This window comes from Arcobacter sp. L, from assembly GCF_000284235.1.
GTDB classification, from domain to species: Bacteria; Campylobacterota; Campylobacteria; order Campylobacterales; family Arcobacteraceae; genus Aliarcobacter; species Aliarcobacter defluvii.
The window spans coordinates 403,701-634,386 of the sequence record NC_017192.1 but is presented as its reverse complement, the minus strand read 5'-3'; the positions used below and the strand labels follow the sequence as shown (position 1 = coordinate 634,386).

211 protein-coding genes (1 of these 211 running past the window's edge) are annotated in these 230,686 nt (G+C 26.6%); 91 read left to right on the top strand and 120 right to left on the bottom strand.

Translation table 11 applies throughout. The features are described 5' to 3' along the window. The first annotated feature begins 5 nt into the window (after positions 1 to 5). Complete coding sequence (gene pta, locus ABLL_RS03200; protein ID WP_014473346.1) at positions 6 to 1,001, top strand: phosphate acetyltransferase; 996 nt, start codon at positions 6 to 8, stop codon at positions 999 to 1,001. Positions 1,002 to 1,030: 29 nt separating this feature from the next. After that, on the top strand, positions 1,031 to 2,239 hold the full coding sequence (locus tag ABLL_RS03195) for an acetate/propionate family kinase (RefSeq protein WP_014473345.1): 1,209 nt from the start codon (positions 1,031 to 1,033) through the stop codon (positions 2,237 to 2,239). 55 nt (positions 2,240 to 2,294) lie between these two features. On the opposite strand, the gene sppA is transcribed toward ABLL_RS03195, so the two are convergent. Genes sppA through aroQ form a run of 3 tightly spaced genes read right to left on the bottom strand, consistent with a single transcriptional unit; the run spans position 2,295 to position 4,864 of the window. Further along, on the bottom strand, positions 2,295 to 3,179 hold the full coding sequence (sppA, locus tag ABLL_RS03190; RefSeq protein ID WP_014473344.1) for a signal peptide peptidase SppA: 885 nt from the start codon (positions 3,177 to 3,179) through the stop codon (positions 2,295 to 2,297). Beyond that, positions 3,172 to 4,395 (bottom strand): metal-dependent hydrolase, encoded by a 1,224-nt coding sequence (locus ABLL_RS03185; RefSeq protein WP_014473343.1) that lies wholly within the window; start codon positions 4,393 to 4,395, stop codon positions 3,172 to 3,174. Before ABLL_RS03185 ends, sppA begins: the two co-directional genes overlap by 8 nt. A gap of 4 nt (positions 4,396 to 4,399) precedes the next feature. Next, positions 4,400 to 4,864, bottom strand: a complete 465-nt coding sequence (aroQ, locus tag ABLL_RS03180; protein ID WP_014473342.1) for a type II 3-dehydroquinate dehydratase — start codon at positions 4,862 to 4,864, stop codon at positions 4,400 to 4,402. 76 nt (positions 4,865 to 4,940) lie between these two features. Between aroQ and ABLL_RS03175 the strand changes: the two genes are divergently transcribed. The 3 genes from ABLL_RS03175 to mnmA all read left to right on the top strand — a co-directional run bounded on the left by ABLL_RS03175 (position 4,941) and on the right by mnmA (position 7,560). After that, positions 4,941 to 5,966 (top strand): M24 family metallopeptidase, encoded by a 1,026-nt coding sequence (locus tag ABLL_RS03175; RefSeq protein ID WP_014473341.1) that lies wholly within the window; start codon positions 4,941 to 4,943, stop codon positions 5,964 to 5,966. A 72-nt stretch (positions 5,967 to 6,038) separates the two neighbouring features. Continuing rightward, positions 6,039 to 6,566, top strand: coding sequence for a 2-amino-4-hydroxy-6-hydroxymethyldihydropteridine diphosphokinase (gene folK / locus ABLL_RS03170; protein WP_014473340.1), 528 nt, complete (start codon positions 6,039 to 6,041; stop codon positions 6,564 to 6,566). After that, the gene (mnmA, locus tag ABLL_RS03165) at positions 6,517 to 7,560 is read left to right on the top strand and encodes a tRNA 2-thiouridine(34) synthase MnmA (protein ID WP_041654645.1); all 1,044 of its coding nucleotides are present in this window, start codon (positions 6,517 to 6,519) and stop codon (positions 7,558 to 7,560) included. The genes folK and mnmA overlap by 50 nt, the downstream gene beginning before the upstream one ends. A gap of 49 nt (positions 7,561 to 7,609) precedes the next feature. Here mnmA and ABLL_RS03160 read toward each other — a convergent pair whose 3' ends face one another. After that, on the bottom strand, positions 7,610 to 8,734 hold the full coding sequence (locus ABLL_RS03160) for an Opr family porin (protein ID WP_014473338.1): 1,125 nt from the start codon (positions 8,732 to 8,734) through the stop codon (positions 7,610 to 7,612). Between the two features lie 269 nt (positions 8,735 to 9,003). Here ABLL_RS03160 and ABLL_RS03155 point away from each other — a divergent pair, with 269 nt between their 5' ends. The 4 genes from ABLL_RS03155 to lepA all read left to right on the top strand — a co-directional run bounded on the left by ABLL_RS03155 (position 9,004) and on the right by lepA (position 14,130). Next, positions 9,004 to 9,936, top strand: a complete 933-nt coding sequence (locus tag ABLL_RS03155) for a ribose-phosphate pyrophosphokinase (RefSeq protein ID WP_014473337.1) — start codon at positions 9,004 to 9,006, stop codon at positions 9,934 to 9,936. A 58-nt stretch (positions 9,937 to 9,994) separates the two neighbouring features. Next, the gene (locus tag ABLL_RS03150) at positions 9,995 to 11,017 is read left to right on the top strand and encodes an OmpA family protein (RefSeq protein ID WP_014473336.1); all 1,023 of its coding nucleotides are present in this window, start codon (positions 9,995 to 9,997) and stop codon (positions 11,015 to 11,017) included. A 145-nt stretch (positions 11,018 to 11,162) separates the two neighbouring features. Continuing rightward, the gene (locus ABLL_RS03145; RefSeq protein ID WP_014473335.1) at positions 11,163 to 12,221 is read left to right on the top strand and encodes an OmpA family protein; all 1,059 of its coding nucleotides are present in this window, start codon (positions 11,163 to 11,165) and stop codon (positions 12,219 to 12,221) included. A gap of 121 nt (positions 12,222 to 12,342) precedes the next feature. After that, positions 12,343 to 14,130 (top strand): translation elongation factor 4, encoded by a 1,788-nt coding sequence (gene lepA, locus ABLL_RS03140; RefSeq protein ID WP_014473334.1) that lies wholly within the window; start codon positions 12,343 to 12,345, stop codon positions 14,128 to 14,130. Positions 14,131 to 14,428: 298 nt separating this feature from the next. Here the strand turns inward: lepA and ABLL_RS15165 are convergent, their stop codons facing one another. Then, the gene (locus ABLL_RS15165; RefSeq protein WP_014473333.1) at positions 14,429 to 14,554 is read right to left on the bottom strand and encodes a hypothetical protein; all 126 of its coding nucleotides are present in this window, start codon (positions 14,552 to 14,554) and stop codon (positions 14,429 to 14,431) included. Between the two features lie 312 nt (positions 14,555 to 14,866). Between ABLL_RS15165 and ABLL_RS03135 the strand changes: the two genes are divergently transcribed. The 5 genes from ABLL_RS03135 (at position 14,867) to ABLL_RS03115 (ending at position 19,602) form a co-directional block, all read left to right on the top strand. Further along, positions 14,867 to 15,439: a ComF family protein gene (locus ABLL_RS03135; RefSeq protein WP_014473332.1), complete on the top strand. Its 573-nt coding sequence runs from the start codon at positions 14,867 to 14,869 to the stop codon at positions 15,437 to 15,439. Positions 15,440 to 15,468: 29 nt separating this feature from the next. Further along, positions 15,469 to 16,077 (top strand): imidazole glycerol phosphate synthase subunit HisH, encoded by a 609-nt coding sequence (hisH, locus tag ABLL_RS03130; protein WP_014473331.1) that lies wholly within the window; start codon positions 15,469 to 15,471, stop codon positions 16,075 to 16,077. A 13-nt stretch (positions 16,078 to 16,090) separates the two neighbouring features. Further along, positions 16,091 to 16,942 carry a TIGR01777 family oxidoreductase gene (locus ABLL_RS03125; protein ID WP_014473330.1) on the top strand — a complete coding sequence of 284 codons (852 nt, stop codon included), beginning with the start codon at positions 16,091 to 16,093 and terminating at the stop codon, positions 16,940 to 16,942. Positions 16,943 to 16,953: 11 nt separating this feature from the next. Beyond that, positions 16,954 to 17,661 (top strand): 1-(5-phosphoribosyl)-5-[(5-phosphoribosylamino)methylideneamino]imidazole-4-carboxamide isomerase, encoded by a 708-nt coding sequence (gene hisA, locus ABLL_RS03120; RefSeq protein WP_014473329.1) that lies wholly within the window; start codon positions 16,954 to 16,956, stop codon positions 17,659 to 17,661. An 84-nt stretch (positions 17,662 to 17,745) separates the two neighbouring features. Beyond that, entirely contained in the window at positions 17,746 to 19,602 is a 1,857-nt protein-coding gene (locus ABLL_RS03115) for a GGDEF domain-containing protein (RefSeq protein WP_014473328.1), read from the top strand. A 12-nt stretch (positions 19,603 to 19,614) separates the two neighbouring features. Here ABLL_RS03115 and ABLL_RS03110 read toward each other — a convergent pair whose 3' ends face one another. From ABLL_RS03110 to peaA, 7 genes are read right to left on the bottom strand one after another with little or no spacing between them, the layout of a single operon-like run. Further along, entirely contained in the window at positions 19,615 to 20,943 is a 1,329-nt protein-coding gene (locus tag ABLL_RS03110) for a tryptophan 7-halogenase (protein WP_014473327.1), read from the bottom strand. Further along, positions 20,930 to 21,568 carry a S8 family serine peptidase gene (locus ABLL_RS03105; protein ID WP_014473326.1) on the bottom strand — a complete coding sequence of 213 codons (639 nt, stop codon included), beginning with the start codon at positions 21,566 to 21,568 and terminating at the stop codon, positions 20,930 to 20,932. The genes ABLL_RS03110 and ABLL_RS03105 overlap by 14 nt, the downstream gene beginning before the upstream one ends. Then, a complete protein-coding gene (locus ABLL_RS03100; protein ID WP_014473325.1) occupies positions 21,561 to 23,198 on the bottom strand; it encodes an ABC transporter ATP-binding protein in 1,638 nt (545 codons plus the stop codon). Before ABLL_RS03100 ends, ABLL_RS03105 begins: the two co-directional genes overlap by 8 nt. A gap of 6 nt (positions 23,199 to 23,204) precedes the next feature. Continuing rightward, positions 23,205 to 24,338 carry a quinohemoprotein amine dehydrogenase subunit beta gene (gene peaD / locus ABLL_RS03095; RefSeq protein WP_014473324.1) on the bottom strand — a complete coding sequence of 378 codons (1,134 nt, stop codon included), beginning with the start codon at positions 24,336 to 24,338 and terminating at the stop codon, positions 23,205 to 23,207. A 16-nt stretch (positions 24,339 to 24,354) separates the two neighbouring features. After that, positions 24,355 to 24,675 (bottom strand): quinohemoprotein amine dehydrogenase subunit gamma, encoded by a 321-nt coding sequence (gene qhpC, locus ABLL_RS03090; RefSeq protein WP_014473323.1) that lies wholly within the window; start codon positions 24,673 to 24,675, stop codon positions 24,355 to 24,357. 13 nt (positions 24,676 to 24,688) lie between these two features. Then, positions 24,689 to 26,062, bottom strand: a complete 1,374-nt coding sequence (peaB, locus tag ABLL_RS03085; RefSeq protein WP_014473322.1) for a quinohemoprotein amine dehydrogenase maturation protein — start codon at positions 26,060 to 26,062, stop codon at positions 24,689 to 24,691. 9 nt (positions 26,063 to 26,071) lie between these two features. After that, positions 26,072 to 27,670 (bottom strand): quinohemoprotein amine dehydrogenase subunit alpha, encoded by a 1,599-nt coding sequence (peaA, locus tag ABLL_RS03080; protein ID WP_014473321.1) that lies wholly within the window; start codon positions 27,668 to 27,670, stop codon positions 26,072 to 26,074. 198 nt (positions 27,671 to 27,868) lie between these two features. Between peaA and ABLL_RS03075 the strand changes: the two genes are divergently transcribed. Continuing rightward, positions 27,869 to 28,681: a DUF6597 domain-containing transcriptional factor gene (locus ABLL_RS03075; protein WP_014473320.1), complete on the top strand. Its 813-nt coding sequence runs from the start codon at positions 27,869 to 27,871 to the stop codon at positions 28,679 to 28,681. Here the strand turns inward: ABLL_RS03075 and ABLL_RS03070 are convergent. From ABLL_RS03070 to ABLL_RS02980, 19 genes are all read right to left on the bottom strand, one after another. Continuing rightward, on the bottom strand, positions 28,678 to 31,632 hold the full coding sequence (locus ABLL_RS03070; RefSeq protein WP_014473319.1) for a DNA mismatch repair protein: 2,955 nt from the start codon (positions 31,630 to 31,632) through the stop codon (positions 28,678 to 28,680). The genes ABLL_RS03075 and ABLL_RS03070 overlap by 4 nt on opposite strands. After that, positions 31,629 to 32,051, bottom strand: coding sequence for a heme-binding domain-containing protein (locus ABLL_RS03065; RefSeq protein ID WP_014473318.1), 423 nt, complete (start codon positions 32,049 to 32,051; stop codon positions 31,629 to 31,631). The genes ABLL_RS03070 and ABLL_RS03065 overlap by 4 nt, the downstream gene beginning before the upstream one ends. A gap of 1 nt (position 32,052) precedes the next feature. Beyond that, complete coding sequence (locus ABLL_RS03060) at positions 32,053 to 32,382, bottom strand: co-chaperone YbbN (protein ID WP_014473317.1); 330 nt, start codon at positions 32,380 to 32,382, stop codon at positions 32,053 to 32,055. Continuing rightward, positions 32,375 to 34,351: a DUF1538 family protein gene (locus ABLL_RS03055; protein WP_014473316.1), complete on the bottom strand. Its 1,977-nt coding sequence runs from the start codon at positions 34,349 to 34,351 to the stop codon at positions 32,375 to 32,377. The genes ABLL_RS03060 and ABLL_RS03055 overlap by 8 nt, the downstream gene beginning before the upstream one ends. Before the next feature lie 56 nt (positions 34,352 to 34,407). Beyond that, complete coding sequence (locus ABLL_RS03050) at positions 34,408 to 35,961, bottom strand: 2-isopropylmalate synthase (RefSeq protein WP_014473315.1); 1,554 nt, start codon at positions 35,959 to 35,961, stop codon at positions 34,408 to 34,410. 302 nt (positions 35,962 to 36,263) lie between these two features. Further along, a complete protein-coding gene (locus ABLL_RS03045) occupies positions 36,264 to 38,831 on the bottom strand; it encodes a HAMP domain-containing sensor histidine kinase (RefSeq protein ID WP_014473314.1) in 2,568 nt (855 codons plus the stop codon). Then, on the bottom strand, positions 38,812 to 40,641 hold the full coding sequence (locus ABLL_RS03040; protein ID WP_014473313.1) for an HD domain-containing phosphohydrolase: 1,830 nt from the start codon (positions 40,639 to 40,641) through the stop codon (positions 38,812 to 38,814). The genes ABLL_RS03045 and ABLL_RS03040 overlap by 20 nt, the downstream gene beginning before the upstream one ends. Before the next feature lie 127 nt (positions 40,642 to 40,768). Then, the gene (ftsH, locus tag ABLL_RS03035; RefSeq protein ID WP_014473312.1) at positions 40,769 to 42,778 is read right to left on the bottom strand and encodes an ATP-dependent zinc metalloprotease FtsH; all 2,010 of its coding nucleotides are present in this window, start codon (positions 42,776 to 42,778) and stop codon (positions 40,769 to 40,771) included. A 3-nt stretch (positions 42,779 to 42,781) separates the two neighbouring features. Then, on the bottom strand, positions 42,782 to 43,600 hold the full coding sequence (locus tag ABLL_RS03030; RefSeq protein WP_014473311.1) for a 50S ribosomal protein L11 methyltransferase: 819 nt from the start codon (positions 43,598 to 43,600) through the stop codon (positions 42,782 to 42,784). A gap of 93 nt (positions 43,601 to 43,693) precedes the next feature. Next, the gene (locus ABLL_RS03025; protein ID WP_041654643.1) at positions 43,694 to 44,626 is read right to left on the bottom strand and encodes a tRNA-dihydrouridine synthase; all 933 of its coding nucleotides are present in this window, start codon (positions 44,624 to 44,626) and stop codon (positions 43,694 to 43,696) included. After that, positions 44,626 to 45,639, bottom strand: a complete 1,014-nt coding sequence (locus ABLL_RS03020) for a hypothetical protein (RefSeq protein WP_014473309.1) — start codon at positions 45,637 to 45,639, stop codon at positions 44,626 to 44,628. The genes ABLL_RS03025 and ABLL_RS03020 overlap by 1 nt, the downstream gene beginning before the upstream one ends. 59 nt (positions 45,640 to 45,698) lie before the next feature. Further along, positions 45,699 to 46,157, bottom strand: a complete 459-nt coding sequence (locus ABLL_RS03015; protein ID WP_014473308.1) for a 23S rRNA (pseudouridine(1915)-N(3))-methyltransferase RlmH — start codon at positions 46,155 to 46,157, stop codon at positions 45,699 to 45,701. After that, positions 46,150 to 46,758, bottom strand: a complete 609-nt coding sequence (locus ABLL_RS03010) for a thiamine phosphate synthase (protein WP_014473307.1) — start codon at positions 46,756 to 46,758, stop codon at positions 46,150 to 46,152. The genes ABLL_RS03015 and ABLL_RS03010 overlap by 8 nt, the downstream gene beginning before the upstream one ends. Before the next feature lie 3 nt (positions 46,759 to 46,761). Further along, a complete protein-coding gene (accD, locus tag ABLL_RS03005; RefSeq protein ID WP_014473306.1) occupies positions 46,762 to 47,628 on the bottom strand; it encodes an acetyl-CoA carboxylase, carboxyltransferase subunit beta in 867 nt (288 codons plus the stop codon). Positions 47,629 to 47,640: 12 nt separating this feature from the next. Next, positions 47,641 to 48,855: a methionine adenosyltransferase gene (gene metK / locus ABLL_RS03000; protein ID WP_014473305.1), complete on the bottom strand. Its 1,215-nt coding sequence runs from the start codon at positions 48,853 to 48,855 to the stop codon at positions 47,641 to 47,643. Positions 48,856 to 49,030: 175 nt separating this feature from the next. After that, positions 49,031 to 49,261, bottom strand: a complete 231-nt coding sequence (locus ABLL_RS02995; protein WP_041654642.1) for a hypothetical protein — start codon at positions 49,259 to 49,261, stop codon at positions 49,031 to 49,033. Next, entirely contained in the window at positions 49,239 to 51,011 is a 1,773-nt protein-coding gene (locus tag ABLL_RS02990) for a Na/Pi cotransporter family protein (protein ID WP_014473303.1), read from the bottom strand. The genes ABLL_RS02995 and ABLL_RS02990 overlap by 23 nt, the downstream gene beginning before the upstream one ends. Then, on the bottom strand, positions 51,011 to 52,813 hold the full coding sequence (gene glmS, locus ABLL_RS02985; protein ID WP_014473302.1) for a glutamine--fructose-6-phosphate transaminase (isomerizing): 1,803 nt from the start codon (positions 52,811 to 52,813) through the stop codon (positions 51,011 to 51,013). Before glmS ends, ABLL_RS02990 begins: the two co-directional genes overlap by 1 nt. Before the next feature lie 82 nt (positions 52,814 to 52,895). Beyond that, the gene (locus tag ABLL_RS02980; protein WP_014473301.1) at positions 52,896 to 53,672 is read right to left on the bottom strand and encodes an inositol monophosphatase family protein; all 777 of its coding nucleotides are present in this window, start codon (positions 53,670 to 53,672) and stop codon (positions 52,896 to 52,898) included. A 115-nt stretch (positions 53,673 to 53,787) separates the two neighbouring features. Here ABLL_RS02980 and ABLL_RS02975 point away from each other — a divergent pair, with 115 nt between their 5' ends. The 9 genes from ABLL_RS02975 to ABLL_RS02935 are packed head-to-tail and all read left to right on the top strand — an operon-like array spanning position 53,788 to position 61,757. Next, on the top strand, positions 53,788 to 54,870 hold the full coding sequence (locus tag ABLL_RS02975) for an ABC transporter permease (protein WP_014473300.1): 1,083 nt from the start codon (positions 53,788 to 53,790) through the stop codon (positions 54,868 to 54,870). Beyond that, complete coding sequence (locus tag ABLL_RS02970) at positions 54,867 to 55,490, top strand: ABC transporter ATP-binding protein (RefSeq protein WP_014473299.1); 624 nt, start codon at positions 54,867 to 54,869, stop codon at positions 55,488 to 55,490. The genes ABLL_RS02975 and ABLL_RS02970 overlap by 4 nt, the downstream gene beginning before the upstream one ends. Then, a complete protein-coding gene (locus ABLL_RS02965) occupies positions 55,474 to 57,057 on the top strand; it encodes a hypothetical protein (protein WP_014473298.1) in 1,584 nt (527 codons plus the stop codon). The genes ABLL_RS02970 and ABLL_RS02965 overlap by 17 nt, the downstream gene beginning before the upstream one ends. Next, positions 57,045 to 58,016: a hypothetical protein gene (locus tag ABLL_RS02960; RefSeq protein ID WP_014473297.1), complete on the top strand. Its 972-nt coding sequence runs from the start codon at positions 57,045 to 57,047 to the stop codon at positions 58,014 to 58,016. The genes ABLL_RS02965 and ABLL_RS02960 overlap by 13 nt, the downstream gene beginning before the upstream one ends. Beyond that, a complete protein-coding gene (locus ABLL_RS02955; RefSeq protein WP_014473296.1) occupies positions 58,009 to 58,530 on the top strand; it encodes a YceI family protein in 522 nt (173 codons plus the stop codon). Before ABLL_RS02960 ends, ABLL_RS02955 begins: the two co-directional genes overlap by 8 nt. 3 nt (positions 58,531 to 58,533) lie before the next feature. Beyond that, positions 58,534 to 58,989 carry a hypothetical protein gene (locus ABLL_RS02950; RefSeq protein ID WP_041654639.1) on the top strand — a complete coding sequence of 152 codons (456 nt, stop codon included), beginning with the start codon at positions 58,534 to 58,536 and terminating at the stop codon, positions 58,987 to 58,989. Next, complete coding sequence (locus ABLL_RS02945; protein WP_014473294.1) at positions 58,986 to 59,717, top strand: metallophosphoesterase; 732 nt, start codon at positions 58,986 to 58,988, stop codon at positions 59,715 to 59,717. The genes ABLL_RS02950 and ABLL_RS02945 overlap by 4 nt, the downstream gene beginning before the upstream one ends. A gap of 5 nt (positions 59,718 to 59,722) precedes the next feature. Continuing rightward, entirely contained in the window at positions 59,723 to 60,391 is a 669-nt protein-coding gene (locus tag ABLL_RS02940; protein WP_014473293.1) for a response regulator transcription factor, read from the top strand. Then, on the top strand, positions 60,381 to 61,757 hold the full coding sequence (locus tag ABLL_RS02935) for an ATP-binding protein (protein WP_014473292.1): 1,377 nt from the start codon (positions 60,381 to 60,383) through the stop codon (positions 61,755 to 61,757). The genes ABLL_RS02940 and ABLL_RS02935 overlap by 11 nt, the downstream gene beginning before the upstream one ends. A gap of 213 nt (positions 61,758 to 61,970) precedes the next feature. Here ABLL_RS02935 and ABLL_RS02930 read toward each other — a convergent pair whose 3' ends face one another. The 7 genes from ABLL_RS02930 to ABLL_RS02900 all read right to left on the bottom strand — a co-directional run bounded on the left by ABLL_RS02930 (position 61,971) and on the right by ABLL_RS02900 (position 67,333). Further along, positions 61,971 to 63,140 carry an HD-GYP domain-containing protein gene (locus ABLL_RS02930; protein ID WP_158310001.1) on the bottom strand — a complete coding sequence of 390 codons (1,170 nt, stop codon included), beginning with the start codon at positions 63,138 to 63,140 and terminating at the stop codon, positions 61,971 to 61,973. Between the two features lie 220 nt (positions 63,141 to 63,360). Next, positions 63,361 to 65,001 (bottom strand): chaperonin GroEL, encoded by a 1,641-nt coding sequence (groL, locus tag ABLL_RS02925; RefSeq protein WP_014473290.1) that lies wholly within the window; start codon positions 64,999 to 65,001, stop codon positions 63,361 to 63,363. After that, positions 65,001 to 65,258 (bottom strand): co-chaperone GroES, encoded by a 258-nt coding sequence (gene groES, locus ABLL_RS02920; RefSeq protein WP_014473289.1) that lies wholly within the window; start codon positions 65,256 to 65,258, stop codon positions 65,001 to 65,003. The genes groL and groES overlap by 1 nt, the downstream gene beginning before the upstream one ends. A 136-nt stretch (positions 65,259 to 65,394) precedes the next feature. Beyond that, positions 65,395 to 66,255, bottom strand: a complete 861-nt coding sequence (locus ABLL_RS02915; RefSeq protein WP_014473288.1) for a polyprenyl synthetase family protein — start codon at positions 66,253 to 66,255, stop codon at positions 65,395 to 65,397. 4 nt (positions 66,256 to 66,259) lie between these two features. Next, entirely contained in the window at positions 66,260 to 66,580 is a 321-nt protein-coding gene (locus ABLL_RS02910) for a YbaB/EbfC family nucleoid-associated protein (RefSeq protein WP_014473287.1), read from the bottom strand. Beyond that, positions 66,573 to 66,956, bottom strand: a complete 384-nt coding sequence (gene panD, locus ABLL_RS02905) for an aspartate 1-decarboxylase (RefSeq protein ID WP_014473286.1) — start codon at positions 66,954 to 66,956, stop codon at positions 66,573 to 66,575. Before panD ends, ABLL_RS02910 begins: the two co-directional genes overlap by 8 nt. Before the next feature lie 14 nt (positions 66,957 to 66,970). Continuing rightward, entirely contained in the window at positions 66,971 to 67,333 is a 363-nt protein-coding gene (locus ABLL_RS02900) for a ferredoxin (protein ID WP_014473285.1), read from the bottom strand. A 149-nt stretch (positions 67,334 to 67,482) separates the two neighbouring features. Between ABLL_RS02900 and ABLL_RS02895 the strand changes: the two genes are divergently transcribed. Further along, positions 67,483 to 68,013 (top strand): peptidylprolyl isomerase, encoded by a 531-nt coding sequence (locus tag ABLL_RS02895; protein WP_014473284.1) that lies wholly within the window; start codon positions 67,483 to 67,485, stop codon positions 68,011 to 68,013. Positions 68,014 to 68,034: 21 nt separating this feature from the next. Here ABLL_RS02895 and ABLL_RS02890 read toward each other — a convergent pair whose 3' ends face one another. The 16 genes from ABLL_RS02890 to ABLL_RS02815 form a co-directional block, all read right to left on the bottom strand. After that, complete coding sequence (locus ABLL_RS02890) at positions 68,035 to 69,387, bottom strand: response regulator (RefSeq protein ID WP_014473283.1); 1,353 nt, start codon at positions 69,385 to 69,387, stop codon at positions 68,035 to 68,037. A gap of 6 nt (positions 69,388 to 69,393) precedes the next feature. Beyond that, the gene (locus tag ABLL_RS02885) at positions 69,394 to 69,873 is read right to left on the bottom strand and encodes a chemotaxis protein CheW (RefSeq protein ID WP_014473282.1); all 480 of its coding nucleotides are present in this window, start codon (positions 69,871 to 69,873) and stop codon (positions 69,394 to 69,396) included. Between the two features lie 73 nt (positions 69,874 to 69,946). Beyond that, complete coding sequence (xseA, locus tag ABLL_RS02880; protein ID WP_014473281.1) at positions 69,947 to 71,200, bottom strand: exodeoxyribonuclease VII large subunit; 1,254 nt, start codon at positions 71,198 to 71,200, stop codon at positions 69,947 to 69,949. Between the two features lie 23 nt (positions 71,201 to 71,223). Continuing rightward, positions 71,224 to 71,934 carry a bifunctional demethylmenaquinone methyltransferase/2-methoxy-6-polyprenyl-1,4-benzoquinol methylase UbiE gene (gene ubiE, locus ABLL_RS02875; RefSeq protein WP_014473280.1) on the bottom strand — a complete coding sequence of 237 codons (711 nt, stop codon included), beginning with the start codon at positions 71,932 to 71,934 and terminating at the stop codon, positions 71,224 to 71,226. Positions 71,935 to 71,961: 27 nt separating this feature from the next. Next, positions 71,962 to 72,210, bottom strand: a complete 249-nt coding sequence (locus ABLL_RS02870; RefSeq protein WP_014473279.1) for a hypothetical protein — start codon at positions 72,208 to 72,210, stop codon at positions 71,962 to 71,964. Next, positions 72,207 to 72,998: an AAA family ATPase gene (locus ABLL_RS02865; RefSeq protein WP_014473278.1), complete on the bottom strand. Its 792-nt coding sequence runs from the start codon at positions 72,996 to 72,998 to the stop codon at positions 72,207 to 72,209. Before ABLL_RS02865 ends, ABLL_RS02870 begins: the two co-directional genes overlap by 4 nt. A gap of 78 nt (positions 72,999 to 73,076) precedes the next feature. After that, entirely contained in the window at positions 73,077 to 73,901 is an 825-nt protein-coding gene (locus ABLL_RS02860; RefSeq protein ID WP_014473277.1) for a TIGR00282 family metallophosphoesterase, read from the bottom strand. A gap of 46 nt (positions 73,902 to 73,947) precedes the next feature. Continuing rightward, the gene (locus ABLL_RS02855; RefSeq protein ID WP_014473276.1) at positions 73,948 to 76,365 is read right to left on the bottom strand and encodes a PAS domain-containing sensor histidine kinase; all 2,418 of its coding nucleotides are present in this window, start codon (positions 76,363 to 76,365) and stop codon (positions 73,948 to 73,950) included. 1 nt (position 76,366) lies between these two features. After that, complete coding sequence (locus tag ABLL_RS02850) at positions 76,367 to 78,316, bottom strand: PAS domain-containing sensor histidine kinase (RefSeq protein WP_258239364.1); 1,950 nt, start codon at positions 78,314 to 78,316, stop codon at positions 76,367 to 76,369. A 111-nt stretch (positions 78,317 to 78,427) separates the two neighbouring features. Further along, the gene (locus ABLL_RS02845; protein ID WP_014473274.1) at positions 78,428 to 78,802 is read right to left on the bottom strand and encodes a response regulator; all 375 of its coding nucleotides are present in this window, start codon (positions 78,800 to 78,802) and stop codon (positions 78,428 to 78,430) included. Between the two features lies 1 nt (position 78,803). After that, a complete protein-coding gene (locus tag ABLL_RS02840) occupies positions 78,804 to 80,213 on the bottom strand; it encodes a methyl-accepting chemotaxis protein (RefSeq protein WP_014473273.1) in 1,410 nt (469 codons plus the stop codon). A 72-nt stretch (positions 80,214 to 80,285) separates the two neighbouring features. Continuing rightward, positions 80,286 to 81,392, bottom strand: a complete 1,107-nt coding sequence (locus ABLL_RS02835) for an aminoacetone oxidase family FAD-binding enzyme (protein WP_014473272.1) — start codon at positions 81,390 to 81,392, stop codon at positions 80,286 to 80,288. Between the two features lie 29 nt (positions 81,393 to 81,421). Further along, positions 81,422 to 82,669, bottom strand: coding sequence for an ArsS family sensor histidine kinase (locus ABLL_RS02830; protein ID WP_014473271.1), 1,248 nt, complete (start codon positions 82,667 to 82,669; stop codon positions 81,422 to 81,424). Further along, positions 82,666 to 83,367 (bottom strand): response regulator transcription factor, encoded by a 702-nt coding sequence (locus ABLL_RS02825; RefSeq protein WP_014473270.1) that lies wholly within the window; start codon positions 83,365 to 83,367, stop codon positions 82,666 to 82,668. Before ABLL_RS02825 ends, ABLL_RS02830 begins: the two co-directional genes overlap by 4 nt. Before the next feature lie 12 nt (positions 83,368 to 83,379). Next, positions 83,380 to 84,351, bottom strand: a complete 972-nt coding sequence (locus tag ABLL_RS02820) for an IS30 family transposase (RefSeq protein ID WP_014473003.1) — start codon at positions 84,349 to 84,351, stop codon at positions 83,380 to 83,382. Positions 84,352 to 84,462: 111 nt separating this feature from the next. Then, positions 84,463 to 84,942 (bottom strand): Spy/CpxP family protein refolding chaperone, encoded by a 480-nt coding sequence (locus tag ABLL_RS02815; RefSeq protein ID WP_014473269.1) that lies wholly within the window; start codon positions 84,940 to 84,942, stop codon positions 84,463 to 84,465. 164 nt (positions 84,943 to 85,106) lie between these two features. Here ABLL_RS02815 and ABLL_RS14880 point away from each other — a divergent pair, with 164 nt between their 5' ends. Next, a complete protein-coding gene (locus ABLL_RS14880; RefSeq protein ID WP_014473268.1) occupies positions 85,107 to 86,828 on the top strand; it encodes a diguanylate cyclase in 1,722 nt (573 codons plus the stop codon). Beyond that, positions 86,825 to 87,829, top strand: a complete 1,005-nt coding sequence (locus ABLL_RS02805; RefSeq protein WP_014473267.1) for an endonuclease/exonuclease/phosphatase family protein — start codon at positions 86,825 to 86,827, stop codon at positions 87,827 to 87,829. The genes ABLL_RS14880 and ABLL_RS02805 overlap by 4 nt, the downstream gene beginning before the upstream one ends. 154 nt (positions 87,830 to 87,983) lie before the next feature. Here the strand turns inward: ABLL_RS02805 and ABLL_RS02800 are convergent, their stop codons facing one another. Continuing rightward, the gene (locus ABLL_RS02800) at positions 87,984 to 88,976 is read right to left on the bottom strand and encodes an AraC family transcriptional regulator (RefSeq protein ID WP_014473266.1); all 993 of its coding nucleotides are present in this window, start codon (positions 88,974 to 88,976) and stop codon (positions 87,984 to 87,986) included. A 107-nt stretch (positions 88,977 to 89,083) separates the two neighbouring features. Here ABLL_RS02800 and cowN point away from each other — a divergent pair, with 107 nt between their 5' ends. Next, positions 89,084 to 89,398 carry a N(2)-fixation sustaining protein CowN gene (gene cowN, locus ABLL_RS02795; protein ID WP_014473265.1) on the top strand — a complete coding sequence of 105 codons (315 nt, stop codon included), beginning with the start codon at positions 89,084 to 89,086 and terminating at the stop codon, positions 89,396 to 89,398. 61 nt (positions 89,399 to 89,459) lie between these two features. On the opposite strand, the gene ABLL_RS02790 is transcribed toward cowN, so the two are convergent. The 3 genes from ABLL_RS02790 to ABLL_RS02780 are packed head-to-tail and all read right to left on the bottom strand — an operon-like array spanning position 89,460 to position 93,288. Then, positions 89,460 to 89,984: a GNAT family N-acetyltransferase gene (locus ABLL_RS02790; protein WP_014473264.1), complete on the bottom strand. Its 525-nt coding sequence runs from the start codon at positions 89,982 to 89,984 to the stop codon at positions 89,460 to 89,462. An 11-nt stretch (positions 89,985 to 89,995) separates the two neighbouring features. Then, positions 89,996 to 92,983: a transcription-repair coupling factor gene (gene mfd, locus ABLL_RS02785; protein ID WP_014473263.1), complete on the bottom strand. Its 2,988-nt coding sequence runs from the start codon at positions 92,981 to 92,983 to the stop codon at positions 89,996 to 89,998. Beyond that, positions 92,983 to 93,288 (bottom strand): hypothetical protein, encoded by a 306-nt coding sequence (locus ABLL_RS02780; protein ID WP_014473262.1) that lies wholly within the window; start codon positions 93,286 to 93,288, stop codon positions 92,983 to 92,985. Before ABLL_RS02780 ends, mfd begins: the two co-directional genes overlap by 1 nt. 161 nt (positions 93,289 to 93,449) lie before the next feature. On the opposite strand from ABLL_RS02780, the gene ABLL_RS02775 reads away from it, so the two are divergent. Beyond that, on the top strand, positions 93,450 to 93,686 hold the full coding sequence (locus tag ABLL_RS02775; RefSeq protein WP_014473261.1) for a hypothetical protein: 237 nt from the start codon (positions 93,450 to 93,452) through the stop codon (positions 93,684 to 93,686). 23 nt (positions 93,687 to 93,709) lie between these two features. Here ABLL_RS02775 and ABLL_RS02770 read toward each other — a convergent pair whose 3' ends face one another. From ABLL_RS02770 to ABLL_RS02735, 7 genes are all read right to left on the bottom strand, one after another. After that, positions 93,710 to 94,417 (bottom strand): DUF445 family protein, encoded by a 708-nt coding sequence (locus ABLL_RS02770; RefSeq protein ID WP_014473260.1) that lies wholly within the window; start codon positions 94,415 to 94,417, stop codon positions 93,710 to 93,712. A gap of 80 nt (positions 94,418 to 94,497) precedes the next feature. Next, positions 94,498 to 98,049 carry an esterase-like activity of phytase family protein gene (locus ABLL_RS15160; RefSeq protein WP_014473259.1) on the bottom strand — a complete coding sequence of 1,184 codons (3,552 nt, stop codon included), beginning with the start codon at positions 98,047 to 98,049 and terminating at the stop codon, positions 94,498 to 94,500. A 175-nt stretch (positions 98,050 to 98,224) separates the two neighbouring features. Next, positions 98,225 to 98,536 carry a hypothetical protein gene (locus ABLL_RS02755; protein WP_014473258.1) on the bottom strand — a complete coding sequence of 104 codons (312 nt, stop codon included), beginning with the start codon at positions 98,534 to 98,536 and terminating at the stop codon, positions 98,225 to 98,227. Further along, positions 98,533 to 99,015, bottom strand: a complete 483-nt coding sequence (locus ABLL_RS02750) for a DUF1007 family protein (protein WP_014473257.1) — start codon at positions 99,013 to 99,015, stop codon at positions 98,533 to 98,535. The genes ABLL_RS02755 and ABLL_RS02750 overlap by 4 nt, the downstream gene beginning before the upstream one ends. After that, positions 99,012 to 99,743, bottom strand: a complete 732-nt coding sequence (locus ABLL_RS02745) for a nickel/cobalt transporter (RefSeq protein ID WP_014473256.1) — start codon at positions 99,741 to 99,743, stop codon at positions 99,012 to 99,014. Before ABLL_RS02745 ends, ABLL_RS02750 begins: the two co-directional genes overlap by 4 nt. Further along, positions 99,740 to 101,494, bottom strand: coding sequence for a hypothetical protein (locus ABLL_RS02740; RefSeq protein ID WP_014473255.1), 1,755 nt, complete (start codon positions 101,492 to 101,494; stop codon positions 99,740 to 99,742). Before ABLL_RS02740 ends, ABLL_RS02745 begins: the two co-directional genes overlap by 4 nt. 96 nt (positions 101,495 to 101,590) lie before the next feature. After that, entirely contained in the window at positions 101,591 to 103,897 is a 2,307-nt protein-coding gene (locus tag ABLL_RS02735) for a hypothetical protein (protein WP_014473254.1), read from the bottom strand. Between the two features lie 156 nt (positions 103,898 to 104,053). On the opposite strand from ABLL_RS02735, the gene ABLL_RS02730 reads away from it, so the two are divergent. Continuing rightward, positions 104,054 to 105,766: a lysophospholipid acyltransferase family protein gene (locus ABLL_RS02730; protein WP_014473253.1), complete on the top strand. Its 1,713-nt coding sequence runs from the start codon at positions 104,054 to 104,056 to the stop codon at positions 105,764 to 105,766. A gap of 28 nt (positions 105,767 to 105,794) precedes the next feature. On the opposite strand, the gene ABLL_RS02725 is transcribed toward ABLL_RS02730, so the two are convergent. The 11 genes from ABLL_RS02725 to yajC form a co-directional block, all read right to left on the bottom strand. Next, positions 105,795 to 106,310 (bottom strand): rhodanese-like domain-containing protein, encoded by a 516-nt coding sequence (locus ABLL_RS02725; RefSeq protein ID WP_014473252.1) that lies wholly within the window; start codon positions 106,308 to 106,310, stop codon positions 105,795 to 105,797. A 125-nt stretch (positions 106,311 to 106,435) separates the two neighbouring features. Continuing rightward, positions 106,436 to 108,067, bottom strand: coding sequence for a cation:proton antiporter (locus ABLL_RS02720; RefSeq protein ID WP_014473251.1), 1,632 nt, complete (start codon positions 108,065 to 108,067; stop codon positions 106,436 to 106,438). A 17-nt stretch (positions 108,068 to 108,084) separates the two neighbouring features. Further along, positions 108,085 to 110,208, bottom strand: a complete 2,124-nt coding sequence (locus ABLL_RS02715) for a DEAD/DEAH box helicase (protein ID WP_014473250.1) — start codon at positions 110,206 to 110,208, stop codon at positions 108,085 to 108,087. Further along, positions 110,195 to 111,364: a Mur ligase family protein gene (locus ABLL_RS02710; RefSeq protein ID WP_014473249.1), complete on the bottom strand. Its 1,170-nt coding sequence runs from the start codon at positions 111,362 to 111,364 to the stop codon at positions 110,195 to 110,197. The genes ABLL_RS02715 and ABLL_RS02710 overlap by 14 nt, the downstream gene beginning before the upstream one ends. A gap of 4 nt (positions 111,365 to 111,368) precedes the next feature. Beyond that, positions 111,369 to 111,893 carry an LPS assembly lipoprotein LptE gene (gene lptE / locus ABLL_RS02705; RefSeq protein ID WP_014473248.1) on the bottom strand — a complete coding sequence of 175 codons (525 nt, stop codon included), beginning with the start codon at positions 111,891 to 111,893 and terminating at the stop codon, positions 111,369 to 111,371. Between the two features lie 8 nt (positions 111,894 to 111,901). Continuing rightward, a complete protein-coding gene (leuS, locus tag ABLL_RS02700) occupies positions 111,902 to 114,367 on the bottom strand; it encodes a leucine--tRNA ligase (RefSeq protein ID WP_014473247.1) in 2,466 nt (821 codons plus the stop codon). Next, positions 114,367 to 114,711, bottom strand: a complete 345-nt coding sequence (locus ABLL_RS02695; RefSeq protein WP_014473246.1) for a DUF6394 family protein — start codon at positions 114,709 to 114,711, stop codon at positions 114,367 to 114,369. The genes leuS and ABLL_RS02695 overlap by 1 nt, the downstream gene beginning before the upstream one ends. A gap of 77 nt (positions 114,712 to 114,788) precedes the next feature. Further along, positions 114,789 to 115,283 carry a hypothetical protein gene (locus ABLL_RS02690; RefSeq protein WP_014473245.1) on the bottom strand — a complete coding sequence of 165 codons (495 nt, stop codon included), beginning with the start codon at positions 115,281 to 115,283 and terminating at the stop codon, positions 114,789 to 114,791. A 184-nt stretch (positions 115,284 to 115,467) separates the two neighbouring features. After that, a complete protein-coding gene (gene secF, locus ABLL_RS02685) occupies positions 115,468 to 116,436 on the bottom strand; it encodes a protein translocase subunit SecF (protein WP_014473244.1) in 969 nt (322 codons plus the stop codon). Then, positions 116,436 to 118,001 (bottom strand): protein translocase subunit SecD, encoded by a 1,566-nt coding sequence (gene secD / locus ABLL_RS02680; protein WP_014473243.1) that lies wholly within the window; start codon positions 117,999 to 118,001, stop codon positions 116,436 to 116,438. Before secD ends, secF begins: the two co-directional genes overlap by 1 nt. A gap of 79 nt (positions 118,002 to 118,080) precedes the next feature. Next, the gene (gene yajC / locus ABLL_RS02675) at positions 118,081 to 118,356 is read right to left on the bottom strand and encodes a preprotein translocase subunit YajC (RefSeq protein WP_014473242.1); all 276 of its coding nucleotides are present in this window, start codon (positions 118,354 to 118,356) and stop codon (positions 118,081 to 118,083) included. A 28-nt stretch (positions 118,357 to 118,384) separates the two neighbouring features. On the opposite strand from yajC, the gene ABLL_RS02670 reads away from it, so the two are divergent. After that, complete coding sequence (locus ABLL_RS02670; protein WP_014473241.1) at positions 118,385 to 119,617, top strand: apolipoprotein N-acyltransferase; 1,233 nt, start codon at positions 118,385 to 118,387, stop codon at positions 119,615 to 119,617. On the opposite strand, the gene ABLL_RS02665 is transcribed toward ABLL_RS02670, so the two are convergent. The 10 genes from ABLL_RS02665 to ABLL_RS02620 form a co-directional block, all read right to left on the bottom strand. Further along, complete coding sequence (locus ABLL_RS02665; protein ID WP_014473240.1) at positions 119,614 to 121,404, bottom strand: DUF4105 domain-containing protein; 1,791 nt, start codon at positions 121,402 to 121,404, stop codon at positions 119,614 to 119,616. The two genes, ABLL_RS02670 and ABLL_RS02665, sit on opposite strands and share 4 nt — an antisense overlap. Then, positions 121,388 to 121,825 (bottom strand): DUF3015 family protein, encoded by a 438-nt coding sequence (locus ABLL_RS02660; protein WP_014473239.1) that lies wholly within the window; start codon positions 121,823 to 121,825, stop codon positions 121,388 to 121,390. The genes ABLL_RS02665 and ABLL_RS02660 overlap by 17 nt, the downstream gene beginning before the upstream one ends. A 70-nt stretch (positions 121,826 to 121,895) precedes the next feature. Then, entirely contained in the window at positions 121,896 to 123,293 is a 1,398-nt protein-coding gene (locus ABLL_RS02655; protein ID WP_014473238.1) for a CCA tRNA nucleotidyltransferase, read from the bottom strand. After that, positions 123,268 to 124,128, bottom strand: coding sequence for a mechanosensitive ion channel family protein (locus ABLL_RS02650; protein WP_014473237.1), 861 nt, complete (start codon positions 124,126 to 124,128; stop codon positions 123,268 to 123,270). Before ABLL_RS02650 ends, ABLL_RS02655 begins: the two co-directional genes overlap by 26 nt. Positions 124,129 to 124,148: 20 nt before the next feature. Next, entirely contained in the window at positions 124,149 to 125,870 is a 1,722-nt protein-coding gene (locus tag ABLL_RS02645; RefSeq protein ID WP_014473236.1) for a proline--tRNA ligase, read from the bottom strand. Between the two features lie 28 nt (positions 125,871 to 125,898). Further along, on the bottom strand, positions 125,899 to 127,197 hold the full coding sequence (hemA, locus tag ABLL_RS02640; protein WP_014473235.1) for a glutamyl-tRNA reductase: 1,299 nt from the start codon (positions 127,195 to 127,197) through the stop codon (positions 125,899 to 125,901). Beyond that, complete coding sequence (locus ABLL_RS02635) at positions 127,197 to 128,096, bottom strand: polyprenyl synthetase family protein (protein ID WP_014473234.1); 900 nt, start codon at positions 128,094 to 128,096, stop codon at positions 127,197 to 127,199. The genes hemA and ABLL_RS02635 overlap by 1 nt, the downstream gene beginning before the upstream one ends. A 10-nt stretch (positions 128,097 to 128,106) precedes the next feature. Next, the gene (locus ABLL_RS02630; protein WP_014473233.1) at positions 128,107 to 128,409 is read right to left on the bottom strand and encodes a DUF2018 family protein; all 303 of its coding nucleotides are present in this window, start codon (positions 128,407 to 128,409) and stop codon (positions 128,107 to 128,109) included. Between the two features lie 137 nt (positions 128,410 to 128,546). Beyond that, positions 128,547 to 129,839, bottom strand: a complete 1,293-nt coding sequence (gene hisD / locus ABLL_RS02625; protein WP_014473232.1) for a histidinol dehydrogenase — start codon at positions 129,837 to 129,839, stop codon at positions 128,547 to 128,549. Beyond that, positions 129,840 to 130,349, bottom strand: a complete 510-nt coding sequence (locus ABLL_RS02620) for a shikimate kinase (protein ID WP_228712354.1) — start codon at positions 130,347 to 130,349, stop codon at positions 129,840 to 129,842. A gap of 118 nt (positions 130,350 to 130,467) precedes the next feature. Between ABLL_RS02620 and ABLL_RS02615 the strand changes: the two genes are divergently transcribed. Next, entirely contained in the window at positions 130,468 to 133,605 is a 3,138-nt protein-coding gene (locus ABLL_RS02615; RefSeq protein ID WP_014473230.1) for an EAL domain-containing protein, read from the top strand. Here the strand turns inward: ABLL_RS02615 and ABLL_RS02610 are convergent. Both ABLL_RS02610 and ABLL_RS02605 read right to left on the bottom strand, forming a co-directional pair. After that, a complete protein-coding gene (locus ABLL_RS02610; protein ID WP_014473229.1) occupies positions 133,598 to 135,532 on the bottom strand; it encodes a cache domain-containing protein in 1,935 nt (644 codons plus the stop codon). The two genes, ABLL_RS02615 and ABLL_RS02610, sit on opposite strands and share 8 nt — an antisense overlap. Before the next feature lie 44 nt (positions 135,533 to 135,576). Then, positions 135,577 to 136,437, bottom strand: a complete 861-nt coding sequence (locus ABLL_RS02605) for a 1-aminocyclopropane-1-carboxylate deaminase (protein ID WP_014473228.1) — start codon at positions 136,435 to 136,437, stop codon at positions 135,577 to 135,579. A 37-nt stretch (positions 136,438 to 136,474) separates the two neighbouring features. Here ABLL_RS02605 and ABLL_RS02600 point away from each other — a divergent pair, with 37 nt between their 5' ends. Together ABLL_RS02600 and ABLL_RS02595 are read left to right on the top strand one after the other, a co-directional pair. Continuing rightward, positions 136,475 to 136,972, top strand: a complete 498-nt coding sequence (locus ABLL_RS02600) for a MotA/TolQ/ExbB proton channel family protein (protein ID WP_228712353.1) — start codon at positions 136,475 to 136,477, stop codon at positions 136,970 to 136,972. After that, positions 136,972 to 137,364, top strand: a complete 393-nt coding sequence (locus ABLL_RS02595; protein ID WP_014473226.1) for a biopolymer transporter ExbD — start codon at positions 136,972 to 136,974, stop codon at positions 137,362 to 137,364. Before ABLL_RS02600 ends, ABLL_RS02595 begins: the two co-directional genes overlap by 1 nt. Here ABLL_RS02595 and ABLL_RS02590 read toward each other — a convergent pair whose 3' ends face one another. Both ABLL_RS02590 and ABLL_RS02585 read right to left on the bottom strand, forming a co-directional pair. Next, entirely contained in the window at positions 137,365 to 137,736 is a 372-nt protein-coding gene (locus tag ABLL_RS02590) for a DUF779 domain-containing protein (protein WP_014473225.1), read from the bottom strand. It lies immediately after the preceding gene. Positions 137,737 to 137,814: 78 nt separating this feature from the next. Next, positions 137,815 to 139,311, bottom strand: a complete 1,497-nt coding sequence (locus ABLL_RS02585) for an aldehyde dehydrogenase family protein (RefSeq protein WP_014473224.1) — start codon at positions 139,309 to 139,311, stop codon at positions 137,815 to 137,817. Between the two features lie 200 nt (positions 139,312 to 139,511). Between ABLL_RS02585 and ABLL_RS02580 the strand changes: the two genes are divergently transcribed. After that, complete coding sequence (locus ABLL_RS02580; protein WP_041654631.1) at positions 139,512 to 141,416, top strand: FIST N-terminal domain-containing protein; 1,905 nt, start codon at positions 139,512 to 139,514, stop codon at positions 141,414 to 141,416. Continuing rightward, the gene (locus ABLL_RS02575; protein WP_014473222.1) at positions 141,413 to 142,072 is read left to right on the top strand and encodes a response regulator transcription factor; all 660 of its coding nucleotides are present in this window, start codon (positions 141,413 to 141,415) and stop codon (positions 142,070 to 142,072) included. Before ABLL_RS02580 ends, ABLL_RS02575 begins: the two co-directional genes overlap by 4 nt. Before the next feature lie 30 nt (positions 142,073 to 142,102). Here the strand turns inward: ABLL_RS02575 and fbaA are convergent, their stop codons facing one another. Together fbaA and ABLL_RS02565 are read right to left on the bottom strand one after the other, a co-directional pair. After that, on the bottom strand, positions 142,103 to 143,170 hold the full coding sequence (fbaA, locus tag ABLL_RS02570; protein WP_014473221.1) for a class II fructose-bisphosphate aldolase: 1,068 nt from the start codon (positions 143,168 to 143,170) through the stop codon (positions 142,103 to 142,105). A gap of 10 nt (positions 143,171 to 143,180) precedes the next feature. Then, positions 143,181 to 143,987 carry a peptidyl-prolyl cis-trans isomerase gene (locus ABLL_RS02565; protein WP_014473220.1) on the bottom strand — a complete coding sequence of 269 codons (807 nt, stop codon included), beginning with the start codon at positions 143,985 to 143,987 and terminating at the stop codon, positions 143,181 to 143,183. A gap of 216 nt (positions 143,988 to 144,203) precedes the next feature. Between ABLL_RS02565 and hsrA the strand changes: the two genes are divergently transcribed. Together hsrA and ABLL_RS02555 are read left to right on the top strand one after the other, a co-directional pair. Next, positions 144,204 to 144,893, top strand: a complete 690-nt coding sequence (gene hsrA, locus ABLL_RS02560) for a homeostatic response regulator transcription factor HsrA (protein WP_014473219.1) — start codon at positions 144,204 to 144,206, stop codon at positions 144,891 to 144,893. Between the two features lie 15 nt (positions 144,894 to 144,908). Beyond that, a complete protein-coding gene (locus ABLL_RS02555) occupies positions 144,909 to 146,192 on the top strand; it encodes a HAMP domain-containing sensor histidine kinase (RefSeq protein WP_014473218.1) in 1,284 nt (427 codons plus the stop codon). Here ABLL_RS02555 and ABLL_RS02550 read toward each other — a convergent pair. The 6 genes from ABLL_RS02550 to ABLL_RS02525 form a co-directional block, all read right to left on the bottom strand. Then, positions 146,189 to 146,617: a CoA-binding protein gene (locus tag ABLL_RS02550; RefSeq protein ID WP_014473217.1), complete on the bottom strand. Its 429-nt coding sequence runs from the start codon at positions 146,615 to 146,617 to the stop codon at positions 146,189 to 146,191. The two genes, ABLL_RS02555 and ABLL_RS02550, sit on opposite strands and share 4 nt — an antisense overlap. A gap of 69 nt (positions 146,618 to 146,686) precedes the next feature. Continuing rightward, entirely contained in the window at positions 146,687 to 147,733 is a 1,047-nt protein-coding gene (locus ABLL_RS02545) for a DHH family phosphoesterase (protein ID WP_014473216.1), read from the bottom strand. After that, a complete protein-coding gene (locus ABLL_RS02540; RefSeq protein ID WP_014473215.1) occupies positions 147,733 to 148,131 on the bottom strand; it encodes an Rrf2 family transcriptional regulator in 399 nt (132 codons plus the stop codon). The genes ABLL_RS02545 and ABLL_RS02540 overlap by 1 nt, the downstream gene beginning before the upstream one ends. A 150-nt stretch (positions 148,132 to 148,281) precedes the next feature. Continuing rightward, positions 148,282 to 148,554, bottom strand: a complete 273-nt coding sequence (gene rpsO / locus ABLL_RS02535; protein WP_014473214.1) for a 30S ribosomal protein S15 — start codon at positions 148,552 to 148,554, stop codon at positions 148,282 to 148,284. Between the two features lie 108 nt (positions 148,555 to 148,662). Then, positions 148,663 to 149,634, bottom strand: a complete 972-nt coding sequence (moaA, locus tag ABLL_RS02530) for a GTP 3',8-cyclase MoaA (protein WP_014473213.1) — start codon at positions 149,632 to 149,634, stop codon at positions 148,663 to 148,665. Between the two features lie 19 nt (positions 149,635 to 149,653). Next, the gene (locus tag ABLL_RS02525; RefSeq protein ID WP_014473212.1) at positions 149,654 to 150,571 is read right to left on the bottom strand and encodes a glycosyl transferase; all 918 of its coding nucleotides are present in this window, start codon (positions 150,569 to 150,571) and stop codon (positions 149,654 to 149,656) included. An 87-nt stretch (positions 150,572 to 150,658) separates the two neighbouring features. Between ABLL_RS02525 and ABLL_RS02520 the strand changes: the two genes are divergently transcribed. From ABLL_RS02520 to ABLL_RS02465, 12 genes are all read left to right on the top strand, one after another. Continuing rightward, on the top strand, positions 150,659 to 151,324 hold the full coding sequence (locus ABLL_RS02520; RefSeq protein WP_014473211.1) for a Crp/Fnr family transcriptional regulator: 666 nt from the start codon (positions 150,659 to 150,661) through the stop codon (positions 151,322 to 151,324). Then, a complete protein-coding gene (locus ABLL_RS02515; RefSeq protein WP_014473210.1) occupies positions 151,321 to 152,328 on the top strand; it encodes a type IV pili methyl-accepting chemotaxis transducer N-terminal domain-containing protein in 1,008 nt (335 codons plus the stop codon). The genes ABLL_RS02520 and ABLL_RS02515 overlap by 4 nt, the downstream gene beginning before the upstream one ends. 62 nt (positions 152,329 to 152,390) lie before the next feature. After that, the gene (gene cobA, locus ABLL_RS02510; protein ID WP_014473209.1) at positions 152,391 to 153,122 is read left to right on the top strand and encodes a uroporphyrinogen-III C-methyltransferase; all 732 of its coding nucleotides are present in this window, start codon (positions 152,391 to 152,393) and stop codon (positions 153,120 to 153,122) included. Between the two features lie 129 nt (positions 153,123 to 153,251). Next, complete coding sequence (locus ABLL_RS02505; protein WP_014473208.1) at positions 153,252 to 154,874, top strand: EAL domain-containing protein; 1,623 nt, start codon at positions 153,252 to 153,254, stop codon at positions 154,872 to 154,874. 114 nt (positions 154,875 to 154,988) lie between these two features. After that, complete coding sequence (napA, locus tag ABLL_RS02500; RefSeq protein ID WP_014473207.1) at positions 154,989 to 157,799, top strand: nitrate reductase catalytic subunit NapA; 2,811 nt, start codon at positions 154,989 to 154,991, stop codon at positions 157,797 to 157,799. A 17-nt stretch (positions 157,800 to 157,816) separates the two neighbouring features. Continuing rightward, positions 157,817 to 158,623, top strand: a complete 807-nt coding sequence (gene napG / locus ABLL_RS02495) for a ferredoxin-type protein NapG (protein WP_014473206.1) — start codon at positions 157,817 to 157,819, stop codon at positions 158,621 to 158,623. Further along, complete coding sequence (gene napH / locus ABLL_RS02490) at positions 158,620 to 159,441, top strand: quinol dehydrogenase ferredoxin subunit NapH (RefSeq protein WP_014473205.1); 822 nt, start codon at positions 158,620 to 158,622, stop codon at positions 159,439 to 159,441. The genes napG and napH overlap by 4 nt, the downstream gene beginning before the upstream one ends. Next, positions 159,428 to 160,033: a nitrate reductase cytochrome c-type subunit gene (locus tag ABLL_RS02485; protein ID WP_014473204.1), complete on the top strand. Its 606-nt coding sequence runs from the start codon at positions 159,428 to 159,430 to the stop codon at positions 160,031 to 160,033. The genes napH and ABLL_RS02485 overlap by 14 nt, the downstream gene beginning before the upstream one ends. 2 nt (positions 160,034 to 160,035) lie before the next feature. After that, positions 160,036 to 160,533 carry a ferredoxin-type protein NapF gene (locus ABLL_RS02480; protein ID WP_014473203.1) on the top strand — a complete coding sequence of 166 codons (498 nt, stop codon included), beginning with the start codon at positions 160,036 to 160,038 and terminating at the stop codon, positions 160,531 to 160,533. Then, positions 160,533 to 161,489: a hypothetical protein gene (locus ABLL_RS02475; protein WP_014473202.1), complete on the top strand. Its 957-nt coding sequence runs from the start codon at positions 160,533 to 160,535 to the stop codon at positions 161,487 to 161,489. The genes ABLL_RS02480 and ABLL_RS02475 overlap by 1 nt, the downstream gene beginning before the upstream one ends. 11 nt (positions 161,490 to 161,500) lie before the next feature. Beyond that, on the top strand, positions 161,501 to 161,887 hold the full coding sequence (locus tag ABLL_RS02470; protein WP_014473201.1) for a chaperone NapD: 387 nt from the start codon (positions 161,501 to 161,503) through the stop codon (positions 161,885 to 161,887). Position 161,888: 1 nt separating this feature from the next. Further along, on the top strand, positions 161,889 to 162,332 hold the full coding sequence (locus ABLL_RS02465; RefSeq protein ID WP_014473200.1) for a PAS sensor domain-containing protein: 444 nt from the start codon (positions 161,889 to 161,891) through the stop codon (positions 162,330 to 162,332). A gap of 10 nt (positions 162,333 to 162,342) precedes the next feature. Here ABLL_RS02465 and ABLL_RS02460 read toward each other — a convergent pair whose 3' ends face one another. Then, positions 162,343 to 162,666, bottom strand: a complete 324-nt coding sequence (locus tag ABLL_RS02460; RefSeq protein WP_014473199.1) for a hypothetical protein — start codon at positions 162,664 to 162,666, stop codon at positions 162,343 to 162,345. A gap of 120 nt (positions 162,667 to 162,786) precedes the next feature. Here ABLL_RS02460 and ABLL_RS02455 point away from each other — a divergent pair, with 120 nt between their 5' ends. Beyond that, positions 162,787 to 163,170 (top strand): hypothetical protein, encoded by a 384-nt coding sequence (locus tag ABLL_RS02455; protein WP_014473198.1) that lies wholly within the window; start codon positions 162,787 to 162,789, stop codon positions 163,168 to 163,170. Positions 163,171 to 163,485: 315 nt separating this feature from the next. On the opposite strand, the gene ABLL_RS02450 is transcribed toward ABLL_RS02455, so the two are convergent. The 5 genes from ABLL_RS02450 to ABLL_RS02430 form a co-directional block, all read right to left on the bottom strand. Beyond that, positions 163,486 to 165,261, bottom strand: coding sequence for an alkaline phosphatase (locus tag ABLL_RS02450; protein ID WP_014473197.1), 1,776 nt, complete (start codon positions 165,259 to 165,261; stop codon positions 163,486 to 163,488). 109 nt (positions 165,262 to 165,370) lie between these two features. Next, the gene (serS, locus tag ABLL_RS02445) at positions 165,371 to 166,612 is read right to left on the bottom strand and encodes a serine--tRNA ligase (protein WP_014473196.1); all 1,242 of its coding nucleotides are present in this window, start codon (positions 166,610 to 166,612) and stop codon (positions 165,371 to 165,373) included. Positions 166,613 to 166,686: 74 nt separating this feature from the next. Beyond that, entirely contained in the window at positions 166,687 to 166,893 is a 207-nt protein-coding gene (locus tag ABLL_RS02440; RefSeq protein WP_014473195.1) for a hypothetical protein, read from the bottom strand. 71 nt (positions 166,894 to 166,964) lie between these two features. Then, positions 166,965 to 167,927 carry a cation diffusion facilitator family transporter gene (locus ABLL_RS02435; protein WP_014473194.1) on the bottom strand — a complete coding sequence of 321 codons (963 nt, stop codon included), beginning with the start codon at positions 167,925 to 167,927 and terminating at the stop codon, positions 166,965 to 166,967. Between the two features lies 1 nt (position 167,928). Then, complete coding sequence (locus ABLL_RS02430; protein ID WP_014473193.1) at positions 167,929 to 168,228, bottom strand: metal/formaldehyde-sensitive transcriptional repressor; 300 nt, start codon at positions 168,226 to 168,228, stop codon at positions 167,929 to 167,931. Positions 168,229 to 168,387: 159 nt separating this feature from the next. Here ABLL_RS02430 and ABLL_RS02425 point away from each other — a divergent pair, with 159 nt between their 5' ends. After that, the gene (locus tag ABLL_RS02425) at positions 168,388 to 170,421 is read left to right on the top strand and encodes a TonB-dependent receptor domain-containing protein (protein WP_014473192.1); all 2,034 of its coding nucleotides are present in this window, start codon (positions 168,388 to 168,390) and stop codon (positions 170,419 to 170,421) included. A gap of 142 nt (positions 170,422 to 170,563) precedes the next feature. Here ABLL_RS02425 and ABLL_RS02420 read toward each other — a convergent pair whose 3' ends face one another. Further along, entirely contained in the window at positions 170,564 to 171,505 is a 942-nt protein-coding gene (locus ABLL_RS02420) for an AraC family transcriptional regulator (protein ID WP_041654629.1), read from the bottom strand. A 110-nt stretch (positions 171,506 to 171,615) separates the two neighbouring features. Between ABLL_RS02420 and ABLL_RS02415 the strand changes: the two genes are divergently transcribed. The 9 genes from ABLL_RS02415 to ABLL_RS14610 all read left to right on the top strand — a co-directional run bounded on the left by ABLL_RS02415 (position 171,616) and on the right by ABLL_RS14610 (position 184,144). Beyond that, on the top strand, positions 171,616 to 173,607 hold the full coding sequence (locus tag ABLL_RS02415; protein WP_014473190.1) for a TonB-dependent receptor: 1,992 nt from the start codon (positions 171,616 to 171,618) through the stop codon (positions 173,605 to 173,607). 9 nt (positions 173,608 to 173,616) lie between these two features. Further along, on the top strand, positions 173,617 to 174,606 hold the full coding sequence (locus ABLL_RS02410; RefSeq protein ID WP_014473189.1) for a class I SAM-dependent methyltransferase: 990 nt from the start codon (positions 173,617 to 173,619) through the stop codon (positions 174,604 to 174,606). A gap of 3 nt (positions 174,607 to 174,609) precedes the next feature. Beyond that, positions 174,610 to 175,785 carry an MFS transporter gene (locus tag ABLL_RS02405; protein ID WP_014473188.1) on the top strand — a complete coding sequence of 392 codons (1,176 nt, stop codon included), beginning with the start codon at positions 174,610 to 174,612 and terminating at the stop codon, positions 175,783 to 175,785. 66 nt (positions 175,786 to 175,851) lie between these two features. Beyond that, positions 175,852 to 176,817 (top strand): tryptophan--tRNA ligase, encoded by a 966-nt coding sequence (trpS, locus tag ABLL_RS02400; protein WP_014473187.1) that lies wholly within the window; start codon positions 175,852 to 175,854, stop codon positions 176,815 to 176,817. A gap of 11 nt (positions 176,818 to 176,828) precedes the next feature. Beyond that, positions 176,829 to 178,166, top strand: coding sequence for a diguanylate cyclase (locus tag ABLL_RS14620; protein ID WP_014473186.1), 1,338 nt, complete (start codon positions 176,829 to 176,831; stop codon positions 178,164 to 178,166). 116 nt (positions 178,167 to 178,282) lie between these two features. After that, positions 178,283 to 180,442: a PAS domain S-box protein gene (locus ABLL_RS14615; protein WP_014473185.1), complete on the top strand. Its 2,160-nt coding sequence runs from the start codon at positions 178,283 to 178,285 to the stop codon at positions 180,440 to 180,442. Further along, entirely contained in the window at positions 180,439 to 182,550 is a 2,112-nt protein-coding gene (locus ABLL_RS02385) for an ATP-binding protein (RefSeq protein ID WP_014473184.1), read from the top strand. The genes ABLL_RS14615 and ABLL_RS02385 overlap by 4 nt, the downstream gene beginning before the upstream one ends. Continuing rightward, entirely contained in the window at positions 182,543 to 183,589 is a 1,047-nt protein-coding gene (locus ABLL_RS02380; protein WP_014473183.1) for an HD domain-containing phosphohydrolase, read from the top strand. Before ABLL_RS02385 ends, ABLL_RS02380 begins: the two co-directional genes overlap by 8 nt. A gap of 6 nt (positions 183,590 to 183,595) precedes the next feature. Beyond that, positions 183,596 to 184,144 carry an SCO family protein gene (locus tag ABLL_RS14610; RefSeq protein ID WP_050989842.1) on the top strand — a complete coding sequence of 183 codons (549 nt, stop codon included), beginning with the start codon at positions 183,596 to 183,598 and terminating at the stop codon, positions 184,142 to 184,144. Positions 184,145 to 184,149: 5 nt separating this feature from the next. Here the strand turns inward: ABLL_RS14610 and ABLL_RS02370 are convergent, their stop codons facing one another. Genes ABLL_RS02370 through ABLL_RS02355 form a run of 4 tightly spaced genes read right to left on the bottom strand, consistent with a single transcriptional unit; the run spans position 184,150 to position 186,373 of the window. After that, positions 184,150 to 184,842: a class I SAM-dependent methyltransferase gene (locus ABLL_RS02370; protein WP_014473181.1), complete on the bottom strand. Its 693-nt coding sequence runs from the start codon at positions 184,840 to 184,842 to the stop codon at positions 184,150 to 184,152. Next, entirely contained in the window at positions 184,842 to 185,450 is a 609-nt protein-coding gene (gene hisG, locus ABLL_RS02365) for an ATP phosphoribosyltransferase (protein WP_014473180.1), read from the bottom strand. The genes ABLL_RS02370 and hisG overlap by 1 nt, the downstream gene beginning before the upstream one ends. Continuing rightward, positions 185,428 to 186,072 (bottom strand): type III pantothenate kinase, encoded by a 645-nt coding sequence (locus ABLL_RS02360; protein ID WP_050989841.1) that lies wholly within the window; start codon positions 186,070 to 186,072, stop codon positions 185,428 to 185,430. Before ABLL_RS02360 ends, hisG begins: the two co-directional genes overlap by 23 nt. After that, on the bottom strand, positions 186,041 to 186,373 hold the full coding sequence (locus tag ABLL_RS02355; RefSeq protein WP_014473178.1) for a hypothetical protein: 333 nt from the start codon (positions 186,371 to 186,373) through the stop codon (positions 186,041 to 186,043). The genes ABLL_RS02360 and ABLL_RS02355 overlap by 32 nt, the downstream gene beginning before the upstream one ends. A gap of 110 nt (positions 186,374 to 186,483) precedes the next feature. Between ABLL_RS02355 and ABLL_RS02350 the strand changes: the two genes are divergently transcribed. After that, positions 186,484 to 187,257 (top strand): threonine/serine exporter family protein, encoded by a 774-nt coding sequence (locus tag ABLL_RS02350; RefSeq protein ID WP_014473177.1) that lies wholly within the window; start codon positions 186,484 to 186,486, stop codon positions 187,255 to 187,257. 1 nt (position 187,258) lies between these two features. Further along, a complete protein-coding gene (locus ABLL_RS02345) occupies positions 187,259 to 187,729 on the top strand; it encodes a threonine/serine exporter family protein (protein WP_014473176.1) in 471 nt (156 codons plus the stop codon). A 26-nt stretch (positions 187,730 to 187,755) separates the two neighbouring features. Here ABLL_RS02345 and ABLL_RS02340 read toward each other — a convergent pair whose 3' ends face one another. Continuing rightward, a complete protein-coding gene (locus ABLL_RS02340) occupies positions 187,756 to 189,567 on the bottom strand; it encodes a menaquinone biosynthesis decarboxylase (RefSeq protein WP_014473175.1) in 1,812 nt (603 codons plus the stop codon). 90 nt (positions 189,568 to 189,657) lie between these two features. On the opposite strand from ABLL_RS02340, the gene ABLL_RS02335 reads away from it, so the two are divergent. From ABLL_RS02335 to ABLL_RS02225, 23 genes are all read left to right on the top strand, one after another. Then, entirely contained in the window at positions 189,658 to 190,830 is a 1,173-nt protein-coding gene (locus ABLL_RS02335; protein WP_014473174.1) for a MalY/PatB family protein, read from the top strand. 132 nt (positions 190,831 to 190,962) lie between these two features. Beyond that, positions 190,963 to 191,325: an NADH-quinone oxidoreductase subunit A gene (locus tag ABLL_RS02330; protein ID WP_014473173.1), complete on the top strand. Its 363-nt coding sequence runs from the start codon at positions 190,963 to 190,965 to the stop codon at positions 191,323 to 191,325. Continuing rightward, positions 191,316 to 191,831, top strand: coding sequence for an NADH-quinone oxidoreductase subunit B (locus ABLL_RS02325; RefSeq protein WP_014473172.1), 516 nt, complete (start codon positions 191,316 to 191,318; stop codon positions 191,829 to 191,831). The genes ABLL_RS02330 and ABLL_RS02325 overlap by 10 nt, the downstream gene beginning before the upstream one ends. Continuing rightward, complete coding sequence (locus tag ABLL_RS02320) at positions 191,824 to 193,458, top strand: NADH-quinone oxidoreductase subunit D (RefSeq protein WP_014473171.1); 1,635 nt, start codon at positions 191,824 to 191,826, stop codon at positions 193,456 to 193,458. The genes ABLL_RS02325 and ABLL_RS02320 overlap by 8 nt, the downstream gene beginning before the upstream one ends. After that, a complete protein-coding gene (nuoE, locus tag ABLL_RS02315; protein ID WP_014473170.1) occupies positions 193,458 to 193,943 on the top strand; it encodes an NADH-quinone oxidoreductase subunit NuoE in 486 nt (161 codons plus the stop codon). The genes ABLL_RS02320 and nuoE overlap by 1 nt, the downstream gene beginning before the upstream one ends. Next, a complete protein-coding gene (gene nuoF, locus ABLL_RS02310; protein ID WP_014473169.1) occupies positions 193,933 to 195,183 on the top strand; it encodes an NADH-quinone oxidoreductase subunit NuoF in 1,251 nt (416 codons plus the stop codon). Before nuoE ends, nuoF begins: the two co-directional genes overlap by 11 nt. A gap of 31 nt (positions 195,184 to 195,214) precedes the next feature. Continuing rightward, positions 195,215 to 196,501: a citrate synthase gene (locus ABLL_RS02305; protein ID WP_014473168.1), complete on the top strand. Its 1,287-nt coding sequence runs from the start codon at positions 195,215 to 195,217 to the stop codon at positions 196,499 to 196,501. A 32-nt stretch (positions 196,502 to 196,533) separates the two neighbouring features. Further along, positions 196,534 to 197,970: a 2Fe-2S iron-sulfur cluster-binding protein gene (locus ABLL_RS02300; RefSeq protein ID WP_014473167.1), complete on the top strand. Its 1,437-nt coding sequence runs from the start codon at positions 196,534 to 196,536 to the stop codon at positions 197,968 to 197,970. Continuing rightward, positions 197,967 to 199,241 carry a complex I subunit 1 family protein gene (locus ABLL_RS02295; RefSeq protein ID WP_014473166.1) on the top strand — a complete coding sequence of 425 codons (1,275 nt, stop codon included), beginning with the start codon at positions 197,967 to 197,969 and terminating at the stop codon, positions 199,239 to 199,241. The genes ABLL_RS02300 and ABLL_RS02295 overlap by 4 nt, the downstream gene beginning before the upstream one ends. Position 199,242: 1 nt before the next feature. Then, positions 199,243 to 199,743, top strand: coding sequence for an NADH-quinone oxidoreductase subunit I (locus ABLL_RS02290; protein ID WP_014473165.1), 501 nt, complete (start codon positions 199,243 to 199,245; stop codon positions 199,741 to 199,743). After that, positions 199,743 to 200,264 (top strand): NADH-quinone oxidoreductase subunit J, encoded by a 522-nt coding sequence (locus ABLL_RS02285; RefSeq protein WP_014473164.1) that lies wholly within the window; start codon positions 199,743 to 199,745, stop codon positions 200,262 to 200,264. The genes ABLL_RS02290 and ABLL_RS02285 overlap by 1 nt, the downstream gene beginning before the upstream one ends. Positions 200,265 to 200,266: 2 nt before the next feature. Beyond that, entirely contained in the window at positions 200,267 to 200,581 is a 315-nt protein-coding gene (gene nuoK / locus ABLL_RS02280; RefSeq protein ID WP_014473163.1) for an NADH-quinone oxidoreductase subunit NuoK, read from the top strand. Beyond that, positions 200,578 to 202,464, top strand: a complete 1,887-nt coding sequence (gene nuoL, locus ABLL_RS02275) for an NADH-quinone oxidoreductase subunit L (protein WP_014473162.1) — start codon at positions 200,578 to 200,580, stop codon at positions 202,462 to 202,464. The genes nuoK and nuoL overlap by 4 nt, the downstream gene beginning before the upstream one ends. Position 202,465: 1 nt before the next feature. Further along, positions 202,466 to 203,953: a NuoM family protein gene (locus tag ABLL_RS02270; protein ID WP_014473161.1), complete on the top strand. Its 1,488-nt coding sequence runs from the start codon at positions 202,466 to 202,468 to the stop codon at positions 203,951 to 203,953. Further along, the gene (locus ABLL_RS02265; protein WP_014473160.1) at positions 203,950 to 205,470 is read left to right on the top strand and encodes an NADH-quinone oxidoreductase subunit N; all 1,521 of its coding nucleotides are present in this window, start codon (positions 203,950 to 203,952) and stop codon (positions 205,468 to 205,470) included. The genes ABLL_RS02270 and ABLL_RS02265 overlap by 4 nt, the downstream gene beginning before the upstream one ends. A 212-nt stretch (positions 205,471 to 205,682) precedes the next feature. Continuing rightward, positions 205,683 to 206,483 carry a fumarate reductase cytochrome b subunit gene (locus tag ABLL_RS02260; protein WP_014473159.1) on the top strand — a complete coding sequence of 267 codons (801 nt, stop codon included), beginning with the start codon at positions 205,683 to 205,685 and terminating at the stop codon, positions 206,481 to 206,483. Next, positions 206,483 to 208,468, top strand: a complete 1,986-nt coding sequence (locus ABLL_RS02255; protein WP_014473158.1) for a fumarate reductase flavoprotein subunit — start codon at positions 206,483 to 206,485, stop codon at positions 208,466 to 208,468. The genes ABLL_RS02260 and ABLL_RS02255 overlap by 1 nt, the downstream gene beginning before the upstream one ends. Then, positions 208,468 to 209,199 (top strand): fumarate reductase iron-sulfur subunit, encoded by a 732-nt coding sequence (locus tag ABLL_RS02250; RefSeq protein WP_014473157.1) that lies wholly within the window; start codon positions 208,468 to 208,470, stop codon positions 209,197 to 209,199. The genes ABLL_RS02255 and ABLL_RS02250 overlap by 1 nt, the downstream gene beginning before the upstream one ends. Before the next feature lie 96 nt (positions 209,200 to 209,295). Further along, positions 209,296 to 211,647 (top strand): dynamin family protein, encoded by a 2,352-nt coding sequence (locus ABLL_RS02245; RefSeq protein WP_014473156.1) that lies wholly within the window; start codon positions 209,296 to 209,298, stop codon positions 211,645 to 211,647. Further along, on the top strand, positions 211,647 to 213,671 hold the full coding sequence (locus ABLL_RS02240) for a dynamin family protein (RefSeq protein WP_014473155.1): 2,025 nt from the start codon (positions 211,647 to 211,649) through the stop codon (positions 213,669 to 213,671). The genes ABLL_RS02245 and ABLL_RS02240 overlap by 1 nt, the downstream gene beginning before the upstream one ends. A gap of 35 nt (positions 213,672 to 213,706) precedes the next feature. Then, positions 213,707 to 214,198, top strand: a complete 492-nt coding sequence (locus ABLL_RS02235) for a YgjP-like metallopeptidase domain-containing protein (RefSeq protein WP_014473154.1) — start codon at positions 213,707 to 213,709, stop codon at positions 214,196 to 214,198. Positions 214,199 to 214,257: 59 nt separating this feature from the next. After that, the gene (locus ABLL_RS02230) at positions 214,258 to 215,370 is read left to right on the top strand and encodes a glycosyltransferase (RefSeq protein ID WP_014473153.1); all 1,113 of its coding nucleotides are present in this window, start codon (positions 214,258 to 214,260) and stop codon (positions 215,368 to 215,370) included. Between the two features lie 97 nt (positions 215,371 to 215,467). Beyond that, entirely contained in the window at positions 215,468 to 216,031 is a 564-nt protein-coding gene (locus ABLL_RS02225; RefSeq protein WP_014473152.1) for an HPP family protein, read from the top strand. Between the two features lie 9 nt (positions 216,032 to 216,040). On the opposite strand, the gene ABLL_RS02220 is transcribed toward ABLL_RS02225, so the two are convergent. From ABLL_RS02220 to ABLL_RS02190, 8 genes are all read right to left on the bottom strand, one after another. Beyond that, complete coding sequence (locus tag ABLL_RS02220; RefSeq protein ID WP_014473151.1) at positions 216,041 to 218,221, bottom strand: cation-translocating P-type ATPase; 2,181 nt, start codon at positions 218,219 to 218,221, stop codon at positions 216,041 to 216,043. A gap of 2 nt (positions 218,222 to 218,223) precedes the next feature. After that, entirely contained in the window at positions 218,224 to 218,580 is a 357-nt protein-coding gene (locus ABLL_RS02215; protein ID WP_014473150.1) for a helix-turn-helix transcriptional regulator, read from the bottom strand. Between the two features lies 1 nt (position 218,581). Beyond that, positions 218,582 to 218,788 (bottom strand): hypothetical protein, encoded by a 207-nt coding sequence (locus ABLL_RS02210; RefSeq protein ID WP_014473149.1) that lies wholly within the window; start codon positions 218,786 to 218,788, stop codon positions 218,582 to 218,584. A gap of 74 nt (positions 218,789 to 218,862) precedes the next feature. Further along, the gene (recQ, locus tag ABLL_RS02205; RefSeq protein WP_041655018.1) at positions 218,863 to 220,968 is read right to left on the bottom strand and encodes a DNA helicase RecQ; all 2,106 of its coding nucleotides are present in this window, start codon (positions 220,966 to 220,968) and stop codon (positions 218,863 to 218,865) included. Between the two features lie 29 nt (positions 220,969 to 220,997). Continuing rightward, positions 220,998 to 221,129 (bottom strand): hypothetical protein, encoded by a 132-nt coding sequence (locus ABLL_RS15155; protein WP_014473147.1) that lies wholly within the window; start codon positions 221,127 to 221,129, stop codon positions 220,998 to 221,000. A 165-nt stretch (positions 221,130 to 221,294) separates the two neighbouring features. After that, on the bottom strand, positions 221,295 to 222,233 hold the full coding sequence (locus tag ABLL_RS02200; protein ID WP_014473146.1) for a hypothetical protein: 939 nt from the start codon (positions 222,231 to 222,233) through the stop codon (positions 221,295 to 221,297). A 760-nt stretch (positions 222,234 to 222,993) separates the two neighbouring features. Continuing rightward, positions 222,994 to 223,596 carry an EF-hand domain-containing protein gene (locus ABLL_RS02195; RefSeq protein WP_014473145.1) on the bottom strand — a complete coding sequence of 201 codons (603 nt, stop codon included), beginning with the start codon at positions 223,594 to 223,596 and terminating at the stop codon, positions 222,994 to 222,996. 69 nt (positions 223,597 to 223,665) lie between these two features. Next, complete coding sequence (locus tag ABLL_RS02190; protein WP_014473144.1) at positions 223,666 to 224,982, bottom strand: L,D-transpeptidase; 1,317 nt, start codon at positions 224,980 to 224,982, stop codon at positions 223,666 to 223,668. 123 nt (positions 224,983 to 225,105) lie between these two features. Here ABLL_RS02190 and ABLL_RS02185 point away from each other — a divergent pair, with 123 nt between their 5' ends. The 3 genes from ABLL_RS02185 to ABLL_RS15150 are packed head-to-tail and all read left to right on the top strand — an operon-like array spanning position 225,106 to position 227,495. Continuing rightward, the gene (locus ABLL_RS02185; protein WP_014473143.1) at positions 225,106 to 226,326 is read left to right on the top strand and encodes a MotA/TolQ/ExbB proton channel family protein; all 1,221 of its coding nucleotides are present in this window, start codon (positions 225,106 to 225,108) and stop codon (positions 226,324 to 226,326) included. Between the two features lie 6 nt (positions 226,327 to 226,332). Next, complete coding sequence (locus ABLL_RS02180) at positions 226,333 to 227,364, top strand: OmpA family protein (protein ID WP_014473142.1); 1,032 nt, start codon at positions 226,333 to 226,335, stop codon at positions 227,362 to 227,364. Beyond that, on the top strand, positions 227,364 to 227,495 hold the full coding sequence (locus tag ABLL_RS15150) for a hypothetical protein (RefSeq protein WP_014473141.1): 132 nt from the start codon (positions 227,364 to 227,366) through the stop codon (positions 227,493 to 227,495). Before ABLL_RS02180 ends, ABLL_RS15150 begins: the two co-directional genes overlap by 1 nt. Here ABLL_RS15150 and ABLL_RS02175 read toward each other — a convergent pair. Next, positions 227,485 to 228,411 (bottom strand): D-2-hydroxyacid dehydrogenase, encoded by a 927-nt coding sequence (locus ABLL_RS02175; protein ID WP_014473140.1) that lies wholly within the window; start codon positions 228,409 to 228,411, stop codon positions 227,485 to 227,487. The two genes, ABLL_RS15150 and ABLL_RS02175, sit on opposite strands and share 11 nt — an antisense overlap. 9 nt (positions 228,412 to 228,420) lie before the next feature. Beyond that, positions 228,421 to 229,398 (bottom strand): hypothetical protein, encoded by a 978-nt coding sequence (locus tag ABLL_RS02170; protein WP_014473139.1) that lies wholly within the window; start codon positions 229,396 to 229,398, stop codon positions 228,421 to 228,423. 174 nt (positions 229,399 to 229,572) lie between these two features. Between ABLL_RS02170 and prpB the strand changes: the two genes are divergently transcribed. Together prpB and ABLL_RS02160 are read left to right on the top strand one after the other, a co-directional pair. Next, positions 229,573 to 230,457 carry a methylisocitrate lyase gene (prpB, locus tag ABLL_RS02165; protein ID WP_014473138.1) on the top strand — a complete coding sequence of 295 codons (885 nt, stop codon included), beginning with the start codon at positions 229,573 to 229,575 and terminating at the stop codon, positions 230,455 to 230,457. 49 nt (positions 230,458 to 230,506) lie between these two features. Beyond that, a protein-coding gene (locus ABLL_RS02160; RefSeq protein WP_014473137.1) for a citrate/2-methylcitrate synthase crosses the window boundary here: on the top strand, positions 230,507 to 230,686 show its start. Its footprint extends 930 nt past the window's final position; only the first 180 of its 1,110 coding nucleotides appear in the window; the start codon lies at positions 230,507 to 230,509; its stop codon lies beyond the right edge, outside the window.

Genomic DNA, 230,686 nt, shown 5'->3' with positions numbered 1-230,686 from the left:
TACAAATGGGTTTAATTGAAAGTATCAAAGAAAAAGCGAAACTACAATTAAGAACTATTGTTCTACCAGAGCCAGAGGATGAAAGAGTTCTTAAAGCTGCTCAACAAGTTTTAGAAGAAAATACTGCAAAAGTTGTTTTAATTGGAAATGTTGAAACTATCAAGGCTGACGCTGCAAAGTGTGGAGCAAATATTGATGGAGCAGCAATAGTTGATCCTAAAAATTTTGATAATATTGAAAAATATATTGATGAATTAGTTCAATTAAGAAAAAGTAAAAATCTTTCAAAAGAAGAAGCAACTGAAATTATGTTAAATGAACCAAGATTTTTTGGTTGTATGATGGTAAGACTAGGAGATGCAGATGGATTAGTTGCAGGTTCAAATTCACCAACAGCTGATGTTTTAAAAGCTGCTATTCAAGTTATAAAAACTGCACCAGGAATCAATACTGTTTCTTCTGCTTTTATTATGGAAACTGCTGATGGAAAATTTGGAGATAATGGTTTAATTTTATTTGCAGATTGTGCAGTTATTCCTGAACCAAATTCTGAACAATTAGCTGATATTGCTTGTGCAACAGCTGCTACTGCAAGTTCTGTTGTAGGATTAGAACCTAGAGTTGCTATGTTATCATTTTCTACAAAAGGAAGTGCATCACACCCATTAGTTGATAAAGTTCAATATGCTTGTGATATTTTAACTGAAAGAAATGTAAATTTTGCATTCGATGGAGAATTACAAGCTGATGCAGCTATTATTGAATCAATTGGTGCTAAAAAAGCTCCAGGTTCAAAAGTTGCAGGTAAAGCTAATATTTTAGTTTTCCCTGATTTACAATCTGGAAATATTGGTTATAAACTTGTTCAAAGATTTGCAGGAGCAGAAGCTCACGGTCCAATCGTTCAAGGATTAAATCAACCAGTAAATGACCTTTCAAGAGGTTGTTCAGTTGAAGATATTGCAAACTTAGTTGCTATTACAGCAACACAAATCAAATAAAAATTTATAACTAAACTAAGGAGAGATATATGTTAGTATTCATTTTAAATGCAGGTAGTTCATCTTTAAAATATCAATTAATGAATCCAGTTTCAAAAGAAGTTTTAGCTGTTGGTCTTTGTGAAAGAATTGGAATTGATGGTGTTTTAAAACATGAGTTTGGTGAAGGACAAAAATTAACATTAGAAGTTCCTATGCCTACGCATAAAGAAGCAATTGAGTTAGTATTAAAAACTTTAGTTGAAAGTGAAGGAAAAGTTATTAATTCAATTGATGATATTGATGCAATTGGTCATAGAGCAGTTCATGGTGGAGAAGAATTTGCATCATCAGTTATGGTAACACCTAGAGTTGTTGAAACTATGAAAAAATTAATTCCTTTAGCTCCTTTACATAATCCTGCAAATATCATGGGAATGGAAATTTGTCAAGAATTAATGCCAGGAAAACCAAATGTTGCTGTATTTGACACTGCATTCCATCAAACAATGCCTGATTATGCTTATATGTATGCATTACCTTATGAACAATATACAAAACATGGTATTAGAAAATATGGATTCCATGGAACTAGTCACTATTATGTTTCAAATGAAGCAAGAGGGATGTTAGATAAAAAAAGAAATACAAGAATTATTGTTTGTCACTTAGGAAATGGTTCATCTGTAAGTGCGGTATTAAATGGTAAATGTATAGATACATCTATGGGTCTTACACCTGTTCAAGGTTTAATGATGGGAACAAGAGCTGGTGATGTTGGAGCTGGTGCTATTTCATATATGATGAAACAAGAAGGTTTAGATATTGATCAAATTATCGACATCATGAATAAAAAATCAGGTATCTTAGGAATTTCAGGAAAATCTTCTGATTTAAGAGAAGTTTTACAAGGTATGCAAGATGGTGATGATAGATGTAGATTAGCTGTAGAAATGGTTGCTTATAACATCAAAAAATATGTAGGTTCTTATGTTGCTGCACTTGATGGAATTGATGCTTTATGTTTCACAGGTGGAATTGGTGAAAATTCATCATTAATTAGAGAAATTGTTTGTGCTGGATTAGATGGAATGGGATTAATTCTTGACCCAACTAAAAATAATAAAAGAAGTTCAAAAGCTAGAGATATTGCAACAAATAGTTCAGCTGCAAGAATTTTTGTTATTCCAACAAATGAAGAATTTGTTATTGCTAATGATACTTATAGAATTGTTTCAGGTCTTGAAATTGAAAAATAATAAATAAAAAAAGTGAAGTTTATACTTCACTTTTTTATTCTTTAGATATAAAAATTTAATAAGCTTTTAATCCAGTTACAAAATTCATACTTATTTTAGAAGCGGCTTCACTTACAAATTTATCCATAAACTTCTCAAATTTATCTTCTTTTTTCCAAATTGGATTTTTTACTTTTGATAATTCAATAAGTGTATTTTGAGCAAAAGAAATAGTTGCAACTTCATCAACAAGTCCAACTTCTTTTGCTTGTTTTGAAGTAAAAATTTTTGCATCAGCAAAAACATTATGATTTTTTACATCAAGATTTCTTGCATTTGCAACATCTGTTATAAACATATTATATGTATCATCTATTACGCTTTGAAGTTGTTTTTCTTCATAATCAAACCACTTTCTACTAGGTGTTCCTGTTTCTTTATATTTTCCAGCTTTTACAGTTTGAGTTGAAACTCCAATTTTTTCCATAAGTTCACTAGCATTCACGCCTTGCATAATAACACCAATTGAACCTACCATGCTTCCAGGATTAGCAATAATTTTATTTGCCCAAATAGAAGAATAGTAACTTCCACTTGCAATCACACCACTTGCATAAACAACAACTGGTTTTAACTCTTTTAACTCTTTTATTGCATAAGCTAATTCAACAGAAGGAGCAACTGCACCACCAGGAGAATCGACAACAAATAATACACCCTTAATATTATTATCTTTTTTTGCTTTTTCTATATTTTCTAATACTTTACTAACATCTAAAATAGCTCCTGATAATTCTATTTTTTGTAAGTTTGCCAATTTATCATTATCAACTAAATTTTCATTAGAGTCAAATACTACAAAGTAAATTATTGTCAAAAAAACTATAGTTTTAAAATATTTAGTTATGAAATCCAATATTGCTATAACTGGCGAAAATAGCGTTTTAAAAAAATTAAACATATTCACCTCCTATTATCACATTATCAACAAATTTTGTATGTAAAATTATTTGCATAAACAAGTCCTCTTTTTCTTCAATTTTATCAGGTAAAGTAAAAGTTATCATATCTGCATCAAAATCTTTTTCAAGTTTACCTTTATTTAATCCTAAAGCCCTACTTCCATTTACTGTTGCAGCTTTTATTAATTTTTTAGAAAACTCAACTACATTTTTATCATAATGAACCATTAATGCATTTCTTAATTCATCAAACATTGATAATGAATTATTTGAGCTTAAACCATCAGTTCCTATTGTAAAAGGAATTTCACCTAATCTATCTAAATCTAGTTTTGTATTATTTAAAAGTCTATTTGAAGTAACACAATGATTTATACTTGCACCTAAATCTCTAATCTTTTCTAAATCATTATTACTTGCTTCAACACAATGTGTAAATGAAAGATTTTTTATATTTGAAAAAAGATTTAAAAATTCCATTGGTTTTGAAACTGCTTTTTCTTGATTTAAAAAATTTTTAAAAAATTCTAAAAAAGAACCTTCGTCTTTATGTAACCAATCAAACTCTTCACGTGACTCTAAAAAATGAGAACTAACAGCTAAATTTTCTTCTTTTGCAAGTTTTAAAGTTTCTCTTACTAAAAAAGGATGTACTGAATATGGAGAATGTATAGCAATTGCTGGAATAAAATTTTTTGAAGCAAATTTTTTTGCATTATTTAGCCTACTTTTAAAATCAGCAAAAAGTGTATCTATCATATCAGCTTTTGAACCAATAACTTCACAAAAGAATACCGTATTTATAGGTGCATTTATACAAGCTTCTATATCAAAAGAATATGATGAAATTGCTCCAATAGTAGTAGTTCCTGTTTTTTTCATCTTTTCTAATTTTGCTGTTATTAATTTTGTATTTGCTTTATTTATTAAATCTTCTCTATATCTAATAACAGAATTTAACCATGCATAAAAATTTCCATATTTTAAAGTAGTTGAATTCCCACTAAATTCTAAATGAACATGAGAATTTATAAGTCCTGGCATTAAAATAGAATTCTTTTCTAGTTTTTTTATTTCAATATTAGGATATTTTTTTTCTATTTCTAAAAGGGTATTAAGTTCTATGATTTTTTCATCAAAAACAACAGCACCATCTTTAATGATTCTGTCATTTTCATCACAAGAAACAACCCATGAAGCACTTATAATTTTCATTTAATTAAGCATTTTTTGCTTGTGATACTGCTTTTAATTCAGCAATAATTTGCATTAAAGCAATTAATCCCATATGATAACCAAATGGTCCAAATCCAGAGATAACACCTGTTGAAGCACCTGCAGTTACAGATTTTTGTCTAAATTCTTCTCTTTTATAAATATTTGAAATATGAACTTCAACTACTGGCATATTAACTGCGCTTAGAGCATCTTTGATTGCAATAGAAGTGTGAGAATAAGCAGCTGGATTTATCATTATTCCATCAACAGTTCCTAAACACTCTTGAATTCTATCTACAATTTCACCCTCTAAATTTGATTGAAAAAATTCTAATTCAATTCCATTTTGTTCAGCTGCACTTTTTAATTGTTCATGAATTTGTTCTAGACTCATTGGACCGTAAATATGTTGTTCTCTAATTCCTAACATATTTAAATTTGGTCCTTGAATTACGGCAATTTTCATATTATATTCCTTTTATAAATTTTGGGTAAGATTATAATTAAATTTTTGTTAAACCATACCCAAACAAAGGCTTTTTATGAAAAACTTTATATTACAAAATGAAAATGCAATATATTTTGAATGTAAATTCTCTTGCGATAATGTTATTTTTTTGAATTTAGAAAAAGATAGATTTTTTATAACTGATGCTAGATATACTACAGAAGCAAAAGAGTATGCAAAAAAGTGTGAAGTAATAGAATCTTCAAATCTAATAGAAACAGCAAAAGAGATTTTAAAAAAAAATAAAATCAAAAAAATTACATTTGACCCAAATGATTTTAGTTTTGCTTCTTATACAAAATTAACTGAAAATCTAAAAACTGAATTTATTGCTAAAGAAAACTTTTCAAAATTAAAAAGAATTATTAAAAGTGATAAAGAGATAACTTTACTTAAAAAAGCAGCTGTTGCTGGACGTGAAGGTTTCAAAGAATTAGCAAAATTTATAAGAAAAAATGGTTTCAATCAGAGTGAACAATTTTTATATTTTAAAGCTTTCGAAAAAATGAGCCAAACAGGGAAACTTGATATAAGTTTTGAACCAATTGTTGCGATAAATGAAAATGCAGCAAAACCTCATGCTCTTCCAACTTCAAAAAAATTAAAACTACATGATTTATTATTAGTTGATGCGGGAATAAAATATAAAAGATATTGTTCTGATAGAACTTGCACAAGTCATGTTGATTTTGAAAGTTTCAGTTTTAAAAGAGAACAAAAATTCAAAAATGAAAAACATCAAAAAGTCTATGATATTGTTTTAAAAGCCCAATTAAATGCTATTGAAAATGCAAAAACTGGGATGAAAGCTAGTGAAATTGACAAATTAACTAGAGATGTAATAGAAAAAGCAGGATTTGGAAAATATTTTATTCATAGTACAGGTCATGGTGTTGGTCTTGATATTCATGAATTTCCTGTAATAAATTCCAAATCAGATGTAATAATTGAAGATAATATGGTATTTACAGTTGAACCTGGAATTTATCTTCCTGATGAATTTGGTGTTAGAATTGAAGATACAATTGTAATGCAAAATGGTAAAGCTGTAATACTTTAAATCAAAAAAATAGAAAAAATAAATCTTGATAAATTTAATCATGATTTATTTTTTAACAAAAAAGAGAGAAATTTGAAAAAAAAAATATCACATAAATTAACACTTTTTTATTCTTCTAATTTTCCTCAAAAATTCAATTCTTACTCACAAAAAAAATACAAGGTGACTATAGGAATTGGGGGAAATATTGGAAATACTAAAAAGATATTTGATAAATTAATCTTATGTTTAAGAAAAGACGCAAGATTTACTTTACTTATGACTTCACCCCTTTTAAAAAATCCACCCTTTGGATTTTTGGAACAAAGCGACTTTTTAAATGGTATAATTCGCCTCCAAACAAATCTTTGTCCTAACGCTTTTTTAAAAGCAATGCAAAGATATGAAAAAAAATTCGGAAGAAAGCGATCCTTTCAAGATGCGCCTAGAACCTTGGATATTGATATAATATTTTTTGATAATAAAAAAATAAATACAGAAAATTTAATTATCCCTCACAAAAATTGGGCAAATAGAGAGTCAGTGATTATTCCTTTAAAAAGGATGAAAAATGAACGAAAAACAAAAAAAAGTTATGGTTGGAATGAGTGGTGGAATTGATTCTTCAGTTACTGCTTATATGCTACAAAAAGAAGGTTACGAAGTTGAAGGAATTTATCTAAAACTTCATAATAGAACTGATGGCTATCATGAAAGAAATTTAGGTTATATAGATGATGTAGCTAAATTTTTAAATATAAAATATCACATATTAGATTTAGCAGATGAGTTTTCAAAAGAGGTTTATGATTATTTTGTTGATTCTTATTTAGAAGGCACAACTCCAAATCCTTGTGTAAAATGCAATCGTCAAATAAAATTTGGTGCAATGCTTAATTTTGCAAAAAAACATGGAGCTAATTTTTTAGCAACTGGACATTATGCAAAAACTGATGGAAAGTTTTTTTATGAAGCTGATGATAAAACAAAAGACCAAAGTTATTTCCTATCTCAAGTTGATAAAGATGCATTACCATATATGATGTTTCCTTTAAGTACTTACAAAAAAGAAGATATTGTAAAGTTTGGTGCAGATTTAGATGTGGCTTATAAAAAAATTACAGAAAAAAGTGAATCTCAAGAAATTTGTTTTGTTGAAACTGTTTACACTGATGTTGTTAAAAGACATGCAAATATTGATATTCCTGGAAAAGTTTTAGATGAACAAGGAAATGTTGTAGGTGAACACAAAGGTTATGCTCACTATACAATCGGGAAAAGAAGAGGATTTACTGTTCATGGAGCACATGATCCACATTTTGTTACAAAATTAAATCCTAAAGATAATACTATTGTCGTAGGTAAAAAAGAGTCTTTAGAAGTAAATGAAGTAGTTGGAAATAATCTAAATATGTTTATTGATGAGACAAAATTTTCTTGTAGTGTAAAACTAAGATATAGATCAACATCAACACCTTGTGAAGTAGAAATAAAAGATGAAAAAGTTTATATAACTTTAAAAGAAGCTGTTTATGGAGTTGCAACAGGTCAACTTGCAGTTTTTTATGATGATCAAAAAGTAATTGGAAGTGCTTGGATAAAAAGTACTAAATAGTTTTTTTAAAAACTATAATTTAGGAGAAAACTCCTAAATTATATTTATATTAGAATGTATATTCTACGCTTGCAAATACATATTTGTCATCAACATATTCTGCGTCATTAGAATCTTCATCAACATCACCATATAAAATTGAAGCTGTTAAAGTTTCTGTTATAGGATATGAAGCTGTTAAGTTTAATTCTTTTTCTTTAGCATCATCTGAACCATAAGTTGTAACACCATATAATGCACCTAATTCAACATCTACAATTGTATATCCTAAAGAACCATATACTGTTCTAGCATCTGGATCATATGTTCTATTTCCCATATCAAATGGAGAAATATTATCACCATAAGCATATATAGACCCTGCACCAACATCTTTATCAGTTTTAATATATCCAACAGCAGCTGAAATTCCTGCAACTTCTGTATTTAATTCAACATGTCCAATATAAGCATCTTCAGCAGCACCATATTTATCTGAATCTTCATCAGAGAAAGCATAATGTGCAACTCCACCAAAATAATCAGTTGTAAATGTTGCTTTTAGACCATAAAAACTTGCAACATCTGGAGCAAAATATGCATAAGGATTTAATTCTACAGCTTGGAAACCTGTATATTTAATGTCTGCAACATATGCACCATCTTTTGTTATTTCTTCAAAATCTTCACTGAAATCTATTCCTGATTCTGCTTGTTTATCTGTATAACCTAATACAATTGTTGTGTCTGGAATTGCTGTAATTGCTGCTACTACAGCCTCATTATAATCACCTAACCATTCAAGATCAATAGCTTGTCTACCAGCAGTTAAAGAGAATCCATCAGTTGCATATTTAATATATGCTTCAGTCATTAAAGAATGATTTTCATATGCGTCATCATAATTACCACTATGAACTTCACCTAATTGTAAGTTTCCTTTAAATTCAGCTTTAGCACTAAATCCATAAAATGAACCTGTTTCAAAGGCAATTGTAGCATTTCCATTTCCAAAACCAGAATCAGCTACTCCATCTTTATAGTCATGTTTTTCACCGTATAATGCTAAACTTCCAGAAGCTTTACCTTCTTTAAAAGCAGCATCAATTGAATCTGCACCAAATGACATAGTAGAACTTAAAATTAATCCGCATGTAACTAAACTTATTGTTTGACCTCTAAAAAGGTTTTTCATATTTTTTCCTTGTAAAATAAAATATTTGAATAAAAAACTTTCGCGCAAGTAATCTATTCGTATTAGAAGAACATCAAAATTATAACATTAAATAAACTGTTGTTTTAATTTTGATTGTATATTAAATATACACAATTATTATCCATTGTTTTTATACTAACGATAATGATTATTATTTTATACAATATTTACTTAATTATGAATTAACTTAATATTCATTAAGTACACTTTAGCTAGAATACGGATTCAATCAAATGTAAGGAAATTTTATGTCAACATTTAAACTTTTTAGTGGTTCAGCTAATCCTGAATTTGCAAGAAAAGTAGGTGAATATTTAAGTATGCCAGTATCAGACGCAACATTAAATAAATTTAGTGATGGTGAAATATCTGTTCAAATTACAGAGAGTGTTAGAGGACAAGATGTATTTATAATTCAACCAACTTGTGCACCAACTAATGATAATTTAATGGAATTATTAATAATGGTAGATGCACTTAAACGTTCAAGTGCAAAATCAATTTCAGCTGTTATTCCATATTTTGGATATGCAAGACAAGATAGAAAAGCAGCTCCAAGAGTTCCAATTACTGCAAAACTTGTTGCTGATTTACTTGAAGCAGCAGGAATTACAAGAGTAGTAACTATTGATTTACATGCTGCTCAAATTCAAGGCTTTTTCAATATTCCAGCTGATAACTTATTTGGTTCTATATTATTTGTTAATTATATAAAAAGTAAAAATTTAAAAAATCCTATTATTGCAAGCCCAGATATTGGTGGAGTTGCAAGGGCTAGATCTTATGCTGATAAATTAGGATATGACTTAGTTATAGTTGATAAAAAAAGAGAAAAAGCAAATGTTGCTGAAGTTATGAATATCATTGGAGATGTTAAAGATAAAGATGTAATTTTAGTTGATGACATGGTTGATACTGCAGGAACTTTAGTAAAAGCAGCAGAAGTTTTAAAGAAAAAAGGTGCAACTTCAGTTATGGCATGCTGTACTCACGGTGTATTGAGTGGTCCGGCATATGAAAGAATTAACAAAGGTGAACTTGATGAACTTGTTATTTCAGACACAATTCCTACACAAAAAGATGCTAAAAAGTTAACCGTTTTAACAGCTTCAGCTATGATTGGGGAAGCTATTAGAAGAATTCATAATAATGAATCTGTTAATTCAATTTTTAATAGTTAATATTAAAATAAAAAAAATATGATATAATTCGCGAAATTATTATCCAAAAGGAAAAAACATGAAAAAAGTATTATTATCAACAATTGCTTGTGCTACTTTAGCATTAGCTGCAAATAGTGACTATAAATATGAAATTACACCATTAATTGGTGGAGTTGTAACTGAAGGTAATTTAGATTTAGATAGAAATTATGCAAACGCAGGTTTAAGTTTAGGATTTAATCAATTTGATTCTTTTATTGATCAAGTTGAATTAGGTTTTTTAAGATCTATTGAAGATGTAGATTATAAAGATGGTTCAAGATCTGATACTGGAATTACTAGAATATTTACAAACTTAGTTAAAGAATATCCTTTAACAGCTGATGCTTCATTATATACATTAGTTGGAGCAGGTGTAGAAATTTTTGATAATGAAAATGCAGGAAATGAAAATGGTTTATTTGGTAACTATGGTGCAGGGATTAAATATAAAATAGCTGATGAATTATCTTTAAAATTTGATGTTAGACATTTAATTGAAGTTGATCATGGAGATAATAACTTATTATATACATTAGGATTCTCTGTTCCATTTGGTGAAGTTGCAAAAGCAGCTCCAGTTGTTGAAACTCCAGCTCCAGTTGTTGAAACTCCAGCTCCAGTTGCTGCACCAAAAGATACTGATGGTGATGGTGTTATTGATAATTTAGATGAATGTCCTGATACAATGAAAGGTGCTAAAGTTGATGCAGTTGGATGTATGACTTTAATCAACTTAAATATTAACTTTGATACTGATAAATCAGTAATTAAAGATTCTTATAACTCAAGAGTTGCAGAATTTGCAAAAATGATGAAAGCTAATCCAAAATTAAAAGCATCTATTGAAGCTCATACAGACTCTGTTGGTTCAAATGCATATAACCAAAAATTATCTGAAAGAAGAGCTGCTTCTACAGTTAAAGCATTAACTGATTTAGGTGTTGATAGCACAAAAATCAAAGCTGTTGGTTATGGTGAAACAAGACCTGTTGCAACAAATGCAACTGTTGAAGGTAGAGCTGAAAACAGAAGAGTTGAAGCTGTAATGGTTAAATAATTTTTAAATTATTAACTTAAATAAATTAAAAGGGGTTAAGTTTTACTTAACCCCTTTTTTTATTTAATAATTTTTAATATTTTTAATAAAAATAATATTTTTTTTAGGTTATAATGAACAAAATTATTTCAATCAAGGGAAAATGATGAAAAAAATATTAATAACATCTATAGTATGTGCAACGGCTCTTTTTGCTGCAAGTGATCCAAGTAGAACATATAGTTATGAAATCACGCCTTTTGTTTCAGGAATTTTAACTGATAGTAAAGCAGGATTAGAAGATAATAATTATATAAATGGTGGTATTTCTATTGGTAAAAATTTTGAAGAAACTTTTATTGATCAAGTTGAAATAGCATACATGAGAAGTGCTAGTGTTGGGTATGAGAATTCAAATGGAAATACAAATATTGATAGAATATTTTTAAATGCAGTTAAAAAATTTGAGTTAACAGATAGATTAGCAGCTTATGGATTAGCCGGTATTGGTTATCAAAATGTTTCACAAGAATTAGACAAACATAAAGATTCTGCCGTATTCAACTATGGAATTGGTCTAAGATATGATATTCCTTATTATGGAATTGCAATAAAAGGAGATGTTAGACATCTAATTGCAACAAAAGAAAATCAAAATGATATGATGTATACTTTAGGTTTAGGAATGCCTTTAGGAAAAAAATATACAAATGATATCATTGCTGCAAAAGCTCCAATTATAGAAGAAGAAGTTAAAGCTCCAATAATTGAAGAGCCTACTGAAGTTTTACCAGCAATTCAAGATGATGATAAAGATGGAGTATCAAATAAATTTGATAAATGTCCAAATACTTCACCAGGTGTTAAAGTAAACAAAGATGGTTGTGTTGAAACTGTAAATTTAAATATTAATTTTGATAACAACTCAGCAGAAATAAAAAATATCTATGATGAAAAATTACATCAATTTGCAAATATGCTAAAAGCTAATCAAACAATGACTGCAGTAATTGAAGCACATACTGATTCTAAGGGTAGTGATGCATATAATCAAAATTTATCTGATAGAAGAGCTATTTCAGTTGTAAATGCATTAAAAGCTTATGGAGTAAAATCTTCAAAATTAAAAGCTATAGGATATGGAGAGACTCAACCTATTGCAACAAATGAAACAGAAGAAGGTAAAGCTCTAAATAGAAGAGTTACTGCACTAGTAAATCAATAATTTTCAAAAGATTTAGATTAACTCTAAATCTTTTAAGCTATCATAAAAAATCATTTAACTATAAACTTACTAAACTTTAGATATAATCGCGATAAATAATAAACAAATTATAGGAATAGCCTTGCAAAAAAATATTAGAAACTTTAGTATTATTGCACATATTGATCATGGAAAATCAACACTTGCAGATAGAATTATTCAAGAATGTGGAGCTATTACTGATAGAGAAATGACTTCTCAAGTTATGGATACAATGGATATCGAAAAAGAAAGAGGTATCACTATCAAAGCTCAAAGTGTTAGGCTTGATTATGTAAAAGATGGACAAAAATATGTTTTAAACCTAATTGACACTCCAGGTCACGTTGACTTTTCATATGAAGTAAGCCGTTCACTAGCTTCATCTGAAGGTGCTTTACTAATAGTTGATTCAACTCAAGGAGTTGAAGCACAAACTATAGCAAATGTTTATATAGCTATGGATAATGATTTAGAATTATTACCTGTTGTAAATAAAATTGACTTACCAAGTGCTGATCCAATTAGAGTTTTAGAAGAAGTTGAGGAAGCTATTGGACTTGATTGTACTTTACATAATCTAATTTCAGCAAAAACTGGTCTTGGAGTTAAAGATTTAATTGATTCAATAGTTGATAGAGTACCAGCTCCAAACGGAGATGAAAATGCACCAACAAAAGCTCTTATTTATGACTCATGGTTTGATAACTATCTTGGAGCTTTAGCACTTGTTAGAGTTTATGATGGGAGTATCAAAAAAGGTCAAAAAATAAGACTTATGAATACAAAAGTTGAACACCAAGTAATTGGTCTTATGTATCCACATCCTTTAAAAAGACAAGATACTTTAGAGATAAAAACTGGTGAGATTGGTATTGTTGTTCTTGGTCTTAAAACTTTAGATGGTATTGCTGTTGGTGATACGATAACTGATGCAAAAAATCCAACTCTTGAGCCAATTGATGGATTTGAACCAGCTAAACCATTTGTATTCGCAGGAATTTATCCAATCGAAACTGATAAATTTGAAGATTTAAGAGATGCGTTAAATAAACTAAAATTAAATGACTCTTCAATTTCTTTTGAACCTGAAAGTTCAGCAGCTTTAGGAAGTGGATTTAGAACTGGTTTCTTAGGAATGCTTCATATGGAAGTTATTAAAGAGAGACTTGAGAGAGAATTTGACTTAGATTTAATTGCAACTGCACCAACAGTTGTTTATAGAGTTGAAAAAAGTAATGGAGAAGTTATAGAGATACAAAATCCAAGTGAACTTCCTGAACCAAATTATATAAAAACAATTTTTGAACCATATGTAAAAGCAACTATTTTAGTACCTGATGAATTTTTAGGAAATGTTATAAAACTTCTTAATGACAAAAGAGGAATCCAAATAAAAATGGATTATTTAGGGAAAAGAGTTTTACTTGAATATGATTTACCAATGAATGAAATCGTAATGGATTTTTATGATAAATTAAAATCAACTACAAAAGGTTATGCATCTTTTGATTATGAACCAGTTGGATTTAGACCTGGAAATCTTAAAAAACTTGATATTCGAGTTGCTGGTGATGTTGTTGATGCACTTTCAATCATCGTTCCTGATGATAAAGCAGTTTCAAAAGGAAGAGAGTTTGTAAAAGCTCTAAAAGAATTAATTCCAAGACAACTTTTTGAAGTTGCAGTGCAAGCAAGTATTGGAAGTACAGTAATTGCTAGAGAAACTGTAAAATCAATGGGGAAAAACGTAACTGCAAAATGTTACGGTGGAGATATCACGAGAAAAAGAAAACTTCTTGAAAAACAAAAAGAAGGTAAAAAAAGAATGAAAGCGATTGGAAAGGTAAACGTACCTCAAGAAGCATTCATGGCAGTTCTTAAAATCTAATCTTTCACGCATCTTCTGCGTTGGAATGAAAAATTTATTGACTCACTTAGTACACTAAGCTCCTCAATAAATTTTACCTTCCGCCTTGAATCTACATAAAATCTTAGATTTTAAATATCTTTAATTTTCTGAACAATTTTCTTTTTAAAGTTTTCTGACAAATTATAAAAATTATGATATAAATTTGTATATTTATCATTTTCTTCTAATTTATCAAGTTTATGCATCTGGGATATTATTTAATTATAGTCTTTTATTAATGTTTCTGAATAAATGCTTATTATCATTTCAATTTTTATTAAATCATAATCAAATTTTCTTTAATCTTCTTTTTTGTTTTCTCAACAAAATAATCTTTTGCAATAGATGCGATAAAACCTATTACACCACCTACTAAAAGTAATACTAATTTTTCCATTTCCATATTACAACCTTAAATAATTTCAATCATTATAACAAAATCTGAACTACGCTCTTAAAATGTGAGCATTTTCAAAATAGCGTTAAGAAAAATATATCTAAATTCGTAAAGAAATTTGAACTGTCTGAAGACTGAGGTACGAAGTCAAGTTTTCAAATTTTAGAATTTAGATATATTTTTTAGCTGTTTTGAATCCCTGCGAACGCTTTTGCCTGCAAGCAGGATTACATCTTTTGCATACTTTTCTTTACTAAAAAGAAAAGAAAAAAGTATCACCCTAAAGAAATAAATATAATTTATGATATTATTATTTTCATGTTATGCTTAACCTGTAAAAACCTATCATTTGAAATTATCTGCAAAGATTGTCAAAAAAATCTTTTAATACCCTCTTTCCATAAAAGAGAAATAGATGATGGATTTTTTAACTATTCATTTTATTCTTTATCGGAACTTGAAGATTTAATCTCTTCAAAATACTATTTTCATGGAGATAGAGTTTTTAATATTCTTGCCAAACTATCTTTTGCTAAATTTGCTCAAAATTTTACTTTTTCAAACCAAGTATTTGCAATTCCTATTGATGACCATACACGTCATGATTTTTCACATACAGCTATCTTAGCAAAACATCTAAAATCAAAATTTATCACTCCAAAATACAACTCTTTAAAAGCTACAAATATAGTTAAATATGCTGGAAAAGATTTAGAATTTAGACAAAAAAATCCAAGAAAATTTCAAGTTACAAATATTACTAATCAAATGACAATTTTATGTGATGATTTAATTACAACAGGTGCTACAATTAAGCAAGCAAAAAAAGCTTTAGAAAAAAGAAATAATCAGGTTTTATTTTCTTTAACCCTAGCTGATGCAAAACTTTAGTATAATTTATTTTTTACAAAGGGAACAAAGTGATAGGAATTATTGATTATAACATGGGAAATTTAGCGAGTGTTTATAACGCTTGTCATTTATTAGATGCAAAAGCAACAATTGTTAAAAATCCTGAAGATTTAAAAAATTTTAATAGAGTTATATTACCTGGTGTTGGTGCATATAAAGATGCAATGGAACATTTAATTAAAACAGGTATGAATGAAGCTGTTTATGAATTTGCAAAAAGTGGTAAACCAATGATTGGAATTTGTCTTGGAATGCAACTTTTATTTGAAAGTTCTCAAGAGTTTGGTCATACAGATGGTTTAGGATTAATTGATGGTGTTGTTGTAAAATTTGATAAAACAAAAATGCATGAAGATTTTAAAATTCCTCATATGGGTTGGAATACAATTGTAAATAAAGAACATCCATTATTTGAAGGTTTGCATAATCCATATTTATATTTTGTTCACTCTTATCATGCTGTTACAAGAGAAGAAAATATAATAGGTAAAACAACTTATGGATATGAATTTGCAAGTGCCGTAAATAAAGATAACATTTATGGATTTCAACCACATCCTGAAAAATCACATGATAATGGATTGAAAATTTTAAAAAACTTTATGAATTTAAAATAAAAAAGGAATTCTTATGAAAACTATTGCAATAACAGGTGCTAGTGGGTTTGTTGGTAGTAGTTTAACAAAATTTTTTTCTAATTTAGGTTATAAAATAACTCCTTTATCAAGAGAAATTTTAAATAATAAAAGTAATCTAGAAGAAGTATTAAATTCTTCAGATATTGTTATAAATTTGGCTGGGGCAAATATAATTAATAGATGGAGTGAATCTTATAAAAGACTTCTTTATTCAAGTAGAATTGATACTACATCTAAAATTGTAAATGCTATAAACCATATTCAAAATAAACCTAAACTTCTAATTTCTACTTCTGCTGTTGGTATTTATGATAATAAAACTATTTATGATGAAAATGGAAATTTTGCAAATGATTTTTTATCAAATCTTTGTCAAGATTGGGAGAAAAAAGCTTTAGAAGCAAAAAATGAAATAACAAAAGTTTCTATTTTTAGATTTGGTATTGTTCTTGGACGTGATGGTGGAGCTTTACAAAAAATGTTAACTCCTTTTAAACTAGGACTTGGAGGAACAATAGGAAATGGAAATCAAGCATTTTCATTTATTCATATAAGCGATTTGTTAAATGCTTACAAATTTGTGATTGAAAATTCTCATGAAAATATTTTTAATCTAACTGCACCAAAACCAACAACAAACAAAGGCCTTACCCTTGCTTTAGGGAAAACACTAAAAAGACCTACTATACTTCCAGTACCAGAATTTGTTTTAAAACTTATTTTTAGTGAAGGTGCACGTGTTTTAACTGATGGACAAAGTGTAATACCAAAGAAATTATTAGATTTAGGATTTGAGTTCAAATTTAGAACAATAGAAGAAACAATAGAAAATTTATGTAATTAAGGATTTATTTAATGGATATTTTACCTGCGATTGATTTAAAAGATGGAAAAGCTGTAAGACTAAGTAAAGGACTTATGGATAGTGCTAAAATCTATTCAGATGAGCCATGGCAAGTAGCAAAAAGATTTGAAGAATTAGGTAGTAAATGGGTTCATATCGTTGATTTAAATGGAGCATTTGCTGGAAAACCAGCAAACTTAGAACAAATCAAAAAAATTAGAGAAAATTGCAACTTAAAAATTGAACTTGGTGGTGGAATAAGAGATGAAGAAACTATCAAAATGTATCTAGAACTTGGTGTTGACAGATTAATCTTAGGTTCAATTGCAGTAAAAGATCCAATATTTGTGAAAAAAATGGCTTCAAAATATCCAATTGCTGTTGGAATTGATGCAATGAATGGAATGGTTGCAGTTGAAGGTTGGGCTGAAGTTTCAACTATGAAAGCAACTGATTTAGCTAAAGAATTTGCAAATGCAGGTGTTCAAGCTATTATTTGTACTGATATTTCAAAAGATGGAATGCTTTGTGGAGTTAATGTTGAATTTACTGAATCTATTGCTTTATCATCAGGAGTTGATACAATTGCAAGTGGTGGAGTAAAAGATATTCAAGATATTATAAATTGCAAAAACAATGGAAATATTTCAGGTGTAATAGTTGGAAAAGCATTTTACGAAGGAACACTTGATTTAGAAGAGGCATTCAAAATTTTATAAAATTATTAAATTATTTAGAAAAAGTATTTTATTAGAAATAATATTATGATATTATAATATAAAAAGATTTGTGAAGGCGTGTAAATGAACTCTAACAAAAAAATAACTATTATTATTTTCTCTATGGTTTCATTACTTACTATAGTAATTGTTGCTTTAGTGGCGCTTGGTTCCAGACAAAGTGGATATGTTAGTGCAAAAAAAAGAGCTTATTTAACGGCAGATATTGTAAAAAAATCATTAACTTCACATATGGTTAATGGAAACATGGATCAAAGAGATACTTTTTTAAATGGAATTAGTGAATTAAAAGAAGTTAAAGATTTATGGATTATTAGAGCAAAAAGTGTTAGTAATCAATTTGGTAAATCTAAACTAACAAATGAAATTCCAAGAGATGATATTGATAAAAAAGTATTAGAAAATGGGAAAGAAGAAGTTTTAATAGATGAATCTTTAACAAATGCAACTTTAAGAATTACTATTCCGTATACTGCTTCTTCACTTGATAAACCAAATTGTTTATCATGTCATAATGCAAAAGAAGGGGAAGTTTTAGGAGCTATTTCTTTAACTTTTGATATTCAAGAAGATAGAATTTCAAGTATTGCTGTTTTATTAAATATTATTGCAATAATATCTGTATTTTTAATATTCATTCTAATTTATATAAGTAGAAAAATTAAACCTTACACAAGTTCTTTTGACTCTATTACAGAAGTATTAAAACAAGTTCACGAAGGTGATTATAGTGTAAGAGCAAAAGCTGGTGTTTTAAAAGAAGATAAAGAAGCTTCTGTTTGGTTAAATGAACTTATCGAAAAACTTGAGACTGTTTTAACAGGAATTGAAAAAAATCTTACTACTTTTGTGCATAATCGATCTACAAATGTAAATAATGATAAATTATTAACTGCACAAGATATAATTGAAGATATATCAGAGATTTATAATTATAAAAAAACAATTGAAACTGATTTAACAAAAGATGATATTTACTATAGATTAATTCAAGTTTTAAAAGATAAATTAAAAATTCAAGATTTCTTTATTTTTGAAACTGACTTAATAAAAGATGAAAGAAAAATTATCTTCTCAACAAAAGAGACTATTCCTTGTTGCAATATCTCAAAAAATATAAAAGAGAGATGTAGAGCAGAAAGAACAAATACGATTGTATCTTCTGAAAATTTCCCTGAAATTTGTAGACTTGCAACTTGTCCAGCGAATACAAATCATATTTGTATTCCATTTTTAATTAATGAACAAAAAAATGTTGTTATACATATAATTTGTGAAAATGAAGAATGCCTAAAACATGTAAAATATCAAATTGGTATAATCAAAAAATATTTAGAAGAAACAAAACCTATTTTAGAAAGTAAACTTTTAATGGATGTATTAAGAGAAAGAAATCTAATCGATGGATTAACTGGACTTTATAATAGAAAATATTTAGATGAATTTATAGATAGAAAACTTCCTTATGAACTAAGAGAAGGTTCTACATTTGCTATTATGTTCTTGGATATTGATTATTTTAAAATGATAAATGACACTTATGGACATGATGCAGGAGATGCAATTTTACAAAAATTATCTCAAACAATGAAAGATTCGATTAGTGAAAATGAATTTATTATAAGATTTGGTGGGGAAGAGTTTTTAATCATAATGAAAAATCCAACAGAAGAAACAGCTTTAGAATTAGCAAATAAAATAAATCAAGATTTTGGGAAACTTGTATTTACATTTAATAATGAATCGTTTAGTAAAACTGTTAGTATTGGTTATGCTTTCTTTCCAAAAGATACTGATCAAATTTGGAAATGTATTAAATTTGCTGATTTATCTTTATATGAAGCAAAAGCAACAGGAAGAAATAGAGTTATTAGATTTAAAAAAGAACTTCTAAAAAATGGAGATAAAGATAGTTATTAAAACTAAGAGATATTAAAGTAATATCTCTTGGGAGATAAACCATCTTTTCAAAGAGTTATATAATTTCATAGAAATCGTTTTTTCTTTACAAAAAATATCAAAATAATCTAAAGATTCTTCAAAACTATTTTCTAGGCAATATTTAGCTAATTGAATTATCTCAACATTCCCAAAATAACAAGCTCCAAGTGGATTATCCTTTGTAATTACTACTTCGCTAGAATTTATAAATCCATCTTTTACAACTGCTCTTTTTTCTATTTTTGGTAAATTTATAGAAGCATCATTATTTTTTTCTTCTGGCCAAGATTGTCTTTTTTGCCAAAAATCACTATCAAATCTTTTTTCTAATAAATAAAACTCTTTTCCAACTTTTGTAAACTTATCAAATATAAACTCTACCCTACTTTTATAAAAATCAATTGCAACTTTTTGTTCAATTTCATCTTTATTTAAAATTGTATTTATAACAAATGGAGCAATACTTGACATACTCATAGCTTGAAAAGCACCATTTCCAGACAGTGGGTCAACACTTGAAGCACTATCACCTATTAATATCATTTTACTATTTATTATCTCTTTATGGATTTTACAAAATGAATCTCTTTTAACTAATTTTCCAACTGCTTTGAATTTATTTAAACTCCATAATTTTATATCTTGTGTTTCTAAAACTTTTAATAAATCACTAAAATCATTTATTTTATTTGCCAGTTCTTCATCACAAGAGAATTGAATATAACCTTTTTTATCTCCCACATAAGCTTGCCAAATCCAACCATCTTTAACTGAATCAATAGAAGTTTTATTTTCTTTCATATTTTCTAATTCTAACTCTTGTAATATTGAAAAACTTTTTGGTCCACAAATATATTCATCTTTATAAGGGGTAAATCTTCCTCTTGCATCAACTATAAAATCAGCACTTATTTCAAATCTTTCTTCATCTATTTTATAAACAATTTTTGGTTTTTCACTTAAACTATCAATTGAACCTACTACTTTAGCTTCAATTATTTTTATATTTTTTTGTTTTAAATCAGTTAGTAATTTTTCATCTAAATTTACTCTATTTACAACATATTCATAGTTTACTTTATCAGCTTTACTTGCCCAATTTGAATTTCGTAAAGATTGTTTTTCTAAAAGTTCTGAAGCATTTATACAACCTTGTGAAACAAGTCCCTCTTTTGTTTTTTCACTAAATCCTTCATAAGCTGTAAATGGTCTTTTTTTATAAATTACTATTACATCAAAACCTAGTTTTTTAAGTCCAATTGCAGTAGAACAACCTGCAATTCCAGCACCTAAAATCAATATTTTTTTATTTTGGTTCATTGATAATCCTTTTTGAAAACTCTTCTAAAATTTCCTCTTTTTTAAAACCTTTTTTTAAATAAAAACAAAACTCTTTTGTAAACTTTGCAACAGCAACACTTGAACCTGCAACATTTTTTACATTTGAAAAAGGGTTTGCTCCAAAAAATAGTTTTTCTTTATCTAAAGCTACAACTTTATCATCCAAACACATTCCCTCAGATGTTACTTTTATAACACCACTATAAGATGCTGGATAAACTAAATCTTCTCCTCGTCTTGGAAATGATGAAACTATAACTACACCTTTTTTTATAAATTCATTGATTGACTCTTCAATTTCTTTATAGTTTGTTTTTAAACCTAAACTCATACTAATCACATCAACTTTTTTATCTTTTAAATAATTTAATGCTCCAAAAATATGATTTGGTGTAGTTGATAAATTTTTATCAAAAACCTGAATATCATAGATATTTATATTTTCATCTTTTATGATATTTCCTATAACATTTCCATGCTCAAAGTTTATATCTTTTTGTTTTTCTATTTTTATCTTATTATTTTCTATTTCAATAGCAATTTTTTCATAAGTTTCAAAACTACAACCACTATCAATAAGTGCTACATAAATCTCTTTAGACATTTTTATACTCTTTTAAATTTTTATCTTCAAGCAGATAAACCTCATCAAAATTATTTAACATATTTAGATGATGAGTTATTGCAATAATTGTTGAATCAGGAAAAATTTTTGAAATATTTTCATAAAACCAAAGTGTGTCTTTTTCATCAATAGAAGAGGTAAATTCATCTAAAATAATAATTTTTGGATTTAATAAAATTATTCTTGAAAGAGCAATTCTTTGTTTTTGTCCACCTGAAAGATTTGCTCCTGATTCAAAAATATTTGTATCTAAACCATTTTCAAGAGAAGTGTACCAATCAAACATACCAGTTTTTTTCAAAGAATTTATTAGTTCTTCGTCACTTGCTTTATCATTTGCTAAAAGAAGATTTCCTCTTAAACTATCATCAAATATAATTGGAGTTTGTTCAAGTTTTACTAAATATTTTGAAAAGTTTATAAAATCCTTTTTTCCTATCTCTTCATTTCCAATAAATATATTTCCATCTTGAGCTTTTAAAAATCCACAAAGTAAATCTCCAAATGTACTTTTTCCTGCACCATTTTTTCCAATAATTGCAATTTTACTTTTCTCTTTTATATTAAGATTCAAATTTTCAAATATTTTATTATTTGCATAAGAAAAGTCTAAATCTTTTACTACTATCTCAAAATTTGAACTTTTAAAAGTCTCTATATTTTCATCTTTTGGTAAAATCTCTAAAACTCTATTTAGGCTGACTTTCATTTTTGGAAGATTATTTACAACTCCTAAGATTGTATGAACTGGTGCTAGAATCATCGTAAAATATGTCAAAAACGCAACTAATTCACCAACTTTCAACTCACCTTTTATTGTCAAATATCCACCATAAGATATAATAATTGTTTTTCCAAGAAGTGAAATAAATGCAGGGATTTGTGAAAAGATTAGATTTATTTTTTTATTTTTAATTACAACTTTTTTATAATCATCTTGAATAAAATCAAGCTTTTCTAAAGTTTGTTCTTTTGCTCCAAGATTTTTTAGAACTAATAAATATCTAAAACTCTCAATAAAAAACTTTCCTATATTTGAAGTTGATTCTCTCATAGTTTTTGTACTATTGTGCATATGAGGATAAAGTGGTTTTAAACAAAAAAACTCTATTGGTAAAAATATAAGTATAAGTATCATTAGTTTTATATTATATGTATAAATAATAGTTGAAATAAATACAAGACTAATGATAGTTGAAAATAGAGAAAAAACTGTATCTGTATAGAATCTTTGAAGTTCACTTATATCACCTTGAAGTCTTGACATCAAATCAGCAGAGTGATATTTATTTAGAAAAGTTTTATCATGTAAAAACAATTTATTAAAAACAATTTTTCTAAATTCAAATAATATATTCATAGAGTTTTTTGTGTAATAAATTTCATTTATTGCACTAATTATCATAGTAAAAATAGTTAAGAAAAAAGTAATTGCAACTAAAATATATAGTTGATTTAGGTTTGAAGCTAAGATTGCATCATCAATAATATGTTGCATAATAAATGGTTGAATTGCACCACTTATTGATATAAAAATTGAAAAAAAGAAAATGACAAAAAATCCTCTCTTATTTTTACGTAAGAGAGGATAAATGATATTTTTAAACATATTTACCTATTTTGTTTTAAATACTTGAAGAGCAGCAGAACCCATATCTCCAGATAATTGGATTTTTCCAATTTTTTCTAAAGTATTTGCATCATAAACTGCAATATCATCTAAACAACTTCCAAGATATAGTTTATCACCATCCATTGATGGAACAACACTATAATATGTATGGTCTGTAACAACTCTTTTTAACACTTTTTGTTCTTTTAAATCAAATTTTGTTAAGTCATTTAAAACCCCATATAAGATATTTGAATCTTTTGGACTTCTAATAGCTGTAAACATTAAAGTTTCATACTCTGAAATATTTTGTTGGATTATTTCCCCTGTATTTAAATCAACACTTGTAATTCCCCAATACCAAGTTCCAGCATCTTCAGATGGATTTTTTGGGTCATCATATTTTATAGTTGCATATAAAGCTGTTAAATCTCCAGTTTGTTGTCCAATTATATAGTTTGCAGCAGAGTCTAAATCACTATAACCTTCTTTCCCCCATTTAACTATTTTTTTAGCAACTTTTATATCTCCAGTAGTTGGATTTACTTCATATAAATCTGTTCCAACTACATAAACTTTACCATCTTTGCCAGTTGAAACAACTGTTGTTTGTCTTGGCATTTCAAAGCTTTTAACAGGTTTTGCATCTAATCCATCAGCTACATTGTAAACAGAAAAATGTGGAGGTAAAACTTTATATCTGTCATTTAACATCTCTGTTCTATTGTAGATTGCATAAACTTTTGTTCCATCCTCATTTACAGCTAGTCCAAATAAAGATTTTGCTCTAATATTTCCTTGTGTTAAAGAAGTATGAAATACTTTTTTACAAGTCTCAATTTCATAACCTGCAATTTCTTCACCATAACCACCTAAGATATAAGCAACTTTATAATCAGGAGATAAAACAATTCCCCCAGGAGAAAATGTTTCATCAGTTTTACACTCATTGATAACTTTATTTGTCTCTAAATCAGCCAAAACTATATTATTTGGTCTTGTTTCTGTAACTAGATAATTATGATTTGATTCTAATTTAACGTTTGCAGCATTTAAATTTGTACTAAATCCTGAAGATAAAACTACTGATAAACTCAATAATCCTAAACCTTTTTTTATAATTTCTTTATTTAACATATTTCTAACCTTCTACTTATAATTTTGGATAAACGTGGTCTAATTCTCGCCAGTCATCTTTACTTTGAGGTGCTTTATCTGCCCAATGTTTATAACTTGATGATGTATCTGGAACTTGTGTTGGCCACCAACAAGGATCAGAACATCCATATAAATCTGCTTCTAGTGGTTGACATAAACTTGCAATTCCACCATCACTATCAACTTCCCATCCTGGATCAAACGTTGTTACACATCCAACAACACTAGACATTGCAACAACTTCATTTGCATTTCCCTCTTTTATAGCTTCATCTAAAAGTTCCGCTTTTGGAGTAATTGGTTTTAAATGTTTCATTTCTTTTATTCCCCTATTTAAAATATTTTGTAAAAAATTCTGGATTTTCAGCTTTGATTCTTATATATGCTTCTACAGCAAAATCAATCCAGCTTCTCATATCATCACAATAATGTAATACTGATTTTTCAGGTGTTCCATATTTGATATAACTTTCGTGGTAACAACCACCTGCACATAAATTTCTAATTCTACAAGTTTGACAATTTGTATCTTTTTCATTGGCTCTTTTTTCTAAAAAAGTTCCTAATGCTTTTTTATCAAGACCATTTGTGATATTTCCAAATGATGGATAATCTGAACCTGTAAATCTATGACATAAATCTATATCACCTTTATATGAAACTGAAAGTAATCCAACTCCAGCTCCACAAGGAAGTTTTTTCTTTCTTCCTTCATGTATATCAATCACTGTTCTATGAAGATTTGAAAAACCATTAAAATTACCTTTAATTGCTTCATTTATATAATCTTCACCAAGTTCTCTAAATCCAGAAAATACTTTTTTCAAATCAAAATCACTTAGATTAAAAAAGTCATTATCCCCTGAAGTAACAGGAGCAAACCCTACTTCTTTGAATTTCAAATCATATCTTAGGTGATTCCAAATTGTTTTTATATCAGTTATTCCTCTTGTTAGCGTAACTCTAGCACCAACTGTTCTATTTTTATAAATAGCCAATAGTTTTGCTACATTTTTAGCTACTTTTTCATAACTTCCTTTACCATTTTCATAAACTCTTGTTTTATTATGAAGTGATTCAGGTCCATCAATACTGATTGTCAAATCCACTTTACTATCGTGAAGATAGTGAATAATCTCTTCAGTTAAAAGTGTTGCATTTGAAGTCATCGAATAACCAATTTTCAAATCTTTACTTCCAAAAAAATCATTTGCATAAGCAATAATCTCTTTGATTAATGGAAGATTTGAAAGAGGTTCTCCACCAAAAAAAGTAATTGAATACTCTTTTAAATGTGGTGATTCTTTATAAAACATATCAATAGCATTTTTTGCAATTTCAAAAGTCATTTGACCACTGTTTTTTAAAGATGTTAAATCCTCTTTATAACAGTATGTACAACTAAGATTACATCCAGAAGTTACATTTAAAACAAGTGCCTTTGCAGGAAAATGTTCTATTTTTGTAGCTTCTTCTTTTACAAAAAATCTACTTCCGACAATATTTAACTCTTTAAACTCTTCAACTATTTCTTCTTCATCTTTATTTATTTCTTCTTTGTTTTCCATCTTTCTTAAAAGATTTGCACTTTCAGCTGATAGTTCAAAAACAGAAGAAGTTGGAATATGAAACAAAAACTCTTTTGAATCTACTTTTAAAATATGATAATTCGTTTTTATTAAATTATAATTATTGATACTCATGATAAATTCTTAATTAATTGGTGGATTTACAAATTTTGGAACAGTAACAATCAAATGTGATTTCTCACTTAACTCAACATCACCATCTTTATATGTTCCAATTACACTTAGATTTCCAACATTGTTTGCCATTAATTTTCTTTTTGGATTTGGTCCAGAAACACTAGGAGTAAATTTCCCTGTTTTTGCATCAATTTGTCCAGCATAATCTAAATCTTTATCTTCAATTGCTTGCTCATCAAATGCTTCTATACTCCAAGTTGCAGGAACAACACCTAAATTAATATCATCTGCTGTACCTTTTTCTCCATCTTTTCCATTTGCATAAGCAATAGCTTCAAAAGTTGCGTACTCTTTTAAAATTTTTGCATCTTTTTCTGCTCCAATTCTTGAAATTGCATAATCAGGAGTGATTTTAATATAATCAACTTTATCGTAAGTTGCTATACTATTTTTAAATACCTTACTTCCAATTTGAATATTATTTGAAGATGTTTTTACATTTTTTGATGCTTCAACTTCTAAAACTATCTCATTTTTTGTATGTTTAACTGTTTTTAAAACTTTTAAACCACTTGGCAATTTAACTTGACCAGCTAAGTTTGTACCAACAATTGTTAAAGTCTCTTTTGTTCCTGCTTTTATAGCTTTTGGATAAATACCAACTATTGAACTCTCTTTAGAATTTAAAGCTTTTCCAGTTAAGATACTTCCTTGTTCAGTATGTAAAGATTCAAACATTCTTCCCTCAAAACTATTAGTTTTTGGATCTAGATGTAAAATTTGTCTATAAACAACTCCATTTAACTCAAATGAAGCTCTAATTTCTGTTTTGTTATAAGCAACAGCGATTCCTCTTGCTTTATACTCTTGTCCATTTGCATATTTATAATCCATAAGCATTGCATATGACTCATCACTACTTTCAATTAAAGTTAAAATTGCTGTAAAATCACCAATACTTGGAGTGTATCCATGTGTAATCCATTTTGTTGGTAATTTATAGTTTTTAATAGACTTTTTATATTCGTCAAATTTAGCTTTGTCTTTTCCAAAATTTTCTGCTAAATATGGTACTACTTCATTTTGAGCAACTCCAAACCAATCTTTATCCCGTGCAAGTGCTTGTACTTCAAAAGAAGGAAACTGTGCAACATGGTAATTTACTAAACTATTCCATTCATCAGAAGTTCTTCTTTGAAGTCCAATTCTAGCTTCTGAGTGACATCTAACACACATTTCAGTTAATAACTCATTTTTCCCTTCTTCTTGAACATTTGGAGTTTTATCAAGAACATAAGAATAAGGTTTTATTTCATCTGGTGTTAAACCTTGATTATCTGAAAGATATTTAATTACATTTGTTTCTTCATCTCTTGTAATTTTTAAACCATGTTCTCTTTGCATTCTTTTAACTGTCATATACCAACCTTCAGGTGTTTTTCTTTGGTCAGATATTCTACTTAGTCCATCTTCAGTATTTCCAGTATGACATGCAATACATTTACTGTTAATAACCTCTTTACCCTTTTGCGCATCTACTGCGAATAAAGGTAAAGAAGCTATTAAAGCACCTAGTCCTAATTTAGATAATTTTTTATAATTCAATTTTTACTCCTTAAAGAGAATTTTTAAACCCTAAACCAAATTGTTTAGCGTTAGTCGAATTATAGAAAGCATCAATCTTTTTGTATAGTAAGAAAACGACATTTTTGTATATAAAATATACAGTATTACAGTGTTTTTATTATCTTAGTTAAAAAAACTAAATGTTAAAATCTCTTTTTATAAATAAGGATAAAAAAATTGTTCGAATTTAAAACTTTTAAACCAAATATAAAACTACAACAATGGGTAAAATCCTATTGGTTTGTAAATTATGATAAAACAAATATGATAACTAATGAGGAAAAAATCGTTCTTCCTTATGATAATATTTGTTTGCTATTTATTGTTGACTCGGAAGATGATATAACTTATTCCAATAAATCTTTAAAAAGTGGAATTTATATCTGTCCTCCAAGTTTAGATAGACATACATTAAATTTAGATTCAAATTTGTACTATATAGATGTATCTTTATATCCTGGAGTATTTTTTAAACTCTTTGGTATTCCTGTATCAGAACTTGAAGATAAATTGTATGAAATAAATGAACTCTCTTTAAATTTTGATTCATCTATAATTAGTCAATTGCACGAATTAAAAGCTAATACATTAGCTTCATTAAATCTTTTAGATAACTATTTATTTAAGATTTTTAGAGATATGCAAGAAGATACTTTATTATCAAATTTATTTGAACTTACAAAGAATCATAATCTTGATAATTTTTATGACCAAAATAGGTTATCAATTAGACAAACACAAAGAAAAGTAAAAGAATTTACAGGTATGACACCAAAATCAATAGAGAGAATAAATAGATTTTATAGCACCTTAAAACTAATAAAATCTAATAAAAGTGTTGTTGATTTTAAAGAAATTGCAGTTGAAAATAACTTCTATGACCAATCCTCTTTTATTAAAGAATTCAAATTTTTCACAGGAGTTACTCCAACTCTATTTCTTTTACATGCAGAGGATTTTTTGCAATATAGATGTACAATTTTTTGTTAATCTTCAACCATCGTGTAGTGTAATTCTAAACCTTTAGAAGTTGCAATAAAACCATTTATATTAATCGTTCCATCGTGAACCATTTTGTGGTGTTCTTTACAAAGTGGAATAAGATTATATTTATGGTTTGCATTTATATGACCTATAAAACCATCTTTATTTGCTCTTGCTTGTTCTTTTATATGATGAACATCATCACAAGCTCGTCCACATATAACGCAAGATGAAGCAAATACATTGTTATTGTATTTAGAAGTTTTTCTTTGACTCAATCGCTCTAAAGGATTATAATCATCAGTTAATTTTTTTCTTATTTCATTTGCAACACTTAAAAACTCTCTATCCATATGGAGTGATTTTGCATACTCCAAACCATACATAGATGAACCACTTCCATAGGCTAGTTTTCTATCGAAAATAAGTTTATCTTCTTCATCTTTATACATAACAGATAGATGAAGTGAAATGATATTTTTTAGTTTTGCTATCTCTTCAATTTCTGGAAGTTGATGTAAGTGCGTTGCAAAAACAAATAAAGCTTCAAGTTTAGATAACTTTAGAATTGAACTTGCAACTATACTTAATCCACTCATTGTTTCAGTGCTATGTGAGATTTCATCTCCTAAAATTAAAGAATTTTTAGTTGCTCGATTAAAAATATTTTTAAGTTCTAACATCTCAACGGCAAAAGAAGATAAGCCTTTTGCAATATTATCAGCTCCACTAATTCTAGTATAAACCGCATCAAAAATAGAAAATCTCATAGATTTGCAAGGTACGTAAAATCCAGCTTGAGCAAGAATCACTGAAATTCCAATAGCTTTCATAAGTGAAGATTTTCCTGAAGAGTTTATTCCATAAAGTAAAACTCCATGCATTTTGTTGTTATAAATGTTCACGGGATTTGAGTTTTTGATAATTACATTATCTTTGTACTCTTTTGATGCAAGAGATAATTCTCCTAAAATTATGTCATTTGGTACATAAATTCCTTGTTCTTCATTTGCTTCAATAATCGGATGTCTTAAATCAATAAGCTCTAAAAAATTTTCATTTTCTTTTGTTTTTACAATTTTTGGACAAGTATAGTTATATTTTTTTGCTGTTTTTATATTTGAAACTGTTAAATCAACTTCTGCTATAAACTGGACTAACTCTTGAAGTAAAGTTGCAAATTTTTTCTCAAATTCTTGGATTTTTTCTTTAAATACAAGTTTATTCAACTCAACAATTTTTCGTAGATTATGTACATATTTATCTGAAATATCTTCTGTTAATTTACAAAAAATCTTTACAGAATTTGTTTGAATTCTTATAGTAAAATCCTTAAACAAATACAATTCATCATCTACAATTAAATGAGAATTTAATAACTCTTCTTTTATAGAGTTAAATCTATTTTTTGTTAAAGTGATAAAAAATCCCTCTTTATCAAGTCTGTTAATTCCAACAAAATTAGAATCATCTGATTTTATGTAAGATAAAATATGTTTTTGCAAAAGTTCAAGTTTTGAATATAAAATTTCATTTTGTATATTTAACTCATCAATTTGAGTATTAATTCCAGAGCTAATCATATTTGTATCAACATCTTTTAGCATATATTTTCCACTAACACTTAAATCAAAAGTTGAATCAATTGACTGAATAAAAAGTGTTAAATCAGCACTACTACAAGGCGGAGTTATAAACTTATAATTTTCCATAAAAGTTACAACTTCTTTTATACTCAAAAGTGAATCATACAAATAATTTAACTCAAAAGGATGAAGCCTATTTAGTTTTATTCTTCTTGTTAATCTTTCAATATCATAAATATTTGCCAACTCATTTTCAATTGGTGCATGATAATCAAACAGTTCTTTAGAAAGTGCAAGTCTTCGTAAAATCTCTTTACTATCTTTAACTGGATGTGTAAGTCTTTCTTTTAAAAGTCTTTTTCCCATAGCTGTTGAAGTATTGTTTATTAGTTTTATCAAACTTGGATTATGAGAAGTTTCAATTATATTTAATTGTTCTAAAGCATTATTTCCAAGATAAATATATTTACTAATATCAAGTTTTTGTGGGAAAGATAATTTTTGAATAATATTTGAATCATGTCCTATTACAAAATCAATTAACACAGCAAGAGATTCTGTACTAAGTGGAACTCTTTCCATATCAAGATGTTCAATAGAAGTTAGTAAAGATTCTATGTTAAACACATTTTTAAATAACTCATTTTGATAAGAGATTTTTGGTCTAAAATGTCCTATATGAAAAGTTTTTAGTGATAATTCTAAATAATCAATAACCTCTTTTTGATTTATATTTTTATCTGCAAAACTTACAATAATCTCATTTGTTTTATGCATATTCATATAATTAAATACTTCATCAAGTGCAAAAAACTTATCTTCACTTGTTCCGTGAACCTCATTGTAATAACACTTTCCAGTTGTAACATCTATTGCACTATAACCAACTAAATAAATTCCTCTTATTTGGTCGATTAAAAGTGAAGTTATATTGTTTTCATCTTGAGAGATTACAAAATCAAAGTTTGTTCCAGGACTTACAACTGTATCTAAGTATCTACTTACACTTGGAGGAAGTCCCTTTTGTCTTATTATTGCAACTGTATATTTCTGCTCTGCTATTATTCTTGCAAGATGTTTTTCAAAAGAGATAGCAGGAACTCCTGCCATAATAGGATTTTCTTTTGAATTTTCTAAAATAGATTTATTTTTTCTTGTTAATTGAATATTTAAAAGTTCAGCTATTTCTTTTGCTTTTCCTATATGTTCTTCATCATTATTAACTTCATAAACTTCAAAAAAAGTCCCTATTTCCATAAGTACAACCGTATTTGGTCCATACTTTTTTTCAAACATTTTTTGTAATTTAAAATATGTAATTGTTAATAACTCTTTTTTACTTGATAAAAGTTCGGCTACTTCTTCTCTCACTTAGATCTAACTCCCGTCCAATCTCTTATAGTTTTTCTATCTTGTGAGCTAATATCAGCCTCTTTATGTACCCAAAGATATGTTTCTAGTGGCATTGAAGCATAAACTGTTCTATAAATATCTTTTAAATGCTCTTTCTTTTCTTCATCTGTATATGTTTCCCAAATTGAAAAATTTAAAGCTTTTCTTCCTTCATTTATATGATTAGAAATAGCCCAAGAAAAAGGAGCAATATTTGAATACCAAGGATATTTTGTTTCATTTGAATGACAATCATAACAAGCTGTTCTAAAGATTTCCATAATCCCTTCTTCAGCTTTTATCTCCATATTTTTATCAACAACTGGATTTGTTTTATCTGTTTGGATAAACTGCATAACTATAAAAATAATTAAAAAAATTAATAATGTTCTTTTCATTTCACTCACCCATCAAATCATAAGGTCTTTTTATTTCCTCTAAAAAAAGAGGAATACTCATAGTTCTTCCATATCTTTTGAACTCTTTACCTTCAAAAAATATGATAGTAGTTGGTATAGAAAATACAGTAAATTGACTTGTAAGTTCTTTATATATGTCTGTTTTTATCTCATAGAGTTTAATTTTAGGAAAGTTTTTAGTTACTTCCTCTTCAATTTTTGGTTTTAAAACTTTACAAACTGAACAATTTTCTCCACTAAAATAGAATAAGCTTACTTGATTTTGATTTATTGCATCTTTTATTTGTTCACTATTTGTTATCTCAAACACTATGTTTTTCTCCTAATTCTTCATCTTCATTTATATTTATTTGATATGCTTTTTCTTTAAAAATATCTTCTTTTGTCAAAGAGATACCTTTCATATGAGATAAAGGAAAAGCAAAAGCTACACCTTTACCTGTTGTTGTAATATGTAAAGAATGTATTATAGATTTAATAACTTCATTTACTAAATGTTGTGGTAACAAAAATAGTAATAAAACATCTTTAGCTTCAAAAGATGTTCTATAAAAATTTGCCATTCCTTCTAGTCCAATTCCATGTGCATCTAAAACAGTAACTCCACTTGCTCCTGCTTTTTGAGCTGCAACAATAGCATCATCTCTTCTATCTTCTGGAACTATTATAACAACCGCACTAAATTGTAATAATAAAGAATGTCTTATTTTTGAACCATCAATATTTACAGTTGCTAAATCCATATTATCAGCATCAACTAAAGCATCTTTTAATAGTTCTTCTTTTTCTATTTGAGTATCAGATTTTACTCCTATTTTTTCAATAATTACACCATAAAGCATAACTGTAATCATGGGGAAAAGTGAAGCAAAAGCAATAAGCCCAAATCCATCAATCAATGGACTTCTTCCTTCAATATTTGAAGCAAGCCCAATTCCTAGAGCCGCAACTAAAGGAACTGTAACTGTTGATGTTGTAACTCCACCACTATCATATGCAATAGGAATTATATATTTAGGAGCAATAAATGTAAGAATAATTACAACTATATAACCAAAAATTATATAGTAGTGAATGTGTCCACCATCAACTATTCTAAAAGCACCTAAAGCAATACCAATCGCAACTCCTAAAGCTACAAAAAGTCTTAGAACAAAATCATTTATTTTTCCATCACTTATCTCTTTTGCTTTTTTTGCAATTGCCATAAGCGCAGGTTCTGCCATAGTTGTAGAAAAACCAATTGCAAAAGCAAAAGCGTAGATTATAAATACAGAATTACCTTTTGTTAATTGATAAGCCATTGTTTCACCAAGTGAAAATAACCCCATCTCTAAACCTAAAATAAAGGTATACAATCCAATTATTACTAAACCAAAACCTAAAAATACCGTTTTTGGTTTTTCTATACTTTTCTTTAAAACAATATATTGAAAAAATAAAATTATTAATAATATAGGAATAACATCTCGAATAACTGCTAAAATTCCAGATAGTACTGAATTTACACTAATCGTTGCATTTGAACTAACTGTTGCTTGAACTACAACTTGAGCTACCTCTTTTACTTCACCAAAGTTATATACATAAATTCCATAGATTTGTACAAAAATCATAGGTGTTAAAGAAGCAAAAGCAATAAGTCCAAAACCATCAATAACAGGGTTTCTCTCTTTTATTGAAGAAGCTAAACCTATCCCCAAAGCTGCAACTAAAGGTACAGTAACAGTAGAAGTTGTAACTCCACCTAAATCATAAGCTAATCCTATAATCTCTTTTGGTGCAAAAAAAGTAATTCCAACAACTAATATATATCCTATTATTATGTAATAATGAATAGGATGACCTTTTATAATCCTATAAACTCCCAACAAAATGGCAAATCCAACAGATAAAGCTACAACCAATCTTAATATATTAGAATCTATTCGTCCACTGGAAATTGAGGCTGCTTTATCAGCAATAACAGCAAGTGCAGGCTCGGCTATTGTAGTACCAAATCCTATAAGAAATCCAAAAATTAAAATCCAAATTACATGACCTGATTTTGCAAAATCTTTGGCTAAGGATTCACCAATAGGGAAAACTCCTATTTCTAATCCTTGTAAAAATATTGCTAAACCTATTGCAACTATACCTAATCCTAAAGCTGTATTTACCCAACCTTCAGGAACAGCTTGAATTATTGCTAACTGGAAAAATAAAATTACAAGAATTATTGGTATTAAATCCCGAAATGAATCTTTTAAAAGTCTAAGAAAAAAATAGAATTGGAGCACGAAATATTCCTTATGGATTTGAATAAAAAAAAGATAGCTTTAAAAGCTATCTTTTTTTATACTTGATGTTCAGATTTTTTAGAAAGTCTCTCTTTTTGTGAAAGATATGAGTTTAATGCTCCTAAATACGCTTTTGCAGTAGCCAACATTGTATCAATACTCAAACCATGACCAACAAAAGCTGGACTTGTTGAATCAAAAGATACTCTTGTTGTAACTTTTGCTAAAGCATCTTTCCCCTCAGTTACAGAGATAACTTTATAATCTTTTAACTCTCCTGCATAACCTGTTATTCTATCAATTGTTTTAAATATTGCATCCATTGTTCCATCACCTATAGCTGCATCTTTTATAATTTCATCTTTATATTTTATTGCAACTGCAGCTGTTGGAACACCTGTTGTACAGTCACTAATTTGTAATCCAATTAAATCATAAGTTTTATCATGATTTAATGATTCATCAGTAATTAACATTCTTACATCATCATCTGTAATCTCTTTTTTCTTATCAGCTAATGCTTTGAATCTTTCAAATACAGAATTTAACTCTTCATCACTTACTTTATCAAATCCTAATTGTGCAATTTTATCTTTAAATGCAGCTCGACCTGAATGTTTACCTAAAATTAAAGTACTATCTTTTATAACACCTACATCTTCTGGTCTCATAATTTCATAAGTTTCTTGATGTTTTAATACACCATCTTGATGGATTCCACTTTCATGAGAAAATGCATTTTTACCAACTATAGCTTTGTTTTGTTGTGGTTCTACGCCAGTTATTGTTGCAACTAATCTTGAAGTTGCATAAATTTCAGGAGTATTAATAGTTGTATATAAATCTCCAAAAGCATCACGTCTAGTTTTAATAGCCATAACTGCTTCTTCTAAAGCTGAATTTCCAGCTCTTTCTCCTAATCCATTAATTGTTACTTCAATTTGTCTTGCACCATTCATAACTGCTGCTAAAGTATTTGCAGTTGCTAATCCTAAATCATTATGATTATGAACTGAAATTATTGCTCTATCGCCTGCAAAATCACTTAATTCTTTAACCATTGCACCTAATTCTGTAGGTAATCTATATCCAACTGTATCAGGTAAATTTATAGTTCTTGCACCTGCACTAATGACAGCATCCATTACTTCTTTCATAAAAGAAATTTCACTTCTTCCTGCATCTTCTAAAGAAAATTCAACATCATCCACAAATGTTTTCGCATATTGTACTGCATGAATTGCTCTTTTAATAACTTCTTCTTCGCTCATTTTTAATTTATATTTCATATGAATTGGTGATGTTGCAATAAATGTATGGATTCTATGTTTTGGAGCTTCTTTTACTGCTAATCCAGCTTGTTTTATATCATTTTCAACTGCTCTTGCTAAAGAACAAATACTTGAATTTTTAATTATTTGTGCTATTCTACTAACTGCATCAAAATCTCCAGGACTTGCTGCTGCAAATCCAGCTTCTATTACATCAACACCTAATTTCTCTAATTGCAAAGCCACTTTTATTTTTTCTTCTGTGTTCATAGAACAACCAGGACTTTGTTCCCCATCTCTTAATGTTGTATCAAATACAATAATTTTATTTTTATCCATCATATTAACCTTTTAAAATGTTATTAATTATATCTTTTTTTAAATAAAAAAAGAAAAACTGAGTTTTGATTATTTTGTTATAAATTATAATTATAAAAGTTTATAATTTTAGAGAGAAAAAGAGAGAAGCAGAAGAGAGTTAACACTTTTAATGAAATGGTTTTTATAAAAATCAAATATTTTCATATATCTCTCCTTTTTGTTTTTTGATTTTTTAGTATATTTAATAAATCTTTTTTTGTCAATAGTTTTTTTCTTTTTAGGATAAAAATTAAAAAATTTTAATCCTAAAAATCTTATATTTATACTGGCAATTTTATAGTAAAATTAGCACCATTTTCTTCATTTGAAACTTCTATTTTACCATTCATATTATTTTCTATAATAATTTTTGACATATATAATCCTATTCCTGTTCCTTTTCCCTCTTCTTTTGTTGTAAAATATGGTTCAAAAATTTTATTAATAATATCTACATCTATTCCTTTTGCATTATCTCTTATTGAAATAAAAATATTATTATTTTCCATTTTTGTTTGAACAATAACTTCGGGATTTTCAATATTTCTTTCAAGTAAAGCATCTTTTGCATTTGTTAAAATATTTAATATAACTTGAGAAAATTCATTAGGGAAACCATTAAATTCTAATTCATTTGAAGAAAATTCTTTTTTTAATTTTATATTATGATGTTCAAAAGTTGATTCAACCAATTCAATAGCTTTATTTACATTTTCATTTATTCCAAATTTCTCTTTTGCTTTATTTGGTTTAAAAAATTTCCTAAAATCATCAATTGTTTTTGACATATTTTGCGTAAGAACATTTGCTTTATTTATTGATTTATTCATCATTTTTTCATCTAATTCACCTATATCATAAGAAAATTTCAAATTTTGTAAAACTAATCCTAATGCATTTAAAGGTTGTCTCCATTGATGAGCAATATTTCCTATCATTTCTCCCATTGCAGCAAGTCTTGTTTGCTGAATTAAAAGTTGCTCTTGTTCTTTTTGTTTTGATGTTTCAACTATTATTTTTTCTTCTAAAGTATTATTTAATATTTTTTCTTCTTTTATTAATTGCTCAATTTTTTCTGCCATTTCATTAAACGAATTTTCTAATTGACCAATTTCATCTTTTGAAGTTACTTTTATTCTATAATCCAATTCATTATTTGCAAATTTTTCTGTTCCAATTAGTATATGTTCTATTTTTCTACTTAAATAACTTGACATTAATAAAGCTATTACAATAATTAAAATTATCATTGCAAAAGTAATAATTGTCAATTCATTTATCAAAGCATCTATAAATGTTTTAATTTCACTCTGATTCTCACTCATTATTTCAGACATTGAATTTGTTTGATTATTTAATATTTTTAGGACATCTTCTCTTGTTTTATTAGCAGCTGAATGAAAATCATCAACACTTGCTCCAATTGCAACAAAACCAAATCCTCTTTTTGTATTACCATATTTTCCAGTGTAATAAGGAATCGTTGCAGCCGTTGTAAGTTTCCAAACATTACTCCAATTTATAATAAAAGAACCATAACCTCCATTTTGGGTTAATTGCATCCAACCTTCACATTGAGGAGCAAAATTTAAATATCTACAATCCAATCCAACATTTCCATCTTCTTTTAACTGTTTTAGATTTGGTTTTTTATTCAAGCTTTGTTCTTCAAATTTTGGATAATCTTTTAAAAATTCATTAATATCTTTATTTGAACTATAAAATTTTTGTGCAACATCTGCACTTAACCATGGCATTACTTTTTCACCACTATTTTTATCATATCCAAAAATCGAATAATCCCTTGGATGAGCAATACTTTTTCCTTCATAATCCCAAATAAAAGCATAATTACCTAAACTTGCATCTGCAATATTTTGTTTTAGATTTATACTTGTAGGATTTACTGTATCTGTAAATTCTTGAATATGTCTATGATCTAACGCTACAGAAATATAACCTATTTTTTCATTATTTTTAAATACTGGTGTAATAAATCGAATAATTCCTTCAAATCTTTTTCCTAAAGGATTTTCAATTCCTGCATATCCATATTTTTGTGGTTCAAACTCAATTCCAGCTTTTTTTGCTTTTTCTTTTGTAAAAGTTCCTATTATTTTACTTCCTACATATTCACCAATAACATCTGAAACATAAATTTCATTTTTATTTAATTTTGAAATTTCATCAAAATATTTTTCTGCTTTTACATAAGTATTTTTACTATCTGAAACATTTAATTTTTCTGGATTTATTGAAGAAATTTTATATTTTTCGTTTCCATTTAAATCAAAAAAACTTATCTCTTTGTAAATTGGTATATTTTTTGTTTTAAACTCTATTGGATTAATATAATTAAACTCTTTTTCATTCTCTTTTAAATTTGCAGTTTTTTGTTCTCTTTCAATTTTTTTTAACTCTTCTTTTGTTTTATAAGTATTCGTTTCATCATCATAAAAGTATTCATCATGAACAATTATATTTTTTGTTTTTGCTTCATAAAAATTTTCTAAAACTTTCTGATTTAAATCTACTCTTGATAAAAATAATAAATCTTTATCTCTTTCATATAAAAATTCTGCAATATTATTTGCAATTTCATAAGAGATTTTTTCTAAAGAATCTTGAGATTTTTTATCTAAATTTTTTATACTATCTTCAATTGATGCATTTGCAGTATTTATAATAATTTCTTTACTTTGATTAAATAAAAAAGTTGTACTTTTATTTAAATAAGTATCTAGTTTGATAACACCCATATAAGCTATGTAAGCTATAAATATTAAAGGAAGAATTTTTATTACAATAAAAATTATGATTAATTTAATTCTAATACTCAGATTTTTCATCTACTTCCTTATATTTATCTTTTATTTCTAAAAACTCATTTAAATTTTCTATGAAAACATCAACTAAATTAGGATCAAAATGTTTTCCTTTTTCTTCTTTTAAAAGTTCTAAAATTTTTTCAATATCCCAAGCTTTTTTATAAACTCTTTCACTACTTAAAGCATCAAAAACATCTACTATTGCTGTAATTCTTCCAAAGATATGTATTTCTTCTCCTTTTAATCCTAAAGGATAACCACTACCATCCCATTTTTCATGATGTGTATAAGAAACTATTCCTGCTGCTTTTAGTATTTCTCTTTTCGAATTTCTCAATATATCATAACCAATTTGAGCATGATTTTTCATGATTTCCCATTCTTCTGGAGTTAATTTACCTGGTTTATTTAAAATGGAATCAGGGATACCAATTTTTCCTATATCGTGCATTGGAGAAGCTATAAAAAGTCTATTTGTATCTTCATAATTTAAATTTATTTTTTGAGCTAAAAGTTTTGAATATTCTGCAACTCTTTTAACATGATTACCTGTTTCACTACTTCTTGTTTCACCAATTTCACCAAGCTTATAAATAATTTCTCTTTGTGTATCTTCTAATTCATCATGTAAATTTTCTATTTCAGTTATATCATGTATTATTTCCATATATTCATTAACTTTGCCATCACTGTTTTTTAATGGAAATAAAGTTACATCAAAATGAAATATTTTTTCATTTTTCCCATAAATTGATATTTTCCCTTTCCAAATTTCTCCACAAAACATATTATTGATTTTTTCTTCTTGTTCTTTTTCATCTAAACCAAAATGTCTTAATGAGGAATAAGATTTTCCCAATAATTCATCTTTTTTATAATCCGTACAATCATAAAATGCTTTATTTGCATAAACAATATTCTTATTTAAATCTATTCTTAGAATAATATTACTTTCATCTATTGCTTCTTTATAAGCATTAACTACTCTTATTGACTCATTTAAATCAAGAGTGTTTTTTTGAGTTAAAAGTTCAAAATAATTTTTTGATATTTCTAAATCTGTTATATCATTTGCCAATGAAATAAATTCTAATATATTGCCATCTAAATCTAAAATTGGTTTAATAATTAAATCTAAGAAATATTCTTTTCCTTCTTTTGAGATGTTTTTTATATGTCCATGCCACGATTTTTTTTCAATTTTAATTCTTTTAAATATATCTTTTAATATTTTGTTATTAATTAATGGATTAATTATATAATGCGATTCACCTAAAAGTTCTTCTTTTTTATAACCAGATATTATTTCAAATGGTTCATTTACATATGTTATTGTTCCATCTATTGTCATTTTTGAGATAATTGCTCTTTCATCAACTATATCTTTATATTGTTTTAAAGTATTATATATTTCTTTATTCTCTTTATCTAGAAAAATATTTTTTGATATTGTAAATAAAGTTTCACTAAGTGCATATAAATTAAGAGGTTTTGTTAAGTATCCAGTAACATTTAATTTTATTGCTTCAAATAAATAATCTGTATCATTAAAAGCAGTAATAATAACAATAGGTAAATTTGGATTGATTTCTTTTAGTGATTTAATCATTTTTATACCATTCATTACAGGCATTTGGATATCAGTTACGATTAAATCTGGTTTATGCTTATTATATAATTCTAAACCTTCTTGTCCATTTTTTGCAACAATTAGTTTATATACTTTTTTTTCTAAAAAGTATTCCAATTCTTCTCTTGTACTATCATCATCTTCAACATATAAAACTGTTGTCTTTTTTAAATAAAAAAAATAATCTTGATTTTTATTCATACTTAACCTTTATGAATCATTATATAAATCAATTATACAACAATTATAACTAAACACAAGAAAAAATAATTTTGATAAAAGAGGGAAAAGAAGTCAGATAAAAATTTATCTGACTTCCTATAAGAATTTATAACTCAGTAGTTTCTGTTTTTGTAGTTTCATCTTCAAGAGTAATTGCCTCACTATGCAAATCTTCATCTTCGAAAACTTTTCCACCATTTTCTTTGATAATTTCTCTTACTCTTTCACCTGTAATTACTTCGATATCAAGTAATTCTGCTGTCATTTGTTCAATTGCTGCACTATTTTCTTTTAGAGCATTTAAAACAATTTCATATCTTTCATTTAACAATGTTTTTACGTGATTATCAAGTTCTTTTGCCATAGCATCTGAATAATCTTTTTGAGTTTGTCCACCTAAAAATTGATTTGTTCTTTTTTCTAAAACCATTAATCCAGCAATATCACTCATACCATAAATAGTAGCCATTGATTTAATAATTCCTGTTGCTCTTTCTAAATCATTTCCTGCACCAGTACTAATTTCTCCAATAAATACTTGTTCTGCTGCACGTCCACCTAAAAGAACATCAACTTCAGCTAACAATTCATGTTTTTGCATCAAGTATTTATTTTCTTCTGGAGTATTTAAAGTATATCCAAGTGCAGCAAGTCCTCTTGGAACAATTGATACTTTATTTACTTTATTTGCACCTTTTGTAATTTCAGCAATTAGTGCGTGTCCAGATTCATGATAAGCAACTATTTTTCTCTCTTTTGGAGAAATTCTTCTTGATTTTTTCTCAAGTCCAGCAATTTGTCTCTCTACCGCTTCTTTAAAATCACTTGGTTCAACTTCATCTTTATTAGCTCGCCCTGCAAGTAATGCTGCTTCATTAATGATATTTGCTAAATCAGCTCCAGCAAGTCCTGCTGTCATTTTTGCAATTTCTTTTAAATCTACATTTTTCCCTAATTTTACATCTTTAATATGTACTTTTAAGATTTCAATTCTTCCTTCATAATCAGGTTTATCAACTAAAACTTGTCTGTCAAATCTTCCTGGTCTTAAAAGTGCAGGATCTAAAACTTCAGGTCTATTTGTTGCTGCTAATACAATAACAGGAGCATGTTCTGTTGAGAATCCATCCATTTCAGCTAAAAGCTGATTTAATGTTTGTTCTCTTTCATCATTTCCTCCCATTGGTCCACCACTTGCTCTACTTTTACCAATTGCATCAATTTCATCAATAAAAATAATTGCAGGTGCTACTTTTTTTGCTTGTTCAAATAAATCTCTAACTCTTGAAGCTCCAACCCCAACAAACATCTCTATAAAAGCTGAACCAGAAACTGATAAAAATTCAACATCAGCTTCACCAGCAACTGCTTTTGCTAAAAGTGTTTTCCCTGTACCAGGAGGTCCTACTAGTAAAACACCTTTTGGGATTTGAGCACCAAGTCTTACATATCTATCTGGAGATTTTAAAAAGTCAACAACTTCTTGAACCTCTTCTTTAGCCTCTTTATTTCCAGCCATATCGTCAAATTTAACATTTGGTTTTTCAGAATTAATCATTTTTTTAGATGAACCAATTCCAAGAATTCCTCCTGAACCACCACCCATTGATTTTTGCATTCGTTTAGCAATAAACATCCAAATGGCAAAGAAAATAAATATTGGTAGTACCCATCCAAATAAAATATCAGCTAAAATATTCTCTTCATTAATACCACCATACCCAATACCATTTTGCTCTAAAGTTGTAATCAATGTTTCATCAGGTATTACTCTTCTTGCAGTATATGTTACTACTTGTCCACCATCATTTTTTGAAACTGCTCTAATTTGAGTATTTCCAATTCCTACATACTCTATTTTTCCTGAACTAATTAATTTCTTTAAATCAGAATATGCGATAGTTTTATTTGTTGTTTGTCCAAATGCTTGAATATTTGAATTTGTCCCACTAGATATTTGATCTTCTGGAAAAATTGTTTTAAATGCAAATATTGTAACAATTGAAAAAATTACAAATATCAATAATGGATTATTATTAAAAAAATTGTTATTATTCCCATTATTAGCGTTGTTATTGTTATTATTATTGCTATTATTTTGTTGTTTTTTAGCCATAATTTAAGACTCCTTACTATTTTTAAATACAACGGTAACCCATTCATTTTTATGAATAAGTTTTAGTTCTTCTAAATCTTTAAATTTACTTAATACTCTATTTATATGTTTATCTAATATACCTGAAATTATTAATAATCCATCATTATTCAAACATTTTTTCAAATCACTTGCTATCATTACTAAAACATCTGCAACTATATTTGCAATAACTACATCGTATTTTTTTGTTGTTTTATTTGTTGAGCCAATCCAAGCATCATTAAAGCTAACGTTATTTAAATCAAAATTTGATTTCGTGTCATTAATACAAACTTCATCTGTATCACAAATATCAACTATACAATTCTTTTTAGCTGCTGCAATTGCAAGAATACCACTTCCTGTTCCTACATCTAAAACAGTTTGTTTTTCTTTTACAAATTCATCAATTGCTTCAATACAAGAAGAAGTTGTTTCATGGTGTCCTGAACCAAAAGATAGAGCTGGATCTATAATAATATCAATTTTATTCTCTTTTTTTTCTTCCCATGATGGTCTTATAAAAAAGTTTCCAATTTCTACAGATTTAACTGATTTTTGATATTCTCTTATCCAATCTATATTCTCTTTTTTTTCATATGAAATATTACAGTTAATATTTAAAGCTTTTGAGAATTTTTCTATCCCAAACTTCAAGTCTTCAAGTTCATCTTCACTTCGTACAATTAAGCTACCTTCACTTTCTTCAATTGCATCTGCTGTTAATGATTCTAATAAATCTAAAAAAAGTTCATAATGATTATCTGGTTTGAAAGCTAATTCAAAATAGTATTTAGACAAATATTTCCTTTATTAAAAAATTGTTTATAATTTCTTTACTTATAAAAAGTGCAATATTCTATCTAAATAACTTTTGAATCTAATTAAAAAAGTTTAAAAAAAGTTTTCGATTAAATCTCTCATAACATCTACATCTGAGATTTTATTCACAATATCTCTAAATTCATTGGCTCCTGTATAACCTTTTGAATATGAGTGTAATAATTTTCGAAACATAATAGCACCGTGAGGTCCATGAAATTTTAGCATTGCATCATAATGTTCTAAAATTATCTCTTTTTTCTTTTCATTTGAAATATCTTCTATTCCATGTTTTAATTGATAAAATACCCATGGTTTTCCAATTGCACCTCGACCTATCATTACACCATTTGCATTAGTATATGCTAAAACTTCTTTTGCTTTATCATAATCTTTAATATCACCATTTGCAATAACAGGTATTGAAATAGCTTCTTTCATTTGTTTAATTGCATCATAATCAACTGGTGCTTTATATTTTCCAGCTCTGGTTCTTCCATGAACTGATACAAAATCAACTCCACAAGCTTCAACTGCTTTTCCTATATCAACTGGAATTTTTTCATTTACACCAAGTCTTACTTTTGCACTTGTATATTGTTTTTTAGAATATTTTTTTACTGTAGATAAAATCTCTTCAAGTTTTTTTAAATCACCTAAAAGATTTGAACCTGAACCATGATTAAAAACTTTTGGAGCAGGACATCCACAATTTAAATCAATTCCATCAATTCCTTCAACATCATTCAATATTTGAACTGCATCACGAACTAATTCAACACTATTACCAGCAATTTGAACAAAATAAGGATCTTCTGTAGGAGATTTTTCTATCATTTTAAGTGTTCTTGCACTTTTATAAACTAAAGCATTTGATGAAATCATTTCTGATATTGTTAAATCTGCACCAAATTTTTTTACAACTGACCTAAAAGGTAAATCTGTATAACCTGCTAATGGTGCCAATACCATTAGCGGTCTGCTAAAATCAATTTTATTATTCATTATTTGTAAGATATCGTTTCTAAATTATAGTATTTTCCAGATTCTTTTAAATCTAAAAGAGCTTTAAATGCTGTATATTCTGTGTCAGGAGTTAAAGATACTATCTCTTTTACTCTATCAATCATCTCGTATTCACATAATACATGTAAATATGCCGTTGTTGCCTCTTCAACTTCAGTTGAAAGTTTTTCAAAAATTGAAATTATTTGATCAGGTTTTAATATTTTTTCATAATTTTTTGCTAAAGCAAGATAATCATCTTTATTAAAATCTAAATCTTTAACTATTGCTAAAATCTCTTCAGCAGTAAATCCAAATTCATTATTTGCTGCATCTTTTTCAAAAAGTTTAAATGCTAACTCTTTATCAAGTTTAATATTTTTATAAAGTTTTTTAATTGTTGTCATAGTTTTTTCTTCTAGTACATTTTCAAAAGCTTGTCTAATGATATTTGAAGAATAATTTTCTGGTTTTTTTAGTACATCCACTGCAAAATCAATTTGCTCATTAACTTTATTTAACATATTTAAATTTGCTAATTTTGATGTTTCATTTATTTTAAAAGATTTTTCACTCACAAATTTCCCATCATTTATATCTTGAATATTTCCAACTATTTTGTTTAACTCTTCATTTGAAGAAGTGAATCTTTCATCTGTTACTACAATTTTCAATTGTGATAAAATTGAAGATAAATTTTTAAAATCTTTTGTTCTAAACTTTAAAACATTAGTTTTTTCAAGTAATCCTGATTTAATAAACTCTATCATAGTTTCATGATCTTTAATTACTGCTTTTTGTTTAAAATAGTTAATTAACCCATAAAAAATAATATGTAAGTAAGTAACTAATGCTAAAACAACTACTGGAAATACTATCCACACTGATGCAGGTAAATTCAAAGAATATCCAAGTAGTGAAATTTCATATTCACCTAATTCTAAGCTATATGCATATCCAAATACCGCAATAATAAAAATTATTGAAGAGATGATATATTTTTTAAGACCCATCTTCTTTCCTTTTTAAAAACTTTCTTTTACTATTTTCATTATACAAAAATGTTTATAAATTACTTATGATATGGATGATTATTTTGAATACTTAAGCTTCTAAATATCTGCTCTGTTAGTACAACATTAGCAACTTTATGAGCCATTGTTAAATCACTTAGTGAAATTACTTTATCACATTTTTGTAAAAATTCCCTTTGAAATCCATATGCTCCACCAATAAAAAAATTAACTTCATTTTTATTTTCAATAAGATTAGAAAAAGCATATGTATCAACTTTTTTACCTAAAACGTCAAGTGCTATATTAAACCCTTTTAATAAAGGTTCATAAGTTTCAGAATATGAAAGTTGTGCCTCTTTTTCACCTATTGTTTGGGCTTTTGCTATGTTTTTATTAAATATATAATGAACTTCAACTTTTGCGTATTTTGAAGACATTTTTACAAATTCTTGTATTATAGAATCAAAATCATCTTTTGATGGTTTTAATATTGAATATATATTTATTTTACTCATAATAAAAGCCACTTCCTATTACATTAAATCTAATATTTGGGATTTTATCATTTATTTGAACTCCACCAATAGCACAAACTGGATGTTTAGATATTTTTGCTAAATAAGAAATCTTATCTCCTAAAATTGTACTAACATCTTTTGTTGTTGTATTTTTATATGCTCCAAGACCAATCATATCTAAAGGAAGTTCATTTGCCTCTAAAATTTCTATTTCATTATGGGTTGAAAGTCCTAGTAATTTATCTTTTATTTTTGCTCTAACTAATTTTATTGCAATTTTTTTATCTCTATGAATTGCTAGAAAATCTTCTTGTCCTAGATGTAAACCATCTGCATATTTTATTAATTCAATTTTATCATTTATAATTATTGGAATATTTAATTTTGATTTTAAATATAAAAGATTTGTTTTTTGTTCTTCTAAAGATGAGATTTTATCTCTATATTGAACTAACTTAACATCTTTTTTTTTACATAAATCAATAAATTTATCTAAAGTGATATTTTTTTTAAGTAATGTTTCATAATCACATAAAACATATAAGTAATTAAAGGCTTTAAGTTCAAAACCTAAAGCCTTTTCTAAATTTGAAATCATTTATTAACTAATTTTTTCTTTTTGAAACATACCTAATAAATCTGCTAAAGTTTGTTTCATTTTTGATCTATTTACAACCATATCAATAGAGCCTTTTTCAAGTAAAAATTCAGCTCTTTGGAAACCTGCAGGTAAATCAGCTCCAATTGTTTGTTTAATAACTCTTTGTCCTGCAAATCCAATTAAAGCACCTGGTTCTGCCATAATAATATCTCCTAAAAAGGCAAAAGAAGCAGATACTCCACCCATTGTTGGATCTGTTAAAACTGATATATATGGAAGTTTTGCATGATCTAATTTTTTAAGTGCAGCAGAAGTTTTTGCCATTTGCATTAATGCAAAAGTTGACTCTTGCATTCTAGCACCTCCTGAAGCAGAGATGATAATTAAACCTTGTTTCTTTTCTATTGCTCTATTAACAGCACGTACAATTTTTTCACCTTCAACTGAACCTAAACTTCCACCCATAAAAGCAAAATCAAAAACTACAAGTTGTACAGGAATAGAATTAATTGTACACTCACCACTAACAACAGATGATGTTCTTCCAGTATTTTTAAAAGCCTCTTCTACTCTTTTTTTATAAGATGTTTTATCAACAAATTTTAAAGGATCATTTGGCTTTAGATTTGCATCATATTCAACAAAACTATCTTTATCTGTTAAAATTTCAATTCTTCTTTTTGCTCCAATTCTCATATGAAAATTACACTTTGGGCAAATATTATCTTGATTTTCTACCTCTTTAAAAAACATTAATGCATTACATTCTGGACATTTAACCCAATGACTTGGTGCATCTTTTTTTGTTGGTTGTTCTTTTGATTTACTGTCAAAAGATATTTTGCTAAATAAGTTTCTTAAATCCATAATAATCCTTTATTATTTTTGAATATTCTCAAATCTATCTAATTCATCCAATTTTTCCCATGGATAATCACTTTGACCTACTTGTCCCCTTGCAGCAACATCTGCATAAAGAAAAGTTTTTTCACTTGGTTTATCTAATGCAAATTTTTCTGTAATCCATCTTGGTGTCAATGGGAAAGTATCCATTACAAATTGTGATAACGTATCATCATCAAATTTTGTGTAAGTTCCCATTGTATCAACTGCAACTGAAGTAGGACGTGCAACTCCAATAGCATAAGATATTTGAACTATTGCTTTTTTTGCAAGTCCAGAAGCAACAATATGTTTAGCTATCCAACGTGCAGCGTAAAGTCCACTTCTATCAACCTTTGTATAATCTTTTGAACTTTGAGCTCCACCACCAATTGGTGCATATCCACCAAATGAATCAACAATTAATTTTCTTCCTGTTAATCCACTATCATGTAAAGAAGAGTGATTTACATATCTTCCTGTTGGATTAATATGAATAATTGTTGAATTTTTATCATACATATTTGTTGGAAGTCCAGCATCATCTATCAGACCTTGAATTAAACTTCTAACTTCTTCAATTGGCATTCCTTCAACAGAAGGTGCACTTACAACTATTGTATGAATTTTTTGAGGTTTACAATTTTCAAAATTAGCTTTTGTACCATAATCAACTGTAACTTGTGTTTTAATATCAACTCCAAGTTTTTGATTATGATGTAAAGCATAATTATAAACTTTATCACATAAAATTCTTGCATAAGTAATAGCTGCAGGCATATAATCAGCTGTTTCACTTGAAGCAAAGCCAAACATAATTCCTTGATCACCTGCTCCAATTTCTCCAGTTGTTTGATCAACTCCTTGAGAGATATCTGGACTTTGTTGATTTAATAAAACTTGTACTTTTACATCATCTGGATGTAAGCATTGTTCTTTTGAAAATGCAGATTTTCCATCGTATCCAATTTTTGCTAAGGCATCTTTTACAATTTTTTCATAATCTTTATCTGATAATGTTGCTTTTGATTTTACTTCACCACCAATTACAACATGTTTTCCTGCCACAAAAACTTCAGATGCTACTCGACTATCTTTATCTTCTATAATTAATCTATCAACTATTGAGTCTGCAATAATATCTGCACATTTATCTGGGTGTCCAGGACTTACTACTTCACTTGTAAATAAGTATTGAGTTTGTTTTTTCATTTTTGTTTTCCATCCTTTGTTTTCCACAAGAATAATCTTGAGTTGTTTTCCATCTTTTGTTTTCCATTTTTTAGTTTTCTATAATATGTTTAAGAAATTTTAAAATAAAAATTTAAAGAATTCAATTTGCCATAAAGACAAAAAGTTTGTTATCTTAACTAAAAATTGCTGTTATTTACTTTTTTTCTTTCAATTGTTTTTTAAATTTTTTAAGAATTGAAATCTCTTCTTTTAATTTATTCTCTTCTTCAATATTTTTAGAAAATTTAGTTTTTTCTTTTAGTTTAGATATTTTATTCTCTATTTTTTCTTGAAGTTTTTTTACTTTTTTTTCTTCTAAATCTTTATCTTCTTCAATTAGCAACAAATATTCTTTGATTTTTTCATAAATTTTTTCCAGCTTCATAATCTTCTCCTAATTGTTTAATAGTAAGATCTTCTATCCATAATATTTTAGCCACATTTATCAATTTATTTATAATATTATATGCATGAGAACTATCATTTAGTAAAGTTGTTGCCATTTTTTTATCAATTCTTTTTTCTCTAATTAACACATCTATTCTTCCAGTTGCAATAACATCTAAGCTTTTTAAATATTCTTTTAATAACTCTGATTTTGCTAAAACATCTAGTTCATCTTTACTACTTTTTATCTCATTTATTGTATTTATTGTTTTTGCTATTGCTTCTCTTAATGAGTTATATTCATCTTTTATATAATCATTATTACTTAATAAATATTTGGAGATATTTTCTTGTAGTTCTTCTGTATTTTTTACAGCTTCTGCTATATCTCGACAAGCACTTCTTAATTCATATAAATAGGCTCTTTCTGAACCTTCTAAATCGTTTATAAAATATGTTGAATAATCAATTATGTCACTATATAAAGATTTTATTCTTGTTTGATAAAACTCTTCGATATTAACTTCAATAATATCTGTTGATTCTTTTACAATAGAAGAGATATCTGTTTTTCCTAAATATCTATGTCGATGAAGCATAATAGCATGACTTAAAACTTCACTTGCATTTTCATATAAATGAACAGTCTCTTTTCGTGTAGCTTTTAATGCTGCAAATGGTACGGCAACAACTTGCATATCTAAAAATTTTGTATTTTGAATATAAACTTCTTTGTCTTCTACAAAAAGTTTTTTCAAAAAATTTACAAGTTTTGGAATAAAAAAAGAAAATATAAATAATCCAGAAATATTAAATACTGTATGAAATAGAGATAATTTCATCGCATAATCTTTTTCATCAATTCCAATATTTTTTGATAAATAATCAATAAAATCTACAAAATAAAATAAAATCGATGTCACAATAACAGCAGTTACTGTATTAAATATAAGTAAAGCTAAAGCCATTCTTTTACTATTTGAATTTGAAACCATTGCACCCATAACTGCTGTAATTGTTGTTCCAATATTTGCACCAATTGCAATTGCAATTGCATTTATATATATTATTTGTCCTGTCGCAAGTGCAGTGATAGTTAAAGCTAAAGTAGCACTACTTGATTGAATAATTATTGTTGCAACTATTCCAACTAAGATATAAATAAATATTCCTTTATAACCTTCAATAGCAAATTGAGATAAATCTATTCCTTGTTTTAAATCTTCAAATCCATCTTTCATATATCCAATACCAAGAAAAACAAAACCTAAACCTAAAAGAATATTTCCAATTCCTTGAACTGTTTTATTTTTATAAAATCTAAAAATTACACCAAAAATAATCATAGGAAGCGCAAGTGCTTCAATATTTATTTTCATTCCAAAATATGAAACAATCCATGCTGTTGCAGTTGTTCCAACATTTGAGCCAAAAACAACTCCTATAGCACCTGATAAAGTAATAAGTTTTGCAGATAAAAAAGAGATTACGATTATTGCAATTAAAGAAGAACTTTGAAGAACTGCTGTTGAAATTACACCTAAACCTATAGCTTTATAAGTAGTATCTGTACTTTTAGAAATAAGCTTTTCTAGCATTCCTCCACTAAAAAGCTTAAACCCATCTTCCATAAAATGCATACCTATTATAAATATTCCAACACCTGCAACTATAAATTTAGAATCTGCATTTTCATACAGTAAATAGCAAAGAAGTGCTAGAAGAATATATGATAGGTATTTTTTCATTATTCTACTGTTACAGATTTAGCCAAGTTTCTTGGCATATCAACATCATTTCCTAGTCGTATTGAAATTTCCATTGAAAAAAGTTGAAGTACAACTAACATTTCAAAAAATTCTAACATATAATGTTCAAGCTTATTAATTTTTATAAAATCATCAGCTAAATCAAAATCTAGTGGTGAAATTGCACAAATTGTACTATCACGTGCACTTAACTCTTCAACATTTGATTTAATTTTGTCATATAATAAATTTTGAGGCATTAATGCTATTGTAAATAATTCAGGGTCAGCTAATGCTATTGGTCCATGTTTCATTTCACCAGAAGGATAACCTTCTGCATGTAAATAAGAAATCTCTTTTAATTTTAAAGCACCTTCAAGTGCTAATGGATAAAATACATCTCTTCCTATAAAGAAAAAACCATGTCCATGTAAATATCTTTTTGATAATCTTTTTGTTTTTTCATGTATTCTATCACTAATACAAAGTGCTTTTGGAACTTCTCTTAATGTATGTAACTCTTTTTGCATTGTTTCAATAGATATTGTATTTTTGATTTTTCCAAAATATAAAGACAACATCCAAAGAACTACTGTTTGAGTAGAAAATGCTTTAGTTGAAGCAACTCCTTTTTCTATTCCAGCACGAGTTAAAATTGTAAAATCTGCAACTCTTGTCATTGATGAATTATCAACATTACAAATAACCAAAGTTTTTAAACCTGCATTTTTTGCCATTTTTAAAGCTTCAAGTGTATCAGCAGTTTCTCCACTTTGAGAAATAACAATAAATAATGTATCTTTTGTTAAAAGTGGTTCTTTATATCTAAATTCACTTGCAACTTCTATATTACATTTTATTTTTGATAATCTTTCAAATAAATAAGAAGATGTAAGTCCTGCATGATAAGAAGTTCCACAAGCACATATTTTTATTTCATTAATACCCTCAAGTATAGAAGAATTTATCTCATCAAATAAAATTTCATTATCTTTGATTCTTCCTAACATACAATCACTTACAACACTACTTTGCTCATAAATCTCTTTTTCCATAAAAAATCTATATCCATCTTTTTGAGCAAATTGTTTTGAAGTTGGAAGCGTTGACCAGCTATAATTATCTGAAAAAAATTCTATATATGAAGCACTAGCAATTCCACCAACTCCATCTTCTAAATACACAACATCTGAAGCTAAACCTATCAAAGGAGCATCAGATGATGCAAATAAAACTTCTTCTTCTTCATTTCCTCGTGCTACAATTAACGGACTTCCATTTTTGAAGAAAAATATTTTTGAAGGCTCTGCTTTTGTAATTAAAAGAATCGAAAAGGCACCTTCAAGTCTTGTGATTGTATTTTTGAAAGCTAAAGTTGAATCATTTAATTTATTATTATAATTTTCAAAAAGATGAACTATAACCTCTGTATCAGTTTGAGATACAAATTTATGACCTTTTTGTATTAATTCATCTTTTAACTCTTTATAGTTTTCAATAATTCCATTATGAACAACATAAGAGTATTCACCTAAATGTGGATGTGCATTTAATTCTGTTGGTTTTCCATGTGTTGCCCATCTTGTATGTCCAATTCCTAGATGATAATCATGAGCTGCAGAAATATTTACTTTTTCTTCAAGATTAATTAGTTTTCCTAAAGCTTTAAAAACATCAATTTTATTATCTTTAAGTACCGCAATTCCAGCACTATCATAACCTCTATACTCTAACTCTTTTAAACCATCTAATAATATTTTAGTTGTATCTTTTTTACCAATATATCCAACAATTCCACACATTTAAAAAACCTTTTTCCAATATTTATTATATTTATTATATTTAATTATCACTAAATAAGCCCTTTTTAGAACACTTTTATATCTATAGTAAATTCAAATTTTTTATTAATTCATCATGAATTTTTCCATTTGTTGCAACTATATATTTATCTTCAAATAGATTATATTCCTCACCATTTATATTTGTAATCTTTCCACCAGCTTCACTTAAAATTAAAACTCCTGCACTTACATCCCAAGGTTTTAAATTCATTTCATAATAACCTTCAAAAGTTCCACGTGCTACTAAACATAAATCAATTGAAGCACTTCCTAGTCTTCTTAAATCTTGGCAAAGAGGTAAAATATCTTTTATTTTTTTTACAACATCATTTAAATCATCTTCATTTGAACCACTTGTATATGGAAATCCTGTAGCAAGAAGTGCTTTTTGTAACTCTGTTTCATCACTTACTTTTAATTGTTTACCATTTAAATATGCACCTTTACCAGTTTTAGCTTCATATAATTCATCTAAAATTGGATTATAAACGATTGCTAAATATGGTTTTTTATCTTTATATACTCCAACTGAAATTGCAGTATGAGGAACTCCATTTACAAAGTTTGTTGTCCCATCAATTGGATCAATTATAATTGAATTATTAAATTCTATATTTGTATTATCTGATTCTTCTGCAATTATATTAAACTCTTTAAATTTTTTTGTAAATTTTTCTTTTAAATAATTTTCAACCGCAACATCATATTTTGTTACTAAATCTTTTTTTGCTTTAAAAGTTACATCTTTATTTGAATAATAACCTTTTTTTAAAATCTTTCCTGCTTTTTTTATTATTTTTATCAACTCTTTTTTCATTATTTTTTCCTAATTTTTTTTGTATTTTATCTAAATTATGAATAAAAATTCATATTTAATTCATTATAAGTTCATATTCGAAGATTAAACTTTCAAAAAATAAGAAAGGATAATCTTGATTTCATATGCATTTAAAGCATTATTTGCAAATAAACTAAAAACTTTTTTAATAATTTTAAGTTTAATATTTTCAATAGTATCAATCTTTTTAATTAGTTCTATTTCAAATGGAGTAATTTCTATGTACTCTTCAATGCTAAAAAGTGATGGAGATATCATAGTTACTCAAGCAAAAATATCTGATACATTTTTTTCAAATGTAAATATCAATTTAGTTGAAAAAATAAATAATTTAAAAGATATAAAAGATACTTCTGCAATGACTGTGGGAGCTAGTCCTGTTGAAAAACTTCCAATTGTTGCAGTTTATGGAGTAACACAAAATAGATTTAAAAACTACACTTTAATTGCAGGCTCAAATCCATCAAAAAATGAAGTAATTATTGGGAAATCAATATTTGAACAATTATCAAACAAAAATGAAATTCAAATAGCAAATAAAACTTTTAAAATTTCTGGAGTTTTTAAAAGTGAAATTGGTTTTGAAAATGGTGGAGTTGTTTTAAATATAGATGAAGCAGGAGAGATTTTTAATAAATCTGCTTCAATGATTTTGATAAATACAACTTTAAATGCAAATATTGAAAATATTATAAAAGAAATTAAAAATTTATCGGATGAAATTGATGTTAAATCAACACAAAATTTTGTAGATAACTATAATCAATTTAAAATCATAAAAACCTCATCAAATGTTATTTCATTTATCGCATTTTCTATGGGGCTTCTTGGAATTGTAAGTCTTATGAGTATTACAATAAACCAAAGAAAAGCTGAGTTTGGTATTAAAAGAGCTTTAGGAATAAAAACATCAAAAATTGTTTATTCAATAATGGTTGAAAGCTTTTTACTTGGCGTTTTTAGTTTCATTAGTGCTTTAATTATCTCAAATGTAACTCTATATTTTGTAAAAAATGCAAAAAGTTTACAAGGTTATGTAAATGGTGAAATATCTGTTGAACTAGCCTTTTATATCTTTGTTACTTCTATTTTAATGGCGATTATTGGTTCAATTATTCCTGCATTAAATGCTGCAAAAACTGACCCTGTTGAGCTTATTCAAGGAAATAAAATATGATAAAAGCTTTAAATTTAACACATTATTACAACAAAGATTTAGCTTTAGAAAATATAAATTTAGAGATAAATAAAGGTGAATTTGTTTCAATTATAGGGGAAAGTGGAAGTGGAAAATCTACACTTTTATCACTTTTATCAACACTTCTAAAACCAACAAGTGGTGAAATATTTTTTGAAAATACAAATTACAAAAATATAAAAGATATTGATAATTTTAGAAAAACAAATATAGGTTTTATTTTTCAGTTTCATTATTTAATCAACTATTTAACAGTTAAAGAAAATATAAAACTTGCTAATGAAAAAGCATCAAATGATGAGATTTACAATCTATTAAAACTTTTAAAAATTGAAAATTTATTAGATAAATATCCAAATGAAATTTCAGGTGGTCAAAAACAAAGAGTTGCAATTGCAAGGGCTTTGATAAACAAACCAAAAGTAATTATTGCAGATGAGCCAACAGGAAATTTAGATTCTAAAAACTCTTTAAATGTTTTTGAACTATTTAAAAATCTTTGCCTTGATGGAACAACTATAATCGTGGCAACTCACGACAAAGAACTAGCAAAATTTGCAAATAAAATTTATGAGGTAAAAGATGGAAAAATCAATTAATAACTCAACTAATTTCGAACTTTTTATAAATAAACATTTCAAAATTTCTATTGTATTTTTTGCTTTAGGACTATTTTTTGGAATTATTTATTCATTAAATTTATTGGGACTTGTGATTGATTCACAAACCTTAAATCCAGTAAATATGAGAGCAATTCATATAAGTCTTATGCTTTATGGTTTTGTTCCATTAATGCTTTCATATCTTCCTTTTTTACTAATAAATAAAGAAGTTGAAAATTCACGTGAAGGGCTTAGATACTTAAATCTTTATACTATTATTTGGTATATCTTTTTAGTATTTATGGTTGTATCTTTACTTTTAGGGAAAAATAGAGGTTTAGCTTTTTATGATTTTGCTTATGAATTAAATTTCTTATTAGCATTTGCTGGATTATTTTATATTTTAGCTTTATACAAATTTATCAAACTTTATACTGTTCTTCCTTTATGGATAAAAGTATGTTTAAGAGTTGTGACAATTGCTCCATTTACGCTATTGATTTTAATGAATCCAACTATTGGTCAAGTTGAAAGTACAGTATCTGGACCACATGGAGATAATACACTTGGAATGAGTTTAGCTTTAATTCCTATTTATTATTTAATCATCAAACTATTAAATGAGGGTGAATTTAAAGCTAGATGGAATATCTTATGGATTATTCCAACAGTTTTTTATTTTGGTTCAGTTTTATATAGAATTTTTGTTGGTCATCTATCATACAACCAAGAGTGGTTTTTACAATATTTAACTCTTTTATATGTTCCTCTTTTATATAGATGGTATAAAGATAGTAATATCAGTGATGTTGCTAAAAAAGCTCTATTAGTTTCTATTTTAGCTTTTTTATTTGTTGATATTGAAGGTAATATAATTTTTATTCCTGAAATTAGATGGATATTTCATAGAAATGATTTAATAGTTGCTCATGCTCATATTGCTATGGGAATTGGAGTATTTTTTATGGTTATTTCAATGTTTATAAATCATATCAAAGAACTACACAAAGATATATTTTTAAAAATCTATTTAGTTGGAATTATTGGAATTTTTACAGCTTTAAGTATCTCAGGATTTACACAAGCTGGATTTAGTTCAATTCCAACTCATACACTTTGGATATTTAGAACTCTGTTTGGTTTAGTTGCATTTGGTTTTATATTTGCTTTTATAAAACTTCAAACTTCATACTCAAAACTAGGATTTTATAATCTAATTGGAGTTTTAAGTGATGGGTTAGGTGGAGTTTTTTTAATTTTACTTGCAAGTTTTTTATACCCTATTTTAGGATTTAGTTTTAGTGGAGTTTATGAATATGTTGTTTTTACGTTTGTTAGTATGACAGGAATTATTCACTATCTAGCTTTAAAAAATGAAGCTTATCAAATGATTTTAACTAAATTATCAGTGATTATTAGAGTATTTGCAAGTTCAATGTTTTTTGCCTTATATTCAAGTGGTAAACTTGGAATTGAAGCACTTATGATTTGCCTTTTTGATTTAACTTTTGTTTTCATTTATTTAATCTTTTTTTATGAAAAGGAGACTACATGCAAAGATTAATTTTAATATTTTTTATAGCAAGTGAATTGTGTTACTATTTACTAATAGCACAAACAGGTGTTGTTGAATACTTTTCATCAAATTTATTTTTAATAGCTCCTCTTCCAATTGGAGGGATTATTGGTTCAATATTAGTTTCATATATAAAAATAGATAATAAAAACAAAATATCTCTATTTTTAATTATTCAGTTAATTATGAGTTTTATATATCCAAATTTTAATTTTATAACACTATTTATTTTAGGATTTGCGGTTGGAAGTTTAGCTCCATTGATTATAAATGAAGTGAAAAAAACTACATTTTTGGAACTTGGATTGGCATTGTCTTTATCATATGTAACAGGAACTATGCTTTTTAACTATGATGTATCACAAAGAGGATTTATTGCAATTGCTTTAACAACTATTACACTTATAGCTTCAAGATTTTTACCATCAAAAGATGAAGAAAAAGAATTTGACACAATAAATCATTCATTACTAATAATGGTTTTATGGGTATTTTTAGATTCAGCACTTTTTGAATCTTTATCAAGAGATTTAACTATTTCTATCTGGAGAGATGGATTTAGTTTTGAAATTGCTTTATTTCACGTAATTGGAGTTGTATGTGCTTTATCGTTTAAAATTGAAAAAAATCAAAAAGAACTTATGATTTTGACATTATTTGCACTTTCATATTTATTTTATTTTTTAAGGGAGGGATTTATTTTATCAATTATTTATCCATTCGTAATATCTTATTACAATGTGGTAATACTTCAAACTATTAGAAAAAAAGATTTTAAAACAATCTCATTTTATATGGTTCTAATAGGATGGATGGCTTCAGGTGGTGGGCTTTTTGTAGCCTTGGCAAATTTAATTCTTTTTGTTCCAATTACTCTTTTATTTGCGATTTTTAGAGTAATGACAAAAGAATATTTACCAAATAGTAAGGAAATAAAATATGTATAAATTAGCTCTAATTCTAATTTTAAGTTTAGGTGCCTTTGCTAATAGTTTAACTATAACTCAAGGTGAAATAACTGCACATACAGAAGTTTTTGGAGATAGCGAAATCAATCCAGCAACTAAAGATGTAAAAGCAGATTTATCAATAGATGATAAAATTGAATCAATCAAAGGAAAAATCTATTTTGATACATTAAGCCTAATTAGTCAAAAAAAAGATAGAGATGCTCATATGTATGAATTATTAAATGAGCCAAAATTCAAAACTATATCTTTTGATATAAAAAATATTGTAAAAAATGATACAAATTACGATATCAATGGTGTTGTAACATTAAATGGTGTTTCAAAAGAGGTTACAGTAAAAAGTAATATTACAGAACAAAATAATCAAGTTTTATTTGATGGTGGATTTTCATTTAATCTAACAGATTTTAATTTAGAACCACCAACAATGTTCTTTTTAACAGTAAGAAATCAAATAGATATTTCTTATAAAATTGATTTAAAAAGATAAATTATGTTAAGAAAACTTATATTATCAGTAATATTTATAAATTGTTTAAGCGCGGGAACTCTAAAAATAGACGATAAAATAAGTAATTTTTCATTAACTGATCAGTTTGATAAAATTCATACAATTACATGTGACATTTCAACTATAATTGTAACTTTTCAAAAAAAGACTCTTATGATGGTAAATGATTATTTATCATCAAAGAGTGAAAACTTTTTAGAAAATCATCATGCTATTTTCATAAATAATATTTCATCTAGTCCAACTATAATCACAAAAATGTTTACATTACCAAAACTAAGAGATTATAAATATACTATATTACTTATTTATGATGAAAGTAATACAAAATTTGAAAAACAAAGTGACAAAATTACAACTTATTCTTTAGAAAATGGCTTTATCAAAAATATAAATTTTATATCTTCAATAGATGAATTAGATAGAGTTTTAAAATGAATTCTATTCCAAATACTAAAATTGTAGAAATAATTGTAGAAAATGAAAAATTAAATGATTTAAAAATTCTTCATTTAAGTGATTTACACATAAATAAAAAAACTTCTAAAAAAGAGATTTTAGATTTAGTAAATCATTGTAATAATCTTGAATTTGACTTTTGTGTAATTACAGGAGATATAATTGATACAAAAGTTAAATTCATAACTGAGCAACTTAAGATTCTAAATACTTTAAATAGTGAAGTTTTTTATATAAGTGGAAATCATGACTTATTTTATGGTTTAGAAGATTTAAAAAAAGAGCTAACTAATTTCATTTTTATGGATAATGAAACTTTTAAAATTAACTATAAAAATGAGATTATACATTTAGCAGGATTACCTGATAGATTTTCAAAATTCTTTAAAATAAAAAGAGATGAAAAAAAAATAGAAAATTACTTAAAAAACTCTCCTTCTATTTTTATTTCTCACCAACCAAAAGATTATAAAATTGCTACAAATTCTGACTCAAATCTATTTTTATGTGGACATACCCACGGTGGTCAAATTTTCCCATTTCATTATTTAGTAAGATTAGTTCAACCTTTTTTAGCTGGATTATTTTATAGAAAAAATACTGCAATTTATGTAAATAAAGGTTTGGGATATTGGGGTGTAAATTTTAGATATAAAGCTGATGCAGAAATTACTATATTGAAATTAATAACAAAAAGTGTAAAATAATTTTTATGAAAATATTAATAATTGAAGACGATATAAAAATCATAAACTTTTTGAAAAAAGGTTTAGAAGAAGAGTGTTACATAGTTGATTTCTCAACAAATGGTGATGAGGGATTATATTTAGCTAATGTTAACTCTTATGACTTAATTTTACTTGATATTATGCTTCCAATAAAAGATGGAATTGAAGTATGCAAAAGTTTAAGAAGTTCAAATATTCAAACCCCAATAATAATGCTTACAGCAAAAGATTCTATTGAAGATAAAATCAAAGGATTAGATATTGGAGCAAATGATTATTTAGCAAAACCTTTTTCCTTTGCCGAATTACTTGCACGAATTAGAGTTCAATTAAGAATGACAACAACTACTCAAACTAAACTACAAATTGCAGATTTAGAACTTGATTTATTAAACAAAACAGCCACAAGAGCAAAAGAAAATATAAATTTGACAGCTAAAGAGTTTACACTTCTTGAATATCTAATAAAAAACAAAAATAGAGTTTTAAGTGAAACAACAATCAATGAAGCACTTTCTTCTTTTGAAGATTCTAATATTAGTAATATTGTAAATGTTTATATTTATAGATTAAGAAATAAAATTGATAAGAATTTTGAAAAAAAACTTATAAAAACAGTTAGAGGAATAGGATTTAAAATAAGTGAAGATTAATTTATCAATCAAAAGAAAACTTTTAATTTACCATTTTTTTATACAAACAATTGTTTTAGTGATTTTTTCATTTTCTTTATATAAAGCATTAGAAATTTCAACTTTAGATAAACTTGAAGCAACTTTAAAAGTAATTATTCTTGATGTAACTGATGATTTATTAGAAAATGAAAAGATTACTCAAACTCTACTTGATGAAGAAAAAGAGTATAAATACGAACCTTTATATATTAGAATATTGGATAATAAAACTCATCAAAAAATAATTCAAACAGAAAATTTCCCAAGTAATATCGAACATAATGATGATTATTTAAACAATTTAAAAGAAAATATTGTTACATTTGAAAAACAAAACAGTTATTTAGTAAGTAGAATAAAAATAGACTTTCATGGTGAACAACTCGTAATTATAGAAGCAGTTACAACCAAAGATATGATTACATCAACATTAGAAAATTTACTTTATATTTTTGGTTTTATTCTACCTATAATTCTTATATTTGCTGTAATTGGTGGTAATTTTGTAATTTATAAATCATTTTTACCAATCGAAAATATTTTAGATGAATTAAAACAAATAAATGCAAATGATTTGTCAGCAAGATTAAAAACAAGAAAAACAAAAGATGAAATATGCCAATTAATAAATGAAGTTAATAATCTTTTGTCTCGTCTTGAAAACTCTTTTGAAAGAATCTCACAATTTAGTTCTGATGCTTCTCATGAATTAAAAACTCCTCTTACAATAATAAAAGGTGAAATGGAAGTTACATTAAGAAAAGATAGATCAATTGATGAATATAAAGAGGCATTAAAAACCTCTTTAGATGAAATTTGTCTAATTGAACAAACGATAAATGATCTACTTTTCTTAGCAAAAAATGAAAAAGATTTAATTATAGATAAACAAGAAAATTTTTATCTTGATGAAATAGCAGATGAAGCAATAAATGAACTTAAGAATTTTGCCAAACTTCATAAAATAGAGGTTTCTTTTGTAGTTGAAGATAGCTTAGAATTGAAAGGTTTTCCAAACTTATTAAAAATTGCTATAAAAAATGCTATAAAAAATGCTATTCAATTTAGTTTTGAAAATACAAAAGTTATTGTAAAAATATTTAAAAAAGATGATTCTTTAAATATTTCTATTCAAGATTTTGGAATAGGAATTGCTAAAAATGAACAAACAAAAATATTTGAAAAATTTTATAGAACTGATAAAAGTAGAAATAAAAACTCAGGTGGAACAGGTCTTGGAATGTCAATATTAAAGAAAATTGTTGATATTCATAAAGGTGATATTACAATAAAAAGTATCGAAAATAGTGGGACTACTATAACTTTTACTTTTTATTTAAAATAATTTTTTCATGATTCAGTTTATTTTAATTTAAAAAGATGTTATAATTACATTATCTCAAACAATATAGGAGGTTAAATGTCGAGGATTTCACTTTTTATGGTTGTTAAACTTTAAATTAAAATAAATTTACTTATGAGTAAATTTGGTAAATAAAAAGTTTTATTTACTTAATAAATAATTTTTTAAAAGGTTCTATTTTAATAGAACCTTTTTTTATTTTTCATCAAAAACAATATCTATTGCATTTACGATATTTTTATCTATTTCATAATCACTTAGATTCTTTTTTAATATCAAAACAGCCTCTTTATGAGTCATAGATTTTCTATATGGTCTATCTTCTACTAATGCTTGATAAAAATCCAAACAAGAAACTATTCTCTCTTCTAGTCCTAATTCATTTGAAGTTAAACCAAAAGGATAACCTGAACCATCAAGTTTTTCATGATGTGATGATGCCCATTTTGTAATTTCACTAAAATTATCTATTTTACTTAAAATTGTATGGGTTAAATACGCATGTTTTTTTATTTCAAAAAGTTCTTGATTTGTAAGACTTCCTTCTTTATCTAAAATAGCATTTGGAGTACCAAGTTTTCCAATATCATGAAGATTTGAAGCAATTTGTATTTTTAATTTAGTTTCATCATCTAGATTAAAATATTCTACAAGTTTTAAAGATTTTTCTTCTAAATCAACTGAATGTTTAGCTGTAAATTTAGATTTTCCATCTATGATTTTTGAGAATATCTTTGTAATAGATAAAAAACTTTCAAGAGGCACTTCAATAGTAAAATTTGGTAAAATTTTTTCTAAAGGATTTACTTCATCAAAATACTCTAAATCTCCCCAAAATAAAAAAGATTCACTTAATATAGTATAAGCATCAACTATTTTTTTAGAAAAAAGTTTTTTTTCATTTTCTTTTACAAAGTTTAAAATTAACTCTTTTTTATCATAACAAATATTTGATAGATCAAAATTTGTATCTAAAGTATCTGCAAATGAAATTAATTGGGCAAAAATAGGTATTTCACTTTCTTTCTTACCAAATAATCCTGAACCATCAAAATTTTCATGATGATAAAGAATAATATTCTTTTGAGATGTCAAAAAAGGAAAATCTTTAATATTATTTTCTCCAATTGTACAATGTTCTGCAAAATTAACCATATCAAAATATTCTTCTACATTATTTACTTTATATTCACTTGTAAAATTACAAAAACTCTCTATCAAACCATTATCATGCAATAATGAATAAGAACATAAATCAAATTTTTCTTCATCACTTAAACCCATAATATCAGCCATTTGTAAACAAATATAAGCAACTCTTTTACTATGTTTTAATGAAGTACACTTTATTTCACTTTCTGCCAAATCCAAAGCAAAGGATATGGAAAATAGAAATTTATTAAGGCTTAAAGTCATAAGAAATCCCTCTTCTTGAAAATTGCTCTCATTATAACAAAAAAAAGAAATTTTTGAAAATTATTTTATAATATTTAGACTAATCTTATCTTATTTATTATTTTGTATTTTAAGTAAAAAAAAACCGCACTCATAAGAGTACGGTTTTAAAAAAGTTTTAAATGATTTTTTACATCATTCCAGGCATTCCACCCATTCCACCCATATCTGGCATTGCAGGCATTGATGGTTTATCTTCTTTAATATCAGTTACTGTAGCTTCTGTAGTTAAAAGTAAAGATGCAACTGAAACTGCATTTTGCATAGCAACTCTTTCAACTTTAGCTGGGTCAACAATTCCAGCTTCAAACATATCTACATACTCACCAGTTGCAGCATTAAATCCTAAATTGTCATTAGAAGATTTTTCAACTTCATTTGCAACAACACCAGCATCAAATCCAGCATTAATTGCAATTTGTTTTAAAGGTGCTTTAATAGCTCTTAAAACAATTGCAGCTCCAATTGCTTCATCACCTTCTAAATCATGTAATTTTACTTTTGCAGCAGCTCTAATTAAGGCTGCACCTCCACCAATTACAATTCCTTCTTCAACAGCAGCTCTTGTTGCGCTTAAAGCATCATCAACTCTGTCTTTTTTCTCTTTCATTTCAGTCTCTGTTGCTGCTCCAACTTTAATAACAGCAACTCCACCTGAAAGTTTTGCAAGTCTTTCTTGTAATTTTTCTTTATCATACTCAGAAGTTGTATTTGAAATTTCTGCTTTGATTTGATTTACTCTTGCTTTTACAGACTCAGCATCACCACTTCCATCAACAATAGTTGTATTATCTTTATCTATTACAACTTTTGAAGCTGTTCCTAAAACTTCAATACCACAAGTATCAAGTTTCATTCCCATCTCTTCAGATACTACTGTTCCTTTTGTAAGAACTGCAATATCTTGTAACATTGCTTTTCTTCTATCACCAAATCCTGGTGCTTTAACAGCAGCAATATGTAAAGAACCTCTTAATCTATTTACAACTAGAGTTGCTAATGCTTCTCCATCAACATCTTCAGCAATAATTACTAAAGGACGTCCAGCTTGATTAACAGCTTCTAAAATTGGTAACATCTCTTTTAAAGAAGATATTTTTTTCTCATATAATAAAATAAATGGATTGTTAAACTCAACTGTCATTTTTTCAGCATTTGTTACAAAATATGGAGATAAATAACCTCTATCAAATTGCATTCCCTCAACTACTTCTAACTCATCAGAAATACCTTTTGCTTCTTCAACAGTAATTACACCATCTTTTCCAACTTTATCCATAGCTTCTGCAATCATTGAACCAATTGCATGATCTGAATTTGCTGAAATTGTTGCTACTTGCTCTATTTCAGTTTTATTTGCAACAACTCTAGAAGCTTTTTTTAATTCAGCTAAAATAGCTTCACAAGCTTTATCCATACCTCTTTTTAAAATGATTGGATTAGCTCCTGCTGTTACATTTCTTAATCCCTCTTTAAAGATTGAATGAGCTAAAACTGTAGCTGTAGTTGTTCCATCTCCTGCTTCATCAGCAGTTTTTGAAGCTACTTCTTTTACAAGTTGTGCTCCCATATTTTCTAAAGTATCTTTTAATTCAATTTCTCTTGCAACTGATACACCATCTTTTGTAATTGTTGGTGCTCCAAAAGATTTTTGTAAAAGTACATTTCTTCCTCTTGGTCCCATTGTTACTTTAACTGCATCAGCTAATTTTTCAACACCTGCATATAATCTATTTCTTGCACTATCACTAAATAAAACTTCTTTTGCCATTACATTACTCCTATAACATTTTCAATATTTAAAATTAGATATTCTTGACCATCAAGTTTGAATTCAGTTCCTCTATATTGTTCAAATACAATTGTATCACCTACTTTAACATCTTCTACTTTATTTCCAACTGCAACAACTTCTGCTGTTTGTGGTTTTTCTTTTGCATTATCTGGAATATAGATTCCACTTGCAGTTTTATTCTCAACTTCTGTTCTTTTAACAAGAACTCTTTCACCTAGTGGTTTAAAATTCATACTATTTCCTTTTATTATATTTTTATTTTCTTTTAAAACTTAGTATTTAGCACTCTAAATTTCTAAGTGCTAAATTTTAATAGATTTTAGATAATTTGTCAAGATATTTGAGTTAAATTGACTAAGAGTCTTAAATTTACTTGTGTCTATTTATGAATTTTAAAAGTAACTCTTCTAAAGAATCTTTTAAATTTGAATCAAAAGTATTAAGTATATTAATACATTTTAATGCTAATTCATCAGCACTTTTTATAGCTCCTTCTAATCCTAAAAGATTTACAAAAGAGTTTTTAGCACCATCATTTTGAGTTGTTTTTCCTGCATCTCCTGAACTACAAGTTTCATCAATAATATCATCTTGGATTTGAAATAACAGTCCTAAATCAATTCCAAAATTATAAAGTTTATCTTGAATTTCAAAATTATATTCACTTATAATTGCTCCCATCTTAAGACTTGCAGCAATTAATTTTGCAGTTTTATGAATATGTAAATATTCTAATTGATTAAGTTCTAATTTTTGATTTTCAAAAAAACAATCTATTGCTTGACCAATTATCATTCCATTAATTCCACCATTTGTTGCCAAACATTTGATTAGTTCAACTTTTATATCATTATGTAATGAAGCATTTGCAATTAAATTAAAAGCTTCTGTATTTAAAGCATCTCCAACTAAAATAGCAGTAACTTCATCATATTTTTTATGTAAAGTTTGAAAACCTCTTCTTAAATCTGCATTATCCATAGCTGGTAAATCATCATGAATTAAAGAATAAGTATGTAAATATTCTAATCCAAGAGCAACACTCATTGCATTAGGAAGAAGTAAAGATTTATTTGATTTTACAACTGAAAGTAAAAGCATTGGACGGAATCTTTTTCCACCAGCTTTTAACATATCACATAAAGCATCTTCAAAATATGGATGAAAAGTTTTTGAAGAAGGAAGATTATTTAATAAATAATCTTCAAAAGAGTCTAATAAATTTTTCATATAATTATTTTTGTCCAAAAGAACCTAAACCACCCATTAGGTTCATTGCCATCATTTTTTTATTTTCATCACTTTGTTTTATTACATCATTCATACATGAAATTAATAAAATTTGTAAAGAATCTTTATCTTCAAGTAGAGAATCATCTATTTTTAAATCAATAACTTCTGAATTTCCATTAATAGAAATTTCTACCATTCCTCCACCAGCTTTTGATGTAAAAATTTTTGAAGAATTTTCATCTTTTGCATTTTTTGCCATATCTTGAAATTGATTTAACATATCACCTAAGTTTAAATTTTTTAAATCAATTCCATCAAACATGGTCACTTCCTACTAATTCATTGGTTATTAATTCAATATTATTTTTTTCATCAACTAATACTACAGTTGGTTTATAATTTTTTAGTTCAGATTCTGAATATGAAGCATAAGAGATAACAATGATTTTATCACCTATTTCTACTTTTCTTGCTGCTGCTCCATTTAGACACATATCTTTAGAACCAGCTTTTCCTTTTATTACATATGTTTGGAATCTTTCACCATTATTAATATTTACTATATCAACTTTTTGACCAACTCTTAAATTTGAAGCATTCATTAATTCTTCATCAATTGTAATTGATCCAACATAATTCAAATTAGCATCTGTTACAGTCGCTCTATGAATTTTACTATATAGCATATCAAATGTCATATAACAATCCCTCTTTATTTTACTAAATTAATTGGTTCACCCCAAAATGAAGAAGGTATTAAATACTCTTCTACTGGTTTACCACCTAATATATGTTCTTCAATTATTTTATCTATTTTTTCCTTAGATAGGGAAGAGTACATAAAATGCCCTGGCTCAACTAACATCAAAGGTCCCATCTGACATCTTCCTAAGCAAGAAGTTCTAACTATTTGAACAGGTCCCATTAAACCACTTTTCATTAAACTTTGTGCAGCATGATTAAATAAATCTCTTGTATTTTCATTAACACATGATGGTTTTGGCATTCCAGGAGGTGAACTTTGCTCGCATTTAAATATATAAAATGTTGGTTGAGGGATAGATGGCATTTCCATAGTTTTTCCTTTCTTAATTAAAAACATATTATAACAATTTCGAGAATTTTAACACTTTTTTTTTAAATTCTACTAAAACAGCTTTTTTATTTTTTTTTAAATCTAATATAATATACTAATTTCCCAAAATCTATAAATAAAGGGTTTATATGAAAAAAATTTTATTCATTCTATGTTCTTTAGTGTTACTTTTAGAGGCAGCAAATCCAACGGCTATTTTTGAAACATCAAAAGGTAACATAGAAATTGAGTTAAGACCTGATTTAGCTCCTAAAGCAGTTGAAAATTTTGTTACTCATGCAAAAAATGGTTATTACAATAATCAAATTTTTCACAGAATTATAAAAAACTTTATGATTCAAGGTGGTGATCCAACAGGAACAGGAATGGGCGGTGAGTCAATTTGGGATAAGCCATTTGAAGATGAATTTGCACCAAATGCAGTTTTCGATAAAGCTGGTATTTTAGCTATGGCAAATAAAGGACCAAATACAAATGGTAGTCAATTTTTTATAACAACTGTTCCAACTTATTGGTTGAATGGAAGACATACAATTTTTGGATATGTGAAAAATGGTTTTGACGTAATACAAAAAATTGAAGCTACACCAACAAATAAATATGAAGGTGATAAACCTTTTGAAGATATAAAAATCATATCTATTTCAATAAAAGAATAAATCAAGAAAATCTTGATTTATTTAACCAAATATTTTACTTAATAAACTTTTATCAGCGTGAGCGATTATCTGTTTTTCAAGATTTTCAACTCTTTGTGTTTCCATCTTAGCTTTTTCTTTCCAATATTCAAGTTTTTGTAATAAAACTTCATCTGATTGAACCGAATCTAGTTGTTCAGTTAATTCACTTATTTTATCTTCAAGTTCTGTGATTTTTTCATCATAATTAACTTTTAATTGGGAAATACTTTTTTCATCATTTTGTTCAACTTGTGATAATTTATCTTTTAATTTTTTAATTTCTAGTCTTAAATCACTATTTTCTTTTGACATTTTAAAAGCAATATTTGAAGTTGAATTCTTTTTATATAATCCAATCTCTGTTTTAAGATTTTTATTTTCTAGTCTATATTTTTCATTACTATAAATATATTTATCAATATTTTTTATTGCATGCTCAAGTTCAAGTTGTGTAGTTTCAAGTTTGTATTTTAATTCATTTATAATACTATTTTGCTCTAAACTACCCTCTTTACTTTTTATATAGATATCACTTTTATCTTTCATTAAAGCAAGTTGTATTTCTCTTTTTTTATTTAACTCTTCTGTTATATCTTTTTGAATTGAAATTGCGCCATTCATCTCTCCTGTCTCATCAAGAGTTGGTATAACATAAGCGTCTGTATTGTAAAAAGTTCCATCTTTTTTTAAATTTTTTAATTTTCCCTGCCACGGTTTATGGTTTAAAACTTTTGCATATAAGTTTGTATAAACTTCACTAGCTACATCAGGAAATTTTAAAGATTTAAGCTCTTTTCCTATTAATTCATGAGAATCAAATCCTGAGATTTGACAGAATAAATCATTTACATATGTTATATTTAAATGTATATCAGTTTTTATTACAATGTTGTTTGAATCTAAAATTTCTTTATATCTTGATAATTCTTCTTGTTGTTGTTTTAATAAAAACTCTTGATATAAATTTGAAGCAATATCATTCATTAAACTCAATAGATTTCTTACATCTATAGGTTTAACAATATATTCTTGAACTCTTAATTTTATAGCTTCTGCTAAAAATTCAGTATCGGAGTGAGCTGTTGCAAAAATTACTGAAACTTTACTATTTATACCTCTGATTTTTTTTACCATTTCTATTCCATTTAGATATGGCATATTAATATCAGTTAAAACAATATCAATTTCATCTTCATTTTCTAAAAAAGTTCTAAGTCCTTCTTTCCCATCTTTTGCTACTAATACTTTCGCAAAAAAATTACTTAACAGTTGAGATAACTCTAATCTTATTACATCATCATCTTCAACATATAATAAAATGAATCTTTTTAGTAAACTTTTGTCAACACTCATTTTATCTTAATCTTTTAATTCGTCTTTAGCTACAACTCTTTCAATATCCATAACTACAAGCATTTGGTTATTATCAAGTCTAACATAACCTTTTAAATATTTAGATGGAATTGCTGAACCCATTTCTGAAACAGGAGCTAACATACTTGTATCTAATTTTTGAACATCATCAACTAAATCAACGATTATTCCTATCATTCTTTTATCTTCAGTAATAACGGCAATAACAGAAGTATTTTCATCATAAGTACCAGGACCTGTATTAAATTTTATTCTAATATCTAAAATAGGAACCACTTCTCCTCTTAAATTAATAAGACCTTTGACCCATTTTGAAGTGTTTGGTAAAGGAGTAATATTATCAGGATATGTTAAGATTTCTCTAATTTTTGGTAATTCTATCGCATACTTCATTGCACCCAATTCAAATGTCATAAATTCACTTGTATTTGCGTAATTTACAACTTTTTTGTCATTACTTTCCATAAATATTCCTTTTAATATAAGACAAGTATTTAAAACTTGTTTCTTATTATTTTACCTACACTAAACTTAAATTCTATTGTTTTTCAATTTTATTCAATATACAGCTTGCAATATATTTTGGCGTTTGTAACTCTATTTCATCACCTATTTTTACATTATCTAAAGAAATTATTTTATTGTTTTTAGAAATTTGAACAAAGCCATTTTTATCTTTTTTATCTGGATGATTTAATTCAAAATTTGATTTTAATAAATCTATTTGATTTTGAGATTTCACTAAAATTGAAGAAAAAGAATTTTTCAAACTACTAACTAACAAATTCAACTCATTTTGTGAACTCAAGATTTTTTGAGATAAATCAGTTTTAAAAGAAGATTTTAAAAGATTGATTTCTGTTTGAATAAATGTAAATTTTGTTTCTATTGAATTTTGTTCTAATAATCGTTTCATATTTAGAAGTTCTTGTTGTTTATTAAATATAATATTTTTAAATCTATTATTATATTCAGTTGCCAAAGAATCTAAATAAATTCTATGTTCATTTATATCTGGAAGTGCAATTTCTATTGCATTTGATGGAGTTGCAGCTCTTATATCTGCAACAAAATCACTTATCATATAATCAATTTCATGACCTACAGCTGAAATAATTGGAGTACGAGCAGTGTAAATAGCATTTGCAACTATTTCTTCGTTAAATGCCCATAAATCTTCTACACTTCCACCACCACGACCAACAATCATAATATCACAATTTAAACTATCTGCAAATTTTATTGAATTTACTATATCAAAAGCTGAACCTTCACCTTGAACTAAAGTTGGGACTAAAATAAACTTTGTTAAAGGCCATCTATGTGATGCTACTTTTTTCATATCTTCAATAGCAGCTCCCGTTGGACTTGTAACAAGGGCAATTTTTTTTGGATACTTAGGTAAAATCTTTTTATGAGTTGATTCAAAATAACCTTTTGCTTCAAGTTTATTTTTTAATTGCTCAAAAGCAAAAGCTAAAGCACCTTTCCCTGATGGTTCAATTTTATTACATAAAATTTGATAATTTCCCCTTGGCGCATAAATAGTTAAACTTCCAGTTATTACAATTTTTAGACCATTTTCAAGCTGAAATTTTAAATATTTTGTATTTCCTTTGAACATTACACAAGAAATTGTTGAGCTTTCATCTTTAATTGAAAAGTAAATATGTCCTGAATTATGATAAGTAAGATTAGAAATCTCTCCTTCAACATAAATTTGAATAAATGTTGTTTCAAGTAAAGATTTTATTTGAACATTTAAAGTTGATACAGAAATTGGTGGATTCAAAAGTTTACCTTATTGCAAAAAAATCAAAGTTTTTTTGCAATAATTAAAGTAGAAATATTCATAGAGAAAGCTTTAACATGAATTGGTTCAAGTCCTGCAACTTTTAACTCTTTACATAAATTTTCTGTTGTTAAAAATTCATCAATTGAGTTCGGTAAATATGTATAAGCTTCTTTATTTTTTGAAATTAATCCACCTAAAGTTGGAAGGATTTTATTCATATAAAAATCTGTTACATGATCTAATAATTTCTCTTTTTTATTTTTTGTAAATTCATTTATTACAACTAAACCATCTTTTTTAAGAACTCTTGCAAACTCATGAAAAGCTTCTTGTCTTTCTACAACATTTCTAATTCCATAAGAAATAGAAACTATATCTGCACTTTCACTTTCAAGAGGCATTTGTGTTGCAAAAGCTTCTATAAATTCAACATCTGGAAGTTTTTTCTTTCCTACTTCCATCATTCCAACACTTGGGTCAATTCCAATAATATTTTTTAAATCAATTTTATTTTCACTTGCAACTTGTTTCCAAAATAAAATCATATCTCCTGTTCCACAAGCAACATCTACAATTTTATCAATATTGTTTTTTCCATAAAGTTCAAAAGTTTTATTACAAGCTTTATTTCTCCATGATTTATCTATTCCCATTGACAAAATTCTATTTGCTACATCATAAGTTCCTGCAATGTCATTAAACATTGATACAATTTTTTCTTGTTTTCCCATTTTAGTTATTTTCCTAATTCTTATTTTTTATAAAAGATATTTTCCAATTAATAAACCAACTATCAATCCAATATTAGCTGCAACTGCAATATACATATATGAAAGTTTTTTATCAGCATATGGAAGTTTATTTATAATATCTTCTTGATGTTTTAAAGTTGTTTCAAAATTTTGAGATGATTTTTCAAGATTAACAACAGCTTTTTTTAAAGCAATTTCTGAAAATTCCATTTTTTCAACAAGCTCTTTAGCTTGTTTAAAACTCATATCACTCATTTTTTGATTTCAATCCATCTATCTAAATCACAAAATATTTTATTTAGAGTATTTAAAACATAATCTTTTGCTTCGGTTTGTATTCTTCTAAAGAAAAGATATTTTCTTGCACTTTCAATATCTCCAACTTCTTTTGCTTTCATAGCTTTTGCTGCAAAATCAGTGTTATTATAAGCCATTTCCCAAACTGTACTTCCTAAGTATCTACTCATAGTAATTACTTTATCATTTTTTACGGGAAAATATTTTGGATCTTTTACAAAATCACAAATTACAGAGTTTGAATCAAGATATTTATGTCCAAAAAAGTTTATAAATTGTTCACTATAATAATCTTCATCCATTGAAATTGCTCTATTTAAAGCAAAGATTATATTTTCTTCTGGATTTTTTTCAATCTTCCTAATTTTTTTCATAGTTGCAATTGCATTTTTCCCATCAAGTTCACCATCACCTAATGGAATAATCCATTTTACATTTCCAAAAGAACCTACTTTTTTAATTTCATCAAGAACTAAAGATGATGTTTTATTTCCGCCAACATCAACTATAACTTCATGATTATCATCCATCAAAATCAATTCATCAAGTTCATTTAATTTGTTCGTTCCTAACATTTTTTTGTTTACGATTTCTGTTCTTGTAAATGATTTTGAATCATTATTTTCATCATCAATTTCGATATAAGTAACTTTTTTGCCATGTTTTTTATATAAATAAGGAGCTATAACTTGCATAGCAACAGTAGATTTTCCTACGCCACCTTTTGTTTGTGGAATTATAATCATCAATTAAACCTTTGGATTTCGTTTCATAGTCATAAAGTGATTTTATTTTATCGAAATTTTCATTAATTCCACATACCATTATTCAGTAAAAGCTTCTGTTATTATTAGCTTTTGATTATTACAATATTTTTTTATTTTAAAACTATTCGTAGCTTTTCCATCTTCAATATCTGTAACCATAATTTGTAAAATTGATTTACAAGAATTTGGAACTTCAAAATGTCCACCAATTCCTGTTGTCACTTTTTGAATAGGTACTTTTGAATCCATTCCAATTACATTATCTCTACAACCTGTTAATCCAATATCAGTTAAATATGCAGTATTTTCAAAAATTTGTAAATCATCTGTTCCCACATGAGTATGTGTTCCACAAATTGCACTTACTTGGTTTTTAAACATCATTAGCATAATTCTTTTTTCACTTGTAACTTCTGCATGAAAGTCAATAAATATATTTTTAATTTCATCTTCATGAAGTTTGGTAATTAATCTTGTAGCCCAATTAAAAGGATTTTCTACTATTGGCATTCCAAATTGTCCCATTAGATTTATAACAGCTAATTTTTCTATACCATTTGAGGTATTTACTTCACAAATTTTAACTCCACTTCCAACTAAACCTTCGGGATAATTATCGGGTCTTAAAACATTTGTTGTTTCAAGTAAAGCCATCATATCTTTTTTCTTATCAAAACTATGGTTTCCACCTGTAATTAAATCAATTCCTGCTTTAAAAAGCTCTTTTGCACTTTCAACAGTTAAGCCAAAACCATGACTTGCATTTTCTGCATTTGCAATAACAAAATCAATATTATATTCTTCTTTGATTTTTGATAAATTCTCTTTTATAATTTTTCTTCCAGGACGACCTACAATATCTCCTATAAATCCTATTCTCATCTATCTTCTTTATAAAAAATTTTTCTTATTGTATAAAAATAAACTTTTATTCTTCTTCACATTTTTTTAATCTTATTTCAAATACAGCACCATTTTCTTCATTATAAGCTTTTATAATTCCTTCTTGTTCATCAATTATTTTTTTTGCTATATTTAATCCAACACCCATTCCACTATGTTCTTTTGAAGAAACAAATGGTTCAAAAATATCATTTATAATTTCTTCTTTTATTCCACCTGCACTATCTTTGAACTTTATAATTATTTGTTCGTTTTCCTCAAATAGTAAGATATTTAAGACTCTTTTTTCATAATCTTCGACTTTTATTAATTCATCTAATGCATTATTAATAACTATTATCCAAACTTGTTCAATTCTTTGTTTTTGAACTTTACTACAAAATACAAATTCATTTTTATTTATAGAATCTATATCAAAAAGTTTTTCATTTAAATATATTTTACAAACTTGTCTTGAACGATTATATGCCATTGTTAATGAAGTAATCAATGTACCATAAATATTAGTACGTTCTTTTATCTCTTTGCTACTTTGTGACATTTCTCTCATTGATTCAACTATATTTGCAATTCGATTTATTCCTTCTTTCATTTTCTCACTATCATATTTCATTCTATTTCTAATTTCATCTTCAGGTAAATCTAAAATATCATAATACATAAGTTCAAGATTTCCTTTTATATATGTTAAAGGAGTATTTATTTCGTGAGCTATTCCAGCTGCTAATGAACCAATTGAAGTTAATTTTGCATTTTTTATTTGTTCTTGTTGATGAAGTTTATCTTTTTGGATATTTTTTTCAACTTCTTGATTTATTCTTTGTTCTAGATTTTGATTCAATTCTTGTAACTTTCTTTTATCTTCCAAAGAATTTACCACAAAAACTAGATGTTCTTTATCAGAAGACAAAATACTCAAAGACAACTCAAGATGAATAAATGTACCATTTTTTCTTACAAAAATTTTTTCTAAATTGGAAATATTTCCTATTTCTCTTACTTCTTGTAAAATCTTCTGTAAAATTTTTCTTGAATCTTCAGTTATAATATCTGTACAGTTCATACTCAAAAGTTCTTTACTGTTATATCCTAAAAATTTACTAAAATTACCATTTAACTTCACAAAATTTCCAGTTGAATCAATTAAAGAGATTCCACTATTTACATTCTCAAAAATTGCATTATATTGTTCAACTTGCTTATTTAAATCTACATACAATTCTTCAATTTTCTTTTTATTTGTAATATCCGTACAAATTACTGTATATCCTACAAGTTTTTTATTTTCAAATATTCCTTCAACAAATAAATCAATCCAAAATGCTTCAGAATCTTTTTTACTTCCTTTTATTTCTCCGACATAAGATTGACCACTTTTTATCTGTTTCCAAATTCTTTTTTGTTCCTTTTTTTTCATATCTTTATGAATTAAGATATTGTAGTTATAACCTATTAATTCACCTTTTGAATAACCTAAAAAATAACAAAATGCATAACTTGCATCAATTATAATATTATCTTTTGTAAGTCGTACAAACATAATATGTTTATCTATTACTTTTTGATTTTCATTTAATTCTAAAAAATTCTTTTTGATACTTAAATCTAATTTTTTATTTTTTTCTTCAACTTCTGTATTTAACTTTGCAATTGGACCTGAAAATAATAAAGATAAAAATAAAGCTATACAAAATCCAACTATAATTATTGATTTATAATAATCTTTAATATAATCGTTAGTAAAATCTTCATTTTTAATTATAAACTCAAAATATTGATTATCATTGAGATAAATTTTTTTTGAAATGATATTATTTCTTAAATTTAGATTTTTATTTATTGAAGAATCACTAGGATTTATTATTGATGTTTTTTTCAAAAAATCATTTTCGATTTTATTAAAAACTTGGGCAAAATTTATTTTAAAAACATAAAAATTATTCTCATTTCTTAGAATAAAATCTATTTGTGAAATATTTTCTAAATTTGAGTTGTAATGAAGAATCTCTTTTGGTTTTAAAACTCTCATATCTTTAAAATATTTTTTTGTAAAAATACTTTTTAATTTCTCTTCATTTATAACTTTGATGCCATCAGAAATCTTTTCAATTCGGAATTTTTCTTTTGAATCTAATCCTATTATTTTAAAAGTGTAAATATTTTCATCGTTAAAAACACTATTTTCAACAAACTCTATTATTTCTTCTTTATTTTTTGCTTTAGCAATATTACTTTGCATCAAAGCTATTTTTTCGTCATAACTTTCTAAATAATAATTGAAAAATTTCTCTTCTTGATTTAATATATTAATTGTTTCTTTTTTATCTTTTTTTTCATTATGATATTTATAAAAGTTATTAAATGCAAAACTCGAAAATCCCAGTAATAAAACTGCAAAAACAATGAAGGCTAAAAAAAGTTTTATATAAAAAGAGATTTTCATTTTAATTTTCTTCTTTATCTAATTTTATGTAATAAATTGTGTAATATTCATTGTTATTACACCAAAATAAACCTTTGTTTTTTTCTATAAAAAGTTTTGATAAATATAAAGGTGTATCAAAATATTTTTCTTCAGAATTTAAAATTTCATTTATAATATTTTTTTTATTTATCCCTTTTATATTATCTTCAATTTTTATTATAACATCGTTTTGTTTATCTGTATTTTCAAAAATTGCTGTTATATATATTGTTACATTATCTTCACTGTTTAACTTTGAATATTCAATTGTATTTTTTATTATATTCATTATAATATTTTTTAATTCATTAAAAGAAATATTCATATTTATTTCTGGTTTAATATCAAATTTAACTTTAATATTTTGATTTTTCAATTCTTCTTTCAAACTAAAAATTGATTCACTTACAACTGATAAAAGATTTGTTTTTTCTCTATTTCTTGTACTAAAAAGATATTTGATTTCATTTAACATATCTGATAAATTTTTTAATTCAGTTTCAACATTTTTTTCAATATCAAATAATGAATTTTTATCTAAATTAATATTTTTTATTTTATTTAATTTTTGAATCTCAAAAGATATTTTAGAAATTGGGATTTTCCATTGATGAGCAAGAGAATCTAAAATTTTTGACATTAATTGAACTTTTGTTGTATCAACTAAAGATTTATCTTTAATTTTTATATCATTTAATTTATTTGATAAATCTTCTTTTAACAATCTATTTATTTTTTCAAGTTGTTTTGTATCTGTAATATTAACTCTAATTGAACTATAACCTTCAATTTCATTATTGTTATCATATCTTGGAAAAATCACCGCTTTTACCCAATAAGAATTTCCAAACTTATCTTGGTTTTTTATTTCACCTTCCCAAATTTTACTTATTTTTAAATCTTTCCATAAATTTTCAAAAAATATTTTTGAGACATCTGAGTGTTTTAAAATATTTATATTTTTTCCTATAACTTCTTCTTTTGAATAACCTGATAATTTGTAGAAAGGTTTTGTTGCAAAAATTATATTTCCATCTAAATCAGTTTCAACTTTGATAATATAATTATCTATTTGATTAAATAACTCTTGATATTTTTTGTTTGAAATATTTCTTTGCATTTTTAAATAATTTGCTCTAAAAAGAAGAAAAAATATGAATAAAAGTACCAAAATTAGGATTAACAATAAATTATTAACATATTCATCTATTTGTGCTAATTCATTATTTTTATCTTTATCATATGCTAATAAATAGATATTATTTTTATAAAAATCTGAACTGCATAATGGTATAAAAATAATTGGTATTTTAGTTTGATTCTCTTTTAAAAAAAATAGAATTTCTTTTTTATTATTTAAATCTAAAAACAATTTTTCTTTTTTATTTTTTGAAATATTAAAGAAAAAATCTTCGTTTAAATGAAAATTATCAGAGATTACTTCTCTATAGTTTAGATTTGTCTCTTTTTCCAATTCTTTAATCAATAAATCAAAATTAAACTCTAAATTTATTACTCCAATAAATTCTAATTTTTCATCAAAAATTGGTTTAGAAAATTGTAAAAAAATTTTGTTATTTTGTAATTTATAATTTGATAATTCTTTTTTATTTTTTATTACATTTTCCACAGTTTTTGAAGTAAAATTATCTTTTGAATTTTCTTTCATACTTAAAATTAAATCATTAGTAGTAGAGTAAAAACTAGCTTCTTCTAAACCTAAGGTTTTATAAAATATGAAACTATTTTCAAAATTCTTATAAATTTCATTTGATAAAAGGGTTAAATCTAAATTATTTTTATTCTTTAAAATTTCAATAAGTTTTTTCTCTTTGATAAATTCATTGAAATAAATTAATTCAGAATTATTTTTATAATTATTAAAATATATTGAATATTCTTTACTTACAAACTTTTTATAATTTTCCAAAGAGTCTTCAAACTTCTTTTCCTCAAAATTATTTAAAGTTAATATAAGTAAAAAGAAAGAGAGTATAAAATAAAAAAAATACCTAATTTTTAGGTTTTTATTATTCATTTATTATGACTCTAAAACTTCTATTATCTTTTTTTCTAAAAGTTGTAAAGAATCAAAAGGTTTCATTACATAGTTTGTAGCACCTTCTTTATGAGATTTTAGAACTTTATCTAATGTTGAATATGCAGTCATCATGATAACTTTTTGAGAATCATCTTTTGCTTTGATTTTTTCTAATACTTCCAATCCATTCATTTGAGGCATCATAATATCCAAAAGGATTACATCAAAATTATTTGTTTCAATAGAACCCAAAGCTGAAACAGGATTTGAATATGTTGATACAGAAAAATTTGGATTTCTTGCCAGAAATCTACTTAGCACATTTAAAATTTCTGTTTCATCATCAATAATTGCTATTGAATATCTTTTACTCATCTTATTTTCCTTCAAATAATTTTTTTGCGGCTTCTTTCATAACCAAGTCATTTTTTTCTTCTAAAATCTTATCTAAATAGATAAATACTTGTTCACTTCCTTGTTCTACCAATTCTATTTTATCTTCAATTAATTGTTTTGAACAAGAAACACTATGTCCTGAACACTCTTTTGCTAAAAGATTTGCTTCATGATGAACAATATGATGATGTTTTTCTAATCCTTTATATGATGGAACATAACTAAATTGTTCTTTTCCTAAACCTGTATCATACCATTTTCCTAATCTACAACTATGATGGTCAACTGGTTTAAAGTTATGTTCTCCACCAAAAATCAATTGGTATAAATTATTTTTATAAATAACGTGGTCTAATTTTGCAAGGTTTATAAATATTTTATTTGAAATACTTTCTACTTCATAAACTGATCTATTTGAATTTTTTTGGAAAGTATTCATTAGTTTACTTAAAATATCAATTCTTGATTTAGTAACATTTACAACATCAGATACAGTTTCAGAACTACTTTTTATCTTTTCAGTTTCATTTTGAATTGAAGTAACTACATCTTTTATTTGTTTTGCAGCATCTGCACTTCTTGTTGCAAGATTTCGTACTTCAGCAGCAACTACAGCAAATCCTTTTCCTGCTTCTCCTGCTGTTGCTGCTTCAACTGCTGCATTTAAAGATAAAATATTTGTTTGAAATGCAATTTCTTGAATTATATTAATAACTTGCGCAATATCTTTACTTTTTGTAACTAATGAAGTAACAACATCATTTTCAACTTCTATTTCTTTATGTAAATTATTTGTATCAACAACTATTTCGTTAATTAAATTTAAACCTTCAGTTGAACCATTTGCTGTTTCTTTAGATTCTTTTGACATTTCTTGTAATTCATCCAATAAACTTAAATAAGTTTGTTGAGTTGTATCTAATGATTTTGTCATATTTTTATTGTGTCTTGATAATAAACCACCATCTTTATTATCATGAATAGAAGTTTTTCGTAATGAAACTATTTTATAATTCTCATAATTTTTTACTTCAATATTTGCTTCACAATCTTCCATAATCAAACGATTACTTCCATTTAGAACTGTTTCTAAAACAATTGAATAATCTTTGATATTTGAACTTGCTAATTTGTTTGCAAAAAATAGCTCATTTTTTTCACCAAAAACAACTAAACCTTCTTCTTGTGAAAAAGAAGCTATTTCTTTGAATAATTGAATAGATTTTTCATTATTGTTTGTTAAATCTTTTATTCTTTCAGAACTACTTTGTTCAATATCTGAAATTTTTGCAATTTCTGAATCTTTTTTTTCTAGTTGATTTTTTAATTCTTCAACCTCTTTTTCTAAACGAATAATTTTATCTTCCAAATTCTTATTACCAAAAAACATACCAAACCTCAATACACAGTGATTTAATAAATATAATAACTAAAATTCTATAAATATATACTAAAAATAACGTTAAATACTATTTAGTTGTTTTACACAAACAATCGCTTCACTAAAAGCTATTTGAAAATTAAAGCCACCTAATTCACCAGTTATATTTAAACATTCACCAATAAAATAAAGATTTTTTTGTTTTAAGCTTTCAAAAGTGTTATGATTTATTTCATCTGTATTTATTCCACCTTTTGTTACCTCAGCCTTTGAATAACCAAAATTACCAGCAGGTGAAAATTCATAATTTTTTAATAACTTTAATTTTTCTAATTCTAAACTTGTTAATTTTGAAGTTGCTTTATCTTCAAGTTCAATAGAGTTTAAAAATTCTTGGATAAATCTTTTTGGAAGAGGTAAAGCAGAAGAGATATTTTTATTTCCAACTAAAAAACTTTCTAATCTTTTTTTAGGTAAAAAATCGATTAATATTTTTCCTTTTTTCCAATACAAAGATGTACTCAAAATAACAGGACCTGAACAACCTTTATGTGCAAATAAAAGTGAACCTTCAAAATATTTTCCTTCAACAGAAGTTATAACATTTGTAGAAATACCTGCAAGATTTTTAAACCAAAACTGCTCTTTTTGTACAGTAAATCCAACAAGTGCAGGTTCAAGTTTTATTATAGAGTGTCCAAATTTTTTTGCAATATCAAAACCAATAGAACTAGCTCCTAAAACTGGATAAGACAAACCTCCACTTGCAACTACAAGTTTTTTTGCTTCTATTATTTTTGAATCTGTTTTTATTTTATAAACTTCATCAAAATCTACATCTAAAACTGTTGTTCCTAAATATTTTTTTACATGAGTAGTGAGTTTTGTAAACATATCAATAACATCTTGACTAGAATTACAAAAATATGTTCCTTTTACAATTTTTGGATTAATTTTTGGAAAGACTTGATTTTTATTTAAAAAAGCTAACAAATCATCTTTTGAGAATTTTTTTAATAACTCTTTTACAAACTCTTCATCACCTAAATAGTTTTTATATGTTACTAACTCATTTGTGATATTACATTTTGCTCCACCACTTACTTTTACTTTAGGAGCAAGTTTTAGACTTGTATCAATTAAACAGATATTTTTATATTTTTTTTTATTTAAATTTGAAGCAAGCATCAAAGCACTTGCTCCTGCTCCAATAATTGCTATATCGTAGATGATTTATCCTTTTTACAAACAAATCTATTTATTCCATCAACATATTCATATTCTAAAATATATCCATTTGCTTTTAAAATATTATGAACTATATATAATCCTAAACCAAAAGAGTCTTTTGATTTATCTTCATTTGAGAAAAATGGTTCAAAGTATCTTTCAAATGGTTCGTCTAAAGCTTTTCCTTCATTTTCAAAGATTATATTTTCATCTTCATTTTTTATAATAACTTCTTTATTTGGTGAATATTTAACGGCATTATCTATTAAATTCTTAATTGCAATTGAGAATAATTTAAAATTAACCTCTAATTTTTTATTTTCATATTTTGAAATAATATGCTCATCTTCAATCATTAAAATATCTTTTGCATTATCTACAATATCATCTAAAAAATAAAATTTTTTCTCTATGTTTTTTGAACTTGAAATCAATTCTTCTATGGAAGCAAATTCATTGATCAATGATTCTAATCGATTAAATACAGATTTTAATTTTTCATTATTTTGTTCATTTTGTTCTAATGAAGTTAAAAATTTACCTTTTGTTATTGGAGTTTTTAATTCATGCATAATATTTCTAATAAAGATATTTCTAGCTTCTTTTAGACTTTTTAATTTTTCTGCTGACTTTTTAAATTCATTGGCCAAAAGAGAAACTTCATCTTTACCTTTAAGATTACAGCACTCAAAATCAAAGTTCTCATCACCTAAAGTTTTTACTTTGTCTTTTAATACTTTCAAGGGCATCAGTTTTCGTAAAGTGATTAAATAAATTAAAATAATAGTTATCAATAAAATCGTAAATACTAAAATAATATAAATATGACTGTTGCTGTTTATAGTATTTTCATCTTTTATTAAAACTGTATCACCTTTTCTTTTCATATAAACATAATTCGTATCATTTAGATTTAAGATTCTAAAAACATCATTACTTTTTGGATGGATTCTTTCAAATAAAACTTTTGTTTTATGATTATATGTAATACTATTTATATCTGACATTTCTGTCAAAAGGCTATAATTCATTTCAGTTAAATTTTTTATAAAAATATCATCAAATTTAAAATCTTGTCTATTTACCATTTTTGAAACAGGCATATATTTATCTAAAAGACGTCCCTCTTTCATCCTAAAATCATGAGTTAAAAGTATTAAAAAACTGATACCTACTAAAAGTATCGATATTATAAAACTTACTGCTATTGTAAAAAATATTGATTGTCTATTCATTGTATAAATTTATATCCCATTCCTCTAATTGTATGTAAATATTGTGGTTCTTTTGGATTCTCTTCTATTTTATGTCTAATTCTATTTATTATAACTGCCAAAGAACCAGAACTTTCATAATCTTGATTTAATATATCTGAATTTTCAAAAATATCTTCTCTACTTATTACAAAACCTTCTCTTTTTAATAAAAGTGATAATACTTCAAACTCACCAGCTGTTAGTTTTATATATTTACCATTTTTTGTAATCTCTTTTTTTTCTTCATTAAGTACAAATATTTTATTTTTCGATTCATCTTCTTGAATATTTGAGTGATTAAATCTTCGTAAAATAGTTTTTATTCTAACTTCCAATTCTCTTGGATCATAAGGTTTTGGTAAATAATCATCTGCTCCCATTTTAAGTGCTGTTACTTTATCAGTGATATCACTTCTTGCACTTGAAATGATAATTGGGATATCAAAATCTTTTACTATTGCTTTACAAACATCTAATCCATCCATTCCAGGAAGTGTTAAATCTAAAATAATCAAATCATATTTGTTTATTTTTAAAGCCGAAAGAGCCAAATATGGCTCTTCGAAATTAGTAACTTCCATATTAAATTGCTTTAAATACTGGCATAGAACTTCTGCTAATTCTAAATCATCCTCTATCATTGCAATTTTTATCGCCAATTCAAGAGATAAATGCATAAATTCACCAAACTAAGCTGTTAAAACTTTTGCAACTTTAGCATAAAAAACCTCAGATGGAGTTTTGTAACCAAGAGATTTTCTAGGTCTGTTATTTAACCTGTTTTGTATTTCTCTAATTTCTCTTCTTTTGACTTTAGTGAAATCTGTTTGTTTTGGTAAATACTGACGTATTAAACCATTTGTATGTTCATTTAATCCTCTTTCCCATGAATGATATGGATTTGCAAAGTAAAACTTTGTATCTAAAGCTTTTGATACTTCTTCATGATAAGCAAACTCTTTACCATTATCAGAAGTAATTGTATGAGTAATTGCTTTTATTGGATAAAGCATATCAATTAAAGCTTGTGTAACCACATCAGCTTTCTTAGAATCAACTTTTTTGATGAGAGTAAACTTTGTTGCTCTATCAACTATTGTAACTAATGCTCCAATATGGTTTTTACCAATGACTGTATCAATTTCAAAATCACCAACTCTTTTTTTGTATTCAACAACTTTTGGTCTTTTCTCAATTGATACTCTATTTTTAATAATTCCTCTAGAGTTATAGTCATTTCCTCTCTTGTGATACTTTTTGTTTTTATGACGTAGCATTAAATATAACTTTCCACCATGGCATTTATTTTTGTAGATATATTGATAAATAGTTTCATGTGATACATAAGAAAGCTTTTGTAATTTCATTACTCCTGATATTTGTTCAGGAGACCAATCTAATTTTAATTTATCTTTGATGTAATTCATTACTTTTCTAGTAAGCTTTAAATGCTTTGATTTATATTTGTGTCTATAGAAACTAAACTGTTCAGCAAGTTCTGGTTTATAAATACCTTCAGAACTATTTCTCTTTATCTCTCTACTAACAGTGGATTGTGAAATACCTAAAGTATTTGCTATTTGAATTTGAGTGTATCCAACTTTAGTGTAAGCAGATATTTGATATCTTACTTTTAGGGTTAACTGTGTGAATTTTCGCATAAATATTTTTCCTGTTTTTGGCGAAATAAGGATAACAAAATATTTGTTAACCCCACTTACACCTTTTCTTCAGAAATTATGCATTTATGATTTGAACTTAGGTATCAAAATTTACCCTTTAATTCTATCTTGGAATCTTTGTTCCATTTTTTCTTTTCTTAAATCCATTAGAACTTTTAATTGTTCTTTTTGTTTATCACTTAATACAGCATATGATTTTTCAATTACATCTGCTTGAGATTTTAACATATTATCTCTTTTTTCACTCATAATCTGAATATATTTAGCTTTATCAAAACCTTCTTTTGTAAATGCTTCGTCAAAAGTTTTATCATTTTTTCTACTATTTTCAATGATTTTTTTGATTTGATTTTCTTGATCTGCTGTTAAGTTTAGCTCTTTAAATATTCCAAAAATATGATTTTCACCTCTTAGTCCATTTTTAGAAAATTTACCTTTTTCCATCATACATTTAAAATCACCTTTTCTCATATCATCTTTTTTACTCATTTCACCATTTGCTGCATATAATCCACCTGTAAAAAGTGAAGCTATCACTAATCCTGAAACTATCTTATTTTTAATTTTCATTTTAAATCCTTTATATTTGATATATGAAATTATGACAGAGTGAATTTAACCATTTTTAAATTTTATCTTAACGATTTTTTAATGAATAATAAAAAATTCTAATATCAGAAAATAATGTAACTTTAGATAGAATACACATAAAAAAAATAAAAGAATAATAGTACGTGAAATTATCAAAATTTATAAGAAGATTTATCTTTATTACTGCCTTTACATCAGCTTTATTAGCTTTTTTAATATCAATTCTTTATCAATACAATAATTTTGAGAATGACAGCCTACATATCAAAAATGAATTAACTGAATTAAAAAAAAGAGAAATAAAACAAGAAGTATTAACTGTTTATAAACTAATTGAATATAGAGAGAGTTTATTAAATAAATCAAAAGAAAAATTATCAGCAGAAGAGTTTGAAGAATTAAGAAAAAAAAATCAGGATGAACTTCTTGATTGGATAGCTTCACTAAGATTTGAAAATAGTGGTTATATTTTTGTAAATTCAACAGATGGTAAAACTTTAGTTTTTGAAGGTAAAAAAGTAGATAATCCAAAAGCGCATCCTTATCCTAATCTTTTCAAACAACAAATTGAAGCAATAAATCATAATGAAGGTTTTTTTTCATATAAATTTAAAAAGTTAAATACAGTTGAAGAATTTGATAAAGTATCATTTGTAAAAAAATATGAAAAATATGATTGGATTATTGGCTGTGGAGTTTATTTAGATGAAGTTCAAAAAGAATTAAATAGAAAAGAAGAAGTATTTAATCAAACAATTAATTATCAAATAAAATCTATTCTAGTAATTTTTATTTTAATTCTAATTTCTATCTATTTTATTTCAGAAAAAATATCAAAATATATTAATAACAATATAGATACGCTTATTTATTCTTTCAAAAAAGCTTCAAAAAACAATGAAAAAATAAATACAAATGATTTAACATACAAAGAATTTATACTTCTTGCAAATAATTTAAATAGTATTTTAGAAAATAAAAATAAAGTAGAAAAAAGACTTCAAGATTACATCCAAATTGTAAATCAAAATGTAATTATTTCTTCAACAACAAAAGAAGGAATTATTACAGATGTAAGTGAAGCTTTTTGTGATATTTCAGGTTTTTCAAGAAAAGAGTTAATTGGGAAAAGCCATAATATAGTAAGACATCCAGATACACCAAATGAATTTTATGAAGAGATGTGGAATACTTTGTTAAGTGGAAAGAGTTGGAACGGTGAAATAAAAAATAAAAATAAATCTGGAAATGATTATTGGGTTTATGCAATTATAAAACCTGTTATAAAAAACAAAGAAATTCGTGGTTTTACAGCAATTAGATCAAATATTACAAACAAAAAATATATCGAACAACTCTCTATTACTGATGAATTAACTCATCTTTATAATAGAAGATTTTTTAATACTAAAATCCTTGAAGAGATGAATAGAGCAAAAAGAGAAAAAAATTATCTATCTTTACTCATCATTGATGTTGATTATTTCAAACAATATAATGATACTTATGGTCATCAACAAGGAGATGTTATATTAGAAAAAGTTGCATCAGTTTTAAAAAATAGAACAAATAGAGCAAGTGATTTTGCATTTAGATTAGGTGGAGAAGAGTTTGCAATAATAACTACTTTAGAAAAAGAAAAAGCTATTGAATTTGCTGAAGTTATAAGAAATGATATTGAAGAGCTTAAAATTGAACACAAATCAAGTACTATCTCAAAACACTTAACTATTTCTATTGGATTAGTTTCAAAATATGCAATAAATATAGAAAATAGTGATAAACTTTATAAAGAAGCTGATGATAACCTTTATATAGCAAAAAAACAAGGTAGAAATTCAATTCACTATAATGAAGATAAATGAAAATAAGAATAGGAACATTTAATCTTTTTCAGTTTGTTGAACCTCCTTTTTCTTGGTATACAAAAAAAGAGAAATTTACAGATAAAGAGTGGGAAGAAAAAACAGCTTGGATAAAAAAACAAATTCATGTTATGAACTGTGATATTATTGGTTTTCAAGAAGTTTTTTCCAAAAATGCTTTAAAAGAGTTATTATTAGAATTAGGTTTTAAATACTTTAAAACTATTGATAAAGCAAAAATTGATAAAAAGAACGACTTGATTTATATAAGTACAACTGTTGCTCTTGCTTCAAAATTTCCTATTAAAAATTTAAAAAAAGTTGAAACAGATTTTTCAACATTAAAAAAACATAATATTGAAGGCTTTTTCAGATTTGCAAGAGAACCAATAAAAGCTACTATTATTTTACCAAATCAAAAAGAGATAAATTTTTACGTTTGTCATTTAAAATCAAATAGAGAAAATGAATTTGAATATATTTTTACAAAAACTGATAAATTAGAAGATAAACTAAAAAAAGTTGAAGTTGCTTTAAAAAATAACTACTCTTTATCTTTAAAACAAAGACTTTGTGAAGCAAGTTCTTTATACTCAGATATAAAAACAAATAGAAATCCTTCTATTTTAGTATGTGATTTAAATGATAAAGAATTTTCTTTAACAATTGATGCTTTAACAAATAAAAAATATCATGAGGAAAATCTAAAAAAAGATGATTTTTTACTTTTAGATGCTTATCATCTACATAAAATAAAAGTAATAAATCCCCATCCTGAGTTTAAAGGTGTAAAAAGAACTCCAACAAGTTATTTTGCTGGAAAAGGAAATGTTTTAGATTATATATTTGTTTCTAAGCACTTTAATAAAAACAATAAATTTCATATAGGGAAAATTACATCTTATGAAATTTTTGATGAACATTTACAAAAAAATCAAAATGGCTCACTTTTAAAAAGTGATCATGCACAAATTGTATGTGAAATTGAAATAAATCAATAATAGACACTTTTTATACACTTCTATTTAGTATAATTCCAAATAATAAATTTTTAATAGTTTATTATTAAGGGCATTTTTATAGATATAAACTACTTTAACTCGTTCAAGCTCTTCCTAATTAAAAAAAGAGAAAGTGTGCTTTCTTTCTCTTTTTTTATTTTTTTTCTTTTGGTGTTTTTTTATTCCATTTTTTGTATGCTCTAAAAAATGAGCTAGGTTCACTATACCCCAACATAAAAGAGATATTTGATAAATCCATTTTTGTATTATGTATATAATGTTCAGCTAATTTTTGTCTGATTTTATTTAATGCATCTCTAAAAGTTTTATTTTCAGCTTTTAGATAGTTTTGTAAAGTTCTTGGAGTTGTTCCCAAATTTGATGAGATTAAATTTATAGTTATCTCTTTTTCTCCAATATTCTTAAAAATCTCTTTTTCAACTTTTGAATACCAAGATTTTAACTCTTGCTCATCTAAAATCTTTTTTGCTTCATTTTCAAAATATTCAAGCATTGAAGAGTTTGAATTTTTAACAGGAATATCCAAATTATTTTTTTTAAAAAATATTGCATTTTCATCTTTACTAAAAAATATATTTTCTCCAAAGATTTCTTTATATTCATTTACATTTTCATCAATACTTTGTGAAAAATATGTAAATTCTGGAAATACCTTTTCTCCTAAAATCTGAGTTAAAATTGAAACTATCGAAGATAAATGAACTTGCGCATGAAAACTAGGAACTGGAATCATTGGATTTTCATTTATATAAATTGCTAATTTATAATAAACCTCATCTTCAAAAAAATGAAATTTAAAATATCCACTAATTAGTTTTTGATAAGCGTTAAACTTTTCAATCATCTCTTTTAAATTATTTGTATTTAAAAGTAAATATCCTAATAATCCTAATGATTGATAAGAAACAGCTTGTCCAATATGTAAAGCTAATGCTTTATTATTTGATTTTTTCATACAATATTTAAATATGCAAGATAAATTTTTACTATCTATTTTTCCATCTATTTTAGTTAAATCATCCATAGATAAATTAACTTGTTCTAACATATTTCCTATTGAAATATTTGTTATTTTTTCTAAAGCTTTTAATACATAATGAAATGTAACAGTTGATAATTCTGTCATATTTACCTTTATTTTCGTAAAATGTCACTAATTCTTCACATTATAACATAGGGAATTTTTTTAATAAAAGTAAAATTGTATATAAAATAATTGTAGGGGGATTTTTTATGTCAAATAATGATATCAGAATAGATGAAAGGTATATAAGCTTTAAAAATATAAATTGTTTTGAAAATGCTTGTTGTGTGATTGATAATATGCTTAGGGTATTAGAAAACCCAAAAAATATGAATATCTATTGGAAAAAAATAGTTCCAATGATTCCAAAAGCATATTTTACAAGAGACCCAAAAGATGATGAAAAAGAGGCTGTTTTATATCTTGTATGTTCAAATTCTTTTTATCTTGATGAACTTTTTGAAAAAGCAAATGACGAAAAAGGAATGAAAGCTTTAAGTGTTTGTGAGTTGGAGTGTTGTTAAATATTTTAACTTAGAGATTTAAATAAAATTTATTAAAATCTCTAACTTTATATAAATTAAATTACTTCTGAATAATTTTTTTCAATACTAAAAGTTTAAGTTTTTCATTTGTATTTTCTTTCCAATACTCTGATTTTGGGAACTCTATGAAACTATTTGTATTTAAATATCCTCTTCTTATATAATATTGCATTAGTTCTGTTCTTGTAGATATTACTTCCATTATAAAAGTAGATTTTTCCCAAAGTTTAGATGAGCTATTTTCTGCAAATTCTAAAAGTTTTTTTCCTATTCCACTTGCTTGAGATTTTGTATCAACTGCAAATAGTCCAATGTGAATACTTTCACCTTCAAGTTTGGCTTGAATAGTTCCAACTATTTTATTTTCAATTTTTGCAATATATGTTTTAGTATTTTTTTCTTCTAAAATCTCTTTCATCATATTCTCATTTACTCTAATTCCACTTAGTAAATGAGATTCAGTAGTCCAAGCATTATCTTTTTTTTCTGCTCTATAAGCTTGATTTATTAAAACAATAACTTCTTTTATATCTTCTTTTTGTAGTTCTTTAAATTGTAAATTCAATGATTCCCTTTTTACTTTCTCAAATACTTCAAAGTTGTATTTATAATATCGTCATCATCTTTACTTGGTGATTTTATACTCTCTTTTGTATCATCAGATTTTGTAAATGTGATATTCATTTCATACGAACTAATAGTTTGAATTCCAAGTTTTAAAGCTAAGATTTTTATAATAATTAACTCTATAAACTGTTTTGTTACAACATCTGGTTTTCCAAATCTATCTTCCATTTCTTCTTCGATACTATAAACCTCTTGAATATCAATAGCCTTACTTAGTCTTCTATAAAGTTCAAGTCTCACTCTATCTTCATGAATATAATCATCACTAATATATGCAGAAATTGCTAACTTAATATCAACAGATTTTTTTTCTGGTTTATCATCTCCACTAAGACTAGCAAGTGCATCTTCTAACATTTTTAAATATAAACCATATCCTATTTGTTTTATATGTCCACTTTGAGCTTCGCCTATGATATTTCCACCACCTCTGATTTCTAAATCTTGGTGAGCTAAGGCTGTTCCACTTCCTAAATATGAATTTGATTCAAGGGCAACAAGTCTTTTTACAGCATCATCTGTTATTGATTTTTTATCATCAACTATGTAGTAACAATATCCTTCTTTATTACTTCGTCCAACTCTTCCTCTAAGCTGATGTAAATCAGCTATTCCAAATCTATCTGCACCATCAATTATGATTGAATTTGCATTTGGCAAATGGATTCCTGATTCAACTATTGAAGTTGCAAGTAAAATATCGAACTCTTTATTTTCAAAGGCTTCGATAATTTTTTCAGCATTTTCAGGTTTTATTTGAGAGTGAATAATATCTATTTTGATATTTGGAGCAATAGCTTCAATATCAGCTTTTTTTGCTTCAATTGAAGCTATATTATTGTGAACATAAAATAGTTGTCCACCTCTTCTTTTTTCTCTTAAGATTATCTCTTTGATTAGTTTTTCACTATACTCTTTTACATAAGTTCTAACACCTAGTCTTTCACTTGGAGGTGTTAGAAGTGAACTCATACCTTTTAGTTTTGATAAAGCTAGATTTAGAGTTCTTGGGATTGGAGTTGCACTCATAGAAAAAATATGTACATCTTCTCTTAAATGTTTTAATTTTTCTTTTTGTTTTACACCAAATTTATGCTCTTCATCGATGATAACTAAAGCTAAATTAGAAGTTTTTATATCAAGTAAAGAGTGAGTTCCAATAACAAGTTTTATATCACCATTTTCTAAACCTTTTTTAATACTTGTTTTCTCTTTGACTGTTGTTTTTCCATCAAGTTTAGCAACTCTTATTCCAAAACTATCAAGTCTTTTTTGAATACTATGATAGTGTTGCGTTGCAAGAAGTGTTGTAGGACATACAAATATTGCTTGATAACCATCTAAAATAACTGCTAATAATGCATTCATAGCAACTTCTGTTTTTCCAAAACCAACATCACCTGAAAGAAGTCTATCCATAACTCGACCACTACTTAAATCATCAAAAATCTCTTTGATACTTCTTTTTTGGTCTTTTGTATATTCAAATCCAGCACTTTTTGGAAAATCTTCAAGAATTTTTTTATCTGTATTGATTTTTATACCATTTACAAGTTCTCTTGCAGCTGCTAGTTTTATAATATCATTTGCAATTGCAAAAAGTCTATCTTTGACTTTCTCTTTTAGTTTTGCAAAGCTTCCCTTACCAAGTTTATCAACAACTGCATAAGAGTTTCCATCAGCAACATATCTATCTATTAAATCAATATTTTCAACAGGAATTAAAAGTTTATCTTCACCTTGATATTGAACAATAACAAAATCTCTTTTTGCACCCATTACAGTAACAGGTTCAATTCCTTTGTATTGACCAATACCATGTTTTTCATGAACCACAAAATCATTGTATTGAAGTTCATCAAGTACAAGTTTTACTTTTTTCTTTCTTCGTTTTTTTATCTCTTTATTTAAAGAAATTATTACTTCTTCATCACTTACAAGATTTATAATTTGATTATCAAAAATATACTTAATATTTTTATCACTTAAATCTAAATCATAACCTTTTACTTTGGCTTCAGTTCCTGAAATAATAGTGATTTTTTTATCTTTATGAAAAGAGATAAATTCTTTTACATTTGCTGGATTTATCTCTTGATACTTTTTACTATTATAAATTTGTGAAGTTAATAAAAATTTATCTTTATTTATTCTTTTTTCTTCAAAAACATAAACTTCATCTAACTCTTCTAAAGCTTCTTGAGTGATAAATGAACTTAAATTTTGAGGTAAATATTCACCTAAATCATTTAAATACCAAAATCCTAAAGAGTGAATATCTTTTATAAAAGCATCACTTGATACTGTTTGAACTTGTTCATTTATCTCTTCAAAAGATGCTTCATCAAGTGCTAAAAATGCAGGATTTATAGAAAAACTCTCTATTTCCTCTTTTGAAGATTTTTGGTCTTCAATATCAAATTTTCGGATACTTTCAACTTCATCATCAAATAAACTCACCCGATATCCAAAATCACTTCCAAGTGGACAAATATCAATAATATCACCACGAATTGATACTTCTGCTTCACTTGTTACAATATCTACAAAATAATATCCCCAATTGTAAAGTTTTGATTTTAATTCTTCTAAATGTAAAGTATCTGCAAAATTTATTGTAAAACTTTCAAAACATTTTTCTTTTGGAAGAGGATAAGAGATAGTTCGTATTGGAGAAATTAATATTTTATCTTGTTTTTTATATGAATAATAATCACCTAAAGTTTTAGTTATTTCATGTAATTCTTCACTAAAAGAGAGTAAATCATCTCCAAAATTTGCTCTAAAATCAGCTAATAAAAAAGGTTTAAATCCTAAGTAAGAAACTATATCAGAAGCTATTTGAGCTTGTCTATCATCATTTACAATTAAAAGTTGGCACTCTTTTAGTCGTTTTTCATCTTTTAAATTTTTTAAAAATTCATAAATATTTTTCACTATTTTTCTACTTGTACTAACTCAAAATCATTTGTTTCTTTATCATAATAATATGTAGGATAAGGTGTTTCATTTAATAAAAAAATCAAATTTGCATCATTAAATTTATTTTTTTGAAGCCCTTTTTTAAAAATTTCTAAAATATATGCTTTTGTAGAAAATGTTGTAGTTTTAGAGTGAGCTGTATAAACAAAATCTTCACCTTCAACTGGTTTAAAGCCCTCTTTTTTTACATGTTTTTCAAACTTTTCTTTATCTTCCAATCCACCAACATCAAGTAAAACTAATACTTCTATTCCATCCATAAATATCCCCAAAAAATTTTTGGATAATTCTAACATATAAAAGTTTTGTTATTGATTGTAATAAACATTAGCAAAAATTATAAATTTAATGTAAAATTATATTTAAATAATATTCTTTATAATAAGATATATATTATTAATTTCATTTCAAAGGATTTAAAATGAACTATGAATTATTGAGTAAACTTTCTATGGAAGAAGCAGAAAAATATAAAAATGAAGCTCTAATCTTAAAAAAAAGAAATGAAATATTACACAATGAGATTGAAACTCTTAATTTAAAAATAAAAAAACTTGAAGAAGAGAAACAAAGTTTAGAAAAAGATATAGAAGCATATAAAAATGCTTTAGAATTTAAAGAAGAAAAGCAAAAAGAACATTTTACTTACTATTCGTGAGGATTAAAATAAATCCTCACATTTTAAGCAACTAAGGCACTAACCAATCCAATTAGTCCACCAAAAACGGCTCCCCAAATAACTAACCAACCTAAATGTTCTTTGATTAAATTTTGAACTAACTCTTTTACCATTTTAGGAGTAAGCTCTTCAAGTCTTGCATTTACTATTTTGCTTAGTTTTTCATATATATCAGCACTTAAATCTTCTGATTTTAAAGCTTCATTTACTACTTCTTGAAAAGTATCACTAGCAGTTATTGAGATTATTGAAGCTTGAAGTTTTTTTGTAAAAGGTTCTCTTAAAGGCTCTAATGCAGCCTCTCCTCCAAACATACCTAACATTCCACCAAAAGATGACTGCATAACAGATTCTTTTAAAGATTCATATGCTGGTGAAAAATCTGTTTTATTTAAGATTTTTTCAAAGTCTATTGTTTTTTTTGCACTAGATACTTCTTCTTGAAAAAATTTTGTAAGGTTTTCAGGTGTAAAAAATTGGTTCATCAAAAGATTATGAATTGATTGTTTAAAAGTAGAAAATTTACTTTCTATTACTCCACTTCCATATAAAAAAGGAACTTTTTCAAACAACATATGAATTGCAAGTGTATTTGTCACTGCTCCACTTAAAGCAAAAATCCCAATCATATAAATCACATTGTTGTCATTTGAATAACCATAAGCCATGATTAAAACGGTGATTATATTCGTTATGTCAGTTCTGTTCATGATAAATCTTCCTTATGTAAATAAGGAAGATTTTATCATAAGTTTATGAAGTGTTTCATAAACTAAATATCAATAATTATTTAATTTGCACTTAAATCCAAACCATTAATAATATATAAAACATTACTATCAATTACTGATTTATTTGTATCAAGATATTTTTGTTCTAAAATACCATCAGTTGCTGTTACAGCAAAATCATCATCATTTAAAACACCAAGTGTTGAGTTATTAATAAGCCATAAACCTTCCATTTTATCATGAGGATAGTTTGTTTTTGCAACCATATCTAACACTAAAGTTTTCTCAACTGGTTTGATTCCTTTTGATTCTAATCCAGACCAACCATTTGCTAATACATACTCTTCTAATGTACTTCCATCAATTGTTAATCCTAAAGTTGCATCTTGAACCATATTTGTACCTAATGTAACATTTTCAAGTTCAGTACCTGAACTTAATTTGATTTTATATACATTTTTTTGAGTATTTTCAACACCTGAATCTTGTAAGAAATTTTCATCTCTTTCTAATACTAAGAAAGTATCATTATCAATTGCTACTAATTCAGAGTTTGCATTTTGTTTTTTCTCTTGTTTGTATAAATATTGTTTTACTGTTCCATCTTCTAAGTTAACAGCTACAATTCTTGTAATATCAAGATTTTTAACTGAACTTGATGGATTATACATTGTTGATTGCATAATTCCAACTAAAGTTTTTTGATCAGGTGTTATTGCTAAACCTTCCATTCCTCTATTTGCTCTTCTATTTGCAAATTCTGCTGGTAAAGTATATTTGTTTCTTGAATCACTTGCAAATGGATTGATTCTTTCTATCTCTTTTCCTGTTGCATCATAATGAACAATATGTGGTCCATATTCATCACTAATCCAGAAAGTTCCATCTTTCAATACAGCTAATCCTTCACTATCTAAACCATAATCATCTAATCTCATATTTCCTTTTGAATCAACAATTACATTTCCATTTATATCATAAGGAATTTCACCAGTTCCACCTAAAGCACTTGTATTTGGTAAACCTGTGATGTTATTTCCATCTCTATCTTTTAGTAAAATCTCTTTTGTTTTAACTACTTCCCCAGTTGAAGTTACTTTAAAATGTCCAATTCTTGGAGTATAATCAGGTAATGGGAATTTTTTACCTTTTCCTTCTGCTCCTGTAAAATCTGCATTTGGTCCTCTATCTGTTATTGCATAGAAACTATTTGCATCAGCAGGATCTGCTGACATAGCTGAACCATAACCACCATTTCTTATTTCAAAACTATTTCCTAAACCATCTGTTAAATCATTTCTTAATACTGTATAAGGTAATGACGCTCCATTTTTAAATACTTGTGGTGTACTATCTTTTAAATCAGTTAAGTTTTTAAATGGTCCAACATATCCATAAGCAGACTCTCCACCATCAGTTGTATTTAAATTTGGATGTTGAGTTACAACTCCTAAATAACTAAATCCATTTGCAAGATTTGGGAACCAGAATGCTGATGTTGTTTCTGCACCAAGTGGTGTAGTAAATGTTTTTGTTAATTCAGTTGTTTTTGTATTATAAGTCCAAACTACGTTGTTTTTGTGATAAGAAGTATCTTCTCCAATAACTAAAGTATTTGAATTTTCTAAGAAAGATAAATTATCTGGACTTGCTATTGCATTTACATCACAAGAATTTCCTGCATAAGCAGATGAACTGTCATATGACGTTGGAATACCAGCAACTATACCTTGCATATTTTTAACAACATAAGTTGATGCAATTGCTGTATTTGAAGTATCTTTAACTTCTGAAGTTGAAACATCTAAAGAATAAACTGCACCACATTTGTTTGCAGCAATTTTAATATCGTTATTTCCACCTACATCGTATGAACTATTATCTTCCATACCTTTTCTAGCATCACTTATAGAAACATATAGTTTTCCTGCATTTTTATCAAAAGTAATACCTTCTTCTTTATTAAACTCAGTTGTTGCACCTTTTAATGCAGCATATCTTCTTACTTCTAATCTAGAAGCAGCTTTTTCCATTCCTGATTTAATTTTTAAACACTCTTGTCCAGCACTTGTGTTGATTGAAGTAAATCCTGAATCACAAGTTCCATTTGTAGCAGATACTGAATCAAAAATATCAGCAAAAGTTGGAGCATCATTTGTTGTCAAATCTCCATCTGGGTCTAAGATATTTTTAATTTCATCATTTGTTGCATGTCCTAAGTTAATCCAAGTTAAATCAGCACTTCCTGTTCCAACACCAGCTTCTGATGTTTGATTCCATTTTGCTGCGTATAAAGTTCCTGAACTTAAATCTTTTTCAACGTCTGCAACAAACATAAATAATCCTACATTTGTTCCATCATCAGAAAGATATACAGTTTTATTATCTGGCATTACATAAGCTAACTCATGAGAAAATCTTCCCATAGCATAATGTTTTGAATATACTGGTTCATTATTTTCAATTTTAACTTCAGGTGTCCATCCATAATAATATGCACTATATGATTTTTCACCCCAATATTTTGCTAATTCTGTATAATAAGAGTTTCCATCTGGCGATTTTGCATCTGGCTCATACTCTTCTGAACTTAAATGAGAATTCCAAGGAGTTTTTTGACCAGCACAGTGTACAAATCCTCCAAATCCTGCTTTTTGTGAAATATATTTTAAAGTATCTGTTTTAGGTGTTAATTTACCTGTTGATGTATCTTGATTTAATTCAACCATATACATAGAACCCAATGCACATTCAAATTGAGAAATAGCAAAAAGTTTTCCATCAACATTGTGTAAAGATGTAAAGTCCATACCTGAACCTTCACCTGCATTTGTTCCATTACAAATATAAGGACTTCCATCACCAAACGTAATTGGATTATCTAAATAATCTTTTGATTGACCTAAGATTTCACTATTTCCAGTCATTGTAGTTTTCATAATTTCTGTATATGAAATATTTTGAGCTTCACCATTTACATAAGCTTTACTTGAAACTTGTTGAGTTAATTGTTCTTCATTTGTAATAGGAGTTGCTAACTCTTGAAATGATAAAGATACTTTTTTTGCAAATCTATTTGCTACATCAAATTTAATATTATCAATTTTTGAAACTATTGAATCTGTACCTAATTTTGCTTTTAAATTATCAAATGTATCAAATACTAAAGGATTTGTTGTACTTCCTTCTATATCATCTGGTAATTCAAAAGTTTCTGGTAAATTATTTATATCATAAGTAATTCCAGTTTTTTGTGACATCTTAGCAATAATATAAGCTGAAAGCACTTCACTTGATACGCCTTCATTTTGATTTGCTAATTGAGCAATTGTAAGATTTGAACTAGGTGTTGCAGTTAAAGATTTTCCCCCAATAACAAATGTACAAGTTCCATTATCTTCGTAAGTAAATTTACCTTCTGATGTAGTTGTCCCAACAATAGAACCACATGTATAATCAATATTTGCTAAATATGGATTTAATTGTAAAGTCCCTGTACTTGTTGTAGTGGTAGGAGTATTATTATCAGAAGAAGATGAACTTCCACAACCAATAAATGTAAATGCAGCCAATAAAGAACATGCACTCAAACTTAAGTATTTTTTCTTCATTTATATTTCCTTTTAGAGTTTTTAAAACCGGATAATTATAAAAACAACAAATTACAAATTGATAACATTTATCAAAGTGGTATCCAAAGAAAAAAAATTAACTTATTAGAAAGACCTTTATAAAGGACTTCTTAGAAAAAAATAAATATATTAAAAACTAGAAGTGGTATCTTGATTAAAAGACTTTACTATACTTATGTTCAGGAGTTTGTCTTAAATAAAAGTCCAATTTTGTGGGTTTTATATCAGTTTTTATTAAAATAAAATCTTTTAAAAAGGGAAATTTTACATCTACTAAAGTTTCATCTTTCTCATTTAATAAATTTGCATTATATAAACCACATTTATTTTTACTATTACTTTGGCAAATTACCTTTGCTTCTTTTGTATTTTCATTATAAGAAACTTCTAATTCAATTGTATAATTTACAGGATGAGCAACTAAATTATAACTCATTAGTACAATCAATATTAATCCTTTTTTCATTTTGTAACTCCTATACAATAATCATATTCACTTTTTTGAATATCTATTTTTAAATTGGTTTTTAAATCTTCTAATTTATAAGCTAAATAAATTTTTTCATCCATTGTACAAAAAGTAGTTTCACCTTTTAATTCATAAGGAAAATCAAAATATATAGTTAATTTTCTATTTTCATAAACTACATCTACATTTTGAGGAATAATTTCAAACTCTTTTTCTTCATTTTGTAAAAAAATATTGTAATTATTTGCTTTTAACTTATAAAAATTTGCTTTTAGAAATTCTTCTTTTTCATCTTTATCCAAAATCTTATTTTTATTTTTATCAAAATCAAACATTAAAATCTTCGAATTTAAAGCATCAAATTTCCAAAAATTTTTAACTATATTTTCATCTATTTGTAAACTTGAATCTAAAAAATAGTGAGGATGGGCATATAAATTTAAACCACAAAAAAATAGAGCTAGTTTCTTTTTCATACCAATAAAATAATTCCCATACTAAATAACAATAAAATTCCTAAATAGCTAATCTTATTTATTATTGCTTGCAAGTTTCTATTTTCTGAAGATTTTAGTTGAGAAGAGATAATTGCAGCAAGTGAGATTGTCAATCCCATTCCAATGCTCATAAAAATTGCACTTAAAATTCCAAGATTTATATACCCTAAAATTATAGAAAACAAAACTATTGACATAACTCCAGGACAAGGAACTATTCCTATTGACAAAGTCACAGCCAATAAACTTTTATTTCCAATTTTTTGTATTTTTTCTTCTTCATTTCTATCTTTATAAGTTTCATAGAATAAAAATAAGGCGATTAAAATTATAAAAATAGCTGAAACTTTATACATATTTGTATTTATATCTGAAAAATATTTTGTGATTGTATTTTCAAAAAAGATATATAAAGTAAAAGTTATTAATAAAGCAGAAATTGTATGAATAATAGAAGTTAAAAATCCTGCTTTAAAAGCCTCTTTTATTTTTGTATTTTTTGTTAAAAAATAACTTGCGATTACCATTTTTCCATGACCTGGTCCTAAAGCATGAATTAATCCATAAAGAAAGGAAACAGCTAAAATATAAATAAACATACTTTCATCACCTGTTTCTAATCTATCAAAATAATCGCTTATTTGAAGATTTATTTTTTGTTGAGTTCCGATAACAAAGTTTAAAAAAGTATTATATAGTTCTATCATTTTAAAACCTTTTGAAGATTAGTCATTGTTCCTTTTTTTATCTCTTTATGAACATTTTGTGTAGGTTTTATATGAATATCTTTTCCATAAATATAACTTTGTTCATTTACTATTATTTTATATGCTTTATTTAATTCTAAAGCTCTTAGTTTTGAAGGAAGAATCAAATATGAAATATCATTTTTGATTTTTTCTAATTCTTCTAGTTTAAATTTCCATTCTTGAGTTAGTTCAAGTTGTGGATTTTCAAGTTTAAAAATCAAATCTTTTTCTATATTTTTTGTATCTTTTTGCCAATCTTTTTTGAAGAATTTATCCATAATTTCATCATTTGCTCTAAATTCATCTCCTGCACTATTTTCTTTTAAATATCTTACATACTCAGTTTGACCATTTTCTAGTTTTTTATCTGGAATATTTTTAAATCCCTTTTTACTCCAATGATACCAACCAGAATTAAAACTATCTTTTTCAAATTTTCTTTGATATACAAAAGTTGAATCAGCAGTTGAGCCAATATTACTATGACAGCCCATACAAGAAAGTGTTTCTTCATAACTTTGAGGCCTTAAATCTCCATTAGAATCTTCTATAAAACCTTGATAAAACCATCCTCTTTTATTATTTAATCCTGTTTCTAAATTTCCTTTATAAACATCTAATCTATCGGGAAAATCATGTTTTTCTTTTATATCAGCTAAGCCTAAATTACTAAGTTGAGAATATGTATTCCAAGATGTTTTTTTTGCATATCTAAACTCTTTTAATCTACTTGACATTTTAATTTCATCATTTTTGTCGATATCAATATATCTAACGGTATGAGTAAATTCTGTTCCAATTGGATATAAACCAGGTGCAATTAAAAGTTCATTTTTTTCAAGTAATTCTTTTGCTAAACCTACATAACTCATAGAAAAAATTTTAAATTTCTTTGAATCAAAATCGTATTTAGGTTTAAGCCATTTGAAAACTATTTGTGTTGTTTTATCTAAAATTCCATTTTGATTTAAATCTACTCCAAATCTTTTTTCATCTATTTCATCTATATTTATAGTTTTTTGTTTGATTAAAGCTTCAATAATTGAAAGATTTAATTTATAAGTTTCTAAATCAAAATCACCTTTTTCATTACTTTGAAATGGTTTTGAAAGTCTAATCATCACATCATCAGTACTTCCATTTGTTGGCCAAAATGTTCCTAAAAATGGCTGATAAGCAAAAACTCTCCAACCTGTGAATTTTCCACTGTTATCTAAATCAAAACCCTCTTCATTAAAATTAAAATAAATATCAGGAATATAACCATCCCATTTTTTATTGTTATTAGCATCCCAAGTTTCATTTAGATTTTCAAGTTTTGATTTTAATATAATTTCACCATTTTGATTTTTATAATTATCAACTCTAATATATTTTAAAATCTCTTCATCACTAATCTTAGCTACTTCATTTGTTCTATCTTTAAAAAGATTTGTCCAAGGATTTTTTAAAGCATCTTTTGGAAAATCATAACCTTCTTGTAAATCAGCATCGCTTAGAGTGAAATTTGGTTCTTTATTTAAAGTATGGCAGGAAAAACAGGGATTATAAAGAATATTTTCATTTTTTTCATCCACTGTTTTTGTATAACATTGACTAGGAATATATGCCGTTGTATTTAGTGCATTTGTAGATTTTAAATCCAATTCATTTGCAAATATTGAAGAAAATAAAATCATATTTCCTAGTAAAAAACTTCTTTTTATCATAAATGGTAACCTTTTTTATTTTCACAATTCTACTTTGGCTTTATTACAAATTGATAACAGTTATCCATATTGATAAAATATAATTCTCTTTTAATCTCAAAATTTAATAGCACTTATTTCTGTTTTTTTATCTATTTCTACCTCATCATAAACTGTTGCATTTAAAGGTTTAATATGTGCATCTTTACCATAAATATAACTTTGTTCATTTACTATTATTTTATATGCTTTATTAAGTTGTATTGCTCTTTGTACACTAGGATAGATTAAATATGTGATGTCATTTGCAACTTTATCCACTTCACTTTGGATCAAATTTCCATTTGTATCAAAAAATTTATTTTTTATTTCATCATTTGCTCTAAACTCATCTCCAGCTTTATTTTGTTCTAAATAAAAAGCAAATTCACCTTTTGAGTTTGAAAGAGTTCTATCTTTTGTTCCAGTTAAATCTTTCTTACTCCAATGATACCAACTATCTGCACTATCAAATTTTCTAGGGAAAGCAAAAGTTGAATCTGTAATTGCACCAATTCCTGAATGACAACCTATACAAGAAAGTGTTTCTTCATAACTTTGTGGTCTTAAATTTCCATTTATATCTTCTATAAATCCTTGATAATTCCAACCTAAACCAGTTGTCAATCCTGTTTCAATATTTCCCTTAATAGTTCTTAATCTATCAGGAAAAGTATCTTTTTCCTTTATCTCACTTAATGCTGCATTACTAAGTTGAGCATAGGTATTCCAAGTTGTTTTTTTTGCGTATCTTAACTCTTTCATCCTATTGGCTAATTTTATTCCACTTTTATCATCTTTAATTCCAATATATCTAACTGAGTGTAAAAACTCTGTTCCATTTGGATAAAGTCCTGGAGCAATATTAATTTCATTTGTTTCAAGTTTACTTTTTGCAAGACCAACATAATAGTTATAATATATTATCTTTGGATAATTGCTAATTGCATCAGGAGTAATCCATTTATAAACTATTGTTGAAGTTTTATCTAAAATATTATTATGATTTAAATCAACTCCATATTTACTCTCATCAACTTCAAAACCCAAATCTATATCTTTTCTTTTAATCATAGATTCAACAATTGCTAAATTGATTTTATAAATCTCTTTTGAAAAATCACCATTTTCATCTAACATCATAGATTTTGGAAGTCTAATTAATACATCATCTGTACTCCCATTTGTTGGCCAAAAAGTTCCTAAAAATGGACTATATGCAAAAACTCTCCAACCAGTAAACTCACCTTTTTTATCTTTATCAAAACCTTCATCATCAAAGTTAAAATAACAATCAGGTACATATCCACTCCAAACACTATCTTTTACACCATCATATGCAAAATCCCACTCTTTTGGTAAATCATATTTTAGTTTTGTATTTAAAATAATATTTCCATTTTCATCTTTATAGTTATCTTGATTTATATATTCAAGAATTTGATTATCATTTATTGCATTTACTAAAGTTGTTCTATCTTTAAAACTATTTGTAAAAGGATTTTTATAACTATTTTCACTAAAAGCATAACTCTCTTGTAAATCCCAATCATCTATATAATTTGGTTCATCAGAATTTATATGACAAGAATAACAAGGATTATAAACATTTAGATTTTCATCTTGTGTTTTGGTATAACATTGAGGTGAAATGTAAGCTGATTTTTCATTTAAAACTTCAGTTGAAGTCAAATCTGTTCCTATATAACTTGGTAGTTTTTCTCTTAGAATTTTAATATCTTTTATTTCATCTATTGTTTCTAATTCATTTTTTTCTAAAAACTCTTTTGAAGTTAGATTTTCATAGTTTTTCAAATCTATTTTTTCATATTCTTGTTTTAAATCTATTTTATTTAAAGAGATTAATTCAACAATATTTTCTAAAGTTATAGCAGAGTTTAACTCTAAATTTTTATAAATAACATTTGATAAAAGTGCTAACTCTTTTTTTGAAGATGGCAAGTTTAATAACTCTTCTTCACTTAAAGAAAACTCTTTACTTAAAATATTTAGATTATTTTTTTCTCTTATTTTATCTTGATTATAAATAATAGTTGAAATTAATGTAACATTTTTTCCACTACTAGATTTTAATTCAATATCTAAATCAAAATCTGAATCATTTTTTATTCCATCGTTATTAATATCAACAAAACCACCAATTACACTAATTGGATAAGTTATACTATTTTTAAAAACATAACTATTTGTTCCCTTATTCCAAATAGCTATTTGATTTAAAGCATCTTTTACTGTTGCATTTAAAACAGCTCCCCTTTCAACAATAATTGTTGTTGATGTATCGGAAGAATTTGAAGAACTTCCTCCTCCACATCCAACTAAAAAATACGCAGCAATTGTACTTAATAAGACTTTCTTAAACATTTTTTCTCCTACTTTAAAATATTTAAAAAAGTTTAGAATTTGCATTATTATAAAAAATATCGATTACAATTCAATAACTATTTTTACATTTTTTATTTTTTTCTGTCACCTTTTTGTAATCAAACCTTTTTATAATTTTATAAATTAGGAGTATAAATGATAGACATTCAAAAAGAGATAGAAAAAAAATTCCCAAAAATAAAAGAAAAAGAGAATTTTCTAAAAAAATCTTTATTTAAAATTGCAAAAAAAATAGTTCATGAAGATTCAATAAATCAATTTTTATCACAAAATTCACATTTAAAAGGATTTGAATTTGTTGATGCTGTTTTAGACTATTTTGATTTTGACTATACAACTTCAAGTAATGATTTGCAAAATATCCCAACAAGTGGAAAAGTTGTAATTATTGCGAACCATCCTCTTGGTGGACTTGATGCTTTATGTTTATTAAGACTTATTTCACAAATTAGAAAAGATGTAAAAATAGTAGCAAATGATTTTTTAGCTGGTTTTGAAGCTTTAAATTCTTTACTTATTCCAATAGACAACTATAAAATAAGACAATCAAAAACTGATATAAAAAAAATTTACGAAGCTTTAAACAATGAAGAAGCAGTTATTATTTTTCCAGCAGGAGAAGTTAGCCGAGCTACAACAAAAGGGATAAAAGACCCTATTTGGAATAGAGGTTTTTTAAAATTTGCACAAAATACAAATTCACCTATTTTACCAATTTATTTAGATGCTAAAAATTCGAAAACATTTTACACAATATCTATAATTAACAAAACATTTTCAACACTTTTATTATCTCATGAAATGTTCAAAAAGAAATCAAAAAGAATAAATATAAAAGTTGGACAAATTATTCCAAATGAAAATATCACTCCAAAAGGAATAGATAAAAAGTTTTTACTAAATTTATATAGAAAACATCTATATAGTCTAAAAAAAGGAAAAAAATCTTTTTTTGAAACCCAAAGTGCTATTGCACATCCTGTTAGTAGAATTGATTTATTAAATGAATTAAAAAAATCAAAACTAATTGGGCAAACAAATGATGGGAAAAAGATTTATTTATATGATTACACAGAAGATTCAATAGTTTTAAAAGAATTAGGAAGATTAAGGGAATTATCTTTTAGAAAAGTTGGTGAAGGTGTAAATAAAAAAAGAGATACCGATAAATATGATATTTATTATCAACATATTATTTTATGGGATGAAAATGAGCTAGAAATTGTGGGTTCTTATAGAATTGGAAATTCAAATTTTATTTTTAAAAATATTGGCGTAAAAGGTTTTTATTCTAATGTTCTTTTTAGATACACAGAAGAATTTATTCCTTATTTACATGATTCTATTGAATTAGGAAGAAGTTTTGTTCAACCTAAATATTGGGGAACGAGAGCTTTAGATTATCTTTGGTTTGGAATTGGTGCTTATTTAAAAAATAATCCAAATATAAAATATATGTTTGGTCCAGTTTCTCTTAGTGCAACTTTCCCAGCTGTTGCTAAAGATATGTTGATTTTTTATTATAATCATTATTATGGAACAAATGAAAAATTAGTTGAAGCTAAAACTCCATATCAATATTCAAATAATATAAATGATATAAAAGAGCTTTTTGATTTAAATGATAAAAGAAAAGATTTTAAATTTTTAAAATCAGCCTTATCAAATATTGGCGTATCTATTCCAACTTTATATAAACAATATAGTGAAATAGCAGAAGATAATGGCGTTAAATTTTTAGATTTTAATATTGATACAAATTTTGCAGATTGTGTTGATGGATTTATTTTAGTTGAAGTTGAGAAAATAAAAGAGAGTGCAAAACAAAGATATATAGAAAAAGAGTAATATTTTCACTCTTTTTCTACTTTTCTAACTATTTTTTACAGTGTTCAGCGTAATAATTACCAAACTTAGTTTTTGTTCCTTCTTTATCTTCACCTGATGTATATTTTGTAACTACAGGATTACACTCATCTATCCATTTATTAATTCCATAAATTTTTACAGTGTTAAATCCCATTTGTCTAAAAGCTTGAGCTTCAAGTGATGCTCTTGCCGCTGTATTACAAACAACTATTAAATTTGTTTTTACAAACTTTTCATTGTCATCTAAAACAATATTTTCTAAAGCTTTTTCAGGTGCTTCACGTCCTACTCTTTGAGAACCTTTAATAGCAGCTGCTGACCACTCTTCCATAGTTCTTACATCAACAACAGCCCAATCACTTTTTGTTAATGCATCTTTTACTTCTTGAGTAGTTGCATAAAGTCCATCTTTTTTTGCTTCTTCTTTTAATTTTGTTGTTAAATTATGATAATTAACAAAATCAGCAGCAAACATAGTTGATGCTAAAAATCCAGCTGTTAATAAAACTTTTCCTAATTTCATATCTCTCTCCTTATATAAAAACCTCTTACTGATTTCAGTAATTAGTTAAATAGAGTCTATATGAACTTAGTTTAAATTATAATAAATACTTATATTAATTTTATTAATACAAATTATACATTTTTTTAATAGTAATCTTTACTATTGTCCAATCTACAATACATAACTTCATCAACAACAGCTTTTGCTATCTGATTTGTAGCTACAATTATATGTTCTAAATTTAGATTTTCTAAAGATTCTTTTTCATCTTGTGTTGTAACGTTTACTATAGTTTTACTATTATGTGTTAACTCACCTACTGCTTCACATATTAAATGTAAAATCTCAGGATTATTAACTGCAACAATTACAGCCGATGCTTTTGTAATATTTAAAGAATTTAAAATATGTTTTTGTGCAGCATTTCCAAAAACTATTGGTTCACCTTTGTCTTTTCCTACTTGATAAAATTTTACATTGTGTTCTAAAATAACATATTTTTGTCCGAATGCTTTTAATTCATCAACTATTGCTTGTCCAAATCTTCCGTATCCTAAAACAATTACGTGATTTTCTGTATCTTCTGAAACGTTATAAGTATTTGTTATCATCATAACATCTTCAGGAATTAATTTTGCTGCAGCTTTTGATAAATTCTTCAAAATAATTGGTGTTAAAATCATAGATATTACAATTGTAACAATCAATATTTGAGAATATGTTGGGTCAATCAAACTTTGACTTCTTGCTAATTCTAAGATTGCAAGTGAAAATTCTCCTATTTGAATCAAAGATAGTGCTGTTTTAAAAGCAACTCTTTTATTATCTTCATATCTTACTAACACATAAATAACTGCAAATTTTAAAGCCATAACAAGAGGTAATAAAACTAAAATTATTAAGATGTAATCTGAAATTATTTTAAAGTTTATTTGCATACCAACAGTAATAAAGAAAACTCCTAAAAGAATATTTCTAAATGGAATCAAATCCGCTTCAACTTGATGTTTAAATTTCGTTTCAGCTATCATCATACCTGCTATAAATGCTCCAAGTGAATATGAAAAGCCAAAATAATAAGCTAAATAAGCAGAACCAACAGCTAATAATAAAACTGAAGCTACAAATAATTCATCTGATCTAGTTGCAGATACATATCTTAAAAATGGTTCAAGTAAATATTTACCACTAAAATATAATAAAGCTAATAAAACTGCTGCTGCAATTACTGTTTTACTGATAGCAAAAACTAAAGAACCTTCATCTGTCATAGAAAAAAATGAAATCATAAGTAAAATAGGAATTACTGCAATATCTTGCATAATTAAAATACCTAAAACTCTTCGTCCATAAGGTTTTGTTATCTCTTTTGTTTCATTAAATGTTTTTAAAACTATTGCTGTTGAAGATAAAGAAAGTGCTGTACCTATTATCAAAGAAGTTTGTGTTTCAAATCCAAGAATATACTTTGCAATTAAAAAAACGAAAAACGCCGTTATTATTATTTGTAAACTTCCTGTAAAAAATACTTCTCTTTTCATCTTTTTTAAATGACTTAAAGAGAACTCTAAACCTATTGTAAACATCAAAAATACAACACCAAACTCAGCTATTTCTCTTAAATCATGATTATTTACAGCTTCATGAAGATTAAAAGTATAAGCAATAATTGTTCCTGTTAATATATAACCTATAATTGTTGGTAAATGAACTTTTTTTAATATCAAATTTAATATAAGTGCAATTGATGTTGCTGTAACAATAATCCCTAACATAGAACTCCTTTTATAATCTATTTATAATGCATTTGTTTATAGCCTTCTAATCTTTTTTTATAGGCTGAATTTAACATCGCATTTTTTGAATCTAAAAAATCTATTGCTATACACTCTTGATTTCCACGTCCAATTCGTCCTAAATATTGTATTAATCTTCCATAATAAGAAATTGGTGTGGCAAACATAATAGTATTTAAATGTGGAAAATCTATTCCTTCACCAAAATATGATGTGGTTGCAAGTATCAAAGATTTGGATTTTACTAAATTCATATTTTCAACTTGTTCTTTTTTATTTTGGCTTCCATGAACACAAATATAGTCAATATTATTTTTTTGCAATAAATTTTCTAAAATATTTATATGTTCTATTCTATCAGTTAAAACTAAAATTTTTCTTTCAATATTAGTTTTTATTGCATCAATTATTAAATTATTTCTATTTTCATCCAAACATAGTTCATTTATTATAGTTCCATAGTTATCAGCATTACTTACAAACTCTGTTCTGATTATTTGTAGTTTATTAGTGTGAGTTCTTTTCTTTTTATATTCATAAGATATTTCACCTAATTGTTGATATAAAATTGGTTGTAATTCATCTTTTCTATTAGGAGTTGCACTAAGTCCTAAAATATATCTACCTTTAAATGCTTTTATTATTTGTTCAAAAGTAAGTGCTGGAATATGATGACATTCATCAACAATCACAAAAGAGTAATTTTCTATAATTTTTGGATCATTCTTTAAACTTTGCATTGTTGCAACATCAATTTGACCATTTAATTTATTATGACCTTTTCCTAAGTATCCTATATCCTTTTTAGAGTATCCAAAATAATCCACAAATCTTTCAATCCACTGATTTAAAAGCATATTTTTGTTTACAATAATAAGCGTTGAGCAAGCTCTTAATTCAAATATTTTTGCTCCAAGTAAAGTTTTTCCAAAGCCAGGAGGTGCAACACAAATAGAATAATCAAATTTTTTTATCTCTTTTATTGCATCATTTTGTTCTGGTCTTAAATTAAAAGTTACTTTTTTTGTTTCAATTTTATTTAGAACTCTTTTATCCGTAAATGAAAATGAAACTGCATTTTCATTAAAAAAATCAATAATTTGTTCTTTTAATCCTCGAGGAAGAAGTAAATATTTTTCATTTTCTTCATAAGATTTTATATATTTTGGGGTATTATAAAGTGGTTTTCTTAAACTCAATAACACTTTTATTTGTGGATTTTCAAAAGTTGCAAAAGATTTTAATTTACTAATTAAAGATTTTGATAGATTATAAGTTGGAATATAAATATAATCTTCTAAAATCATCTCAATATTTTGAAGTGGGAAATCAATCTTCTTTAAGTTCTTTTCTACACTTGAAGAACTTGGAACATCTGCAAAATTAGCTATTACTTGTTTTGAAACTTTAGAGACATTTGCTAAAATATTCCATTGATCTTCATAGATTTTATTTGTATTCATATCAATAAAAATTGTTCTATTTTTATCTCTATGCTTTAAATGAAGTGGAAGTTCTAGAGAATTTCCTAAATTTTCTTTTGTCGCAAACTCTTTATTTGGATAAGTTTTTGCACTAATATTTGCTTTTTTTAAAATATATAAAGAAAAGTTAAAAACTATTTTAGAAGAAATTTCTTCTTCTAAAAATATCCATACAAGTAAAGAGTTATACGAACTCAACTCATAATAAGCTTTTATATTTAAAGAATTTAGTGTTATTTGAAGTTTAAATTTATCTTCATCAGCTATTTCAAAAACGACAAACTTTGACATATTTTTTTGATTTATTGCATATGTAGCTAAAAAAATATTTCCTCTTAAATGCTCTTCTATTTCATAATTAGTTAAAGGTAAATAATCTTCACCTTGAAAAGTTTTTGTAACAGGGAAAAATCCTTGCTTTAAACCATCTTTACTTATCCATTTTTTTGCATAAATATCAAATCTTGAAACAAATAAAGATTTAAAAAGTTCTATTTTTTCATCTTTTGAAAATGTTCTTTTTCTATTTCTGAATATTTCTTTTTCTTTAATTTGTTCTTTTAAAAGTTCAATTTCTTCTTCAATTTTATTTTTTTGAATATAAAGTTCTTCTAATCTTTTTTCAAGCGTTTCCATCATAACCAATCAAAGATAAAAATTTTTCAACAACTAAAAATGAACCAAAAACTAAATACTCTTCATTTTCTTCTATTTTAATAGTTTCTTCTTTCATCAAATTTAATTGTTTAATAACTTTTTCTAACTCTTCTTTTTTTACTATTCTTTTATCATTAAGTTCTATGATTGTTATTTTTTTTATTATAGGTTTTAATATTTTTAAAACTGTTTCATAATCTTTATCACCATAAGAGTTATAAATAAGATTTACTTTTTTATCTTTAAATTCATTTACAATAACTTGAGCTGCTAGTGGATTATGCCCAACATCAATAGTTATATTTGGCAAAATTTTTTGACATCTTCCAAAAAGTGGTGTATCATCAAAAAGTTTTAAGTCAAGCGGTATTTTCAACTCATTCAAACAAGCTATCACTAAATGTAAATTTCTTTTTAAATATGAAGCGAACTTATCATTTAAAGAGTATTTATCAAACTCTTTAACTTCAATGATTTCAATATCTTTATTTCTTTGTTGCTTTATTTGCTCTTTAACTTTATAAGCAGTTTTAGAAACTTCATCAAAAACTTGATAACCTACAATCATTTTATTATCAACTGAACGCATTTTTGTAGCTGCAATTTCTTCAACTGTGTTTCCTAAAAAACTTTGATGGTCAAGTCCTATTGTTGTTATAAGTGAAATATCATTTGGAACAACATTTGTTGCATCAAATTCTCCACCAAGTCCAGCTTCTAAAACTAAATAATCAAAATCTTTTGATAAATAAAAAGCCAATAGTGTTGTATATTCAAAATAAGTTAATTTTTGTAAAAGCTCTATATCAAATAGTTCTTGTAAAAATTTATGGGCTAGTTCCAAATTTTCATCACTAACATCACTTCCATTTATCCAAATTCTTTCATTGAATTTTAAAATATGAGGCGAACTGTAGTGTAAAACTTTGTAATCTTTTTTATATAAATAATGTGATAAGAATCTTCCAGTGCTTCCTTTTCCATTTGTTCCAACAATATGAATAACAAAAGGAAGTTTTATTTTAGTTGAAAGTTTATCCCAAGAAGATTTTACAACTGTAAAATCTATCTTGTCATAATAAAGAGTTTTATATTTTAAAAACTCTTCTAAATTTGCTTTTTTTAAATCAACCATCATTTTATCTAAAAGATGAAACTGCTATTTTTGATAATATTTCATCAACTGCTTTACTTGAAGCATTTGTAATTGCTTCAAATCTATTAGTATCTGTTATTGTTGTTCCTATATCAATAGAGAAATCATACTCTCCATCAACAGTAAATGATTTTCTTTTTCCATCATCTTTTCTATAATAATTTATTTTTATAACCACTTCAGCTTTATATAATTTATTATAACCCTCTTTATCATATTGAAGTGTAGATATTCTTACAGAATTAATACCTAAATTCATAATAACATCTGCATCTTTTTCATCATTTACTAATTTTGAATCAAGTTTTTGAATTAAAATTTTATTTACAGCATCTTTTACTAATACAGAGTTTTTAGGATCTTCTAAACTAACATCCAATTTTACAAAAACATTTCCATCCATCTCTTTTTTTGCATAATAACTTGATGGTTTGTATCCACAAGCATTAAATAAAAAAGCTAAACTAATTGTAAAAACAAAAAATAGTAAATTTTTAGAAATATACATGATTGTTATTATCCTTTTATTACAAAGTTAACCAATTTATTTGGAACAACTATTTCTTTAATTAATTCAGAATCACCTAACCATTTAGCAGAGGCAATTTTTGCTTGAGCTAAAATCTCTTCTTTTGAAGCATCAGGTGTAACTTCGATTTCACATCTTTTTTTACCATTAATTGTAACTGCTAAAACAATAGATTCTAATTTAAATACTTCTTCTTTAACTTCAAGTTTTCCATCAAAATTCTCAAGTTTAAATAACTCGTTTGATAATTCCCAAGAAGTATGTGGAATAACTGGTTCTAAAATATTTGTTAAAATATAATATCCTTCTGTCCAAACAGCTTCATTTTTTTGTGCTTGAAGTGCATTTAAAGCTTCCATTGAAGAAGCAATTAAAGTATTAAATGTATAAGTTTTTGTAAATACTTCATTTGATTTTACTAAAGCTTCATAAACTTTTTTTCTAGCCTCTTTTTCTTCTTTGTTTAATGAAGAATGATTTATTGATTTAAAGTTTTTCAATCCATTTTCAGTTACATTTTCTGCTCTTTCAAAGAATTTTTTAATAAATCTATAAGCACCATCAACAGCACTATCATTCCATTCTAACTCTTTTGTTGGAGGAGCTGCAAACATCATAAATAATCTTGCTGTATCAGCACCATATTTATCAATAATTGAATCAGGATCTACAACATTTCCTTTTGATTTAGACATTTTTGCACCATCTTTAAGAACCATTCCTTGAGTAAGTAATCTTTTAAAAGGTTCTCTTGAATTTGTATATCCTAAATCATTTAATACTTTTGTAAAAAATCTTGCATATAAAAGATGTAAAATTGCATGTTCAATTCCACCAATATATTGGTCAACATCCATCCAATAATCACTATCAGATTTAGAAATACCAACTTCATTCCAAACTTTTGGATTAGTTGCATATCTTAAGAAGTACCAAGATGATTGAACAAATGTATCTAAAGTATCTGTTTCTCTAACTGCTGGTTTCCCACATTTTGGACAAGAACAATGTTTCCATGTTGGATGAGAATCAAGTGGATTTCCTTCTCCTGTAATTTCTACATCTTCAGGTAACGCTATAGGAAGATTTTCAGATTTTTCAGGAACTAATCCACAATCAGGACAATGAACAAATGGAATTGGAGCTCCCCAATATCTTTGTCTTGAAACTCCCCAATCTCTTAATTTATAGTTAATTTGTTTAATTCCTGAAGAATTCTGTTCAAAATGATAAATTATTGCTTTTTTAGCTTTTGTATTAGGAAGTCCTGTAAAACTTTCACTATCAATTAGTGTACCTTCACCTGTAAATGCTTCAGTTAAATTTTCAATAATTCCTTCACTTCCAACTATTACTTGCTTCATTGGTAAATTATATTTTTTTGCAAATTCAAAATCTCTTTGATCATGAGCTGGAACTGCCATAACAGCACCACCACCATAAGAGCTTAATACAAAATTTGCAACCCAAACAGGTATTCTTTCTCCTGTTAATGGATGCATAACATCAATTTCTAAAGAAACTCCCTCTTTTTCTTGAGTTGCTCTATCCCTTTCTGGAATTTTTTGCATATCTTTTATAGCTTTTATTTTATTTTCTGGTAAAAGATTTTTTTCAACTATATATTTTACAATTGGATGTTCTGGTGCAAGTGCTGAATAAGAAACTCCATAAATCGTATCAGGTCTTGTTGTAAATACAAAATATTTGCTAAATGATCTTTCTAATTTTGCTTTTGATTCGTTTGATAATTCAAACTTAAACTCTAAACCTTCACTTCTTCCTATCCAATTTTCTTGCATTGTTAAAACTTGAGAAGGCCAATCATTTTTTAATAATTGTAAATCATCTAGTAATTCTTGTGCATATTTTGTAATAGCTATATAATATCCAGGCATCTCTTTTTGCACAACTTCAGTTCCACATCTCCAACAGCATCCATCTTCAAGCTGTTCATTTGCTAGAACTGTTAAATCATGTGGACACCAGTTTACTGTTGCTGATTTTCTATAGATTATTCCTGCTTCGTACATTTTGATGATAAATTCTTGTTCCCATCTTGTATAAAGTTCATCACTTGTTGCAAATTCTCTAGTTTCAGAAAAAGATAATCCTAAAGATTTCAATTCATCTCTCATATAATCTATATTTTCATAAGTCCATTTTTTTGGATGAAGTTTATGTTTTATAGCTGCATTTTCAGCAGGCATTCCAAAACTATCCCATCCAATTGGGTGTAAAACATTAAAATTATTTTTTCTAAAATGTCTAGCAAAAGCATCACCTAAACAATAATTTCTAACATGCCCCATATGTATTCTTCCACTTGGATAAGGAAACATACTTAAAATATATTTTTTTTCTTTTGTTAAATCATCACTTGGCTCAAAAGATTGATTCTCACTCCAAAAATTTTGCCATTTTTTTTCAATATCTTTTGAATTATATTCCATTAAAAATCTTCCTTGTCTTGACTTTTTGCACTTTCAATTAAAGCTAAAGCAATTGAAAAAATATTCGCAACTATTGCACCAATTGCAAGTGAAATTGTTAGTGCTAAATTATCTGTAAATGTTAATACCATAAAGGCTGGAATTAGGTGTAAATCAGCAACCAATGAACTAGCTAGCAATTCTGCTGCAAGTAAATTTTTAACACCAAGTTTAAGTATTGTTGAAATAACATTTACACCAGCTGCAATAAATAATGCTATAGCATTTGGTTCGTATAAAAACCCTGCTGTTGTAGTTAAAGACATTAGTGAAAAGAAAATATAGGTTACTTTACCCCAATCCATTTTTATCCTTTTTGCTTTTTATTAAGGCAAATATATTAGCTAAAAAATGATAAAAAAATGCTGTTATAGTAACTTTGTTAAAGAATCTTATTTCTATTTTTTAAAGCAATTATCATTTTATATATAAGATAAAATATTATAACTTTCAATAATATTTGAATAATTACATAAAAACCAAAACCATCTTTTAAAATTTCTAAAATATTTAAATTATGAAATAGGAGATTAAAAGATAAATCATGTGTAACTAAAAGATAAAAACATACTGATAAGTAAAGTGTAAAAACGAAGAATTGTTCTTTTTTCATAAAAATAAAGTTATATATACTATACCAAATAAAAAGAACTATCATAAGAGCAACTAATAATTCTTTTAATAATCCATCAGGAACATACTCAATATATTTTTTCGATATATCCAAAAATTCATATTCAATAATCGAAGATAAAAACTCTAAAACTAAAATCCAATTTAAAGCTAAAAGCCAACTTTTTCCACCATTCGATGTAATCAAATCAAATTTATATTTTAAATTTTTATATATAGAATTGTTTTTAATATCTTCTTCCATTATCTCTTCTTTATAAGTATTTTTAATTAATTTAATTCTTATTATATCAAAACTACTTCTTAAATAAGGCTTGAATAGAAGTTTTTATAAATTATTTTTTATTTTTTACTTAATAAAAAAAAGGAGAAGAGTAAAAACTCTTCTCCTTTTATAAAAACATAATTTATTAAAAACTACTTGCTTATCAAACTGTACCTTGTTCATACATAGCTCTTAATTTTTCTTTTTCTTTTTGTCTTTTTACTTTTTCTGCTTCTTTTGTTTTAAAATCATCAACTGAGAATTTTAATTGTACTAAAAATGATGCAGCAATAAATATTGAAGAATACGTTCCTACAATAATTCCTACAAGTAAAGTAAATGAAAACCCACTTATTATTTCTCCACCAAATAAATACAATGTTGCAACAACAAATAAAGTAGTTAAAGAAGTTAATGTTGTTCTTGATAAAGTTTTACTAACAGATTCATTTATTATCCCTTTTAAATCTGTACCTTTAGAACTTTGTATTTCTTCTCTAATTCTATCAAATACAATAATTGTATCATTTAAAGAATATCCTAAAAGAGTAAGAATTGCCGCTAAAATATCTAAGTTAACTTCTACACTAAATAAAGATATTGCACCCATTGCAATAGTAATATCATGTACCAATGCAAAAACTGAGGCAAGTGCAAATCTCCATTCAAATCTTACAGATAAATAAATTAACATTACAAGTAAAGATAAAGATAATGCCATTAAACCTTTTTCTCTTAATTCACCACCAACTTTAGCTCCAACCATATCTATTCTTCTAATTTCAAAATTTCCAGTTGGTACTAAAATTTTATGCATTTCATCACCAATATCATTTGTTAGATCTGAACTACTTCCTGTTATTCTAATGATAACTTCTTCATCACTTCCAAATTTTGTAATTACTGAATTGCCATATTTTGTAGTTTTTAAAGTCTCTCTAATTTTATCAATTGGTGCTGCTTGTTCATATTTTACTTGAACTATTGTACCACCTGCAAAATCAATACCAAAATTTAAGCCTTTTGTTAAAAGTAAAACTATTGAAGCAATAAATAAAATAGAAGACAAACCTAAAAAAGGTAATCTTTTACCCATAAAATCATATATTACATTTGTTTTAAAAATTTCCATTATTTAACTCCAAACCATTTTTTACTATCTTTATCTCTTGATATTCTTGACATTAAAGCTTCATAAATACCATGTGTTCCTAAAATTGCTGTCAACATTGAAGCTAAAATACCAATAGAAATAGTAATAGCAAATCCTTTTATTGGTCCTGTACCATAAGCATATAAAAGAACTGCAACTAAAAGTGTAGTTATATTTGCATCTAAAATTGCTCTCATTGCGTTTGAATAACCATCTTCTATTGCTTTTGGTATTGAACTACCTTCTCTTATTAATTCTCTAATTCTTTCAGTAATAATAACATTTGCATCAACTGCCATACCAACTGTAAGAACAATACCCGCCATTCCAGGAAGCGTTAAAGTTGCTCCAAACATTGCCATTACTGCAATTATTATAAAAACATTTGTAATTAAAGCAATATTTGCAATAACACCTGCACGTCTATAATAAATAACCATAAAAATAAATACTAAAGAGAACCCAGAAATAAGTGCAATCATTGATGCTTGAATTGAATCAGCTCCTAAAGATGGTCCTACACTTCTTTTTTCAAGTAATGTTACAGTTGCAGGAAGAGCTCCACTTCTTAGTGCAATCGCAACATTTCCAGCTTCAATCATTGTAAATCCACCAGAAATTTGTCCACTTCCACCACCAATTCTTTCTCTTATATTTGGAGCAGAATAAACTTTACCATCTAAAACTACAGCTAATCTTTTTCCTACATTTTTACCTGTAAATTCACCAAAAATTCTAGCTCCAGTTGAGTTTAATGTAAAATTAATAATTGGTTGATTTGATTGATCAAATCCTACTTGTGCATCAACTACTTGACTTCCATTTAAAATAGGAATCTCTTTTACAAGATATTTAACTTTATCATTATTTGTATCTTCTAAAATCACGTCACCATAAGCTGCTGCTTGAGATGAAGTCATAGTATAAACTTGATCAGCTCTTTCTTCGTCAACTGCCATTAATTCTAAATTTGCAGGTTTTGAAATAAGTTCACGTGCTGCTTTTTCATCTTCTTGTGTTTTTATTCCAGGAAGTTCAACTACTATATCAGTTTGACCTTGTCTTACAACTGTTGGTTCAGATAAACCAAATTGATCAAGTCTATTTCTTATAGTTTCAACTGCTTGAGCAACTGATAAATCTTTTGTTTTTGCAATATCTTCAGCAGTTAGTTTTAATGTATATTTTAAATCTTCTTTTGAAATATCTAAACCTTTTATCTGTTTTAACATTTCATCCATTTTAGGCATTTCATCTGCATCTAAAACGGTAAAAACAACACTATCATTTTCAATTGATAAACCATCAATTAAAAGTTCTTCATCATCAGAAAAATATTTAATAGAAGTTGCAACTGTTTTTATCTTTGAAGTTACAGCTTCATGTGTATTTACACCCAAAAGCATGTGTAATCCACCTTGAAGGTCAAGTCCTAAAGAGATTTTTTTTCCTGTATCTGTTTGTAATAATGATGGAATTGAAAAAACAATACCAAAAATAATACTAAGTATAAATATTACGAGTCTATAATTAAAGATTTTCAATTCTTTTCCTTAAATTAGGGTTTTAGAAATTTTGAGAATAAGATATGTAAAAATACATATCTTAAATATTTGAAAAATTTTAGTCTTCTAAAAGTTTTGCAACAAACTCTCTAACAAGCTTCATTTCAGTTCCATCGTTATTTTTTACTAGAAAATATGTATCTTCTACTTTAACAACTTCTACGATTAAGCCACCATTTGTTACAATCTTATCACCTTTTTTTAAATTAGAAACCATCTCTTTATGAGCTTTCGCTTGTTTTTGTTGTGGTCTGATAATTAAAAAGTAGAAAATTGCAAATAATGCAACTAAGGGTAACAATGAGCTTATTAAATCTGTACTTGAACCTTCCATCAAATTTCCTTTTTAAAAGTAGTTTATTATGTTTTTACTAAAACGCGATTATTCTAACAAAAACTTTATAATAAAAGGCTTGATTACTTCTATTTTATTGAGTTCTTTCATTTACTTAAGTTATTTTAATATTGAATATAAAATTCTGAACACCTTTTTAGGATTATTTGCTATTTATTTTTTATTGATTATTCCAAAACGTTCTTTATTAATTACAGGATTTTTAACTGGAATATTATGGTGTAATTGGATGGCTGTTAGCTTGCAATACTACGACTTAACTTATATTGCACCTATTTTGTTAATTGGAATTGGTTTAGTTTATGCAATAATTTTTTATCTTTTTGCTTTTTATGATAGATTAACTATTAGAATTGCAATGATATTTGCATTTACTTTTTTTGCTCCTTTAGGTTTCAATTGGATGAAATTCGAACTTTTATTTATTGATTCATATATTGGAATTTCAAGAACTGATTTTGCTTTAATACTTTTTTCTTTTTATCTAATAATTAAACTAAAGAAACACAAAATTATTGCATTAATACCTTTACTATTTACATTATCTTTTGAAAAAGGTGAATATATTGATAATCCTATTGCAAAAATTTATATGCCTCAAATGAATGTAGAACAAAACCTAAAATGGCAAAAAGAGTATAGAACAACTTTACATGAAAAGAATTTTGAGGAAATTGCAAAAGCTGTTGAAATGAAAAAAGATTTAATACTTTTACCAGAAACAGCTTTCACAACAGTTTTAAATAGAAATGCTGAGATATTAGAAAGATTAAAAGATTTTTCTAATGATATAGATATTATAACTGGCGCTTTATATGTTGAAGATGACCAAATATTTAATGCTTCATATTTTTTCAGTAAAGGTGAAATTCAAATTGCTAAAAAAGTCGTATTAGTTCCTTTTGGTGAGGAGATACCTTTTCCTAAATTTTTAGTTGATTTTATAAATAAAGTATTCTACAATGGTGCACAAGATTACTCAAAAGCATCAAAACCTACTGATTTTATAATAAAAGGTGAAAAGTTTAGAAATGCTATTTGCTATGAAGGAACAACAGATAAAATATTTGAAGATATAAAAGATACAAGATATATGATAGTTATATCAAACAATGCTTGGTTTACGCCATCAATTGAACCGACTCTTCAACATTTACTTTTTAAATATTATTCTAAAAAATATGGAATTACAATATTCCATGAAGTAAATGGAAGTCCTAATAGAATTTATAGACCTTAAAAGTAGTAGGAAACTCCTACTTTTAGAATATCCTCTTTTTCATTTAAATCATCATTTATATATCTAATATTTAAAGCTAAATTTCTATCAAGTTTATATGTTGAAAAAACTTCAAATAGATTATTTTCTAAATCTTTATTATATTTATCATAACTATAATTTATCCCTAGCTTTATATTATCAAATCTATTTGTAACAGCACCAATAGTTGAACCAATAGAATATAATTGCTCACTATTTTTATAATATAAATTTGAACCTAACATCAAATATATAAAATCTTTGTTCTCGCCAAAAGTAACACCAACTTCTGGTTTTACTTTTAAATAATCACTTCTTTGTTTAAATTGCTCATAACCAACATCTATTCCCCATGATATTGGTTTAAAAAATAAATCTTGAGGAGCAAGTGATTTTATTTTTAAAAGAGTGAATCTATCCAATCTTGCATTTTCATTTTTCTCTTTTTTAATATTTAAATCAAAAAAATCAATATATGCACCTTGTAAATAACCATCACTTATGTCATAGATGTCATTGTAAACTGGTTTTGCAGAAAGTTCAAAACTATCATTACTATTATAAAAAAAAGAGACTCTTGCTGAATCATGTGAGTAAAGCGGGTCAAAAGGAGTTTTTATATCATAAGTTGAAGCTTGTTTGTAAGAACTTCTTTGTTTTAAAAGTTTTAAATATTTTTTTAAATATTCATCCTTTTCATACTCATTATTTGCTCTTTGATACTGTAAATAAGAAATTTTAAAATCCAAATAAGAGATTTTATCTTCAGTGCTTAATGAGTCATCTAAAGCTTCATTTTTATAAACAAAATCTTTTAAGTACTCTTTATTTTGTATCTTTTCATTTAAAATAAATTTCATTTTTCTCATTGATGAGTATCTAAAGTTTGTGTTTTTAATCAAATCATATTTTTGTAAAACTTTTATAGAATCAAGAGGAACTGTTTTAAAATCAAATTGACTAACTAAATCCAAACTTGGCCTTGCTACTTCTAAAAGCCATAAAACATTATATGAACAATTTTCTTTAAAGAAAAAATAATCAGAATATGAATCTTTCAACTCATAAGTATGTAAAACTAATCTATCTATTTCTTCTTGATTTAAATCTAAATCATATTCCCAAATATCTCTTTGTTCAAGGTTGTTATATTCTTTGATTTTTTCATAATAAGGCAAAATTGAATATCTTCCTTCATATTCACCAAATAAACCTTTATAAGCAAAAATCAAACCATTTGTATCTGTTGTTGCAGCAGCATAATTTACTGCATTTGAAATAAGTGGAGTTTTTTCATCAGAACTAATTCTTATAAAAGTATGTCCATACATAGAAGCTGGTGAATTTATATGAGCAGTTGGGAAAACCATTGTTACAGATTTTGCATCTATTGAAGTTATAAATTTATCTAACTCTTCACAAGAATACTCTGCAATCTTTAAATCAGGAAGATTTTGTTTTAACCATTTTACTCTTAATGGAAATCTACATAAAACATTATTTGTTCCATTTTCTAAAGAATTTATAGCCTCAAATAACTCTTCTTTTAAATCATATTTTCCATTTTTTGATATAAAAAAGTTAGTTGAATCTATTTCACTTTCACCATTTCGATAATGTAATAATTTTGCCCAATAAGGATTTTCATAAAGTTTTGTTTGTTCAACAAAAACATTTAATTCAGAAGAATAAGAATAAGTGCAAAATAGAAAGCTAAGTATTAAATACTTAAACTTTCTATTAAAAAGATTACATATATTTAGCAATTGAGTCAATAACGTTTGCTGAAGTTACATCTTGGTTTGAATAAATATTTGAAAAGTTTGCTTGTAATTTAGCAGAAAATGCATCTGTATTTTCTACATTCATTAATTTTGCAACTGTTTGTAATGTTTCACCATGACCAGCTGAAATATCTAAAGCTAATTCGTCCATATTTTCAGCAACAAATTTATTTAATTTATCATTTGATACAAAGTTTGAAGGTTTATCACAATTTGAAGTACCACTTGTAATACCAAAAGTTTGGCTTCCAGATGTACCATTTGTAGTTGCAGCTAACACCTGTAATACTACTGTGTTTTGATTTTTAATAACTAAAGAACCAAGTCCACATCCTGTATTTTCATTTGCATAAACTGAAGCTGTTAAACCAAGTGCAGCTATTAAACCAATAATTTTTTTCATTTCATCTCCTTAAAAATTTGCTTGATTTTATTATGTTTATAGTAAATATGGACTTAAAAAAATAACTATTTTAATACTTTAGCATTATTTTATTTATAATTTCTTCTTTTGATAAATGAAAATCAAGTTGTAAATCAAAAGCAAACTCCAAAATCTCTTTAAATTTTTTTGATGGTTTAAAACCTAAAGCTATTAAATCTCTTCCAAGAATTAATGGAACAATAGCTTTATTTTCTATATCTAACTCTTTTGCTTGAGCCAATAGCCAATTTGTAGCTTCAAAACATTTATCTTTATTTTCTATATCTCTTCCCAAACAATCAGCAAGACAAACTAAACATAAATCTTCAATATTAACTTTCAAAGATAGCCTTTTTATAGCTTTTAATGAGCTCTCTGCTAAATATAATTGAAATGGAGCTAAATGATTTTTGACTAAAGAACAAACAATATCTACAAATTTTTTTTCGTTTGTTAATCTAGATAATAAAGATATAGTTGGTTTGATTCCTAAAGATTCATGTTTATATGAAGTTATTTTTCCATTTATCTCTTTTGTACAAAAAGGTTTTCCTAAATCATGACACAAAATAGCATAAAAAAGATATAGTTTTTTATACTCATTAGTTACTTTTTTCTCTTCTATAATTTCTACTAATTCATCTAAACACATTAAAGTATGAATCCAAACATCACCTTCAGGATGATAAATTGGATCTTGTTCACAGCCTATCAAAACTTCTAATTCAGGAAAATATTTTAGAATACCTAATTCATGGAGAAGTTCAAATCCAATTGATGGTTTAGAAGACTTTAAAAATAATTTTTTGAACTCTTCATAAACTCTCTCTTTTGGCAAATACAAAAGTTCATTACTTAAAACTATTTTTTTGCATAATTTTTTTGTTTTTTCATCAAGATTAAATTCAAATCTTGCTGCAAACTGAACTGCTCGATAAACCCTTAAACTATCTTCAACAAAAGTTTTTTCATTTATATGTTTTAAAATTTTGTTTTTTAAATCATCGATTCCATTAAAAGGGTCAATAAATTCATCTTTAAAATAATCATAACCAATTGCATTTATTGTAAAATCTCTTCGTATTGCTGCTTCTTCAAAACTCAAATTTGAGTTTGTTATAACTTCAAAATCAGTATGAGAGTTTCCAACTTTTTTTTCAATTCTTGGAAGTGCAAAATCAAAATCATATCCATCAACTTTTAATGTTAAAACACCAAAAGATTTTCCAACAAGTTTAACATTTCCAAATTTTTTTAAAGATTTTTCAATTTCTTCAAGTGAGTTAAAATCAAAGATTTCTATATCAAAATCTTTAACTTCTTTATTTAAAAAATAATCACGTACACAACCACCTACAAGAATTGGTCTAGCTCCTAATTCTTGTAAACTTACTAATATATCACTTAAGATTTTAGGTATATTAATCTTTGTTGTAGTGGTGAACATCTTGTTGCGGATAAGGAATAGAAATTCCTTCTTTATCAAATGTTGTTTTAATAGTTTCAGTTAATCCAAATTTTACATCCCAATAATCAGGTGTTTTTGTCCAAGCTCGAACTACGAAATTAACTGAAGAATCAGCTAATTCTGAAACTGCAACTGTAATTCCTTTATCTAGTATTACTTTTTCATTTGAAGAGATAATAGAAGTTAAAATATCTTTTGCTTTTTTAATATCATCATCATATGAAATTCCAACAATCAAATCAACTCTTCTTGTATCAAAAGCATTTACATTTGTGATTGTTCCACTTGTTATTGCACCATTTGGAACTATAATTTTTTGATTATCAGCAGTTATAAAAACTGAATTAAAAATTCCAACTTCACTTACACTTCCTGTAACTCCAGCTGCTGTAACTAAATCACCAACTTTAAAAGGTTTAAATAAAATTATCATAACCCCTGAAGCAAAATTTCCAAGAGAATCTTTTAATGCTAAACCAACAGCTAAACCAGCAGCTCCTAAAATAGCTAAGAATGAAGTTGTTTCAACTCCCAATTTTCCAAGTGCTGTAAGAATTACAACGATTAAAAGTACATAATAAACAATATTTTCTAGAAATCTAACTAAAGTTTCATCCATACCATTAACTTTTCTTAGAACTTTTCCAAGTAAAGATACTATTTTATTTACAAACCATTTTCCTATAACAAAAATTAATAATGCCATTAATAAAGAAAATGCATATCCACCAATAATTTCTACTATATTATCTGGAATATATGAACTAATATCTTTTGTAATAGTTTCAATATTCTTTTCTAATTCTTTTTCCAAAATAACTCCTTAATACTTAATTATTTAGTTAGTTCTACTATTTTTCCTAAAACATCTTCAACTTTAACATCGATTTTTTCTAATGTTTTTCTATCTACGATTTCTACAAAACCTTCAGCTAATTTTTTACCAATTACAACTGCATATGGGAAACCTAAAAGTTCAAAATCACTCATTTTAAAACCAAATCTAGCATTTATTCTATCATCTAAAATTGTGCTAATTCCAGCGTGTTTTAATTTAGCATAAAGTTCTTCACCAACTTGCGCTTCATCCTCTTTTTTAGAGTTTGAAACAATAATATCTACCATAAATGGAGTTGTAGCTTTTGTCCAAATACAACCTTTTTCATCATGATTTTGTTCAATTACAGCTGCAACTAATCTTGAAACTCCAATTCCATAACATCCCATAACAAATGGTTTTGCTTTTCCATTTTCATCTAAAAAGTTTGCATTCATAGCAGCTGAATATTTAGTTCCAAGTTGGAAAATATGCCCTGCTTCAATTCCTTTTGTATATGAAAGTTTTCCACCACAACAAGCACATATGTCACCTTCTTGAACAGCTACTAAATCAAAATATTTTACATCTTTTAAAGTTGATAAATCTGTATTTATTAAGTGATAGTGCTCCTCATTAGCTCCACATGCAAGTCCTATCTCATCTTTTATTTCTAAATCAACAAAGAAATTTATATTTGATGGAAGATTAAATGGTCCACAATAACCAGCAACTAATCCAGCTTCTTTTATATCATCTTCTGTTGCATCAGTTAATTCTAAAGCGTTAACTGCATTACAAGCTTTTGTTTCCTCAAGCTCGTCATCACCTCTTACAAAAAATACAACTATTTGAGTTTTTTCTTCAAAAATTGCTCTTTTAATAACTGCTTTGATTGTTTGAGCTTTTGAGATACTTAAGAAATTTGAAACTTCTTCAATAGTTTTTAAATCTTGTGTTAAAACTTTTTCCATTGAAGCTGGTGTGTTTGTATTTTCAAACCAAGCTGTAAAATGTCTTGGTTTTCGATTTGCTGCTTCAATATTTGCACCATAATCACAAGAATCACAAATAACAATCGTATCTTCACCTGAATCTGCAATTACGTGAAACTCTTTTGAACCACTTCCACCAATTGCTCCTGAATCTGCTGCAACTACTCTAAAATCTAAACCTAATTTTGTATAAATTTTTTTATAAGTTGCTTCCATAAGATTAAATTCTCGAACTAAATCCTCTTCACTTGAATGGAAAGAGTATCCATCTTTCATCAAGAACTCTCTTCCTCTCATAAGCCCAAATCTAGGTCTTGCTTCATCTCTAAATTTTGTATTTATTTGATAAAGATGAACTGGTAAATCTTTGTATGAAGTAATTCTATTTTTTACCATATTTACAACAGCTTCTTCATTTGTTGGACTTAATACAAACTCACCATTTTTTCTATCTTTAAATCGAAGCATTTCTGCTCCCATAGTTGTAGCTCGCCCTGATTCTTGCCATAATGATAAAGGTGTTACAAAACCAAATTGAACTTCGTTTGCACCTGATTCATCCATCTCTTCTTTTACAATTGCTCTGATTTTTTCTAAAACAATTTTTCCTAAAGGCATAAAATCATAAATTCCAGCTCCAGTTTGAGCAATAAATCCACCTCTTACTAAATATTGATGAGATGGTAATGTTGCATCATTTGGTGTCTCTTTTGTTGTTGGAATAAACATTTTACTAAATTTCATTGATTATTTTCCTGTATTTAATTTATTTCTAATTTTTTGCTAAATGGTCGCATTTATATTTAGTTGCAATATTTGAATCATTATTAAATCCAAACATATTTTGAACTGTTCCTACAACTAAATCACATTCCATATTTTTTGAAATATCTTTTAGTTGTTTTGATGGTTGATGTAAATATTCAGTTATTACTGTTTGACAAAGTTTTCTAATATTTTCTTCATCACTAGAATTTATAAAGCCTTTTTTTATTGCTTTTTTTATTTTTTTATCGATAATATCATTACCTTTTACATAAAGATTTTTTACTATTGGCTCAATTTCAAGTGATTTAAGCCATTCAAAAAACTCTAACGACATACGACTTACTATTCCATAAGCTGTTTTTGCTTGTTCTGCTCTTAAACTCATATTTTCATTTACAATATCTTGTAAATCATCAACCGAATAAATTTCTAAATTTGGCATAGATATATCTTCATCTATATCTCTAGGAACTGCAATATCAAACCAATATCTATTTATACTTGAATTTGGAGCATTATCTTTTGTAATTATTGGATAAGGTGCAGAAGTTGCTGTTATCATAACTGGTATTTTTTCAAGTAGGTTTGATAATTCATTATAAGGTTCAACATTTACATGAACTTCGAATGTTGTTGCTAAATTCTGAGCTTTTTTCATATCTCTACTAATAATTGTTACATCAAAACCTGATGAAATAAGATGTTTAACTGTAAGCTCACTCATTTCACCTGCACCAATTACTAAAGCTTTTACACCTTTTGTATTTCCAATAATATCTTTTGCTTTTGCAACTGCTGTTGAAGCAACAGAAACAGAACCTGTTCCTAAACTTGTTGCATTTCTTACTTGTGCAGCACATTTAAAAGCATAGTGCATAACTCTTGTTATATTTGAGCCACAATAACCTTTTGCTTGAGAAAATCTAAAAGCATCTTTTAATTGTCCAACAATTTGTGTCTCACCAATTACAAGTGAATCAAGTGCAGAAGCCACTGAAAATAGATGATGAACTGCTCCGTCATTATCATAAATATCAGCTCTATCATATAAAAGTTCAAAATCAAGCCCAGAATAACTTGCTAATTTTTCTATAATATTTCTAGCACTTTGTTTTACATTTGAAGATCTAGTGATTATTTCAACTCTATTACAAGTTGATAATAAAACTACCTCTTTTGTAGCTTCATTTTCTAAAATTTGTTTTATAAATCTCTCTTTATCTTCATCACTATTAAAAGCCAGTTTTTCTCTCATTTTAATATCAATATTTTTATGAGAAAAACTAATTATTAAGTAACTCATTAAAACTCTCTTTCAATCATTGCTTTCATTATCATAACAAGAGTTTGGCTATCTTTTTCATCTATTACAGCACTAATTGCTTCATTTCCAATCTCTTTAGCTTGTAAGATTGAATCTTCTAAAGCTTTTGTTATTTTCATTTGTTCTTTAATCCAAGTACTCTCTTCTGCACTTAACTCTTTTTTATATAATGAAGCAAGTTTAGTTTTATCTTCAACTCTTTCATATAAAAATAAATATGGAATAGTTACTTTCCCTTCAACAAAATCAAGCATTGCTGGTTTTCCTAAAGTTGCACTATCTTGTGTAATATCTAAAATATCATCTACCATTTGAAATGCAAGTCCAAGATTTTTACCATAAAGTGCATATTTATTTTCATCAAGTCCAGCTAATATTGCAGCTGCTTTCGCACTTGCTTCTATTAAAGAAGCTGTTTTTTTATAAATCATATCAAGATATAAATCATAAGAAGTATTGAAGTTTTCAGTTAAATCTACATCCATCATCTCACCAATACTTAAAAGTGTTACAGCATTTGAGATTGTATATGCGATTCTTTTATCCATTTGTGAAAGTTCAGTAAATGCACGTGAGTATAAAATATCTCCAAACATTATAGAAGTTTTATTATCATAAAGTGCATTTACACTTGGTTTTCCACGTCTAGTATCTGCTTCATCAATAACATCATCATGTAAAAGTGATGCTGCATGAATCATCTCTACAATTGCACAAAGTTTAACACTTTCTTCACCTACTCCTGCAATTTTAAGTATAAGTTTAGAACGCAACATCTTACCTGTTGCTAATTTATCTAAAAGTTCTAAACTTTTTTGATGATTACAAACTTTTACAAACTCTTTTATCTGATTTTTAACTTGTTCTAACTCTTCCACTTCTAAACCTTTATGAATCTAATCTACAGATAATTTCACCAGTAAATTCAACATAAAGACCTTTTTTCATAGCTTTAACTTTTTCTGCGTTTTCTAAAGTATACTCTTTAATAAATTCATTAATATCAAAATTTTCATCTTTATTTTCACTTATTATCATTTCAAGTACAGCCAATTTTTCTATAATTTTATCTATTTCATCTTCTACAACTTCTTTTGAAGCTTCTCTTGTAACGTCAAAAAACTTAGATTTTGGACTTCCCATAAAAATATCATCTTCGTCTTCAGTAAACCAATCACTAAACATCGACATCTATATTTCCTTTCAAATCGTTCCTCTTTAAAAGGGAACCTATTTTGTTTAATTTCTACTTTTTTAGCAGGATTTATAAAAAATCCTTAAAAAGTAACAAAAACCTAAAGGGCTTTAAGAATAAAGCCTATACATATCTATTTTTCTAATCTAACTCTTACAGATTTAGCATGAGCTGTAAGACCTTCTGTATCCGCTAATAAGGCACAAGCTTCACCTAATTCATTTATAGCATTTTTTGAGAAATTTATAATTGAACTTTTTTTCATAAAATTTTCTACATTTAATGGACTATAAAACTTAGCTGTACTTCCTGTTGGAAGAGTATGATTAGGACCTGCTATATAATCTCCAATTGGTTCAGGAGTATTTTCACCTAAGAAAATTGCACCTGCATGTTTGATATAAGGTAACAATTCAAAAGGATTTTGTGTCATAACTTCTAAGTGTTCAGGTGCTATTTCATTCATTAAAGAGATTGCTTCTTCCATATTTGAAGCAACAATTATTGCTCCTCTTTCATCTATTGATTTTCTAGCAATTGCTTCTCTACTTAAAGTTTTTAAATACTCTTCAACTTCTTTACTTGTTAAACTAGCAACTTCATCACAAGTTGTAATCATAATTGAACTTGCCATTTCATCATGTTCAGCTTGAGATAATAAATCAATTGCTAAATAGTGAGGTTTTGCTGTTTCATCAGCTAAAATTCCAATTTCAGAAGGACCTGCAATCATATCAATATTAACTTCACCAAATACAAGTTTTTTAGCAGTAGCAACAAAAATATTTCCAGGACCAGTTATTACATCAACTTTAGGGATAGTTTGTGTTCCATAAGCCATAGCAGCAATTGCACTTGCTCCTCCAACCTTATAAACTTTTGAAACTTTACATAAGTGGCAAGCAGCAAGTAAAAGTTCATTTACTTCATTATTTGGAGTTGGTGTACATACAACTATTTCTTTAACTCCAGCAACAATTGCTGGAACTGCATTCATCAAAAGTGAACTAGGATATGCAGCTTTTCCACCAGGAATATAAAGCCCAGCTTTATCCACAGGAGTAACTTTTTGTCCTAAAATTGTCCCATTTGACTCAAAATCAAGCCAAGATTTTGGAAGTTGTTTTTCATGATATGTTTTAATTCTATCATATGCTGTATGAAGAGCAAGTCTTAGTTTCTCATCAATATTTTCATATGCTTTTTTCATATCATCTTGAGAAATCAATAAATCATTATCTGATTTAACTTCCCATTTATCAAACTTTTCAATATGTCTTTTTAAAGCAACATTTCCTTCTGCTACTATTTCGTCAATAATATTCATAACAATTGATGAAACGCCTTTTATATCACTTTTAGCTCTTGCTAAAATAGAATCAAATTCACTTTGAAAGTTCGTATCTTTTGTATTTATTATTTTCATTTATATTTTTCCTAAAATCTCTTTTACAATATCATTTAAATCTTTTTTCTCAACATCAACCACTATTTTTGCAACATTTTCATAATCACTAACTCTTGAATTATAAAGTTTTAAAGCTTCTTCCATATTTTGTAAAAGTGGTCTTTTTTTCAATTTATTTGCAGCATTTGGAGCATTATTTATTCTATCTAAGATACCTTGAAATGATGATTTTAAATAAACAACTTTTCCTATTTTATTTATGTTTTCTTGTTTATAAAATCCACCACCTGTGGAAATGATTGTGTTATCTACACTTTTTTCTAACCATAAAGCAGTTTTTTTCTCTAAAGCTCTAAAATATGGTTCACCTTCAACTTCAAAAATCTTTTTGATTTTTCTGTTTTCCATACTTTCGATTAAATCATCAGTATCAATTGCAAACATATCAGATTTTTCAACTAAAGCCCTTGCAACTGTACCTTTACCAACACCCATAAAACCAATTAGTATAATATTATTCTTTTTCATAGTGGTGGATTATATCTAATTTATAGTAAATTTATATAGTACAAAAAAGGATATTAGTTTTAATTAGGTATTTTTTTGATAAAATCTATTTTTAAAAACGATGTAAAATAGGAAAACAATGGGTTTAACTAAACTAATTTCTGAAATAAAAGATTCTATAAGTAAAGATGTTTCTTTACAAGAAATTTTAGATTCAATGATAAAAAATCGTACGAAACATTTTGTTTTACTTGATGGGCAAAAAGCTGTTGGAATTATAACTGAAAGAGATATTTTATTTTCATATGCAAAACATATTGATTTAAATTCAAAAGCAATTGATTTTGCAAATAAAGAACTAATTACAACTAAGTCAAATAGAAAAATAAACTATGTTTTAGGATTAATGCTAAATAATAAAATAAGAAGAATCATTGTTTTAGATAAAGAAAATAACTATTTAGGTTCTATTTTACAAGAAAATCTTATTTTTGAATTTGAACAAGATATATTTAAAACAAATATAAAAGCAAAAGATTTAATAAAAGACAAATCAAAAGCTTTTTTTGTACAAAAAGATGCCACTATTCAAACTACTTTAGACTTAATGAGCGAAAAGAATATAGGTTCAGCTTTAGTATTTGATAATCTTACTCCAATTGGAATATTAACAGAAAGTGATGTTATTAATCTTGCACAAAAACATATTGATACAACTTTAAATGTAGAAAACTTTAGTTACAAAAATTTAATAACTTTTGATAGTGAAGAGTCTTTATTTAGTATTGTAAATACAATGAGAAAAAAAGACATAAGAAGAGCTATAATTTTTGATAAAAATAGTTCTTCTTATTATGTAATTACTTCAAAAGAGATTCTGAATAATATAAAAGGGAACTACAATTTATTTTTAGAATCAAAATTAAAAGATGTTAAAAATACTTTTAATTCACTTAATGAAGCAGTTATTGAAGTTTTTGATAATGATGATGAACAAATAATATATTGGTTTAATCAAAAAGCAAATAAATTATTTGATATAAAAATTGATGAAGATATTACAACTTTAATTCCAAAAGCAAGATGGAATTTAATTTATGAAAAAATAAAAACAAATAATTTTAATGAAAAAGAGATTATTGAAATTGATAAAAATACCTTCCAATTAACTATAATATATAGCAAAATTTTAGAAAACTCTATAATAAAACTTCTTTTTACAAATATTTCAGAAATTACAGATGCAAATAAAAAAATAGAAACTAACTTTAAATATCTATATGAAGAAGTACCTTATCCTTATCAGTCACTAGACGCGAAAGGTTTAATCACTAATGTAAATAAAAAATGGCTAGAAATTACAGGTTATGATAAAAATGATGTAATAGGACAAAAGTTTGCATCTTTTACAGTTGAAAAACCTGAGATTCTACAAAATTTATTTTCAAAGTTTATGCAACATAAACATATTGAAAATATTATTCTAAGAATAAAAAAGAAAAATAACGAAATTATACTTGCGAGTTTTACAGGAAATATTTCAAATATAAATGGGGAAATTAGAACTCACTGTATTTTCAAAGATATAACTGAAGAAGAAAAAATCCAAAAGAAATTACAACTTTCTGATATAGTATTTGAAAATACAACTGAAGGTATTATTATCACAAATGAAAGAGGTGAAATAATTTCAGTAAATAGTGCGTTTAGTAAAATTACAGGTTATAGTTTTGAAGAGATAAAGGGACAAAATCCTAAAATTCTAAAATCTGGAAAACATAATATAGAATTTTATCAAATCCTTTGGGAAGAGTTAATAAAAAAAGGTGCTTGGAAAGGTGAAATTTGGAATAGAAAAAAAAGTGGTGAGATTTATCCTGAATGGCTGAATTTAAGTTTAGTAAAAGATTCTGAAGGAAATATTTTAAATTATGTAGCTTTATTTTCTGATATTACAAAAATAAAAAATTCAAATGCAAAAATAGAGTTTTTAGCACATCATGATCCACTAACAAATCTTCCAAATCGTCTATTATTAAAAGCGAGACTTATAAAATCAATAGAAAAAGCAAATGAATTAAAATATAGATTAGCAATCTTTTTTATTGATATTGATAACTTTAAATTGATAAATGATACTTATGGTCACTCAATTGGTGATAATATTATTTCACTTGTAGCAAATAGATTACAAAAAAATATAAGAAAAAATGATACAATTTCTAGAATTGGTGGAGATGAATTTATAATTGTAATTGAAGATGTTGATAATAAAGATATAGAAAAATTAGCAAAAAAAATTGTAAGTGATTTTAAAGAACCAATAAAAATGGAAGAGTATCTTTTTGATACAACAGTTAGTGTTGGTATCTCTATTTTTCCAAATAATGGTTTAAATGCAGAAGATTTAATAAAATATGCTGATACAGCTATGTATAGTGCAAAAAATGCAGGGAGAAATCAATATCAATTTTACAAAGAAGAAATGACAAGTGAAATTTTTGAAAAAATTATTATGAAACAAGAATTAACTGAGGCTTTAAAAAACAATGAATTTGAAGTATATTATCAACCACAAATTGATTTAAAAACAAACACAATTTTAGGAGCAGAAGCGCTTATTAGATGGAATCATAAAACATTAGGAGTTATTTCACCTGAAAATTTTATTCCTTATGCAGAAGAATCAAAACTAATCATTCCTATTGGTGAATTTGTACTAAAAAAAGCTTGCGAGTTTATAAAAAAATTAAATGACTTAAAACTTTTAGAAAATGGATTAATTGCTGTAAATATTTCAAATATTCAAATAAAATATAGTCAAGTTTTAAAAACTATCGTTAAAGAGTTAGAACATTCAAAATTAAATCCACAAAATTTAGAGATTGAATTAACAGAAAGTTATATCATGGAAGATGTTGAAGAGTCTTTATTAATTTTGGAAAATCTAAAAAATCTTGGTATAAAACTTGCTGTTGATGATTTTGGAAATGGTTATTCCTCTTTAAACTATTTAAAACAATTTCCAATTGATAAACTAAAAATTGATAAATCATTTATAGATGGGCTTCCTTCAAATAAAAAAGATGTTGCAATAGCAAGAACAATTATAGCTTTAGGAAATGGTTTAGGAATGAAAACCATTGCTGAGGGTGTAGAAACAGAAGAACAAAAAGAGTTTTTAAGAAAAGAAGGGTGTGATGAAATTCAAGGTTGGTTTTATTCAAAAGCTTTAAGAGAAGAGGATTTTATAAAGTTTATAAAAGAGTTTAAATAACTTTTTTTGCCTCTTCTGCTAAAAAGATTATCTCAAATACTGCGCCTTTATGCCCACTATTCTCATAAATATAATCTTCATTATATACTGATATTCTTCCTTTCATATGTTTTTCAATAATCTCTTTTGACATATAAAGCCCTATTCCTGTACCTTGAGATTTGAATTTTGTTGTAAAATATGGCTCGAAAACTTTTTCTAAAATATTTTCTGCTATTCCACCTGCATTATCTTTTATAAAAATTTTTACCCTATTTTCTTCTTTTCTAATATCAACAAAGATATATTTTTGATCTAACTCTGTTTTTTCAAATTCATCTTTTGCATTATTTAAAATATTTATTATTACTTGTAAAAATTCATTTTCAAAACCATAAATATAAACATCATTTAAATTTTTTATAAAGATTATATTTCTTAAATTAAATTGTATTTCTAACAAATCAAAAGCTTTTTGGAAAACCTTTTTGAGATTAAAATAATAAGCTTCTTTGTTTGGATTAAAATAATCTCTAAAATCATCTATTGTTTGAGACAAATATTTTGTGGTAGTTGTAATAGCATCCATTGAACGAAGAATCTCTTCTTTATTTATTTCTCCATATTGGTATTGAAGTTTTATTCCAGTTGAAAGAGTCGAAATAGAACTTAAAGGTTGTCTCCATTGATGAGCAATATTTTCTAACATTTCTCCCATTGCAGCCATTTTCGATTGTTGAGCTAACATACTATCTTTTTCTCTACTTTTTTTAATATAACTTAATACTTGTTGTTTATATTTATAAAATCTTCTTTCTAATCTTTTTGATATATAAAAAGATAAAAATAGAAATACTATAGTTATCAATCCACTAACAGTAAAAAGACTTAACAGATTATGTAAATAATTTTGTTTATATTCATATTGTTTAGTTTTTATTTGTTCTGCTAATTCATCAGTATAAAAACCAGTTGCAATTGCCCAATCCCAATCTTTAAATCCTTTAACAAAAGTGATTTTTTCAGAAGGAAGCTTTGTATCAGGCTTTATTGTTCCTACATATTTTAAAAAACCTTCACCTTTATTTGCCAAATTCATAATCTCTTTTGTAATCATAAATCCATTTGCGTCTTTTAGAGTTATTCTATTAACTCCAATATATGATTTTTCAATATGAGTTAAATAAACTCCTTTTTCATCTATTACAAAAATATATCCATTTTTAGAGTATTTTATACTGCTTATATATTCCAAAATCTCTTTTTTTATTTTTTCTTCAAAATCTTCTAAATACTCTCCTGTTCCTATATACCAATTGTATGGTTCAAAAACTTTATTGAAAGTAATTTTCTTATACTGTTTTAATTTATTAAAAGCTTCTGGTTTCTTCCAATAATATTCATTATAAGATTCTTTTTTTATTTTTAAATCATTGATTACATTTTCAATAAATTTAGAACCATAATTATCCTCAAAATCTAAAATACTTTTATTTTCAAACTGAGGATATAAAGGATGTAAAATTGACTTTCCTTCCATTGTATTTATATAAAAATAGCCTCGATTGTCATTAAACCTTAAAGCTTTTAAAGCATCTTTTATTCTTGTTTGTATTTGTTCAGCTGATTCTTTATCTTTATATTTTTCATAAATATATGTCATCATATTATGAATAGCTAAAACCCTACTTTTTATATCGTGTTTTAACTCTTTTTCACTATTCAATTTTTTATGAATAATATAGTCATAAATTTTATTTACTTCATCTTTTATAATATTTTGATTTCTTTTTAAATAGTCATTTTCTAAAGCTTTTAAATCAGATTTTAATGTAATATTTTTATCAATATACAATAAAGATATGATTATCATACAAACTAATGCGACTATAAAAATTGGTGTATATTTTATTAATTTTATAAGTTTTTTTTCTTTTTTTGTTAACATAAAAGATATATTATCTTTTTTTTCTTTAATATAAAAAAATTTATTTAAGAGTTATATTTATAGGTATATCTCTCTTTCATAGAGATATTTCCAAGTAGTCCACCTTGATGAATATATAAGAAGTTAAACTCATCTTTTTTATCAAAATTTTCTACATATTTTTCAAAACAAAGCCAACCTAAACTATCATAAAGTAAATCAAACTCAATATTTGTTTGCTTTAGCAACTCATTATGGATTTCATATAACTCTTTATAAAGTTTCCCAAAATGATATTTTTTCTCTTTTTTTAAAATTGTTGGAAAATTAGTTTTTTCAAGAGCTAAAAACTGTTTTTCTAAATATTCATCATCACCAACACAAGAACAAGTCAAAACTTCAAATGGAAGAAATTTTTGTAGATAAAGTGCCGTTGTTCCTGTGCCACTTGGTAAAAAAACTTTTAGATTTTTTATTTGATTTTCTTTTGCCCAAGTTTTTATCTCATTAGCTAAAATCTCTATTCCAAAAGATGCTTCACTTACAGCGCCACCTTCACTAATAAAAAGTTCATCATCTTTAAAAGTTTTTGGAACTTCAGCTTCTATAATATTCATTCCAAATTCTTTTGCAAATTTATAATTTCCAATTGGATTTTCTTTTAAATATGAAGCAATATGATCAACATAATAATCAAACTTCCAACCTTTGATTTTACACAATACAGAGAGTGAATACATTGCATTTGATTGGGCAGAACCAAAAGATATAACTTTTTTAATTTTTGGGAAATCATTTTTCAAAAAATAGTAAAACTTTCTAGCCTTATTTCCTGAAAAATCTTTGTGTAATAAATCATCTCTTTTTACAAAATATTTTTGATTATTAAAGCTTATTTGTTCAATTAAAGAATTTGTATAGTTCATAAAAAATTGTACCATCTATTAGCAAAATTTCTGTACAATGTCACAAAAAATTATTGAGGTCGTTATGGATTTAATGGGATACATTGATAAAGGTGGAATTATTGTTTATATTTTAATTGCTTTAAATGTGATTGGATTTACTATTATTTTATGGAAATTTTTTACACTTCCAAGAAAAAATGCAATTATTAGTCAAATTAAACATAGAGTTACAAAAGATTCTTCTCTTACATCTCAAATAGAATATGAAGTTAAAAAACTTGAATCTGGACTTACTATTATAAAAAATATAGCAACAGTTGCCCCACTTTTAGGACTTTTAGGAACTGTTATTGGAGTTTATAAATCTTTTGAAGCAATTACTCAAAATGGTTTAGGTGACCCAACAATCTTTTCAAATGGAATCGGGATTGCGTTGATTACGACAATCGCAGGTTTAATTGTAGCAATTCCTCATCAAATAGCTTATAATCATTTTATCTCTTTGATTGATTCAATTGAGTTAAAAGCTAAAAAAGAGCTAGCGAGCGAATAATGAAAAGACGTGAAGCTTTAGGCTTAGATTTAACTCCTGTTATTGATGTTGTTTTTATTTTACTTATCTTTTTTATAGTTACATCTGTATTTAAAAAAGAAGAATTAGCTTTAATTTTAGATTTACCTACATCAACTGCAAAAGAGATGGAAATAAAAGAAGAACAAGTTTTTATAGAACTTAATCAAAATAAGTTAGCAATTAAAGGGATAGAAGTATCTTTTGAATCACTTGAAGATAACTTAAAAGCAATAAAAAATAAAAATAAACCAGTTATTGTAAGAATTGATAAAAAAGTTGAGTATCAAAGGGTAGTAAAAGTTTTAGATTTACTTCAAAAATATGATTTAACAAATCTAGCTTTAGTTACAAATGAAGAAGGGAAGAAGTAATTATTTCTCTTCTTCTAAAAGTTGTTTATACTCTTCATCTGTAAAAATTCTTGATTTTGTAATAAACTGATAACCCAGATCTATCTCTAGAGAAAAAGAATTTCCAAAAGCAGCTTTTTCTTCTCTTACATCAATTGTAATAAAAGAGTGTTTGAAATATTCAAATTGGTCTTTATCTATAAAAAATTCACATCCACAAATTTCGCCTAATTTTACATTACGACTAGGAACATAAAAATCACCTTTTTCATAACACATAGGAGCTGTTCCATCACAACATCCACCACTTTGATTAAAAACCAATTCTCCATGTTCTTTTTTTAATCTTTCTATTACCTCAGCAGCAGCTGGTGTTACATCTAGTCTTTTCATTTTTTGTCCTTTTTAAAGCAAAAAAGCCCATAGAAAAAACTTCTATGGGCTTAATAATTTTATTGTAAAGCTAAAATCCTAGAAGAATCCTAATTTATTTTTGTTGTATGAAGTTAAAATATTTTTTGTATGTCTATAAGAATTTAACATCATCATATGTGTTTCTCTTCCGATTCCTGATTTTTTATATCCACCAAATGAAGCATGTGATGGATAGATATGATAACAATTTACCCAAACTCTTCCAGCTTCTATTCCACGACTGAATTTATGTAATTGATGTGCATCTCTTGACCAAACACCTGAACCTAATCCATAAATTGTATCATTTGCAATTGCTAATGCTTCTTCTTCATCTTTAAAAGTAGTAACAGCAAGAACTGGTCCAAAAATCTCTTCTTGGAAGATTCTCATTTTATTATGACCTTTAAATAATGTTGGTTGAATATAGAAACCATTTGGATTAGTTTCTGATTTGTAAACATCACCACCGATTAATAATTCTGCTCCTTCTTCTTTACCAATTTTAATATATTCCATAATTTTTTCTTTTTGGTTAAGTGAACATTGAGCACCCATCATACACTCAGTATCTAAAGGGTTTCCTAATTTAATAGCTTTAACTCTTTCAAGTACTCTTGCCATAAATGGTTCATAAATTGATTCTTGAATTAAAGCACGTGAAGGACAAGTACAAACTTCTCCACTATTAAATGCAAATAATACTAAACCTTCGATTGCTTTATCAAAAAATTCATCATCAGCATCCATGATTGATTCTAAGAAAATATTTGGTGATTTTCCACCTAACTCTAAAGTTGAAGGAATAATATTTTCAGTTGCATATTGCATAATTAATTGACCAGTTGTAGTTTCACCTGTAAATCCAACTTTTTTAACTAATTCATGAGTAGATAAATATTTACCAATTTTTCCACCTGCACCATTAATAATATTAATAACACCTTTTGGTAATACTGATTGAATTGTTTCCATTAATAATAAAATTGACATTGGAGTAGCACTTGCTGGTTTCATAACAACACAATTTCCAGCAGCAATTGCAGGAGCTAATTTCCATGCTGCCATTAATAATGGGAAATTCCAAGGAATAATTTGTGCAACAACACCATATGGTTCATGAATTTCTTGAGAAATTGTATTTTCATCTAAATCAGAAACTGTTCCTGACTCTGCTCTAATTACAGAAGCAAAATATCTAAAATGATCAACTACTAAAGGAACATCAGCATTTAAAGTTTCTCTAATTGCTTTTCCATTATCTAAAGTTTCAGCTATTGCTATATTTTCCAAATTTGCTTCTATTGCATCTGCAATTTTATTTAATAAAGTGCTTCTTTCAATAACTGATGTATGTTTAAATGATTGAAATGCTTTATTTGCAGCTAAAATAGCAGCTTCACAATCTTTTTCATTTGATCTTGGAATTTTTGTTAAAACTTCACCATCTACAGGAGAAATATTATCAAAATATTCACCACTAATTGGAGCTACCCATTCTCCACCAATGAAATTTTCGTATTGAGGTTTATATGTTGGTTTTGTATAAATCATTTTTATTCCTTTTAATTCAAATATTGAAGAAATATTTTTTCTCTTCAGATGGTAAAATTCTATCTTATGTTTATAGCCTAATTATAGCGATAGCATAGCATTAGCATAGCATTGATAATAATCGTGACAAATTACGATTTTATGGTTTATTTATTATTTTATTTATTTAATACTTTTTAAAAATTTGCTAAAATTTTCCTATGAAAACATACAACTATACGTTAAATGACTCTTCTTTGGAAATGTTGATTGATTTTCCTTCTTTTAAAAATAAAAAAAATTTATTAATTCAAATATTTTGTGGAAATAAAAAACACTATTTAGAAAATATAGTAAAAATAATAACAAAAAATTTACCTCAAGCTATTTGTATAGGTTCTTCAACAGATGGAGAAATAAATGAAGAAAACATTACTACATTAAATACTGTCATATCTATATCTGTTTTTGAAAAAACTACATTAAAAGCAATTTATGTAAAAAATGAAAACTCTTTTATAAATGGAGTTGAAATTGCAAAAGAACTATTTTCTGAGAAGACTAAACTTCTTATTACATTTACAGATGGGAAAAAAACAAATGGAGAAGAGTTTTTAAAAGGTATAAATTCTATAAATAATAAAATCATTGTTTGTGGAGGAATGGCAGGAGATAATGCAAATTTCAATCAAACTTTTATCTCTTATCAAGATAAAGTATTCACTTATGGTTGTGTTGGAGTTGTATTCGACTCAGACGTTTTACAAGTGAGAAATTCTTATAACTTTAATTGGTCAGAAATAGGTATAGTTCATACAATTGATGAAGTTGATAAAAATAGAGTTTATAAAATTTCAGGTTTAACACCTCTAGATTTTTATAAAAAATATTTAGGTTCTTATGTTGCTTCTTCACTTCCTGCAACAGGAATTGAATTTCCTTTAATTGTACAAAAAAATAATCTTCCTTTAGCAAGAGCTGTTATTTCAAAACATATCGATGGGAGTTTAAGCTTTGCTGGAAATTTAGAAAAAGGAGATATTGTAAAACTTGGATTTGGGAATATTGAACTTATTATGAATAATCCTATAGAATCACTATTTAAAGACCAACCTTTGGAAAATATTGAATCAATTTTCATATATTCATGTATGGCAAGAAGACGTTATATGCCTAATATGATTGATATTGAAATAAAACCTTTTTCTCAAATAGCTCCAACTTGTGGCTTTTTTACATATGGAGAATTTTTTCATTATCAAGAGAATAATCAGCTTTTAAATCAATCTTTAACATTAGTTGCCTTGAGTGAGAATTGTTCCAAAAAAAATTCAAAAAAACAGATAAAAATATCGCAAGCTCCTTTGAGTGAGCATGCAAGAAGTCTTGAAGCATTAACACATTTAATTCAACAATCTTCAAATGATTACAATAAACAATCAAAAAAACTAGAAGAAGGAAATATTTATTCTCAAAATTTAATAACTGCACAAAAAAGATTTTTAAAACATGCAGTACATGAAACAAATACACCACTATCAGTTATTATGGGAAATATAGAGATGTTTGAGATGGAATTTGGAAAAAACAAATATCTTTCAAATATTGAAGTTGCTATGAAAAATATCTTTAGTATATATGATGATTTAAGTTATCTAATAAAAAAAGATCAAGTAAATTCTGCAATTCATAAAATAAATATAGTTGATTTTGTAAGAAGTAGAATTGATTTTTTCACATCTTCGGCTTTAAAGTTTAAATCAAATTTTAAATTTCAAGCATTAAAAGATGAAATAAATATAAATTTTAATGAAATAAAACTTCAACGAATTGTTGATAATAATTTAACAAATGCTATAAAATATACTTTGCCAAATGAAACAATATTTGTAAAACTTTCTATTTTTAATAAAGAGTGTAATTTTACAATAGAAAGCAATTCAAAACAAATATTAAATCCGCAAGAAATTTTTGAAGAATATTATAGAGAACAAGTTTCACAAGAGGGATTTGGATTAGGATTAAATTTAGTAAAAAGAATTTGTAATGAAGAAAACGTAGGTATAAAACTTGAATCAGGTAAAGATTGGGCATCATTTACTTATACTTTTAAAGGAGTATTATGAAAATTTTATTAGTTGAAGATGATTTTATGTTAAATGAAATGATTACTGAATATTTAAATTCAACTGGTCATGCAATAATAAGTGCAAAAAATGGAGTAGAAGCATTAGAAATATTAGATTCTGAAAAATTTGATTTACTAATTTTAGATATTTCTCTTCCTGATATAGATGGATTTACAATATTAGAAAGATTACATGAGCAAAAATTAAATATTCCAACTATTTACATTTCTGCGTTAATTGATATTGAAGATATATCAAGAGCTTTTGATTTGGGCTGTTTTGATTATTTAAAAAAACCTTTTCATCTAAAAGAATTAACTTTAAGAATAAACAAAATTTTAAAAACAAGAATCGTCCCTCAAAAACATAAAAGATTATCTAATCAATATAGTTTTGATGCAGAAACTATAACTTTATATTTTAATAATGAACCACATATCCTACCTAAACGTCAACTTCAAATTATTGAACTTCTTGCACAAAATAGAAGTTTAGTTGTAAATTATGATATGTTTAGAACTTATGTTTGGAATGATGATTATATTGATAATGCAACAATAAGAGCAGAAGTTAATAGAGTAAAAACTGTATTAAAAGAAGATTTTATAAAAAATATAAGAGGAAGTGGATATATAATAGAAAGACCTAATTAAAATTATTTTAGAGGAAATTCCTCTAAAATATTAGTTTTTATTTAAAGCACAAAGATCAGAAAAAGCAACTTCTAGTCTAGCTATCATTGTTTCTTGACCAGCTCTTAAGAATTTTCTTGGGTCATAGTAGTTTTTATTTGGTTTATCTTCACCTTCTGGGTTACCAATTTGCCCTTGTAAATAATCATGGTATTTAGCTTCATAAGCTCTTACACCATCCCACATTGCCCATTGAGTATCAGTATCAATGTTCATTTTAATAACACCATAAGAGATAGCTTCTCTTATTTCACTTAAAAGTGAACCTGAACCACCATGGAAAACAAAATCAACTGGTTTATCAGAAGTTTTTAATTTATCTTGAATATATTTTTGTGAATTATCTAAGATTTTTGGACTTAAAACAACATTTCCTGGTTTGTATACACCATGAACATTTCCAAAAGATGCAGCAATTGTAAAATTATCTCCAACTTCTTTTAATTTTTCATAAGCATAACAAACTTCTTCTGGTTGTGTATAAAGTAAAGCATTATCAACATCACTGTTATCAACACCATCTTCTTCACCACCAGTAATTCCAAGTTCAATCTCTAACATCATATCAATTGCATTCATTTTTTTGAAATACTCAACACAAATTTCAATATTTTCTTCTAAACTTTCTTCACTTAAATCAAGCATATGAGAAGTAAACAATGGTCTTCCTGTTTTCTCAAAATGCTCACAGCCAGCTTCAATTAACCCATCAATCCAAGGTAAAAGTTTTTTTGCTGCATGGTCTGTATGTAAAATTACAGGTATTCCATAAGCTTTTGCCATAGTATGAACATGGTTTGCGCCACTAATTCCACCAAGAACTGCTGCATCTGAAGTTTTTAAACCTTTTCCCGCATAAAAACCAGCACCACCATTTGAGAATTGGATAATAACTGGTGAATTAACTTTTGCTGCTGCTTCTAAAACTGCATTTACTGAATCAGTTCCTACCACATTTACAGCTGGAATCGCAAAATTATTCTCTTTTGCATAAGCAAAAAGTTTTTTTGCTTCACTACCTGTTAAAACACCAGGTTTTACAACATTTAATACACCCAATTTAATCTCCTTATTTAATTACTATTTTTGCGTCTTTTCTTAATTCGTCTGTTAACTCTTTTACTTTTTTATTATAACTATTTCCTAATAAAATTTGAGAGATGTTACCTTCAACTTCATTATAAGCTAAAGCTTTTGAAGGAATTTTGTCTTTTAAATAAATTACATGATAACCAAATTGTGTTTTTGTTGGAACTTTAGAATATGTACCTTTTGACATTGCTTTTGCTGCACTTGAAAATTCTGGAACCATTTGATCTGCTGGGAATTTTCCTAAATACCCACCATTTTTGCCAGCTGGATCTTGTGATTTAGTTTTTGCTAATTCTTTAAATTTTTCTTCTTTATTTGAAGCTTTGTCTAATTGTTTGATTATATCAAAAGCCTCTTTTTCAGTTTTAACTAAAATATGACTTGCTTCTAAAGTTTCAGGCATTACAAATTTTGCTTTATTTTTTTCATAAAAATCTTTTTTCTCATCTTCTGTGAATTTGATTTTATCAATTTGATTTTTTTGCCAAACTTGGAAAGCTAAATCTTCTTTTATTTTATTTATTGTTTCAACATATTGTGGATCTTTTTCAATTCCATCTTTAATAGCTTTTTTAGCTAATAATTTTCTATTGATAATTTGCTCTAATACTTGTTTTTTAGCATTATCTGGTAATTTATCAAAATCTATTCTTGGATCTTGTAAAGCCATTGAGATATCTTGTTTAGTGATTTGTTCACCATCAACTGTAGCATAAAAATCAGCTGCATTTAAAGCAGAAACTAATGCAATTGAAGCAACGAAACTTGATACTATTTTTTTCATTTTATTCCTTGAAATTATATTTGCGACATTTTATCTTTTCATAGTTAATAAATAGTTGATTTTTTATAAATAAATGATAAGTTTATTAAACAAATTTTAAAAATTTTTACTGTATTTTGTAAATTTTAAAATTTAGCTTAAAAAGGCTTTAAATTTTCAAATATTTATGATACAATTCCGTCCAAATTTAAATTTAACTTAAATTTAAGGAATATTATGAGAATTTTGATTATTGAAGACGAAATTACACTAAACAGAACATTACAAGAAGGTCTAACTGACTTTGGTTATCAAGTGGATACTGCTGAAAACTATAAAGATGCAGAATATTTTATTGATATTAGAAATTATGATTTAGTATTAACTGATTGGATGTTACCAGATGGTGACGGAATTGAACTATGTAAAATAGTTAAAAATAGAAGTTCAAGAACTGCTGTTGTTATAATCTCAGCAAGAGATGATAAAGAATCTGAAATTGAAGCATTAAAATCTGGTGCTGATGATTTTATTAAAAAACCATTTGATTTTGATATTTTACTTGCAAGAATTGAAGCAAGATTAAGATTTGGTGGAACAAATGTAATCGAAATTGATGATTTAGTAATTAATCCTGATGAAGAAAAAATTGAATATGCAGGTGAAGAAATAGAGTTAAAAGGTAAACCATTTGAAGTTTTAACTCACCTTGCACGTCATAGAGATCAAATCGTTTCAAAAGAACAATTATTAGATGCAATCTGGGAAGAACCAGAACTTGTTACTCCAAATGTAATCGAAGTTGCAATTAATCAAATTAGACAAAAAATGGATAAACCATTAAACATCTCTACAATTGAAACTATTAGAAGAAGAGGTTATAGATTTTGTTATCCAAATGTAGCAGAAGATGTAAAACAAAAATAATTTCGGTATTTTAAGATGGAAAGCAGAAGTATTTATAGACAATTTTATAATAAATTGATTATAGCTACTTCTCTTTTTATTATTACACTTTCTTTTATTTTTTATGAATATGCAAGAAGTACAGTTTATGTTGATATTCAAGAAAATATGCTTAATCAAGCAAAACAAATTCAAAAAAATTATATTTCACCTGATAAATTTCAACCTGTAAAAACACAATTTCAATCTATTGATTTAGTAAAAAATTCTGAATTAGAGAAACTTAGATTTTCAAATTATCAATTAGGTGGGAAATATTATATAAAACTTCTTTATCCATTTGATCTAAAAAATGGTCTATTTTTACAAATTATAAAAAATATTAGTTTAGAGAGAGAACTTTTATATTCTGTAATTTTTAAAAATCTTTTTATCTTGGCCATACCTGGATTTATTTTGATGCTTTTATACTCTTTAGTAGTTTCAAAATCTCTATTAAAACCAATAATGCAAATTAATAAAAAACTATCTAATATGGATGAACACTCTTTATCTCAAATTGATACAAAAGATTTACCAATAGAATTTCACTCATTAGCAAACTCTATAAACTCTTTAACAAATAGAATAGGAACTTATGTAAAATTCAAAAAAGAGTTATTTATTGGTGCAGCGCATGAGCTTAAAACTCCACTTGCAGTTATGAAATTAAAAAATGAAGTAACTTTAAAGAAAAAAAGGGAAGTTGAACAATATGAAGAAGTTTTAAATTTATCTATTAAACAAATAGATGAGATGAATAAAATGATTTCTTCAATTTTAGATATTGGACGAACAGAAGGAGCACAATTTGAGCAAACAACAGATATTGATTTAGTAGAATATATTAAGAAAAAAGCAAATGATTATAGAATGTTAAGTGCACAAAAAAATATTATTATTACATTTTTCTCTAATATAAATCACTTAAGTACATCTATACAATTGACTCTATTTAATCAAATATTACAAAATTTTGTACAAAATGCAATCAAATTTACTCCAAATGAAAAAACTATTGCAATTAGACTTCGTAAAACAAAAGAGAAAATTATTTTAACTGTAACTGACGAAGGTATTGGAATCGATGAAAATATAGATTTTTTTGCTCCATTTAAAAGAATTGGAAACCAAAGTGGCGTAGGACTTGGACTATTCTTAGCAAAAAATGCGGCCGATGCATTAAGAGCTGAAATAACATTAAAAAATAGAGAAGATGGGAAAAGTGGTTGTGTTGCTAAATTAGTACTTAACAACACATTACCTAAAAATAGTATCTAAAATAAATTTCTATGTTCTATCTTTGTACATTTATTTTGCACAACTTTTAATCCAGCTTCTTTAGCTTTTAAAGCTGCTTCATTATTTACAAGTCCAAGTTGAAACCAAACTGTATCAACATCACCTCTTTGTATTGCTTCATCAACGATTGAAGATATTGCATCAGGTTTTCTAAAAATATCAACCATATCTATTTTAAAAGGTATTTCACTTATTGTTCTATAAACTTTTTCACCTAAAATTGTTTCTTCTTTAGGATAAACAGGCACTATTTTAAATCCAGCATTCTGTAAATAAACTGCTACCATATTTGATGCTTTATCAGAATCAGGAGAAAGTCCTGCTATTGCAATAGTTTTTGTATTTTTAAAAATATCTAAAATTTCTTCATTTTTTGAATTTACTGTTGGGAATTCACACTCCATTTTATATCCTTTATAATAAATTGTTCTATTATAAGTAAAATATATAAAAGAATGCTAAAAAAGTGTAAACTAAAGTTTATCCAGTTTTTTTTGTATATAAGTTTTAACTTCTGAATAATCTATTGTTTCTTTAAAATCATCAAATTTTCCACCACTTGCATTTACATGACCACCACCATTTGCAAGTTTTGCTGCAAGTAATGCTACATCAATTTTTCCATCTGCTCTAAAAGAAGCATTTCCTTTTTTATTTATATCAATAAAAAAATCATAATCTGGATTTGCTTTTAGAAAAGCATTTGCTGGAATAGAAATAGATCCTAAACAATATGTTAATAATCCTTTTTGTTCTTTATAAACAACTGTTAAATTCTCTTTTACATCATCTAAAGTTTTTACTAAATATGCTGCACTTAAATTATCTAAGGTATCATCTTTATCAGTTAGTTTTAAAAACTTTTTTTTCATAAAATGAACTTCATTATCAAGTTTTATATGACCATCAAATTCATCTAAAAATTTTGAAGCTTCTTTTAAAAGATAAAATTTAAATTCTCTATTTAAATCTGAAAATAAAATATTATTTATTTCTTTAACTTTTGTAATCATTGACATCAAAACTTTGCCAAATTCAAAATTTTTAGTTTCATGTTCAAGCCAAATATCAACTGCATTTATTGAATCAACTAAAGGTTTTAGCCAAGCACTTGTCAAACAGTCAAAACCTTCATACTCTTCAAACATGTAATCATATACTATTTTTGTTGCACATCTTTTATCATCTAAATAATACCAATAAAAATTTTCTGCACTTTTTTTGCCACTTACATGATGATCTAAAAGTTGAAGTTTGATTTGATAACCTTCTGTTGTAAGTTTATTTATCTCTAAATCCAAATCTGTTGATTCTTGAAAAGTTAAATTCAAATCACTTATTAGAAGAAGAATATTTTCATCTTTATAATTCTTTATTTCTTCCAAAGCTTTTTTTATTGTTAATTTTACTTCTAATCCATAATTTGCATTATAAAAGAATCCTTCTTTAAAAAATTCTTTTGTTATTAATTGGCATCCATATCCATCTAAATCCGTATGTGAAATATGAAATAGTTTCATTAAGCAATATCTTTTAAGGTTAATTTACTTAAAAAATCATTTACTTTAAATTGCAAATTATTTAATAAAGGCCAAATTGTACAAGACATTGCTTTTTGATTTGGACAACTTTGTAAAGATGGAGCACATTCAAACACCGTTGGCATTTTTTCTTCTGCTGCTTCAACTATTTCAAGTATTGTTATACTTTCCCAAGATTTTTTCAGTGTAAAACCACCATTTACTCCCCGTTGAGAAACTACTAATTCATATTTTGCTAAATTTTGCATAATTTTTGCTAAAAATGATTTTGATATATTTAAATCTTTTGATAATACATCTACATTCTTTGGTTCATCACTTTTTGCAATTGCGATTAAAGAAAGTAGTGCATATTCACTTTTTTTTGTTAATAACATATTATAATTTTCCAATTTTTTTATAATTTATGTATATTTTACTTGAACTATTATTAAGATTCGTTATTATAATCAATTAATTGGTTTATTTAATCAAAAAAAAAGGGTTGTAGCAACGACTACAACCCTTTTTAAGAAATTAGAGATAATTTATTTAGCTCTGATTCCTAAAGAAGCTACTAATTCAGTAAATCTAGCATAATCATTTCTTTTTAAGTATGCTAATAATCTTTTTCTTTTTCCAACCATTTTTAAAAGACCTAATCTTGAAGAGTGATCTTTTTTGAAAACTTTTAAGTGTTCTGTTAAAATTTTAATTTGCTCTGTTAATAATGCAATTTGAACTTCTGAAGAACCTGTATCTCCATCTTTTTTTCCATATTTTGCAATAATAGCTGCTTTTACTTCCTGATCTAAAGCCATGTTGACCTCCTAATAGGTATATTTAAATTATTCATTTACAATAAAATGAGTCGCAATTTTATAAAAAAAATACTTTATTTTTACTTTATTCTTAAAAAAAAATTTATTTTATCCACCAGTTTGATAAAATGCTCTACTTGATGTCTCATTATCACCTGTTGTCGACCATTTATTTTTTTCAGGTTTGTTTTGTAAAACTTTTTTTAATATCTCAACTGCTTCATCAATTCTATTATTTTGAACAGCATCTTTTATACTCATTGCATCTTCAAAATACAAACATGGTATTAAATACCCCTCAGAAGTTAATCTAATTCTATTACATGCTGCACAAAAATCATCTTTATGAGGTTCAATTATTCCAAATTGATAACCATCTTCAAATTCGTAGTATTGAGCAGGAGAACTTGTATCTCTTGGTATCATCTTAAAATTTGGATATTTTTTTGAAATAATTGCTTTTAGTTCATCAGAATTTAATCCTTTTACTCCATCTTTTGCATGATGATTTTCCATAAATTCAATAAATCTAACTACATAACCTTTAGCTCTACAAAACTCTAAAACTTCAATAATATCTTTATCATTTATCCCTTTTAAAGGAACACAATTTATTTTTATTTTTAAACCTACTTCATCAGCAGCTTTAATTCCCTCTAAAACATTAGATAAGACATCTTTTTGTGCCATTTTAGCAACAGTTGATGAATCTAAAGAATCAAGAGAAATATTAATTCTTTTTAATCCAGCATCTTTTAATTTTTGTGCTGCTTTTGCTAATAAAAAACCATTTGTTGTTAAAGCTAAATCAATATCATTTTTATAATCAAAAACCATTTTTATAAAAATATCAAGACCTTCTCGTAAAAGTGGTTCACCACCTGTAATTCTAACTTTTTTTATTCCTTCATCAATTGAAACTTTTATAAATTTAAATAAATCTTCATAAGATAAAAGATTCTCTTTAGGAACCCAAGAAAAAGGTTTTTCTGGCATACAATATTGACATCTAAAATTACATCTTTCAGTTACAGAAACTCTTAGATAATCAACCGTTCTTCCAAATCCATCTATTAACATTTTTTACCTTTTATTAAACCTAGTTTAATCTTTGCCATGCTTCTTTTAAAGAAGCAACTCTATTTGAAAATAAAAGATATAAAGCAACATTAAATTTAGCAAGTTTTAAAATTTCATCATCCGGATTTTTTACAATATTTAAAGATTCTTCAAGAGTTATATTCTCAAACTCTTTAGAGTAATTAACTCCAAAATCTTTTAAAGAAAAACTCTCTTCAATTATTTGATTATTTTTTAGTTTCCAAAATTTTCCATCTTTAAATACTTCTGGACTTCCTTCACTTGCTTTAACAACAACAACTTCTTCAAAATATGGAGCAAAAATTTCTAAATATTTTTGTACATAAGGTTTATGAAAAGCTGTTGTTACTCCATATTCACTAAAAGCTGGATTCAAAAGTTTTTCAACTGTATTAAATGCTGTTCTTAAACCCAATTCGTGTCGTAAAGGAGTAATATCACTTAACTCTTTTAAGTATTCTACCCTATCAAAAAAATGTATGTATTGACCTTTGTCAATATTTTGAAAAATTTCTTTTGTTGTAATTCCCACTTTTGCTGGTTGTAAATAATCCCCTGAAATTACCAAATCTAATCTTTTCACATCACTATTTTTTTTATAAAACTCATCTAAAATATTTTCAAATAGAGGAAATAAAAAAGGATTTTCACATCTTCCGTCAAATGAATATCCAAGTTCTATTGAATTTTCAACTCTTTTAAATTTCATAAATTTTCTTAAAGCTTCTACTGCTCCACTTAGCTCTTCATTTGTTTCAAGTTTAGTTCTCCAACCAATTAGAAATGCTCCAATTTGAGCAGGAGTTACTCTATTTTCTAATATAGATTCTATTGCATCAAAAATTTCATCTTTTGATAAATTTCTATTTCCTTTTACACCTGTTCCAACAGCTTTTATGTATTTCTTAAAATTCATTATATACCTTATTATATAGCACTTTTATTAATATTTTTACAAGCATAATATACAATAGCTTAAATAAAACCAATTGTAAGGCTTGATTTGATTTTAATAGAAACAATAAAAAAAATAGACTTTTTTAATACTTTAAATGAAGAACAATTAAATATAATTGCATCTTTTTCTAATGTTTCAAAATATGAAAGTAAATCAATTTTGTTTTATGAAAGTGATATTAAAAATCATCTACTTTTTTTAGTTGATGGATTAATAAAAATATATAAAGTTGATAAATTTGGAAATGAGATATTTTTATATCATATTTATAAAAATTCAATGATTAGTGAATTATCCTCTATGAAATCAAATGATATTTACTGTTTTTCAAATGCTGAATTTGTTGAAAACTCAACTATTTTATCAGTAAATTTTGAGAAATTACAAGAATATTTTTTATCGAAAAATATTTTAACAACAGAATTAATGGAAATTTTACTTGATAAAACACATCAATTACAATGTATTGTAAATAGAGAATTAGTATTTGACGCAACAGCAAAAGTTGCATTTATGTTAAATCAAGATTTGGAAATGTTTAATAAATTAAAAAGACAAGAAGTTTCATTTATGTTACATATTCAACCTGAAACGTTGTCAAGAGTTTTAAAAAGATTATCAAGAGATGAGATAATAAGTATTGATAATGGTGAAGTTATAATAGAAAATCAAAATGAACTAATCTGTATCTTCAAAGGAGTTGGAGTATGAAAAACAATAAAATAAGTACGAAAATAAAATCTCTGGGCATTTTATTTTTTATTTTAATGGCAAGTATAATTGCTACAACAATTTATTTAAACGACAAAAGTAAAAAAGATGCTTTAATTATAAATATTGCTGGAAAACAAAGAATGTTAACTCAAAATATTTCAAAAAATATTTTTTATTTGTATCAACATAAAGAGAGTTCTTTTATAGAATTAGAAAATTCAACAACAGAATTTATCTATAATTTAAATTCTCTAAAAGATGGAAATAATCTTTTAGGTATAAAAAAAGCTCCAACAGAAGAGATAGCAAGTCAATTATCAAAAGTTGAGATTTTATGGAAAAGTTTTTTTCAAAACATAATCAAATTTAAAGATTTAATCAACAAAAAAGATGAATCTTCTGAAATTTTATTAAAAAATATTGTAAATTCAATTTATACAACAAACACTATTTTATTAAAAGAAGTGGATACTTTAGTTTCAATGTATACAAATTATAGTGAAGAAAAAAGCAATTATTTAAAATATGTTCAATATTTCTTTGCTTCACTTATTGTTTTATTAATTATTTATAGTTTTTTGCAGTTAAAAGCGATGGAAGATAATGTAAAAAAATTTTTAGAAGAGTCTAAAAAAATAGTTGAACAAAATCCTACTAAACCTTTAACTCCAATAAAAATTGAGGCAGAAAATGAAATTATTGAAGCAACTCAAACAATAAATCACTTTATTGATAAAATTAATTCTGTTATGAGTTATTCCACAAATGCAATTGAACAATCAAAAAATGCTTCCTTAAAACTTGATGAATTGACAGATGAGTTTGATAATATAATTTATGAATTAACTAATTCAGCTGATATTTCAAAACAGTTAAATAGAAGTGAAGATATTGTTATTCAATCGCAAGAATATCTGATAAATTCAACAAAAAGATTGCAAGAATTAAAAAATGAATTGGGTAAAATTCTAAAATCTTGTGATACTAAAATTTCATCTTAAAAGCTTTAATCTATTTTAGATATAATTCATTTAAATAATATATATAAGGAATATTAATTATTATGCCCAAAGTTTATCTAACAGGAGCGGGTCCTGGAGATGTTGAATTACTTACTTTAAAAGCTCTAAAAGTTATAGAAAATGCTGATGTATTAATTTATGATAGATTAGTTAACCCAGAAATTCTAAAAATGGTAAAAAAATCTTGCGATTTAATTTATGTTGGAAAAGAAGATAAAAAACATACTCTTCCTCAAGAAGAGATAAATGAACTTATTTATCAAGCTTCATTAAAATATGAAAATGTTGTAAGACTAAAAGGTGGAGATCCTTTTGTTTTTGGTAGGGGTGGAGAAGAAGCTCTTTATTTACAAGAAAGAGATATAAAATTTGAAATTATTCCTGGTATTAGTTCTGCTATTGCTGTTCCTGCATATGCTGGGATTCCTGTAACTCACAGAGGATTAACAACATCTTTTAGAGTTGTAACAGGTCATGAAAATCCTAAAAAGAAAATATCTCAAATTGAATGGGAAACTTTTTTAAATGATGAAACTATTGTGTTTTTAATGGGTTATCATAATATTGAATTAATCTCTTCAAAACTTATCTCTTTAGGAAAAAGAAAAGATTATCCCTGTGCAGTTATTTCAAAAGGTACAACAAAAGAACAAAAAGTCATAGTTGGAACATTAGAAAATATTGTAGAAAAATCTAAAAATTTACCAACTCCTGCAATGATTGTTATAGGAGAAGTTGTAAATTTAAAAGAAAAAATTCAATGGTTTAACTAAACAATTCCAAAATAATATTAATTTAATTTATATAATGTTTATTAAATAACGTTTTTAAGGCATTACTTATGAATCTTAGATAAAATATAATTAAATAGTAATTTTTGTTTTTGAACATAAGGAAATTTTATGAATGAGTCTCTTCAACCTGAAAATTTTTTAAAATTAATTTCAAAATATTTACCTGATATGTTGTGGGCAAAAGATTTAGATGGAAATTATTTATATGCAAATGATTGTATTTGTAAAAATTTGTTAATGGCCGATCCAAAAGAAGTTATTGGAAAAAATGATGTTTTTTTTGCAAAAAGAGAAAGAGAAAAACATCCTGAAAATAAACAATGGCATACATTTGGTGAACTTTGTTCTAATTCTGATTTAATAGTTTTAGATGAGATGAAGCCTATGATTTTTGAAGAATTTGGAAATATAAAAGGTGAACTTGTTTATTTAGAAGTTCATAAAGCTCCTCTTCATGATGAAACTGGAAAATTAATAGGTACAATTGGAAGTGGAAGAGATATTACAGCTCAAGTTATGTTAAAAAAGAAAAATAAAAAACTTGTATATTATGATCAATTAACTTCTTTACCAAATAGACAAAAAATTCTTTCTGATATTTTAGAAAAAACTCCAACTGCTTGTGCAATTTTTAATATAGATGAATTTAAAGAAGTAAATGATTTTTTTGGAACTACAAATGCTGACAAAATTCTTCAAGAAATTGCTGACTGGTTTTTAAAACTTGACTTTACAACATATAGAATAGATGGTGATGAATTTGCAATTTTATATTATGAAGATATTCCTATTGATAAAATAAAACATAATATTGAAAATATTTTATCACTTTTTGAAGAAGAAATGTTTCATATAGAAGAAGAGCATATTCATATTCGATTTTCTGTTGGAATTGCAAAAGAAAAAGAAAATTTATTAACAAAAACAGATATCGCTGTTCATTATGCAAAAGAAAACAAAATAAAAATTGCAGTTTATGAAGAAAATGCAAATATTGAAAAGAAATATAAACAAAATATTGCAATTGCAACTTCAATTAGAGAAGCTTTGATTGATAATAGAATTGTTTGTTATTACCAACCTATTATGAATTTAGAAACTCTAAAAATTGATAAATATGAAACACTTGTTAGAATGATTGATAAAAATAATGAAATTATTCCTCCTCTAGATTTTCTAAATATTGCAAAAAAAACAAAACTTTATTCTCATATTACAAAAGAAGTTATACATCAAGCGTGTAATACTTTTAAAAATAGTGATAAAAGTTTTTCTATAAATTTGTCAATTGATGATATAAAAGATTCAAGCACAGTTCAAGAGATAATAAAAACCATAATAAAAACAAAAACATCAAATCGCATAATTTTTGAAATTTTAGAATCAGAAGGTATCGAAAATTATGATGAAGTTGTTAATTTTATAACTCAAATAAAATCTATTGGTGCAAAAATTGCTATTGATGATTTTGGAACAGGATATTCAAATTTTGAACATATCTTAAAACTAAATGTTGACTATATAAAAATTGATGGTTCATTAATAAAAAATATTGATAAAAATGAAAAACATCGAATTATTGTAGAAACAATTGTAGATTTTGCTAAAAAAGTAGAAGCAAAAACTGTTGCAGAATTTGTTTTTGATGAGAATATATTTAACATTGTAAAAAAAATTGGTGTTAATTTTTCACAAGGTTATTACACAGGAAAACCTTCAAGTTCTATCTAAATAGGATACTTTTTATCTTAATTAAAACTTAATCTACTTGACACAAGTCAATATTTTTTCTCCTTTTAATCGTTACAATTCATAGTTAAAGAATTTATTTCAAAAGGAGAAATCATGTCGCTTTCAAGAAGAGACTTTCTAAAAAGCTCAGCAGCAGCAAGTGCAGCAGCAGCAATTGGTATGAGTGTACCCTCTCATTTAAAAGCACAAGCTGATGTAGCTGAAGGTGGTTGGAGATGGGACAAGGCAGCTTGTAGATTCTGTGGAACTGGATGTGGAATTATGCTTGCAACAAAAGAAGGGAAAATCGTTGCAGTAAAAGGAGATCCAGCAGCACCTGTTAATAGGGGACTTAACTGTATTAAAGGTTATTTCAATGCTAAAATTATGTATGGGGCAGATAGATTAAAACAACCTTTATTAAGAGTTAATTCAAAAGGTGAATTTGATAAAAAAGGAGATTTTGCACCTATTTCTTGGCAAAGAGCATTTGATGAAATGGAAAAACATATAAGAATTGCATTGAAAGAAAAAGGTCCAGAAGGAATTGGTATTTTTGCAAGTGGGCAATATACAGTTATGGAAGGTTATGCTGCTCAAAAAATGATGAAAGCTGGATTTAGAAGTAACGCAATTGATCCAAATGCAAGACACTGTATGGCAAGTGCTGTTGTTGGTTTTTATCAAACTTTTGGAATAGATGAACCTAGTGGCTGTTATGATGATATTGAACTAACTGATACTGTTGTAGCTTGGGGTTCAAATATGGCAGAGATGCACCCTATTTTATGGTCAAGGGTAACAGATAGAAAATTAAGTGCTCCGGATAAAGTAAAAGTTATAAATATTTCAACATATAGACATAGAACTTCAGACTTAGCTGATATTGAAATTATTTTTACTCCAAACACTGACCTTGCACTTTGGAATTATATAGCAAGAGAAATAGTATATAATCATCCAGAAGCGATAGATTGGGATTTTGTAAAAGAACATATAGTATTTGCTGCGAGCCCAGTAAATATGGGTTACGGGATGAGAAGAAGCGATGAAAAATCAATAAAAGATGGAAAATATAGTGAAAAAGAGATGGAAACAATTTCTAAAGAAATGGAAAAAATAGTTTCTGAAACAGAAGCTCCAGCACTTGCTCCTTATGGATATAAAGCTGGCGATAAAATGGTAAATAAAAATGCCGGTCTTGCTCATTGGGAAATCTCTTTTGAAGAATACAAAAAATTCTTAGAACCTTATACTTTAGATTATGTTGCAAAAATTTCCAAAGGGAATCCTGATGAAAATCTTGATGAATTTAAAAATAAACTTCAAACTTTAGCAAATTTATATATTGAAAAAGATAGAAAAGTTGTGAGTTTTTGGACAATGGGTATGAATCAACACACTCGTGGAACTTGGGTTAATACTTTAGCTTATAATGTTCACTTTTTATTAAATAAACAAGCTAAACCAGGTTCTGGAGCATTTTCTTTAACTGGACAACCAAGTGCTTGTGGAACAGCAAGAGAAGTAGGAACTTTTGCACATAGATTACCAGCTGATATGATGGTTGCAGTTCCAAAACATAGAGAAATTACAGAAAAAGCTTGGAAAATTCCTGCTGGAACACTAAATCCAAAAGGTCATCAACATATTATGAAAATCCACAGAGATATTGAAGATGGAAATATCAAATTTGCTTGGGTAAATGTTTGTAATCCATATCAAGATACAGCAAGTGCAACTCACTGGATTAAAGCAGCAAGAGAAATGGATAATTTTATTGTAACATCTGATGGATATCCTGGAATCTCTGCAAAAGTATCTGATTTAATTTTACCATCAGCTATGATTTATGAAAAATGGGGAGCTTATGGAAATGCCGAAAGAAGAACTCAACATTGGAGACAACAAGTAATTCCAGTTGGTGATGCTATGAGTGATACTTGGCAATGGGTTGAACTTTCAAAAAGATTTACTGTAAAAGATTTATGGGGAGAACAAACACTTGCAAGTAGCAAAGGTGAAGTAAAACTTCCAGATGTTATTGAAGCTGCCAAAGCACTAGGATACAATGAAAATACAACAATGTATGAAATCTTATTTGCAAATGAAAAAGCTAAATCTTATAAATTAGACCCTAAAGATCCTATTCAAGCAGGATTTGATAATACAGAAGGATTTGGAGATTCAAGAAATGTTGTTGGAAGTGATGGAAAACCATGGAAAGGTTATGGTTTCTTTATTCAAAAATATCTATTTGAAGAGTATGCAGATTTTGGAAGAGGACATGGTCATGATTTAGCTGATTTTGATACATATCATAGAGTTAGAGGTCTTAAATGGCCAGTTGTTGATGGTAAAGAGACACAATGGAGATTTAATACAAAATATGACCCTTATGCAAAAAAAGCAAATCCTGATAGTGATTTTGCATTCTATGGAACAATTGCAAAAGAGTTAGCGCAAGGTGATTTACTTGGAGTTAAAGACCAAACTAAAAAATCATTAAAAAACAAAGCAAAAATCTTTGCACGTCCTTATATGGATCCACCTGAAATACCAAATGAAGAGTATCCAGTTTGGCTAAGTACAGGAAGAGTTTTAGAGCATTGGCATAGTGGAACTATGACTATGAGAGTTCCTGAACTATATCGTGCAGTTCCAGAAGCACTTTGTTATATGCATCCTGAAGATGCTAAAAAATATGACGTTCAACAAGGTGGATTATGCTGGGTTGAAAGTAGACGTGGAAAAGTTAAAGCTAGAGTTGAAACAAGAGGAAGAAATAGACCTTCAAGAGGTTTAGTTTTTGTTCCATGGTTTGATGAAAAAGTATTTATCAACAAAGTTTGTTTAGATGCAACTTGTCCACAATCAGCGCAAACAGATTTCAAAAAATGTGCAGTTAAAATATATAAAGCATAATAAATAAAGAGTAAAAAATGAGTATTGAGCAAAACCAACCAATAAGTGAAAGAAGAAAGTTTTTCTTGACAATTGCAAGAGCAACTGGACTTGCTATTCTTGGTGGGTTAACGTGGAGTGCATATGTTGATGAAGTAAAAGCTACTTCATTGATTTTAAGACCTCCTGCTGCTTTAGATGAAGAAGATTTTTTGGCAACTTGTATTAAATGTGGATTATGTGTTGAAGCTTGTCCTTTTGATACATTAAAATTAGCACGTCCAGGAGATAATAAACCATTAGGAACACCATTTTTTGAACCAAGAAAAATTCCTTGTCATATGTGTGTTGATATCCCTTGTGTTCCAATTTGCCCAACTGATGCTTTAAATATTAGGTTAGTTCAAAATACAAATAAAGAACTAGATATAAATAGAGCTCAAATGGGAGTTGCTGTAATTGATAATAATTCATGTATTGCATTTTGGGGTATTCAATGTGATGCTTGTTATAGAGCTTGTCCACTTTTAGGAAAAGCTATAACCATCGAATATTCAAAAAATGATAGAACAGGAAAACACGCATTTTTAAAACCAATAGTTCATCCTGATGTTTGTACAGGTTGTGGTTTATGTGAAAAAGCTTGTGTTACTGAAAAAGCAGCAATTTTTGTACTTCCAAGAAAAGTAGCTTTAGGAAAAGTTGGTGATTATTATGTTCGAGGTTGGGATAAACAAGATGAACAAAGAGTTCAAAATGCAACAAGTGAAACAAATAAAACACAAATAAACAAAAAAAGTGCAATTGATTCTTTAAATAGTGGAATGGAGGATTTATTAAAATGATAAAAAAATATCGATTTTTAATAGCTAGAAGATTTACTCAAATTTCACTAATGATTTTATACACAATTGCAAATGTTTATGGAATCAAAATTTTAATGGGAAATTTAAGTTCATCACTTGTACTTGAAACTATACCATTAAGTGACCCATATGCCGTAAGTCAAATGCTTTTTGCAGGAGCTGTTTTATCACTTGATGTAATAATTGGAGCGCTAATTATTACTCTTTTTTACATGATTATTGGAGGAAGAGCATTTTGTTCTTGGGTTTGCCCTGTTAATATGATTACAGATTTTGCAAATTATTTAAGAAGAAAATTAGGATTTAACCAAATCCAAAAGAAACAACCAGCTTCTAGAAATATAAGATATTGGGTAATTGCTCTTAGTTTTATAATCTCATTTTTTATGGGAGTAACAGCATTTGAGCTTATATCTCCTGTTTCAATGGTTCAAAGAGGAATTATCTTTGGATTAGGATTTGGTTGGGCAACAATTGTAATAATTTTTCTTTTTGATTTATTTGTTTTAAAAAATGGTTGGTGTGGGCATATTTGCCCTTTAGGTGGATTTTATTCCTTAATTGGAAGATTTAGTTTAATAAGAGTTCATCATAATGCACAAAAATGTACAGCATGTATGAAATGTAAAGAAATTTGTCCCGAAAATCAAGTTTTACATATGGTTACAAAAACTTCTATGCCTGTTTTAAGTGGTGAGTGCACAAACTGCGGAAGATGTGTAGAAGTATGTGAAGATGATGCTCTTAATTTTTCAATAAAAAATTTAAAAAAGGAAAAAGAAAATGAAGTTAGATAGATTAGCTTTAGGAATAATAACTTCAACAGTACTTTTTACTGTTAGTACTTTTGCTGTAACAAATACAGTAAAAGAAGAATCTCTAGGTTTGAGAAATACTTCTATTTATTCAGAAGATAAAGTAACTGTTGATAAAACACAATATGGTAGTGATGCGCCAGGAACAAGCAAAAAAATAGAAAGAGCTTTTGAAAATGCTCCACCAATGATTCCACATGATGTAGAAGGAATGCTACCTATTACAATTGATAATAATCAATGTATTATGTGTCATGAACCAGCTGTTGCACAATCAATGGGTGCAGTACCATATCCAAAATCACATCTTACAAATTTTAGACCAGAAACAAAATTAGATAAAGATGGGAAAATTGAAAAAGATGGGAAAATAATAACAAATACAAGTGATATTAAAGTTGTTGAAAAACCTCTTGAAACGCTTGCAGGAGCTAGATTTAACTGTTCTCAATGTCATGCTCCACAATCAATGACAACAGAAGCACCAAAAAACAACTTCACACCTGAATTTAGAGGTGTTGGATTAAATAGTAAATCAAATTTAATTGATAATATTGAAGAAGGTGTAAAATAAAGATGAAAAGAAGAGAACTCTTTAGTTCTCTTGCTTCTTCTTTTTCAAAAAAAGAGAAACAAGAGAAAGTAGTAAGACCACCCTACTTTTTACAAAGTGATGAATCTCTTTTTTTTATAAATTGTATAGAATGCGAAGGCTTATGTAGTACAGTTTGTGAAGAAAATATTATTGTTATTCAAGAAGATTTAACACCCAAACTTGATTTCTCAAATAGTGGTTGTACATACTGTGATAAATGTGCAGAAATTTGTCCAACTAATGTTTTAAAAATCGAAAATAAAAGAAATATTGATGTTAAAATAGAAATTGATATATTATCTTGTTTATCATGGAATCAAACAATGTGTTTTTCATGTAAAGACCCTTGTTTTTATGAAGCAATAGATTTTTTAGCAATGTTTAGACCAAATATAAATGACAATTGTGTTTCTTGTGGATTATGTATAAAAACTTGCCCAACAAATGCCATAAAAATTAGTAATAAAATGGAGATTTAATGAATATTTTAAAAAGTTTTTTCACTATTATAATACTACTTTTAAATCTTAATGCAAAAGAGTTAGAACCAAACTCTTTTTTAAGTACAAGTGGTGGAGTAACTGATTTAATCATTGATAAAAACAGACTTTTTGCTGCAACAACAGCTTCTAGTGTAGATATTTTTGACATAACTACAAAAGAAAAAATAGATTCCATAAATCTTCCTAAAATAAAAGATTTTATTGGTGATACAATTGATTCAAAAATTTATAGTGTGGATGTATTTGATGATAAAATTTTGATTCTTTCTCAAGGTGAAAATGGAGGAAGAAATATCTCTTTATATAAAGATGGTAAATTAACTCATATAATAGAAGATAAACAAAGATTGTTTATTGCTAGAGCAAAATTTTTGGATGAAAATCATATAATTTATGCACTTTTATCAAATCAAATTTATTTATATGATATAAAAAATAAAACTATAACAAAAGAGATTCAAATTTCACAATCAAAATTTTCAAATTTCAAACTCTCAAGTGATAAAACAAAAGTTGTAGTTTGTGATGAAAGTGGTGTTTTAACTATGCTTGATTCAAATACTTTTAACATAATCAAAACTTTTAAAAATCAAAATTTAGACAATGTATTTCAAGTGGATTTTAAAAATAAAATTATTTTAACAGCTGGACAAGATAGAAGAAGTGCTGTTTTTAGCGAAGATGGGAAAATGTCTTATTATAAAGAGTTTAGTTTTTTGATTTATAGTGCAGGACTTAGCCCAAGTGGCAATCTTGCAGCAGTTGCAAGTGATGAAGAAAATAATGTAACTATTTTTAATACAAATACAAAAGAAGAATTATTTTTATTAACAAAAAATAGAAATACTTTAACAAATATTTTATTTCTAAATGAAAATGAAATATTTGTTTCAAGTGATGACAACAAAATAAACTACTATAAAATCAACTAAAAGGAAAAAAAATGAATATCTCAAGTATTATCGTACAAACTTTACCAAAATATCTAGATGAAGTTATTCAATCACTAAAAAAATCTGATGTTTGTGATTATCATATGCATGATGAAGTAGGAAGAATAATCATCACAATTGAAGGGAATGGTGTTCAAGAAGAGTTGAAAAAATTAAAAGTTATTGAAGCAATTCCTCATGTAATAAGTGCAGATATGCAAATGTCATATAGTGAAGAAGAATTAAACTCTCATCTTGAAGTTTTAGAAAATTCAGATGCTGTTCCAAAAGTTTTAAATGACAAAGATGTTAAACCTTATGACATTGTTTATAACGGAGATTTAAAGAAAAAAGATTTAGAAGGCTTTGCAAAAACATTTGATAATGTAGGAAAATAAAATGGAATATTTATCAGGAAACTTTTTATGTGAAACTATTGTCCCAAATGAAGAATTAATAGTTTCTAGAACGGATTTAAAAGGTATCATTACTTATGCAAATGAAACTTTTGCAGAGATTTCTGGATATAGTATAAAAGAGTTAGTAGGAAAACCTCATAATCTTGTAAGACATCCTGATATGCCAAAAGTAATATTTTATGATTTATGGAAGAATCTTCAAACAAAAGGTTCTTGGAGTGGTTATATTAAAAATTTACGAAAAGATGAAGGATTTTATTGGGTTTATGCAGAAATTTCTGGAGTTTATAAAGATGGAAATTTAGTGGAATATAAATCATTAAGAGCACCCATTTCTTTTGAAGAAAAAGTTAAATATCAATTATATTATGACCAATTAAAAAAAGAAAATAACGAATCAATTAGAAAAGTTATTTATCAATAAACTTCAAGGTTTATCCTTGACAGTTTGTATTTACATTTAAATTTACTTCAAAACCTCTTTTTTTAACAAATGTAATTTTTACACAATTCTCAAACTCTTCAATATCAAAATCAAAATAAGCTTCAATTTTAGAAAATAATCCAAGAGGAATTTTGTGGTTTATCATAACTAATTTTGAATTTTTATCTAATATTTTAAGCCCTGCAACTGCATTTATCATAGGTTCAGGAACCGCTGTTGAACTTGTATCAAAATAATAAATATTTTCTAATTTAAAAAATGGAACCGTTGAATCTTTTACTATTATTTCTTTTGCATCTTTTGGAATATACATATTTTTTCCTTATTTAATATTTTGATATTTTAATTTATCTATAAAATAATTTCATTGACAATTATCAATAAAAAGATTTGCTTATACGAAAATTACACTAAAAAGTTGTATTATTTACCCATGAAAAAATCATTATTAATTCTTTTTCTAGCTATATCGTCGTTATTTGCATTTGATTCTAATATTCAAGCTTCTTATGCAATAGGTATTTTTCATGAAAATGGAAAAGGTGAAAATATTCAACATAAAAAAATTACTGATCAAGATTATAATGGAATTTGTTTTTCAAAGATTGTTATATTTGGAAATTATAATAATAATTCAAATATAGAAGTAAAAATAGGTGATTCAATAGGTCATTTTATAAATAAAATTCCCGTTTTCAATGATAGAAATATTCAAATTGGATATGAACTAACATTTAAACATTACACTATAAAAAAAGGATTATTCCAAGTTAAAATTGATAATAAACTTTATGATAGCAAAGTTTTTGTAAGGTAATTTATTTAATTTTATATATTAATTATAAAATTTAAAAAAAATTTTATAAACGTAGCAATAAAATAGCATTTTTTAAGTTTAGAGGGAGTATAATTTCTCAAATTAAGAAGTTTTATCTACACTTAATCTCTCCTTAGTTAAAAAATTGTGATAATGTAACAATTTTTTAGGATAATTCTTCTTATTTTAATTTTGGGTTTAACCAATAAAAGTCGTTCTGTTTAAGTAATTAAGTTTTATTTTGTACTTAATTTATATTTTTTTAATAAAACTTAAAAAAAAAGGGAAGATTTACCAACTTCCCTTTTTTTATGCCTATAAAATTTCTAAAGTCTTATTTCCCAATATATTTTTCAACTCTTTTTGTCTTGTTGTATCTAAAGAATATGTTGTTGAATCATAATTATCTATATAATACCAAGTAGTATTTACTTCGCTGCTTGTAAAAGTTAAAGTCATAAAACCTCTTTGGTTTAAATTTGTATATTTTAAATCATCAATTAAAAGTGTAATAGCATTTTCAAATGCCACTGCTGTTTCTAATGTTGATAATCCTGCATAATCTTCCATTCCAGGAGAAGTAACAGAAGTTACTGCAAACTCAACACCAACAGCATTTCCATTTGAATCTTTTAATTCATTTGCCCAAGAATTATGTGTATCTCCTGCTAAAACAACAAGATTTTTATTTAAAGATAGAACTGTTCCAAAAAGAACTTCTCTTTCATAAAAATATCCATCCCAAGCATCTAAGTTATATGGTAAAGTTGTATTTACTCTTGCTTTTTCTTCATTTGTAAGTGTTGTATCACCTGATAAAATTCTTGTTTTTATTGTAACTAATTCCGTAACTTGTTGATTTAATTGAATTAATAAACTATTTTTTTGTTCAGTTGTTAACTCTCCTTCTAATTGAGAAATTGAAGTTAATAATTCAGCAGGTAAAAACATTTTTCCCATTAATACTTGCTGTCCTAAAACTTGCCAATTTGAAGTTGATGAAGCTAATTTCCCTTGTAACCAAGATAATTGTTCAGCTCCCATCATTGTTCTACTTGTATTTGTTAAATCTGCACTAAAAGTTGCAGAATCAAAGTTTCCATATGAATCAAAATAATCTGAATAACTCAACTGTTTATCTCTACCAATAACTCTTGTATCTAACATATAAAGAGTTAATAAATCACCAAATTCAAAACTTCTATAAATAACTTCATTATTCCCTTCTGCATAAGGACGAATTGGCAACCATTCAAAATATGCTTGTAAAGCAGCTAATTTTCTTGTATTAAAATCACCTTCTGTAAGAGAATCATGATTTTCAGCACCATCTTTATATGTATCGTTTGCAATTTCATGGTCATCCCAGATTGTAATAAATGGCACATTTTTATGTAAAGCAAATAAGCCTTCATCTGTTCTATATAAGGCATATCTCTTTCTATAATCATCTAAGGTTAAAAGCTCTGTATTATTATCTGATGGTAAAGCTCTTCCTATTGCAATTGCATTTTTTGTTGCATAAGCAGGTGTAATTCCATCACTTTCGTACATTCCATATTCATATATATAATCTCCTAAATGAACAGCAATATCTAAATCTTCAATTTTTGAAGCTTCCATATAAGAATTAAAATAACCATTTGGATAATTTGAACATGAGAATACAGCCATTTTTACGCTATTTGGATTTGATGAAATTGTTTTTGTTCTTCCGACAACTGATATTTTTCCATTAGCTTTAAATCTATAATAATAAACTGTTCCAGCTTCCAAATTTTGTAAATCTATTTTTACTGTATAATCTTGTTCTTTTTTAGTTTTTGCATCACCTGAATGAACTAAAGTTGAAAAATCTTTATATTCTGAAACTTCATATGAAAAGTTTAAACTATCTAATTGAGAATCAGGAGTTAATCTAGTCCAAATTATTACACTATTTTGTGTTGGATCTCCACTTGCGACACCATGTAAAAACTCAATTTTTGTAGGATTAGAATCATTTCCACAACCACTTATTCCAGTTGAAACAACTAATGAACAAAAACTTAATGCAGACATTTTTATAAAATCTCTTCTTGAAAATCTCATTTTTCACCTCAATTTTTTTGAGGATTGTATAAAAGAAAAATTACAAGAAAGTAACGGATTTATTTTTTTAGGTTAGTAATGTAAAATAGATTTCTCTATTTTACATTTTTTATTTCATATAAGGTTTTAATACTTCTGGAATACTTACGCTTCCATCTTCATTTTGATAATTTTCCATAATAGCAACAAGTGTTCTTCCAACAGCTAAACTTGAACCATTTAAAGTATGAGCTAAGATATTTTTCTTATCTTCTTTATATCTAATTTTTGCCCTTCTTGCTTGGAAATCTCTTGTATTTGAAATTGATGAAATTTCTCTATATTTATTTTGTCCAGGTAACCAAACTTCTAAGTCAATAGTTACTGCTGCACTAAATCCTAAATCACCTGTACATAATTGTACTTTTTGGTGAGCAAGTCCTAAAGAAGTTAATAAATCACTTGCGCAATTTACCATTTTTTGGAAAATTTCATCTGATTGTTCTTGTGAAGTAATAGCAACCATTTCAACTTTGTCGAATTGATGTTGTCTGATTAATCCTCTTGTATCTCGTCCTGCACTTCCAGCTTCTTTTCTAAAACAAGGAGTATAAGAAGTAAGAAGTAGCGGTAATTCAGATACATCAATAATCTCGTCATTATAAAGATTTGTTAAACTAACCTCAGCAGTTGGGATTAAATATAAATCCTCACCTTCAATTTTAAATAAATCATCAGCAAATTTTGGAAGTTGCCCAGTTCCTTGAAGAGTATTTGAATTTGCCATAAATGGAACATACCACTCATGAAATCCTCTCTCTCTATTAAAATCAAGCATATAGTTGATTAAAGCTCGCTCTAATCTTGCACCCTCACCTCTAATTGCAGAAAATCTAGATTTTGCTAATTTTACACCTCTTTCAAAATCTAACCAACCATTATTTAAATCCCAATGTTCTTTTGGTTCAAAATCAAAAGTTGGTTTTTGCCCAACTACTTCTAAAATCACATTTTCATTTTCATCAGCACCATAAGGAACAGATTCATCTGGAATATTTGGAACACCAAGAATAATAGAAGTTAATTGTTCTTCTAAATCTTTTACTTTTTCTTCAAGTTCTTGTTTTTTGATTTTTAGATTGTTAATACTTTCTTGTAAAGAAGCTACGTCTAAGCCTTCTTTTTTGTATCTTCCAAAATCTTTTGAAAGTACATTTTGTTCAGCTGTAACATCTTCCATCTCTTGTCTTTTTTGTTTTGCTTGAGATGCTAAAGTTTTTAGATTGTTTAAAAGTTCGTTATCAACACCTTTTTTTTGTAGGGCTGTTGCAACATATTCAAAATCTTTTTGTAGTAATTTTATATCTATCATCTTTGCTCTTTGTATTATTTTTGAGGGAATTATAGCTAAAAAAAACTACAAAGAGATTAGATGATATTTTAAATTTATCCGTTCATTTCCATTTTAATGATAACATTTCCATCAACGTATTCACTTCTAAATTTATGTTTGTGACAGAAATCTTCATTCATAATTACACACATTTCATTTGCTTTTTCTAATGCTTCTTCAACTGTATTAAAATGTGTTTCTTGTTCGAAATCAGAATTTCTAAAACAACCACATGCTTTTTCAACTATAACTGATGCCATATTTTTTAATCCTTTATAAAATTTTTTGCAATTTTATCATAAAGAGATTAGAACTATCTTTTACTATTTTATTACCACTCAAACTGAAAAGTCGTATGAACTATTTTAAACTTCTCTTTTAAATCATGATTTATTTCGTGTAAAATATTTTCATATTCTTCTAAATCTTTTTTATCTATTTTTACATGAGCTGTCATATTATACATATCTTGTGTGATTTCCCAAATATGAATATCATGAAGTTCAATCACTTTTTCATTTCTTTCTATGAACTCTTTAACTATTGTTATATCTAAAGGTGAACTTTCAAGTAAAGTATTTGTTGAATTTTTCAAAATATCAATTGCCCATTTCCCAATAACAATTGCTACAATAACAGCTAAAATAACATCTATAAAATACCAAGATGTAAAATAAATAATAATATATCCAATAATAATTGCAACAGAAGATAAAGCATCACTTAACATATGAACAAAAGCTGATTTTAAATTGATATTATTTTTGTCACCTTGCATCAAAATAACACCAGTTATAATATTTATAACAAGTCCGATAATAGCTACTATCATTGCGGTTTTAATATCTATTGTTTGAGGATTTAAGAATCTTTCAACAGCTTCATATAAAATCCAAATAATTGATAAAACTATTGTTATTCCATTTATAAAAGCTGCTAATACTTCGGTTCTATAAAAACCAAAAGTTTTAGATAGTGGTGCTTTTTTACTTGCTATTATTATTGCTATTAATGAAATAATTAAAGCAAATGAGTGAGTAAACATATGAATTGCATCTGAAATCAAAGCTAATGAATTTGATAAAAATCCATAAAAAAACTCTAAAAACATTGTAATCAAAGTAATACTCAAAGCCCATTTTAAAACTTTTTTATCTGTTCCTCTATGGTCGTGTGAATGTCCATGTTCGTGTTCATGATGATGTGAACAATTTTCTTCATCATGGTGATGGTGATGACTCTCTTCTTTAAAAAAAGGTTTATGGTCATTTAGACCAAATTTACAATTTTCCATTTTATTTTCCATATACTTTTATAATTTCTAAAAGATTATCAATTTGAGCTTCTGCTTCTGAATTTGAACCTTTCTTTATACTCTCTATCATATGCCCTTTTGCATAATGTTCAATATATGAACTTATCATTCCACTAACTGCACCTTTTATTGCTGTTAATTGACGAATAGTTTCATAAGGATCTTCTTCTAATTTAAACTTTTCATCATTAAATTTATTTTTTAATGAATGAACTTGTCCATGTATTCTACTTATTCTATTTTGTAACTTTTTTCTTTCTACATCACAACAATATGCCATATTTATTCCTTCATATACTATATGGGGGTATATTATATTTTAAATACTTAAAAACATATAAAGCAATAATCATTATTGAAATTAAGATGCAACTAAGTTGCGTACATTATAATTTCATTGCAACTAAGTTGCATAAGTTTAAATTATAAAGAGAAAATAATGAAATATAAACATAAAAAACTATTAAAAATTTTACCAATAGTTGTTCCTTACATACTTTTAGCTCAAACAACAACTCTTGAAGAAATTCAAGTAACTGAAAAAATAGTAACAAAAACAAATTTAATTGATATTGATTTATCAAAACTTGAGCAAGAACAAATCAATTCACTTCCAGAATTATTTAAAAACAACTCGTCAGTTGAAGTTGGTGGTGGAGCTATAAATGTTCAAAGAATATATTTAAGAGGAATCGAAAGTTCAAATCTAAATATATCTTTAGATGGAGCAAAACAGGGGAAAAATATGTTCCAACATAGAAGTAATGAATTAGGAATAAATTCTGATTTATTAAAATCTGTTGATGTGAAAACAGCACCTGATGCTTCTATTGGAGGAGATTTAGGTGGTTCTATAATTATGACAACAAAAGATGCACAAGATTTTGTAAAAAATAATAAAAATTATGGTGCTATATTTAAAACAGGATATAACACAAATACAGATTTAAAACATGGAAGTGCAACTGCTTATCAAATTTTTAATAAAAATATTGGAGCATATATTAATATTTCTGGAGTTAATAGCGATAACTATGAAGATGGCAATAATAATGAAGAAATAGCAACCGCTTACCACGATAGAGATTATCTTTTCAAAATTAGTATGTTAAATTTGCAAAATCATGATTTAAGATTAACAATTAATAAAAATGAAAATAGTGGAAATTCACGATGGAGAGGAACTGAATATAGACCTTTAGAATCCGAATTAGAAAAAATTGTTTCATCTACAACAAATTATACTTTACAACATAATTATAATCCAAATGATTTAATAAATTTAGATACTAACTTGAATCTTACAGATATATCACTTGACAGAGAAGATGTAGATAAAGAGTATGAAAATAGAACTATTGGACTTAAAATACAGAACCATTTTGATTTTGATATTTCAACAACTTCTAATAGAGTTTCAGTTGGTACAGAATTTCAAAAAGAACATGGAAAAGGAAGTTTTGATCCAAATGCTTTAGATAAAAATATAACTAAATATTCAGATGCTGATTCAAAAAATCAAGCTTTGTTTATTCAAAATAAAACAACTATAAATGATTTAAATATCTATTATGGATTAAGATTTGATGATTATGAGTTCGATACAGGTTTGGGAAAAGCAACAGATACGACTTTTTCTCCAAATTTTGGATTAGATTATTCTTTAACAGAAAACTCTTTAATTTATACGAATTATGGGAAAAGTAGTAGAATGACAGGACTTGTACCATTTACTTGGCTTACAAATATAAAAAAAGATTCAACATATTCAAATGATTTAGAAGCTGAAAAATCTACAAAATATGAATTAGGTTATAAATATATTAAAAATAATACTTTTGCAGATAATGATGTAATAATTTTTGATGCAAATATATTTAAAACAACTATTGAAGATTTAATTGTATCAAAAGATGTTAATTGTAAAAATGGAATATGTGGAAGTGGTGAAGGAGGAAGAACTTTACAAGACATATACAACCGTTCAGATAATTTTAAATCGAAAGGATTTGAACTAAAAATTTCATATAATTATGATATTTTTTCTACAAGTTTAGCTTATACTCAAATTGATACAAATAATACAAATAGCGATACAAATGGTGTATCAGATATAAATGAAGACCAAAATATAAGAAGAGTTGGAGGATATGATAGCAAAAAATTTGTTTGGAATACCGAAGTTGAACTCACAAATACATTGAGTGCTGATTATACTTTAAATGCCGTATCGGGAACTGATGTATTAGATAGTAAGAATAATGAAATTAGAAGAAATGGATATACAACTCATGATATAAGTATGAAATATAAACCTTCTACAAATTCTCCTTGGACACTTTATACAGCTGTAAATAATCTAACTGATAAACAATATGCAAAAGCAACCACTATTTCTACAAAAAATCAAGCAGATATTTATAGATATGAAATGGGTAGGGATTTTAGATTTAGTGTTAAGTATGAATTTTAATAAATGTTTTGATTTTTGCGTTTGTTAGTATATGTTTATATTGGAAGTCGTGGTGGTGAAAAATACGAGAGTAAAGCTGAAATTTTGAGGTGGAGTTGTACTTATTTTAATTGGTTTTAAAATTTTGCTTTTTTAAAATCAATTAAATAAAATATTTTTTAGTTTTTAAAATATCTTTAGGTCTAATTTTAAACTCTTTATAAAAAGCATTTGTGAAATTATTTGCAAATTTATAACCAACTTTAAAAGCTATTTCATTGATATTATATTCACCACTTTGAAGCATATTTTTTGCAAGATTCATTTTGTGAGTTAACAATAACTGATATGGACTAGCTTTATAAACTATTTTAAATCCCTTTTTTAATTTTACTTCACTTAAGTGTACTTTTTTTGCTAAATCTACTATTGTAGGTGGATTTTCAATATTTTCAAATAAAATTTTTTTTGCTTTATAAATTGCATTTTTATCATAATCATCAAGAAATATTTCATCTTTTTTTTCTTCAAGTTTTTGTAACTCTAAAGACAATAATTCAAAAACTTTACCTTGAATATAAATTTGTTTTAACTCACCAATTAATTTACAATTTAATATATCATTTAATAAGAATTGTGATTCTATACTTGTCAAACTAAAATTTAATAGTTGCAAATTTTGCTTATTATAAAAATATTTTTCAACTAAACTTATTTGAAAATTTCTTTTTAAAAAATTTTCACTTAAAATCAATCTAACTTGATTTATTTGTTTATCTTTAAATTCTCTAAAACCTTCAGTATTTTCAAATAAAGATATTGTTGTAAATCCTTCATTAAAAAGTATAATTTTTTTATCACTATTATTGATATAAGTTGTATTTCCTTTTATTGAAATTGTTATTACAAGTTTTCTTTCATTTTGTTTTATTGCTTCTAAAACAATAGGTTTTTTTATATTAAAATCTGTTTTTAAAAATAAAACTCCTTCTTGTACTTGAATTCTTTCCATATAATTTGTTCCAATTTCCACGGGAAAACTATTTTTTATAATATCTTTTTCACAATTAGAATTTATCAAATCTTTTAAATACATTCTAGACATTTTAACCCTTTAGAATAGAAATAAAACCTTATATAATAATTTTGATATTGACTATCAATATTTTGAATTATATACTAGCACAAATAAATCTTATATTAAAGGATATATAAATGAAAAGAATAAAAATACTGTTATATCTTTCAAGTTTTTTAATACTTTCAAATGAATTAGTAGCAAATAAAACTACTTTTTTGGAAGATATTACAGTAACCGCTCAAAAAAAAGAAGAAAATGTACAAAAAGTACCTATTTCTGTCTCTGTTTTTGATGAGATGTCAATAGAAGATAAATCTATTGATAGTTTGGAAGATATTGCAAAATATACTCCCAACTTGATGCTTTACAATACTGGACAAGAAGGCTTAATAGTTCCTTCTATTAGAGGAATAAGTGGAAATGTTTTATCTTTTTCAACACCTGTAGCACTTTTTGTTGATGGAGTTCCAAATACTAGTGCCTTTGGTTTTGATGATGCAATTGGTGATATTGAAAGAATAGAAGTTTTAAGAGGAGCACAAGGAACTTTATATGGTAAAAATAGCGAAGCAGGAGTTATAAATATCATAACAAAACAACCAAATAATGAAACAAGAGGAAAAATCTTCTCAACAATAGGTAATGAAGGTAGAAAAGATATTGGATTAAATGTTTCAGGACCAATCATTGAAAATAAATTTTATGCAGGATTATCATATAAACATAGCCAAAAAGATGGATTTATAAAAAATACAGTTACAAATGAATATATAAATGACAAAAAAAGTGATTATGCAAAACTCATTTTAAGAGCTACACCAACAGATAATTTAGATGTATCACTAATATCTTCAATTAACAAAGAAGATAATGGTGACCATAATTGGGTGAGTTCAACAAACAACAAAAAAGATGTTACTTCAAATTTAAAAGGAAGTTCTACTCCAAAAGATACAACTTTTGCTTTAAATGTAAATTATAATATTGGTGAAAACTCTAAAATAAAATCAATAACTACAAAAAAAGAGTACAAAGATAAAGCGATAGTAGATGCCGATTTTACTCCTTTGACTTTAAGACATATTTATAAAAATAATGAATTAAACACAATCTCTCAAGAATTTAGATATGAAACTATATTTAATAAAACAGAACTAATTTCAGGAATTTATTTAGATAAAAAAGATGATGACTTATATACAAGAATATTTGCACCTTTTAATCCAACAGGATTTGCAAATCCACAAGATATGAGTTCTAGAAGTATAGGGATTTTTACAAATATCATTCATCCTTTAAATGATTTTTGGGTTTTAAATGCAGGAATTAGATATGACAGAGAGAAAAAAGAGATGGAAGTTAAAAACACAACTATTGATTTAGAAAATAGTTATAGCAGTGTTTCTCCAAAAATCGGAATTCAATACAATATAAATGAAAATCAAATGAGCTATTTTACAATAGCAAAAGGTTATAGAAGTGGAGGATTTAATCCTTTTGCTACATCAAATGCACAAGCATATGATGAAGAAAATTTAATCTCTTATGAACTTGGATATAAAGGAATGTTTTTTGATAATCGTTTAAAATTTAACACAAATATCTATTTTATGGATATAAAAGATATGCAAGTAGAAGAAACACCGTTGCTTGGTACTACTTATATGGTAAATGTAGCAACTGCAACTTCAAAAGGTTTTGAAGTAGAAATAGAAAGTGTAATTAGTGATGAAATAAGCTTATTTGCAAGTGCAGGAGTAAATGAAACAACTTTTGATGATTTTAAGGATTTGGCTGGTGATTATAGTGGAAATTATAACCCTCTTGCTCCAAAATATAACTTCAATCTTGGAACTTTATATAGAGCAAACAATGGTTTATATGCAAGAGTCGATGTTAATGGATATGGAAAAACATATTTTGACAAAACAAATACAAACTCACAAAAAGCTTATAGTTTAGTTGATACAAAAATTGGTTATGAAGCAGATGATTTTGATATATATTTTTATGTAGATAATTTATTTGATAAAAATTATGATGCAATTGGTGCATATTTTAGTGGAACAACAACTCTTGTAAGAGAAGAACGAGAGTTTGGTATCAAATTAGCATATAGATTTTAAAGGTTAAAAATGCAAAATATAAACAACTATTTATCACTACTCTTAGCTCAACAAAAAACCGAAATTTTAGAACTAGCTTTAGAGTTAAAAATCTTTAAATTAATAGAAGAGAATATAAATACGATTTTTATAATCTCTTCAAAAATAAACATAAACGAACATAAAACAAAAATATTATTAGATAGTTTAGTTTTTATGGAACTTTTGGAAATAAATCAAGATAAATATCTCAATACAAAATTTGCTAAAGAATCGTTTATTTATGGAACTTCTTCATATTGTGGTGATGTTTTTTTACATAGAAAACAGCTAGCTGAAAATGGTAAAAAAATGATGAAATCAATGTTTGGAGAAAAAAAAGAGTTAGAAGATATGAAAACTGGAAAACTTTGGGCAAATGCTTCAAAAAAGTTTTTAAAACAAGAACAAAAAAATCTAATCGCTCCAATGGCAGTTGATATTATAAAAAATCTAAAAGAGTTTTCTAGCTTAAATAAAATGCTAGATCTTGGTTGTGCCTCTGGAGTTATTGGTTTAGAAATTACAAAAAATCATCCAAACATAAAAACGACTTTATTTGATTATGAAGAGGTTACAAACATAGTAAAAGAGCATATAAATGAGTACAACTTGCAAAATAGAGTTTTTGTTTTAAGTGGAGATATTAAAAAAAGTGATATTGGGAAAAACTATGATTTAATTTGGTGTAGTAATATTTTCTATTTTTTTAAAGATAAAAAAAAGGTAATAAAAAAGATTTATGATGCTTTAAATCCAAACGGTATATTAGTAAGTTGTCATGTTGAAATTGATACAAAAAATAGTCTTGATGAAAATAGCTTTTTTTACTTTTTATCTTTAAATTTACAAGGTAAAAATATCTTAAAACCTATGGAATTATCTGATATATTTGAAGAAGTTGGGTTTAAATCAATAAATTCATACACAACACATAAAACACCTATGACACCAAGTCAAATCCATATTTGTAAGAAGTAAATTATGAATCAACTAACTAAAAAAAATATTCTATTTTCAATTTTATTTACAGCAATTTTAACTCCTATGATTTTTTTTGTCATGGGACTTCCTATGATTTTGCAAATAAAAGGTTTTGATGCATCATTAATTGGAATTTTTCAATTAGCAGGTTTACCAATGATATTTAAGTTTTTAATGTCTCCACCAATAGATAAAATAGTATTTGAAAAAAAACACTATAAAAAATGGACATTTTATATAGGAATATTATATATTTTACTTCTAACTATAATTAGTTTTTTATCTTTAGAAAATAGTATTTATCCTGTTTTTATAGCTATTTTGATAACTGCATTTATTTCAACTTTTATGGATATTCCACTTAATGCTTTGGCTATAAAAATTTTCACAAAAGAGCAAAGTTTAAGTGCAGGAAGTTATAAAATAAGTGCTTATAGTATGGCATCACTATTGGGTGGAGGAATCTTTTTACTTGTTTTTAATCATCTTGGTTGGAACTTAACTTTTATTTTAATGGCTCTTTTGGTTCTTTTTTCACTAGTTGCTTTGTATTTTATAGAAGAAAATGATGAAATAATATATGTAGAAAGAATCTCTTCAAAAAATATAATCACTTTTTTCAAACAAAAAGATATTGGTATTTGGATTTTTATTTTAAGTTTCTATTTTGTCTCAATAAGTGCTCTTTGGGTATTTATGAAACCATATTTGATTCACAAAGGTGTAAAACCAGATGATGTAGCTATTTGGGTTGGAATTTATGGAAGTTTCATAGCTATTTTAGGAGGAGCTTTAAGTAACTATATTGGGAAGAAGTTTTCAAAAAAAAATCTACTTATTATTTTTATGTTTTTTAATATTTTTAGTACAAGCCTTTTGATTTTTATTGAACAATACAATCTAACATTTTATTATCTAATCATAAGTGTTACTTTTATAGCTTTAGCTATTGCTTTATCATCAGCTATAATTTTTTCTATGATTATGGATTATTCAAGAAAAGAATCACGTGCTATTGATTATTCAGTTCAATCAAGTATTTTTTCATTTACTAGAATAATTTCTGCTGTAATCGCAGGAATAATTGTTTCAAATTTTGGTTTTGACAAAATGTTTATTTTTGAACTATTTTGTTTAGTTTTAGTCACTTTTGTTATCTATAAAAAGTATAAATAATACAAATTTAACACTTGATTTTAGATACTTTAGATATAATTTTTGCAAAAAAAGAAGGATTATGATTTGAGAATTTTATCAGGTATTCAACCATCAGGAACAATACATATAGGGAACTACTTTGGTATGATAAAAAAGATGATAGAGTCACAAAATGAAGGTGAACTTTTTGCATTTTTAGCATCATACCATGCTTTAACATCGGTAAAAGAAAAAGAGGCTTTAGAGAAAAACTCTTATGAAGCAGCTATTAACTTTTTAGCTTTAGGAATGGATCCAGAAAAATCAACATTCTGGATTCAACACGATGTAAAAGAGGTTTTAGAACTATATTGGATACTTTCAAATCATACTTCAATGGGATTATTAGAACGAGCTCACTCATATAAAGATAAAACAGCGCGAGGGATTCAAGCAAATCATGGACTATTTTCATATCCAGTTTTAATGGCTGCTGATATTTTACTATTTGATTCAAATATTGTACCAGTTGGGAAAGATCAAATTCAACACGTTGAAATGACAAGAGATATTGCAACTTCATTTAATCACGCTTATGGAAAAGAGATTTTTATCTTACCTGAAGCTAGAGTTGATGAAATTGTTGCAACAGTTCCTGGAACTGATGGAGCTAAAATGTCTAAATCATACAACAACACAATTGATATGTTTACTACACCAAAACAAAGAAAAAAACAAGTTATGGGAATAGTAACTGACTCAAAAGAACTTGATGAACCAAAAGAGTGGGAAAACTGCAATATTTACGCTTTATCTAAACTGTTTATGAATGAAGATGAATTAGCAAGTTTAAGACAAAGATATGCAACACCTGGGGAAGGTTATGGACATTTTAAAATGACATTACTTGAAAAAATAAATGAATATTTTGCACCTTATGAAGAAAAAAGAGAATATTACTTAAATAATAAAAAAGAAGTTAGAGAAATACTAGATTTTGGAGCAAGTAAAGCTAAAAAAATTGCATCTGCTAAAATGGAAATTATTAGAGATGCAGTTGGTTTAATCTAAAAGTTGCAGCTATGATGCCAACTATTGAAGAAATTGCTGTTAAATCTATTTTATCAATAGAAATAACAAAACCTCTCAAAGAAGCCATAAATAAAATGGCTTCTTCAAATCTTAGAAATATAGTTGTTATTGAAAATACTCCTGTTAACCATAAAAACTTTTATTTACTTACTATTTCTGATTTAATAAATTATAAACTAGATAATATTGATGAAAAAATTTTATTAAAAGACTTAAAACTTACAAAAGCAAAAATTTTAAAAAAAGATTTAAATATTTTAAATGTTTTAAATGAAGTTGAAACAACTGATAAATATATGGTTATAGTTGAAAATGATGAGTTAATTGGAATACTATCATACACTGATATTATAAATAATATCGACCCTAAAATTTTGATGAAAAAACAGACTATTGCAACTTTGATTTTACAATATAAAGCAACAACAACCTATGAGAATACATCAACAATTCAAGCAATAAAAATGATGAAAGATAATAATAGTGATTCTATTATCATAATTGATGATGACCATAAACCTATTGGAATTTTTACTACTAAAGATTTTATAAATTTGATTCATAAAAACTCTAATTTACATAAACCTATAAATTTATATATGAGTAAACCTGTTTATACATTAAGTGAAAATTCTACAATTGCAGAAGCAATTGATTTTATTAGAGATAAACATTTTAAAAGAATTGTTGTTACAAATGAGGAAGAAGAGATAACAGGTATTTTAACTCAAAAAGAGTTATTGAGAATAATTTATAATAAATGGATAGATTTTATAAAAGAAGAAGGTAATAGAATTTCTAAAATGAATGAAGAATTACTTTCAAAAGCTTCAATGTTAGAAGAAAAAGCTTCATTTGATTTTTTAACAAAACTTTATAATAGAAGAAAATTTAATACTTTTTTAGAGTATGAAATTTCAAAAGCAAATAGATATAAAGAAGAATATTTGTCACTATTACTTGTGGATATTGATTACTTTAAAAATGTAAATGATTATTATGGTCATTTAGTTGGAGATAATATTTTACAAGAAGTTAGTAAAATATTGACAATTTGTTCAAGAGATACAGATATTGTTGCTCGTTGGGGCGGAGAAGAGTTTATACTTATGCTTCCACAAACAAATGTTGAACAAGCTTTTTTGGTTGCACAAAAATTAAGAGCAACAATTGAAAAACACAAATTTGATGAAGTTAAACATATAACTTGTTCTATTGGTGTTACACAATTCCAAAAAAATGAGGATAAAGATACTTTATTTAAAAGAGTCGATTCCGCTTTATATAAAGCTAAAAATGCAGGTAGAAATAGAGTTGAGATAGGTTAAAAGAAACATTATCACATCAATTTAAAACAAGATTTGTCCTATTTTAAATACATATAAGAATTATTGATATAAAATGCCTTTTATCTATAGAAATAATTTTAGAAAAGAACTTATCAATGAACTTTACAAGCAAACAGATTTGGATTTTTATAACAAGTATTACATTTTTTGCAACTCTTATATATATTGATTTTACATTTGCAAAATCTAACTATTTAAACAGTAAAAATGAAGAGTTAGAAAGACACTTTAACTCTTTTTTATCTTTTAGAAAAAATGTTAGTGATTTATTAATTGAAAATATAATAAACAATCCGCAAACAAAAGAATTAATGAACAAAGTTAAAACTGACCCTAACAATAGAGAAAAGTACAGAAAAGAATTAGAAGAACTTTTTACTAAAAAATATGAATATTTAAAATCAAAAGGTTTTGATTATTTTCATTTTCAAGATACTAAAGGAAATAGTTTTTTACGTTTTCAAAAAACTTATAAATATGATGACTCTTTGATAAAAGATAGAGTTTCAATTTCTAAAATTATCAAGGAAAAGAAATCTATCTCTGGACTAGAAACAGGAACATCAGTGCAAAAATATAGATATATTTATCCAATATTTTATGAAAATAGTTATGTTGGTTCAGTAGAAATTTCAACTTCATTATCACAGTTACTTAAAAAATTAGACTTTCAATTAAATGAAAATTATCTATTTATTACAAAAAAAACAATTATTGATAAAATGTTAAATGAAGATTCAAAAAAAGAACAATATTTTGATTCTTTGATTGATGGCTATTATATAAATAAAGAGTTTGATAAAAATAATTTTTCTGATATTGATTTAAAAGAACTAGGACCTTCTTTAAGTTATAAACTACAAAGTGATAAATCATTTTCTTTAATGACTATTAATGGATTTTCAACAAGTACCATTTATTCTTTTTTGCCTGTAAAAAATATTAATAATGAAATTGAAGGTTATTTAATTTCACAAGAAGAAACAAATGGAATAAATCAACTTATTCGTACACAAATCTTTTCATTTTTAAGTTTAGCCTTGCTAATTTTAGGTGGTATTAGTATTTATCGTCATTTACAAAAACGAAATGATGAAAATAAAAAGATTTTTGAACAATATAAAACTATTATGGATCAATCTGTTATTGTTTCAAAAACTGACCCAAAAGGAATAATAACTTATGTTAATAATCAATTTTGTAAAATTAGTGGTTATTCAAAAGAAGAATTAATTGGGAAATCACATAATATTATTCGACATAATGATTCAACAATTCCTTTTTTTAGACAAATGTGGAAAACTATCTTAGCAAAAAAAATCTGGCAAGGTGTAATAAAAAATCGTTCAAAAGATGGAAAAGATTATTATGTTCAATCAACAATTGCTCCTATTTTAAATGAAAAGAATGAAATAATTGAATTTATCGCATTAAGAGAAGATGTTACTGATTTTATTGTCAAAAAGAATATTTTCAAATATGAAAAAAATAGAATCAACAATCTTTTTAATCATATCAATGAAATTTTAATAATTAAAAAAGATGATAAATTTGAACAAATTAGTCAAAAATTCTTTAATATTTTTCCTTTTGATAATTTACAAGAGTTTAATTTACAACACCATTATATCTCAGAATTATTTATCTCTAAAGAAGGTTATTTAGAAAATATAAAAAGTGATAAATGGATACAAGATGCAATAAATACTCCTAATAAAATCAATAAAGCCTTAATAAAAGATAAAAATGGAGATTTAAAAACTTTTTGGATTAAAGTACAAAAAGTACCTTATGAAAAAACTTACTATTATCTTTTTACTCTTACAGATATTTCTCTTTTACTTAATGATTCAAATATAAAAAATAATATTAGTGATAAAAATATAGTATCAAGTCATAAAAATTTGGAAGAAGAAAATAAATCAAAAAATATTAATTTATTTTCAAAAATCAAAGAAGACTTAAAACTACCAGATGAAGTTATCATTAATTTAGTTGATAAGTTTATAACAAGTTCAGAAGATAGTTTAATAAAAATGAGAGATTTGATAAAAGATAACAAAATAGAAGAGTCTAAAATACTTGTTCATAATATAAAAGGTTCTGCTTCAACATTAAGATTTCAGGAAATTTCAGTAATTGCAGCTTTAATTGAGTCTGAACTTGAAGAAAATAATATAGAAAATACTTTAGAAAATATTAAAAAAATTGAGCAACTATTAAATAATATTAAAGATTATAGAGAAAACAAATGACAATAAGAAAATTTTTTGATTCATTAAAAAATGAACCCAAATATGATTTAACACCAGAATATTTAGTTGCAGATAAAGTAATGATGTGGATAATTCTTGCACATGCATTTGTTGCTATATTTATCACTTCACAATTTTATGAAACATACTCTTTAGGAATTATTTGTAGTGGTATAATCTTAACAATTACTGGACTTGCTTATATTACACTTGCAGGTTCTTTGTATTTTAGATTAATTATTGCAACTGCTTTAATGTTTTTTTCTGCTATTTTCATTCAACAGCATTTAGGTCGAATAGAAATGCACTTTCATGTTTTTATTGGACTTGCAATTTTAACAATATATAAAGATTTACGTCCTATGCTATTAGCTAGCTTAGTAATAATAATTCATCATTTTATGTTCAATTATTTACAACAATTAAATTTTACAATTGATGGTAATCCAATTATGGTCTTTTCTTATGGTTGTGGAATTGAATATGTAATTTTGCATGGAGTTTTTGTTGCATCAGAAGCATTAGTATTGAGCTACATAATCATCTTATCAAAAAATCAATTTTTAAATATGAAAACTCTTCAAATAGAAGCACAAAAAAGTCAATCTAAAGCTATTTCAGCTGAACAAATAAAGAGTGAGTTTTTAGCAAATATGTCACATGAAATAAGAACTCCAATGAATGGAATTATAGGATTTACACATTTAATTCAACAAACAAATTTAAATGAAGAACAAAAACGATATATCAGTATTATTGAATCTTCAACGCAAACTCTTTTACAAATTGTTAATCAAATACTTGACTTTTCAAAAATAGAGAGTGAAAAAGTAGAATTAGACCTTATTTCTGTTAATCCATTTGTAGAGTTTGAAAGTGCTCTAACAATTTTTATTCCAATAGCTAATAAAAAAGAGATTAATTTTAATATCGATATTGATCCTTCTATATATGAGTGTATTGTAATTGATTTACTGAAACTTAAACAAGTTTTAACAAATTTAGTTTCAAATGCTATAAAATTTACCTCATCAGGAGGAACAGTATCAATTACAATAACCAATATGGCAACATATGAAAATACACAACACCTTAAGTTTAGTGTTTCAGATACTGGTCTTGGAATACCAAAAGAACGTCAACAAATTATTTTTGAAGCTTTTACTCAAGTAGATAGTTCAACAACTAGACGTTTTGGTGGAACTGGTCTTGGACTTAAAATTAGTGCTTCTTATGTACGTTTAATGGGAGGAAATATTCAAGTAAATAGTACAGTTGGGAAAGGAAGTACTTTTGAATTTGAATTAGATGTATCAAAATGCAATATTTCTTCACCAATTTCATCACTGTATACTAAAAATGAGATAATTGTTTCAAAAGAAGTATTAGAGACTTACCCAATATTGGCAAATCAATTGAAACAACTCCATCTTTCTTATACATCAATAAATTCTGAAGAAATAGCTTCAATGTTAAATTCTAATAATGAAAAAGTAATTTTAGCAAATGAAATAAAATATTTAGATAATTGGCTTAATATACCACATAAACCTAAAGTTATTTTATTAGGAGTAAACTCTGATAAAAATGAATATACAGCAACTGTTAATTTTATAGAAAATTACGATCATTCTACTTCAACTTTATATAATTGCTTAAGAAAACTTAACGTTGTACATGGAATGATTGAAGAAAAAGGTAAAAAAGATAAACCTATATTTGATTTATATATTTTAGTTGCTGAAGATTATAGTATCAATCAAATGTTAATTGGAGAAATTTTAAAAGGTTATGGAATAAAATATGATATTGCTGAAAATGGTAATGAAGCAGTTGAAATGGCACTATTAAATAATTATGATCTTGTACTTATGGATATAAATATGCCTGAAATGAATGGAATTGAAGCAACTAAAAAACTTAGAGAAGCATTTGATGATACTTTACCTATTGTAGCATTAACAGCTAATGCAGCTGAAGGAGATAAGAATTATTTTATCTCTATGGGAATGGATGATTATTTAAGTAAACCAATTAATCCAACTGAGTTAGAAAATGTTTTAAAACGGTTCGGGAATTGGCAAGTAATAGGAAAAAATGATGAATAATATTTATATAATTTCAGTCGATGATGAACCAATGAACATTATGCTAATAGAAGAACTTTCAAAAGCAATGGGGAAAGAGATAATTCTTCAATCTTTTTTAAATCCAATAGATGCATTAACTCATATAATCAGTAATCCTGTTGATATTATGATTACAGACTTTATGATGCCTGAGATGAATGGAGCTGAACTTATCGAACGTGCGCGTATCTTACAACCTGAAATTTTAAGTATAGTTATAACTGGTGCAGGAGATAATGAAAATCTAAAACTACAAGCTTTAAAAGCAGGTGTAAATGATTTTTTAACAAAACCTTTACATATTAGTGAATTTCAATTGAGAATTAAAAATTTGATTACTCTTAAAAAATCACAAAAAATTCTTAATCAATTTAACGATGAATTACAAAATGAAGTGAAAAAAGCAACTGAAACATTAATTTCAAGAGAATATGAAACTCTTTTAGTATTATCAAAAACTGCTGAATATAAAGACCCAGAAACAGCAAGTCATATTTCAAGAGTTGCACACTATTCTAAACTTTTAGCAAAACATTATGGATTAGATAAAGAAAAACAAGAAAAAATATTTCATGCATCACCTCTACATGATTTAGGAAAAATTGGAATAAGAGATGATGTACTTTTAAAACCAGGAAAACTTGATGAAAAAGAGTTTGAACACATGAAAACTCATCCAATAATTGGATATGAGATTTTAAAGGGAACTAAAAATCCTTTTTTAGAAGCAGGAGCTATTATCTCACTTACGCATCATGAAAAATTCGATGGTAGTGGTTATCCAAAGGCTTTAAAAGGTGAAGAAATTCATATATTTGGACGAATCACTGCAATTGCAGATGTATTTGATGCACTTACTTCAAAACGTCCATATAAAAAAGCTTGGAGTTTTAAGGAAGCATTATCTTTTCTAATAGAACAAAAAGGAAAACATTTTGATCCTACTCTTATAGATTTATTTATTTCAAACATTGAAGATGTAAAAGAAATTTATCATAAATTTGATAATGAAAAATAATATTTTATGATTAAACGTTTTCTAGGACCAATAATATTATTTACTATTATTGTCATCTTTTTTTTATTTCCATTTGCAGCAACTTGGATGAATAAATCATTAAGTGAATTAACAATTAAAAATTCACCTCAAGAACCTTGGTTTTTAAAAGAAGAAAAAGCTAAATATGTTTTAGTCTATTTTGGATATGTTGGATGTACAACCATTTGCATACCATCTCTAAACGAAATACAAAAACTTTATAAAAAAATTGATGAAAAAAAGATTAATCTACCATTTTATTTTGTTAATATAGATCCCAAACTACCTTCAAATTTACCTGAACATTACATAAAAAGTATTGATTCAAGATTTCATGGAATTTATAATGATTATCAACAATTAAATAAACTAAAACAAGATTTTAATTTAGCTATTCAAGAGAGTAAAATTGAGATATCTCACTCTTCAAATTTATATCTATTTAAGAAAGAAAATGAAAAATATAAGTTATATAAAATTTATATTACACATCCATATGATGAAGAGCTTCTACTTAAAACTCTTCAAAATTGAAAGCTCTATTTTTTACAAATAAATATCAATTTATCTGCTATTTCATCAGTATGAAGGTTAAACTCTTTTATTTCAATTAGTTCAAATCCAGTTTCTTCTAGAACTTTTGTTAAAAACTCTTTTGAGTGATACTCTTGAATTATTGAATCTTGTTCTTTTGAAAATAGACCATTTTCGTGCTTTTCAAATAAAGTTATATCTGTTTGAAGTTTTTCATCTTCAAAGTTTGCATCAATTGCAATAAATTTATCTTCAACATCAATTGTGATACAACCTTGTGCTATCTCATCAAAACCAAAATATGAATTAACGTCAAAAATAAAATATGCCTCTTTATTTAAGACAAAATAAATTTCTTTTAGAAAAGTTTTTAATTCTTCTTTTGGAATATAATTTAAAACATCAAATATCGCTGTTGCACAATCAAATTTTTCTTTTACATCTTTTAAAGCAATTGCTTGTGCATTTAAACCTTTTGCTTGGCAAACTTTGATTTGCTCCACACTTAAATCAATTCCAAAATATTTCTTTTTATTTACTTTTAAATTCTCTAAGAAATATCCTTGACCACAACCAATATCAATAATATTGTCTAAATCATTAGTCATAACAAATCGTAAAAACTCTTTGTGTAAAGTATAAACCTCTTCTTCGAAATCTAAAAAAGGTTCTATCTTAGCGTATAAATCTAATCCCATTATAAGTGTACTTCTATTTTTTCTTTTAAATCTAAGATTAAATCTTTTTTAGCATAAAATGAGTTTTTATTTGCAATTAAATGTGCACTACTCTCCATGATAGTTGGTCCTACTTCAAGACCATTTTGTTTCATTGTTTCACCTGTTTCAACAATATCAACAATACAATCACAAAGTCCAACTAAAGGTGCAAGTTCAATAGAACCATAAAGTTTGATAATCTCAACTGCCATTGCTTTTTGTTCAAAATATTTTTTAGCAATTTTTTCATGTTTTGTAGCAATTGTGATTTTACTTTTGTCAAAATTTAGTTTTTCACCACGTCTAAGTCCAAATGCAACTTTACACTTTCCTAGTTCTAAATCCAAAAGTTTGATTAGGTCATACTCTTTTTCTTCTAAAACATCAAGTCCAACAACTCCTAAATCAGCAGCTCCGTGCATTACATAAGTTGGTACATCTTGATTTCTTACATTTAAAAAAGTAAATCCACTTTTTTTTAGTATTAATTTTCTATCTTCAAAAACAAACTTTTCACCAAAAGCTTTTTCAAATTTATCAAGAGTCTCCTCAGCAATTCTTCCCTTAGGCAATGCAATTGTTAGCATCAATTATCCTTTTCATATTCTCAAATATTAAATCTTTTTTATATGTACTATTTTCAAAATATTTACTTAAAAGCTCTCCATCACCACCAGTAAATATTATATTTTTATTTAAACTTACTTCTTTGATAGGTAAAATGATAGATTTTAGCATAGCATATTGTATAGCATCAAACGTGCGAAGCGGTATTTTATCTAAATTTATATTTTTTTCAAAATCAAACTTTAATTTTTTTGAAATTTTTGGATAACTTTTCATAAATCTTCTTAAACCTAAAAGAATAAATCCACCTTGATGTTGTCCATTTTCCATAACATCAACTGTTATTGCACTTCCTGCATCAACTATCACACAGTTATCTTGAAAGCTACAAGCTACTGCTCTATCTATTCCTAAACCTTGATATGCTGTAGAAAATTTCAAGAATTTATTTATATTTTTAGCGTGAGGATTTTTTTTAAGTAACCTTTTTGTAGCTTTTTCATTTACAGATACAAAATAAATTTCATCATCAAACTTTGGAACTTTTTCATCTAAAAAATATTTTTTGTGTTTATCACGTATTAAAAAATGATAAGTTGTATTTCCAATATCACATAAAATCAACTCTAACACTCCAATCATTTTGTTTTAAATACTCTTTTGCTTTTGAGCAAAGAGGACTTGAAATCAACAATTCTCTTTTCTTAAAGTTATGTCCTAAAAAAGTTGCTAATTTCTCACATAATTCCATCAAATCATCAGCATTTTTTCTTATAAATCTACTTTTTGAATCTACTATAAAAATAGCATAAAATTTAGAATCAATAGTAGTTGCACTATAAATATCTATTTTTTTTCTTGAATCTAATTCTTTTGGAAAAATTTGTTTAATCTCTTTAAAAAGTATATTTTTATTTGTATAGTATGTTGTTAGTTCTTTCAATATCTTTCCTTTATCGTATAGATTATATCCAATAAACTCTTTTAAATTATCACAATTTTGACATATGAATTAGCTATAATAATAACAAATTTATAAACATCAAAGAGAAAATGAACAACTTAAGTTATCAAGAACAAACAATTATCACAAGAGGTATCATAAAAGCTGCTGTTTTAATGAGCGAATTTGGAGCAGAATCTATTTTGATAGAACAAGGAGCTCAAAGATTAGGTAAAGCTTTGGGAGTTGATTCTGTTGAAATTTCATTAATTCCTTCAGCCATCGTATTAACAACTTTACATAATAATCAATCAGTTACAACAACAAGAAGAGTTCATCATAAACCAATAAATATGTCAATAGTTTGTGAAATTCAAAAAATTATAATTGATATAGAAAAATATGAACATGATGTAGAATATCTTGATGAAATTTTGAAAAATTTCAAACCTAAATATTATAATAGATGGCTCGTAGTTTTTATGGTAGGATGTGCTTGTGCTTCATTTGCATATTTACAAGGTAGTGATACAAGTGCTTTTTTTATAACATTTTTGGCTTCAAGTACAGCGATGTTTGTAAGACAAGAATTAGCAAAAAGAAAATTTGTTCTAATTATTACTTTTGGAGTTACAGCCTTTGTAGCAACTATGATTGCAAGTCTTTCCCAAATAAGTGGAGTTAGTGCAACTCCTAATATAGCACTAGCATCAAGTGTTTTATTGCTTGCTCCTGGATTTGCCTTTGTTAACTCATTTCTAGACTCTTTAAAAGGTTATTTGATGATGGGTTGGGGACGTTGGATGGATGGAGTACTACTTACAATTGCAACTTCAATTGGAATAATCATTGCTATGGCTATTTTAAATATGAAAGGTTGGTAAAATGACAGAAATAATAGTAAAAATGCTCATTGAATCTATATTTGCAAGTGTTGCAGCTGTTGGTTTTGCCATGGTTTTTAATGTACCAAAACATACTTTGGTTTATTGTGCATTTGGTGGAGCAATTACTTATATAGCAAGAACAATGTTTTTACACTTAGGTTTAGGAATTGAAATATCAACTTTTTTAGCTTCAACTTTTATAGGAATTGTTGCTCTTAGATGGTCAAGAAAATATCTAATACCAAGACCTGTTTATACTGTTGCTTCAATTATTCCCATGATTCCTGGAACTTATGCATTTGCAGCGATGATTAGTTTAGTTGATATGAATAGTCATGGAGTTACAACTGAATTAATAGATATTTTTATTAATAATGGATTAAAAGCAGTTTCTATTTTGGGAGCTATTAGTTTTGGTTTAGCATTACCATCTTTATATTTTATGAGATTAAATAGACCAATTATTTAGTAAAGAGAAAATCTCTCTTTACCTTTTTATAAATAGAATTTTTTTATAAACTCATCACTTATATCAATAATCTTTCTCTCTCTTAATGACTCAATAACCTCTTTTGTACAATCAACATCATCAGGCCATCTTCGTTTAAAATTATCATGAGCATTTTTATCAGTTGCATCTAAACACATAGTATGACCATCAATAAATAAATCTCTATTTGAATCGATATTATTACAAACTCTCCAAACTAACATATAAGGATTAGTTACATCATTTTTAGCACTATCTACGATTATTAAAATTTTAATATGCTCAAATAACGGTTTTAACTCTTCAAAAAGATATTTTTGATTTCTAATTTTTTCTACACTAATTACGCAAATTGGATTTTTTGTATCTTTGAAATATTGTTTTAAAGCTTTTACTTCATTTGAAATATTTTGCATTTTTTGAAGTAATTCATCATCTTCTAAAAGTGTAATTCCAAGTTCAGCAACTTCATCACCAGTACAATCAAGTCCTAGTTTGCCACCAACTGCAAACTTTGGAGATGAATGGTCAAGGGCATCAACTACACCTTTTGAAACTAACATATCTTCAATATTTATTCTATTTAAAATATATTTTGAAATCTCTTCATGTGAAGTTAGTTCAGGTGCATCTTCATTTACAAAAATTGCATGTTTAACAAAACTCATTTGCCCTACTCCCCAAAATGCATGCATCATTTGACTTGCATGTCCAGGATAAAGTGTTTTAATTTTTGCAACAATTAGATTGTGGAAAACTCCATTTTCAGGCATGTAATAATCTATTAAATCAGGAGCTGTTGTTTTTAATAATGGTAAAAAAATTCTTTCTGTTGCATGACCCATATATTTATCTTCAAGTGGCGGTTTACCAACAACGGTCGCTAAATATGTAGGATTTTTCTTACTTGTAATTGCCGAAACTTCCATAAATGGATACTCTTCTTCAAGTGTGTAATATCCAGTATGGTCTCCAAATGGTCCTTCAATTCTCATTTTTGAAGGATCAACAAAACCTTCGATAATAAAATCATTATCTTTTGGAACATAAATATCATTCGTAATTGATTTTACAAGTTGGGCATTTTTGTTTTTTACAAAACCATAAAGCATAAGTTCAAAAATTCCTATTGGAAGCGGAGCTTGCCCACACCAAATATACATAGGATCACCTCCTATTCCAATTGATACTGGCATTTTTTTACCAGCTTTTTTATACTCATGGAAGAAATGATTTGAGTCTTTATGAATTTGCCAATGCATTCCTAAAGTTTGGTCATCATAAACTTGAAGTCTATACATTCCAAGGTTTTTTAATTCTCCATTTAAAGAAGTCGTGTACACTTGCCCCATTGTAATAAAAGGACCTCCGTCTTGTTCCCAAGTTGTAAGAATTGGTAAATCAGAAAGTTTTGCATCACTTCCTAATTTTATAACTTGTTGACACTCACCTTTTCCTTTTAATTTTTTAGGAATAGTATTTTTTAGAGCAAATAATTTTCCAAAAGTAGATAACTTTTCGCTAAAAGTTGTTGGTGGCTTCATTTTTAAAAGCCCTTCAATTTCAGCTCCAATTTTATCCCCATCTCCAATAAAAAGTCTTACAGCTTTTTCATTACAAAAAACATTCATCAAAACTGGTATGTCAAATTTTTTATTATTTTTTTTATCTACAACATTTGTAAATAGTAAAGCTTTAGAATCCTCTTTTTTCACTTCAATATAAGCAATATGTGGAATTTCTAAATATATATCTAATTCATCATCGATAACTCTTAGCAAATTATTTTTTTTTAATAGTTCAATAGCTTCTTTCATTTTTCCCTCAAATTCAATTCATCAGTTAATTAAGTTGAAATCTTATATCATTTTATCAATAAAATATAGTTTATAATAGAGGTTTTAAGTATGATTAATAATATTGAATATAATTTCGATGAAGAAATAAATAGAAAAAATACAAATTGTGCAAAATATGATGGTTTAAAAAAATATTTTGGATATGAGGATTTAAATCCTCTTTGGGTTGCTGATATGGATTTTAAAACTCCAGCATTTATAAACGATGCGATTATAAAAGCAGCTCAAAACTCTTTATATGGTTATAGTGTTGATACACCTGAACTTTATGCTTCAATTATAAATTGGCAAAAAAATGAACATGATTGGAAAATTGAGCAAAAAGATATTTTTATGATAAACGGTGTAGTTCCAGCTTATAGTGCTTGTATTGAAGCATTTAGTGAAGTTGGTGATGAAGTTATTGTTCAAACTCCAATTTATCCACCACTTTTCAAATGTGTTACAGCAAATGAAAGAAAAGTAGTTGTAAATGAATTAAAAAAAGATGAAAATGGTTATTACACTATGGATTTAGAAGATTTAGAAAAAAAAATAACTTCTAAAACAAAAATTCTAGCACTTTGTTCTCCTCATAATCCAGTTGGTCGTGTTTGGAGTAAAGATGAACTAGAAAAATTGGCAAACATTTGTATAAAACACAATATTATAATAGTTTCAGATGAAATTCATAGTGATATTACTTTTAAAAAATTCACTCCACTTGCTTCTATTTCAAAAGAGATTGCAAATCAAACAATTACACTTAATAGTGCTGGAAAAACTTTTAATATTGCAGGTCTTAATTGTGCATATGCAATAAGTAAAAATGAAGAAATTTTAAATAAATTTAAAAAAATTGCAATTAAAAGAGAGATAAATTCAATTAACTTTTTTGGTTATGTTTCAACAAAAGCAGCCTATGAAAATGGTTCATTATTTGTAAAAGAATTAAAAAGCTATATAATGAGTAATATCTTATTTACAAAAGATTATTTAAAAAATTCTAATTCAAAAATAGATTTTTTTATACCTGAAGCAACTTATTTATTGTGGCTTGATTTTTCAAGAACCTCACTAACGCATAATGAAATAAAAAATAAATTACTTACAAAATGTAAAATTGCACTAAATGATGGTGTTTCTTTTGGTAGCAATGGAAATAAATATTTTAGATTAAATACAGCATTAACGCAGAACGCCCTAAAAATAGCCTTAGAACAATTATTAAAAGAATTTTAAAAATATCTAGCAAATAAAGTATTACCTTTTTTCTCACTATTTTTATAATAGTTTAGAAATAGGGAAAAAACTTTATTATGTACATAAAAAAAGTGTACAATCATTTAATAATATTAATAAATAGGGGAAAAAATGTCAACTGAATTAATATTGGCTTCTGTAATTTTTGTTTCTATAGGACTTATTCTTTCTGGTGTATTTGTTTTAACTAGATTCATTGGTCCTAAAAATGAAAAATCAGAAATAAAAAATAGTGTTTATGAAAGTGGTATTACAAATCCAATTGGAAATACAAATATCAGATTTTCTGTAAAATTTTATTTAGTTGCCATTTCCTTTTTATTATTTGATGTTGAAATTATTTTCATGTTTCCTTGGGCTGTAAATGTTGAGCAATTAGGATATTATGGACTAATCAAAATGTTTATATTTATGGGACTGTTATTTGCTGGATTAATTTATATCTATAAGAAAAAGGCTTTATTATGGGATTAGGGGTTGAATCAAAACTAGGTGATAGCATAGTTACAACAAAACTTGATCACGCTATAAACTGGGGAAGATCTTATTCTTTATGGCCTATGGCATTTGGTACTGCTTGTTGTGGTATTGAATTTATGGCTGTTGCTGGTTCTAAATATGATTTATCAAGATTTGGAGCTGAAGTTGTAAGATTTTCTCCAAGACAAGCAGATTTATTAATAGTTGCAGGAACAATATCATACAAACAAGCTCCTATTTTAAAAAAAATCTATGAACAAATGTGTGAACCTAAATGGGTTATTTCAATGGGAGCTTGTGCTTGTAGTGGTGGCTTTTATGATAACTATACAACTGTTCAAGGAATTGATCAAATTATTCCAGTTGATGAATATATTGCAGGTTGTCCACCACGTCCAGAAGCAGTACTTGATGCTATTATGAGAATTCAAGAAAAAGCAAAAGATGAATCAATTTTAAAAGATAGAGTCAAAGATTATAAAGGATTTTTAGATGTTTAATTGTGATATGTTAATCGATTCTAAAGATTTAAAATCGACTATTTTTAAACTTAAAAATGATGAAAACTACACTATTTTACTCGATATTACTGCTGTAGATTATTCAAAATATCCAGATATTACACCTTCTAGATTTGCTGTAGTTTATATATTAAGAGATTCAACTTTTAAAAAACAAATTTCTATTAAATCTTTTGTTGATGATAATACTTTAGAGATAGATTCAATTTGTGATTTATATGAATCTGCAAATTGGGCAGAAAGAGAAACATATGACCAATATGGAATAAAATTTGTTGGTCATCCTAATTTAAAAAGAGTTTTAAATCATCATCAATTTCTAGGACATCCTTTAAGAAAAGATTATGAAACTACAAAAGGACAAATTTGTACACAAACTGAAGATTTGATGGATGAAATGCTTCCATTACTAAAATCTAAAGGTTATAATGACGAAGAGATAAAAGATTTAATGCTTCTAAATGTAGGTCCTTCTCATCCAGCATCACATGGAACAATTAGAAATTTTGTTGCTATGGAAGGTGAAACAATTACAGCTTGTGTAACGGAAATTGGATATTTACATAGAGGATTTGAAAAATCTTGTGAGAATCATACATATTCACAAATCATTCCATATACAGATAGATTAAATTATTGTAGTGCAATTTTAAATAATATTGGTTATTCAAAAGCTGTTGAAGAGATGTTAGGAATTGATATAACTCCAAGAGCTAAAATGATTAGAATAGTTATTGGTGAACTAAGTAGAATTATCGACCACTTAGTTTGTAATGCTGCAAATATGGTTGACCTTGGTGGACTTACAAACTTTTGGTACCTATTTGCTCCAAGAGATAAAGCTTATGAATTATTATCAAAATTAACAGGTGCAAGACTTACAAATACTTACACAAGAATTGGTGGTTTAGAATTTGACTTGTATGATGGCTTCAATGAAGATTTATTTGATGTTTTAAAAGATGTTGAAACTGCAATAAATGATGCATTATCACTAATCGCTCATAATAAAATCTTTTTAGATAGAACTCAAGATGTGGGTGTGATAAAAGCAGATTTTGCACTAAAAAATGGAATTTCAGGACCAAATTTAAGAGCAGCTGGTGTTGCTCATGATTTAAGAAAAGACAAACCATATTATGGTTATGAAAACTTTGATTTTGATATGATAATTGGAAGTCATGGTGATGTTTATGACAGAATGATGTGTAGATTTGAAGAGATGAAACAATCTATTAAAATTATAAAACAAGCTATGAAAAATCTTCCTGATGGTGCTATAAATGTTAATGCTCCAGGAATATTACTTCCTTCAAAAAAAGATGTTTATGGAAATATTGAAGGTTTAATGAATCAATTTAAACTTACATTTGAAGGAATTCATGTACCAAAAGGTGAGTACTATTCTTCAACAGAAGCTGCAAATGGAGAGTTAGGATTTTTTATAGTTAGTGATGGAAGTGGAAGACCTTATAAAGTAAAATGTAGACCACCATGTTTTTATTCATTAGCTGCTTATTCAAAAATTGTTGAAGGTGGAATGCTTGCTGATGCAGTTGTAACAATGGCAAGTATGAATTTTATTGCAGGGGAGTTTGATAGATAATGAATACATTTGAATACACACCTGAAAATGAAATAAAATTTCAAGAATATGTATCAAGATATCCAAAAATTGATTCTTGTATGTTACCAGCACTTTGGTTAGTTCAAGAACAAATTGGATGGGTAAGTCCTGAAGCTATGATTTATATAGCACAAAAACTTGGGAAAACTCCTATTCAAGTGTATGAAGTTGCAACTTTTTATACTATGTTTAATTTAAAACCAATAGGAAAATATCATATTGAACTTTGTAAAACTGTCTCTTGTATGTTATGTGGTAGCCGTGAATTAAAAAAACATATAAAAGAAACGATAGGTATTGAAGCTGGTCAAACAAGCGATGATGGATTATTTACACTAACAGAAGTTGAATGTCTTGGAGCTTGTGGTGGAGCACCTATGTTTGCATTAAATGGAAAGTATCACGAAAAATTAACTAAAGAAAAAGTTGATGAGATTATAAAGGAGTGCAGAAATGATAACTAAAATTGTAAGTAAAAATTTCGATATTCCTAATTCTCATAAATTAGAAGTAGCTCTTGCAAATGGTAGATACTCTTCTATAGATAAATTATTTTCAATGACTCCTGATGAAGTTACACAAGAAGTTGTAAAATCAGGACTTAGAGGAAAAGGTGGTGGTGGAGCTGCGTGTGGACCAAAATGGGAATTAATGCCGCCAGTTGATGAACGTCCTAGATATTTAATAGTAAATGGTGATGAAAGTGAACCTGGAACTTTTAAAGATAGACAAATTTTTCAATATGACCCTCATCTTTTAATTGAGGGTATTATTTGTACATGTTATGCTTTAAGTGCACATCATGCTTATATTTATATAAGAGGCGAATATAAATTCTTTATTGATAGAGTAAATGCTGCAATAAAAGAAGCCTATGAAGCTGGAATCATTGGAGATAAAATCATGAATAAATATGATTTTAAACTTGATATTACTGTTCATAGAGGTGGAGGTGCATATATTTGTGGTGAAAAATCTGCACTAATTGAATCACTTGAGGGGAAACGTGGACATCCAAGACTTAAACCACATGGAAAAGAGTGTGAATGGTTCTTCGATAATCCTGCAACTGTTAATAATGTAGAAACAATAGCTAGTGTTCCAAATATTGTAGAAAATGGAGCACAAGGTTATACTAAATATGGAACAGAAAAATCACCAGGAACAATGTTATTTGCAATTTCAGGACCAGTTAATAATCCTGGTGTTTATGAAATGGCATATGGTAATAAGATGATAGATTTTCTTAATATTCTAGGTGGAGGAATGATTGAAGGAAAAAAATTAAAAGCAATTATCCCAGGAGGTTCATCTTGTCCAATACTAACCGCTTCTGAAGTTGAACGTGCAGTATTAGACTATGAATCAATGGGAGATATTGGTTCAACTTTAGGTACAGGAGGAATGATAGTTATTGATGAAGATACATCTATGGTTGATGTAGCAAAAAATATTATTGAATTTTATCACCATGAATCTTGCGGTCAATGTACACCTTGTAGAGAGGGTACAGGATGGATAGATAAGATTTTGAAAAAAATCTTAAGTGGAGATGCTTCAAATGAAGATTTAAAAACTATACTTGATGTTTGTAATACTATGAATGGAAAAACAATTTGTGTTTTTGCACCAGCAGTAAAAGATATCATTTCAAGTATTATAAAAAAATTCCCAGACGAATTTAAAACATATTTAAAAAACTAAAATTTAATTTATTTATAGGAGAAAAAGAATTATGGCAAAAAACACAATGACATTAACAGATAATAGAAATGGTAAGTCATATGAGTATAATATTATTGATGGTACAAGAGGACCAAGTGTTGTAGATATTTCTACATTTTATAAAGATTCAGGTATGTTTACTTATGACCCAGGTTATACTTCTACTGCTTCTTGTGAATCAAAAATCACATTTATTGATGGTGAAAATTCAGAGTTAAGATATAGAGGGTATGACATTGCTGATTTAGCTGGAAAACACTCTTTCTTAGATGTTTCTTATTTATTAATGAGAGGAAAACTTCCAACTCCTGAAGCTTCTAAAAACTTTGATTTAGAAATTAGACATAGATCTTTCTTAAATGAAGGAATTATTAGATTATTTGATGCTTTACCAGATGGTGCACACCCAATGGCAACAATGGGAGCAGCTACTATGGCACTTGCAGCATTTTATAAAGATCACTTACATTTAGAAGATGAAGAACAATTTAAAATGATGAGAAGAAGAATCTTAGCTAAAATGCCTACAATTGCAGCTATGGCTTATAGAAATTCTATTGGTACTCCATTAATTTATCCAGATGTAAATAAATATTTCACTGAAAACTTCTTATATATGTTAAGAGCATATCCAGGTGGTAGAATGAAATATTTAGGTGATGGCAAAAATCAAGAGATTAGACAAGTTGAAATTGATGCACTTGATGCAATCTTTACTTTACATGCTGATCATGAACAAAATGCTTCTACAACAACAGTTAGAAATGTTGGTTCAACTGAAGCTCACCCTTATGTTGCTATTGCTTCTGGTATTTCTGCATTATGGGGTTCTGCTCATGGTGGTGCTAATGAAAAAGTTATGGATCAGTTAAAATTAATCGGTGATGTTAAAAATGTTCCAACATATATTGCAAAAGCTAAAGATAAAAATGATCCATTTAGATTAATGGGATTCGGACATAGAGTTTATAAAAATAGAGATCCAAGAGCTGAAACATTAAAAGGATTACAAGATAAATTAAGAGAAGAATTAAATCTTGATTCTAAATTATTAGATGTTGCTGCTGCTGTTGAAGAAGCTGCATTAAAAGATGATTACTTCAAAGAAAGAGGATTATATCCAAATATTGACTTCTATTCAGGTGTAATTTTAACTGCTCTTAAAATTCCTGTTGAAATGTTTACTCCAATCTTCGTTATTGGAAGAACTCCAGGATGGTTATCACAATGGTCTGAATTGAAACAAGATCCAAAACATAAAATTGCAAGACCAAGACAGTTATATACAGGTAACTAAGAAAAAATAAACTTAAGTTGAAAGGGATATATATGGCAGAGATAGTTAATATTACAATCAATGGCGTAGAAATGCAAGCTACAAAAGGTAGCTTGTTGATTGATAAATTACTGGATGAAAATGTTCATATCCCTCACTTTTGTTATCATCAAGCATTGGGCAAAGATGGAAATTGTAGAATGTGTATGGTTGAAATTGAAGGTCAAAAAAGACCTCAAATTGCTTGTGATACTCCTATAAAAGATGGGATGATTATAAGAACAAAAGGTGAGAATATCGAGAAAGTAAGACGAGAAATTCTTGAACTTGAACTTATCAATCATCCTATTGATTGTCCAACTTGCGACCAAGCTGGAGAATGTAAATTACAAGATTATTACATGGAATCTGGATTTTATGAATCAAGAATAAATGTAAATTCTAAAAATCATGCAAGAAAAAGAGTTGATATTGGTTCTAATGTAATGCTAGACCAAGAAAGATGTGTACTTTGTACAAGATGTGTTAGATTTTGTTCAGATATTACAAAAACAAATGAATTAGGTGTTATAAGTCGAGCTGATCACTCAGTTATTGGAATTTTTCCTGGTCGACCTTTAAATAATCCTTATGCCATGAATGTTATTGATTTATGCCCAGTTGGTGCTTTAACGAATAAAGATTTTAGATTTAAACAAAGAGTTTGGTTTTTAGAAACTTTCGATGCCATTTGTAATGGTTGTTCAAAGGGTTGTAATATTTTTGTTGATCATAGAAAAGAAAAATACAAAGATGACCAAATTTTTAGATTTAGACCAAGAGTAAATAGAGCAATAAATGGTTGGTTTATGTGTGATGAAGGGAGATTATCTTACTCAAAAGAGAATGATAATAGATTTGAGATTCCTTTAGTAAATAAAAATGAAACAGATATAAATAATACAATTGCAAATATTTTTAAAGAATTAACTACAAATAAAAATATCCTAATGGTATTAAGTCCAAATCTTTCTTATGAAGAGATGTTAAATGTAAAAAATTTAGCAAGAAAATTAAATATAAATTTATCAGGATATTCACCAAATACATTTGATGAAAATTTTGCTGATAATTATCTAAGACAAAATGATAAAACTTCAAATAGAGCTTCTTTTAAAGAACTTGAAATTGATGAAACAGAAGAATTTTTTGAAGATAGTTTAAAAAATGCTTCTTTAGTGTTTATAATTGAAAATGATTATTTTGAGAATAATATAAAATTATTAGAAAATAAAAAAATTATCTCTTTTTTTAGTCATTTATGTCTTACTATTGGTTATTCAAATATTGCTGTTCCTGTAGCTTCTTTTTATGAAAAATCTGGAACTTATACAAATTGTGATGGAATTAAACAAAAAGTTATTTCAAAAATGAATAAAAATAATCCAATGAAAACTATAACAACAATAATAGAAAATTTAAAATCTATGATTGAAAAAGGAACTCTATGAGTAGCACAATTATAATTATAGTAAACATTGTAATAGCTGTATTATTAGCTGTTGGATTAACTCCTTTATTTGTTTGGTGGGAGAGAAGAGTCTCAGGACTTATGCAAGATAGAAGTGGTCCAAATAGATGTAATATTGGACCTTTTAGATTAGGTGGATTAATTCAAAGTTTTGCAGATATGCTAAAACTTGTTTTTAAAGAGGATTTTACCCCTTCACATATTAGATACAAGTTTTTCTTTACAGTTGCTCCTGTAATTGTATTTTTATGTTCTTTTTTAACTTTTGCAGTTATTCCTTTTGCTGATGTTTTAGTTATAGATGGAAAAGAAAATATCATGCAAGCAATTCCAAATCAACTTGGAATTATGTGGTTTATTGCATTTGCAGGACTTAGTGTTTATGGAATAATTCTTGGAGGTTACTCATCAGGAAATAAATATGGACTTTTAGGTTCAATTAGAGCCAGTGCACAAGTTATTTCATATGAAGCAGCTATGGGACTTGCAATTATTTCTATGATTATTTCTTATGGTTCAATTCATCTAACTGATATGGTAAATGCTCAAAGTGGAACTTATCTTGGTTTTATTCCAATGTGGGGAATTTTTGTACAACCACTTGCTGCAATAATTTTTATTGTTTGTTCTTTTGCAGAAACAAATAGAGCGCCTTTTGACTTAGCAGAAGGAGAATCAGAATTAGTTGCAGGATATCATACTGAATATAGTGCAATGAAATTTGGTCTTTTTCAAGTTGGTGAATATGCAGCAATGAGTGCATCAAGTGCTTTAATTGTAACTCTATTTTTTGGAGGATATCAAATCCCTTGGTTAGATACACAAGCTATTCAAAGTAATATAAATTATGTTATCCTAGCAATCATAATAATTCTTCCATTAAAAATATTCTTCTTCACAAGATGGATGAAAAAAAACAATAAAGCAATAGGTGAAAATAAAAGTAGAGAAAAAGAGACAAAAATTTTAACGGTTGCATTTTGGTCTATTTGTTTTGTTTTAATCGCTCTTTTAATCTCTTTTTTAATTACAGGACTTGGAACAAATGGTGTAAATATTACAACTGCTGTAATTCAAGTAGGAACATTTTTAATCAAGTTTTTTATGATGGCATTTGTTTATATTTGGGTAAGATGGACTGTTTTAAGATTTAGATATGACCAATTACAGATGTTGGGTTGGAAAGTTTTAATTCCATTAGCTCTTTTAAATATCGTAGTTACTGCGATTATAGTTGTGGTAGGAAAATAAGATGGCAATAAAAGTAGTACCAAGATATGGAAAATCATTTAAAGATAAATTATACTTACCTGCAATTGCAGGAGGAATGAAAACAACTTTCAAACATTTCATAAAAAATTTAACTGATATTGACAATTTAAAAACTATGCAATATCCAGAAGTTCAACCAACTGATTTAAACGAAAGATATAGAGGTGTTCATAGGCTCACAAAATTTGATGATGGAACAGAAAAATGTGTTGCTTGTTATATGTGTGCAACTGCATGTCCTGCTGAATGTATTTTTATTGAAGCAGAAGAGAGATTTGATGAACACAATGAAAAAAGACCAAAAGAGTTTAAAATTGATTTATTAGAGTGTGTATTTTGTGGATATTGTGTTGAAGCTTGTCCTTGCGATGCAATTAGAATGGATACAGGAATTTTTTCATTTACAGGTTCTAAAAGAGAAGATTTTGTTTTAGATAAAAAAGCTTTAATGGCTAATGAAAGAGCAAAGGATTTGAAATAATGGCTGATTTAATTTTTATTGCCTTAGCATTTTTTGCAATAACAGGCGCTATTGCTATGATAGTTTATAAAAGTCCAATGTACAGTGCACTTGGTGTATTAGTTACAATGCTTAGTGTTGCTGGGATGTTTGCCCTTTTAAATGCAACTTTTTTATTTTTAGTTCAAATAATAGTTTATGCAGGAGCTATTATGACACTAATTCTTTTTATTTTAATGTTTTTAAATATTAAAGATGAAGATTTACCAAATGAACCAAATAAATATAAATTAATTGCTTTAGGTACTGCTATAATGATACCTCTAAACATTCTTGTTTTAAAAGCAATTTCAAATCTTCCTTCAAAAGATTTATCAATTAGTGATAGTGATTTTGGAGCTATAAAACCTGTTGGATTAGAACTTTATAATAATTGGATTATCTCTTTTGAATTAATCTCTATTTTACTTTTAATTGCATTAATTGGTTCAGTAGTTCTTGCTAAAAAAAGAAAATCTAAATTAAATAGCAAGGAGGATTAAGTATGATTTCACTAACTTCTTACGCATTTGTATCAATGATGTTGTTTTCTATTGGTGCAATTGGAGTTATTTCAAGAAAAAATATTTTTGTTATTTATATGTCAATTGAAATGATGTTAAATGGAATAAACTTATTTTTAGTTACATTTGCAAGATATCACTTTAATCTAGATCCTCAAATTATTACAATTATGGTTATATCTATTGCTGCTGCTGAAGCTGCTATATTTTTGTCTGTAATAATTTTATTATATAGATCAAGAAAATCTCTTGATACAGATATTTTCACAACTCTGTCACAAGGGGAAAAATCATGAGTACCTCTTTATTAGTTTGGATAATTTTAGCTCCATTGTTGGGGGCTTTAGCAAATACTTTTTTATATTTTTATCATATAAAAAAGCATAAAGTATCTGAGATATATTTTGCCTTAATTGGGACAATTACACCATTGATATCATTTCTAATAACATTAAATCTATTTCTTCAAATGTTAGAAGAAAAAATCATATTTAAACAACATATTTTTACATGGCTTAGTGTTGATAAATTAAATATAGAAATGAGTTTTTTAGGGGACAATCTTTCTATATTTATGTCTATGTTTGTAACTTTTGTTGGATGGTTAATACATATTTATGCAATAGGTTATATGAAAAATGATGATGGTTTTGGTAAATTTTTTGCATATTTCAATCTATTTTTAGCTTCAATGTTAATATTGGTTCTTGCAGATAATCCAATAATTTTATTTATTGGTTGGGAAGGCGTTGGAGTTTGTTCATATCTATTAATTAAATTTTATTATGGTAATAAAGAAAATGTACTTGCTGCAAATAAAGCATTTATAGTAAATAGAATTGGTGATTTTGGTTTTTTACTTGGTGTTGTAACTCTGTTTTTTGCTTTAGGTCAAATTGATTTATCATTTGGAACAATTGAAGCGAATATAGAAAATGTATCTAAAGAACTTTTAATTATCTCAGGTTTTTTACTTTTTGTTGGAGCAATGGGAAAATCAGCACAAATTCCACTTTATGTTTGGCTTCCTGATGCAATGGCAGGACCAACTCCTATTTCAGCTTTAATCCATGCTGCAACAATGGTAACTGCTGGTGTATATATGGTTGCGAGATTCCATTTTTTATATTCAGGAATTGAAGAAATAGGTTTATTTATAGCTTATATTGGTGCATTTTCAGCTCTGTTTGCAGCTATAATAGCAACAAAACAAACTGATATTAAAAAAATTCTTGCATATTCAACAATGAGTCAATTAGGTTATATGTTTATTGCTGTTGGACTTGGATTTTATTCAACAGGACTTTTTCATGTATTTACACATGCTTTCTTTAAAGCTATGTTATTCATGGGAGCTGGTGGAATTATAATAGCACTTCATCATGAACAAAATATTTTTAAAATTGCACAACATAGAGCAAATCTTCCAATTATTGGGATGACTTTTTTGATTGGTGTCATTGCAATTTCAGGGATTCCTCCATTTTCTGGATTTTTCTCAAAAGATGCAATTTTAGCAGCAGCTTTTCAAGAAGAACAATATTTAATTTGGGCTATTGCACTGTTTACTGCCTTTTTAACTGCATTTTATATGTTTAGAATGTATTTTATAGTTTTTGTTGCTCCAAATCATCATAGTAGTGACTATATTTATACTTCAAAAACAATTACTCTTCCTTTGTTTATTTTAGCAATTGGTGCAATTGGTGCAGGTTTTTTAAACCTTCCTTCTGTTTTAGGTGGAAATCATTTTATTGATACTTGGCTTGGAAATTTAAATTCAAAACATATTCATCTAGATCATATGACAGAATATGTTTTGATGGCTATTTCTGTGATAGTTGCAATGACAGGAATTATGCTAGCATATTCTAAATATTCAAATTTTGATGTATTTAAACCTGAAAATGAAACTGGATTTATAGGAAATAAATTTTATATTGATGAAATTTATGACTCATTATTTGTTCAGCCAACAAAAGCTATATCTACTTTTATTGATAAGATAGTTGATACAAAAATAATAGATGCTTTTATCATGTATTCATCAATCACTTTTATAAACATAGGGAAAAAAGTTGCCATGATACAAAATGCAAATGTTAGATTTTATGCAGCATTTATGTTAGTTGGAATGACTTGCATTTTTGTATATTTATATATTACTTTAGGATTATAATATGAGTGCAGATATACTTTCATTTATTATATTTTTACCTGCTGTTGTTGCTGTTGGATTAATGCTAACAACAAGAGATATAAATACAATTAGAAATATAGCTTTTTTAACTACAACTGTTATATTAGCCCTTGTATTAAAAATTTATATAGAGTTTGAACCAAGTTCAGGGATGCAATTTGTAACAAATGTTCCTTGGATAGAAACTTATGGGATAAATTATTATGTAGGATTAGATGGTTTTTCACTTACTATTTTAATGATGATTGCAATACTTATTCCTACATCTTATTTGCTTTTATGGGAAGGAAAGACTAAGGGGTATTGGATAAATATGCTTTTAGTTCAAACAGGAGTAACTGGGGCAGTTCTAGCATTAGATGTTGTTTTATTTTATTTCTTCTGGGAAGTTATGCTTTTACCAGTATTTTTACTTATTGGTCAATATGGATTTGGAAATAAAGTATTTACTACAATAAAAGTAACTGTTTATACTATGGTAGGATCACTACTAATGTTTATTGCAATATTGTATCTTGGTGTTTCATATCATAATGAGTTTGGTTCGTGGTCTTTTGCTTATGATAAGTTAATGACTATTACAACTATTGATTATAATACTAAAGTATGGTTATTTTTAGCATTTTTAGCTGCATTTGCTATAAAAATCCCAATTTTTCCACTACATACTTGGATTATGGAAACATATAAAAATGCTCCAACTGGTGCAGTTTTCTTACTATCTTCTATTATGGCTAAACTTGGAGTTTATGCAATAGTTAGATTTATGATTCCAATTTTTCCTGATATTTATGTAGAATTTTCAACTTGGTTTGTAGCAGTTGGTTTATTTGGATTAATCTACTTTGGAATTGCTGCGCTTATGCAAGATGACATAAAAAGAATGTTTGCATACTCGTCAGCTTCACATCTTAGTTTTATATCTGCTGGTATTTTTTCTTTAAATTCTTATGGTATAAATGGAGCTTTATATCTAATAATTGCTCATGCTATTGCAACGGGAGCCCTATTTTTATTAGTTGGATTATTACAAGAACAAACAGGATTTAAAACAATCAAAGATTTAGGTGGAATTGCAAAAAAAGCTCCTATTTTTACTTTTATTTTTGCTGTAATGTTATTTGCAAATATAGGACTTCCTGGAACAAATGGTTTTGTTTCTGAATTATTAATAATTTTTGGAATTTACGATTTTAATCATTCATTAGGTTATATTGCTGCACTTACAGTTATTATTGGAGCTTCATATATGTTATGGATGTTTCAAAGAGCAATTTTACAAGATAGACCTGAAGGTTCAAAAGAACTTATTATGAGAGATTTAAAAATTAAAGAGATCATAGGTTTAATTCCATGGGTTATTTTAGTTTTCTTAATGGGTCTTTATCCAGAAATTTTTATAAATAAATTTGAACCAACAGTAACACATTATTTAAATGACATCTTACATATTGGAGCAACAAAATGAATCAATTTTTGTATTTAATTCCAACTCTTATTATTCTAGTTGGGGCAATTGTACTTATGTTTATGAGTATGTATAAAAGATTCAATGTTAAAAACTTTATTGTTGTTTCATCATTTTTTTTGATAATAGCATTAGGATTCACTCTAGTAAATATAACTACTTCTTATTCAGTTCAACCTTATCCTCATTTTTTAAATAATGTTTTAACTTTTGATAGTTTTTCAAACTTTTTTAATATCATGTTGATTGCTGGAACATTATTAACTTTACTAATTGGTGAGCATTATTTTCAACATAGAAGTTATTTTAAAGGGGAATTTTTTTCTCTTCTACTTTTTGCACTATTTGGAATGATGATATTAGCTCACTCAAATGAGTTAGTTACTGCATATATTGCACTTGAAATTGCATCTTTTTCTGTTTATATCATGGTTGGATACAATTCAGATGATGCAAAAAGAGTTGAAGCAATTTTTAAATATTTGGTTTTAGGTTCATTTATTGGAGCTTTTTATCTCTTGGGAGTAGTTCTAATTTATGGAGCGACAACAAGCACAAATTTAGCAGATATTTTAACATTTATTACAAATGCAAATTCTCAAGATATGGTTTTAATTTATATTGGATTTACTCTAATTTTATTTACTTTTTTATTCAAAATTGCAGCGTTTCCTTTCCAATCTTGGTTATTAGATGTTTATAGAGGTGCACCAATGATTATTACTGCATATATGGCATCTACATTTAAAATTGCAATTTTTTCTTTTTTCTTAAGAGTGATTTTAGAATATATAGCACCAATTGTTGATTTCTGGGATGGCATAATTTCAGTTATAATAATTTTAACTCTTGTATTTGGAACTTGGTTAGCAATTACTCAACAAATTGTAAAAAGAATGTTAGCTGCATCTTCTATTGTTCATACAGGTTATTTACTTCTTGCTTTTATTGCTTTAAGTTATAAAGATGGGCATTTAATAAATCTTGCTTCTGCTTATGCAATCATGTTTTATTTAATTGCATATTTATTATCAGCTCTTGGAGCATTTGGATTAGCTTCGCATATTATTTCAGAAACAAATGTAAAAGTTACCTATGATGATTTTAAAGGTTTAGCAAAACAAAGACCCTTTTTAGCAGCTATGATGACTATATTCTTATTTTCTCTTGCAGGAATTCCTTCAACAATAGGATTTATTGGAAAGTTTTATGTATTCACTGAAGCAATAAGTGCAGGTTATACTACGCTTACAATAGTTGCAATTATTGCAACTATTGTTTCTGTATATTATTATTTCAAACTTGTTGCAATGATGTATTTTTATCCAGCAAAAGAAGAGTGTGTGTCTATTGAATTTAATGATAAAAGAGTTTCAACTTATGCAATTGCTTTTGTTGCAATCTTGACTATTTTAGGTGGTATTGGTTCAGCAATTGTATTTTTTATACCTGTGATGAATATAGACACTATTATTAATTTAACTCAATTATCTGTTCAATCTTTATTTATAAAATAGACTGTGTTAATATGTAACATGGCTACTTATAATTAATCTATTTTTCAAACAAAAAAACATCTAAATAAAATCCCCTTTTCAGGGGTAACTCACTCTATATTAAATGCCCTTTTCTATAAAAAAACTTCAAAAATATAATTATCATTGAAGTAGATTTAAGCTATTATTTTGCTATTATTCAAAAAAATCAAAAATCGCAGAAAGGATAGCAAATGAGTGACCTAATAGAAGGTTATTTAGGGAAAACAGTTGAAGGAAAGAAAAGTAGATTACCAGCTAAACTTGATTTTATTCAAAGTTTTACTGGTGGTTTCTTAGCTTTATTTATGTGGGCACATATGTTGTTAGTTGCTTCGATATTAGTATCGAAAGATTTTATGTACACTGTAACAAAACTTTTGGAAGGAAGTTTTATTTTTGAGGGAGGAAATCCTTTATTAGTTTCTTTAGTTGCAGCAGTAATATTTGTAATTTTTATAGTACATGCTGCTCTTGGTATGAGAAAATTACCTGGTAATTTCAAACAATTTCAAGTAATGAAAGCTCATGCAAAAAGTATGGGACATGATGATACAAAACTTTGGTTTACACAAGCCTTCACTGGTTTTGCTATGTTCTTCTTAGGATCTGTACATATTTATGTAATCTTAACACATTCAGATAAAATTGGACCAATGGCTAGTTCAGATAGAGTATGGTCTGAATATATGTGGCCTTTATATATCTTATTATTACTAGCTGTTGAATTCCATGGAACAATTGGTCTTTATAGATTATGTGTTAAATGGGGATGGTTTGATGGTGAAAATCCAAAAGCAACAAGAAAAGCACTTAAAAAAGTTAAATGGGCTTTAACAGTATTCTTCTTAGTATTAGGATTCGCTTCACTTGCAGCTTATATGAAAATTGGTATGGAAAATGCTAAAAATGGAACAGTTGGAGAAAGATATCAACCAACTGCTAAAGTGATAGAATTTAATATAACAAATAAAAGTGTTGGGAGAATTGCATAATGAAAATTAATTACTGTGATGCGTTAGTAATTGGTGGAGGATTAGCAGGTTTAAGAGCTGCTGTTGCTGCACAAAAAAAAGGTTTAAGTACAATAGTTTTATCTTTAGTACCTGTTAAAAGATCACACTCTGCTGCTGCTCAAGGTGGTATGCAAGCTTCATTAGGTAACTCAAAAATGTCTGATGGTGATAATGAAGATTTACACTTTGCTGATACTGTTAAAGGTTCTGACTGGGGATGTGATCAAGAAGTTGCTAGAATGTTCGTTCACACTGCACCAAAAGCTATTAGAGAATTAGCATCTTGGGGGGTTCCTTGGTCAAGAGTAAAAGCTGGTTCAAGAGAAGCAGTTATTAATGCTAAAAAAACAACTATAACAGAAGAAGAAGATAGACATGGTTTAATTACATCAAGAGACTTTGGTGGAACTAAAAAATGGAGAACTTGTTATACAGCAGATGCAACTGGACATACAATGTTATTTGGTGTTGCAAATGAAGCATTGAGAAACAATGTTGACATTAGAGATAGAAAAGAAGCTTTATCAATCATTCATGAAGATGGAAGATGTTATGGAGCTGTTGTTAGAGATTTAATTACTGGTGAATTAGAAGCTTATGTTGCAAAAGGTACATGTATTGCAACAGGTGGATATGGAAGAGTATTTAAACAAACTACAAATGCTGTAATTTGTGAAGGTATTGGAGCTGCAATCGCACTTGAAACTGGAATTGCAACTTTAGGAAATATGGAAGCTGTTCAATTTCACCCAACACCAATCGTACCATCAGGTATCTTATTAACTGAAGGTTGTAGAGGAGATGGTGGTATCTTAAGAGATGTTGATGGTCACAGATTTATGCCAGATTATGAACCAGAGAAAAAAGAACTAGCTTCAAGAGACGTTGTTTCAAGAAGAATGATTGAGCATATTAGAAATGGAAAAGGTGTTCCTTCTCCTTATGGATACCACGTATGGTTAGATATTTCTATTCTAGGAAGAGAGCATATTGAGAAAAACTTAAGAGACGTACAAGAAATTTGTATGATTTTCAACGGTATAGATCCAGCTGATGAGGGTAAAAAAGGATGGGCACCAGTTCTTCCTATGCAACACTACTCAATGGGTGGAATTAGAACTAAACCAACTGGTGAATCACAAAAATTAGCAGGATTATTTGCTTGTGGTGAAGCTTCTTGTTGGGATATGCATGGATTTAATAGACTTGGAGGGAACTCTGTTTCTGAAACAGTTGTTGCAGGTATGATTATTGGTAACTATTTTGCTGATTATTGTTTATCTAATGATGTTAATATTCCAACAGCAACGGTTCAAAAATTCTTAGATAAACAAAATAAATACATTGATGAAATTTTATCTTATAATGGAAATGAAGATATTTTCAAAATCAAAAATAGAATGCAAAACTTAATGGATGAAAAAGTTGGTATCTTTAGAGATGGTCCACACTTAGAAGAAGCTGTTAATGAGCTTGAAGATTTATTGAAAAAAACAAAACATATTAATGTTAAATCTAAAGAAAGAGTTGGAAATCCAGAATTAGAAGAAGCATATAGAGTACCAAGAATGTTAAAAGTTGCTCTTTGTGTTGCTAAAGGTGCATTAGAAAGAACTGAATCTAGAGGTGCACACTATAGAGAAGATTATTTAAAAAGAGATGATGCTAACTGGTTAAATAGAACGTTAACTTCTTGGCCTGATGAAAATCAAACTCTTCCAACTATTTCATACGAACCATTAGATATTATGTCAATGGAATTACCACCTGCATTTAGAGGTTATGGTGCAAAAGGTATGATTATTGAGAATGAATTATCTGCAAAAAGACAAGCAGAAGTTGATGAAGTTACTGAAAAAATGCAAGCAGAAGGTAAAGATAGACATGAGATTCAACATGCATTGATGCCATTTGACTTACCAATGAATTATAAAGAGAAAAACGAAAGAGCAGGAGATTTATAATGAGTATCGAAAAAGGTAGAGAAATAACTATATCAGTTCTTAAATTTAATCCAAGAAGTAAGGTTTCAAAACCTCACTTTGTTGAATATAAATTAGAAGAAACTCCAGGTATGACTCTTTTCATTGCTTTAATGAAAATTAGAGAAACAATGGATCCAGATTTATCTTTTGACTTCGTTTGTAGAGCAGGTATTTGTGGTTCTTGTGGTATGGTTGTAAATGGAAAACCATCATTAGCTTGTAGAACATTAATTGCAAATTATCCAACTGGAAAATTACAATTAATGCCAATGCCTGCATTTGAATTAATTAAAGATTTATCTGTAAACACAGGTAAATGGATGGATGGAATGTCTAAAAGAGTTGAGTCATGGATTCATAATGACCACGAAGTAGATATTTCTAAATTAGAAGATAGAATTGATCCAGATGTTGCAAATGAAACATTCGAATTAGATAGATGTATTGAGTGTGGTATTTGTGTTGCTTCTTGTGGAACAATGCTTATGAGACCAAACTTTGTTGGACCTGTTGGATTAAACAGAGTTGCAAGATTTGAAGTTGACCCACATGATAAAAGAACAGCGGAAGATTTCTATGAATTAATCGGTGATGATGATGGAATTTTTGGTTGTATGTCTTTAATGGCTTGTGAAGATCATTGTCCAAAACATTTACCGTTACAAAACAAAATCGCTTACTTAAGAAGAAAATTAGTAGCACTTAGATAATTATTGCGAAGGATTTACTCCTTCGTAAATAAGAAAATATAAAAAGTTAAATATCATTAGTGATATTTAACTTTTTATATTTTTGGGGGATTTAAAATGAGTTTAGTAAATGACTACTTTTTATTATATCACGGTATAACTTTTGAGCAGAATTTAGATGTTGAACCAATTGAAACAACAATAAATGATGAAACATTCACAATTTTTGCTTTAATTATAAGTGCTACAAGAAAAAATTATGATAAATTTTTACCACTTACATCTTTTAAAACATTATGTCAGCAAATAAAAGTAAAAAGTCCTTCAAATATTAATGAATTAAATCATTTGCAACATAATGTAATTGAAACTATTGCAAAAAATAGATCTAAACAAAATATATCTGTTTTACATTCATCATTTGAATACTTAAAAAATGAAAATATTATAAATAATGAACACTATAATAAATTATTATCTTTATTTGAAGATAAAGAGTTTAATCTTACTGAAGATTCAATTCATAATTTATTAGAAGAAATAGATGAAGAAAACAAATCTTCATTTAAAGATTTAAAAATAACTTTAGAAAGTTTAATTGCCGAACTTAAAAATAACATATCAAATGAAGAAATATTAAAAGAAGTAGAAAATACAAAAAACTATTTAGATAATCAAAAATTCTCTATAGGAATTACTGGCGTTATGAATGCTGGTAAATCTACAATGCTAAATGCACTAATGGGAAAAGAGATTCTAGGAAGTGCTGTTGTTCCTGAAACTGCAAACTTAACTATTGTAAAGCATAATCCAACTGATACTGCAAAAGTTTATTATTGGAATGAACAAGAATGGGAAAGAATAATAAAATCAGCTTCTCAACTTGAATCTATGAAAGATTTTGTTGATGAAACAAATAAAATATTTGGAGATAATCTAAAAAACTATATAAGACCTGTTTCAAGATTTGATGAAATTGATATAAAAGATTTATCTTCTTATACATCAGCAGAAGCAAGTGGGAAAAAATGTAATCTTGTAAAATATGTAGAATTAGGTTCAAAACTTGATTTTTTAAGTGATGGTATAGAAATAGTTGATACACCAGGACTTGATGACCCTGTTATTCAAAGAGAAGAAATTACAAAAGAGTATATATCTGCTTGTGATATGATGTTACATCTTATGAACGTTTCTCAAAGTGCTACGTTGAAAGATGTCGATTTTATTATTGATGCTGTTTTATATCAAAATATTTCTAAACTTTTAATAGTAATAACAAGAGCTGATACAGTTACAAAAGACCAACTTAATGAAGTTATAAAATATACAAAATCTTCAATTGAGCGACAATTAAAAGCTCAAAATAAAGATTCTCAACTTGATTATATTTTAAAAACTATCAAATTTATTCCTATTTCTGGAAGAATGGCTTTATTACATAGAACAGGACGAGCTCAAGAAGCATTAGATGCTGGATTTAGACTTGAAGATACTGGTATTTTAGAGATTGAAAAATATCTAACAGAAACACTTTTTGGAACAAACTCACAAAAAGGTGAACTTGTAATTCAATCTTGTAAAAATCAATTACAAAAAATTGTTGAAAAACAAACATCATTTTATAACTATGAATTAAAACTTTTATCAAAATCAAAAGATGAATTAGAAAAAGAATTAGAAGAATTTAATAAGAAAAAAGCTGTAAATACTAGAATTTTCCAAGCAATGAGTGAAGATATTAATTTTTATAAAAACGATGCAAAATCATATATTGATTCACTTGAAACATTTTTACAAAGTGAGCTAATTGACTTACAAACAGTTATAAAACAAAGAGTTGTAAGTGATGTTAGATACTCATTTGAAAAAACGAAAAAAAGACCTGAAAATAGTAGAATCAAAGTTATTGTTGAAACTGCTATTAAAGATGGAATTATTGATGTGATTAGAGATTATAGGTATAAATTTATCAAAAAATCTCAAACTATTGGAGAACAATGTGAACAAAAATACCATGATATGGGATTTACAATAGGACATAAAAATGAAAATTTTGATGCAAGAGGTTTTTTCCAAGATGATTTTAAATCAGGATTTTTAACTTCAAATAATGAAATTCTAGTTTCTCAAATAACTGAAGCTGTTTCAAAATCAAAAGAATCAAAAATAAATGAACTTGATAGAGAAATCGAACTATTAATATCAAATCAATTTTCATCAATAGATCAAGATATAAAAGCTAAAGCAAAAAAAGTAAGTAATTTATTAATTGAATCATTTTTTACTACTTTAAATGCTCCATTAAAATCATTTGAACAAAAACTAAAAAATGATGAAGAAACACTTCAAAATCAAATTAATTCATTTGAAGAAAATGATAAAAATAGAGCTCAATTATCAATTGATATACATAAAAATATTAAAAAACTTGAAAATATTTCAACAACTATAAAAGGATTATACTAATGAGTGCAAATTTAAATATCCTAAAAAGTTTTATTAACGAATATAAAGAAACTTATTCTATTGAAGAAGTTATTTATGAAGAAGGTTTAGTTGGTGATATAAAAAAGGTTCAAAATAAACTTCTTGATGAAAAGTTTTTCCCATCAAATCAGTTGAAAAATATTTTAAATAAACAAATTAGACGTGCACGTTATCCTATGGAAGTTGCAATTACTGGGCAATTTAGTGCTGGTAAATCAACATTTTTAAATGCTTTGCTTTCAAGAAATATCTTACCAACAGGAATTACACCTGTAACTTCAAAAGTAAACTTTATAAACTATGGCGAAGAGTATAAACTAAAAATCACTTATTATTCAGGTGCTCAAGAATTTGCACCAATTGAAAGTATTGCTGATTTTACAGATCAAAGACAACATGAGATGAAAGACATAAAATATCTAACTCTTTATGCTCCTATGGATATTTTAAAAGATATTTCATTTGTTGATACCCCAGGATTAAACTCTCAATCTCAAAGTGATACAGAAACAACTAGAAAAGTTTTAAGAGATGTTGGTGGAATTATTTGGTTAACACTTATTGATAATGCAGGAAAACTATCAGAAGCTGAAGTTTTAGAAGAGTATATGCAACACTTCAAAAATAAATCTTTGTGTGTTTTAAATCAAAAAGACAAATTAACTCCTGAACAAGTTGAAACTACAACAAAATATGTAAGTGATAAGTTTTCAAAATTCTTTGCGAAAGTTGTACCAATTTCTGCAAGAATGGCACTTGAATCAAGAGCTCAACAAAAAGATATTTTGATTGAAGATGAATATACAAAAATAGTTACTCAATTCAAAAAAGATTTACTTGAAAAAAATGTTGATGATTTAGATTTTTTTGAAAATAGTTTTAAAGATTATAAAAATAAAATTCACTCAATTCAAAACTCAGATGCAACAACAAATACAAAACTTTTAGAAGATTCAAATATTCAAGATGTATTAGAATTTATAAATAACACTATTAGACCACAAGCAGCAGAAGCTAAAGAGTTTGCTATTAAAAAAGATTTAAAAGGTATTTGTGAAATTTTAGTAAAAGAGTATGAAACAATTACAAAAGTTTATGATGCTCTACTTGAAGTGTTAAAATCTTGTGAACCAAAAGTAATTGAACACTTTGAAAATATTCATAAAAGATACTCTAAAGAGTTATTTAATATTTATAATTCTTTAGAATCAATTATGGAAAAAATTGCCCATGAAACATATAAAAATATCAAACGAAGAAAAGCTTTTAGATTTGAAGAATCAAAAGGTTTTTTAGGTGAAAAAATAGAAAAATTCTCTTATGAAACTTTTTGGATTGATTCAGATGCTGTTTATAAATCACTATTTTATGATGACCAAACTGTAGATAAAATGTTCAAAAGATCAATAAAACTTCTTAAAAACATAGAATTAAATACAGATGATGCATTTAGAGAAGGTTACAATATCATAAAAAATGAAGTTTCAAAATGGCAAGAACCTTATGAATTAATAAGAAAACATAGAGAAATTGCTTCTGATTTTGAGTTCTCAAATACAAGACACTTTGCAGCTAAAGTTTATGAAAATGTGTTAAGAGCATATCATACTGCAATTTTAGAAAATATTTCAGCTTTAAGAAAAAAATTCGCATACTTTAATGGTGCTTTATCTTATTCTTACATTCAAACAACTCAAGCAACTATCGCTCACTTTGAACAACAAATATTTGAATCAGAGGAGTTATATAAAAAAGAACCTTCAAGATTTGCAATTTCACATCCAAGAGAAGATGAAATTGTTGCAAAATTAAAAGCGAATTTTGGATTTGAAAAAATTGAAGACTTTTTAACTTCAAAAAGAAACTATTTATTTAAAATTATCAAATATTCAAAAGAACAATATCTTGAAATAAATGAAGATAGAATCAAATTTGTAACATCAAAAAAAGAACAATATCTAGATAAAATCAAAGATTTAGAGAATATTAAAGAGGGAATTTAATCCTCTTTATTTGTTTCTCTTTGGTATAATCCTTTATGAAATATTTAAATCATTATCCAAAACACTTACAAGAACAAGTACAAACTTTAATAGAAAAAGATAAACTTACTTCTTATATAAAAACAAAATATCCAAATACTCACACTTATACAAATGATAAAGCTTTATATGATTATGTAATGAATTTCAAAAATGATTATTTCAAAAAATATCAAGTTTCAAAAGTAATGTATGATGGAAAAATAAATGTTATAAATAATGCACTAGGCATGCACTCAATAGTTTCAAGAGTCCAAGGTTCAAAACTAAAGTCAAAAAATGAGATAAGAGTTGCAACTATTTTTAAAAATATGCCCGAAGAGTTTTTAGAAATGATAGTTGTACATGAACTTGCACACTTTAAAGAAAGAGAGCATGATAAAGCTTTTTATAATCTTTGTACATTTATCATGCCTTCTTATCATCAAGTTGAATTTGATCTAAGAGTTTATTTAACTCATATTGATTTATTTGGAAAAATTTATTAAATGCTTTTTTCTTGCGATTTTTAACTGCTAAAATTTTATGAAAATTTAAAGGAGTTAAAATGAGCAATTTTTTATACATTACGGATCAAGATGAATACTCTGATCATAGTTTTATTGGTCCTTTATTTCAAAAATATTTAACAAAACATTTTGATATAAATACAACTTTTTTTTCAAATACAAAAGAAAATATTGAATTTGAAGAAAATGGAAGAATAATTATTCCTAAAAAATTCCAAAATAATATTTTAGAAGAGTTACAAAAAGCTGGAATAAATCTTGAAAAGTTTGAATTTGTTGTCATAAGAAACAATACAGATTTACTAAAAGAAGTTTTGGATAAAAAACAAAACTACAACTTCAAAGTTGGATTTAGACTCTCTTTTCCAAAACGAATAGCAAAACTGCAAACAGATGAAGCTAACAATAAAAAAACACTATTTGATGTAATAAGCAATAAAATCAAAACATTTACAGAAATAAGTTTGATTAATAAATGTGATATATTTTTACCAACATCATTTCAAATGAAAGATGACTATTTTAAAGATGTAAAAACAAGAAGTTTTGTAATTCCATCAGCAATTGATCCTGATAATTTACACGAAAATATTCAGCATGAAAGTAGTGAAAAAAGATTTTTTTATGCAGGAACTTTGGATAAATTAAGAGAATTTGAAATTATTTTAGAAGCGTTTAGCAATATAAATAGTTCAAATTATAAACTTATGATTTCGACAAAAGACCCAGAATATTTAGAAAAATTACTAGAAGATTTTGAGAATTTATCTAATAATATTGAAGTTTATAATGCAACAAATAGAGATGAACTTCTTGAACTGATTGCAAAAGCTGATGTGGGGATAGCTACATTACCTGATATTGCTTTATTTAACTCTTCAACACCAATGAAAGTTTTAGATTATTATTCAAGTGCAATTCCTTGTATTATGAGTAATAATGAAAATAATACTTCAATTTTTGAAGACAACATAAGTGCTTGGTTCACAAATTTTGATGAAGATTCAATTAGAAAAAAACTTGAACAAATCATAAATTTATCAAAAGACGAAGTTGCCAAAGTAGGTCAAAATGGACAAAATCGCCTTTTATCAGTTAGAAATTATGAAAGAATTGCAGCTGATTTAGCCCACCAATTAAATATTTTATAAGAAGATTTTCTTCTTATAAATCTATCTTGATTCAAATCATTTATATACTTTAAACTTTTTGATAACATCACTTTTATTTTATTTATAAAGTTTGTAAATGCAAAAATTTTTTAAGCAATTCAAAAAAATAAACTCAGAACCTATGGAAAAATCAAATTTGATTTGGTCATGGATTGGTTCATTTATTGGAATTTTAGCTATCTCTTTTTTTCATCGTGACGTTTTAGATGATAAAGATTTAAGTTTAGTTATTGGTTCTTTTGGAGCAAGTGCTGTTTTAGTTTATGGAGCTGTTAATTCACCTTTAGCACAACCAAGGAATTTAATAGGTGGACATATTTTATCAGCAATTATTGGAGTAATATCATTTAAACTTTTTTCTCAAAATCTACTATTAGCTTCTGCATTTGCTGTTGCAACTTCTATTTTGATTATGCAATTAACTCTAACTTTACATCCACCAGGAGGTGCAACTGCTTTAATTGCAGTTATTGGAAGTGAGAAGATTCATAGTTTAGGATTTTTATATGTTTTATATCCTGTTACAACAGGAGCATTTCTTTTATTAATTATTGCTCTTGTTGTAAACAATATCCCAAAACATAGATATTATCCTGAATCTTTAAAAGACTTTAGTAAAAAATGGTTTAGTGAAGATTAAAATTTATTTTTAAATCTTTTTAAATTTTAATCTCAAAGAGTTTAATACAACTGTTACAGAAGAAAAACTCATAGCAATTCCAGCGTACATTGGACTTAGCATTACACCAAGTATGGGATAAAATAATCCAGCAGCAAGTGGAATACCAGCAGCATTATAAATAAATGCCCAAAATAGATTTTGTTTTATGATTTTCATTGATTCAATTGATAAATTTATACTTTTTAAAACAGCACTTAACTCATTGTTAATAAGTATTATATCTCCTGCGTCTTTAGTTATATCAGAACCAGAATTTAGTGTAATTCCAATATCTGCTTGTTTGATTGAAGGAGAATCATTTATTCCATCACCTACAAACATAACCTTTGCCTCTTTTTGAAGTTCCATGATTACTTTGTATTTTTCATCAGGAAGCACTTGGGCATATACTTTTTCTATTCCTAATTTTTGTGCCACACTATTTGCTGTAGTTTTATTATCACCTGTTAATAAAATAGGTGTTATATCTTTTGCTTTTAAATTCTCTATTAACTCTTTAGCACCCTCTTTTATCGTATCAGCCAAGGCAAAAACTGCAACGCATTTTTTATCAAAAGAAGCTAGAATAACTCCACTTCCTTCCTCTAGTGATTTATTATAAAACTCTAAATATTTATTTTCTAATAAAACTTCATTTTTTTCTAAAAAATCAAGATTTCCAATCAATACTTTTTTATCTTCAAAATTTGCACTTATTCCTTGTCCTGCGATGATTTGAATATCTGTAAATATTTTGTCACAAGCTAGATTTTTTGCTTTTGCAAAATTTACAACTGCTTTTGAAATAGGATGTTCACTTTGTGTTTCAAGTGAAGCTAAGATATCTAAAAATGACTCTTCATACAAAGCATCTTTAACACTTATAATTCCTGTTGTTAAAGTTCCTGTTTTATCAAAAACTGCATATTTTATATCTTTTATAAGTTCAAGTATTTCTGGATTTTTTATCAAAATTCCCTCATGAGCACCTTTTCCAACTGAACTAACTATTGCAATTGGAGTTGCTAAACCTAAAGCACACGGACAAGAGATAATCAAAACAGAAATAGAAGCTAATATTGCGTCCATTGTGTCACCCACAATAAAAAACCAAATCAAAAAAGTAACAATTGAAATAACTATAACAGTTGGAACAAAAATATTTGCAACCTTATCTGCAAATCTGCTAATAGGAAGTTTTTTACTTTGGGCTGTACTTAAAAGAGCAACTATTTTAGAAAGGGTTGTATCTTTTGACTCTTTTAAAACTTCAACTTCAATAACACCAGAGGTATTTAAAGTTCCTGCAATTACCTCATCACCTATTGTTTTATATACAGGCATTGATTCACCAGTAAGCATCGAAGTATCAATATCTGCACTTCCTTTTTTTATAAGTGCATCTGTTGATATTTTTTCTCCTGATTTTATAAGAACTTTATCTCCCACTTTTAATTGTGTTGCTAAAATAGTTTTGTAACTTCCATCTTCACAAATCAAAGTTGCATTTAAAGGAGCTAAATCCATAAGTTTTTTCAGAAAATCAGTTGCTTTTGCTTTTGAACGCTCTTCAAGTAATCGCCCTAAAAGTATAAAAGTGATAATTACAACCGCTCCATCAAAATAGATGAATCTTAAATGTTCAGGAAATAAAGAGGGAAATAAAACTACAAATACCGAATAAAAATAAGCAGCACTTGTCCCAAGAGCAACTAAAACATTCATATCGTAATTTCTGTTTTTTAAAGCCTTAAACGCCAAATTATAAAATCTAGCTCCCGCATAAAACTGCACAACTGTAGCTAGTGCAAACATTACATATTGATTTACTTGCATATTTTCAAGGGGAAAAAACATAAAATAAAACATAATCACAGCAATACTAGCACTAAGTATAAATACTCTTTTTAGTTCATTGTATGCTTTTAGTTTGCTTTTTTCTAAAGCTTCTAAATTTTCTTCAACTCCATAACCTAACTTTTCTATTTTATTGATTAGGCTTTGTTTATCTAAAAATTCTGTATTTATATAAAACTCACCCTCATTTGAAGCGAAACTTACTTTTGAAGACTCTAAACCTTTTAATTTACCAACAACCTTCTCTATTCCATTTGAACAATTTACACAAGTCATTCCTGAAATATTTAGATTGATTTTTTCTTTAGACATTTTTATTCCTTTATGCCCTTTTGTGCAAGTATCAATAATGTTTTTATATACTCATTTTTTATGTAATAAAAAGACATTTTTTTATCTTTTGTAAACTCAACAATTCCATATTTTCTTAAAATTCTAAGTTGATGAGAAACGTGAGATTGAGGGATTTGCAATAAATTCACCATCTCTCCCACACAAATTTCATACTCTAAAAGAGCAAATAAAATTTTTACGCGAATGGGATCGTTTAGTGCTTTAAAAATATTGCTTAATTGGGTAAGTTCACCATCATTTGGTAATTTTTTTTCTATATCACAAATATAACTTATATCTTCACAACAAGAACGAATAAGTTGTTTTGAATTACTCATACTACTCTTCTATAATTTCAAATCCGATTGAACTCATTTCTGCTTTAAAATTTGCTTCTTGTTCTTCATTTTCTATATTAACAGTAACTTCTTTTGGACTTGATTCTAAGTTAACTTCAATTGCTCCAAAATCATCTTCTAAAGAACCTTTTATCAAGTTTGCACATTTCATACAAGAGATATTTTTTGCTTTAAATGTTTTTTTCATAATTACTCCATTTTATATGTTAATTTTATCATATGAAGATATTATCATATGATATATTTATTGTCAAGTCTAATTTATGAATTATTAGATAAGTATTCATACAAATACAAATATTGTCTTAACTCTTTTAAACTTTCAAGTTTTGTTCCCTCTTCTATCCAAGCTTTTATATTTAAAGGAATTTCAAGGGGTTTTAATAACTCCTCTTTTTTCTTTTTTGAAATTTTTTCATGTTCAGTCAAAACTGAAATATGACTAAGAACAGAAGTTAATCCTAAATCTCTAATTTGTGCAATTTCTTCTACACTTTTTCCCTCATTTAAAAGCTCATAAGTCTCAAGATATGTTTTTGTTAGTTTCTTCAAAGGCTCTTTTTGTTCAAGTTTTTCAGAAAACTCTTCTTTTATCTCTTTTGATAAATTTAAAAAAGTCTCTCCATATTTTTCATATTTTACAAGACCAACGCCATTTATATTTAACATTTCATCTTTTGTAATTGGCAACTTCAAAGCAAACTCTTTTAAAGTCTTATCACCAAATATCACATAAGCTGGAACTTCGCTCTCTTGGGCTATCTCTCTTCGTAAAGTTCTAAATCTTTCATAAACCAACTCATCAAAACTTAACTCAGTCTCTTCTTCTTTGATTTTTGAAGCAATTCCTAGTTTATCATTATCAATAAAAAGTTTCTCTTTCCCTTTTAAAATCTCTAAACCTAAAAAACTTATTTTCAAAGCTCGAAATTCTCCCAAAGTAAGTGCTTGAATATCTATTAATTTATCTGCAATTGCTATCCACTCATTTTTGCTTTTATCAATTCCTAGATTATAAACACTCAGTTTATCATGTCCAAAATCTAATAACTTTTGATTTTTTGAACCTCTTAAAATATCTATAATGTGATTTAATCCAAATCTTTGTTCAGTTCGATAAATAGCACTTAGAAGTTTTTGAGCATCAACACTCATATCAACTTGTTCCACTTCACCTTTTGTACAGTTATCACATAGAGTTTTACAAGCTTCTATCTCATCTTCAAAATAACCTGCAATCATCTTATGACGACAATTATTACTCACACAATATCTATACATAAACTCTAACTTATCAAGTCCAGTTTGTTTGTAAGCATTATCTATGGCTTCTTCTATTTGTATTTTTCTTTTTACCTCATCAGATTTTGAGTAAAGCATATAAACATAAGACATCTCACCATCACGACCAGCTCTTCCTATTTCTTGATAATAATTTTCAAGGGTTTTAGGCAATGAAGTATGTATTACAAAACGGATATTTGATTTATCAATTCCCATACCAAAAGCGATTGTTGCTACCACAATATCTATTTTTTCATATACAAAATCATTAAAAACTTCATTTTTTTTATCATTGCTAAGTCCTGCATGATAGGCTTTTGCACTATATCCATTTTCACTTAAAAACTCTGCTGTAGATTCTGCTTCTTTTCTTGTAAATGTGTAGATGATTCCACATAATCCTTTGTGAGTTTTTAGAAAGTTTAATATTTGCGTTTTCCCATTTGCGATTCGAGGTTCAACTTTTATATCAAGATTATCTCTTACAGTTTTTGCTCTAAAATGTCTAGGATTTTGCAAGTTCAAAGAGGAAGCAATATCAGCTTCAACTTTTTTTGTAGCAGTTGCTGTAAATGCACAAATAGCAGTATTTGGAAAAAATCTTTTTAATCTATCAAGATTTCTATACTCAGCTCTAAACTCATGTCCCCAAGCAGATACACAATGGGCTTCATCTATTACAAAATAGTTTATATTTATTCGCTGTAAAACTGAGACAAACTCATTTGAAGTAAATCTTTCAGGTGCCACATAGATAAATTTTAACTCGCCATTTAAAAGCTTTTGAAGAGTAAAACTATTTTCATCATTTGAAGTAGCTGAACTTATCATTTCAGCACTAATATTCAAATCATTCAAAGCTTTTATCTGGTCTTGCATAAGTGCAATAAGCGGAGAGATTACAACAGTAGTTCCATTCATAAGAAGTGTAGGAAGTTGATAACAAAGTGATTTTCCACCACCAGTTGGCAAAATTGTCAAAACATCTTGTTTATTAAGAATGCAATCAACAACCTCTTCTTGGAAGCTTCTAAAATGCTCGTGTCCGAAAATATCTTTTAGTATTTGGTATTTTTTATTCATTTGGGATGGTAACATAGTTTGAATAAGCTCTATGTAAATAAACTTAATAACATTTCAGTTAATTTTATTTTTAAATAAGAATAGATAACTCTTTTTAAACTTTTTATTAAAAAGTTTGAATATATTTTTATATTCAACTTTTGTATTTTTTCTCTATCCATTTTAATTCCTTATTAATTTTAAATTAATAATTAGCTAATTATCAGGAAACGTATACTTATGAATAAGTTTCCTTGTTTGTACAAATGGTATTATAGATTATGTTTTTTGTTAAAAAAAGATATTTATAAACTACCTATAAATAAAAGGTATTGTGAAAAAGTAAATCAATAAGGGTAGTTATTAAATAAGTTTGTTTTTACTCCATGTAAAAAACATCTATATTGTTCTTCGTCAATTAATTCTTTTGCTTGTTTATAATATGCATCAAAAGAATAAAACTCTTCAGTAGAAATTTTTTTTGTTTCCTTCCAATACTTTGTAATTTCATCAGTAATATATTTTTCAGATAGTCCTACAACTTTACAATCATAAATAAATAGTAAATCAGCCATTTTCCCCTCTAAAGTTTTTGGGCTTTTATGTTTAAAGATTTCGCATTCTTCTATACTACACATAAATGCTGTTATATTCTCATCTAATTCCTCAAACGGTGTTTTAATATAAGAAGGATCGCTATCAAATTTATCTTTAATAGCTTTTATTGTTTCCTCTATATCACCTAAAGGCTTTGTAAAATCTATTTCTACTAATACTTTTTTTGATATTTCACCTTGTTTAATATAAGGTTGTACTAAATTGTATTTACGAGGTTGAATTATAGTTTTAATATCAAAAGTGTGGTCTTCAGTAGAATGATATATTATTTCTTCTAATTCATCTTTTGTTAATTTTTCTTTCAGGCTTTCAAAACGCATAAATCCAATAGTAAACTCACAATCATTTACTATTTCATTATATCTTTCTTCTTCAAGGGATTCCCATACTGTTGATAAAGGAACTAATGATATAGGGGGAAAATCATCATCAAGTAAATGTGATACCCAACCAAGATATTTTTGTTTATTAATTTTCTCTAAATATTCAGAATCTTTTTCAACACTTCTGATTTCACATGCTAAACAAAAAATATATGGTTTTTCATATTTACTTAATTTGCTAAGTTCATTTTCAAAGGAAATATATATTTCACTATCTCTGTTAACTAAACCTGTAGAGATAATTTCTTTTAGTTTTAATTGTTGCTTTTTTGATGGTCTTGCCATTTTAACCTCTTAATTAAAATCTTAATTTATTATTTATTCTAACAAAACTTTTTGATAATTTTACAATTTATTTTATTTTAGATTTTTATAATATCATAAACACCTAAAGGTCTTCGCACCTCTCACTTTGTATGGACAAAGAAAGCAAAACCACCAACGGCTTCGAAGCCCTTTGGGTTCCTTCACTTATTATTTTATCTTTTCTGTCTTGCCTGTGTTTACACTCTCTTTGAGAAAACTCGTAAATAAATATGCTCCCAGCATATTTATTTACTCAAACAGTTGCAAGCCTTTTCGAAAAGAGAAAACAAACGCTCAGCTTCTGTAGATGTTGGAATATGGGGATAAGGACATTTGCATTTTTGATTTTTTGACTAACAACTTTTCTAAACTCAATTTTAGAAAGATAGTTTGAACACTAGGAATTTCTGCCTTTGATGAAGCTAAGATTTTTGGCTTTTATTTCGGTGAAAAGTGAGGACTGTTTGAGGAGAGAAAAGTGCTAAATGCACTTTTTCGACAAGTTCCGCAACGCAGAAAAAAAAGACTGAAACCTTAGGAAGCTTTGCCTTCATCAATTCGGCAGTCTTTTTTGCTTACTTTTTTGAGACCAAAAAGTAAGAGAAAGCGGAAACTTTCAAGTTTTCAAGAGAGCTTTTATTTCTCAAAATCTTAGTTTTAATAACATTGCAAAAGTAAATATGTGAATAAAAAAACTCATAGTAAATATTGAGGGTGCAAAAACACCCTCAATATAAAATTATTGTCTTTGTTTCATTTGATGATTTAAGAACTCTTCTTTAGTTATATTTCCATCATTATTTGTATCGATATCTGAAAACATTTGTTGATTACCAATATTTCTCATCATTTTTCCTTCAGATGCTTTTTGTTCCATTCTTTTTTCTCTAACTTCTTCCATCTCTTTTTCACTAATTTTTCCATCATTATTTAAATCAAAACTTTCAAATGCTGGCATATTGTAACCTTTTCCCATACCCTTACCATTTATTCCTTGCCCCATTCCCCTATTGCCTTGGTTAAGTTGCATTTGTTTATTTTGACCTTTTAATAACTCAAGTTCAGTTAATTTTCCATCTTTATTTGTATCTAAAGAAGTAAAATCAGGAGCATTGATTGCATTTTTCATAGGCATTCCAGCTGATGCTTTTTGCTCCATTCTTTTTTCTCTTATTTCATTAAACTCTTTTTCACTTACAAATCCATCGTTATTTATATCATAAGTTGAAAATTCTATTGGACCTCGATTTGGTAAATCTTCAGCAATAACACTACTTGTTATAACTGATAAAGTACCAGCAACTACTAAACCTAATCTAATCATTTTTGACATATTTTGCATAATCTTATCCTTTATATTTTGATATTTGATTCTACTCTTTATTTAATATAATCTTCATAACTCAAATTATCACTTCAAAACAACTTTTACTTTATCCATACTTTTCATACTTGCAAAATCATTTATTAAATTTGCAAGTTGTAAAACATCACTATTTTTCATTCTTATACATCCTGCTGATTCATTAGTTCCTATTGTTTTTTCATTTAAAGTACCATGTATTCTAAAAGTATTTTTCCCATCAACAATATGTGTAAGATTTATTTTTGCAGCTCCCATATAGTTGTATTTATCTCCAGGAGGTACAACAGAAGGAAGATAAATTCCTCTTTTTCTAAAACTTTTTATTGTATCAGCTGTTGGATACCAAACTGGATTTAAAGAAATCTGAGAAATTTTTCCAACCCCAAATGGTTTTTTTACATCTTTTTTCCCAGTTGAAACTCTATATGTTTTTATTTTTTGTAAATGGTCATTTATTTGAGCTTTTACTGTCATATAATTTGTTACAGAATCAACCTCAATTATCAGCTGTTGATAATCTAAAACATTTGAACTGTAATCTACCTCTTCTTTTTCTTTTTTTGGTAAACTAACTTTTTTCATCTCTTTTTTTACTGGTTTTATTTTCTCATAACTTTTTGTTATTTTTTGAACTTTTTCTTCTTCCTCTTCATAAGCTTTATCAAATTCATCCATACTAATTTGTCTTATTTCTTCTTCATATGGTGTTTCATCTGAAACATCATTTTTTTCTTCTAAAACAACTTCTTTTTGAATTGGTTCTTCTTTTATCTCAGGTTTTTCTTCTATAATCACATCATCATCTACAAATTTTTTCCCTTCAGGAAAAGGATAAGAACCTACAAGTTTCAACTCTTCCATATTTGGAACAACTGAAACTAAGGGAAATTCTTCTTTAAATTTTTTCTTCTCTTCTTTTTTTTCTTCTTTTATATCAGCAATATTCTCTTTTTTTACAACAATTGTTTCAACAATAGGTTTAATTGGATTATTTAAATCAATAAATATTTTGTTTTTTGATTTAGAAAACAAAACTTCATTTTCTAATAATTTCACATAAGGTTTTTGTTTTTTTACATAAGATGAAGTTGATTTAATAGCAATAAGTGCTTCTTCTTTATTAGAATAAATATTTAAATATGTATGAAATTTTTCTTTTTTATCTTTTACGATAAAAACATCTCCTTGCATTTTGTCAAAAATTCTTTTTTTACATACAAGTGCATTTTCAAGATTAGAAGTTACACAAACTGAAATAGTATATTTTTCTTCTGAAGCATAAATATATGATGTGATAAATAATAGAGTTAAAATATTTTTTAGCATAATATTACTTTTTATTCTTTCTTTGTTTTTTAGCATTTTACCTTTTAATTGTTGTAAATTTATTTATAATGTTATTTTTAGTTATAAAAAATTTACCTTTTAATATAATAATATGCTAAACTTCCAGTTTTATATTAATTAACATTATAAGGAATGTTCATGTTCACAGATGATGATTTTATTGAACTAAATTCAAAATTTTACACGACTTGTAAACCTCAATCTAGGATTTTTACACTACTTACTGTGCCTGCTGCTTTATTTGCAATTATTTTATTGTGTTTTTTGGGATATTTTCCTTTGAAAGTAGAGATTCATAGTGTTGTTTTAATTGGTTTTATATTTTTTATTTATCTATTTTTTGTAAAACATAATGCATATTATGTTTCTTGTAAGTTTAGAACACAATATTATGAGTTAGCTTTTAATTTAAAAGAGTATATCAATAAAAATTTATTAACTATTGGTGAAACAACAAAAGCAAATGGAAGTGTAGATGACTTTTTAAAAGATTACACAAGTAACATAAGAAATACAAATTTTTCATCAATTGCTTCTGGGATTTTTCCAACATTAGGGATTTTAGGAACTTTTATCTCTATTGCTCTTAGTATGCCTGATTTTACATCTGGAACAACAAGTGCATTAGAAGGTGAAATTTCAAAGCTTTTAGGTGGAGTGGGAACTGCATTTTATGTTTCTATTTATGGTATCTTTTTATCAATTTGGTGGATATTCTTTGAAAAAATTGGGATGAGTAGATTTGACCATGATACATTTGTAATTAAAGAAAATACGAAACATTTTTTCTGGACAAAAGTTGATATCGAATCAATCCATATAAAAAGTAATTTAGATAATTTTACAAAAATGAGTGAAGTATTTAATCAATTAACATCAAGTGATATTTTAGATAATATTAATTCTTCAATCGAACACAGATTCGAAGTTTTAGAAGAGATCTTGAAAAAAGAGTTGATTTTATCTTCTAAAATTGCAGAAAATATTGATAATAATGAGAAATTATCAATTATGTTAAAAGATATGACTTTAAATATGCAAACAACAATAAAAAGTTTTGAAAAACAAAAAGATTTATATGCTTTAAATGCAGAATTATTAAATGCAAATATAGAAAAACTAAATTCTCATATGGGTAATTTAAGTTCGGATAATCTAAAAGCAATCTATACAAATATTGTAAAAAGTATTGAAACTATGAAAGCTGATATGGAAAAAGTTGAATGGAAATTCAAAAAAGGTTTAGAAGAGTATGATGAAAATATTGAAAATAGATTAAAAAACTCTCTTGAATTGATTGATGAAGAAACTACAAAAATCATAAAAGATTTTAAAGAATTTAAAGAAATATCAAAGTAGTAAAAAATGTACAATAAAGAGCAAAAAAATGATGAAAACTTTTGGATATCTTATGCTGATTTGATGGCTGGATTACTTTTTGTATTCATCTTAGTAATTGGAGCTATTGTAATAAAATATGTTTATACACAAAGTAATTTAGAAAAAGAAAAAGCAGCTTTAAACTCAAGTGAAGAGGCAAAATCTAAACTTTTTTATGAATTAGCAAAAGCAAAAAATCTATATGAAACAACAAAAAGTGATTTAGATAAAGCAGCATCTGAAATAAAAGATAAAGATAATAAAATCTCTTTAAATCTTGCAGAAATCGAAAAACTAAAAGCTTTACTTTTAGAGTATGAATTAAATGTAAAAGATGAAAAAGATAAAAATGAAAAATTATCAGCAGAATTAACTGAAAAAACAAATATGATAAGTTTAAAAGATGAAGAGTTAACTATGCTTGCTGATAAGTTATTAGTTCAAACACAAATTCATCAAAAAATGGTTGAAGAGTTTGATATAGCAAAATTAAAAATCAAAAACTTAACAGGTATAAAATTAACAGTTATTGCAAAACTAAAAGAAAAACTAGGAAAATCAATAAATATTGATGAAAAAAGTGGAGCTATAAAATTCTCTTCAAATATTTTATTTGACCAAAACTCTTATATTTTAAAAGAAAATGCAAAAAAAGAGTTAAGTAATACTTTGAAAAAATATTTAAACACTCTTCTTGGTGATAAAGAGATGAAAAAATATATTGAAAGTATCACTATTGAAGGACATACTAATAGTGATGGAACATATCTTTCAAATCTTTCATTATCTCAACAAAGAGCACATGCAGTTATGCAGTTTTTATATGATTCTAATATCATAGATAAAAATCTTTTATCAACTTATGTAAATTCTAGTGGGCGTTCATCATCTGATTTAATTTTAGATAAAAATGGTGTTGAAGATAAAGATGCCTCAAGAAGAATAGAGATTAAATTTACAATAAAAAATGAAGAAGCTATAAGAGAAATTCAAAACTATTTAGGTGAGAAGAAATAATGGATATATCAAAAAAACACCTTTATGAACCAAGAAATTTAGAAGAGTTATCAAAAGAAGTAAAAGAAAAGATTGAAAAAAAGAGATTATCTTTTTTTCAAAAACTTTTCAGATTTTTCTTTAGAAAATAAACTCTTCTATATTTTGGGCAACCATTTCTACAAGTCTTGTTCTAGCTTCAATACTTGCCCAACCAATATGTGGAGTTAATAAAAGTCTATCTTTATTTTTAACTTTTAAAAGTGGATTTGACTCTTCAATTGGTTCTTTATTTACAACATCAATCCCACAATAAATCTCTTTTTCATCTATAAGTTTTGCCAAATCATTTTCATTGATAATTCCACCACGACCAAGATTTAGTAAAATTGCACCTTTTTTCATATTTTTCATATTTTCATAATTTAATAAATCTTTTGTATTTTCATTTAATGGTGCATGAATAGAAATAATATCACTTGTTTTTAGTAACTCATCAAGACTTACTTGTTTATATTCACTATTAGTGTTTTTTCCACTTGTTGAATAATAAACTACTTCACAATCAAAAGCTCGTGCTTTTTTTGCTAGATTTCGCCCTATTTCACCAAGTCCTATAACTCCAACTCTTTTTTTATCAAGTTCATAAAATGGTTTATCTATATGAGTAAAAATTTTTGATTTTTGCCATTTTCCCTCATCTACATAAGTTTTGTAATAATTTAATTTTTGAACAAAATAAAAAATCATAGAAAAAGCAACTTGAACAACACTTGAAGTTGAATATCCAGCCACATTTTTCACTTCTATTCCTTTTTCTTTTGCATAAACTAAATCTACATTATTTGTTCCTGTTGCAGTGATACAAATAAGTTTTACATTTGAATCATCCATTTCATCTTTACCAATAACAACTTTATTAGTAAGAACAATATCTGCATCTTTTATTCTTTCTTTCGTTTTTTCGTTTTTTGTTACATCATAAGAAGTAACTTCTCCATATTTTTCAAAAATTGATACATCAATATCAAATCCTAAAGTTGCTCTATCTAAAATTACTATTTTCATATTTATCCTTTAATTTCTTCTTTGACCTGCTTTTGGTGGAGTTACTTCTTTTTGTAAATCAACACTAAGATTATTATAAAAAAGTTCACCATAATTTGTTTCACGATTTATTGTTTCGTATGCTTGTTTTATGTCATTACCATATTTCAAAGCATCTTGTAATATTTTTATAATTTTAACTGATTCTAAAAAATTTACGTGAGAAGGAGCTTCAATAGGAGAACTATAATACTTATGCATTCTTTCAACTAAAGATTTATTTCTAATTTCAATAAAAACTGATTCAATTGGTGATTTAAAGAATAATACTTTTTGTTTTACATTTATTGAAATATATGTTGTTTCCATTCCATAAATTTTTCTTGAGTAAGAATCAAATAAAAAAAGTTTTTTATTATAGTTATTATTAAAAAGTTCATAAATCAATTCTAAAATTTTTATCTTTTCTTCTTTAGTATAAAAATTCCCAATAATTGCAAAACAAAAAGATAATATTGATTTAATAGAATACCATTCAGTTGTGTCATAATCATATCTTAACATTTGATCAATTCTTGCTTGTTTTAACTCTTCAATCTCTGTGCTAGTTGTTGATTTGTACACTTTTTGTACAGCAGAATCTCTGTACATTGGTCCTGGAAATTGTGCTTGAATAACAAATCTTCTATTTTTTTCCATTTCCATAATGTATTTTAATCTTCCATAATAATCTTCATCTATAATTCTTACTTCTTTTTGTGGTATTTGTGTAATTGATTTTAAGAACTCTTCACCATTACACCCCTCTTCCCAAATATAATCAGGATACCTAAAAATTTGACAAATTTTTTCTTTTATATCTTTATTTGGTTCTATATCTGTAACATTATCAATCCACGATGTTACAGTCCTTCTATCTTTATTTATCATAGAAGCAAATTTAGAAATACTTAAGTTTGATCTTTTAAAAATTTCTATAAATTTTTCAATTGAATTTTTATAATTCATAGTAAACCTTATATTTAATATTTGTATTATTGTACCATTTTTTATAAAAAAAGCAACTTTTGTACATTTAACTATATTTTTAAAAGAAATTGTATTTTCTGTTTCAAAAATAATACACTACTTGAATGTCTAAATTATGTATAATGACAGTCAACTTAAATTTAAAGGATGTGTATGAGCGCAGGAAAAAAATTTAGAGAAGCCTTAAAAGAAGAGTCTCCTTTACAAATCGTAGGAACAATTAATGCTTATCAAGCATTACAAGCTACAAGAGCTGGACACAAAGCTATCTATTTATCAGGTGGAGGTATTGCAAACGCTTCTTATGGTTTACCAGACTTAGGTATGACAATGTTAGAAGATGTATGTATTGATATTAGAAGAATTACTTCTATCTGTGATACACCATTAATCGTGGATGCTGATACTGGTTGGGGACATGCATTTAATATTGCAAGAACTGTTAAAGAATTCATCAGATATGGTGCTGCTGGACTTCATATTGAAGATCAAGTTGCTGCTAAAAGATGTGGTCACAGACCAAATAAAGAATTAGTTTCAACAGAAGAAATGTGCGATAGAATTAGAGCTGCTGTAGATGCTAAAATGCAACTTGACCCTGAGTTTGTAATTATTGCTAGAACAGATGCTCACGCAAGTGAAGGTCAACAAGCTGCAATTGATAGAGCAAAAGCTTATGTTGAAGCTGGTGCAGATATGATTTTTGCTGAAGCAATTCACACTTTAAAAGAATATAAAGAATTTACAGATGTAATCAAAGTTCCAGTATTAGCAAATATTACTGAATTTGGTGCAACTCCAATGTTTACAACAGAAGAATTAGCTTCAGTTGGTATTTCAATGGTTCTATATCCATTATCAGCATTCAGAGCGATGAATAAAGCTGCTTTAACTGTATATCAAGAATTAAAAGAAAAAGGTACACAAGAAGGTGTTCTAGGAACAATGCAAACAAGAATGGAATTATACGATATGTTAAATTACCATGCTTATGAGCAAAAAATGGATGAATTATTTTCAAAAGGTAAAGCTAAATAATTAGCTTTACTTAAAATAAAATTTGAATAAATAAAACTAAGGAGAAAATATGGGTGGATTAGCAGGTGTTACAGCTGGAACTTCAGCAATTTGTACTTGTGGATTAGGAAATGGACTTAATTATAGAGGATATGATATTGCAGATTTAGCTTTAAAAGCAGATTTTGAAGAAGTTGCATACTTATTATTAGTTGGTGAATTACCAAATAAAGCACAATTAAAAGACTTC

Excerpts from the sequence above, each read along its gene's own strand:
- pta (WP_014473346.1), top strand. The coding sequence starts at position 6 with ATGGGTTTAATTGAAAGTATCAAAGAAAAAGCGAAACTACAATTAAGA.
- ABLL_RS03195 (WP_014473345.1), top strand. The coding sequence starts at position 1,031 with ATGTTAGTATTCATTTTAAATGCAGGTAGTTCATCTTTAAAATATCAA.
- sppA (WP_014473344.1), bottom strand. The coding sequence starts at position 3,179 with ATGTTTAATTTTTTTAAAACGCTATTTTCGCCAGTTATAGCAATATTG.
- ABLL_RS03185 (WP_014473343.1), bottom strand. The coding sequence starts at position 4,395 with ATGAAAATTATAAGTGCTTCATGGGTTGTTTCTTGTGATGAAAATGAC.
- aroQ (WP_014473342.1), bottom strand. The coding sequence starts at position 4,864 with ATGAAAATTGCCGTAATTCAAGGACCAAATTTAAATATGTTAGGAATT.
- ABLL_RS03175 (WP_014473341.1), top strand. The coding sequence starts at position 4,941 with ATGAAAAACTTTATATTACAAAATGAAAATGCAATATATTTTGAATGT.
- mnmA (WP_041654645.1), top strand. The coding sequence starts at position 6,517 with ATGAACGAAAAACAAAAAAAAGTTATGGTTGGAATGAGTGGTGGAATT.
- ABLL_RS03160 (WP_014473338.1), bottom strand. The coding sequence starts at position 8,734 with ATGAAAAACCTTTTTAGAGGTCAAACAATAAGTTTAGTTACATGCGGA.
- ABLL_RS03155 (WP_014473337.1), top strand. The coding sequence starts at position 9,004 with ATGTCAACATTTAAACTTTTTAGTGGTTCAGCTAATCCTGAATTTGCA.
- ABLL_RS03150 (WP_014473336.1), top strand. The coding sequence starts at position 9,995 with ATGAAAAAAGTATTATTATCAACAATTGCTTGTGCTACTTTAGCATTA.
- ABLL_RS03145 (WP_014473335.1), top strand. The coding sequence starts at position 11,163 with ATGAAAAAAATATTAATAACATCTATAGTATGTGCAACGGCTCTTTTT.
- ABLL_RS15165 (WP_014473333.1), bottom strand. The coding sequence starts at position 14,554 with ATGGAAATGGAAAAATTAGTATTACTTTTAGTAGGTGGTGTAATAGGT.
- ABLL_RS03135 (WP_014473332.1), top strand. The coding sequence starts at position 14,867 with ATGTTATGCTTAACCTGTAAAAACCTATCATTTGAAATTATCTGCAAA.
- ABLL_RS03125 (WP_014473330.1), top strand. The coding sequence starts at position 16,091 with ATGAAAACTATTGCAATAACAGGTGCTAGTGGGTTTGTTGGTAGTAGT.
- hisA (WP_014473329.1), top strand. The coding sequence starts at position 16,954 with ATGGATATTTTACCTGCGATTGATTTAAAAGATGGAAAAGCTGTAAGA.
- ABLL_RS03115 (WP_014473328.1), top strand. The coding sequence starts at position 17,746 with ATGAACTCTAACAAAAAAATAACTATTATTATTTTCTCTATGGTTTCA.
- ABLL_RS03110 (WP_014473327.1), bottom strand. The coding sequence starts at position 20,943 with ATGAACCAAAATAAAAAAATATTGATTTTAGGTGCTGGAATTGCAGGT.
- ABLL_RS03105 (WP_014473326.1), bottom strand. The coding sequence starts at position 21,568 with ATGTCTAAAGAGATTTATGTAGCACTTATTGATAGTGGTTGTAGTTTT.
- ABLL_RS03100 (WP_014473325.1), bottom strand. The coding sequence starts at position 23,198 with ATGTTTAAAAATATCATTTATCCTCTCTTACGTAAAAATAAGAGAGGA.
- peaD (WP_014473324.1), bottom strand. The coding sequence starts at position 24,338 with ATGTTAAATAAAGAAATTATAAAAAAAGGTTTAGGATTATTGAGTTTA.
- qhpC (WP_014473323.1), bottom strand. The coding sequence starts at position 24,675 with ATGAAACATTTAAAACCAATTACTCCAAAAGCGGAACTTTTAGATGAA.
- peaB (WP_014473322.1), bottom strand. The coding sequence starts at position 26,062 with ATGAGTATCAATAATTATAATTTAATAAAAACGAATTATCATATTTTA.
- ABLL_RS03065 (WP_014473318.1), bottom strand. The coding sequence starts at position 32,051 with ATGAAAAGAACATTATTAATTTTTTTAATTATTTTTATAGTTATGCAG.
- ABLL_RS03050 (WP_014473315.1), bottom strand. The coding sequence starts at position 35,961 with ATGGATAAAAATAAAATTATTGTATTTGATACAACATTAAGAGATGGG.
- ABLL_RS03045 (WP_014473314.1), bottom strand. The coding sequence starts at position 38,831 with ATGAAAAATCTGAGTATTAGAATTAAATTAATCATAATTTTTATTGTA.
- ABLL_RS03040 (WP_014473313.1), bottom strand. The coding sequence starts at position 40,641 with ATGAATAAAAATCAAGATTATTTTTTTTATTTAAAAAAGACAACAGTT.
- ftsH (WP_014473312.1), bottom strand. The coding sequence starts at position 42,778 with ATGGCTAAAAAACAACAAAATAATAGCAATAATAATAACAATAACAAC.
- ABLL_RS03025 (WP_041654643.1), bottom strand. The coding sequence starts at position 44,626 with ATGAATAATAAAATTGATTTTAGCAGACCGCTAATGGTATTGGCACCA.
- ABLL_RS03020 (WP_014473309.1), bottom strand. The coding sequence starts at position 45,639 with ATGGGTCTTAAAAAATATATCATCTCTTCAATAATTTTTATTATTGCG.
- ABLL_RS03015 (WP_014473308.1), bottom strand. The coding sequence starts at position 46,157 with ATGAGTAAAATAAATATATATTCAATATTAAAACCATCAAAAGATGAT.
- ABLL_RS03010 (WP_014473307.1), bottom strand. The coding sequence starts at position 46,758 with ATGATTTCAAATTTAGAAAAGGCTTTAGGTTTTGAACTTAAAGCCTTT.
- accD (WP_014473306.1), bottom strand. The coding sequence starts at position 47,628 with ATGGATTTAAGAAACTTATTTAGCAAAATATCTTTTGACAGTAAATCA.
- metK (WP_014473305.1), bottom strand. The coding sequence starts at position 48,855 with ATGAAAAAACAAACTCAATACTTATTTACAAGTGAAGTAGTAAGTCCT.
- ABLL_RS02995 (WP_041654642.1), bottom strand. The coding sequence starts at position 49,261 with ATGAAGCTGGAAAAAATTTATGAAAAAATCAAAGAATATTTGTTGCTA.
- ABLL_RS02990 (WP_014473303.1), bottom strand. The coding sequence starts at position 51,011 with ATGAAAAAATACCTATCATATATTCTTCTAGCACTTCTTTGCTATTTA.
- glmS (WP_014473302.1), bottom strand. The coding sequence starts at position 52,813 with ATGTGTGGAATTGTTGGATATATTGGTAAAAAAGATACAACTAAAATA.
- ABLL_RS02980 (WP_014473301.1), bottom strand. The coding sequence starts at position 53,672 with ATGAAAAAAGAGTTGATAAAAATAATAAAAAAAGCAGGAAAGATTTTA.
- ABLL_RS02970 (WP_014473299.1), top strand. The coding sequence starts at position 54,867 with ATGATAAAAGCTTTAAATTTAACACATTATTACAACAAAGATTTAGCT.
- ABLL_RS02965 (WP_014473298.1), top strand. The coding sequence starts at position 55,474 with ATGGAAAAATCAATTAATAACTCAACTAATTTCGAACTTTTTATAAAT.
- ABLL_RS02960 (WP_014473297.1), top strand. The coding sequence starts at position 57,045 with ATGCAAAGATTAATTTTAATATTTTTTATAGCAAGTGAATTGTGTTAC.
- ABLL_RS02955 (WP_014473296.1), top strand. The coding sequence starts at position 58,009 with ATGTATAAATTAGCTCTAATTCTAATTTTAAGTTTAGGTGCCTTTGCT.
- ABLL_RS02950 (WP_041654639.1), top strand. The coding sequence starts at position 58,534 with ATGTTAAGAAAACTTATATTATCAGTAATATTTATAAATTGTTTAAGC.
- ABLL_RS02945 (WP_014473294.1), top strand. The coding sequence starts at position 58,986 with ATGAATTCTATTCCAAATACTAAAATTGTAGAAATAATTGTAGAAAAT.
- ABLL_RS02940 (WP_014473293.1), top strand. The coding sequence starts at position 59,723 with ATGAAAATATTAATAATTGAAGACGATATAAAAATCATAAACTTTTTG.
- groL (WP_014473290.1), bottom strand. The coding sequence starts at position 65,001 with ATGGCAAAAGAAGTTTTATTTAGTGATAGTGCAAGAAATAGATTATAT.
- groES (WP_014473289.1), bottom strand. The coding sequence starts at position 65,258 with ATGAATTTTAAACCACTAGGTGAAAGAGTTCTTGTTAAAAGAACAGAA.
- ABLL_RS02915 (WP_014473288.1), bottom strand. The coding sequence starts at position 66,255 with ATGAAAAATTTATTAGACTCTTTTGAAGATTATTTATTAAATAATCTT.
- ABLL_RS02910 (WP_014473287.1), bottom strand. The coding sequence starts at position 66,580 with ATGTTTGATGGAATTGATTTAAAAAATTTAAACTTAGGTGATATGTTA.
- panD (WP_014473286.1), bottom strand. The coding sequence starts at position 66,956 with ATGACATTTGATATGCTATATAGTAAAATTCATAGAGCGACTGTAACA.
- ABLL_RS02900 (WP_014473285.1), bottom strand. The coding sequence starts at position 67,333 with ATGGAAATGCCATCTATCCCTCAACCAACATTTTATATATTTAAATGC.
- ABLL_RS02895 (WP_014473284.1), top strand. The coding sequence starts at position 67,483 with ATGAAAAAAATTTTATTCATTCTATGTTCTTTAGTGTTACTTTTAGAG.
- ABLL_RS02890 (WP_014473283.1), bottom strand. The coding sequence starts at position 69,387 with ATGAGTGTTGACAAAAGTTTACTAAAAAGATTCATTTTATTATATGTT.
- ABLL_RS02885 (WP_014473282.1), bottom strand. The coding sequence starts at position 69,873 with ATGGAAAGTAATGACAAAAAAGTTGTAAATTACGCAAATACAAGTGAA.
- ubiE (WP_014473280.1), bottom strand. The coding sequence starts at position 71,934 with ATGGGAAAACAAGAAAAAATTGTATCAATGTTTAATGACATTGCAGGA.
- ABLL_RS02870 (WP_014473279.1), bottom strand. The coding sequence starts at position 72,210 with ATGAGTGATATGAGTTTTAAACAAGCTAAAGAGCTTGTTGAAAAAATG.
- ABLL_RS02865 (WP_014473278.1), bottom strand. The coding sequence starts at position 72,998 with ATGATTATAATTCCACAAACAAAAGGTGGCGTAGGAAAATCTACTGTT.
- ABLL_RS02860 (WP_014473277.1), bottom strand. The coding sequence starts at position 73,901 with ATGAGAATAGGATTTATAGGAGATATTGTAGGTCGTCCTGGAAGAAAA.
- ABLL_RS02855 (WP_014473276.1), bottom strand. The coding sequence starts at position 76,365 with ATGAAAATCTCTTTTTATATAAAACTTTTTTTAGCCTTCATTGTTTTT.
- ABLL_RS02845 (WP_014473274.1), bottom strand. The coding sequence starts at position 78,802 with ATGAGTAAAAGATATTCAATAGCAATTATTGATGATGAAACAGAAATT.
- ABLL_RS02840 (WP_014473273.1), bottom strand. The coding sequence starts at position 80,213 with ATGTTTTTTGGTAATAAGAATTTGGAAGATAAAATTATTCGTTTAGAA.
- ABLL_RS02835 (WP_014473272.1), bottom strand. The coding sequence starts at position 81,392 with ATGCTTGCTTCAAATTTAAATAAAAAAAAATATAAAAATATCTGTTTA.
- ABLL_RS02830 (WP_014473271.1), bottom strand. The coding sequence starts at position 82,669 with ATGAATAGACAATCAATATTTTTTACAATAGCAGTAAGTTTTATAATA.
- ABLL_RS02825 (WP_014473270.1), bottom strand. The coding sequence starts at position 83,367 with ATGCATTTATCTCTTGAATTGGCGATAAAAATTGCAATGATAGAGGAT.
- ABLL_RS02820 (WP_014473003.1), bottom strand. The coding sequence starts at position 84,351 with ATGCGAAAATTCACACAGTTAACCCTAAAAGTAAGATATCAAATATCT.
- ABLL_RS02815 (WP_014473269.1), bottom strand. The coding sequence starts at position 84,942 with ATGAAAATTAAAAATAAGATAGTTTCAGGATTAGTGATAGCTTCACTT.
- ABLL_RS02805 (WP_014473267.1), top strand. The coding sequence starts at position 86,825 with ATGAAAATAAGAATAGGAACATTTAATCTTTTTCAGTTTGTTGAACCT.
- ABLL_RS02800 (WP_014473266.1), bottom strand. The coding sequence starts at position 88,976 with ATGACAGAATTATCAACTGTTACATTTCATTATGTATTAAAAGCTTTA.
- cowN (WP_014473265.1), top strand. The coding sequence starts at position 89,084 with ATGTCAAATAATGATATCAGAATAGATGAAAGGTATATAAGCTTTAAA.
- ABLL_RS02780 (WP_014473262.1), bottom strand. The coding sequence starts at position 93,288 with ATGGATGGAATAGAAGTATTAGTTTTACTTGATGTTGGTGGATTGGAA.
- ABLL_RS02775 (WP_014473261.1), top strand. The coding sequence starts at position 93,450 with ATGAACTATGAATTATTGAGTAAACTTTCTATGGAAGAAGCAGAAAAA.
- ABLL_RS02770 (WP_014473260.1), bottom strand. The coding sequence starts at position 94,417 with ATGAACAGAACTGACATAACGAATATAATCACCGTTTTAATCATGGCT.
- ABLL_RS15160 (WP_014473259.1), bottom strand. The coding sequence starts at position 98,049 with ATGAAGAAAAAATACTTAAGTTTGAGTGCATGTTCTTTATTGGCTGCA.
- ABLL_RS02755 (WP_014473258.1), bottom strand. The coding sequence starts at position 98,536 with ATGAAAAAAGGATTAATATTGATTGTACTAATGAGTTATAATTTAGTT.
- ABLL_RS02750 (WP_014473257.1), bottom strand. The coding sequence starts at position 99,015 with ATGAAAAAGAAACTAGCTCTATTTTTTTGTGGTTTAAATTTATATGCC.
- ABLL_RS02745 (WP_014473256.1), bottom strand. The coding sequence starts at position 99,743 with ATGATAGAACTATATAATACTTTTTTAAACTTTGTTATCGGAACTCAA.
- ABLL_RS02740 (WP_014473255.1), bottom strand. The coding sequence starts at position 101,494 with ATGATAAAAAGAAGTTTTTTACTAGGAAATATGATTTTATTTTCTTCA.
- ABLL_RS02735 (WP_014473254.1), bottom strand. The coding sequence starts at position 103,897 with ATGTTTAAGAAAGTCTTATTAAGTACAATTGCTGCGTATTTTTTAGTT.
- ABLL_RS02730 (WP_014473253.1), top strand. The coding sequence starts at position 104,054 with ATGATAGACATTCAAAAAGAGATAGAAAAAAAATTCCCAAAAATAAAA.
- ABLL_RS02725 (WP_014473252.1), bottom strand. The coding sequence starts at position 106,310 with ATGAAATTAGGAAAAGTTTTATTAACAGCTGGATTTTTAGCATCAACT.
- ABLL_RS02720 (WP_014473251.1), bottom strand. The coding sequence starts at position 108,067 with ATGTTAGGGATTATTGTTACAGCAACATCAATTGCACTTATATTAAAT.
- ABLL_RS02715 (WP_014473250.1), bottom strand. The coding sequence starts at position 110,208 with ATGGAAACGCTTGAAAAAAGATTAGAAGAACTTTATATTCAAAAAAAT.
- ABLL_RS02710 (WP_014473249.1), bottom strand. The coding sequence starts at position 111,364 with ATGGTTGATTTAAAAAAAGCAAATTTAGAAGAGTTTTTAAAATATAAA.
- lptE (WP_014473248.1), bottom strand. The coding sequence starts at position 111,893 with ATGTATATTTCTAAAAATTTACTATTTTTTGTTTTTACAATTAGTTTA.
- leuS (WP_014473247.1), bottom strand. The coding sequence starts at position 114,367 with ATGGAATATAATTCAAAAGATATTGAAAAAAAATGGCAAAATTTTTGG.
- ABLL_RS02695 (WP_014473246.1), bottom strand. The coding sequence starts at position 114,711 with ATGGATTGGGGTAAAGTAACCTATATTTTCTTTTCACTAATGTCTTTA.
- ABLL_RS02690 (WP_014473245.1), bottom strand. The coding sequence starts at position 115,283 with ATGGAAGAAGATATTAAAAACAATTCTATATATAAAAATTTAAAATAT.
- secF (WP_014473244.1), bottom strand. The coding sequence starts at position 116,436 with ATGGAAATTTTTAAAACAAATGTAATATATGATTTTATGGGTAAAAGA.
- yajC (WP_014473242.1), bottom strand. The coding sequence starts at position 118,356 with ATGGAAGGTTCAAGTACAGATTTAATAAGCTCATTGTTACCCTTAGTT.
- ABLL_RS02670 (WP_014473241.1), top strand. The coding sequence starts at position 118,385 with ATGTTTTTACTAAAACGCGATTATTCTAACAAAAACTTTATAATAAAA.
- ABLL_RS02660 (WP_014473239.1), bottom strand. The coding sequence starts at position 121,825 with ATGAAAAAAATTATTGGTTTAATAGCTGCACTTGGTTTAACAGCTTCA.
- ABLL_RS02655 (WP_014473238.1), bottom strand. The coding sequence starts at position 123,293 with ATGTTCACCACTACAACAAAGATTAATATACCTAAAATCTTAAGTGAT.
- ABLL_RS02645 (WP_014473236.1), bottom strand. The coding sequence starts at position 125,870 with ATGAAATTTAGTAAAATGTTTATTCCAACAACAAAAGAGACACCAAAT.
- hemA (WP_014473235.1), bottom strand. The coding sequence starts at position 127,197 with ATGAGTTACTTAATAATTAGTTTTTCTCATAAAAATATTGATATTAAA.
- ABLL_RS02630 (WP_014473233.1), bottom strand. The coding sequence starts at position 128,409 with ATGTCGATGTTTAGTGATTGGTTTACTGAAGACGAAGATGATATTTTT.
- hisD (WP_014473232.1), bottom strand. The coding sequence starts at position 129,839 with ATGAAAATAATAAATACAAAAGATACGAACTTTCAAAGTGAATTTGAT.
- ABLL_RS02620 (WP_228712354.1), bottom strand. The coding sequence starts at position 130,349 with ATGAAAAAGAATAATATTATACTAATTGGTTTTATGGGTGTTGGTAAA.
- ABLL_RS02615 (WP_014473230.1), top strand. The coding sequence starts at position 130,468 with ATGGGTTTAACTAAACTAATTTCTGAAATAAAAGATTCTATAAGTAAA.
- ABLL_RS02610 (WP_014473229.1), bottom strand. The coding sequence starts at position 135,532 with ATGTTAACAAAAAAAGAAAAAAAACTTATAAAATTAATAAAATATACA.
- ABLL_RS02605 (WP_014473228.1), bottom strand. The coding sequence starts at position 136,437 with ATGAACTATACAAATTCTTTAATTGAACAAATAAGCTTTAATAATCAA.
- ABLL_RS02600 (WP_228712353.1), top strand. The coding sequence starts at position 136,475 with ATGTCACAAAAAATTATTGAGGTCGTTATGGATTTAATGGGATACATT.
- ABLL_RS02595 (WP_014473226.1), top strand. The coding sequence starts at position 136,972 with ATGAAAAGACGTGAAGCTTTAGGCTTAGATTTAACTCCTGTTATTGAT.
- ABLL_RS02590 (WP_014473225.1), bottom strand. The coding sequence starts at position 137,736 with ATGAAAAGACTAGATGTAACACCAGCTGCTGCTGAGGTAATAGAAAGA.
- ABLL_RS02585 (WP_014473224.1), bottom strand. The coding sequence starts at position 139,311 with ATGATTTATACAAAACCAACATATAAACCTCAATACGAAAATTTCATT.
- ABLL_RS02580 (WP_041654631.1), top strand. The coding sequence starts at position 139,512 with ATGAAAACATACAACTATACGTTAAATGACTCTTCTTTGGAAATGTTG.
- ABLL_RS02575 (WP_014473222.1), top strand. The coding sequence starts at position 141,413 with ATGAAAATTTTATTAGTTGAAGATGATTTTATGTTAAATGAAATGATT.
- ABLL_RS02565 (WP_014473220.1), bottom strand. The coding sequence starts at position 143,987 with ATGAAAAAAATAGTATCAAGTTTCGTTGCTTCAATTGCATTAGTTTCT.
- hsrA (WP_014473219.1), top strand. The coding sequence starts at position 144,204 with ATGAGAATTTTGATTATTGAAGACGAAATTACACTAAACAGAACATTA.
- ABLL_RS02555 (WP_014473218.1), top strand. The coding sequence starts at position 144,909 with ATGGAAAGCAGAAGTATTTATAGACAATTTTATAATAAATTGATTATA.
- ABLL_RS02550 (WP_014473217.1), bottom strand. The coding sequence starts at position 146,617 with ATGGAGTGTGAATTCCCAACAGTAAATTCAAAAAATGAAGAAATTTTA.
- ABLL_RS02545 (WP_014473216.1), bottom strand. The coding sequence starts at position 147,733 with ATGAAACTATTTCATATTTCACATACGGATTTAGATGGATATGGATGC.
- ABLL_RS02540 (WP_014473215.1), bottom strand. The coding sequence starts at position 148,131 with ATGTTATTAACAAAAAAAAGTGAATATGCACTACTTTCTTTAATCGCA.
- rpsO (WP_014473214.1), bottom strand. The coding sequence starts at position 148,554 with ATGGCTTTAGATCAGGAAGTAAAAGCAGCTATTATTGCAAAATATGGA.
- moaA (WP_014473213.1), bottom strand. The coding sequence starts at position 149,634 with ATGTTAATAGATGGATTTGGAAGAACGGTTGATTATCTAAGAGTTTCT.
- ABLL_RS02525 (WP_014473212.1), bottom strand. The coding sequence starts at position 150,571 with ATGAATTTTAAGAAATACATAAAAGCTGTTGGAACAGGTGTAAAAGGA.
- ABLL_RS02515 (WP_014473210.1), top strand. The coding sequence starts at position 151,321 with ATGAAAAACAATAAAATAAGTACGAAAATAAAATCTCTGGGCATTTTA.
- cobA (WP_014473209.1), top strand. The coding sequence starts at position 152,391 with ATGCCCAAAGTTTATCTAACAGGAGCGGGTCCTGGAGATGTTGAATTA.
- ABLL_RS02505 (WP_014473208.1), top strand. The coding sequence starts at position 153,252 with ATGAATGAGTCTCTTCAACCTGAAAATTTTTTAAAATTAATTTCAAAA.
- napA (WP_014473207.1), top strand. The coding sequence starts at position 154,989 with ATGTCGCTTTCAAGAAGAGACTTTCTAAAAAGCTCAGCAGCAGCAAGT.
- napG (WP_014473206.1), top strand. The coding sequence starts at position 157,817 with ATGAGTATTGAGCAAAACCAACCAATAAGTGAAAGAAGAAAGTTTTTC.
- napH (WP_014473205.1), top strand. The coding sequence starts at position 158,620 with ATGATAAAAAAATATCGATTTTTAATAGCTAGAAGATTTACTCAAATT.
- ABLL_RS02485 (WP_014473204.1), top strand. The coding sequence starts at position 159,428 with ATGAAGTTAGATAGATTAGCTTTAGGAATAATAACTTCAACAGTACTT.
- ABLL_RS02480 (WP_014473203.1), top strand. The coding sequence starts at position 160,036 with ATGAAAAGAAGAGAACTCTTTAGTTCTCTTGCTTCTTCTTTTTCAAAA.
- ABLL_RS02475 (WP_014473202.1), top strand. The coding sequence starts at position 160,533 with ATGAATATTTTAAAAAGTTTTTTCACTATTATAATACTACTTTTAAAT.
- ABLL_RS02470 (WP_014473201.1), top strand. The coding sequence starts at position 161,501 with ATGAATATCTCAAGTATTATCGTACAAACTTTACCAAAATATCTAGAT.
- ABLL_RS02465 (WP_014473200.1), top strand. The coding sequence starts at position 161,889 with ATGGAATATTTATCAGGAAACTTTTTATGTGAAACTATTGTCCCAAAT.
- ABLL_RS02460 (WP_014473199.1), bottom strand. The coding sequence starts at position 162,666 with ATGTATATTCCAAAAGATGCAAAAGAAATAATAGTAAAAGATTCAACG.
- ABLL_RS02455 (WP_014473198.1), top strand. The coding sequence starts at position 162,787 with ATGAAAAAATCATTATTAATTCTTTTTCTAGCTATATCGTCGTTATTT.
- ABLL_RS02450 (WP_014473197.1), bottom strand. The coding sequence starts at position 165,261 with ATGAGATTTTCAAGAAGAGATTTTATAAAAATGTCTGCATTAAGTTTT.
- serS (WP_014473196.1), bottom strand. The coding sequence starts at position 166,612 with ATGATAGATATAAAATTACTACAAAAAGATTTTGAATATGTTGCAACA.
- ABLL_RS02440 (WP_014473195.1), bottom strand. The coding sequence starts at position 166,893 with ATGGCATCAGTTATAGTTGAAAAAGCATGTGGTTGTTTTAGAAATTCT.
- ABLL_RS02435 (WP_014473194.1), bottom strand. The coding sequence starts at position 167,927 with ATGGAAAATTGTAAATTTGGTCTAAATGACCATAAACCTTTTTTTAAA.
- ABLL_RS02430 (WP_014473193.1), bottom strand. The coding sequence starts at position 168,228 with ATGGCATATTGTTGTGATGTAGAAAGAAAAAAGTTACAAAATAGAATA.
- ABLL_RS02425 (WP_014473192.1), top strand. The coding sequence starts at position 168,388 with ATGAAATATAAACATAAAAAACTATTAAAAATTTTACCAATAGTTGTT.
- ABLL_RS02420 (WP_041654629.1), bottom strand. The coding sequence starts at position 171,505 with ATGTCTAGAATGTATTTAAAAGATTTGATAAATTCTAATTGTGAAAAA.
- ABLL_RS02415 (WP_014473190.1), top strand. The coding sequence starts at position 171,616 with ATGAAAAGAATAAAAATACTGTTATATCTTTCAAGTTTTTTAATACTT.
- ABLL_RS02410 (WP_014473189.1), top strand. The coding sequence starts at position 173,617 with ATGCAAAATATAAACAACTATTTATCACTACTCTTAGCTCAACAAAAA.
- ABLL_RS02405 (WP_014473188.1), top strand. The coding sequence starts at position 174,610 with ATGAATCAACTAACTAAAAAAAATATTCTATTTTCAATTTTATTTACA.
- ABLL_RS14620 (WP_014473186.1), top strand. The coding sequence starts at position 176,829 with ATGATGCCAACTATTGAAGAAATTGCTGTTAAATCTATTTTATCAATA.
- ABLL_RS14615 (WP_014473185.1), top strand. The coding sequence starts at position 178,283 with ATGAACTTTACAAGCAAACAGATTTGGATTTTTATAACAAGTATTACA.
- ABLL_RS02385 (WP_014473184.1), top strand. The coding sequence starts at position 180,439 with ATGACAATAAGAAAATTTTTTGATTCATTAAAAAATGAACCCAAATAT.
- ABLL_RS02380 (WP_014473183.1), top strand. The coding sequence starts at position 182,543 with ATGAATAATATTTATATAATTTCAGTCGATGATGAACCAATGAACATT.
- ABLL_RS14610 (WP_050989842.1), top strand. The coding sequence starts at position 183,596 with ATGATTAAACGTTTTCTAGGACCAATAATATTATTTACTATTATTGTC.
- ABLL_RS02370 (WP_014473181.1), bottom strand. The coding sequence starts at position 184,842 with ATGGGATTAGATTTATACGCTAAGATAGAACCTTTTTTAGATTTCGAA.
- hisG (WP_014473180.1), bottom strand. The coding sequence starts at position 185,450 with ATGCTAACAATTGCATTGCCTAAGGGAAGAATTGCTGAGGAGACTCTT.
- ABLL_RS02360 (WP_050989841.1), bottom strand. The coding sequence starts at position 186,072 with ATGATTGGAGTGTTAGAGTTGATTTTATGTGATATTGGAAATACAACT.
- ABLL_RS02350 (WP_014473177.1), top strand. The coding sequence starts at position 186,484 with ATGAACAACTTAAGTTATCAAGAACAAACAATTATCACAAGAGGTATC.
- ABLL_RS02345 (WP_014473176.1), top strand. The coding sequence starts at position 187,259 with ATGACAGAAATAATAGTAAAAATGCTCATTGAATCTATATTTGCAAGT.
- ABLL_RS02340 (WP_014473175.1), bottom strand. The coding sequence starts at position 189,567 with ATGAAAGAAGCTATTGAACTATTAAAAAAAAATAATTTGCTAAGAGTT.
- ABLL_RS02335 (WP_014473174.1), top strand. The coding sequence starts at position 189,658 with ATGATTAATAATATTGAATATAATTTCGATGAAGAAATAAATAGAAAA.
- ABLL_RS02330 (WP_014473173.1), top strand. The coding sequence starts at position 190,963 with ATGTCAACTGAATTAATATTGGCTTCTGTAATTTTTGTTTCTATAGGA.
- ABLL_RS02325 (WP_014473172.1), top strand. The coding sequence starts at position 191,316 with ATGGGATTAGGGGTTGAATCAAAACTAGGTGATAGCATAGTTACAACA.
- ABLL_RS02320 (WP_014473171.1), top strand. The coding sequence starts at position 191,824 with ATGTTTAATTGTGATATGTTAATCGATTCTAAAGATTTAAAATCGACT.
- nuoE (WP_014473170.1), top strand. The coding sequence starts at position 193,458 with ATGAATACATTTGAATACACACCTGAAAATGAAATAAAATTTCAAGAA.
- nuoF (WP_014473169.1), top strand. The coding sequence starts at position 193,933 with ATGATAACTAAAATTGTAAGTAAAAATTTCGATATTCCTAATTCTCAT.
- ABLL_RS02305 (WP_014473168.1), top strand. The coding sequence starts at position 195,215 with ATGGCAAAAAACACAATGACATTAACAGATAATAGAAATGGTAAGTCA.
- ABLL_RS02300 (WP_014473167.1), top strand. The coding sequence starts at position 196,534 with ATGGCAGAGATAGTTAATATTACAATCAATGGCGTAGAAATGCAAGCT.
- ABLL_RS02295 (WP_014473166.1), top strand. The coding sequence starts at position 197,967 with ATGAGTAGCACAATTATAATTATAGTAAACATTGTAATAGCTGTATTA.
- ABLL_RS02290 (WP_014473165.1), top strand. The coding sequence starts at position 199,243 with ATGGCAATAAAAGTAGTACCAAGATATGGAAAATCATTTAAAGATAAA.
- ABLL_RS02285 (WP_014473164.1), top strand. The coding sequence starts at position 199,743 with ATGGCTGATTTAATTTTTATTGCCTTAGCATTTTTTGCAATAACAGGC.
- nuoK (WP_014473163.1), top strand. The coding sequence starts at position 200,267 with ATGATTTCACTAACTTCTTACGCATTTGTATCAATGATGTTGTTTTCT.
- nuoL (WP_014473162.1), top strand. The coding sequence starts at position 200,578 with ATGAGTACCTCTTTATTAGTTTGGATAATTTTAGCTCCATTGTTGGGG.
- ABLL_RS02270 (WP_014473161.1), top strand. The coding sequence starts at position 202,466 with ATGAGTGCAGATATACTTTCATTTATTATATTTTTACCTGCTGTTGTT.
- ABLL_RS02265 (WP_014473160.1), top strand. The coding sequence starts at position 203,950 with ATGAATCAATTTTTGTATTTAATTCCAACTCTTATTATTCTAGTTGGG.
- ABLL_RS02260 (WP_014473159.1), top strand. The coding sequence starts at position 205,683 with ATGAGTGACCTAATAGAAGGTTATTTAGGGAAAACAGTTGAAGGAAAG.
- ABLL_RS02255 (WP_014473158.1), top strand. The coding sequence starts at position 206,483 with ATGAAAATTAATTACTGTGATGCGTTAGTAATTGGTGGAGGATTAGCA.
- ABLL_RS02250 (WP_014473157.1), top strand. The coding sequence starts at position 208,468 with ATGAGTATCGAAAAAGGTAGAGAAATAACTATATCAGTTCTTAAATTT.
- ABLL_RS02245 (WP_014473156.1), top strand. The coding sequence starts at position 209,296 with ATGAGTTTAGTAAATGACTACTTTTTATTATATCACGGTATAACTTTT.
- ABLL_RS02240 (WP_014473155.1), top strand. The coding sequence starts at position 211,647 with ATGAGTGCAAATTTAAATATCCTAAAAAGTTTTATTAACGAATATAAA.
- ABLL_RS02235 (WP_014473154.1), top strand. The coding sequence starts at position 213,707 with ATGAAATATTTAAATCATTATCCAAAACACTTACAAGAACAAGTACAA.
- ABLL_RS02230 (WP_014473153.1), top strand. The coding sequence starts at position 214,258 with ATGAGCAATTTTTTATACATTACGGATCAAGATGAATACTCTGATCAT.
- ABLL_RS02225 (WP_014473152.1), top strand. The coding sequence starts at position 215,468 with ATGCAAAAATTTTTTAAGCAATTCAAAAAAATAAACTCAGAACCTATG.
- ABLL_RS02220 (WP_014473151.1), bottom strand. The coding sequence starts at position 218,221 with ATGTCTAAAGAAAAAATCAATCTAAATATTTCAGGAATGACTTGTGTA.
- ABLL_RS02215 (WP_014473150.1), bottom strand. The coding sequence starts at position 218,580 with ATGAGTAATTCAAAACAACTTATTCGTTCTTGTTGTGAAGATATAAGT.
- ABLL_RS02210 (WP_014473149.1), bottom strand. The coding sequence starts at position 218,788 with ATGAAAAAAACATTTAAAGCAAAAAATATCTCTTGTATGAAATGTGCA.
- recQ (WP_041655018.1), bottom strand. The coding sequence starts at position 220,968 with ATGAATAAAAAATACCAAATACTAAAAGATATTTTCGGACACGAGCAT.
- ABLL_RS15155 (WP_014473147.1), bottom strand. The coding sequence starts at position 221,129 with ATGGATAGAGAAAAAATACAAAAGTTGAATATAAAAATATATTCAAAC.
- ABLL_RS02200 (WP_014473146.1), bottom strand. The coding sequence starts at position 222,233 with ATGGCAAGACCATCAAAAAAGCAACAATTAAAACTAAAAGAAATTATC.
- ABLL_RS02195 (WP_014473145.1), bottom strand. The coding sequence starts at position 223,596 with ATGCAAAATATGTCAAAAATGATTAGATTAGGTTTAGTAGTTGCTGGT.
- ABLL_RS02190 (WP_014473144.1), bottom strand. The coding sequence starts at position 224,982 with ATGCTAAAAAACAAAGAAAGAATAAAAAGTAATATTATGCTAAAAAAT.
- ABLL_RS02185 (WP_014473143.1), top strand. The coding sequence starts at position 225,106 with ATGTTCACAGATGATGATTTTATTGAACTAAATTCAAAATTTTACACG.
- ABLL_RS02180 (WP_014473142.1), top strand. The coding sequence starts at position 226,333 with ATGTACAATAAAGAGCAAAAAAATGATGAAAACTTTTGGATATCTTAT.
- ABLL_RS15150 (WP_014473141.1), top strand. The coding sequence starts at position 227,364 with ATGGATATATCAAAAAAACACCTTTATGAACCAAGAAATTTAGAAGAG.
- ABLL_RS02175 (WP_014473140.1), bottom strand. The coding sequence starts at position 228,411 with ATGAAAATAGTAATTTTAGATAGAGCAACTTTAGGATTTGATATTGAT.
- ABLL_RS02170 (WP_014473139.1), bottom strand. The coding sequence starts at position 229,398 with ATGAATTATAAAAATTCAATTGAAAAATTTATAGAAATTTTTAAAAGA.
- prpB (WP_014473138.1), top strand. The coding sequence starts at position 229,573 with ATGAGCGCAGGAAAAAAATTTAGAGAAGCCTTAAAAGAAGAGTCTCCT.